The sequence below is a fragment of the Thermoanaerobacterium thermosaccharolyticum DSM 571 genome (genome assembly GCF_000145615.1).
Classification (GTDB): domain Bacteria; phylum Bacillota; class Thermoanaerobacteria; order Thermoanaerobacterales; family Thermoanaerobacteraceae; genus Thermoanaerobacterium; species Thermoanaerobacterium thermosaccharolyticum.
The window spans coordinates 57,672-288,357 of record NC_014410.1; the positions used below are offsets into that span (position 1 = coordinate 57,672).

237 protein-coding genes, 5 tRNA genes, 6 rRNA genes, 5 pseudogenes, 2 riboswitches and 1 other annotated feature (2 of these 256 only partly in view) are annotated in these 230,686 nt (G+C 34.7%); of the genes and pseudogenes, 198 read left to right on the top strand and 55 right to left on the bottom strand.

The genetic code is table 11. From position 1 onward, the window contains the following. From TTHE_RS14475 to TTHE_RS00360, 16 genes are all read left to right on the top strand, one after another. Positions 1 to 374: the 3' portion of a hypothetical protein gene (locus TTHE_RS14475; protein ID WP_231292685.1), read on the top strand. 13 nt of this gene lie to the left of the window's left edge; only the last 374 of its 387 coding nucleotides appear in the window; its start codon lies beyond the left edge, outside the window; its stop codon occupies positions 372 to 374. Between the two features lie 70 nt (positions 375 to 444). Further along, positions 445 to 505: riboswitch (Fluoride riboswitch) on the top strand. 57 nt (positions 506 to 562) lie between these two features. Then, entirely contained in the window at positions 563 to 964 is a 402-nt protein-coding gene (gene crcB, locus TTHE_RS00285) for a fluoride efflux transporter CrcB (protein ID WP_013296624.1), read from the top strand. Beyond that, on the top strand, positions 964 to 1,335 hold the full coding sequence (gene crcB / locus TTHE_RS00290) for a fluoride efflux transporter CrcB (RefSeq protein WP_013296625.1): 372 nt from the start codon (positions 964 to 966) through the stop codon (positions 1,333 to 1,335). The genes crcB (TTHE_RS00285) and crcB (TTHE_RS00290) overlap by 1 nt, the downstream gene beginning before the upstream one ends. A gap of 43 nt (positions 1,336 to 1,378) precedes the next feature. After that, positions 1,379 to 2,551, top strand: coding sequence for an HD-GYP domain-containing protein (locus tag TTHE_RS00295; RefSeq protein ID WP_013296626.1), 1,173 nt, complete (start codon positions 1,379 to 1,381; stop codon positions 2,549 to 2,551). 48 nt (positions 2,552 to 2,599) lie between these two features. Next, entirely contained in the window at positions 2,600 to 2,866 is a 267-nt protein-coding gene (locus tag TTHE_RS00300; RefSeq protein ID WP_013296627.1) for a DUF2508 family protein, read from the top strand. 52 nt (positions 2,867 to 2,918) lie between these two features. Beyond that, positions 2,919 to 3,191, top strand: a complete 273-nt coding sequence (locus TTHE_RS00305; protein ID WP_013296628.1) for a pro-sigmaK processing inhibitor BofA family protein — start codon at positions 2,919 to 2,921, stop codon at positions 3,189 to 3,191. Positions 3,192 to 3,276: 85 nt separating this feature from the next. Next, the gene (locus TTHE_RS00310; protein WP_013296629.1) at positions 3,277 to 3,525 is read left to right on the top strand and encodes a DUF1657 domain-containing protein; all 249 of its coding nucleotides are present in this window, start codon (positions 3,277 to 3,279) and stop codon (positions 3,523 to 3,525) included. A 349-nt stretch (positions 3,526 to 3,874) separates the two neighbouring features. After that, positions 3,875 to 5,390, top strand: a 16S ribosomal RNA gene (locus TTHE_RS00315). A gap of 329 nt (positions 5,391 to 5,719) precedes the next feature. Then, a 23S ribosomal RNA gene (locus TTHE_RS00320) occupies positions 5,720 to 8,693 on the top strand. A gap of 280 nt (positions 8,694 to 8,973) precedes the next feature. Continuing rightward, positions 8,974 to 9,082: ribosomal RNA gene (gene rrf / locus TTHE_RS00325) — 5S ribosomal RNA — on the top strand. Together the 16S, 23S and 5S rRNA genes with 2 tRNA genes alongside form the textbook arrangement of a ribosomal RNA operon. 9 nt (positions 9,083 to 9,091) lie before the next feature. After that, positions 9,092 to 9,166, top strand: a tRNA-Asn gene (locus TTHE_RS00330). A gap of 26 nt (positions 9,167 to 9,192) precedes the next feature. Beyond that, positions 9,193 to 9,267 (top strand) — tRNA-Gly (locus tag TTHE_RS00335). Between the two features lie 485 nt (positions 9,268 to 9,752). Further along, positions 9,753 to 10,490, top strand: a complete 738-nt coding sequence (ymfI, locus tag TTHE_RS00345) for an elongation factor P 5-aminopentanone reductase (protein WP_013296630.1) — start codon at positions 9,753 to 9,755, stop codon at positions 10,488 to 10,490. Positions 10,491 to 10,743: 253 nt separating this feature from the next. Next, positions 10,744 to 11,778 carry a nucleotidyltransferase family protein gene (locus TTHE_RS00350; RefSeq protein WP_013296631.1) on the top strand — a complete coding sequence of 345 codons (1,035 nt, stop codon included), beginning with the start codon at positions 10,744 to 10,746 and terminating at the stop codon, positions 11,776 to 11,778. Positions 11,779 to 11,792: 14 nt separating this feature from the next. Beyond that, positions 11,793 to 12,968: a glycosyltransferase family 4 protein gene (locus TTHE_RS00355; protein ID WP_013296632.1), complete on the top strand. Its 1,176-nt coding sequence runs from the start codon at positions 11,793 to 11,795 to the stop codon at positions 12,966 to 12,968. A 17-nt stretch (positions 12,969 to 12,985) separates the two neighbouring features. After that, the gene (locus TTHE_RS00360) at positions 12,986 to 14,017 is read left to right on the top strand and encodes a glycosyl transferase (RefSeq protein WP_013296633.1); all 1,032 of its coding nucleotides are present in this window, start codon (positions 12,986 to 12,988) and stop codon (positions 14,015 to 14,017) included. Between the two features lies 1 nt (position 14,018). On the opposite strand, the gene TTHE_RS00365 is transcribed toward TTHE_RS00360, so the two are convergent. Continuing rightward, positions 14,019 to 14,744: a pseudouridine synthase gene (locus tag TTHE_RS00365; protein ID WP_013296634.1), complete on the bottom strand. Its 726-nt coding sequence runs from the start codon at positions 14,742 to 14,744 to the stop codon at positions 14,019 to 14,021. A 285-nt stretch (positions 14,745 to 15,029) separates the two neighbouring features. Between TTHE_RS00365 and TTHE_RS00370 the strand changes: the two are divergent. The 19 genes and pseudogenes from TTHE_RS00370 to TTHE_RS00450 form a co-directional block, all read left to right on the top strand. Next, positions 15,030 to 16,717: pseudogene (locus TTHE_RS00370) on the top strand (pyruvate formate lyase family protein); the annotation flags it as partial. Positions 16,718 to 16,879: 162 nt separating this feature from the next. Then, entirely contained in the window at positions 16,880 to 17,203 is a 324-nt protein-coding gene (locus tag TTHE_RS15065) for a glycine radical domain-containing protein (RefSeq protein WP_269207942.1), read from the top strand. 29 nt (positions 17,204 to 17,232) lie between these two features. After that, positions 17,233 to 17,961, top strand: a complete 729-nt coding sequence (gene pflA, locus TTHE_RS00375) for a pyruvate formate-lyase-activating protein (RefSeq protein ID WP_013296635.1) — start codon at positions 17,233 to 17,235, stop codon at positions 17,959 to 17,961. A 97-nt stretch (positions 17,962 to 18,058) separates the two neighbouring features. Further along, positions 18,059 to 18,955 (top strand): MBL fold metallo-hydrolase, encoded by an 897-nt coding sequence (locus TTHE_RS00380; RefSeq protein WP_013296636.1) that lies wholly within the window; start codon positions 18,059 to 18,061, stop codon positions 18,953 to 18,955. A gap of 226 nt (positions 18,956 to 19,181) precedes the next feature. Then, positions 19,182 to 20,024, top strand: a complete 843-nt coding sequence (locus TTHE_RS00385; RefSeq protein WP_013296637.1) for a fumarate hydratase — start codon at positions 19,182 to 19,184, stop codon at positions 20,022 to 20,024. Between the two features lie 27 nt (positions 20,025 to 20,051). Then, entirely contained in the window at positions 20,052 to 20,609 is a 558-nt protein-coding gene (locus TTHE_RS00390; protein WP_013296638.1) for a Fe-S-containing hydro-lyase, read from the top strand. 18 nt (positions 20,610 to 20,627) lie between these two features. After that, complete coding sequence (locus TTHE_RS00395) at positions 20,628 to 21,185, top strand: uracil-DNA glycosylase (RefSeq protein WP_013296639.1); 558 nt, start codon at positions 20,628 to 20,630, stop codon at positions 21,183 to 21,185. Positions 21,186 to 21,466: 281 nt separating this feature from the next. Continuing rightward, positions 21,467 to 23,060: ribosomal RNA gene (locus tag TTHE_RS00400) — 16S ribosomal RNA — on the top strand. A gap of 534 nt (positions 23,061 to 23,594) precedes the next feature. Continuing rightward, positions 23,595 to 26,954: ribosomal RNA gene (locus tag TTHE_RS00405) — 23S ribosomal RNA — on the top strand. Positions 26,955 to 27,227: 273 nt separating this feature from the next. Beyond that, positions 27,228 to 27,382, top strand: a 5S ribosomal RNA gene (gene rrf / locus TTHE_RS13675). A 172-nt stretch (positions 27,383 to 27,554) separates the two neighbouring features. Continuing rightward, a complete protein-coding gene (locus TTHE_RS00410; protein ID WP_013296640.1) occupies positions 27,555 to 28,502 on the top strand; it encodes an ROK family protein in 948 nt (315 codons plus the stop codon). Positions 28,503 to 28,512: 10 nt separating this feature from the next. Next, positions 28,513 to 29,073 (top strand): DNA-3-methyladenine glycosylase I, encoded by a 561-nt coding sequence (locus TTHE_RS00415; protein WP_013296641.1) that lies wholly within the window; start codon positions 28,513 to 28,515, stop codon positions 29,071 to 29,073. A 168-nt stretch (positions 29,074 to 29,241) separates the two neighbouring features. After that, the gene (locus tag TTHE_RS00420) at positions 29,242 to 29,448 is read left to right on the top strand and encodes a sigma factor G inhibitor Gin (RefSeq protein ID WP_013296642.1); all 207 of its coding nucleotides are present in this window, start codon (positions 29,242 to 29,244) and stop codon (positions 29,446 to 29,448) included. Between the two features lie 81 nt (positions 29,449 to 29,529). Beyond that, positions 29,530 to 30,951, top strand: a complete 1,422-nt coding sequence (locus TTHE_RS00425; protein WP_013296644.1) for an aminotransferase class I/II-fold pyridoxal phosphate-dependent enzyme — start codon at positions 29,530 to 29,532, stop codon at positions 30,949 to 30,951. Beyond that, on the top strand, positions 30,951 to 31,568 hold the full coding sequence (gene tmk, locus TTHE_RS00430; RefSeq protein ID WP_013296645.1) for a dTMP kinase: 618 nt from the start codon (positions 30,951 to 30,953) through the stop codon (positions 31,566 to 31,568). The genes TTHE_RS00425 and tmk overlap by 1 nt, the downstream gene beginning before the upstream one ends. A 12-nt stretch (positions 31,569 to 31,580) precedes the next feature. Continuing rightward, positions 31,581 to 31,910, top strand: a complete 330-nt coding sequence (locus tag TTHE_RS00435) for a cyclic-di-AMP receptor (RefSeq protein ID WP_013296646.1) — start codon at positions 31,581 to 31,583, stop codon at positions 31,908 to 31,910. A 9-nt stretch (positions 31,911 to 31,919) separates the two neighbouring features. Next, positions 31,920 to 32,363: a YaaR family protein gene (locus TTHE_RS00440; RefSeq protein WP_013296647.1), complete on the top strand. Its 444-nt coding sequence runs from the start codon at positions 31,920 to 31,922 to the stop codon at positions 32,361 to 32,363. Between the two features lie 10 nt (positions 32,364 to 32,373). Continuing rightward, the gene (gene holB / locus TTHE_RS00445) at positions 32,374 to 33,336 is read left to right on the top strand and encodes a DNA polymerase III subunit delta' (protein ID WP_013296648.1); all 963 of its coding nucleotides are present in this window, start codon (positions 32,374 to 32,376) and stop codon (positions 33,334 to 33,336) included. A 12-nt stretch (positions 33,337 to 33,348) separates the two neighbouring features. Continuing rightward, on the top strand, positions 33,349 to 34,221 hold the full coding sequence (locus tag TTHE_RS00450) for a PSP1 domain-containing protein (protein ID WP_013296649.1): 873 nt from the start codon (positions 33,349 to 33,351) through the stop codon (positions 34,219 to 34,221). Positions 34,222 to 34,245: 24 nt separating this feature from the next. Here TTHE_RS00450 and TTHE_RS00455 read toward each other — a convergent pair whose 3' ends face one another. From TTHE_RS00455 to TTHE_RS00470, 4 genes are all read right to left on the bottom strand, one after another. Then, the gene (locus TTHE_RS00455; protein WP_013296650.1) at positions 34,246 to 34,626 is read right to left on the bottom strand and encodes a DUF1634 domain-containing protein; all 381 of its coding nucleotides are present in this window, start codon (positions 34,624 to 34,626) and stop codon (positions 34,246 to 34,248) included. A 2-nt stretch (positions 34,627 to 34,628) separates the two neighbouring features. Beyond that, positions 34,629 to 35,462, bottom strand: coding sequence for a sulfite exporter TauE/SafE family protein (locus tag TTHE_RS00460; RefSeq protein WP_013296651.1), 834 nt, complete (start codon positions 35,460 to 35,462; stop codon positions 34,629 to 34,631). Positions 35,463 to 35,474: 12 nt separating this feature from the next. Then, positions 35,475 to 37,658 carry an alkaline phosphatase family protein gene (locus tag TTHE_RS00465; RefSeq protein ID WP_013296652.1) on the bottom strand — a complete coding sequence of 728 codons (2,184 nt, stop codon included), beginning with the start codon at positions 37,656 to 37,658 and terminating at the stop codon, positions 35,475 to 35,477. A gap of 79 nt (positions 37,659 to 37,737) precedes the next feature. Continuing rightward, positions 37,738 to 38,961 (bottom strand): arginine deiminase, encoded by a 1,224-nt coding sequence (locus tag TTHE_RS00470; protein WP_013296653.1) that lies wholly within the window; start codon positions 38,959 to 38,961, stop codon positions 37,738 to 37,740. Between the two features lie 119 nt (positions 38,962 to 39,080). On the opposite strand from TTHE_RS00470, the gene TTHE_RS00475 reads away from it, so the two are divergent. From TTHE_RS00475 to TTHE_RS00485, 3 genes are all read left to right on the top strand, one after another. Beyond that, positions 39,081 to 39,827 (top strand): tRNA1(Val) (adenine(37)-N6)-methyltransferase, encoded by a 747-nt coding sequence (locus TTHE_RS00475; protein ID WP_013296654.1) that lies wholly within the window; start codon positions 39,081 to 39,083, stop codon positions 39,825 to 39,827. A gap of 1 nt (position 39,828) precedes the next feature. Next, entirely contained in the window at positions 39,829 to 40,644 is an 816-nt protein-coding gene (gene rsmI / locus TTHE_RS00480; RefSeq protein WP_013296655.1) for a 16S rRNA (cytidine(1402)-2'-O)-methyltransferase, read from the top strand. Positions 40,645 to 40,793: 149 nt separating this feature from the next. Next, positions 40,794 to 41,672, top strand: coding sequence for a cation diffusion facilitator family transporter (locus TTHE_RS00485; RefSeq protein ID WP_013296656.1), 879 nt, complete (start codon positions 40,794 to 40,796; stop codon positions 41,670 to 41,672). Between the two features lie 37 nt (positions 41,673 to 41,709). On the opposite strand, the gene TTHE_RS00490 is transcribed toward TTHE_RS00485, so the two are convergent. Further along, positions 41,710 to 41,958 (bottom strand): AbrB/MazE/SpoVT family DNA-binding domain-containing protein, encoded by a 249-nt coding sequence (locus tag TTHE_RS00490; RefSeq protein WP_013296657.1) that lies wholly within the window; start codon positions 41,956 to 41,958, stop codon positions 41,710 to 41,712. Between the two features lie 140 nt (positions 41,959 to 42,098). Between TTHE_RS00490 and TTHE_RS00495 the strand changes: the two genes are divergently transcribed. From TTHE_RS00495 to TTHE_RS00525, 7 genes are all read left to right on the top strand, one after another. Continuing rightward, positions 42,099 to 42,683 (top strand): nucleoside recognition domain-containing protein, encoded by a 585-nt coding sequence (locus tag TTHE_RS00495; RefSeq protein WP_013296658.1) that lies wholly within the window; start codon positions 42,099 to 42,101, stop codon positions 42,681 to 42,683. A gap of 6 nt (positions 42,684 to 42,689) precedes the next feature. Continuing rightward, entirely contained in the window at positions 42,690 to 43,211 is a 522-nt protein-coding gene (locus TTHE_RS00500) for a spore maturation protein (RefSeq protein WP_013296659.1), read from the top strand. A 71-nt stretch (positions 43,212 to 43,282) separates the two neighbouring features. Continuing rightward, entirely contained in the window at positions 43,283 to 44,686 is a 1,404-nt protein-coding gene (locus TTHE_RS00505) for a CCA tRNA nucleotidyltransferase (RefSeq protein ID WP_013296660.1), read from the top strand. Positions 44,687 to 44,742: 56 nt separating this feature from the next. Next, positions 44,743 to 44,976, top strand: a binding site (T-box leader). A gap of 57 nt (positions 44,977 to 45,033) precedes the next feature. After that, the gene (gene metG / locus TTHE_RS00510; RefSeq protein ID WP_013296661.1) at positions 45,034 to 46,944 is read left to right on the top strand and encodes a methionine--tRNA ligase; all 1,911 of its coding nucleotides are present in this window, start codon (positions 45,034 to 45,036) and stop codon (positions 46,942 to 46,944) included. Between the two features lie 135 nt (positions 46,945 to 47,079). Continuing rightward, the gene (locus tag TTHE_RS00515) at positions 47,080 to 47,451 is read left to right on the top strand and encodes a GntR family transcriptional regulator (RefSeq protein WP_013296662.1); all 372 of its coding nucleotides are present in this window, start codon (positions 47,080 to 47,082) and stop codon (positions 47,449 to 47,451) included. Next, positions 47,451 to 48,146: an ABC transporter ATP-binding protein gene (locus TTHE_RS00520; RefSeq protein WP_013296663.1), complete on the top strand. Its 696-nt coding sequence runs from the start codon at positions 47,451 to 47,453 to the stop codon at positions 48,144 to 48,146. Before TTHE_RS00515 ends, TTHE_RS00520 begins: the two co-directional genes overlap by 1 nt. Then, on the top strand, positions 48,146 to 48,904 hold the full coding sequence (locus tag TTHE_RS00525; RefSeq protein ID WP_013296664.1) for an ABC transporter permease: 759 nt from the start codon (positions 48,146 to 48,148) through the stop codon (positions 48,902 to 48,904). Before TTHE_RS00520 ends, TTHE_RS00525 begins: the two co-directional genes overlap by 1 nt. Positions 48,905 to 48,993: 89 nt before the next feature. On the opposite strand, the gene TTHE_RS00530 is transcribed toward TTHE_RS00525, so the two are convergent. The 8 genes from TTHE_RS00530 to TTHE_RS00560 all read right to left on the bottom strand — a co-directional run bounded on the left by TTHE_RS00530 (position 48,994) and on the right by TTHE_RS00560 (position 54,267). After that, on the bottom strand, positions 48,994 to 49,221 hold the full coding sequence (locus TTHE_RS00530; RefSeq protein ID WP_155812160.1) for a hypothetical protein: 228 nt from the start codon (positions 49,219 to 49,221) through the stop codon (positions 48,994 to 48,996). Positions 49,222 to 49,319: 98 nt separating this feature from the next. Further along, a complete protein-coding gene (locus TTHE_RS00535; protein WP_013296666.1) occupies positions 49,320 to 49,856 on the bottom strand; it encodes a hypothetical protein in 537 nt (178 codons plus the stop codon). Positions 49,857 to 50,118: 262 nt separating this feature from the next. After that, positions 50,119 to 50,385 (bottom strand): hypothetical protein, encoded by a 267-nt coding sequence (locus tag TTHE_RS00540; RefSeq protein ID WP_013296667.1) that lies wholly within the window; start codon positions 50,383 to 50,385, stop codon positions 50,119 to 50,121. A 167-nt stretch (positions 50,386 to 50,552) separates the two neighbouring features. Next, the gene (locus tag TTHE_RS00545) at positions 50,553 to 50,855 is read right to left on the bottom strand and encodes a hypothetical protein (protein ID WP_013296668.1); all 303 of its coding nucleotides are present in this window, start codon (positions 50,853 to 50,855) and stop codon (positions 50,553 to 50,555) included. Between the two features lie 316 nt (positions 50,856 to 51,171). Then, on the bottom strand, positions 51,172 to 51,897 hold the full coding sequence (locus TTHE_RS00550) for a SurA N-terminal domain-containing protein (RefSeq protein WP_013296669.1): 726 nt from the start codon (positions 51,895 to 51,897) through the stop codon (positions 51,172 to 51,174). A gap of 18 nt (positions 51,898 to 51,915) precedes the next feature. Next, on the bottom strand, positions 51,916 to 52,443 hold the full coding sequence (locus TTHE_RS00555; protein WP_013296670.1) for a hypothetical protein: 528 nt from the start codon (positions 52,441 to 52,443) through the stop codon (positions 51,916 to 51,918). 263 nt (positions 52,444 to 52,706) lie between these two features. Beyond that, positions 52,707 to 52,847: a hypothetical protein gene (locus tag TTHE_RS14090; protein ID WP_155812161.1), complete on the bottom strand. Its 141-nt coding sequence runs from the start codon at positions 52,845 to 52,847 to the stop codon at positions 52,707 to 52,709. Positions 52,848 to 52,947: 100 nt separating this feature from the next. After that, the gene (locus tag TTHE_RS00560; protein ID WP_013296672.1) at positions 52,948 to 54,267 is read right to left on the bottom strand and encodes a helix-turn-helix domain-containing protein; all 1,320 of its coding nucleotides are present in this window, start codon (positions 54,265 to 54,267) and stop codon (positions 52,948 to 52,950) included. Between the two features lie 231 nt (positions 54,268 to 54,498). On the opposite strand from TTHE_RS00560, the gene TTHE_RS00565 reads away from it, so the two are divergent. From TTHE_RS00565 to TTHE_RS00595, 7 genes are all read left to right on the top strand, one after another. Further along, the gene (locus tag TTHE_RS00565) at positions 54,499 to 54,930 is read left to right on the top strand and encodes an EamA family transporter (RefSeq protein ID WP_231292686.1); all 432 of its coding nucleotides are present in this window, start codon (positions 54,499 to 54,501) and stop codon (positions 54,928 to 54,930) included. Between the two features lie 36 nt (positions 54,931 to 54,966). Continuing rightward, a complete protein-coding gene (locus TTHE_RS00570) occupies positions 54,967 to 55,236 on the top strand; it encodes a hypothetical protein (protein WP_231292687.1) in 270 nt (89 codons plus the stop codon). A 248-nt stretch (positions 55,237 to 55,484) separates the two neighbouring features. Next, positions 55,485 to 56,252, top strand: coding sequence for a TatD family hydrolase (locus TTHE_RS00575; RefSeq protein WP_013296674.1), 768 nt, complete (start codon positions 55,485 to 55,487; stop codon positions 56,250 to 56,252). A gap of 78 nt (positions 56,253 to 56,330) precedes the next feature. Beyond that, positions 56,331 to 56,612 carry a hypothetical protein gene (locus tag TTHE_RS00580; protein WP_013296675.1) on the top strand — a complete coding sequence of 94 codons (282 nt, stop codon included), beginning with the start codon at positions 56,331 to 56,333 and terminating at the stop codon, positions 56,610 to 56,612. 189 nt (positions 56,613 to 56,801) lie between these two features. Beyond that, entirely contained in the window at positions 56,802 to 57,809 is a 1,008-nt protein-coding gene (locus TTHE_RS00585) for a ubiquitin-like domain-containing protein (RefSeq protein WP_013296676.1), read from the top strand. Between the two features lie 48 nt (positions 57,810 to 57,857). Further along, the gene (gene rsmA / locus TTHE_RS00590) at positions 57,858 to 58,676 is read left to right on the top strand and encodes a 16S rRNA (adenine(1518)-N(6)/adenine(1519)-N(6))-dimethyltransferase RsmA (RefSeq protein WP_013296677.1); all 819 of its coding nucleotides are present in this window, start codon (positions 57,858 to 57,860) and stop codon (positions 58,674 to 58,676) included. A gap of 66 nt (positions 58,677 to 58,742) precedes the next feature. Further along, complete coding sequence (locus TTHE_RS00595) at positions 58,743 to 59,858, top strand: hypothetical protein (RefSeq protein WP_013296678.1); 1,116 nt, start codon at positions 58,743 to 58,745, stop codon at positions 59,856 to 59,858. A 50-nt stretch (positions 59,859 to 59,908) separates the two neighbouring features. Here TTHE_RS00595 and TTHE_RS00600 read toward each other — a convergent pair whose 3' ends face one another. Continuing rightward, positions 59,909 to 60,145 (bottom strand): HPr family phosphocarrier protein, encoded by a 237-nt coding sequence (locus TTHE_RS00600; RefSeq protein WP_013296679.1) that lies wholly within the window; start codon positions 60,143 to 60,145, stop codon positions 59,909 to 59,911. A 204-nt stretch (positions 60,146 to 60,349) separates the two neighbouring features. Then, entirely contained in the window at positions 60,350 to 60,718 is a 369-nt protein-coding gene (locus TTHE_RS00605) for a protease complex subunit PrcB family protein (protein WP_049774868.1), read from the bottom strand. Positions 60,719 to 60,925: 207 nt separating this feature from the next. Here TTHE_RS00605 and TTHE_RS00610 point away from each other — a divergent pair, with 207 nt between their 5' ends. Next, complete coding sequence (locus TTHE_RS00610; protein ID WP_013296681.1) at positions 60,926 to 61,981, top strand: Mrp/NBP35 family ATP-binding protein; 1,056 nt, start codon at positions 60,926 to 60,928, stop codon at positions 61,979 to 61,981. A 73-nt stretch (positions 61,982 to 62,054) separates the two neighbouring features. Here TTHE_RS00610 and TTHE_RS00615 read toward each other — a convergent pair whose 3' ends face one another. Continuing rightward, positions 62,055 to 62,417 (bottom strand): NifB/NifX family molybdenum-iron cluster-binding protein, encoded by a 363-nt coding sequence (locus TTHE_RS00615; protein WP_013296682.1) that lies wholly within the window; start codon positions 62,415 to 62,417, stop codon positions 62,055 to 62,057. A gap of 280 nt (positions 62,418 to 62,697) precedes the next feature. Here TTHE_RS00615 and TTHE_RS00620 point away from each other — a divergent pair, with 280 nt between their 5' ends. From TTHE_RS00620 to hypE, 14 genes are all read left to right on the top strand, one after another. After that, positions 62,698 to 63,210, top strand: coding sequence for a hypothetical protein (locus TTHE_RS00620; RefSeq protein WP_013296683.1), 513 nt, complete (start codon positions 62,698 to 62,700; stop codon positions 63,208 to 63,210). Between the two features lie 4 nt (positions 63,211 to 63,214). Further along, entirely contained in the window at positions 63,215 to 64,699 is a 1,485-nt protein-coding gene (locus tag TTHE_RS00625) for an AAA family ATPase (protein WP_013296684.1), read from the top strand. A gap of 205 nt (positions 64,700 to 64,904) precedes the next feature. Beyond that, complete coding sequence (locus tag TTHE_RS00630; protein WP_013296685.1) at positions 64,905 to 66,788, top strand: NADH-quinone oxidoreductase subunit 5 family protein; 1,884 nt, start codon at positions 64,905 to 64,907, stop codon at positions 66,786 to 66,788. Further along, on the top strand, positions 66,785 to 67,648 hold the full coding sequence (locus TTHE_RS00635; RefSeq protein ID WP_013296686.1) for a respiratory chain complex I subunit 1 family protein: 864 nt from the start codon (positions 66,785 to 66,787) through the stop codon (positions 67,646 to 67,648). Before TTHE_RS00630 ends, TTHE_RS00635 begins: the two co-directional genes overlap by 4 nt. Before the next feature lie 6 nt (positions 67,649 to 67,654). Further along, positions 67,655 to 68,128 (top strand): NADH-quinone oxidoreductase subunit B family protein, encoded by a 474-nt coding sequence (locus tag TTHE_RS00640; RefSeq protein WP_013296687.1) that lies wholly within the window; start codon positions 67,655 to 67,657, stop codon positions 68,126 to 68,128. Between the two features lie 11 nt (positions 68,129 to 68,139). Continuing rightward, a complete protein-coding gene (locus tag TTHE_RS00645; RefSeq protein ID WP_013296688.1) occupies positions 68,140 to 68,517 on the top strand; it encodes an NADH-quinone oxidoreductase subunit C in 378 nt (125 codons plus the stop codon). After that, entirely contained in the window at positions 68,510 to 69,592 is a 1,083-nt protein-coding gene (locus tag TTHE_RS00650) for a hydrogenase large subunit (protein WP_013296689.1), read from the top strand. Before TTHE_RS00645 ends, TTHE_RS00650 begins: the two co-directional genes overlap by 8 nt. 27 nt (positions 69,593 to 69,619) lie before the next feature. Next, on the top strand, positions 69,620 to 69,976 hold the full coding sequence (locus TTHE_RS00655; protein ID WP_013296690.1) for a 4Fe-4S binding protein: 357 nt from the start codon (positions 69,620 to 69,622) through the stop codon (positions 69,974 to 69,976). Then, positions 69,977 to 70,318, top strand: coding sequence for a hydrogenase maturation nickel metallochaperone HypA (gene hypA / locus TTHE_RS00660; RefSeq protein WP_013296691.1), 342 nt, complete (start codon positions 69,977 to 69,979; stop codon positions 70,316 to 70,318). It abuts the gene before it with no gap. Positions 70,319 to 70,332: 14 nt separating this feature from the next. Continuing rightward, positions 70,333 to 70,986, top strand: a complete 654-nt coding sequence (hypB, locus tag TTHE_RS00665) for a hydrogenase nickel incorporation protein HypB (RefSeq protein ID WP_013296692.1) — start codon at positions 70,333 to 70,335, stop codon at positions 70,984 to 70,986. Further along, a complete protein-coding gene (hypF, locus tag TTHE_RS00670; RefSeq protein ID WP_013296693.1) occupies positions 70,944 to 73,190 on the top strand; it encodes a carbamoyltransferase HypF in 2,247 nt (748 codons plus the stop codon). Before hypB ends, hypF begins: the two co-directional genes overlap by 43 nt. A gap of 2 nt (positions 73,191 to 73,192) precedes the next feature. Further along, positions 73,193 to 73,426, top strand: a complete 234-nt coding sequence (locus TTHE_RS00675; RefSeq protein WP_013296694.1) for a HypC/HybG/HupF family hydrogenase formation chaperone — start codon at positions 73,193 to 73,195, stop codon at positions 73,424 to 73,426. A 34-nt stretch (positions 73,427 to 73,460) separates the two neighbouring features. Next, entirely contained in the window at positions 73,461 to 74,513 is a 1,053-nt protein-coding gene (hypD, locus tag TTHE_RS00680; protein ID WP_013296695.1) for a hydrogenase formation protein HypD, read from the top strand. A gap of 18 nt (positions 74,514 to 74,531) precedes the next feature. Then, entirely contained in the window at positions 74,532 to 75,521 is a 990-nt protein-coding gene (gene hypE, locus TTHE_RS00685) for a hydrogenase expression/formation protein HypE (protein ID WP_013296696.1), read from the top strand. Between the two features lie 28 nt (positions 75,522 to 75,549). On the opposite strand, the gene TTHE_RS00690 is transcribed toward hypE, so the two are convergent. Continuing rightward, complete coding sequence (locus tag TTHE_RS00690) at positions 75,550 to 75,960, bottom strand: cell wall hydrolase (protein WP_013296697.1); 411 nt, start codon at positions 75,958 to 75,960, stop codon at positions 75,550 to 75,552. A gap of 125 nt (positions 75,961 to 76,085) precedes the next feature. Here TTHE_RS00690 and TTHE_RS00695 point away from each other — a divergent pair, with 125 nt between their 5' ends. Continuing rightward, entirely contained in the window at positions 76,086 to 76,571 is a 486-nt protein-coding gene (locus tag TTHE_RS00695; RefSeq protein WP_013296698.1) for a GNAT family N-acetyltransferase, read from the top strand. A 46-nt stretch (positions 76,572 to 76,617) separates the two neighbouring features. Then, positions 76,618 to 78,162 (top strand): DEAD/DEAH box helicase, encoded by a 1,545-nt coding sequence (locus TTHE_RS00700; RefSeq protein WP_013296699.1) that lies wholly within the window; start codon positions 76,618 to 76,620, stop codon positions 78,160 to 78,162. A 39-nt stretch (positions 78,163 to 78,201) separates the two neighbouring features. Here the strand turns inward: TTHE_RS00700 and TTHE_RS00705 are convergent, their stop codons facing one another. Further along, positions 78,202 to 79,320 (bottom strand): NAD(P)H-dependent flavin oxidoreductase, encoded by a 1,119-nt coding sequence (locus tag TTHE_RS00705; protein ID WP_269207943.1) that lies wholly within the window; start codon positions 79,318 to 79,320, stop codon positions 78,202 to 78,204. A 553-nt stretch (positions 79,321 to 79,873) separates the two neighbouring features. On the opposite strand from TTHE_RS00705, the gene TTHE_RS00710 reads away from it, so the two are divergent. From TTHE_RS00710 to TTHE_RS00755, 10 genes are all read left to right on the top strand, one after another. Further along, positions 79,874 to 84,103 carry a glycosyl hydrolase gene (locus TTHE_RS00710; protein WP_196793639.1) on the top strand — a complete coding sequence of 1,410 codons (4,230 nt, stop codon included), beginning with the start codon at positions 79,874 to 79,876 and terminating at the stop codon, positions 84,101 to 84,103. A gap of 612 nt (positions 84,104 to 84,715) precedes the next feature. After that, positions 84,716 to 86,023: an ABC transporter substrate-binding protein gene (locus TTHE_RS00715; RefSeq protein ID WP_013296702.1), complete on the top strand. Its 1,308-nt coding sequence runs from the start codon at positions 84,716 to 84,718 to the stop codon at positions 86,021 to 86,023. Between the two features lie 160 nt (positions 86,024 to 86,183). Beyond that, positions 86,184 to 87,092: a carbohydrate ABC transporter permease gene (locus TTHE_RS00720; protein WP_013296703.1), complete on the top strand. Its 909-nt coding sequence runs from the start codon at positions 86,184 to 86,186 to the stop codon at positions 87,090 to 87,092. An 18-nt stretch (positions 87,093 to 87,110) separates the two neighbouring features. Continuing rightward, positions 87,111 to 87,944, top strand: a complete 834-nt coding sequence (locus TTHE_RS00725; RefSeq protein WP_196793640.1) for a carbohydrate ABC transporter permease — start codon at positions 87,111 to 87,113, stop codon at positions 87,942 to 87,944. Positions 87,945 to 87,964: 20 nt separating this feature from the next. After that, positions 87,965 to 88,981 (top strand): glycoside hydrolase family 130 protein, encoded by a 1,017-nt coding sequence (locus tag TTHE_RS00730; RefSeq protein WP_013296705.1) that lies wholly within the window; start codon positions 87,965 to 87,967, stop codon positions 88,979 to 88,981. Positions 88,982 to 88,992: 11 nt separating this feature from the next. Further along, complete coding sequence (locus TTHE_RS00735; RefSeq protein ID WP_013296706.1) at positions 88,993 to 89,967, top strand: acetylxylan esterase; 975 nt, start codon at positions 88,993 to 88,995, stop codon at positions 89,965 to 89,967. A 305-nt stretch (positions 89,968 to 90,272) separates the two neighbouring features. Further along, positions 90,273 to 92,462, top strand: a complete 2,190-nt coding sequence (locus tag TTHE_RS00740) for an alpha-galactosidase (RefSeq protein WP_013296707.1) — start codon at positions 90,273 to 90,275, stop codon at positions 92,460 to 92,462. Between the two features lie 188 nt (positions 92,463 to 92,650). Then, positions 92,651 to 93,019 (top strand): GntR family transcriptional regulator, encoded by a 369-nt coding sequence (locus TTHE_RS00745; RefSeq protein WP_013296708.1) that lies wholly within the window; start codon positions 92,651 to 92,653, stop codon positions 93,017 to 93,019. A gap of 62 nt (positions 93,020 to 93,081) precedes the next feature. After that, entirely contained in the window at positions 93,082 to 93,948 is an 867-nt protein-coding gene (pmtA, locus tag TTHE_RS00750) for a phenol-soluble modulin export ABC transporter ATP-binding protein PmtA (RefSeq protein ID WP_013296709.1), read from the top strand. Next, entirely contained in the window at positions 93,941 to 94,594 is a 654-nt protein-coding gene (locus TTHE_RS00755; RefSeq protein WP_013296710.1) for an ABC-2 transporter permease, read from the top strand. The genes pmtA and TTHE_RS00755 overlap by 8 nt, the downstream gene beginning before the upstream one ends. 132 nt (positions 94,595 to 94,726) lie before the next feature. Here TTHE_RS00755 and TTHE_RS14930 read toward each other — a convergent pair whose 3' ends face one another. After that, positions 94,727 to 94,792, bottom strand: coding sequence for a putative holin-like toxin (locus TTHE_RS14930; RefSeq protein ID WP_398506773.1), 66 nt, complete (start codon positions 94,790 to 94,792; stop codon positions 94,727 to 94,729). Between the two features lie 248 nt (positions 94,793 to 95,040). Here TTHE_RS14930 and TTHE_RS00760 point away from each other — a divergent pair, with 248 nt between their 5' ends. Next, positions 95,041 to 95,700, top strand: a complete 660-nt coding sequence (locus tag TTHE_RS00760; protein WP_013296711.1) for an HAD family hydrolase — start codon at positions 95,041 to 95,043, stop codon at positions 95,698 to 95,700. 70 nt (positions 95,701 to 95,770) lie between these two features. Further along, a complete protein-coding gene (locus TTHE_RS00765) occupies positions 95,771 to 97,141 on the top strand; it encodes a B12-binding domain-containing radical SAM protein (RefSeq protein WP_231292689.1) in 1,371 nt (456 codons plus the stop codon). Between the two features lie 17 nt (positions 97,142 to 97,158). Here the strand turns inward: TTHE_RS00765 and asrC are convergent, their stop codons facing one another. From asrC to TTHE_RS00785, 4 genes are all read right to left on the bottom strand, one after another. Beyond that, the gene (asrC, locus tag TTHE_RS00770; protein WP_013296713.1) at positions 97,159 to 98,148 is read right to left on the bottom strand and encodes a sulfite reductase subunit C; all 990 of its coding nucleotides are present in this window, start codon (positions 98,146 to 98,148) and stop codon (positions 97,159 to 97,161) included. 12 nt (positions 98,149 to 98,160) lie between these two features. Next, positions 98,161 to 98,952 (bottom strand): anaerobic sulfite reductase subunit AsrB, encoded by a 792-nt coding sequence (gene asrB, locus TTHE_RS00775; RefSeq protein WP_013296714.1) that lies wholly within the window; start codon positions 98,950 to 98,952, stop codon positions 98,161 to 98,163. A gap of 6 nt (positions 98,953 to 98,958) precedes the next feature. Beyond that, positions 98,959 to 99,969, bottom strand: coding sequence for an anaerobic sulfite reductase subunit AsrA (gene asrA / locus TTHE_RS00780; protein WP_013296715.1), 1,011 nt, complete (start codon positions 99,967 to 99,969; stop codon positions 98,959 to 98,961). Positions 99,970 to 100,103: 134 nt separating this feature from the next. Further along, positions 100,104 to 100,403 carry a YmaF family protein gene (locus TTHE_RS00785; RefSeq protein ID WP_013296716.1) on the bottom strand — a complete coding sequence of 100 codons (300 nt, stop codon included), beginning with the start codon at positions 100,401 to 100,403 and terminating at the stop codon, positions 100,104 to 100,106. A gap of 107 nt (positions 100,404 to 100,510) precedes the next feature. Between TTHE_RS00785 and TTHE_RS00790 the strand changes: the two genes are divergently transcribed. The 12 genes from TTHE_RS00790 (at position 100,511) to TTHE_RS00845 (ending at position 110,135) form a co-directional block, all read left to right on the top strand. Beyond that, a complete protein-coding gene (locus TTHE_RS00790; RefSeq protein ID WP_013296717.1) occupies positions 100,511 to 101,206 on the top strand; it encodes a hypothetical protein in 696 nt (231 codons plus the stop codon). A 520-nt stretch (positions 101,207 to 101,726) separates the two neighbouring features. Beyond that, positions 101,727 to 102,146: a hypothetical protein gene (locus TTHE_RS00795; protein ID WP_231292690.1), complete on the top strand. Its 420-nt coding sequence runs from the start codon at positions 101,727 to 101,729 to the stop codon at positions 102,144 to 102,146. Positions 102,147 to 102,173: 27 nt separating this feature from the next. Continuing rightward, positions 102,174 to 102,545, top strand: a complete 372-nt coding sequence (locus tag TTHE_RS00800) for a hypothetical protein (protein WP_013296719.1) — start codon at positions 102,174 to 102,176, stop codon at positions 102,543 to 102,545. A gap of 121 nt (positions 102,546 to 102,666) precedes the next feature. Beyond that, positions 102,667 to 103,290, top strand: a complete 624-nt coding sequence (locus tag TTHE_RS00805; RefSeq protein ID WP_013296720.1) for a VanZ family protein — start codon at positions 102,667 to 102,669, stop codon at positions 103,288 to 103,290. Positions 103,291 to 103,348: 58 nt separating this feature from the next. Next, positions 103,349 to 103,891: a stalk domain-containing protein gene (locus tag TTHE_RS00810; RefSeq protein ID WP_013296721.1), complete on the top strand. Its 543-nt coding sequence runs from the start codon at positions 103,349 to 103,351 to the stop codon at positions 103,889 to 103,891. 274 nt (positions 103,892 to 104,165) lie between these two features. Then, the gene (locus TTHE_RS00815) at positions 104,166 to 104,600 is read left to right on the top strand and encodes a hypothetical protein (RefSeq protein WP_013296722.1); all 435 of its coding nucleotides are present in this window, start codon (positions 104,166 to 104,168) and stop codon (positions 104,598 to 104,600) included. Between the two features lie 46 nt (positions 104,601 to 104,646). Then, positions 104,647 to 105,465 carry a hypothetical protein gene (locus tag TTHE_RS00820; RefSeq protein WP_013296723.1) on the top strand — a complete coding sequence of 273 codons (819 nt, stop codon included), beginning with the start codon at positions 104,647 to 104,649 and terminating at the stop codon, positions 105,463 to 105,465. Between the two features lie 188 nt (positions 105,466 to 105,653). Next, entirely contained in the window at positions 105,654 to 106,433 is a 780-nt protein-coding gene (locus TTHE_RS00825) for a hypothetical protein (RefSeq protein WP_013296724.1), read from the top strand. A 629-nt stretch (positions 106,434 to 107,062) separates the two neighbouring features. Next, positions 107,063 to 107,413 carry a hypothetical protein gene (locus TTHE_RS00830; protein WP_013296725.1) on the top strand — a complete coding sequence of 117 codons (351 nt, stop codon included), beginning with the start codon at positions 107,063 to 107,065 and terminating at the stop codon, positions 107,411 to 107,413. Between the two features lie 86 nt (positions 107,414 to 107,499). Further along, on the top strand, positions 107,500 to 108,246 hold the full coding sequence (locus TTHE_RS00835; protein WP_196793641.1) for a TolB family protein: 747 nt from the start codon (positions 107,500 to 107,502) through the stop codon (positions 108,244 to 108,246). Positions 108,247 to 108,311: 65 nt separating this feature from the next. Next, positions 108,312 to 108,869 carry a copper amine oxidase N-terminal domain-containing protein gene (locus TTHE_RS00840; RefSeq protein WP_196793642.1) on the top strand — a complete coding sequence of 186 codons (558 nt, stop codon included), beginning with the start codon at positions 108,312 to 108,314 and terminating at the stop codon, positions 108,867 to 108,869. 402 nt (positions 108,870 to 109,271) lie between these two features. Then, positions 109,272 to 110,135, top strand: a complete 864-nt coding sequence (locus TTHE_RS00845) for an AsnC family protein (RefSeq protein ID WP_231292691.1) — start codon at positions 109,272 to 109,274, stop codon at positions 110,133 to 110,135. A 289-nt stretch (positions 110,136 to 110,424) separates the two neighbouring features. On the opposite strand, the pseudogene TTHE_RS14935 reads toward TTHE_RS00845, so the two are convergent. Then, positions 110,425 to 110,704, bottom strand: a pseudogene (locus tag TTHE_RS14935) (transposase); the annotation flags it as partial. A gap of 336 nt (positions 110,705 to 111,040) precedes the next feature. Between TTHE_RS14935 and TTHE_RS00850 the strand changes: the two are divergent. Continuing rightward, on the top strand, positions 111,041 to 112,003 hold the full coding sequence (locus TTHE_RS00850) for a hypothetical protein (RefSeq protein WP_013296729.1): 963 nt from the start codon (positions 111,041 to 111,043) through the stop codon (positions 112,001 to 112,003). 835 nt (positions 112,004 to 112,838) lie between these two features. On the opposite strand, the gene TTHE_RS14095 is transcribed toward TTHE_RS00850, so the two are convergent. Both TTHE_RS14095 and TTHE_RS14940 read right to left on the bottom strand, forming a co-directional pair. Beyond that, a complete protein-coding gene (locus tag TTHE_RS14095; protein ID WP_155812162.1) occupies positions 112,839 to 113,018 on the bottom strand; it encodes a hypothetical protein in 180 nt (59 codons plus the stop codon). A 5-nt stretch (positions 113,019 to 113,023) separates the two neighbouring features. Then, positions 113,024 to 113,834 (bottom strand): annotated as a pseudogene (locus TTHE_RS14940) (transposase); the annotation flags it as partial. Between the two features lie 73 nt (positions 113,835 to 113,907). Here TTHE_RS14940 and dapA point away from each other — a divergent pair. Next, positions 113,908 to 114,819 (top strand): 4-hydroxy-tetrahydrodipicolinate synthase, encoded by a 912-nt coding sequence (gene dapA, locus TTHE_RS00865; RefSeq protein WP_013296731.1) that lies wholly within the window; start codon positions 113,908 to 113,910, stop codon positions 114,817 to 114,819. 240 nt (positions 114,820 to 115,059) lie between these two features. Continuing rightward, positions 115,060 to 115,623: a hypothetical protein gene (locus tag TTHE_RS00870; RefSeq protein ID WP_013296732.1), complete on the top strand. Its 564-nt coding sequence runs from the start codon at positions 115,060 to 115,062 to the stop codon at positions 115,621 to 115,623. Here the strand turns inward: TTHE_RS00870 and TTHE_RS00875 are convergent. Further along, positions 115,562 to 115,789 carry a nucleotidyltransferase domain-containing protein gene (locus tag TTHE_RS00875; protein WP_231292694.1) on the bottom strand — a complete coding sequence of 76 codons (228 nt, stop codon included), beginning with the start codon at positions 115,787 to 115,789 and terminating at the stop codon, positions 115,562 to 115,564. The genes TTHE_RS00870 and TTHE_RS00875 overlap by 62 nt on opposite strands. 144 nt (positions 115,790 to 115,933) lie before the next feature. On the opposite strand from TTHE_RS00875, the gene TTHE_RS00880 reads away from it, so the two are divergent. From TTHE_RS00880 to TTHE_RS00890, 3 genes are read left to right on the top strand one after another with little or no spacing between them, the layout of a single operon-like run. Then, on the top strand, positions 115,934 to 116,581 hold the full coding sequence (locus TTHE_RS00880; protein ID WP_013296733.1) for a YhbD family protein: 648 nt from the start codon (positions 115,934 to 115,936) through the stop codon (positions 116,579 to 116,581). After that, positions 116,574 to 117,257: a polymer-forming cytoskeletal protein gene (locus TTHE_RS00885; RefSeq protein ID WP_013296734.1), complete on the top strand. Its 684-nt coding sequence runs from the start codon at positions 116,574 to 116,576 to the stop codon at positions 117,255 to 117,257. The genes TTHE_RS00880 and TTHE_RS00885 overlap by 8 nt, the downstream gene beginning before the upstream one ends. A gap of 13 nt (positions 117,258 to 117,270) precedes the next feature. Then, positions 117,271 to 118,020: a hypothetical protein gene (locus TTHE_RS00890; protein WP_013296735.1), complete on the top strand. Its 750-nt coding sequence runs from the start codon at positions 117,271 to 117,273 to the stop codon at positions 118,018 to 118,020. Positions 118,021 to 118,054: 34 nt separating this feature from the next. Here the strand turns inward: TTHE_RS00890 and TTHE_RS00895 are convergent, their stop codons facing one another. Next, positions 118,055 to 118,465 (bottom strand): Hsp20/alpha crystallin family protein, encoded by a 411-nt coding sequence (locus TTHE_RS00895; RefSeq protein ID WP_013296736.1) that lies wholly within the window; start codon positions 118,463 to 118,465, stop codon positions 118,055 to 118,057. 82 nt (positions 118,466 to 118,547) lie between these two features. Between TTHE_RS00895 and TTHE_RS14100 the strand changes: the two genes are divergently transcribed. Beyond that, positions 118,548 to 118,943: a hypothetical protein gene (locus TTHE_RS14100; protein WP_196793643.1), complete on the top strand. Its 396-nt coding sequence runs from the start codon at positions 118,548 to 118,550 to the stop codon at positions 118,941 to 118,943. A 42-nt stretch (positions 118,944 to 118,985) separates the two neighbouring features. On the opposite strand, the gene TTHE_RS14275 is transcribed toward TTHE_RS14100, so the two are convergent. The 6 genes and pseudogenes from TTHE_RS14275 to TTHE_RS14950 form a co-directional block, all read right to left on the bottom strand. Beyond that, positions 118,986 to 119,279, bottom strand: a complete 294-nt coding sequence (locus tag TTHE_RS14275) for a hypothetical protein (protein ID WP_150201138.1) — start codon at positions 119,277 to 119,279, stop codon at positions 118,986 to 118,988. Next, positions 119,254 to 119,745: pseudogene (locus TTHE_RS14945) on the bottom strand (IS1634 family transposase); the annotation flags it as partial. The gene TTHE_RS14275 and the pseudogene TTHE_RS14945, both read right to left, overlap by 26 nt. 82 nt (positions 119,746 to 119,827) lie before the next feature. After that, on the bottom strand, positions 119,828 to 119,980 hold the full coding sequence (locus TTHE_RS14105; protein ID WP_155812163.1) for a hypothetical protein: 153 nt from the start codon (positions 119,978 to 119,980) through the stop codon (positions 119,828 to 119,830). 311 nt (positions 119,981 to 120,291) lie between these two features. Beyond that, positions 120,292 to 120,711, bottom strand: coding sequence for a putative toxin-antitoxin system toxin component, PIN family (locus TTHE_RS00905; RefSeq protein ID WP_340371403.1), 420 nt, complete (start codon positions 120,709 to 120,711; stop codon positions 120,292 to 120,294). Beyond that, entirely contained in the window at positions 120,674 to 120,949 is a 276-nt protein-coding gene (locus TTHE_RS00910) for an AbrB/MazE/SpoVT family DNA-binding domain-containing protein (protein ID WP_013296738.1), read from the bottom strand. The genes TTHE_RS00905 and TTHE_RS00910 overlap by 38 nt, the downstream gene beginning before the upstream one ends. A gap of 84 nt (positions 120,950 to 121,033) precedes the next feature. After that, positions 121,034 to 121,153, bottom strand: a pseudogene (locus TTHE_RS14950) (hypothetical protein); the annotation flags it as partial. A gap of 569 nt (positions 121,154 to 121,722) precedes the next feature. Between TTHE_RS14950 and TTHE_RS00915 the strand changes: the two are divergent. Further along, positions 121,723 to 123,063: a transposase gene (locus TTHE_RS00915; RefSeq protein WP_013296739.1), complete on the top strand. Its 1,341-nt coding sequence runs from the start codon at positions 121,723 to 121,725 to the stop codon at positions 123,061 to 123,063. Positions 123,064 to 123,619: 556 nt separating this feature from the next. Here the strand turns inward: TTHE_RS00915 and TTHE_RS14280 are convergent. From TTHE_RS14280 to TTHE_RS00930, 4 genes are all read right to left on the bottom strand, one after another. Beyond that, the gene (locus tag TTHE_RS14280) at positions 123,620 to 123,769 is read right to left on the bottom strand and encodes a hypothetical protein (RefSeq protein WP_196793644.1); all 150 of its coding nucleotides are present in this window, start codon (positions 123,767 to 123,769) and stop codon (positions 123,620 to 123,622) included. A gap of 84 nt (positions 123,770 to 123,853) precedes the next feature. After that, positions 123,854 to 124,354, bottom strand: a complete 501-nt coding sequence (locus TTHE_RS00920; RefSeq protein ID WP_013296740.1) for a DUF1648 domain-containing protein — start codon at positions 124,352 to 124,354, stop codon at positions 123,854 to 123,856. 102 nt (positions 124,355 to 124,456) lie between these two features. Beyond that, on the bottom strand, positions 124,457 to 124,753 hold the full coding sequence (locus TTHE_RS00925; protein ID WP_013296741.1) for a hypothetical protein: 297 nt from the start codon (positions 124,751 to 124,753) through the stop codon (positions 124,457 to 124,459). A gap of 686 nt (positions 124,754 to 125,439) precedes the next feature. Then, entirely contained in the window at positions 125,440 to 125,850 is a 411-nt protein-coding gene (locus TTHE_RS00930; protein WP_013296742.1) for an Hsp20/alpha crystallin family protein, read from the bottom strand. 121 nt (positions 125,851 to 125,971) lie between these two features. On the opposite strand from TTHE_RS00930, the gene TTHE_RS00935 reads away from it, so the two are divergent. Together TTHE_RS00935 and TTHE_RS00940 are read left to right on the top strand one after the other, a co-directional pair. Further along, positions 125,972 to 126,919: a CPBP family intramembrane glutamic endopeptidase gene (locus TTHE_RS00935; RefSeq protein WP_013296743.1), complete on the top strand. Its 948-nt coding sequence runs from the start codon at positions 125,972 to 125,974 to the stop codon at positions 126,917 to 126,919. A gap of 96 nt (positions 126,920 to 127,015) precedes the next feature. Beyond that, entirely contained in the window at positions 127,016 to 128,029 is a 1,014-nt protein-coding gene (locus TTHE_RS00940) for a LacI family DNA-binding transcriptional regulator (protein WP_013296744.1), read from the top strand. A gap of 20 nt (positions 128,030 to 128,049) precedes the next feature. Here TTHE_RS00940 and murC read toward each other — a convergent pair whose 3' ends face one another. Further along, positions 128,050 to 129,447, bottom strand: a complete 1,398-nt coding sequence (murC, locus tag TTHE_RS00945; protein WP_013296745.1) for a UDP-N-acetylmuramate--L-alanine ligase — start codon at positions 129,445 to 129,447, stop codon at positions 128,050 to 128,052. A 157-nt stretch (positions 129,448 to 129,604) separates the two neighbouring features. Here murC and purR point away from each other — a divergent pair, with 157 nt between their 5' ends. From purR to TTHE_RS01115, 34 genes are all read left to right on the top strand, one after another. Continuing rightward, positions 129,605 to 130,453 carry a pur operon repressor gene (gene purR / locus TTHE_RS00950; protein WP_013296746.1) on the top strand — a complete coding sequence of 283 codons (849 nt, stop codon included), beginning with the start codon at positions 129,605 to 129,607 and terminating at the stop codon, positions 130,451 to 130,453. A gap of 162 nt (positions 130,454 to 130,615) precedes the next feature. Beyond that, positions 130,616 to 130,897 carry a septation regulator SpoVG gene (spoVG, locus tag TTHE_RS00955; RefSeq protein ID WP_013296747.1) on the top strand — a complete coding sequence of 94 codons (282 nt, stop codon included), beginning with the start codon at positions 130,616 to 130,618 and terminating at the stop codon, positions 130,895 to 130,897. 108 nt (positions 130,898 to 131,005) lie between these two features. Continuing rightward, entirely contained in the window at positions 131,006 to 132,379 is a 1,374-nt protein-coding gene (glmU, locus tag TTHE_RS00960) for a bifunctional UDP-N-acetylglucosamine diphosphorylase/glucosamine-1-phosphate N-acetyltransferase GlmU (RefSeq protein WP_013296748.1), read from the top strand. 2 nt (positions 132,380 to 132,381) lie between these two features. After that, positions 132,382 to 133,332 carry a ribose-phosphate diphosphokinase gene (locus TTHE_RS00965; RefSeq protein ID WP_013296749.1) on the top strand — a complete coding sequence of 317 codons (951 nt, stop codon included), beginning with the start codon at positions 132,382 to 132,384 and terminating at the stop codon, positions 133,330 to 133,332. 102 nt (positions 133,333 to 133,434) lie between these two features. Next, the gene (locus tag TTHE_RS00970; protein WP_013296750.1) at positions 133,435 to 134,118 is read left to right on the top strand and encodes a response regulator transcription factor; all 684 of its coding nucleotides are present in this window, start codon (positions 133,435 to 133,437) and stop codon (positions 134,116 to 134,118) included. Between the two features lies 1 nt (position 134,119). After that, complete coding sequence (locus tag TTHE_RS00975; RefSeq protein WP_013296751.1) at positions 134,120 to 135,541, top strand: sensor histidine kinase; 1,422 nt, start codon at positions 134,120 to 134,122, stop codon at positions 135,539 to 135,541. A gap of 258 nt (positions 135,542 to 135,799) precedes the next feature. Then, on the top strand, positions 135,800 to 137,158 hold the full coding sequence (locus TTHE_RS00980; RefSeq protein WP_013296752.1) for a S1C family serine protease: 1,359 nt from the start codon (positions 135,800 to 135,802) through the stop codon (positions 137,156 to 137,158). Between the two features lie 136 nt (positions 137,159 to 137,294). Beyond that, positions 137,295 to 137,867 carry an aminoacyl-tRNA hydrolase gene (gene pth / locus TTHE_RS00985; RefSeq protein WP_013296753.1) on the top strand — a complete coding sequence of 191 codons (573 nt, stop codon included), beginning with the start codon at positions 137,295 to 137,297 and terminating at the stop codon, positions 137,865 to 137,867. Beyond that, positions 137,855 to 138,223 (top strand): hypothetical protein, encoded by a 369-nt coding sequence (locus TTHE_RS00990; protein ID WP_013296754.1) that lies wholly within the window; start codon positions 137,855 to 137,857, stop codon positions 138,221 to 138,223. The genes pth and TTHE_RS00990 overlap by 13 nt, the downstream gene beginning before the upstream one ends. Before the next feature lie 5 nt (positions 138,224 to 138,228). Next, entirely contained in the window at positions 138,229 to 141,729 is a 3,501-nt protein-coding gene (mfd, locus tag TTHE_RS00995) for a transcription-repair coupling factor (RefSeq protein WP_013296755.1), read from the top strand. A gap of 38 nt (positions 141,730 to 141,767) precedes the next feature. Next, the gene (locus tag TTHE_RS01000; RefSeq protein WP_041587506.1) at positions 141,768 to 142,682 is read left to right on the top strand and encodes a peptidylprolyl isomerase; all 915 of its coding nucleotides are present in this window, start codon (positions 141,768 to 141,770) and stop codon (positions 142,680 to 142,682) included. Positions 142,683 to 142,783: 101 nt separating this feature from the next. After that, a complete protein-coding gene (gene spoVT, locus TTHE_RS01005; protein ID WP_013296757.1) occupies positions 142,784 to 143,335 on the top strand; it encodes a stage V sporulation protein T in 552 nt (183 codons plus the stop codon). Positions 143,336 to 143,408: 73 nt separating this feature from the next. Continuing rightward, positions 143,409 to 144,257 carry a sporulation peptidase YabG gene (yabG, locus tag TTHE_RS01010; RefSeq protein ID WP_013296758.1) on the top strand — a complete coding sequence of 283 codons (849 nt, stop codon included), beginning with the start codon at positions 143,409 to 143,411 and terminating at the stop codon, positions 144,255 to 144,257. A gap of 195 nt (positions 144,258 to 144,452) precedes the next feature. Continuing rightward, on the top strand, positions 144,453 to 144,716 hold the full coding sequence (locus TTHE_RS01015; protein WP_013296759.1) for a Veg family protein: 264 nt from the start codon (positions 144,453 to 144,455) through the stop codon (positions 144,714 to 144,716). 137 nt (positions 144,717 to 144,853) lie between these two features. Further along, on the top strand, positions 144,854 to 146,386 hold the full coding sequence (locus TTHE_RS01020; RefSeq protein ID WP_013296760.1) for a DUF3794 and LysM peptidoglycan-binding domain-containing protein: 1,533 nt from the start codon (positions 144,854 to 144,856) through the stop codon (positions 146,384 to 146,386). Between the two features lie 154 nt (positions 146,387 to 146,540). Next, a complete protein-coding gene (gene ispE, locus TTHE_RS01025) occupies positions 146,541 to 147,407 on the top strand; it encodes a 4-(cytidine 5'-diphospho)-2-C-methyl-D-erythritol kinase (RefSeq protein ID WP_013296761.1) in 867 nt (288 codons plus the stop codon). Then, positions 147,400 to 148,077: a GntR family transcriptional regulator gene (locus tag TTHE_RS01030; RefSeq protein WP_013296762.1), complete on the top strand. Its 678-nt coding sequence runs from the start codon at positions 147,400 to 147,402 to the stop codon at positions 148,075 to 148,077. Before ispE ends, TTHE_RS01030 begins: the two co-directional genes overlap by 8 nt. Before the next feature lie 8 nt (positions 148,078 to 148,085). After that, positions 148,086 to 148,808 carry a nucleotidyltransferase family protein gene (locus tag TTHE_RS01035; RefSeq protein WP_013296763.1) on the top strand — a complete coding sequence of 241 codons (723 nt, stop codon included), beginning with the start codon at positions 148,086 to 148,088 and terminating at the stop codon, positions 148,806 to 148,808. A gap of 89 nt (positions 148,809 to 148,897) precedes the next feature. Next, positions 148,898 to 149,110 carry a CLC_0170 family protein gene (locus TTHE_RS01040; RefSeq protein ID WP_041587507.1) on the top strand — a complete coding sequence of 71 codons (213 nt, stop codon included), beginning with the start codon at positions 148,898 to 148,900 and terminating at the stop codon, positions 149,108 to 149,110. Next, positions 149,110 to 150,756, top strand: a complete 1,647-nt coding sequence (locus TTHE_RS01045; RefSeq protein ID WP_013296765.1) for a spore germination protein — start codon at positions 149,110 to 149,112, stop codon at positions 150,754 to 150,756. Before TTHE_RS01040 ends, TTHE_RS01045 begins: the two co-directional genes overlap by 1 nt. Next, positions 150,740 to 151,846 carry a GerAB/ArcD/ProY family transporter gene (locus TTHE_RS01050; RefSeq protein ID WP_013296766.1) on the top strand — a complete coding sequence of 369 codons (1,107 nt, stop codon included), beginning with the start codon at positions 150,740 to 150,742 and terminating at the stop codon, positions 151,844 to 151,846. The genes TTHE_RS01045 and TTHE_RS01050 overlap by 17 nt, the downstream gene beginning before the upstream one ends. Then, positions 151,833 to 152,984: a Ger(x)C family spore germination protein gene (locus TTHE_RS01055; protein WP_013296767.1), complete on the top strand. Its 1,152-nt coding sequence runs from the start codon at positions 151,833 to 151,835 to the stop codon at positions 152,982 to 152,984. The genes TTHE_RS01050 and TTHE_RS01055 overlap by 14 nt, the downstream gene beginning before the upstream one ends. A 99-nt stretch (positions 152,985 to 153,083) precedes the next feature. Continuing rightward, positions 153,084 to 153,716 carry a stage II sporulation protein R gene (spoIIR, locus tag TTHE_RS01060; protein WP_013296768.1) on the top strand — a complete coding sequence of 211 codons (633 nt, stop codon included), beginning with the start codon at positions 153,084 to 153,086 and terminating at the stop codon, positions 153,714 to 153,716. A gap of 18 nt (positions 153,717 to 153,734) precedes the next feature. Continuing rightward, positions 153,735 to 155,189 carry an aminotransferase class I/II-fold pyridoxal phosphate-dependent enzyme gene (locus tag TTHE_RS01065; protein ID WP_013296769.1) on the top strand — a complete coding sequence of 485 codons (1,455 nt, stop codon included), beginning with the start codon at positions 153,735 to 153,737 and terminating at the stop codon, positions 155,187 to 155,189. Between the two features lie 49 nt (positions 155,190 to 155,238). Beyond that, complete coding sequence (gene sleB / locus TTHE_RS01070) at positions 155,239 to 155,955, top strand: spore cortex-lytic enzyme (protein ID WP_013296770.1); 717 nt, start codon at positions 155,239 to 155,241, stop codon at positions 155,953 to 155,955. Between the two features lie 9 nt (positions 155,956 to 155,964). Further along, positions 155,965 to 157,299, top strand: a complete 1,335-nt coding sequence (gene ypeB / locus TTHE_RS01075) for a germination protein YpeB (RefSeq protein ID WP_013296771.1) — start codon at positions 155,965 to 155,967, stop codon at positions 157,297 to 157,299. Positions 157,300 to 157,403: 104 nt separating this feature from the next. Next, positions 157,404 to 157,565: a small, acid-soluble spore protein, alpha/beta type gene (locus TTHE_RS01080; RefSeq protein ID WP_269207944.1), complete on the top strand. Its 162-nt coding sequence runs from the start codon at positions 157,404 to 157,406 to the stop codon at positions 157,563 to 157,565. A 160-nt stretch (positions 157,566 to 157,725) separates the two neighbouring features. Then, on the top strand, positions 157,726 to 158,811 hold the full coding sequence (locus TTHE_RS01085; RefSeq protein WP_013296773.1) for a D-alanine--D-alanine ligase family protein: 1,086 nt from the start codon (positions 157,726 to 157,728) through the stop codon (positions 158,809 to 158,811). A 14-nt stretch (positions 158,812 to 158,825) separates the two neighbouring features. Further along, positions 158,826 to 159,248, top strand: a complete 423-nt coding sequence (locus TTHE_RS01090; RefSeq protein ID WP_013296774.1) for a YwiB family protein — start codon at positions 158,826 to 158,828, stop codon at positions 159,246 to 159,248. Position 159,249: 1 nt separating this feature from the next. Continuing rightward, positions 159,250 to 160,938 (top strand): arginine--tRNA ligase, encoded by a 1,689-nt coding sequence (gene argS / locus TTHE_RS01095; RefSeq protein WP_013296775.1) that lies wholly within the window; start codon positions 159,250 to 159,252, stop codon positions 160,936 to 160,938. 135 nt (positions 160,939 to 161,073) lie between these two features. Then, positions 161,074 to 161,709, top strand: coding sequence for an MBL fold metallo-hydrolase (locus tag TTHE_RS01100; RefSeq protein WP_013296776.1), 636 nt, complete (start codon positions 161,074 to 161,076; stop codon positions 161,707 to 161,709). Positions 161,710 to 162,345: 636 nt separating this feature from the next. Next, the gene (locus TTHE_RS01105; protein ID WP_013296777.1) at positions 162,346 to 162,546 is read left to right on the top strand and encodes an ATP-binding cassette domain-containing protein; all 201 of its coding nucleotides are present in this window, start codon (positions 162,346 to 162,348) and stop codon (positions 162,544 to 162,546) included. 198 nt (positions 162,547 to 162,744) lie between these two features. Further along, complete coding sequence (locus TTHE_RS01110) at positions 162,745 to 163,368, top strand: beta/alpha barrel domain-containing protein (protein WP_416318187.1); 624 nt, start codon at positions 162,745 to 162,747, stop codon at positions 163,366 to 163,368. Positions 163,369 to 163,457: 89 nt separating this feature from the next. Continuing rightward, a complete protein-coding gene (locus TTHE_RS01115) occupies positions 163,458 to 165,308 on the top strand; it encodes an APC family permease (RefSeq protein WP_013296779.1) in 1,851 nt (616 codons plus the stop codon). 21 nt (positions 165,309 to 165,329) lie between these two features. Here the strand turns inward: TTHE_RS01115 and ltaE are convergent, their stop codons facing one another. Next, a complete protein-coding gene (gene ltaE / locus TTHE_RS01120; protein ID WP_013296780.1) occupies positions 165,330 to 166,367 on the bottom strand; it encodes a low-specificity L-threonine aldolase in 1,038 nt (345 codons plus the stop codon). Positions 166,368 to 166,526: 159 nt separating this feature from the next. Here ltaE and TTHE_RS01125 point away from each other — a divergent pair, with 159 nt between their 5' ends. From TTHE_RS01125 to TTHE_RS01150, 6 genes are all read left to right on the top strand, one after another. Beyond that, positions 166,527 to 167,666 (top strand): aldo/keto reductase, encoded by a 1,140-nt coding sequence (locus TTHE_RS01125; protein WP_013296781.1) that lies wholly within the window; start codon positions 166,527 to 166,529, stop codon positions 167,664 to 167,666. A gap of 123 nt (positions 167,667 to 167,789) precedes the next feature. Continuing rightward, a complete protein-coding gene (locus tag TTHE_RS01130; RefSeq protein ID WP_013296782.1) occupies positions 167,790 to 168,050 on the top strand; it encodes a hypothetical protein in 261 nt (86 codons plus the stop codon). A gap of 31 nt (positions 168,051 to 168,081) precedes the next feature. Continuing rightward, positions 168,082 to 168,549 carry a methylated-DNA--[protein]-cysteine S-methyltransferase gene (locus TTHE_RS01135; protein WP_013296783.1) on the top strand — a complete coding sequence of 156 codons (468 nt, stop codon included), beginning with the start codon at positions 168,082 to 168,084 and terminating at the stop codon, positions 168,547 to 168,549. Positions 168,550 to 168,585: 36 nt separating this feature from the next. Then, positions 168,586 to 168,684, top strand: a riboswitch (TPP riboswitch). Positions 168,685 to 168,745: 61 nt separating this feature from the next. Next, complete coding sequence (gene thiT, locus TTHE_RS01140) at positions 168,746 to 169,384, top strand: energy-coupled thiamine transporter ThiT (RefSeq protein ID WP_013296784.1); 639 nt, start codon at positions 168,746 to 168,748, stop codon at positions 169,382 to 169,384. A 205-nt stretch (positions 169,385 to 169,589) separates the two neighbouring features. Then, entirely contained in the window at positions 169,590 to 170,705 is a 1,116-nt protein-coding gene (locus TTHE_RS01145) for an MGDG synthase family glycosyltransferase (protein WP_013296785.1), read from the top strand. 14 nt (positions 170,706 to 170,719) lie between these two features. Next, complete coding sequence (locus TTHE_RS01150) at positions 170,720 to 171,262, top strand: phosphatase PAP2 family protein (protein ID WP_013296786.1); 543 nt, start codon at positions 170,720 to 170,722, stop codon at positions 171,260 to 171,262. Here the strand turns inward: TTHE_RS01150 and TTHE_RS01155 are convergent. Continuing rightward, a complete protein-coding gene (locus TTHE_RS01155) occupies positions 171,259 to 171,624 on the bottom strand; it encodes a CBO0543 family protein (protein WP_231292697.1) in 366 nt (121 codons plus the stop codon). The two genes, TTHE_RS01150 and TTHE_RS01155, sit on opposite strands and share 4 nt — an antisense overlap. Before the next feature lie 195 nt (positions 171,625 to 171,819). On the opposite strand from TTHE_RS01155, the gene TTHE_RS01160 reads away from it, so the two are divergent. From TTHE_RS01160 to TTHE_RS01180, 5 genes are all read left to right on the top strand, one after another. Then, complete coding sequence (locus TTHE_RS01160; protein ID WP_013296788.1) at positions 171,820 to 172,326, top strand: ferritin-like domain-containing protein; 507 nt, start codon at positions 171,820 to 171,822, stop codon at positions 172,324 to 172,326. A 112-nt stretch (positions 172,327 to 172,438) separates the two neighbouring features. Further along, on the top strand, positions 172,439 to 175,636 hold the full coding sequence (locus TTHE_RS01165) for a DEAD/DEAH box helicase (RefSeq protein ID WP_013296789.1): 3,198 nt from the start codon (positions 172,439 to 172,441) through the stop codon (positions 175,634 to 175,636). A 267-nt stretch (positions 175,637 to 175,903) separates the two neighbouring features. After that, positions 175,904 to 177,010: a hypothetical protein gene (locus tag TTHE_RS01170; RefSeq protein ID WP_013296790.1), complete on the top strand. Its 1,107-nt coding sequence runs from the start codon at positions 175,904 to 175,906 to the stop codon at positions 177,008 to 177,010. A gap of 22 nt (positions 177,011 to 177,032) precedes the next feature. Continuing rightward, entirely contained in the window at positions 177,033 to 178,112 is a 1,080-nt protein-coding gene (locus TTHE_RS01175) for a hypothetical protein (RefSeq protein ID WP_013296791.1), read from the top strand. Between the two features lie 103 nt (positions 178,113 to 178,215). Beyond that, entirely contained in the window at positions 178,216 to 178,551 is a 336-nt protein-coding gene (locus TTHE_RS01180) for a hypothetical protein (RefSeq protein WP_013296792.1), read from the top strand. A 194-nt stretch (positions 178,552 to 178,745) separates the two neighbouring features. On the opposite strand, the gene TTHE_RS01185 is transcribed toward TTHE_RS01180, so the two are convergent. Continuing rightward, complete coding sequence (locus TTHE_RS01185; protein ID WP_013296793.1) at positions 178,746 to 179,246, bottom strand: LiaF transmembrane domain-containing protein; 501 nt, start codon at positions 179,244 to 179,246, stop codon at positions 178,746 to 178,748. Positions 179,247 to 179,499: 253 nt separating this feature from the next. Between TTHE_RS01185 and argC the strand changes: the two genes are divergently transcribed. Genes argC through argH form a run of 8 tightly spaced genes read left to right on the top strand, consistent with a single transcriptional unit; the run spans position 179,500 to position 190,714 of the window. Then, the gene (gene argC / locus TTHE_RS01190; protein WP_013296794.1) at positions 179,500 to 180,534 is read left to right on the top strand and encodes an N-acetyl-gamma-glutamyl-phosphate reductase; all 1,035 of its coding nucleotides are present in this window, start codon (positions 179,500 to 179,502) and stop codon (positions 180,532 to 180,534) included. A 25-nt stretch (positions 180,535 to 180,559) separates the two neighbouring features. Next, the gene (argJ, locus tag TTHE_RS01195) at positions 180,560 to 181,780 is read left to right on the top strand and encodes a bifunctional ornithine acetyltransferase/N-acetylglutamate synthase (protein WP_013296795.1); all 1,221 of its coding nucleotides are present in this window, start codon (positions 180,560 to 180,562) and stop codon (positions 181,778 to 181,780) included. After that, entirely contained in the window at positions 181,777 to 182,676 is a 900-nt protein-coding gene (gene argB, locus TTHE_RS01200) for an acetylglutamate kinase (RefSeq protein WP_013296796.1), read from the top strand. Before argJ ends, argB begins: the two co-directional genes overlap by 4 nt. Continuing rightward, complete coding sequence (locus tag TTHE_RS01205; RefSeq protein WP_041587509.1) at positions 182,663 to 183,847, top strand: acetylornithine transaminase; 1,185 nt, start codon at positions 182,663 to 182,665, stop codon at positions 183,845 to 183,847. Before argB ends, TTHE_RS01205 begins: the two co-directional genes overlap by 14 nt. Continuing rightward, positions 183,831 to 184,919: a glutamine-hydrolyzing carbamoyl-phosphate synthase small subunit gene (gene carA, locus TTHE_RS01210; protein ID WP_196793645.1), complete on the top strand. Its 1,089-nt coding sequence runs from the start codon at positions 183,831 to 183,833 to the stop codon at positions 184,917 to 184,919. Before TTHE_RS01205 ends, carA begins: the two co-directional genes overlap by 17 nt. Continuing rightward, complete coding sequence (carB, locus tag TTHE_RS01215; RefSeq protein WP_013296799.1) at positions 184,906 to 188,127, top strand: carbamoyl-phosphate synthase (glutamine-hydrolyzing) large subunit; 3,222 nt, start codon at positions 184,906 to 184,908, stop codon at positions 188,125 to 188,127. The genes carA and carB overlap by 14 nt, the downstream gene beginning before the upstream one ends. Before the next feature lie 33 nt (positions 188,128 to 188,160). Beyond that, positions 188,161 to 189,399, top strand: coding sequence for an argininosuccinate synthase (locus tag TTHE_RS01220; RefSeq protein ID WP_013296800.1), 1,239 nt, complete (start codon positions 188,161 to 188,163; stop codon positions 189,397 to 189,399). Continuing rightward, positions 189,380 to 190,714: an argininosuccinate lyase gene (gene argH / locus TTHE_RS01225; RefSeq protein WP_013296801.1), complete on the top strand. Its 1,335-nt coding sequence runs from the start codon at positions 189,380 to 189,382 to the stop codon at positions 190,712 to 190,714. The genes TTHE_RS01220 and argH overlap by 20 nt, the downstream gene beginning before the upstream one ends. A gap of 45 nt (positions 190,715 to 190,759) precedes the next feature. Here argH and TTHE_RS01230 read toward each other — a convergent pair whose 3' ends face one another. The 5 genes from TTHE_RS01230 to TTHE_RS01250 all read right to left on the bottom strand — a co-directional run bounded on the left by TTHE_RS01230 (position 190,760) and on the right by TTHE_RS01250 (position 195,162). Next, complete coding sequence (locus tag TTHE_RS01230) at positions 190,760 to 191,077, bottom strand: ArsR/SmtB family transcription factor (protein ID WP_231292698.1); 318 nt, start codon at positions 191,075 to 191,077, stop codon at positions 190,760 to 190,762. A 3-nt stretch (positions 191,078 to 191,080) separates the two neighbouring features. Then, positions 191,081 to 193,546 carry a CoA-disulfide reductase gene (locus tag TTHE_RS01235; RefSeq protein WP_013296803.1) on the bottom strand — a complete coding sequence of 822 codons (2,466 nt, stop codon included), beginning with the start codon at positions 193,544 to 193,546 and terminating at the stop codon, positions 191,081 to 191,083. A gap of 157 nt (positions 193,547 to 193,703) precedes the next feature. Next, on the bottom strand, positions 193,704 to 194,333 hold the full coding sequence (locus tag TTHE_RS01240; protein WP_013296804.1) for a VTT domain-containing protein: 630 nt from the start codon (positions 194,331 to 194,333) through the stop codon (positions 193,704 to 193,706). 101 nt (positions 194,334 to 194,434) lie between these two features. Then, a complete protein-coding gene (locus TTHE_RS01245) occupies positions 194,435 to 194,692 on the bottom strand; it encodes an iron dependent repressor, metal binding and dimerization domain protein (RefSeq protein ID WP_013296805.1) in 258 nt (85 codons plus the stop codon). A gap of 206 nt (positions 194,693 to 194,898) precedes the next feature. After that, on the bottom strand, positions 194,899 to 195,162 hold the full coding sequence (locus tag TTHE_RS01250) for a metal-dependent transcriptional regulator (RefSeq protein WP_013296806.1): 264 nt from the start codon (positions 195,160 to 195,162) through the stop codon (positions 194,899 to 194,901). 124 nt (positions 195,163 to 195,286) lie between these two features. Here TTHE_RS01250 and TTHE_RS01255 point away from each other — a divergent pair, with 124 nt between their 5' ends. Then, the gene (locus tag TTHE_RS01255) at positions 195,287 to 196,576 is read left to right on the top strand and encodes an Nramp family divalent metal transporter (RefSeq protein WP_013296807.1); all 1,290 of its coding nucleotides are present in this window, start codon (positions 195,287 to 195,289) and stop codon (positions 196,574 to 196,576) included. 89 nt (positions 196,577 to 196,665) lie between these two features. Here the strand turns inward: TTHE_RS01255 and TTHE_RS01260 are convergent, their stop codons facing one another. Further along, positions 196,666 to 197,046: a desulfoferrodoxin gene (locus tag TTHE_RS01260; RefSeq protein WP_013296808.1), complete on the bottom strand. Its 381-nt coding sequence runs from the start codon at positions 197,044 to 197,046 to the stop codon at positions 196,666 to 196,668. A 203-nt stretch (positions 197,047 to 197,249) separates the two neighbouring features. On the opposite strand from TTHE_RS01260, the gene TTHE_RS01265 reads away from it, so the two are divergent. Together TTHE_RS01265 and hydF are read left to right on the top strand one after the other, a co-directional pair. Then, positions 197,250 to 198,665, top strand: coding sequence for an aspartate ammonia-lyase (locus tag TTHE_RS01265; protein WP_013296809.1), 1,416 nt, complete (start codon positions 197,250 to 197,252; stop codon positions 198,663 to 198,665). Next, positions 198,662 to 199,897 carry a [FeFe] hydrogenase H-cluster maturation GTPase HydF gene (gene hydF, locus TTHE_RS01270; RefSeq protein WP_013296810.1) on the top strand — a complete coding sequence of 412 codons (1,236 nt, stop codon included), beginning with the start codon at positions 198,662 to 198,664 and terminating at the stop codon, positions 199,895 to 199,897. The genes TTHE_RS01265 and hydF overlap by 4 nt, the downstream gene beginning before the upstream one ends. Before the next feature lie 15 nt (positions 199,898 to 199,912). Here hydF and TTHE_RS01275 read toward each other — a convergent pair whose 3' ends face one another. Together TTHE_RS01275 and TTHE_RS01280 are read right to left on the bottom strand one after the other, a co-directional pair. Beyond that, positions 199,913 to 201,181 carry an MFS transporter gene (locus tag TTHE_RS01275; RefSeq protein ID WP_013296811.1) on the bottom strand — a complete coding sequence of 423 codons (1,269 nt, stop codon included), beginning with the start codon at positions 201,179 to 201,181 and terminating at the stop codon, positions 199,913 to 199,915. 12 nt (positions 201,182 to 201,193) lie between these two features. After that, positions 201,194 to 202,510, bottom strand: a complete 1,317-nt coding sequence (locus TTHE_RS01280; RefSeq protein WP_013296812.1) for a tetratricopeptide repeat protein — start codon at positions 202,508 to 202,510, stop codon at positions 201,194 to 201,196. Positions 202,511 to 202,706: 196 nt separating this feature from the next. Between TTHE_RS01280 and yabN the strand changes: the two genes are divergently transcribed. The 6 genes from yabN (at position 202,707) to TTHE_RS01310 (ending at position 206,965) form a co-directional block, all read left to right on the top strand. Then, positions 202,707 to 204,194, top strand: coding sequence for a bifunctional methyltransferase/pyrophosphohydrolase YabN (gene yabN / locus TTHE_RS01285; RefSeq protein WP_013296813.1), 1,488 nt, complete (start codon positions 202,707 to 202,709; stop codon positions 204,192 to 204,194). A gap of 75 nt (positions 204,195 to 204,269) precedes the next feature. Continuing rightward, entirely contained in the window at positions 204,270 to 204,545 is a 276-nt protein-coding gene (locus TTHE_RS01290; RefSeq protein ID WP_013296814.1) for an HU family DNA-binding protein, read from the top strand. 45 nt (positions 204,546 to 204,590) lie between these two features. Then, complete coding sequence (locus tag TTHE_RS01295; RefSeq protein ID WP_013296815.1) at positions 204,591 to 204,830, top strand: RNA-binding S4 domain-containing protein; 240 nt, start codon at positions 204,591 to 204,593, stop codon at positions 204,828 to 204,830. A 125-nt stretch (positions 204,831 to 204,955) separates the two neighbouring features. Continuing rightward, positions 204,956 to 205,891: a SpoIID/LytB domain-containing protein gene (locus TTHE_RS01300; protein WP_190317050.1), complete on the top strand. Its 936-nt coding sequence runs from the start codon at positions 204,956 to 204,958 to the stop codon at positions 205,889 to 205,891. 77 nt (positions 205,892 to 205,968) lie between these two features. Next, on the top strand, positions 205,969 to 206,265 hold the full coding sequence (yabP, locus tag TTHE_RS01305; protein WP_049774882.1) for a sporulation protein YabP: 297 nt from the start codon (positions 205,969 to 205,971) through the stop codon (positions 206,263 to 206,265). 67 nt (positions 206,266 to 206,332) lie between these two features. After that, positions 206,333 to 206,965 (top strand): MtnX-like HAD-IB family phosphatase, encoded by a 633-nt coding sequence (locus TTHE_RS01310; RefSeq protein WP_013296818.1) that lies wholly within the window; start codon positions 206,333 to 206,335, stop codon positions 206,963 to 206,965. 1 nt (position 206,966) lies between these two features. Here TTHE_RS01310 and TTHE_RS01315 read toward each other — a convergent pair whose 3' ends face one another. After that, positions 206,967 to 208,586, bottom strand: a complete 1,620-nt coding sequence (locus TTHE_RS01315) for a putative manganese-dependent inorganic diphosphatase (protein WP_013296819.1) — start codon at positions 208,584 to 208,586, stop codon at positions 206,967 to 206,969. A gap of 160 nt (positions 208,587 to 208,746) precedes the next feature. Here TTHE_RS01315 and yabQ point away from each other — a divergent pair, with 160 nt between their 5' ends. From yabQ to TTHE_RS01350, 7 genes are all read left to right on the top strand, one after another. After that, on the top strand, positions 208,747 to 209,265 hold the full coding sequence (yabQ, locus tag TTHE_RS01320) for a spore cortex biosynthesis protein YabQ (protein WP_013296820.1): 519 nt from the start codon (positions 208,747 to 208,749) through the stop codon (positions 209,263 to 209,265). Positions 209,266 to 209,299: 34 nt separating this feature from the next. Continuing rightward, entirely contained in the window at positions 209,300 to 209,599 is a 300-nt protein-coding gene (locus TTHE_RS01325; protein WP_013296821.1) for an FtsB family cell division protein, read from the top strand. Positions 209,600 to 209,695: 96 nt separating this feature from the next. Beyond that, on the top strand, positions 209,696 to 210,118 hold the full coding sequence (locus TTHE_RS01330) for a S1 domain-containing RNA-binding protein (RefSeq protein WP_013296822.1): 423 nt from the start codon (positions 209,696 to 209,698) through the stop codon (positions 210,116 to 210,118). Positions 210,119 to 210,162: 44 nt separating this feature from the next. Then, on the top strand, positions 210,163 to 211,083 hold the full coding sequence (locus TTHE_RS01335) for a Ppx/GppA phosphatase family protein (RefSeq protein WP_013296823.1): 921 nt from the start codon (positions 210,163 to 210,165) through the stop codon (positions 211,081 to 211,083). Between the two features lie 94 nt (positions 211,084 to 211,177). Then, positions 211,178 to 211,267, top strand: a tRNA-Leu gene (locus TTHE_RS01340). A 14-nt stretch (positions 211,268 to 211,281) separates the two neighbouring features. Further along, a tRNA-Met gene (locus TTHE_RS01345) sits at positions 211,282 to 211,357 on the top strand. A 5-nt stretch (positions 211,358 to 211,362) separates the two neighbouring features. After that, positions 211,363 to 211,436, top strand: a tRNA-Met gene (locus TTHE_RS01350). On the opposite strand, the gene TTHE_RS13855 is transcribed toward TTHE_RS01350, so the two are convergent. The 3 genes from TTHE_RS13855 to TTHE_RS01360 all read right to left on the bottom strand — a co-directional run bounded on the left by TTHE_RS13855 (position 211,396) and on the right by TTHE_RS01360 (position 214,226). Beyond that, a complete protein-coding gene (locus tag TTHE_RS13855; RefSeq protein WP_013296824.1) occupies positions 211,396 to 212,901 on the bottom strand; it encodes a recombinase family protein in 1,506 nt (501 codons plus the stop codon). The two genes, TTHE_RS01350 and TTHE_RS13855, sit on opposite strands and share 41 nt — an antisense overlap. Before the next feature lie 12 nt (positions 212,902 to 212,913). After that, positions 212,914 to 213,465, bottom strand: coding sequence for an ImmA/IrrE family metallo-endopeptidase (locus TTHE_RS01355; protein ID WP_196793646.1), 552 nt, complete (start codon positions 213,463 to 213,465; stop codon positions 212,914 to 212,916). A 380-nt stretch (positions 213,466 to 213,845) separates the two neighbouring features. Then, positions 213,846 to 214,226 (bottom strand): helix-turn-helix domain-containing protein, encoded by a 381-nt coding sequence (locus tag TTHE_RS01360; RefSeq protein WP_013296826.1) that lies wholly within the window; start codon positions 214,224 to 214,226, stop codon positions 213,846 to 213,848. Between the two features lie 138 nt (positions 214,227 to 214,364). On the opposite strand from TTHE_RS01360, the gene TTHE_RS01365 reads away from it, so the two are divergent. The 26 genes from TTHE_RS01365 to TTHE_RS01470 all read left to right on the top strand — a co-directional run. Next, positions 214,365 to 214,553: a helix-turn-helix transcriptional regulator gene (locus TTHE_RS01365; protein ID WP_013296827.1), complete on the top strand. Its 189-nt coding sequence runs from the start codon at positions 214,365 to 214,367 to the stop codon at positions 214,551 to 214,553. Beyond that, on the top strand, positions 214,537 to 214,848 hold the full coding sequence (locus TTHE_RS01370) for a hypothetical protein (protein WP_231292699.1): 312 nt from the start codon (positions 214,537 to 214,539) through the stop codon (positions 214,846 to 214,848). Before TTHE_RS01365 ends, TTHE_RS01370 begins: the two co-directional genes overlap by 17 nt. Further along, complete coding sequence (locus TTHE_RS14765) at positions 214,823 to 214,951, top strand: hypothetical protein (RefSeq protein WP_013296829.1); 129 nt, start codon at positions 214,823 to 214,825, stop codon at positions 214,949 to 214,951. Before TTHE_RS01370 ends, TTHE_RS14765 begins: the two co-directional genes overlap by 26 nt. A 62-nt stretch (positions 214,952 to 215,013) precedes the next feature. Next, on the top strand, positions 215,014 to 215,526 hold the full coding sequence (locus TTHE_RS01375) for a terminase (RefSeq protein WP_013296830.1): 513 nt from the start codon (positions 215,014 to 215,016) through the stop codon (positions 215,524 to 215,526). Positions 215,527 to 215,612: 86 nt separating this feature from the next. Next, positions 215,613 to 216,056: a coiled-coil domain-containing protein gene (locus TTHE_RS01380; RefSeq protein ID WP_013296831.1), complete on the top strand. Its 444-nt coding sequence runs from the start codon at positions 215,613 to 215,615 to the stop codon at positions 216,054 to 216,056. 141 nt (positions 216,057 to 216,197) lie between these two features. After that, positions 216,198 to 216,371, top strand: a complete 174-nt coding sequence (locus tag TTHE_RS13860) for a hypothetical protein (RefSeq protein ID WP_013296832.1) — start codon at positions 216,198 to 216,200, stop codon at positions 216,369 to 216,371. Positions 216,372 to 216,562: 191 nt separating this feature from the next. Beyond that, positions 216,563 to 217,693 carry a hypothetical protein gene (locus tag TTHE_RS01385; protein WP_013296833.1) on the top strand — a complete coding sequence of 377 codons (1,131 nt, stop codon included), beginning with the start codon at positions 216,563 to 216,565 and terminating at the stop codon, positions 217,691 to 217,693. After that, positions 217,578 to 218,306 (top strand): CpaE/TadZ family protein, encoded by a 729-nt coding sequence (locus TTHE_RS01390; RefSeq protein WP_132774352.1) that lies wholly within the window; start codon positions 217,578 to 217,580, stop codon positions 218,304 to 218,306. Before TTHE_RS01385 ends, TTHE_RS01390 begins: the two co-directional genes overlap by 116 nt. After that, a complete protein-coding gene (locus tag TTHE_RS01395) occupies positions 218,293 to 219,435 on the top strand; it encodes a TadA family conjugal transfer-associated ATPase (protein WP_013296835.1) in 1,143 nt (380 codons plus the stop codon). The genes TTHE_RS01390 and TTHE_RS01395 overlap by 14 nt, the downstream gene beginning before the upstream one ends. After that, a complete protein-coding gene (locus TTHE_RS01400; RefSeq protein WP_013296836.1) occupies positions 219,432 to 220,325 on the top strand; it encodes a type II secretion system F family protein in 894 nt (297 codons plus the stop codon). Before TTHE_RS01395 ends, TTHE_RS01400 begins: the two co-directional genes overlap by 4 nt. A 6-nt stretch (positions 220,326 to 220,331) precedes the next feature. Beyond that, positions 220,332 to 221,159: a type II secretion system F family protein gene (locus TTHE_RS01405; protein ID WP_013296837.1), complete on the top strand. Its 828-nt coding sequence runs from the start codon at positions 220,332 to 220,334 to the stop codon at positions 221,157 to 221,159. A 13-nt stretch (positions 221,160 to 221,172) separates the two neighbouring features. Then, the gene (locus TTHE_RS01410; protein ID WP_013296838.1) at positions 221,173 to 221,370 is read left to right on the top strand and encodes an archaellin/type IV pilin N-terminal domain-containing protein; all 198 of its coding nucleotides are present in this window, start codon (positions 221,173 to 221,175) and stop codon (positions 221,368 to 221,370) included. A 41-nt stretch (positions 221,371 to 221,411) separates the two neighbouring features. After that, positions 221,412 to 221,837, top strand: coding sequence for a hypothetical protein (locus TTHE_RS01415; RefSeq protein ID WP_041587402.1), 426 nt, complete (start codon positions 221,412 to 221,414; stop codon positions 221,835 to 221,837). Between the two features lie 28 nt (positions 221,838 to 221,865). After that, complete coding sequence (locus TTHE_RS01420) at positions 221,866 to 222,333, top strand: hypothetical protein (RefSeq protein ID WP_231292700.1); 468 nt, start codon at positions 221,866 to 221,868, stop codon at positions 222,331 to 222,333. Between the two features lie 3 nt (positions 222,334 to 222,336). After that, complete coding sequence (gene cpaB, locus TTHE_RS01425; protein WP_013296841.1) at positions 222,337 to 222,978, top strand: Flp pilus assembly protein CpaB; 642 nt, start codon at positions 222,337 to 222,339, stop codon at positions 222,976 to 222,978. Between the two features lie 151 nt (positions 222,979 to 223,129). After that, the gene (locus TTHE_RS13865; RefSeq protein WP_340371408.1) at positions 223,130 to 223,387 is read left to right on the top strand and encodes a nucleotidyltransferase domain-containing protein; all 258 of its coding nucleotides are present in this window, start codon (positions 223,130 to 223,132) and stop codon (positions 223,385 to 223,387) included. Then, entirely contained in the window at positions 223,362 to 223,496 is a 135-nt protein-coding gene (locus TTHE_RS13870; protein WP_223814584.1) for a HEPN domain-containing protein, read from the top strand. Before TTHE_RS13865 ends, TTHE_RS13870 begins: the two co-directional genes overlap by 26 nt. Before the next feature lie 81 nt (positions 223,497 to 223,577). Further along, positions 223,578 to 223,982: a prepilin peptidase gene (locus TTHE_RS01430; RefSeq protein ID WP_223814590.1), complete on the top strand. Its 405-nt coding sequence runs from the start codon at positions 223,578 to 223,580 to the stop codon at positions 223,980 to 223,982. A 33-nt stretch (positions 223,983 to 224,015) separates the two neighbouring features. After that, positions 224,016 to 224,246, top strand: a complete 231-nt coding sequence (locus TTHE_RS01435; protein WP_013296843.1) for a UPF0175 family protein — start codon at positions 224,016 to 224,018, stop codon at positions 224,244 to 224,246. Positions 224,247 to 224,381: 135 nt separating this feature from the next. Next, entirely contained in the window at positions 224,382 to 225,404 is a 1,023-nt protein-coding gene (locus TTHE_RS01440) for a ParM/StbA family protein (protein WP_013296844.1), read from the top strand. Positions 225,405 to 225,424: 20 nt separating this feature from the next. Then, a complete protein-coding gene (locus TTHE_RS01445) occupies positions 225,425 to 225,616 on the top strand; it encodes a hypothetical protein (protein ID WP_013296845.1) in 192 nt (63 codons plus the stop codon). 319 nt (positions 225,617 to 225,935) lie between these two features. Then, positions 225,936 to 226,253, top strand: a complete 318-nt coding sequence (locus TTHE_RS01450) for a hypothetical protein (protein ID WP_013296846.1) — start codon at positions 225,936 to 225,938, stop codon at positions 226,251 to 226,253. Positions 226,254 to 226,866: 613 nt separating this feature from the next. Continuing rightward, positions 226,867 to 227,502 carry a hypothetical protein gene (locus TTHE_RS01455; protein WP_013296847.1) on the top strand — a complete coding sequence of 212 codons (636 nt, stop codon included), beginning with the start codon at positions 226,867 to 226,869 and terminating at the stop codon, positions 227,500 to 227,502. 6 nt (positions 227,503 to 227,508) lie between these two features. After that, on the top strand, positions 227,509 to 227,883 hold the full coding sequence (locus TTHE_RS01460) for a hypothetical protein (protein WP_223814585.1): 375 nt from the start codon (positions 227,509 to 227,511) through the stop codon (positions 227,881 to 227,883). Beyond that, positions 227,880 to 229,079 (top strand): MobP3 family relaxase, encoded by a 1,200-nt coding sequence (gene mobP3 / locus TTHE_RS01465; protein ID WP_013296849.1) that lies wholly within the window; start codon positions 227,880 to 227,882, stop codon positions 229,077 to 229,079. Before TTHE_RS01460 ends, mobP3 begins: the two co-directional genes overlap by 4 nt. Next, positions 229,069 to 230,686, top strand: the 5' portion of a protein-coding gene (locus TTHE_RS01470) for a VirD4-like conjugal transfer protein, CD1115 family (RefSeq protein ID WP_013296850.1). 197 nt of this gene lie beyond the right edge of the window; only the first 1,618 of its 1,815 coding nucleotides appear in the window; its start codon is at positions 229,069 to 229,071; its stop codon lies off the right edge, out of view. The genes mobP3 and TTHE_RS01470 overlap by 11 nt, the downstream gene beginning before the upstream one ends.

The window sequence follows — 230,686 nt, forward strand, 5'->3', positions numbered from 1 at the left end:
ATTCAGTTGTTGCAGATTTAATTGATATACTATTGAATTACGGCATTAAAGCAAATCATACGGCAAAACATATTTCAGCTTTTAACGGTAGTTTTACAGATGTATTTTATATAAGATTTAAACCATCTTACAAGTGCAATATAAAAAATATTTTAAAAATTTTTACTGATAATGGTGCTTCATTTAATGAGTCTGTTTATGATGGCAGTACTTATGCAGCAGTTTTCAAGCTTTTTGATAATGATATAAACAGGTTTATAGAAAGTTTAGAAAACAAAAAAATGTGTATAATAGAAAGTCTCTTCAAGGTGTTGTATAACGGAAATGAAGAGGATATTAGACATGTTAATACAATAGAAAGTGAAGTTATATAAAAAATTAGGCAAAATATAATGTATATCATTATGAAATATTTACTTTGAAAACAAATCTGTGATATAATTGTTGTTGTAAGGTGATGGAGCTCACCTTTAAATGCGTCGAAGCTGATGGCTCCTATTGGGTATACTAACTCAATAGGAGCTTATTTATTACTATCTTATGAAAATGGAGGGCAATTTTCATGGAATACATCTATATAGGAATTGGCGGTTTTTTCGGTGCGATTTTGAGATATATAGTTTCGAGCTATTATCAAAGTATATTGCATACTGTATTTCCGATTGAGACTTTCTTTATAAATATTTTTGGATCATTTTTATTAAGCTATATATCGAATTTGACACTTGAAGAATTTAAGGTTAATTTTAATATTAGATTGGCAATTACGACTGGGTTCATCGGTGCCTTTACTACATTTTCAACATTCACTAAAGAAACCATGGATTTATTAAGAAATGGAAGAATTGCAGTAGCTTTGATATATGTATTGCTGTCGATATTGGTTGGATTTATCATGTCATTTATAGGGTTTGAATTGGGAGATAAAACAGCAAAAATATTACAAGGACGTGAAGAAAATTGATGTCAAATATTTTGTTAGTAGGTCTTGGAGGAGTTTTCGGTGCAATTTTAAGGTATGAGATATCTAGGCATATTAAGGAAAACAGAGAATTTATTGTGCCTATTGAAACATTTGTAATCAATGTATTAGGTGCATTTCTCTTGAATGTTTTGTCAAACCCTAAGATTGTACATTTTTTTGATAATGATGTTAGATTGTTTATTATGACAGGATTTATAGGAGCATTTACCACTTATTCTACCTTTTCACATGAAACAATATACCTTCTTCGCCAAAAGCACTATGTACACGCTTTTTTGTACTCTGCTTCCACCGTCATTGTTGGTCTTATCGGAGCTTATTTAGGATATTATATTGGAAATCTATTTTAAATATTGTATTATAATATTGATGATACGAGAAGGGAGGGTTCTTTTGTTATTAGATTATTTTAAATTACTGTCAGCGCTATCGCTATCACTTGACATCCTTGAGAGAAGAAATTTTGGGCATGCTCGCAAAGTTGCATATGTTGCCATAAGATTGACAAGAAATTTAAATGTAAAAAGAGATGAAGAGTATAAAATATTTTATTCTGCTTTTCTTCATGACATAGGCAAAAGCGACGTATATGAAGATTTTATTTCAAATAACACATGGATGCATTCATTGCGAGGAAGCGATATGGTAAAAGATATGCCGAGAGGACATGAATTTTGTGAGATCATAAAGTATCATCATGAAAACTGGGATGGAAGCGGATATTTTCATATTAATGGAGATTCTATACCATTTGAAGCTCAGATAATATATTTGGCAGATCAGTTTGATGTGAAATACAATACAGTGTCTGTGAAAATGAATGAATACGAGACAAGAAAACATATAGAAAAATGGTTAAATGATGAATCAGGGAAATCGTTCAACCCAATAATTGTAAACGCATTAAAAGATCTAATGAAACAGGAAAAGTTCTGGCTCGACTATGAACATTATGACACGTTTGATGTTTTAAGACCTTATATATCTAATGAAACAATGATAGTTGACATAGATGATCTAAGCAAAATTGCACGGGTATTTTCGAATATAATTGATAACAAAAGCCACTTTACTTACAAGCATTCAAAAGGCATATCAGAAGTTGCATATAAAGCAGCTTTGATATCGGGGTATGACGAGATGACGGCAAAAAAGGTAAGAATTGCTGGACTTTTGCATGACTTAGGGAAGTTGGCTATCCCAAATGAAATACTAGATAAACCAGATAAATTAACCGAAGAAGAATTTATGATAATAAAATCCCATACATATTATACTAAGAAAATATTAATGGAAATAGGTGGCATTGATGATATAGCAGAGTGGGCTGCAAATCATCATGAAAAATTAGATGGTTCTGGATATCCTGAAGGACTTACTGGAGAAGACCTTGATGAAATTTCAAGGCTTATGGCGGTATGCGATATGTACCAAGCTCTGACAGAAGATAGGCCGTATAGAGCCGGCATGTCCCATATTGAAGCTGTTAATATCATCTATAAACTTGTCAAATTAAATAAAATAGATGGAGGATCTCTTGAAATAATAAAAGAAGTTGAATTATAGGTATACTCATCCATATTGCTGTCAACAATATGGATGAGGAGGTATTTCATGGGCTCACTATATAACATTTTTAAGGAAATTTCTGCTACAAAAGAAGAAAAAAATAACGAAAATGATGTTTTGATAAATGAAGTACAAAATACGATGAGGCAACTTAAGGATGCAGAAATATATTTTCAAAACGTCACAGATCCAGACTTGATAGATCAGGCAATATACAATCTTGAATCTCTTAGAAAAAAATACACATATTTATTGAAAAAAGCTAAAGAAAACGGAGTTAATTTTGACAATTTCAGTTCACTTATATCATAATTTGTCCCCCTCTTAATATAATAATCATAGGATGTATTAAGGGGGAATTTTTATGAATTTAAGCATTGAATATAATATAATCATAGCATACGTTGTTGGGCTCTTTTTATTGTACATATTAGGTTGGCTATTAGTTGTGCCGAGAAAATTTTTATTAAGGCTTATATTAAATGGTATAATAGGAGCATTAGTTTTGTTTTTTATAAATATGGCCGGCAAATCATTTGGGATATACGTTGGTATAAATCCGATAACTGCGCTGATTGTCGGATTTTTGGGGATACCAGGAGTGATTTTGCTTATTGTATTGCAATATATTGTGTAGTAAAAATTTCAAATAATTATAAGTGTAAATAGCCTCCTAAATTGAAATAATATAAGAGGTAATACTTTTTAAGGAGGTTATAAAGATGACTGTAAAAAGTGATATTGAAAAAGCTGTTGCTGCAGCACAGTCGGCACTTGGTACTTACGCTCAGTTTGCCAGTGCAACAGATGATCCAGCAGCGAAACAGATGTTTCAGCAAATGCAACAAGATATGCAAAGGCATGTCAACATGCTTAATAACAGGTTAAACTATATAAATTCAAATAACAAGCTAAATCAACAGCAACAGGCAACACAGCAAGTTCAAAATATACTATCAAATAAAAAATAATTGTAAGAGGCATCTGATGATGCCTCGAAAATTTTACATAAAATTAACATAAAACGAGAAAAAAACAAGCAATTATAAGATAATCAAACATAAAATTGATTATTGACCTATAAAAGAGTGATAAACATGTTGCAATATATATTTAAAATGTGATATAGTTATATACGCAAATTAGTTGATATAAGCATTAAAGATTGGCAAACAATATTACCAAAACAAACCAGCGAAAAGAATGTTGACAGAGAGAAATAAATGTGGTAATATAGACAATGTCGCTTGACGCGAGGTTGGACCTTGAAAACCGAACAGTGAGATAAAGCCAGTAAGAGTAAGAAGAGTAAAAGGATATAAACATGAGAGTTTGATCCTGGCTCAGGACGAACGCTGGCGGCGTGCCTAACACATGCAAGTCGAGCGAAGGGAGTACTACGGTACGAACTTAGCGGCGGACGGGTGAGTAACGCGTGGACAATCTACCCTGTAGACTGGGATAACACCTCGAAAGGGGTGCTAATACCGGATAATGTCGAGAAGCGGCATCGCTTTTCGAAGAAAGGAGAGAATCCGCTATAGGAGGAGTCCGCGTCCCATTAGCTAGTTGGTGAGGGTAACGGCCCACCAAGGCGACGATGGGTAGCCGGCCTGAGAGGGTGAACGGCCACACTGGAACTGAGACACGGTCCAGACTCCTACGGGAGGCAGCAGTGGGGAATATTGTGCAATGGGGGAAACCCTGACACAGCGACGCCGCGTGAGTGAAGAAGGCCTTCGGGTCGTAAAGCTCAATAGTATGGGAAGAAAGAAATGACGGTACCATACGAAAGCCCCGGCTAACTACGTGCCAGCAGCCGCGGTAATACGTAGGGGGCGAGCGTTGTCCGGAATTACTGGGCGTAAAGAGCACGTAGGCGGCTATAAAAGTCAGATGTGAAAAACCTGGGCTCAACCGAGGGTATGCATCTGAAACTAAATAGCTTGAGTCAAGGAGAGGAGAGCGGAATTCCTGGTGTAGCGGTGAAATGCGTAGAGATCAGGAAGAATACCAGTGGCGAAAGCGGCTCTCTGGACTTGAACTGACGCTGAGGTGCGAAAGCGTGGGGAGCAAACAGGATTAGATACCCTGGTAGTCCACGCCGTAAACGATGGATACTAGGTGTGGGTTAGTATAATCCGTGCCGGAGTTAACGCAATAAGTATCCCGCCTGGGGAGTACGGCCGCAAGGTTGAAACTCAAAGGAATTGACGGGGGCCCGCACAAGCAGCGGAGCATGTGGTTTAATTCGAAGCAACGCGAAGAACCTTACCAGGGCTTGACATCCACAGAATCGAGTAGAAATACTTGAGTGCCTCGTAAGAGGAGCTGTGAGACAGGTGGTGCATGGTTGTCGTCAGCTCGTGTCGTGAGATGTTGGGTTAAGTCCCGCAACGAGCGCAACCCCTGTTGGTAGTTACCAGCGTAAAGACGGGGACTCTACCGAGACTGCCGTGGATAACACGGAGGAAGGCGGGGATGACGTCAAATCATCATGCCCTTTATGCCCTGGGCTACACACGTGCTACAATGGCCTGAACAGAGGGCAGCGAAGGAGCGATCCGGAGCGAATCCCAGAAAACAGGTCCCAGTTCAGATTGCAGGCTGCAACCCGCCTGCATGAAGACGGAGTTGCTAGTAATCGCGGATCAGCATGCCGCGGTGAATACGTTCCCGGGCCTTGTACACACCGCCCGTCACACCACGAGAGTTTACAACACCCGAAGTCAGTGACCTAACCGAAAGGGAGGAGCTGCCGAAGGTGGGGTAAATGATTGGGGTGAAGTCGTAACAAGGTAGCCGTATCGGAAGGTGCGGCTGGATCACCTCCTTTCTAAGGAGCAAATCCTACAATAAGTAAAAAAGCGAATTGTAATTATTAAGAGAGAGACGATTAATTGCGCTTTCGTAATATACTAGGCGAGTGAAGCGCAGTGAGGCGTATGAGCGAAAGCGAAAGCCGTCACAACGCATAGACGGCGTTAGCCGAACAAGCGCAAGGAGCCTAAAGTATATAGAAAGCACAATTTGTCGAACGATAATAATTACAATGAGCATATCTCACTGTTCAGTTTTGAGGGTTAAACCTCAAAGTGAACCTTGAAAACTGCACAATGCTGAAAAAAGGGTAACGAGAAAAACGAGTTACAAGAAACCAAAAGAGGTCAAGTTACAAAGGGCGTATGGTGGATGCCCAGGCACTTAGAGCCGAAGAAGGACGCAGCGAGCGGCGAAACGCTCCGGGGAGTCGCAAGCAGACGTAGATCCGGAGATTTCCGAATGGGGAAACCCGCTTAAGGTAATACTTAAGCATCCCATGGTGAACACATAGCCATGGGAGGGGAAACCGCGTGAACTGAAACATCTAAGTAGCGCGAGGAGAAGAAAGAAAACAGGGCCTCCCAGCGGAGAGACTCCGCTGGGAAGGTAGTGTCGATTTCCTAAGTAGCGGCGAGCGAAAAGGAAAGAGCCCAAACCATCACCGCAGGTGATGGGGTTTAGGACCACGAGAAGGTATAAAGAGCGAAGCCGAACAGACCTGGGAAGGCAGGCCAAAGAAGGTGAAAGCCCTGTAGGCGTAAGCGAAAATATACCGAGTGGGATCCAGAGTACCACAGGATAGGCAACCCGGTGGGAAGACGGGAGGACCATCTCCCAAGGCTAAATACTCCTAAGTGACCGATAGCGCAAAGTACCGTGAGGGAAAGGTGAAAAGAACCCCGGGAGGGGAGTGAAAGAGAACCTGAAACCATATGTCCACAAGCAGTGGAAGTCCGGCACTCAACTGAACATGTTAGAGAGAAGAAAAAAAGAACTAGCGTGTCCAGTTGAGAGCCGGACGACCACGTACTTTTTGTAGAACGGACCGGCGAGTTATAGATATGCAGCGAGGTTAAGCGAAAGCGGAGCCGAAGCGAAAGCGAGTCTTAAGAGGGCGAAAGTTGCATATCATAGACCCGAAACCGTGCGACCTACCCATGATCAGGGTGAAGCCGGAGTAAGATCTGGTGGAGGCCCGAACCACGTTGACGTTGAAAAGTCATGGGATGAATTGTGGGTAGCGGAGAAATTCCAATCGAGCTCGGAGATAGCTGGTTCTCCCCGAAATAGCTTTAGGGCTAGCCTCAGGGGTGAAAATATGGAGGTAGAGCACTGAATGGACTAGGGGCCAAAAAGGTTACCGAACCCTATCAAACTCCGAATGCCATATTGAGAACCCTGGGAGTCAGACTACGAGTGATAAGATCCGTGGTCAAAAGGGAAACAGCCCAGACCGACAGCTAAGGTCCCAAAGAGCATGTTAAGTGGAAAAGGAAGTAGGATTTCCAAGACAACCAGGATGTTGGCTTAGAAGCAGCCATACATTCAAAGAGTGCGTAATAGCTCACTGGTCGAGAAATCCCGCGCCGAAAATAAACGGGGCTAAAACATGCCACCGAAGCTACGGATTCTGTATGAATGGTAGGGGAGCGTACTGTACAGGGCGAAGGATAAGCGGAAGCGAATCTGGACAGTACAGTAGAGAGAATGCCGGTATAAGTAACGAGAGTAAGGCGAGAAACCTTACCGTCGAAAGCCTAAGGTTTCCTGGGGAAGGATAATCCGCCCAGGGTAAGTCGGGACCTAAGCCGAGGCGAAAGCGTAGGCGATGGACAACCGGTAATAAATCCGGTACCACCGAAATCCGTCATAAGAGAAGCAAGGACGCAGCGAGATAAGAAAAGCGTGCGGTTGGTAGAGCACGTCCAAGCAGCGACGAAGAGAGCTTTGAGTGAAGTACCAAAGCTCATAAGAGCTGTGAAGGGGAGCCGAAAGGCGAAGTTTCGAAGGGGCTGCCAAGAAAAGTTGCTATCGAGGATAGAGGTGCCCGTACCAGAAACCGACACAGGTAGGCGAGGAGAGAATCCAAAGACGAGCGGGAGAACCCTCATTAAGGAACTCGGCAAAAAGACTCCGTAACTTCGGGAGAAGGAGTGCCGAAAGGCCGCAGAGAAGAGGCCCAAGCGACTGTTTACCAAAAACACAGGTTTCTGCTAAGTCGAAAGACGAAGTATAGGAGCTGACGCCTGCCCGGTGCTGGAAGGTTAAGGGGAAGGGTCAGGAGGAAATCCAAAGCTCTGAACTTAAGCCCCAGTAAACGGCGGCCGTAACTATAACGGTCCTAAGGTAGCGAAATTCCTTGTCGGGTAAGTTCCGACCTGCACGAAAGGCGTAACGACTTGGGCGCTGTCTTGATGGGGGACCCGGTGAAATTGTAGTACTCGTGAAGATGCGAGTTACCCGCGACAGGACAGAAAGACCCCATGGAGCTTTACTGCAGCTTGTCACTGAATTTTAGTAATATCTGTACAGGATAGGTGGGAGGCGGAGAAAGATGGGCGCAAGCCTATCTGGAGCCGACGTTGGGATACCACCCTGATATTACCGAAATTCTAACATAGGAGCCGTAAGCCGGCATATGGACACTGACAGGCGGGCAGTTTGACTGGGGCGGTCGCCTCCCAAAGAGTAACGGAGGCGTCCAAAGGTTACCTCAGCGCGGAAGGAAATCGCGCGTAAGAGTGCAAAGGCAGAAGGTAGCCTAACTGCGAGAAAGACAATTCGAGCAGGGACGAAAGTCGGGCTTAGTGATCCGGCGGTAGAGAATGGGATTGCCGTCGCTCAACGGATAAAAGCTACCCTGGGGATAACAGGCTGATCTCCCCCAAGAGTCCACATCGACGGGGAGGTTTGGCACCTCGATGTCGGCTCATCGCATCCTGGGGCTGAAGTAGGTCCCAAGGGTTGGGCTGTTCGCCCATTAAAGCGGTACGCGAGCTGGGTTCAGAACGTCGTGAGACAGTTCGGTCCCTATCCGTCGCGGGCGTAGGAAATTTGAGAGGAACTGCCCTTAGTACGAGAGGACCGGGGTGGACAAACCGATGGTGTACCAGTTGCGAAGCCATTCGCACAGCTGGGTAGCCAAGTTTGGAAGGGATAAACGCTGAAAGCATCTAAGCGTGAAACCCACCTCAAGAAAAGATTTCCCATCCGAAAGGAGTAAGACACCTTGGAGAAGACGAGGTAGATAGGCCGGAGGTGTAAGAGTAGAAATACTTTGAGCTGACCGGTACTAATAAGTCGAGGACTTGACCAAAGAAGCATTGTGCAGTATTCAAAGTTCATTTAAAAGCATATAGCGAAAAATATTATCACCGTTCACAAATTGTGTTTTCTATATACTAACGGCTCACTACGTTAGCTCGGCTAAAGCCGTCTATGCGTTGTGACGGCTTTTAACGCCTCACCGCACTGCGTTCGCCGAGTATATAACGAAAACGCAATTAATAGTTCACTTGTGATAATATTTTTCGAAAAAAGTATTTATTAGATAAGATTTTTTCGAAAGATGTAAAAGGACAAATGAACAAAAGATTTCCGGTGGCAATAGCGGAGGTTAAAAACCCGTTCCCATTCCGAACACGGAAGTGAAGCCCTCCAGCGCCGATGGTACTGATTACTCGGGAGAGTAGGTCGCTGCCGGAATTAAAATATTCCTCAGTAGCTCAATGGTGGAGCAACCGGCTGTTAACCGGTAGGTTGTAGGTTCGAGCCCTACCTGAGGAGCCATTTTTGTATTTAAAAAAGAATATTTTGCGGATGTGGCTCAGTGGTAGAGCATCGGCTTCCCAAGCCGAGGATCGCGGGTTCGAATCCCGTCATCCGCTCCAAATAGACTTGTAAAGATTTCGCTTGCGCGAAGTCTTTTTTATTTTTATGCATTAATAAAGACAAGATATAATATAATGATATTAGAAACGTATAATTTTAGGGGGCTTACCTATGGATGTCTATGATGTATCACTGATACCTCTTATAATTGGTTTGGTTGAGGTGGTAAAACAAATTGGATTACCAAAAAAGTATTCTGCCTTAGTATAACTAGTTTTTGGAATAGCTCTCGGAATATTGTACATAGCTCCAGGAGATACATTGAAAGGTATATTGCTGGGTACTGCTATGGGCCTTGGTGCATCAGGACTTTACAGTACGACTAAAAATACAGTAGAAGCTATCAAAAAATGATTAAAAAATTAAAGGTGTATATTTGTTTCATACACCATATTTTTATATGATATTGATTTTTGCTTTGTATTTGTATAACCTATTTATTAGTAAATATTTTTTATTTTTGGCTATATGAAAGGATGTTTTTATGTTTAATGGAAAGGTCATAGTAGTGACTGGAGGTTCAGGTGGCATTGGTTCTTTTATATGTAAAAAACTTGCAGAATTAGGCGGATGTGTTGCAATTCATTATAACAGCGACTATGAGAGTGCCAATAATTTAAGAAGGCACATAAAAGAAGAATTAGGTTATGCAGATATATTTAAAGCGGATATAAGCAACAGATCAGAAGTGGAAATGATGATGAAAGATATCTTTGATAAATTTGGGCGGATAGATTATCTGGTTAATAATGCTGGTATTTCACAGATAAAACCTTTTATGGACATAACAGAGGACGAATGGAAACATATGATGGATATAAATTTAGGTGGAGCATTTAACTGTACACAAAGTGCTTTAAAATATATGCTAAAGAATAAAAAAGGTGCTATTGTAAATATTTCATCAATGTGGGGAATATATGGCGCATCATGTGAAGTACATTATTCGGCTGCAAAAGGTGGTATTATAGCTTTTACTAAGGCGTTGGCAAAAGAATTAGGACCATCAAATATCCGTGTCAATTGCGTAGCACCAGGAGTCATTGATACGAAAATGAACAGGAAATTATCGGTTGATATAATTGAGGATTTAGCATCAAGGACGTCTCTTGAAAGGCTAGGAACTCCAGATGAAGTTGCCAAAGCTGTATCTTTTTTATTGTCTGATGAATCTTCATTTATAACAGGACAAGTTTTAACAGTTGATGGAGGATTCATTTAAAACATAAAGCCTAGTCAGTTTCTTTCACTTTCGATTTTATAGTTATTAATTAAACATTTACATAAATAATTAACACTCTTGACATATGGAATTTATAGGATTATAATTTTAATTGTTAGCAGCCGTTCAGTTAGAGTGCTAATATCAAACATAATACAATATCATCACATTTAGCACACATTATGTTATACTCTATAACACATTTATAAATTCTAAATTTTAAAAACTAAATAGAGATAAAGGAGGAATTCGAATGAAAGCTTTATTGCTAGCGGGAGGATTAGGGACAAGACTAAGACCTCTAACAAATTTTCTTCCTAAACCTATGGTACCCATAATGGGAAAGCCTTTGTTAGAGTCAACCATTTTAAGATTAAAGCATCAAGGTGTAGATGAAGTAGTTATAAGTACATGTTATAAATCGAATCATATAGAAAAATATTTTGGAGATGGTGAAAAATTAGGCGTAAAAGTCTCTTATATTAAAGAAGATATACCTCTTGGTACAGGCGGTGCTATAAAAAATGCAGAAGATTTTTTTGATGATACTTTTATAGTTCTCAATTCAGATATCATTTGTGATTTGAACATTAAAAATCTTGTAGAATACCATAAGTCAAAAAATGCTTTAGCTACGATTGCTATGACTAAAGTTGAAGATCCGTCTCAATACGGTGTAATTGAATATGACGATAATGATTTCATTACGGCATTTAAGGAGAAGCCGAAACCATATGAGACAAATTCTAAATGGATAAACGCCGGAATATATGTGTTTGAGCCTGAGCTATTAAGCGAAATTCCAAAAGATGAAGTTGTGTCGATAGAGAGGGATACATATCCCAAACTTCTTTCAAAAGGATGCAGCATGGCTGCATATAGGTATGATGGATACTGGATAGATATAGGTACTATTGAAAAATATAAAAGAGTTCACTTTGATATTTTTGAAGATAATTGTAAATTCGTTGATGTGAGAGATTATAATTTTAAACGCAAAACTACTATGATAGACCCTTCAGCAAAGATAGTAGAACCAATTTTTATAGGGAACAATGTGAAAATAGATGCAAAAGCAAATATTGGACCATACGTTGTTATAGGTGACAATACTCACATAGGATCTAACAGCATAATAAGGCATAGCATCATATGGGACAATGTGAAAATTAACAAAAATGTAAATTTAATAAATGCAGTTGTTGCCTCAAATAGCATTATTGATGGAATGAGAAAGATTGTAGATGAAGTTTATGCTAATAATTTTAATGATTATGCAGTAAGTTGATAGAGGTGATGGAAATGGTGAAGAATAAAGAGATAAAAATAGCATTTTTAAGTACATTTCCTCCTAGAGAATGTGGTATAGCAACATTTACTCAAGATTTAGTAAATGAACTTAAAGATATTAAAATAATAAACGAGCCAAAGGTAATTGCTATAAATGATAGAGAATATGATTACGACGATGATGTTATTTATGAATTGCAGCAGCATGACAGGAATAGTTATATAAAATTAGCTGAAAAATTGAATGATTCTTCAATTGACTTATTAGTAATTGAGCATGAGTACGGGATATATGGTGGAGAATGGGGCGAGTACATCCTTGATCTGATAAATAATTTGAAGATACCTTATGTTGTAACGCTTCACACTATATTATCAGAGCCATTAGATAAGCAGAAGTATATTTTGCAAGAATTGTGTAAGAAAAGCAAAAGAGTCGTCACTATGGCCAAAAATACAATTCCACTACTTTTAAATGTGTACGGTGTTGATGAGAAAAAGATAGCCGTTTTGCCCCATGGTGTTCCGAATCTGCCTACATTGTCAAGTGAAAGTTTGAGAAAGAAGTATAATATAGACGATAAATTTGTTGTTAGCACTTTTGGACTCATAAGTCCCGGCAAAGGATTAGAATATGGCATAGAAGCAATTGCAAAGGTAAAAGAAGAACATCCTGATATACTGTACCTTATTCTTGGACAGACGCATCCTAACATAGTCAAGTCTGATGGTGAAGTTTATAGAGATTTTCTAATAAGGCGTGTCAATGAACTTAATTTAAACGATAATGTAAAGTTTGTTAATAAATATTTAACAAAGAGAGAGATTGTAGAATATTTAAAACTTTCAGATGTGTATATGACACCGTACATTGGAAGAGAACAGGCTGTAAGTGGGACACTGGCATATGCCGCAGGGCTAGGAAAACTAGTAGTTTCGACGCCGTACAAATATGCTGAAGAAATTTTAAGCGATGGCAGAGGATTATTGGCTAATTTTAAAGATCCAGATTCTATAGCGAAATGTATAAAGTTTGCCATAGAAAACCCTCACAAGAGACAACTTATGGAGGAGAAAATGAAGGTTTATGGAAAGTCAATGATGTGGGATAATGTTGCACTAGAATATGTTGAGATGTTTTTGAGAATATTTGAAGATTTAGAAGATGATGCCAAAGAAGCAGTATAAACAGGAGGAGACATTATATGAATGGTAAAAGTTTGTTTAATCATTTGTTTATACTGACAGACGATACAGGAATGATGCAACATTCAATTGGTTCTACTCCTAATCCTAAGTATGGCTATACAACAGATGATAATGCAAGGGCAATAATAGCTTCTGCCATGATGTACGAAATGTACAAAGAAGAAAAATTCCTAAATTTGATTAAGAGGTACTTATCTTTCCTAATGTATGCTCAGGATGAAGATGGGTATTTCAGAAATTTCATGACATATGATAGAAAATTCATTGACGATGATTTTTCTGAAGACTGTTTCGGCAGATGCATGTGGGCACTTGGATACTTATTGGATTCTCCTTTAGATGATAGGATTAAGTTATCTGCTTTAAAGATGATTGAGAAATCACTACCTATTATTGATGATTTAAAATATATTAGAGGAAAAGCATATACTCTTATAGGGCTTTATCACATTTATAATGCAGAAAACAAATTTAAAAAAGATTTTATTAAAGGCAAAATAGTGAACTTGACCAATGACATTATTAAATGGTACGAAAAAAATTCAAATGATGATTGGAAATGGTTTGAAGGTACTGTATCATATGATAATGGAATTATTCCATTATCACTTTTAAAATCTTTTATTGTCTTAAAAGACGAAAAAATTCTAGATATAGCATTAGAAAGTTTAGAATTTTTGGACTCTATATGCTTTAGAAATGGCTATTTTAAAGCTGTCGGTTGCAAAGGATGGTATGAAAGAGGTAAAAACATAGCAGAGTTTGATGAGCAGCCTGTAGAAGCATATACGATGGCTCTTATGTATATAGATGCGTACAATGTTACAGGAAATGAAAAATACAGAGAAAGAGCATTAGCTTGCGATGATTGGTTTTATGGCAAAAATTCAAAAGGAGTAAGCTTGTACGATGAATCAAGTGGCGGCTGCAGTGATGCTATAACAGATTATGGAGTGAATTCAAATGAAGGAGCTGAAAGCCTTATTTCAATTATAATTTCCCATTGTGCCACTAGTGAATTAAAATGATTTATTCGACAGACAATAAGAGCAGCTTTAACTCGTTATCTGTTAATTCTCTCCATTCCCCTTCTTTTAAATTTTCATCTAGATTAAGATATCCCATGGAAAGCCTTTTTAGATAAATAACCTTTGAGCCAAGTGATTCAAACATCCTTTTTATTTGATGATATTTTCCTTCTTTGATTGACACGTAAACTTTTGATATACTACCTGATGATATTATTTCTAAATAAGCAGGCATAGTCTTATAACCATCATCTAAAACGATGCCGTTTGAAAACAATGAAATATCATCTTCATCAATAAATCCAGAAATCTCTGCGTAATATTTTTTATACACATGCTTTTTTGGTGATAGCAATTTATGGGCTAGTATACCGTCATTTGTAAGAAGAAGTAGTCCTTCCGTGTCTTTGTCAAGTCTTCCTGCAGGGAAGACTTTTCTTGCTTTAATATCATCTGGCAAAAGATCTAGTACAGTTTTTTCTGACGGATCATAAGTAGCGCTAATGACACCTCTTGGTTTGTTCATCATTATGTATATATATTTTCTATAAAATATTTTTTCATCGTTAAATATAATGTCATCTTTATCAGTTTCGATGATTAGCCCGGGATCATTGACAGTTCTGCCGTTTACGGTTACAAGACCTTCTTTTATGAAGCCTTTTACTTCTTTCCTAGTTCCAAACCCCGTATTTGATAGAAGCTTATCAATTCGCATCTTTGCCATTTCAATTCCCCCATATACTTTGACAGGATTTCTTTATAAATTATATCCTAAATGTAGAAAAATAAAAGAGTAAAATGTGATATATGTCATATTTTTTAATTTTAGACAATGATAAAATACAAATGATGAAAATATAATAAATTTTCTGAAGTGTATACAGTATATTGACTACAAAAGACAAAGCAGTTATAATTAAACCATAATAAATAATAAATTTTAGGGGGTATAAAAGTGATTAATGAGTGGCGCGGTTTTCAGGATGGCAAGTGGCAAAAAAACATTGATGTGCAGGATTTTATTCAGAGAAACTACACGTTATATGAAGGCGATGACAGCTTTTTAGAAGGTCCTACAGAAAAGACTACTAAACTATGGAATAAAGTTCTTGAACTTATGAGGGAGGAACTAGAAAAGGGTGTACTTGATATTGATACAAAAACTGTTTCATCTATAACATCCCATGATGCTGGATATATAGATAAAGACCTTGAGGAGATAGTTGGACTTCAAACAGATAAACCTCTTAAAAGAGCAATAATGCCGTATGGCGGTATAAGGATGGTTAAAAAAGCTTGTGAAGCATACGGATATAAGGTTGATCCTGCTGTCGAGGAGATATTTACAAAGTACAGGAAAACCCACAATGACGGTGTATTTGATGCATATACTCCGGAAATAAGGGCTGCTAGGCATGCAGGGATAATCACAGGACTTCCAGATGCGTATGGCAGAGGAAGAATCATAGGCGATTACAGAAGAGTTGCACTTTATGGAATTGATAGACTCATCGAAGAAAAGGAAAAAGAAAAGCTTGAGCTTGATTACGATGAATTTGATGAAGCTACAATAAGGCTGAGAGAAGAACTGACAGAACAGATAAAAGCATTAAACGAAATGAAAGAGATGGCTTTAAAGTACGGGTATGACATATCAAAGCCTGCAAAAAATGCAAAAGAAGCTGTTCAATGGACGTATTTCGCTTTCCTTGCAGCTATAAAAGAGCAAAATGGTGCTGCTATGTCGCTTGGAAGAGTATCTACTTTTCTTGACATATATATTGAAAGAGATCTTAAAGAAGGAACGTTGACAGAAAGGCAAGCACAGGAATTGATGGATCATTTCGTGATGAAATTGAGAATGGTGAGGTTTTTAAGGACTCCAGATTATAACGAACTTTTTAGTGGTGATCCTGTTTGGGTGACTGAGTCTATAGGCGGTGTAGGAGTAGATGGAAGGCCTCTGGTTACTAAAAATTCGTTTAGGATATTAATACTCTCTACAATTTAGGTCCTGCTCCTGAGCCGAATTTGACGGTTCTTTGGTCAAAAAGACTTCCGGAAAACTTTAAAAAATTCTGTGCTAAAGTATCAATAGACACGAGTTCAATACAGTACGAGAATGACGACTTGATGAGGCCTATCTACAATGACGACTACAGCATTGCGTGCTGTGTTTCTGCAATGAAGACAGGTGAACAGATGCAATTCTTTGGCGCAAGGGCGAATCTTGCGAAGGCATTGCTGTATGCAATAAATGGCGGTATCGATGAAAGGTACAAGACTCAAGTAGCGCCAAAATTCAATCCGATAACATCAGAGTATCTAGATTTTGACGAAGTCATGGCAGCATACGACAACATGCTGGAGTGGCTGGCTAAAGTGTATGTAAAAGCTATGAATATAATACACTATATGCATGACAAGTATGCATACGAAAGATCGCTTATGGCCCTACATGATAGGGACATTGTAAGGACGATGGCATTTGGAATAGCTGGGCTGTCTGTTGCGGCAGATTCATTAAGTGCGATAAAATATGCAAAAGTGAAAGCTATAAGAGATGAGAATGGCATAGCTGTAGATTATGAAGTTGAAGGGGATTTTCCTAAGTTCGGAAATGATGACGACAGAGTAGACTCCATTGCTGCTGATATTGTAGAGAGATTTATGAATAAACTTAAGAAACACAAGACCTACAGAAATTCTATACCAACATTATCTGTTTTAACAATAACGTCAAATGTCGTCTATGGGAAAAAGACAGGTGCTACACCAGATGGCAGAAAAGCCGGTGAACCATTTGCACCTGGTGCAAATCCAATGCATGGAAGAGATACAAAGGGTGCTGTTGCTTCTATGAACTCAGTATCTAAAATTCCTTATGATAGTTCATTGGACGGAATATCATATACGTTTACGATTGTGCCAAATGCATTGGGCAAAGAAGATGAAGACAAGATAAATAATCTTGTAGGATTATTGGATGGATATGCATTTAAATCTGGACATCATATCAATATAAACGTATTAAATAGAGACATGCTTATTGATGCTATGGATCATCCAGAGAAATATCCACAGCTTACCATAAGAGTATCAGGATATGCGGTTAATTTCAATAAACTGACTAAGGAACAGCAGTTGGAAGTTATATCACGTACATTCCATGAATCTATGTAAAAGTAAATTTCTTGTAAGGAGGATGTGTCATGGTTATGGGAAAAATACATTCAATAGAAACATGCGGAACTGTCGATGGACCTGGTGTGAGGTATGTTGTATTCATGCAAGGATGTCTATTGAGATGTGCATATTGCCATAACCCTGACACTTGGCATTTAAATGATGGAAAAGAAGCATCTACAGATGAAATATTTAATGATGTGAAAAGATATATACCATATATGAAAGCATCTGGCGGCGGTGTGACATTGACTGGCGGTGAACCGACACTTCAAGTAGAGTTCTGCACAGATCTATTTAAGAAGCTTAAAGCAGAGAACATACACACTGCAATAGATACGTCGGGATTTGTCGATATTGAAAAAGTAGAAGAACTTGTAAAATACACAGATCTTTTTTTGCTTGACATAAAGCATATTGATGATGATGAACATAAGAAACTTACAGGTGTTTCAAATAGAAAGACGTTAAAATTTGCAAAATATCTATCAGATATAGATAAAAAAGTCTGGATAAGACATGTGATAGTGCCGGGTATAACGGATGATATGGAAGAAATAAAGAAGTTAGCTGATTTTGTGTCGTCATTAAAGAATATAGACAGAGTTGAAATCCTGCCGTACCATAAAATGGGCGTGTATAAATATGAAGCACTTGGGATACCATATAGTTTGAAAGAAATAAATCCTCCTGACACATCAAAAATAGAAGAGATAAAAGAAGAATTTAGAAAAAGAGATATTAAAGTAGTCTAAAAGCCTCATGATGTCTGTCATGGGGCTCTTACTTTGATTTAAGTTAATAAAGGGTGTAAAATTATCATGTGATGATGTAATTTTTGGAGGTAATCGTATGAATTTAAATAAGATAAATAGAAATACGTACTACATAGATAATCCTACAAATATAGGTGTTTACACCTATAAAAACAAAAATTGTCTATTAGTAGATACTGGTATAAACAATGGACAAGCGAGAAAGATTGACAATGTATTAGTAGAAAATGGATTACATCCCAAATATATTATAAATACCCACAATCACATGGACCACTGCGGCGGTAATATATACTTTAAGACTCAGTACCCTGGGTGCGAAATCTATACATCAAATAAGGAGCGATTATATATAGAAAATCCAGAGTTGAGAGATATTGTACTATTTTCTTCATGCCCAATAAGAGATCTTGATACGACTAATAAAACATTTTCTGTTGATTTCGTCCTTGATTATGGTATCTCAAAAATTGGCGATGAAAAGTTTGATATAATATCTTTGGTGGGGCATTCAATAGATCAAATCGGTGTCATTACACCTGATAGAGTATGTTTTTTGGGAGACAGCGTATTTAGTGAGGATACAATAAAAAAATATTCACTTCCATATTTGTTTAATATAGAAAAAAGCATTGAAACTTTAAAAAAGTTAAAAGAGGTGGATGCAGACTATTTTGTAATAAGTCACATAGATAGAGTGCTTAATAAGGATGAGCTTGATGCACTTATAGAAAAAAATATTTCAAATATAGAAGATAATGTTGAAATTATACTGGAATTATTGGAACAACCTCAGACAAGGGAAGGATTGCTGCAAAACTTAGTAATATTAAACGATCTGCCATTAAATTTTACTCAGTATTATATTTATTTTTCATCGGTTTCCGCATTTTTGAGCTATTTGAGAGATAAAAAACTTATCGATTATTCCATAGAAAACGGAGAAATATATTTTTATAGAAAGCCTGTTTGAATAGATTTTTGGACTTTGCCAAAAGCTTTTGCAAACAAATAATATCATGAAAGGAGTATTTGTATGAAAGACTTTAATGGAAAAGTTGTAATAGTGACTGGAGGCGGGCAGGGTGGTATGACAGTAAAAATGATATATGTGTAAAAACCTTCCGCAAAATCTAATGTTGTAGTATTATTATTTTAATGATATTTATAGTTTTTCTATTTAGTAATGAGGTGTGCTTATGAGAGAGGTAAAAGCGGATGATATAAAAAAAACTGTCGAGCTTTTATGTATAGAAGCTAATTATAATTTACCGCAAGACGTTTTAAATACATTGAAGGAAAAGGCTTACGAGGAAGTTAGCGAAACAGGAATAGAAATACTGAATAGTATAATTGAAAATGCTGAGATTGCCAAGGTAAAAGAAATGCCAATATGCCAAGACACAGGCATAGCGGTGATTTTCGTTGAGATAGGACAAGATGTCCATGTTGTAGGTGGTAGTCTTGATGATGCTATAAATAATGGTGTTAAAGATGGATATCTCAATGGATATTTAAGAAAATCAATTGTGAATGATCCATTCGTACGTATCAACACAAATGATAATACACCACCTATTGTACATTATGATATTGTAGGCGGCGACAAATTAAAAATTACAGTTGCGCCAAAAGGCGCAGGAAGTGAAAACATGAGTGCGCTAAAGATGATGAAGCCTTCCGACGGCATTGAAGGTGTAAAGAAGTTTATAATTGATACAGTTGAAGCGTCAGGTCCTAATGCATGTCCGCCTCTGGTGGTAGGCGTTGGAATAGGCGGCAATTTTGAGTATGCGCCGTTACTTGCAAAAAAGGCCCTTTTAAGGCCGATCGATCAAAGAAGCAGTGACGGCGATGTGAGGGCATTGGAAGAAGAACTTTTATTAAAAGTAAATAGCCTTGGAATAGGACCGCAAGGACTGGGAGGTAGGATAACCGCTCTAGCAGTAAATATAGAAAAATATCCTACCCATATCGCAATGCTTCCAGTAGCTGTAAATATATCGTGTCATGTTACAAGGCATGCGACAGCTATACTATAAAAACAAATTAAAAATGTGGAGGGGAAAATGTATAAAAAGATAAATACACCTTTAACAGAAGAAGTCATAAAAAATTTAAAAGCTGGCGATACTGTTTTGATTACAGGTAAAGTTCTTACTGCCAGAGATGCTGCACATAAAAGGATGATAGAATTATTAAACAATGGTCAAGATATGCCAGTTGACATAAAAAATCAAGTAATTTACTACGTAGGACCTTGTCCTGCAAAACCTGGTCAAGCGGTAGGAAGCTGTGGGCCTACTACAAGTGGCAGAATGGATGCATACACGCCGAAACTTTTGGAGATTGGGCTTAAAGGGATGATCGGAAAAGGATACAGAAATCAAGAAGTCATTGATGCTATGATGAAGTACCACGCTGTGTATTTTACAACAATTGGTGGTGCTGGCGCATTACTATCAGAAAGAGTGATAGAGTCTAAAGTAGTTGCGTATAATGATTTAGGACCAGAGGCGATACATGAATTTACTGTCGAAGATTTCCCTGTCATTGTTACGATTGACATGTACGGAAATAATCTTTACGAAAGTGAGAAAGAAAAGTATAGAAAGGCGAATTTTTAAAACAAAAGGGTGGTTTTAATGTCGTTATTGCCTTTGAAACAACTTATGGAAGAATGTATGAATTGTACAAAATGTCCGCTGCACAATGTCAGAAACAATGTAGTTTTTGGTGAAGGAAATTTAAGGTCTAAGATTATGTTTATAGGTGAAGGACCTGGACGAGATGAAGACATTCAAGGACGACCTTTTGTTGGAAAAGCAGGTCAATTATTAAATAAAATGATTGAAGCTATAGATTTGAAAAGAGAGGATGTATACATAGCGAATATTGTGAAATGCAGACCTCCAAATAATAGAGTTCCGCTACAAAATGAAGTAGATGCCTGCCTGCCGTATCTGCGCAATCAAGTTGCAATAATAGCTCCTAAAATCATTGTATGTTTAGGTGCCACAGCGGCGAAAGCTATAATTGATAAGAATTTTAAGATAACTGTTATGAGGGGCAAGTGGATAGAAAGAAAAGGCGTAAAGATAATAGCTACTTATCATCCAGCAGCACTCTTAAGAGACCCAGAGAAAAAGTATCCTGCATGGGAGGATTTTAAATCAATAAAAAATGAACTTGAAAAAGTGTAATTTATAGTATATTGACGCATACTTGAGCATAATGCTGTTATTATTGGATAACAGCGCTATAGGGCTATTAATAGACATTGAATAGGAATTTAAAACGTGGTATATTAACACATGTCGTTTGAGAAAGCGGCGAAGCAAAGTACCAAAACAAACCAGCGAAAAGAATGTTGACAGAGAGAAATAAATGTGGTAATATAGACAATGTCGCTTGACGCGAGGTTGAACCTTGAAAACCGAACAGTGAGATAAAGCCAGTAAGAGTAAGAAGAGTAAAAGGATATAAACATGAGAGTTTGATCCTGGCTCAGGACGAACGCTGGCGGCGTGCCTAACACATGCAAGTCGAGCGATCCGGCACTCAACTAAGCGCTTACAGGAAGAAAAGACGGGAAAGAGAAAAAAGGCAGGAAGAGAAAAAAATATGAGTAAACGCGGAGTTGAGTGTCGGATAGCGGCGGACGGGTGAGTAACGCGTGGACAATCTACCCTGTAGACTGGGATAACACCTCGAAAGGGGTGCTAATACCGGATAATGTCGAGAAGCGGCATCGCTTTTCGAAGAAAGGAGGGAATCCGCTATAGGAGGAGTCCGCGTCCCATTAGCTAGTTGGTGAGGGTAAGGGCCCACCAAGGCGACGATGGGTAGCCGGCCTGAGAGGGTGAACGGCCACACTGGAACTGAGACACGGTCCAGACTCCTACGGGAGGCAGCAGTGGGGAATATTGTGCAATGGGGGAAACCCTGACACAGCGACGCCGCGTGAGTGAAGAAGGCCTTCGGGTCGTAAAGCTCAATAGTATGGGAAGAAAGAAATGACGGTACCATACGAAAGCCCCGGCTAACTACGTGCCAGCAGCCGCGGTAATACGTAGGGGGCGAGCGTTGTCCGGAATTACTGGGCGTAAAGAGCACGTAGGCGGCTATAAAAGTCAGATGTGAAAAACCTGGGCTCAACCGAGGGTATGCATCTGAAACTAAATAGCTTGAGTCAAGGAGAGGAGAGCGGAATTCCTGGTGTAGCGGTGAAATGCGTAGAGATCAGGAAGAATACCAGTGGCGAAAGCGGCTCTCTGGACTTGAACTGACGCTGAGGTGCGAAAGCGTGGGGAGCAAACAGGATTAGATACCCTGGTAGTCCACGCCGTAAACGATGGATACTAGGTGTGGGTTAGTATAATCCGTGCCGGAGTTAACGCAATAAGTATCCCGCCTGGGGAGTACGGCCGCAAGGTTGAAACTCAAAGGAATTGACGGGGGCCCGCACAAGCAGCGGAGCATGTGGTTTAATTCGAAGCAACGCGAAGAACCTTACCAGGGCTTGACATCCACAGAATCGAGTAGAAATACTTGAGTGCCTTCTATGAAGGAGCTGTGAGACAGGTGGTGCATGGTTGTCGTCAGCTCGTGTCGTGAGATGTTGGGTTAAGTCCCGCAACGAGCGCAACCCCTGTTGGTAGTTACCAGCGTAAAGACGGGGACTCTACCGAGACTGCCGTGGATAACACGGAGGAAGGCGGGGATGACGTCAAATCATCATGCCCTTTATGCCCTGGGCTACACACGTGCTACAATGGCCTGAACAGAGGGCAGCGAAGGAGCGATCCGGAGCGAATCCCAGAAAACAGGTCCCAGTTCAGATTGCAGGCTGCAACCCGCCTGCATGAAGACGGAGTTGCTAGTAATCGCGGATCAGCATGCCGCGGTGAATACGTTCCCGGGCCTTGTACACACCGCCCGTCACACCACGAGAGTTTACAACACCCGAAGTCAGTGACCTAACCGAAAGGGAGGAGCTGCCGAAGGTGGGGTAAATGATTGGGGTGAAGTCGTAACAAGGTAGCCGTATCGGAAGGTGCGGCTGGATCACCTCCTTTCTAAGGAGCAAATCCTACAAAAAGTAAAAAAGCGAATTGTAATTATTAAGAGAGAGACGATTAATTGCGCTTTCGTAATATACTAGGCGAGTGAAGCGCAGTGAGGCGTATGAGCGAAAGCGAAAGCCGTCACAACGCATAGACGGCGTTAGCCAAACAAGCGTAAGGAGCCTAAAGTATATAGAAAGCACAATTTGTCGAACGATAATAATTACAATGAGCATATCTCACTGTTCAGTTTTGAGGGTTAAACCTCAAAGTGAACCTTGAAAACTGCACAATGCGAAAAAAGGGTAACAAGAAAAACGAGTTACAATTAACCAATAACCATTGTTTAAGAAAATATTATTAAAAGCGAACGATTAATGAAGCTTACGCAATATATCACGATGAACGGAGCGCAGTTTGGCGTATGAGCGAAAGCGAAAGTCGTCACAACGCATAGACGACGTTAGCCAAACAAGCGAAGAGAATCGATGATATATAGTAAGCGGAATTTGTGAGCGTTAATAATATTTTCCAAAAACCAAAAGAGGTCAAGTTACAAAGGGCGTATGGTGGATGCCCAGGCACTTAGAGCCGAAGAAGGACGCAGCGAGCGGCGAAACGCTCCGGGGAGTCGCAAGCAGACGTAGATCCGGAGATTTCCGAATGGGGAAACCCGCTTAAGGTAATACTTAAGCATCCCATGGTGAACACATAGCCATGGGAGGGGAAACCGCGTGAACTGAAACATCTAAGTAGCGCGAGGAGAAGAAAGAAAACAGGGCCTCCCAGCGGAGAGACTCCGCTGGGAAGGTAGTGTCGATTTCCTAAGTAGCGGCGAGCGAAAAGGAAAGAGCCCAAACCATCACCGCAGGTGATGGGGTTTAGGACCACGAGAAGGTATATGGAGTGAAGCCGAACAGACCTGGGAAGGCAGGCCAAAGAAGGTGAAAGCCCTGTAGGCGTAAGCTTTAAATACCGAGTGGGATCCAGAGTACCACAGGATAGGCAACCCGGTGGGAAGACGGGAGGACCATCTCCCAAGGCTAAATACTCCTAAGTGACCGATAGCGCAAAGTACCGTGAGGGAAAGGTGAAAAGAACCCCGGGAGGGGAGTGAAAGAGAACCTGAAACCATATGTCCACAAGCAGTGGAAGTCCGGCACTCAACTGAACATGTTAGAGAGAAGAAAAAAAGAACTAGCGTGTCCAGTTGAGAGCCGGACGACCACGTACTTTTTGTAGAACGGACCGGCGAGTTATAGATATGCAGCGAGGTTAAGCGAAAGCGGAGCCGAAGCGAAAGCGAGTCTTAAGAGGGCGAAAGTTGCATATCATAGACCCGAAACCGTGCGACCTACCCATGATCAGGGTGAAGCCGGAGTAAGATCTGGTGGAGGCCCGAACCACGTTGACGTTGAAAAGTCATGGGATGAATTGTGGGTAGCGGAGAAATTCCAATCGAGCTCGGAGATAGCTGGTTCTCCCCGAAATAGCTTTAGGGCTAGCCTCAGGGGTGAAAAATATGGAGGTAGAGCACTGAATGGACTAGGGGCCAAAAAGGTTACCGAACCCTATCAAACTCCGAATGCCATATTGAGAACCCTGGGAGTCAGACTACGAGTGATAAGATCCGTGGTCAAAAGGGAAACAGCCCAGACCGACAGCTAAGGTCCCAAAGAGCATGTTAAGTGGAAAAGGAAGTAGGATTTCCAAGACAACCAGGATGTTGGCTTAGAAGCAGCCATACATTCAAAGAGTGCGTAATAGCTCACTGGTCGAGAAATCCTGCGCCGAAAATAAACGGGGCTAAAACATGCCACCGAAGCTACGGATTCGAAAGAATGGTAGGGGAGCGTACTGTACAGGGAGAAGGATAAGCGGAAGCGAATCTGGACAGTACAGTAGAGAGAATGCCGGTATAAGTAACGAGAGTAAGGCGAGAAACCTTACCGTCGAAAGCCTAAGGTTTCCTGGGGAAGGATAATCCGCCCAGGGTAAGTCGGGACCTAAGCCGAGGCGAAAGCGTAGGCGATGGACAACCGGTAATAAATCCGGTACCACCGAAATCCGTCAAAAGAGAAGCAAGGACGCAGCGAGATAAGAAAAGCGTGCGGTTGGTAGAGCACGTCCAAGCAGCGACGAAAAGAGCTTTGAGTGAAGTACCAAAGCTCATAAGAGCTGTGAAGGGGAGCCGAAAGGCGAAGTTTCGAAGGGGCTGCCAAGAAAAGTTGCTATCGAGGATAGAGGTGCCCGTACCAGAAACCGACACAGGTAGGCGAGGAGAGAATCCAAAGACGAGCGGGAGAACCCTCATTAAGGAACTCGGCAAAAAGACTCCGTAACTTCGGGAGAAGGAGTGCCGAAAGGCCGCAGAGAAGAGGCCCAAGCGACTGTTTACCAAAAACACAGGTTTCTGCTAAGTCGAAAGACGAAGTATAGGAGCTGACGCCTGCCCGGTGCTGGAAGGTTAAGGGGAAGTGTTATCCGGCACTCAACTATACCTATTAGGAGTGAAAGAAATGTATTATGTCTATATAATAAAGAACGAAAATGGAGGCATATATACAGGCTATTCAGAAAATATAAGGAAAAGACTAGAAGCTCATAATAAAGAGCTAAACAAATATACAAAGGGGCATAAATGGGAACTAATATACTATGAAGCATATAAAGCAAAAGAAGATGCCCAAAAAAGAGAAAAACAATTAAAAAAATCCCATAATGCAAGAAGATGGTTAAAAGAAAGAATAGCCAAAAGCATAAACTCTTAGTAGATAGAGTTGAGTGCCGGAGAAGCACAGAACTTAAGCCCCAGTAAACGGCGGCCGTAACTATAACGGTCCTAAGGTAGCGAAATTCCTTGTCGGGTAAGTTCCGACCTGCACGAAAGGCGTAACGACTTGGGCGCTGTCTTGATGGGGGACCCGGTGAAATTGTAGTACTCGTGAAGATGCGAGTTACCCGCGACAGGACAGAAAGACCCCATGGAGCTTTACTGCAGCTTGTCACTGAATTTTAGTAATATCTGTACAGGATAGGTGGGAGGCGGAGAAAGGTGGGCGCAAGCCTATCTGGAGCCGACGTTGGGATACCACCCTGATATTACCGAAATTCTAACATAGGAGCCGTAAGCCGGCATATGGACACTGACAGGCGGGCAGTTTGACTGGGGCGGTCGCCTCCCAAAGAGTAACGGAGGCGTCCAAAGGTTACCTCAGCGCGGAAGGAAATCGCGCGTAAGAGTGCAAAGGCAGAAGGTAGCCTAACTGCGAGAAAGACAATTCGAGCAGGGACGAAAGTCGGGCTTAGTGATCCGGCGGTAGAGAATGGGATTGCCGTCGCTCAACGGATAAAAGCTACCCTGGGGATAACAGGCTGATCTCCCCCAAGAGTCCACATCGACGGGGAGGTTTGGCACCTCGATGTCGGCTCATCGCATCCTGGGGCTGAAGTAGGTCCCAAGGGTTGGGCTGTTCGCCCATTAAAGCGGTACGCGAGCTGGGTTCAGAACGTCGTGAGACAGTTCGGTCCCTATCCGTCGCGGGCGTAGGAAATTTGAGAGGAACTGCCCTTAGTACGAGAGGACCGGGGTGGACAAACCGATGGTGTACCAGTTGCGTAGCCGTACGCACAGCTGGGTAGCCAAGTTTGGAAGGGATAAACGCTGAAAGCATCTAAGCGTGAAACCCACCTCAAGAAAAGATTTCCCATCTGGCACTCAACTATACTTACTGAAGGAAAAAAGCACTATGTACAAATGTTAGGGAATGAAATAAAATAGATTACAGTAGGTAGAGTTGAGTGCCAGAGTAAGACACCTTGGAGAAGACGAGGTAGATAGGCCGGAGGTGTAAGAGTAGAAATACTTTGAGCTGACCGGTACTAATAAGTCGAGGACTTGACCAAAGAAGCATTGTGCAGTATTCAAAGTTTATTTAAAAGCATATAGCGAAAAATATTATCACCGTTCACAAATTGTGTTTTCTATATACTAACGGCTCACTACGTTAGTTCGGCTAAAGCCGTCTATGCGTTGTGACGGCTTTTAACGCCTCACTGCACTGCGTTCGCCGAGTATATAACGAAAACGCAATTAATAGTTCACTTGTGATAATATTTTTCGAGAAGTACTTAATAGAAAAGAATTAACAGATATGCATAACAAATGAACAAAAGATTTCCGGTGGCAATAGCGGAGGTTAAAAACCCGTTCCCATTCCGAACACGGTCCCAAATCGGGGTCCCCCGAAAAGTCGCAAGACTTTTTGGGGTGATAGTGAAGCCCTCCAGCGCCGATGGTACTGATTACTCGGGAGAGTAGGTCGCTGCCGGTAAAAATTTCATATATTAGCCCCCTAAGTAAAACTCCTTATACAGGAGTTTTTTAATTTATGCGGAATTATATTTATTTACTATTGACAAATCAAACCTGCTATAAGAACATATAAATAGAAGAACATAAGCAGCTAATAAAAATTTGAGTATTTTGCTTTGGAGGCGATATTGATGAAAAAGCTGGTCTGTGGTGTTGATCTTGGCGGTACAAAGATTAATACCGGTATAATGGATAGTGATGGTAACATATTGTACAATGTAAAGGTTCCAACTGAGGCTGATAAAGGTCCCCAACATGTAATAAACAACATAAAGAAGAGCATAATAGATTCATTAAAAAATACAAAGCTGGAGATAGACCAGATTGCAGGTATAGGCATAGGCGCGCCTGGACCGTTAAATGCAGATAGCGGTGTTGTGGAATGTCCGCCTAATTTACCTGGATGGATTGATATTCATTTAGTCGACATCTTAAAACAAGAATTTAATACAGAAATCAAGCTTAATAATGATGCAAATGCTGCTGCACTTGCTGAACATTTATTTGGAGCAGGGCAAGGTATAGATGATATGGTTTATGTAACTGTAAGCACAGGTATTGGCGGTGGTGCCATAATAGGGGGAAAATTGTATAATGGAGCAAACTCTAATGCAGCAGAGATTGGACACCACTCGATAAACTTTGATGGCCCTAGATGGTGCAACTGTGGCAATCCCGGCTGCTTGGAGTCTTATGCTTCTGGTACATCGCTAGTTAAATTTGCTAAAAAATATATAGAATCAGGAAGAGATACCATTCTTAAAAACATCCCGATGGATGAACTGAAGGCTGAGAATATTTTCGATGCAGCGAAGTCAGGTGATGAATTAGCTTTGAAGCTTATAGAAAATGAAGCATTTTATTTAGGAGTAGGTATTGTAAATATAATGGCTTTTTATAATCCAAAGAGGATAATAATAGGTGGTGGCCTTTCAAGTCAATGGGATGTTTTATACGATAAGATGATGAAGACAGTTAAAGATAGAGCATTGAAGCCAAACAGAGAAATTTGCGATGTTGTCAAAGCAAAGCTTGGTGGAGATGTTGGACTTATAGGTGCTGCTGCACTTGTTTTGTAAGGAGGATACAATGGAAAGATGTCCGTGGTGCCTAAATGATGAACTTTACATAAAGTACCATGATACGGAATGGGGCGTGCCTATCCATGACGATAAAATTCACTTTGAGTTTTTGGTGCTGGAATCTGCCCAGGCGGGATTAAATTGGCTTACGATACTTAAAAAAAGAGATAATTATAGAAAAGCGTACGATGATTTTGATCCACAAAAAGTTTCTTTGTTCGATGAGAAAAAGATATTAGAGCTTTTAAATGATAAAGGAATCATTAGAAACAGAAAAAAAATCGAATCATCAATTATAAATGCCAAAGCTTTTTTAAAGATTCAAAAGGAATACGGGAGTTTTGATAGTTATATTTGGAGTTTCACAGAAGGGAAACCTATCATTAATCATTGGAAAAGCATCGAAGAAATACCTTCTAAGACTCCATTATCTGATAAGATAAGCAATGATCTTAGAAAAAGAGGTTTTAAATTTGTAGGCTCAACGATAATATATTCTCATATGCAGGCTACAGGAATAGTAAATGATCACATTATATCCTGTTTTAGGCATAGAGATTTATCATGAGATATGTCAAAATGATTTATTAAAAAATACATGCAGGGCTTGGTGCAAATTGAATTGAGACCTGCCTTTTTTTATTCTTATAATAATATAATGTTAGTAGGAAAGCGTATAGATACTGGTTGTCATGGAAATAATTATAATAGAATATTATGAAAGATGGTGTAGCATATGGAAAGCATGTTAAAAACTAAAAAGTGCTTTATATGCAATCATGAAAAGACGGATGGTATTGAGGTATTAGGAGAATTTTTATGCAATGACTGCCAGAAGATTATTGTTGATATGTCGCCTGATGATGTGGAATATGAATATTACAGAAAAAAAATGATAGATATCTGGCGAAACTATACAAAGGATGTTGAATATGAGGACTGATAGTGGCATGTCCTCATATTTTTTTATAGTAATAGTTAGGTTTGTATGGTATTATATATTTATGATACTTGAAAAAAGGTGATGAAATTGTCAGCACCATTATATGAAGCGTTATTAAAGTATGTAGAAGATGGTACTATGCCATATCATATGCCAGGTCATAAAGAAGGTAGAATTATTTCCCGGAAATATATTGAGAATCTTGCCAAAATAGATTTGACGGAAGTTCCCGGCACAGATAATCTGCATGACCCTCAAGGACCGATTTTGGAGGCTGAAAAACTTGCAGCGAAAGCATTTGGCGCAAAGATGTCTTTTTTTCTTGTAAACGGTACTACATGTGGAATATATGCTGCAATGTCTGCCGTGTTAAACGATGGTGATGCGGTGCTTATTCAAAGAAATTCACACAAATCTGTATACAATGGTTTAATACTTACAGGTGCTACGCCAGTATATTTAAATCCATTGATGGATTATGAAGATGGGATAGCAATGGGAGTATCTGTTGATGAACTTGAAGGTCTTCTTAAAGATAATAAAGACATAAAAGCGGTTTTGATTACATATCCAAATTATTATGGATTTTGCATAGATATAAAAAGAATAGTTGATTTAGTGCATAAGTACAACAAGATTTTGATTGTAGATGAAGCACATGGTGCACACTTTGCGTTTTCAGACAGATTGCCATTACCGGCATCTAAAGCGGGTGCTGATATTGTTGTTGAAAGCATTCACAAGACTTTACCCGCCTTTACGCAAAGTTCAATATTGCATGTGAATACGGATAGAGTTGACGCTGATAGATTAAAATTTTATTTGAGCCTTTATCAATCTACATCTCCATCATATATTTTAATGACATCAATTGACTTGGCCAGAGATTTTATGGAAAGAAAAGGCAAAGATAGACTAGATAAATGTGTAAATTTATCAATAGATGCTCGAAATAAATTGAATGCAATTGAAGGTGTAAAGTGTATAGGAGATGACGTTGTAGGCAAGTATGGAATTAATGATTATGATACAACAAAGCTTGCCATAAGCATAAAGGGTCTCGGGATATCAGGAAGTGAAGCAGAAAGGATATTGCGGGAAAATTTCAATATCCAAATGGAGATGTCTGATTTATACAATATACTGGCAATAATGACTGTTGCAGATGATGAAAAGGAGTTTGACAAATTAGTAAAATCTATTGAAGGACTTTTAAAATACAAAAGGAATCAAGAAATAAGACTTATTGACTATTATCCTGATGTGCCGGAGATGAAAATGAAACCTTCAGAAGCAGTTAAAAAGCCTTATACACTTCTAAAAATAGATGATGCAGTAGATTCAGTTTCTTTGGACTATGTTATTCCATATCCGCCAGGTGTGCCTCTTATATGTCCTGGAGAAATCATAAAAAAAGATATGGTACAATATATAAAATTACTATATAATATAGGTATAAAGATTGTAGGCATTGATAATTTAAATATACGGGTGTTTAAATAATGTACAAAGGAAAACTTATCACATTTGAAGGTATCGACGGTAGCGGAAAAACGACACAAATCAATCTACTTAAAGAATATCTTTTAAACATTGGACGGGATATTGTAGTATTGAGAGAACCTGGTGGCACCAGTGTAGGTGAGAAAATCAGAAATATACTCCTTGATAAAAAAAATAAGATAGTTCCTACCGCAGAAGCTCTTTTATATGCAGCATCAAGGGCAGAATTAGTAAAAGAAGTGATAATACCATCTTTAAATAATGGAAAGATTGTTATATTAGATAGGTTTGTTGACAGTTCTATAGTATATCAAGGATATGCAAGGGGCATTGGTGTAAAAGCTGTTGAGGAGATAAATAATATCGCTATAGCTGGTCTTGTACCAGATTTGACTATATACTTGGATATAAAGCCCAAAGACACTATAAAGCGAATTGATAGAAGGAAAGACAAAGACCGCCTTGAGATGGAAGATTTGGAATTTCATGAGAAGGTTTATGAAGGGTATAAACAATTGATAAAATCAAGGCCGGATAGATATTTAGTTATAGATGCCACACATGACATTGATTATATACAGAAAAGCATCGTTAAAGAAATAAGTAAAATCATATAAGGAGGGGAAAAAATGAAACTGATTTTTGCTATAGTACAGGACGAGGACGTAAGGCGGCTAATGGATGGACTGACAGAGAAAGGTTTTAGCTTTACGAGGGTTGCTTCTACAGGTGGTTTTTTAAGGTCTGGCAATACAACATTGATGATAGGTGTTGAAGATGAGAAACTTGACGATGCCATTGAAGTAATAGAGAAAAAATGTAAGACGAGAGACAGAATTATTACTTCTCCGACTCCAATGGGTGGTGCAACAGATATTTTTATTCCGCAGCCTGTTGAGATCTCTATCGGCGGTGCTACAGTGTTCGTTATCGATGTTGAAAAATTCTTCAGGATATAGGTGTTTTGTATGAAAATACAAGAGATAAATTCCAACAAAATAACGGCAGGATATACCAAAGATGACAGAAGCGGCAGAACTTCTGTTTTAAAGTTTGAAGATGTTTTTGACAGTGAAATAAGTAAAGTAAAAGACAGTATTATAGATAAAATGTTAAATGAGATTGACGATGCTGCTGAAAAATTAAAAGAAAATTTAAATTTGGATAATTTGTTAATTTATAAGAAAAAAGTTAAAGAATTTTTACAAAGCTCCATAAATGGCATGTTTCGAAGAAATAAGAGAGAATCCATCAGTTTAAATGGACGAAAGAAGATTTATACTATTGTAGATAAAGTGAATGAGAAGCTTGAAATGATGACGAAAGAGTTTATAGAGGGAAACAAAAAGAACATTGATCTTTTAAGTGCTATTGAGGAAATTAGAGGATTATTGGTAGATATATATTCGTAGGTGAATTTTGATGTTTAAAATATATGGGCATAAAAATATTCTGGCGCTATTTAACAAAATTGTGAGTTCCCAAAAGATAGCAAACGCCTATCTCTTTATTGGAGAAAGTGGGTTTGGAAAAGAATTTATGGCAAAATATTTTGCTATGATGATAAACTGTAAAAATGGTTCTAAACCTTGTTTAAGTTGTCCTTCATGTATTCAAATGATATCAGGTAATCATCCTGATATTTTCTTTATAGAGCCTGATGGAATTTCAATAAAAGTTGAGACATTAAGAAATGTCGTAATAAACAATGCTTATGTGAAACCATACAACTCTTATAAGAAGATTTTTATAATAAAAGAAGCTGAAAAAATGACAGAGCAAGCCCAAAACAGTATACTTAAGACACTAGAGGAACCTCCTGAATATGGACTTTTCATTTTAACATCATCCAAGATGGAAGGTCTTTTACCAACAATTGTGTCAAGATGTGAAATAATAAGGTTTACTAGAGAGTCAGACGAAGTAATAGAAGACTATCTTATAAATGAAAAGAAAATTGACAGGAGTAAGGCTAAAAAAATAGCTTCAATTGCCAATGGCAATTACGGAAAGGCAAATCTGTTGATTGATGAAGGTTATTCTAGAATAAGGTCGGAATTGGGAGATATTTTATACAATGTGATTAACCAAGACAAGGCATTGAGGCTTGAAAGTTTTAAATTTTTTGATGAGAACAGAGAAATGATAGATGATATAATCGATATAATGTTTTCCTATTTGAGGGATTTGATGATATTAAAATTATTGGGCAGCGAAGAATACATCATAAACAAAGATATGGTTGATAAACTTAAGGATTTTTCAGACAATTTGACAGGATTTAAGCTAAATAATATAATTAATGAGATAGGAGAGCTTGCTTTTAATCTTAAGTCAAATGTAAATTATCAATTAGCTATTGAAAAATTTCTCTTAAATATTTAGGAGGTTTTAATTTTGTATACAGTTGTAGGAATTCGGTTTAAAAAAGCCGGTAAAATATATTATTTTGATCCAGGCGATTTGCCTGTAAATGTAGGAGACAATGTTATTGTTGAGACAGCCAGAGGAATAGAATTTGGAGAAGTTGTCGTTGGAAAACGAGAGGTTAATGATGACGAAATAATAGCTCCGCTGAAAATGGTACTGAGAATTGCAACTGACGAAGATTTAGAACACTATAAAGAGAATAAGGATTGCGAAGCAGAGGCTTTTGGTGTCTGTATGGACATGATAAAAGAGCATAATTTAGATATGAAATTGATCGATGTTGAATACACATTTGACAACAACAAAATAATATTTTATTTTACTGCTGATGGTAGAATAGATTTTCGTGATCTTGTAAAAGATCTAGCTGCGGTTTTTAAGACGAGAATTGAGCTTAGGCAAATAGGTGTAAGAGATGAATCCAAGATTGTGGGTGGCCTTGGACCTTGCGGTAGACCTCTTTGTTGTGTAACTTTTTTAGGCGATTTTGAGCCTGTTTCGATTAAAATGGCAAAAGACCAAAACCTGTCATTGAATCCTACGAAAATATCAGGTTTGTGTGGTAGATTAATGTGCTGTTTAAAATATGAGCAGGACACCTATGAGGAAGTGAGGTCTGAACTGCCTTCAGTAGGAAGCCTTATAAAAGTCGACGATAAAGAAATGAGGATAACTGAAGTCGATGTTGTAAGAAAAAAGCTTAAAGTAAAGATGAAAAATGCAGAAGGAATAGAGATAACGAAGGAATACGACCCAGAAGATGTGACTGTTATAGAAGATAAAAAAGATGAAATTTCGGAAATTTACAATGAAATATTAGGCGATGATTTTATTGAATAAAAAAGAGACTTTGACTCTCTTTTTTTATCCAATTTTACCCAACATAAAGCTAAGTATTAAAATAATGAAGACTGCTGATGTTATGTATACATACATATAGTCCTTTTCTTGAAAGAACGTAATGATGGATACCCCGACTCGAAATACGGGAGTTAGTATAAGCACTAACAGACCTGTCATAATTATTGAATAAGGTTTTAAAGACAGCAATCCCTTTAATACAGCTGCAATGGATGTTGGGTACGAGTTTGCTGGATATCCGCTGTTGTTAGTTGCAAAAAATATAATGAGACCTATCAATATTATTAGTGCACTTATTAATACGCCTGCCCTTAAAGTCTTGCTAATAATAAGCTCCATATTTTCAATTTTTTCATTTTGATTTTGATTTTTTTTGCTTTCCATATCTATACCCCCAAACCTTTTAAAAGCATTTCGATTGAGACGTATGCCAGAACAGGTATGAATATCTTTCTTATGGTTGTACTCTTCATATTTGTCATGATTTTTGTGCCCAATGTTGCTCCTAGTAATACGCCAAGTGCAACAGGACCTGCTATCTTTGGATCTATGTCACCTCTTACAAGGTATACTCCTGCACTGGCAGCAGCAGTAACTCCCATCATAAAGTTGCTGGTAGCAGTTGATACTTTCATAGGAAGTCTCATAAATAGATCCATTGCCATTACTTTAAAGATACCACTTCCTATGCCTAATAACCCAGATATTACACCTGCTATGTACATCATGCCAAACCCTTTATTTACACCTGTCACATTGTATCTTATCTCTTTTTTCAACACTTTATCATAATAAGATCCTTCTAGTTTCAACTTTTTTGCAATTGGTTGAGATACTACTCCTACAGGTAATTCCTCATTGCGCTTTTTTAACATCGTATATGCAGAATACAAAAGAAGAAGTCCAAAAATGATGTATAAATATTTTGAACTTATTAAGCCGGCAATATATGCACCTGTGAGAGCACCTGTTGTAGTGGCAATTTCTAAGAACATACCTATCCGTATGTTTGTTATTTTATCCCTGACATATGTAACGGCAGCACCGCTGGAAGTCGCTATTACAGATATGATGCTGGCGCCTATTGCGTATTTTATATTTACTCCCAGCAGCAGTGTAAGCATTGGTATGACTATTATACCGCCGCCTAGTCCTAAAAGCGCTCCAAAAATTCCGGCAGCAATTGATATAATAAGTATTTCTAAAGACATCAATATCACATTACCATCTCCTTAAATTTCGCTTTTCCTTATTTCCCCTTCTAACATTATGAGTATTGGAGGAAATGCATATATGCACATTGTAGATGCAGCCACTATGCCGGCATCGTTGAATGCTAAGGCAAAAAGCATTCCCACAATGCTGCCGAAGAAACCGTAGTAGATGTATTTATTTTTCTTAAATATGCTTTTAAGTATTCCTGTTGGCTTATAAGACAAGATAAACAAGCTCATTATTGTTATGATTAAAACCCAAGACCATATGGTATATCTTATTAAGGTTAGTTCCATATTTAATTTACGGGCGAATATTTTATACAATGCAGTTATTCCTTCATTTTTTACAATTAATGCTGTTTGTGCCATATGTGTAACCGTGTCCATAAACATCGATGCTATGAACATGAGGGTTAAAAGCAGCACCATAGATATAAACAAAATCAATAGATTTTTATAATTGATTTTAATTTCTGACATAAGCAAAAGTGTTACACCGAAAGCCATAAAACCTGTTATAAATCCGCCTATTTTGGCACCGTATTGAGGAAGTACCATCAGCAGGAACACTAAGGCGAAAAATAAGACGCCAGAAAATTTAGTGGCTTTGTTGTCGTACTTTTGAATAAGTGCCATAACACCCATTATAGTGGAACCTATCAAGACTCCCATGTATTCATTTCCTATGCCGTAAAATCTTGCACCTGCTATGACGTCATATCCTAAAATAGAGCCTTTCATCAGATGTGCTCCTGTAAAAATGTCAACCGTAATTGTCAAAGCAGTTAAAAGGCTTATCACTATTAGCATATTAAGTTCATTTTTAGCAAAAAGTTTTATTATAAGCAATAAAGCTATTGTTATAAGTATCAAAGCGATCATGCTTGAATACACAGTCAAAGGCCCAAAAAGGGACAAAATCAAAAGCGACAGAGGGACGATCATCACGCCTAAAACTATAGGTTTCAAGTATTTTAAGTAGTTGATCTTTAGAAATAGCGTAATCAGGTAAAGTATTAAAATTATGATTAGAAAAATTACGTAACTTTTTAAGACGATGGGTCGTGCAGTGTAGATAGACACTACTTTATCATTTAGATTTTCCAAGTAATTTACTTTGTCTTGGGTCTTTATGTTCGTTATGGGATGTCCTAACATTTCTACAGGTGCCTTTATGCCGAAATAATTAAGTATTGTAGGCGCCAAATCTAAATTTGTAATGATCCCATTTCTTTTTGTTGTGATAGATGTTGTAAGTCCGTTGTATCCGGGACCATAGATTATTATTGGCGATAGTAGATTGTTAGTAGACATATCGCTTTTTGAAGGGTAAGGCGTCGCCACTATAAGCAAATCCCTCGATGGATCCAAGTTTTTTAGAAGCTTTCCTATGAATGCATCAGCGTTTTTTATGGCGTATTCTTCATATTTTGATGCCAATTGGTCTGATACGTTGGAAGAATAGCTATCTACTCTCGATGTATCACCAGTGTCGATTACAAAGAATCCACCATTTTTATCGTATTTTTGAAAATAGTCAAAGATTTTATTGTAATCAGTGCTAATAAAATAGGGGCTATTTCTATCGTACTTCAATACATTTTCACTGACATCGCCAAATGCTGTACCTTTCTCATCCATGGCGATTAGCGCCCCATACCTTCTATATGAAACTGAGCTGTCTGTTATTATATCAGAATTTCCAAAGACGTATGTAGGAATGTTGTTATCCTTTAGCAGTTGTCCTAAAAGACCAGGCGTAATCTTGTAGTCGGCTCTTTTGCTGCTTTGTATAAGGTTTGATATGCCTATATTTACTATGTTTGCATTTCCATAGTCATCTCCTGTGTTAAGCTCGTAAATTTCCCCCGCGGTTCCGAAAGAATATTTTTCGTTCACATTAAGACTTATTTGACCGATGTCATGAGCACTTGCCCTTGTGCCGGTTCCAAATGTCAAATACCCAGATGCATCGACGTAACCATCAGCATTTCTGACATTCATAAGACCAACTGAACCGTTGTTGATTAGCTTTTGAATGTTTTTTGCGTCGTATTTTGTATAGTCACTTAGACTAACCCTGTCGATTATTACAAGCACTACTTTTTTATTGTTGCTTGTATCAGCATAACTTTTTTGTGGCAGCATAAAAGTCAAAGTCATCAATAAAAGCATAAAAGCAGTGATAAATTTCTTCAAGTGAAACACACCCTCTATAGTTTTTTATTTATTATACACCATAAATGTTAAGAAATTATTAAAAAGAGGGTAAAACCCTCTAATATCTCAAAAGCGGCATACTCATGCATCTTGGACCGCCTCTTCCTCTTGATAGCTCTGATCCTTCAATTCCGATGACTTCAATGCCTTCTTTTTCCATGATTTTGTTAGATGATTCATTTCGAGAATATGTTATGACTTTTCCAGGTGCTATAGCAAGCGTATTTGTGCTGTCACTCCACTGTTCCCTTGCCGATGTAATTGCATTTAGACCGCCTGTTGGTATTATCTCTATGTTGCTTAGATTAAGTGATGATTTTAATGCATCCATAAGGTCTTTTTCTTTTTTTATTGAAAAACCCTTATCTTCTTTTATGATGCTGAATACCCTTAAATCCCTTTTTATACCTGGGTAAAATACAAATCTTTCTTTGTCAACCATTGTAAATACTGTATCGAGATGCATATAAGACCTGTTAATAGGTATTTGTACGACAAGGATATGTTCAACAGTTGATCCACCTTCAAAAAGATTACGTGCTAGCTGCTCTATAGCTTGTGGTGTCGTCCTCTCACCACAACCTACGGCAATTACTTTATCACTTAATATCAGCACATCACCGCCTTCTAGAGAATGAAAATACGTGTTGTCATACCAGCATGGGATATTGTTTCTCTTAAATATATCGTGATTTTTGTATATGTATTTTAATATGAGTGTTTCTGGCTTCCTTGCTGCTGTTTTCATGGAGCTTATCATCAGGCCTCCATCTATCATTGCACCTGGATCCCTTGTAAAGTACATGTTTGGAACAGGCTTAATATAAAAATAGTGATCCTCATAGATAAACTCTGCAAGTCCCATAGGTATGTTGTTAGATTCAATATCTCCCTTTTCAAGGCCGCTTATAGCTATTTCTGCAATATCGTCATAGCTCATGTCTAAAAGGTAATCTTTTAAGTAATTTTTTGACTCAAGAGACGTGATGCCATTTATCTTGAGAAGATCAACAATAAATTGTTCTTTTATATTCTCATCTTTTAATACATCCTTTAAGAGATCTTTAATATAAAGCACAGTTATACCATTATCTCTTAATACTTTTGCAAACTCATCATGTTCTTCTTGTATTTTCTTAACCCATGGAATATCATCGAAAAGCAGTTCTGATAGATTTTGCGGAGTAAGCCTTTCCAATTCTTTTCCAGGCCTGTGCAAAATAACTGCTTTTAAATTTCCTATCTCTGATGATACATGAGGTACTAACAATGGGTGCGTCACCAGCACATTCCTCCCTATGTATAAACTCTTTATATAGTATACTTTGCTTATATCCATTTTTCAATACAATTTATATTAATTTATCAATATGGTAAAATTATTTGTAATGAGGTGGGAATATGCTAAAGAATGGCGAAAGAATTGATGATTTAAATTTAAATGGACTTAAAATTATTCAGCATGAAAATAAATTCAAGTTTGGAATGGATGCAATATTGCTTTCAAATTTTGTATACACAAAAAGAGGAGATAAAATTATCGATTTAGGTTGCGGTACTGGAATTATACCTATCTTAATTGCTGGAAAGTCCAGCAATACACATGTTACAGGAGTGGAGATACAAAGAGATGTTGCTGATATAGCAAAAAGAAATGTGGTGCTTAATAACCTTACAGATAGAATAGAAATAATAAATGATGATATACGAAATATTGTGGATAAGTTAGGCGTTGAAAAATATGATATAGTAACAACAAATCCACCTTATATGCCACATAAGACGGGATTTGATAAAAGCAATGAAAGTGAAAACATCTCAAGATACGAGATAAATGGCGGATTGCAGGATTTTGTCAAGGTAGCATCTAAGCTCTTGAAATTTGGTGGAAAGTTTTTTATGGTACATAGGGTGGATAGACTTGTGGATATTGTTTATAATTTAAGGATTTGCAATCTCGAGCCTAAAAAAATTAGATTTGTACATCCATATGTTGAAGAAAAACCAAATTTAGTATTGGTTGAAGCTAAAAAAGGTGCCAAAAGTGGTGTTGTCATAATGAAGCCTTTGTACATTTATAATAGGGAAGGAAAATACACTGACGAGCTTTTAAGCATATATGGCAAAACTACAATAGAGGAGGAATAAAATGTCTGGAAATCTATTTTTATGTCCTACTCCAATAGGGAATCTCGAAGATATAACATTGAGGGTTTTAAGGATACTTAAGGAAGTAGATATTATTGCTGCAGAGGATACAAGGCAAACTATGAAACTCTTAAATCACTATGATATAAAAAAAACAGTTGTAAGTTATCATGAGCATAATAAGGTTTCAAGTGGATTAAAACTTGTTGATGAGCTAAAGGCAGGAAAAAACGTAGCACTGGTTACCGATGCAGGTACACCTGGCATATCTGATCCTGGGGAAGATCTTGTGAGGCTCTGTATAAATGAAAAAATAAATGTAGTATCGCTTCCAGGTGCCACGGCAATAACGACAGCTCTTGTAGGTTCTGGACTTGACACTAAGAAGTTTGTGTTTATGGGCTTTTTGCCTACTAAAAAAAGTGATAGAGAAGAGGCTATGAAAGAAATATCCAGAGAAAAGAGAACAGTTATCATTTATGAAGCTCCTCACAGGATAATTTCCACATTAAATGAAATTAAATCGTACATAGGCGATAGAAAGATAGCAGTGGCAAGGGAACTTACAAAAGTACATGAGGAGTATATAAGGGGTACTGTAGAGGAGGTTTTATATAAACTTGGGGATGGGGTAAAAGGAGAATTAGTGGTGGTAATTGAAGGTGCGAAAGATGAGATTTTGGTGGAGCCCAAAGAACTTTTGCAAAAATACCTTGAATGTGGCATCGATAAAAAAGAAGCAATTAAAATGACAGCAAAGCAATTAAAAATACCAAAGAGTGAAATTTACAAACTTACATTAAAAGAAGACAGATGATTCGATTCTGTATCTCAGTATCAATTGATAATGATAATCAATAATTTCAAAAATAAAAAATGCTTAATATATTGCATATTTTTAAGTTTAAGCATATAATATGTATTATATTAAATATTTTCAATTGATACTGAAAAGGCGGTTTTATAATGAATTCATTTAAAAAAGTTAAACAGGTCTTAATGCTAATATTGATCTTAAATGTAATGGTGGCTTTAGCTAAACTTTTATACGGCATGTATATAAAAAGTGCTAGTATGGTGGCTGACGGATATCATTCTCTATCAGACAGCTCAGGCAATATAGTCGGGCTTGTGGGCATATATCTTGCATCAAAGCCGGAGGATGAAGAGCATCCGTATGGGCATAAAAAGTTTGAGACATTTTCGTCCATTTTTATATCTATTATGCTTTTTGTGGTCAGCTACAACGTACTAAAGGAAGCCTACAGCAGATTTTTAAATCCTGTCGTTCCCAAAATTACTTTAGACAGTTTTATAATAATGATTGTGACGCTGCTTATAAACATATTTGTGTTTACCTATGAGTACAGGCAGGGTGTTAAGCTAAAAAGTGATATACTCGTGTCAGATTCGCTTCACACTAAAAGCGATATTTACGTATCTGTGTCTGTACTCATAACGCTTATTGCATTAAAAGTTGGAATACCGACTTATATTGATCCTATCATGTCTGTAGTTATATCAATCTTTATTATAAAAGCCGGCATAGAAATAATAAAGCACAGTTCTGACATCTTGTGTGATAGAGTAGTGGTGGATTCAAAAAAAATTCACGATATTGCGGTCAGTGTAAAAGGGGTTTTGTCGTGCCATCAAATAAGAAGCAGAGGACGAGAAGATGATATAAATATAGATCTCCATATCATGGTAGATCCTAGCGAGAACATAATTGATGCTCACGACATAGCAAGTCAGCTAGAAGAGAGGCTTAAAAAGGAGATACCGGGTGTTACGGAGGTTATTGTTCATATAGAGCCCTACAACAAGAATGAAATAGAAGAATAAAAAAATAATAGAAGGTAAACTTCTATTATTTTTTTATTTATTCGCTTTTTTTAATGTCATCAAGACAGTTCTTGCAGATGTTCTTGCCTTTGTAATTTACGACGTTTTCTGCATTGCCACAAAAAATGCACGCAGGTTCGTATTTTTTAAGTACAATCTGCTCACCATCTACATAAATTTCGAGAGCGTCTCTTTCGGCTATATTCAGTGTCCTTCTAAGCTCGATAGGGATGACGACTCTTCCAAGTTCATCAACTTTTCGAACTATTCCTGTAGATTTCAACATTACTCTCCCCTCCTAAAACTACAAAATTCGACAAATTCTTCGCATATCTAATAATACCAAGTTTTGCAAAATAAGTCAATACTTTATTGGCATTTTTTTTTAAAATTAACATAAATTTTTATAGAATGGAGGAGATACAATTGATAAATTATATTTGGTTTTTTATGATAGGAATTGGTGTAGTAATAGGCATAATAAACGGCCGAATGGGAGAGGTATCTAAAGCTATTATTGATTCGTCTGAGTCGGCTGTTACGATATCTATCGGATTAATAGGCATAATGTCTTTATGGCTTGGCATCATGCAGATTGCTGAAAAATCAGGTCTTATGGATATACTTTCGAGGCTATTGAAGCCAGTAATTATAAAACTTTTTCCGGAAGTGCCTAAAGATCATCCAGCGATTGGTGCTATGATTATGAATATATCGGCCAACATGCTGGGGTTAGGCAATGCTGCGACACCTTTTGGCATAAAGGCAATGGAGTATCTTCAAGAGTTAAATAATCGAGATGTTGCATCAAATTCCATGTGCACCTTTCTTGTTATAAATACGGCATCAGTTCAGTTACTACCTGCTGTAATGATAGGAGTAAGGGCATCTTTAGGTGCCAAAAATCCTGCGGACTTTGTTGTTGTAGGTCTTTTTTCTAGTGTTACGGCTTTAATTGCTGGCATTATAGTTGTAAAGACATTGGAGAAATCATCACTTTTTAAGGAGTGATATTTTATGCTGAAAATAATATCGGAGCTGATTATACCGGTAGTCTTGTTGATAATTCCATTGTATGGGCTTATTAAGCATGTTAAAGTGTATGAAGTGTTTGTTGATGGTGCAAAAGATGGAATCAATACGATGACAAAAATATTTCCGGCTTTGCTGGCAATGCTGGTGGCTGTAGGTGTTTTAAGGTCGTCAGGTGCATTAGACGGATTTGCAAAACTTATTGAGCCTTTTACATCCAGAATAGGAATGCCATCAGAAGTTATACCACTGGCTCTTATAAGGCCTCTTTCAGGAAGTGGTGCATTAGGCATAGCTACTGAATTAATCAAGTCAAAAGGTCCTGATTCCTTTACAGCAAAGCTTGCTTCTGTTATGTACGGTTCAACGGAGACAACATTTTACGTTTTGGCAGTTTATTTTGGATCTGTAGGTGTAAAAAAAATGAGGCATTCCATAATAGCAGGAATTGCTGCAGATATAATTGCAATACTTTCATCGGTTTTTTACAGCAGATTGTTTTTTTAGCTTGTTTACTTCTTAAAATTTGGTATACTAGAGATGATAATATCTTATAAAAACTAAGGGGAATGCTTGACATGGCGATATTAATAAATAGAATAAAACGTATACTTGATGATTATTCTGAAAATGTGTATGTTGTAGGTGGTGCTATAAGGGATAGAATATTGAATAGAGAGATTAATGATTATGATTTTGTTGTCATAGGCGATGCTGCATCAATATCAAAGCTTGTATCTGAAAAACTTGGGGGAACTTTTGTCCCATATGCAGAAGAAAGAGGAACGTATAAAGTTGTGTATGAAAAAACCATGATGGATTTTACACAAATAACAGGCGAAGATATAGAAGAAGATTTAGGACATAGAGATTTCACCATAAATGCAATGGCACTGAGATTAAATGATTTTTTTGATAGTAATTTGATAATAGATCCATTTGGAGGGCTATATGACATTCAAAATAAAAAGATTAGATGTGTAAGCAAAAATTCATTTGATGACGATCCGCTAAGGATGCTTAGAGCCGTAAGATTTGCTTCCAAGTACAAATTTGCAATAGAAGAAGACACTAAGAATCTTATAAAAGAAAAGGCAAATCTGATTAGCAGAATTTCATCGGAAAGAATTATGAATGAGATATATGCAATATTAAAATCGTCAGAATCATTTAAATATATAAAAATGATGGACGAGCTGGGCTTAATCGATTCAATATTTCCTGAAATAAAAAACATGAAGGAATTAGGGCGATGCTATTATCAGGTTTTGGATTCATGGTATCATTCGATTAAAACAGTTGAAGAATATGAAAATATAGTAAAGGAGCTTAGATTTCCTTCTTACATGACAAAAGTTATTTTATCTTACCTCAGTAAAGACCTTTCTTCGGGAAATAAGTTAAAAGATGTATTAAAGCTTGCAGCTATGTTTCACGAAATTGGCAAGAAAGATGCAATTTATATTGATGCTGATAATCATATTCAGTTTTTCAATCACGATGTAAAGGGAGAAAAAATTGTATCAGGTATAACCAAAAGGTTAAAAATGGCTAAAAAAGAATCGTCTTTGATAAAAAAGATGGTCCTCTATCATGCAAATCCATTTTCGATTTATGTAAATGGTATGTCGAATAAGGCTATGTTTAAATTTTTTTCTGATCTAGAAGATGATTCCATTGGATGTTTACTGTTGTCGCAGGCTGATGTTGTGGCTGCAATGAAGGGACAAGGTCGCTTAAATGAAGCTTCTTGCTATAGAAGTTTTATATTGAATATGCTTAGAAGGTACATGGACTATGAGAAAACAAAAACTCCACTTCTTACACCTTTGGATATAATAGTCAATTTTGATCTTAAAGATTATAAGCTTTTAAATCAAATATTGTACGAACTAAGAAAAAACCAGTTTTACGGCAATATTGAAAATAAAGATGATGCTGTAAAATTTGTAGAAGAGAGAATGAAGATGGAAAAAATATAGTTGACAATACATTTGCAATAAAGTATATTATTATGTAATGATGTAAATAATATATTAAAAAGGCAATGAAGGGAAGAGTAGAAAGGAATTTCTCTTAAAGAGAGCTGGGTTAAGGTGAAAGCCAGTAGAGAATGAACTTTTGAACATGGACCTTGAGCTTCAAAGCTGAAGCTAAGTAGGCTTTGGCGGGATTTCCCGTTACAGAGTAAGAGTGTGATGGCACTTTACGAGGCATACTGCCGTGAGGCGTATGTGAAAAGGGTGGTAGCGCGAATAAACTCGCCCCTTAGTGGGAGGCGGGTTTTTTTACGTCTTAAAAATAAAATTATAAGATGAGGAGGATTTTTATGGCAAAGACGTTTTACATTACATCACCTATATATTATCCAAGTGATAAGCTACACATAGGCCATTCTTATACGACTGTTGCTGCAGATGCGATGGCTCGGTTTAAAAGGCTGACAGGTTATGACGTGATGTTTTTGACAGGTACAGATGAGCACGGTCAGAAGATACAGAGAAAGGCAAAAGAAAAAGGAGTTACGCCGAAGCAGTATGTTGATGAAATTGTGGCGTGGATAAAAGATTTGTGGAAGACAATGGACATAAGCAATGATAAGTTCATAAGGACAACTGACAAGCAGCATGAAGAAATTGTGCAAAAGATATTTACAAAGCTTTACGAAAAGGGCGACATATACAAAAGCGAATATGAGGGATGGTATTGCACACCTTGTGAGACGTTTTGGACAGAGAAACAGCTTGTGGATGGAAACTGCCCTGACTGCGGCAGACCTGTAGAGCTTGTTAAAGAGGAAAGCTATTTCTTTAAGCTTTCAAATTACGCTGATAAACTTCTTAAATACTATGAAGAGCATCCAGACTTCATACAGCCAGAATCAAGGTTGAATGAGATGGTAAGTTTTATAAAATCTGGTCTTGAGGATTTGTGCGTATCCAGAACGTCCTTTGACTGGGGCGTAAAGGTTCCATTTGATCCAAAACACGTTGTATATGTTTGGATTGATGCCCTTTCCAACTATATAACTGCATTGGGGTATTCTACAGATCACGACGAAGATTTCAAAAAGTACTGGCCGGCAGATGTGCACCTTGTTGGAAAGGAAATCGTAAGATTCCACACCATTATATGGCCTGCAATGCTTATGGCGCTGGATTTGCCTCTTCCAAAGAAGGTATTTGGCCATGGCTGGCTTATACTGGATGGTGGCAAGATGTCAAAGTCGAAAGGCAATGTTGTTGATCCTAAGGAGCTTGTGTCAAAGTACGGCGTAGATGCTATAAGGTATTTCTTATTAAGAGAGGTCCCGTTTGGGGCAGATGGCGTATTTTCAAATGAAGCGCTGATTTCCAGGATAAACTCAGATCTTGCCAATGACTTTGGCAATCTTCTAAGCAGAACTGTTACGATGGTAGAAAAATACTTCGACGGTGTAGTGCCTGAAGCTTCAGATAAAGATAATGTTGACGATGAGCTAATATCTATCGCAAATGATTTGCCAAAAATTGTGGAAGGATACATGGACAGACTGCAGTTTTCAAATGCTCTTGCTGAAATCTGGAAGCTTGTAGGACGAGCAAATAAGTACATCGACGAGACGATGCCATGGGTATTAGCAAAAGATGAAAGTAAAAAAGGAAGGCTTAAGGCGGTTCTTTACAACCTTGTTGAATCATTGAGGTTTGTTGCAGTTTTAATAACGCCATTCATGCCAAATACGCCTATCAAGATATACGAACAGCTTGGAATTGACGATGATTTAAGAACATGGGCTAGCCTTAAATTCGGTTTACTGAAAGCAGGTACGAAGGTTAAAAGAGGGGAGAATATTTTTCCAAGGATTGATGTGGAGAAAGAGCTTAAAGAAGCTGAAAAAGAATCTTCTAATAAAGCAGAGGTAAAAGAAGAGACAAACTACATCAAGATAGACGATTTTGCAAAGATCGATTTGCGGGTTGCAGAAGTATTGGAAGCAGAAAAAGTAGAAGGCGCTGATAAATTATTAAAGCTTAAACTTAAAGTTGGCGATGAGGTAAGGCAAGTTGTATCAGGACTTGCATTGCATTACAAGATAGAAGAGCTTGTAGGCAAAAAACTCGTCCTCGTTGCAAATCTGGAGCCTAAAAAATTAAGAGGCATAGAATCATACGGAATGATTTTGGCGGCATCAAACGAAGGTAAATTGACTGTTGTAACTTTAGATAAAGACATAGAAAGCGGAGCAAAGGTAAAATAGGAGGGCATAAGCCCCTCTTATTTTTTTATGTGTATTATAGCTTACAATAAGTTTTTTTAAAAAATACATTGACATTTATATTATCATAGTGTACTATTTAATTAGTGCACTATGATAGCACGATGGAGGTGAAACATGAAAGTCGAATTCAATGAAAAAATGCCTATTTATATCCAGATTATGGATATGATAAAGAGGGACATAGTCACAAAAAAATTAAATGGAGGAGATAAATTGCCTTCTGTAAGAGAGATGGCCGAAAGCCTTAAAGTGAATCCAAATACTGTTCAAAGAGCTTATCAAGAACTTGAAAGGGAAAACGTCACATATACACAAAGAGGCATGGGAACATTTATAACCGAAAATACCGAAAAGCTTGCATCATTAAAAAGAGAAATGGCGAAAGAGATAGTTGAGTCATTTGTAACAGGTATGAGAAGCTTAGGATTCAATTCAAATGAAATACTCGAAATTATTAAGGAATATCTTAAAAAGGAGGTCAACTGATGGGGTTAATTTTAAAAACGGCAAACCTTACTAAAAATTATTACAGCAAAAAGGCATTAAAAGGAATTAATATTGAGTTGGAAGAAGGTAAAATATTAGGCCTTTTAGGTCCTAACGGCAGTGGAAAAACGACATTTATAAAGATTGCAGCAGGCATATTAAGGCCCACATCTGGTGAAATATTAATTGACGGTCAGGAACCAGGTATCTATACAAAATTAATTGTATCATATCTACCTGATATAAACTATCTCTATAAATGGATGAAGATTAGAGATGCAATAAATTTCTTTAAAGATTTTTACGATGATTTTGACATTGAAAAATCAAAGAGATTGCTGGATTTTATGATGTTGGATGAAAATGATAAAGTAACGTCACTTTCAAAAGGAATGCTTGAAAAATTGAATCTTACACTTGTGCTTTCAAGAAATGCGAAACTGTATATTTTTGACGAACCACTTGGGGGAATAGATCCTAATACAAGGGAAAAGATAATTGACGCAATAATTGATAATATCCGCGAAGATAGTTCAATGATTATATCTACACACCTTGTAAGAGATATTGAAAGGCTTTTTGACGATGTGGCATTTATCTCAGATGGTGAAATTATTTTAAAAGGAAATGCCGAAGAATTAAGGATGGAAAGAAATAAATCTATTGATGAAATCTTCAGGGAGGTGTATGAATAATGATTAAACTAATAAAGTATGAGTTTTTAGGAAGGTATAAATATTATCTTGGATTTTTGGCTGCCTTGATTTTATTGAATATATACCTTATAACAAAAAATAATACATGGTCACATGGCTTGCCATTCGTTGTATCTTTTATGGCTGGATTTGCCTGCTTTGTAGCCGTGCTTATATCAGGAGTGATGTTGTATCAGAGAGATATGTACAGCAATACAGGATATCTTTTGTTTACACTGCCACAAAGAGGTTTTGACATAGCTTTTTCAAAGCTAATTATATCGATCATTGAATTCACATTGTTTATAACAGTATCTGGAGTGATGGCATTTATAAATCTATTATATGTGAATGAAGCTAAAGTGTTTATAGATGCAGTACTTCAACATAAAATTTTTATACTTTATATATTTATATCTGCTTTATTGAGTTTTGTTGCTTTATTGATTTTGTCGTATTTTTCTATCACAATCAGCAAGATAGCTATTTACAGCAAAAAATATAGCAAAGCTTTGTCAATAGTTATATTTTTGCTTATTTTCTATATAATCGGCAAAATTAATGGACTTCTCGTTAATTTGTTCCCATATAATTTAAATATAAGTCCATTTTCAGGAATTGCGCAAAGAAGCGGTGCCGTTGCTTTATCTTTTGCGGTTTTCCCGATAAATGTAGCAAGCTTTGTTTTCCAAACACTTGTATATATAGGTTTATTCACCCTGACATCGTATCTTATTGACAAAAAAATAGATCTATAAAAAGGATGTCTATTCGGGTAGCGGTGCGAAGGTAAAATAAAAAGAAGGCGGGGTGATTCCCGCCATTATTTTTATCTAATTGAACTACTTTAAGTGTTTTGCTTCTTATCATCTTTCGAATTTTTGTCTGAAGAACTATATGGTAATCCGGCTGCTAATCCAGTGAACAGGGCTAAGTAAAATGAAGATCTTTTTGGATAAAAGAAATCTAATATAGCAGCTATGACGACAATTGCTATAAAGCAGAAAAACTTAATTTTAGATTCTTTGTCTTTCGGTATGGAATACTTAAAAACCCGTCCAGAAAAGCGTGCCATTTCAAAACCAATTAGAAAAATGATTAAACTTACTACAATACTTATTAGCCAAACATATAAACTCTTCAAGGACAAACTCCTTCCTTATGTTATTTACATTATAGAAATGATGCAAAATATTTCGTAGTGCAAATATATTGGGTATGTGCTGCATCGGCATACCATTCATCAATAACTTCTTTATTTAGCGATGAACCATAATACCAGACATTTTCGTGACAATAAAGAGAAGGTGTATTGCCGTAAGGGCAATTTTGGATAGCACTAATAATAGCGCTAGCTACCAACCTAGTGACTGGATTCGGTAGATAATCAGCTAAAACTGAAGATAGAGTATTAATTCCAATATTTTTTAACCAAGTACTCAAGGTAAAATCTTTATTAGTAATACCAGCGTGAATGTTGTAGTTACTTTCTGTACCAACTATTGGTGTATTCATTTGGTATACCCATTCATCAATCATTGGTTTTGCAGTTTTAGAATCAATGTTGGTAACATTATAAGTAGAACTATTTTCTTCTATGGATTTTATTGCCTTTTCATTTGAAGGGATTTCTAAAGCAAAAACAGAACTAAAAGTTGAAACTGAAAGAAGTACTACAACAAGAACCAATGTAACAAGCTTTTTTAACATTTTCTTTTACTCTCCCTTTTATAGCTAGTAATACTATTTCGGTACTAAAACAGTATACTAACTATTTTTTTATTAAACATCGAATGGCCATTCATCTGTTTGACTACATTATAACTCTAACTCCAACATTTGGGAAGTTCCGAAATTCGGCACATTTTTTATGAAGTAGGTGCCGAATTTCGGAACTTCAATTTCTGTTTGACTAAGTTTGCCTAGCTTGTGTATATACAAGACAAGCTTCCAGTTGTGTAATAAAAGTTTATTATAATAAATGATTAAAATAAATAGATAAACGTTCAAAAATGCCTTTCTGCTTGAATTCTAACGGAGGAAGTCCATATAGAGCTTCATTGCTGCGTATTGTTTTATAATTTCCTTGTTTTGCTTTTTCTTGAATATTATGCACTTTGTTCACAAAAGATTTTTTAATAATATCGCTGTTTACAAGTGTTTTTTCCTTTAGACCAGCATTTTGATCAGAATAATACGGTGAAAAGGCCATCTCTTCTCCATTTTTATTAACAATCACAAATATATCACCGCCAAAATTCAGTAAAAAACAGTCGTCCGGATTAAAGTTGTTTTCATTTGCTAATTTATAAATATTTTTGGTTAATGCTCCGCCAAAATCTACAACATGCCATTCTTCATTCTTTAATATGATTGAAAAATCGGTTATTACATTGTTTCCAACTATTACCGGGTATGTGAAAATGGTTCACGAGTGACTTGATCACTTATTTTTATTGAAGGATCATATTTATTAATATCAATAGTGGCCCATTGAATTGGATTTCCCAACTTTGCCTTTGATACTTCATCTTTTGTTGTAAAATAAAAATTGCGGTATTCTGTATTAATACTTTTAAGCAATGTTTTAAAGTTGTCTTGTGCGGAAATATTGGCTTGCACTTGAGGAGAGACAGCATAACTAATAGTACCAATAGAAAATATGATGACCATGCACAATGTCGCAATCATAATTAATTTTCGTTTCATTTATTTTTCCTCCCTTGTTTATTTTTGGAGATATAGAAGCTTTGCACTATATTTTTCATTTTCAAATTACGCATTATTTACATTAATTTTAGCATAACATAAAAAAACCAGAAAATGCAACTAGTTTTATTTAAAAAATTAGTTGCATTTTCTGCATACCTAATATGGCGATAACTTGGCGGTCAAAAAACCGTTGTAAGGTTTTGTAGTGGGAACTAATTGTACACTAAATCTTATGAACAGCTGTGTATATAACGGTACATACTGTGATGTAAGAGGATGCTGTATAAAATAATTATTTAGTTCTTACTTGATTTTAATTAACTGTAAAATTTTTAAACATATCTTTATATTTGTCGTTAATTGATATTTTAGCTTGTTTTACATATTGTTCTATAATATTATCAACATAATTTTTATATTCACTTTGTGTGCTAAAAGTTGTGTTGCTGGTTTTTTCCAAATTTCCGCTTCTTATTCCGTTCTCTATAATTGTATTGTACAATTTATCAAACAACAACAATCTTTTAACATTATATTTTTCATAAGTATTCCAGTATTCTTCGGATGTCATGCCACTTGCAGAAATCATTTCTTGCAACATTTGGTTAGCTTCTGGGTAATCAGCAAATTCCTTTTTTTCTTTTTCTATATATAAATTTATTTCGTCTTGTGAAACTTTTAGATTATAACTTGATGCCAAGTGTTCTTCTACTTTTTCTCTAACAAGTTTATTCAAGATATAATTGTCTATATTGCTTATTTCTGCATCTGAAGCCAATGTCAATCCCTTCCGCAGCTCAAATTCACTTTTATATATTGGTATATTATTAACTTTAGCAATTATATCTCCTTTATCAACTTGCAGTTTATCTTTATTACCTTTTAAAAAGTTACCGACTTTCTTAAAGACATTATTTAATTGCAATTGATTTGCTTCGTTGTTAGGATTTTTTGCTGATAATGAAAAGGCAGCTGTAACAATGCTTAGTGACAAAATGATAATCAGACTGAGTAATAAAAAAATTTTTTTTCTTTGCATACAGTTTCACCTCAATTTTTAGAAAGTAAATGATAAATTTGTGTAATCTGTCCAATTGCTAGGTATCCAACTTGGATCCAGATGGAAAATTGTTTCTACAGACGCATTTATAGTTTTTACGGATGTAGAATAATAGCTTATTATACTTGAACTATATAAATCGAAATAAACTAGTGTATTAGGATTCCATATTGATCCATTTGGATTTTTTATGAATTTTGAACTATCTAGTGTACCTATTAAAGTGCCAGAGCTACTATCTGTAAAATCAATACCAACTAGATAGCAATTACCATTACCTATTTCAGGGTTTAAAGGTTGTTGGTTGAAAGCTGAAACATAATGATTTTGTATATATTTCATCGGATAATTAGTATAATTGCTTGCGCTATAATCTATATAAAATGCGAAAATTTTAGCGCCCCAATCTGATGACCATGCATAATGTCGAATATAATTTTGTGTATTAGCAGCAAAAACCATTGTAGAATTTTGAATTATTAGTAAGGTTACAATGATTACTAAAGTCAATGTTTTTTTAATCATAATTTGGATTACCATCCTTAAAAGTTTTTATTTTGTTTAAATAACTTTTATGTCATATCATGGAATTAATTTTTTTAAAATAACTTTATACGATCTTTTTAGTCATCCTCTTCATAATAAATTTAGATATTTACTTATGATAAGATTTTATTAGTCATTAGCACATTAGTAATGATTAACTTTTTTACTAATTTTGCTTATAGTATAATATAAAAAAACTAAAAATGCAACTAATTTCCAAATAAAATTAGTTGCATTTCTTTTTACATTACATTTTTTGTTATTACTACGTTAAGTCCGATTGAAGGAGGATCTTCGTATGTCTTAATTTTGATAACTAATGTTGATAATGATATAAAAATCAATACAAATCCTATGGCTTTTAAAATATTTTTCTTCATCAAATTTGCACCTCCCATTATTAATATTTAATTTTTATACTGCAATAATTACATTTTATGGTATGTACAGGTATATTGTACCATTATAAAGGGAAGCATGCAATTAAAATGTATTTGTTTTAATTGCATGTTCGTTTTGGTTTATTTTTTCAATTATTTTATTAAGATAGTCTTTGCATTCTTTAGCATTTCCTTGTTCAAGATTCATAAGGGACAAATTTGCAAAGATTTTTATGATTTCACGTTCATTATTTACATTTTCTAATACATCTATTATTTTCATGTAAGTATTATTAAGATTTTTATTATCGTCTAAATGTTTATAAATGTCAGTTAGCATATAGTTTCCTCTCAATATATATTCAATATCGTTATTTCTATATGATAGATTTATGCCCTCTTCAAGTAATTTTAAAGCTTCGTTGTAGTTTTCGTTTTTTATATAAACATTTGCTTTATCAATCAATGTATGATGCAAATTTGTCATATCGTTATCTCGTCTAATTTTTTCTGCGATGTTAAAGCATTCTAATGATTTATCGAAATTACTTTGTTCAAGATATATCTCTGCGAGGTTAGAATATATATATCCAACCAATGTAATGTCGGCATCGTTAACTTCTTTAATTAAGTCTTGATATAAATTAATAGCTTTTTCATATTCTTTTTTATCTTTATAACAATTTGCCTTTAGAATATTTATATATACATAATGCGTAAATTCTTTATTTTTATCAATTAACGATAGATATTCATCTATATATTCAAATGCTGTATCAAATTTGTTAAGCTTTTTATAACATAAAGCGATGTTATAAATTGCATTTTTTTTAGTTTTTAAGTCATTGATTTGAAGCGAATAATACAATGCTTTATTGAAATACGTTAATGCTTCAATATAATCTCCTTCATTTATTTTACATCTTCCAAGTTTGTTATAAAGAAATGCTTGTAGTGATGTATTCCCTATATTAACCAATATATCAAGTGCTTCATGATAATCTAAAAAAGCTTTTTTATATATATGATTTTCAAATTCCAAATCTGCTCTTTTTATATAAGCTTTAATTTTTATTTCAGTTAATTCGTGTTTTTCGGAAATTTTAATTATTTCGTCAATATCTTTTATGTGTTCAAGTTCTATATTATTATTTAATTTTTCAAGGCAATATTTTTCTGCTTCCTGCTTTGGAGTTAAAAGAAGATATTCTCCAGTTATGTTTAAATTTATACCAAGTTCTTTTGCTCTTTCATTAAATCTTTTTGCAATTTTTTTCGCAGTGTCAATGCTCATTCTGCTTCTGTTACTTTCAATCATGCTTATAAAACCTCTTGTTATGTTTTCATCCTGTAGTTCTCTCTGCTTAATCTTAAGCATCTTTCTTATTTTTTTAACTTTTTCACCGGGGGTTAAAAATTCCATACAATCTACCGTCCTTTTAATATGTCATTTTTATATTATAAGTTTATTTTATCATAAATGTAAGATAAAGAATGATTATAGCTTATTTGTGTAAATAGATTTTTTACTTGCATCTCAAAAAATATATCAGACGATATTTATACGGTTATTGTTAAAATTCAACATTAGTGTTATTATAAAATTAATTTAAATTTTGGGGCAAATTACAAAGAATGTAATATGTAATAAGAGGTGGGATTTTTGTACTATATACCAATTATACTAACTATTATTGCTAATGTGTTTTACCATATTTTCCAAAAAATGATACCAGAAAAGTCAGATCCAATTGCATCACTAATTTTGACATATTGTACTGCATTGATAGGTTCTTTGATAGTGTTTATTTACTATCATAAAAATATTGATTTAATTGATTCATTTAAAGGATTAAATTGGACAAGTTGCGCTCTAGGATTATCTATAATTTTATTAGAATTTGGATTTCTCCTTGCATATAGGGTAGGATGGGATATAAGTTTAGGTGCAATAGTTTCAAACGTATCTGTTACACTATTATTAATTCCCATAGGTATAATATTTTTTAAAGAAAATATTTCAATGGCGAATTTGATTGGTATATTGCTTTGCATTATTGGATTAGTATTAATTAACAGCAAATGAAAGACGCTTGCTATTTACATAACCAAATTAAAGATTATGGAAAGAAGTGATGACATGATAAATGATTTTGGAAAAAGAAATAAAATATTGCTATCAAATAGTAATTTTATGCTTTATATTATTGGCTATGTAATATCAGGCATTGGCACAAGACTTACAACGATAGCTATCTCAAGCAAAATATTGTATCTTACAAATAGTGGACTGTCTTTAAGTGCAACACTTATGTTTGAAGGAATACCAAGCTTTTTGTTAGGTTTGTTTGCTGGGAATGTAGTCGATAAGATGAGAAAAAAGAGCATTTGAATATCCCGCCAGAAGTTCAATTATCCCGCTTTTTATACTATGTGGGATTGCAGAGATTATTGCAGTACTGATATATAAAGCATGTAATAAGGTGAAATCAATTAATTAAAACTTTCAGCAATTTTATCATTTTAGTGATTATATAAATTAAGCAGCTTTGCTTTTTTCTATAAATATTATTTTTGTTTTATACTTCACAAAATATGCTAAAATAAAAATGACTATAAAAGCATTTAGGAGTTGATTTTATGATTATAGATTCTCATGCACATCTGGAAGATGAAAAGTATGACGAAGATAGGGAAGATGTTATAAAAAGGTGCAAAGATGAACTTACATTGTTGATAAATGTAGGATCTAGCATAGAGACGTCAAAAAAATCGATTGAGCTTGCTAGAAACAATGAATTTATATATGCTGTTATTGGTATTCACCCTGAGTATTCGCAAAAGGAAATAAATGACATCAAGACTATCGAGGAATTGTTATCCCAAGAAAAAGTTGTTGCTATAGGAGAGATAGGCCTTGACTATTATTACGGCGATCCACCAGTGGAATATCAGAAACAGTGCTTCATAGAACAGATAAGGCTTGCCAAAAAATATAATTTACCAATTGTAATTCACGACAGGGATGCACATGGGGATGTGCTTGATATTATCAAAAAAGAGTGGACAAGCAGTTTAAGAGGGGTTTTTCACAGCTATTCTGGCAGCAGCGAGATGGCATTCCAGTTGCTTGAAATGAACTTCTATATTTCATTGGGAGGACCAGTAACATTTAAAAATGCAAAAAAGGCTGTTGATGTGGCCATGAAGATACCAATAGAAAAGTTGCTTATTGAGACAGACAGTCCTTATTTGACACCTGTGCCTTATAGAGGCAAAAGAAATGAGCCTGCTAATGTAAAATATGTGGCAAGGAAAATAGCTGAGATAAAAAACATGAATTATGATGATGTATGCAATATTACTGCATCAAATGCCTTAAAATTATTTAATATTACTTTCAAATAATCTATAGCAATTGAAATAGGTGGAACATATACTGTATTGAAATGGGATATTTCAATAATAAAGGGGGATATAAAAAAGATGTATAGAGATGATTTGAATGAAAATTCCATAAACGTTCCGCCTATTAATCCGGAGCCGTACACAGGCCCAATGCAACCATCTATGGGACCTATACCTACAATGCCGTGCCCTCATGAACCACCTATGGGACCTATGCCGTGCCCGATGCCGGGGATGCCAGGCATGATGCCTCCAATGCAGTGCCCTCCTGAGCATATGAGAATGTTTATGGATGCTTACAACCATGTTTCAATGGCATACATGATAATGACACAAATGATGCATATGATGCGCCCGTAAAGGGCGTATTTTCTTAATATACAATTCATAATATGGGATGTATAGAATACAATAATATAGTAGATAATATAAGTGATAGTTAGTTTAATATGGAAATGGAGATAATAATTATGAAATGAATTTGACAAAAATAACATGTTATATTAAAATTATAAAAAGTCTTCCCAATAAATATTAGGAGGTTATGTAATGGATACAAGCAACCGAAGAATTTGGCCGGCTGTGTTTATTGATTTTGTTAAAAAACCGGCTGTAATTCTGATTTTGGCTGCGTTGGTAATTTCATTAGTAGGTATAACTGTATACGTTAACTTGAAAAAACAAGTTATAATTACAGATAACGGAAAATCAACTGTTGTTACGACATTTAAAAATACAGTAAAAGATTTATTAGCAGAGAAAAATATAAAGATTAGAAATGAAGATGTTGTTACACCTTCATTAAATTCTAAATTAAAAGAAGGCATGAAAGTAAACATCAAAAGAGCATACCCCGTAGTAATACATGTTGATGGAAAAGATATAACAATTTACACAGTAAAACCAACATTAAAAGATGTATTAGCACAAGGAAACATCACTTTAAGTCCTATCGATAAAATAAGCACTCCTATAAATAGCAGCACATATAGCGGCATGAATGTTACAATAACTAGAGTAAATGAAAAGATTATTACACAAGATGAAGATATAGCATATGAGACGCAGACGGTGCAAAATGATAATATGATTAGAGGTCAAACTTTAGTTGTGCAAGAAGGTCAAAACGGAAAGCGTGAGAAGACGATAAAAATTACATATGAAAATGGGAAAGAAGTATCGCGGCAAGTTATAAAAGATGTTGTAGTTCAGAACCCGATAACCAAAATAGTGCAGGTAGGTACGTTGGGACTTTTGACTACATCAAGGGGAGAAAGCTATAGATATAGAGAGATGAAAATAATGGATGCAACAGGATATGATGCACCGCCTGGCTCTCTTACGTATTCTGGTGCTACAGTTAGGCGGGGGATTATTGCGGTTGACCCGAAAGTAATACCATTAGGCACTAGGTTGTATGTTGAGGGATATGGTCCTGGGGTTGCAGCAGATATTGGGGAAGCTATAAAAGGCAATATAATCGATCTTTTCTTTACGTCGTATAAAGAAGCATGTAATTGGGGAAGACGAACTGTAAGAGTTTATATACTCAAATAGACAGGTTTTACCTGTCTTGTTTTTTGAAAAAATGCGAGGTAGATGGATATGAGAGTAAAAGGATTCAATACTAAAAAGAAACTTGGTCAAAACTTTATATTTGATGAAGGCATATTGTCAAAGATAGCTGATTTAGCTGATATAACAAAGGATGACAATGTGATTGAAATTGGCGCAGGTCTAGGGACACTGACTAGGGAAATTGTAGAGAGGGCAAAAAACGTGGTGGCATATGAGATAGATGACGAAGCTGTTGGTATTTTAAGAGATAAGTTAAGAGAATATAAAAATTTAATCATATTAAATGATGACATTATGAAAGCTGACTTAAAAGGCGTTGTTGATAAGTATTTTGATGGTGATAAATGCAAGGTTGTTGCTAATTTGCCGTATTACATAACATCACCAATTATAATGAAGCTTTTAGAGTCACATTTAATGAAAGATATAACGATTTTGATACAAAAAGAAGTGGCCGAGAGAATCTGTGCAGAACCAGGAAGCAAAGAATACGGTGTATTAACTGTAGCTGTAAATTATTACTCAAAACCGGAAATGTTGCTTGAGCTGCCACCGGAAGTTTTTTCTCCTAAGCCAAAGGTAAGTTCAACGCTTATTAAATTGCATGTCCTTGATGAGCCACCTGTATTTGTGAAAAATGAAAAGCTCTTTTTCAAGGTTGTAAAGGCGTCATTTGGGCAAAGGAGAAAAGTTATAACGAATTCATTAAAGTCGCTGAATATAGATCAATCTTTAATTTTAAATGCTCTATTGAAGTGCGGAATCGATTTAAAACAAAGGGGAGAGACGCTTTCAATAGAAAAATTTGCTGAGCTGGCGAATGCTATTGATGATATGAAAATGTAATATTAAATGCCCTTATTTCATAATATATATTGCGAAAAGTATATTTGAAATAAGGGGGATATTAAAATGCCTTTAAGAAAGGACATTTATAAGCGAATGTATATAATGCTGGAACCTGATGAGAGAGGTGCATCACTTTTAAAAGATAAAGAAATAACAGGTTACCTTAAGATAGAAACTATAAGCGGCAGAGGCAGAATTACTGCATCGCTTCAAAACCTTGATCCAAGCTATTCGTATACGGTGAAATTTTTAAAAATTGGCGAGAATCCAAAATTAATTGAATTTGGAGCTGTAAGAGTTGATGATAAAGGCAGAGGAGGTGCAGAATGGTCTTTTGATACAGATGATGTACTGGGCTCAGGTGTAAAGCTTGACGATTTAGCTGTAGCATTTGTTGAGGCAGATAACGGCAATAAATTGATTCCTTTGTCAAGTGTCATAGACAAGACGAGGTTTAACTGGAAAGCGACTTATAAAAAATTGATGAAAAACAGTGAAAATAATGAAAAAAATAAGGAGCAAATTTATTATGATGAAGAAAAAGGCAATGATAAAACCAAGAAAGATGAAAATAATATTGATGCCTTGTCGGAGTCTTACACTGAGAAAACCCAAGAAGATGAAGTTGAAATTCAAGTTGAGTCAGAAGAAAATGACGTTGGCAACCAACCTGTTAATAGCTTTGAAGCAGAAGATGCATCCAATACAAACAGTGAAAGCGAAGAGAAGGTTATTGATGAACATATACAAGATGTCAAAAAAAGCGATGGTTATGAGGTCAATGGAAACGAAGAAAATAGTGGATACGTAAAATATTTAAAGGAATATGTCAACAATATTGTCAACTATCTTGACGAAGTGCATCCATTTGAGAACAATCTAGATGGGTACAGATGGTGGAAGATTAATACAGGTTATAGGAATGGCTTTTATGACCACTATTTGATTGGTTTTGTAAATGATGAAAATGGAAAGCTTAAATATATCGTCTATGGTATGCCGGGACTATTTACTCTTTCAGATCAGCCTTTTGGAGGAATGACAGGGTTTGTATACTGGTGCCCATTAAAAGAAAATATGAGAAACGCTGGCGACATGGGTTATTGGCTTATGCACATAGATGCAGCAACTGGGCAGATAGCTATACCTAAAGGACCTACACCGCCACCAATAATATAAAAGCAAAAGCGTAGATAGTCTACGCTTTTATAATTATAACTGCTTTTGTGCTATGCTATGTATTCTTTTATGTCATCAGAGAATTTTGACAAGGCTTCTTCATCTTCAGTGTGTGGTATTACTGTAAGTTGATTTTCAAGGTTTAAGCTGAAAATTCCCATGATTGACTTTGCATCGATAACATAACGGCCTGATACAATATCAATATCAAAAGGATATTTTGACATCTTTTCCACGAAATTCTTGACTTTATCAATTGAATTTAAATAGACATTGAATTCTTTCATACATAGTTCCCCCTTAATTATTTATACTTTAATCATATATTAATACAGTTATTTATTCAATTATCTAATTTAACAAAAATTTCAATATTAATTTGGTAATTGTTTTCACATTGATTTTTTAATATCAGGCTAAGGAACACGCAAAATTTTTAAGGCTTTAATAAAAAGCCTTAAAATAGGATATTTTTAGAAGAGGATTTATTTTTACAGATTAATATAATCTACTTTTGTAATATTACGACTTACTTTTGTATTTATTATCACTTTCGTAATTTTGCCGTCATAAGTAAAACTTTTTACATCATATGGATACATCAAAACTTGAGAAACATAAGAACCTCTAGGTGGATTCACATATGATACATTTACTTCTAATGTTGTTTCATCAGAATCTTTGATTACTTTAGCATCATCAATATTTATTGAATAGCCTGATGTACGCATTTCACCTCTTGTAGCTATTATATAGTATAATCCGTTGCTGCTAACCAAAGAATAATCTTGGCGATCCATCATTTTATTTAAAACATCTTGTACATTTTGAGGTAAAGTGGTTGCTTTTGTCAACACCATGTGTATCACTTCCTCGTTATTCGTATCTTTTATTTCTATAAATATAATATTATTATTATTATCGTCAAGAATTACTCTAACTATATCATTTTTAGTTTGAATTATGAAATAATCATTGTAAAAAATGATTTTAAGGGTATTCTATTTACTGTGATTATATATTATAATATAAGTATTGAAAATAAAATACCATTAGGGGGTATATGCTTGATTACAAAAGAACAAATTTTAAATGCGCTAAAAGATGTTTACGATCCTGAAATAGGAAGAAGCATCGTAGACCTTAATATGGTCGATAATATTAATATAGATGGCAATAAAGTTACAATTGACATAAAGTTAACTATTAAAGGATGTCCACTTCAAAACAGCATAAAAGAGGATGTCATAAATAAGGTTAAAAATCTTGAAGGTGTTGATAATGTGGTAGTCAATATGGGAGCTATGACAGACGAAGAAAGGCAGAGGCTTGTAAATGGCATTAAGGAAGATGAAACGCCTTTATTTGAGAAAACTCGCGTAATAGCAGTAGGAAGTGGTAAAGGCGGCGTTGGAAAATCAACTGTTTCTACAAATCTAGCAGTTGCACTGGGAAGATTGGGTTATAAAGTAGGTCTTATTGATGCTGACGTTCTTGGCTTTAGCATACCGCGTCTTTTAGGCATAGTAGGTGAAAGGCCATATGCTTTAGATGAGAATACGATATTGCCTATAGAAAAGTATGGCATCAAAGTCATTTCAATGGGGAATTTTGCAGATGAAGATACACCGCTTATTTGGAGAGGCCCACTTTTAGGAGGAGTACTTGAGCAGTTTATGAATGACGTCTATTGGGGAAATCTTGACTACATGATAATTGACTTGCCACCTGGTACTGGGGACATACCTCTTACAATAATGCAAAAAATACCAGAGCAAAAGTTTTTGCTTGTGACGACGCCTCAAGCATCTGCATCTCATGTGGCAGGAAGAATTGCTTATATGGCTCAAAAGGTGAACATAGATTTGATAGGTATAGCGGAGAACATGTCGTATTTTGAATGCCCTGATTGCCATAAAAAATACAATATCTTTGGAGAAGGCGAAACAGAAAAACTAGCAAAAGAGTTAAATACAGAAGTGCTTGTGAAGATTCCTATAGAGATAAAAATAAGAGAGAAAAGCGATATTGGTCTACCTGTATCGTTTATAAATGCGCCTGAAGCAGAATACTATATGGAACTCGCAAAAAAGGTATCAGAAAAAGTAAAACCGATACGCTGATGCGAATATTTTTGTGCTTACTAAAAGACTCAACAATAGGAGGCATTGGTAAATTTACATGCCTCCATAATTTTTATCTTCTCTTAAACAGTTCTTCTTCCGGTATGTCCGATGTTGCGTTGTTTAGATACGTTGGCAAATTTTCTATCACTTCCTCATATGGTAAACTTTCATTAAGCCTTATGAATCTAATGCCATTACTTTTTGCTTTTCCGTAAGATATGTCACAAAAGGATTCAGGAATTGTTATGACTGTGTCTACTTTTTTATCTATAAATAGATCTACTACAGCGCTTCTTCTTCCTTCTTTTAGAGTAAAACCTGGATTGTCGTATTTTTCCGCATCTTTTTTTTCTGTATCAAAAATGACAATATATGGTCCATCAGGCAATTTAGAAATCAATCCTTCTTTTGTCAATGTCGCAGCTATCCTCACGATGTTCACTCTCCTCAATATGATTTGTAAATTTTATACATTAAGTTTTAGAAAAGAATTGTACTATAATTATATATTATTAATTTATTATAGTATTATTAATGATATTAATCAAATTAAATATGAATGTTGAGGTCTTTTTTCTACATACAACCGCCGTTTTCCTGCTTTTTGACCTAATAAAATTTCACTATCTGAATGCTGATTTATTGTGGAGTTGTCCGAGTATATATTTTATGATATAATATAATATATCATGCCGCTATAGAGGGGGGATATGATGTTTTCAAAATTAAAATGGCAGATAGTCATAGTAACAGTGACTTTAGCGCTGGGTATCCTATTAGGAGGATTTAATCTATATCAGAATCGCATTTTGCCAGAAAAGATAGCTAATGATATTAAATCTTCTGAATATGTTAAATCTGCTGATGTAAGTATTGGAAATAGCGGTTATATTGCGAATATTAAGCTTTCAAAAATAGATAACCTTATGACTGCTTACACAAGCATTGAAAAGATAATCAATAAATATCCGGTTAAAATTGAGATGAAGATAATTGACAATCCCAATGATAAATTGAATAATATCTACTATGAGGACCAGTTTGCAATATATCAGGCCATTCAAAATGGCGATTATATAGAAATGAGCAAGATTGTAGACAAAAATGGCAGTGATAAAGGTGCAAAAACGAATATTTATATCGATGAAAGTAATATATATTTAAGTATCTATGATGGTCAAAATTATTTGTACAAAATAATACCGCGCAATACAAAGGGGGAATAACCAAATGGTTAAAGAAATACTTATAGGTATTTCAATTGCTTTAGTCATTTTTGCCGCTATTTTGGGCGTTGATATTACGCCGATTGTTATAATAGGAATGATGATTTTTGCTTTAAGTTTTATACTGGAAAACAAAGGATTTTTAAGTACTTCCGGAAAAGTCGTAAATCCTGATACAAGTGTATCGTTTGATGATATAGGTGGACAGAGTACAGCCATATCAGAATTGAAAGAAGCACTGGATTTTGTGATTAATAGGGATAAAATCAAAAAGATGGGCATAAGGCCACTTAAAGGCATACTTTTAAGCGGACCTCCTGGAACAGGCAAGACTTTGCTTGCCAAAGCGGCTGCTAAGTACACTGACTCTAGCTATGTAGCTACATCTGGAAGTGAATTCATTGAGATGTATGCAGGTGTTGGTGCACAGAGGGTCAGAAAACTTTTTGAATCTGCAAAAGCATTGGCAAAAAAAGAACAAAAAGACAGTGCTATAATATTTATCGATGAAATAGATATTCTTGGGGCGAAAAGGGGTACAAATGAGAGCCATCATGAGTACGACCAGACGTTGAATCAGCTTCTTGTTGAAATGGATGGAATAAAAAGTGATAATGATATAAATATTCTTGTTGTTGCAGCCACAAACAGGCCTGATATGTTAGATCCGGCTTTACTTCGTCCAGGGAGATTTGACAGGCAGGTAACTGTAGACCTGCCAGATAAAAGCGGCAGACTTCAGATATTGAAGATTCATACTAGAAACAAACCATTAGATGAAAATGTCAATCTGGAGGCAATTGCAGAAGATACATTTGGCTTTTCGGGTGCCCATCTTGAAAGTCTTTGCAACGAAGCTGCAATTTTGGCTATGAGGGATGGTTCAGAAAAAATAATGCAGAAACATCTGCAGGAAGCAGTCGACAAAGTTATACTTGGTGAGAAAACTGATAAAAAACCTACTGAAGAAGAGATATTGAGAGTATCAATACATGAAGCAGGACATGCCATAGTTGGTGAGATTGTCAATCCTTATTCTGTTGCAACTGTTACAATAGTGCCTAGAGGGAAAGCCCTAGGCTTTGTAAGACAGACTGAAAAAGATGATACATTAATATATACAAAGGAACAACTAGAACATGAAATAATGGTAACACTTGGAGGAACTACTGCAGAGCTTCTAATCTTAAATAGCAGAAGCACTGGTTCGGCAAATGATTTTGAGCAAGCGGTAGATATCGCAAAGAAGATAGTATTTACGGGACTTTCAAATCTCGGCATTATCAGCAAAGACGATATATCAGGTGATAAAGTAAATGAAGAAGTAAATAGGATAATAAAAGAACAAGAAAAGAAAGTTGAAGATTTATTAAAAGATAAGATAGATGAGTTAAATGAAATATCAAGCATATTGGTTAAAGAAGAAACGATATCTGGCGAATATTTAAGAGGAATATTAAATGGCAAAAATATTGAAAAAGCGTGCTAAATGGTGGCAGGGAATTGTTATTCTCTGCCGTTTTATTTTGCTTCAAATTACAAAAAACATTGAAATATTGTTAAATAATAAACAAAATTAATTAATATTAAATACAATTGACTTATTGTTCATTTGGATTTATAATCAAGGTGGGTATCTGATTTTGTATACAATATATAATATGCATTAAATGGAATTGTAAAGGAGTGAAAGCATGTCAAGTGATCTAATTTTAATAAGCATAGTAATTCCTATTGTAATGAGCTTGATAACCATTACAACTGGCAAGTCACTGGCTAGAAAGACAATTGTTTCAGCTACATTGTTGATTATTTTATTAAGTGCATTGGCAATGTTAAAAGTTGTAAATGTGCCAACGGTAATAAACACTTCATTTTATGGAATCATTGATAAACTAATAAAAGTTGGCGATTATATACTGCTGCTTTATACATTGTATATATCCTTCAAAGTAAGAGAACCTAAAATCGCAATTTTTGCAATACTGCAGATATTGCCGCTTGCATTTTTTGAACTATTTATGCTAAAAGAACAAGAAGTAAATACATTTTACATTGACAATTTATCAATAATTATGAATTTGGTAGTTTCAGTAGTAGGACCTATAATTGCTGTATATGCATTTGGCTACATGTATCATCATGAAGAAGAAAAGAAACTGACTAAATCAAGACAATCTAGGTTTTTTGCCATTATTCTTTTATTTATCGGAGCTATGAATGGCATAATTTTTTCAAATAATTTGATGTGGATATATTTCTTCTGGGAAATAACATCATTATCATCATTTCTGCTTATTTCTCATGACAAGACAGATGAAGCGATTAGAAATGCGTCTAGAGCATTGTGGATAAATATGCTAGGCGGTTTTTCTCTGTTAGTAGGTATTATAATCCTTTATAAGTATACAGGAATAATAACACTGGATGCTTTATTAAAGACAAATAGCTCTTACATCCTCTTGGTTCCGGTATTCTTTATGGTTCTGGCCGCATTCACTAAATCAGCTCAAATGCCATTCCAAAGCTGGCTTTTGGGAGCCATGGTGGCGCCAACTCCAGTATCTGCTCTTCTACATTCCAGTACCATGGTAAAAGCGGCCATATACCTTATATTAAGGCTTGCACCTACATTTAGAGGAACTACTTTAAGCAGTTTCATAGCGTTATATGGGGCGTTTACATTTATTGCAACTTCAATTTTGGCATTAAGCCAAAGCAATGCAAAAAAGATACTTGCGTACTCCACAATCGCAAATTTGGGCTTGATGATATCAAGTATTGGAATCAACACGTCCAGTGCTATAACTGCGGCAATCTTGCTGTTAATATTCCATGCTGTATCTAAAGCGCTGCTATTCCTTTGTGTTGGAACAATTGAGCAGAAAATTGGCAGCCGTGATATAGAAGATATGAAAGGGCTTATTACAAAAATGCCTGTTACGACGATTATCACTTTTATAGGCATTCTTTCATTAATGATTGCTCCATTTGGAATGCTTTTAAGCAAGTGGATGGCAATAGAAGCTGCATCAAAAAATTTGGTTGTTGCTTTGCTTTTAATAATTGGCAGTGCAGTAACTGTTATGTACTACACAAGATGGATTGGAAATATTTTATCTGAAGGTCGCAACAGCAAATTCTTTATAGAAAAACAACCGTCAACTATAAGATTTGCTTTGTATAGTTTAGTTACAATAGCGATTGTATTAAGTTTGGCTGTCACACAGCTTTTTAACACTATTGTTAAACCTGAGATAAACATGCTCAAAATGTCTGTTTCGGTAAAAGCTGCTTCAGGATATCTTGAAAGCAACCTGGGAGGATTTACTATATATCCAGTATTTTTTGCAATAGGTTTAGCAATTATCCTTGCAATATTGACAATAAAGAATTCCCGCGATATAGTGCAGACTACGCCATATGAGTCTGGACTAAATTACGATGATTCTAAAAACGGGTATGATATAAAAAATTATTACTTGCCAAGCATAATAAATGAGACTGTAATGACAAAATATATGAATTACATCTCATTGATACTGATACTGGCTATTTTTGGAGGGATATTGCTATGACATGGATGGAATATTTGGTTTTTGCAATAGCGGTGATTGTGACTCCTATAATAGGAGGACTTATAACAGGCTTAGACAGAAAAGTAACTGCATTAATTCAGGGGAGATATGGTCCTCCTATATTGCAACCTTTTTATGATGTTACAAAATTATTGTCTAAGGAAAAAATGATAGTAAATGACTTTCAGATATTTGCTGCATATATATATTTGCTGTCAGCTATTTTAAGCATTGGTTTTTTTGCTATTAAAGCTGATTTGCTTATGATAATTTTTATAATGTCAATAGGTCTTGTATTTTACATCGTAGGTGCTTTGGCAACAAGATCACCTTACAGTCAAGTAGGTGCTCAGAGGGAATTGATGCAGATGTTGGCCTATGAGCCACTTTTAATATTTGTGCTTATTGGTATGTATTATGTTTCAGGAAGTTTTAGTCTTAAGAGCATTATGTCACACGGAAGGTTGTTGCTGGATTTGCCACTTATATTCTTGGTATTGTGCCTTGTTCTGGATATAAAGATTAAAAAATCTCCATTTGATTTTTCAACATCTGAGCATGCACATCAAGAGCTTGTAAGAGGTATTTTGACGGATTATTCTGGACCTTATTTAGCACTTATTGAAATAGCTGATTGGTATGAACTTGTGCTATTACTTTCAATGATAGCAATTTTTTGGTCTCAAAATCTTATAATTGGAGCTTTGATTTCTCTTTTAATATTGTTTTTAGATATAATTGTAGATAATATATCTGCAAGGATGACACTGAAATGGATGCTGAGTTTTAGCTGGATTGTAGGTATTGTCTTTACAGTGGTGAATATTGGATATTTGTATTTTAGCAATGTATCGAGGTGATAAAATATGGGATTAAAGGAATTTGTAAAAAAGTCATTTTCTAAATCACCATGGGTTGTACATTATGACTGTGGAAGCTGCAACGGTTGTGATATAGAAGTGCTTGCCTGCATGACCCCGATCTACGATATGGAGAGATTTGGGATGGTAAATGTGGGTAATCCAAAGCATGCAGATATCTTAATTGTAACTGGCACAGTAAATGAAAAAAATAAAGACGTGCTTAAAAATGTTTACGATATGATGCCTGAACCGAAGGTAGTTGTTGCGGCAGGAATATGTGCCTGCAGCGGAGGAATATTTAGAGATTGCTACAATGTTTTGGGAGGTATTGACAAAGTAATTCCAGTAGATGTTTATATTCCGGGATGTCCGGCAAAACCTGAGGCAATGATAGACGGGCTTTACAAAGCTGCGCAGATTTTGAAGGATAAATATTCTCGTAGAGAAGTAATAGTTTCGGCAAAAAGCTTAGGTTAGGAGTGAATTTTATGATTGTTAATAGCAGAGAAGTGACTGTTGATAACCTTAAAAAAGAAGTGAAAAAATACCATGATGATGGGTACAGATTTGTCACAGAAACTTGTTTGAATTTCGAGGGACAATTCAAAATAATATATACCTTTGCTAAAGGGTATGATTTGGATAATATCCATATTGTAACAGATGGTAAAAATGTGCCCAGTGTATCCGATGTTTATTCATGTGCACTGTTGGTAGAAAATGAGATAAAAGAACTTTTTGGCGTAGAATTCGATGGACTTGTTGTTGATTTTGGCGGCAAGTTGATGCTGGGAGAGAGCTCACCAATAAGTCCGCAGGCTGATATAGAGATAATAAGAAGAGAAAAGGGTGGTAAAAATGAGTGAAAAAGGAACTATACCGTTTGGACCGCAGCACCCCGTTTTGCCAGAACCAATCCATTTAAAACTGGTTGTAGAGGATGAAAAGGTTGTTGAAGCATACCCGGCTTTTGGTTTTGTCCACAGGGGATTAGAAACATTAGCGCAAAAAAAAGACTTCAATCAGATGGTATATGTTGTTGAGAGAGTTTGCGGAATATGTAGCTGTATGCATGGACAGGATTATTGCCAGGCAATAGAGGAATTGATGGGGATAGAAGTTCCTATAAGAGCAGAATATCTGAGGACAATTTGGGCAGAACTTCACAGGATACACAGCCATCTTTTGTGGCTTGGTCTTTTTGCGGATGCGTTTGGTTTTGAAAATCTCTTTATGCAGACGTGGAAGATTCGCGAGAAGATAATGGACATACTAGAAGCCACATCCGGAAATAGAGTAATTATTTCAGTAAATATAGTAGGAGGTGTAAGAAAAGATATAAGCAATGATCAGGCTAAATGGATACTAAGGGAATTAGACGATGTTGAAAAGCAGCTTAAAGACATCAATGATGTTGTCATGAATAACTACACGGTAAAAGAGAGGACAGTAGGCATAGGTGTTTTGACGAAAGAAGAAGCGTATGAGCTTGGCGCTACTGGGCCTATGGCTAAAGGAAGCGGTGTGGATCTTGATTTGAGAACAACAGGCTATGCAGCTTATAAATACCTTGATTTTGAGCCAATCGTAGAAAAGAGCGGTGACAGCTATGCGAGAAATCTTGTCAGAATGAAAGAAATATTCCAATCTATCGACCTTATAAGACAGGCCTTGAGTAAAATGCCTGAAGGAGATATTAATGTTCCTGTAAAAGGCAATCCGCCGGCAGGGGAAGTTATATCTAGGCTTGAGCAGTCCAGGGGTGAAGTTGTCTATTATATAAAATCAAACGGTACTAAATTTTTGGACAGACTTCGCATAAGAACTCCTACCTTTGCTAATATACCGGCTCTTTTGAAAATACTTCCTGGATCTCAATTGCAAGATGTGCCCGTATTGATATTGACAATTGATCCATGTATAAGCTGTACTGAGAGATAATTTTAATTATGAAAGGGGTGATTTTATATGCTGGACATGCTTAAAAGCGTTTTTTCTAATTTGTCAAGAAAGCCAGTAACTCGCATGTACCCATTTGTAGAGAGGAAGCCTTTCGATATAAACAGAGGGCATTTGGAAAACAATATTGATGAGTGTATTTTTTGCGGCATGTGCCAGAGAGTGTGCCCATCAAACTGCATAAAGGTTGACAGAAAAACTAGTGTTTGGGAGTATAATCCGTTTGAGTGTGTTCTGTGCGGCGTATGTGTAGAGAAGTGTCCTAAAAAGTGTTTAAAGCTTGATGTGCATTACAGAAGCTGTACAGATAAAAAGTACAACATTCATCTGGAAAAACACGATGATTCTGAGAAAGCCGGTGCGTAGATGCATGAACTTTCTATAACTGAAAGTATTGTAAATATGGTTTCAGATGAAGTTAAAAAACGAAATATCAATAAAGTTACAAAAATAAACATCGTGCTTGGTGAATTAACAGGATTTGAAGAAGACAGTATAAAATTTTACTTTGATGTTTTAAGTGAAGGCACGCCTTTATATGGTGCAATATTGAACTTTAAAAGGGTAAAAGCAGAATTTAAATGCCGCAACTGCGGCATGATTTATAATAGGGAAAATTTTACATTTAAGTGTCCCTATTGCGGTAGCAGCGGTGTGTTGATTGAGAAAGGCAAAGAGTTGTACATTGATAGTATAGATGTAGAATAAGGAGTGTAATATAAATGGAAATTAAGATTATAAAGAATGTTCTTGAAGCAAACAACAATATTGCTGAAGAGAACAAAAATATAAAAGATGAAAGAAAGATTTTGATGGTTAACATCATTGGTTCACCAGGTACAGGTAAGACGAGTTTCATATTAAAACTTATAGAAAATATGGACATACCATGTGGTGTTATAGAAGGCGATGTTGCGTCTGACATTGATGCCCGTAAAATGGCAGAAAGGAATATACCTGTTGTACAGATAAATACAGGTGGAGAATGTCATCTAAATGCCAATTCTGTAAATAAAGCACTTTCAAGTATTGATTTTCACGATGGCATATTATTCATAGAAAATATTGGAAATTTGATTTGCCCATCAGAATTTGAGCTGGGAGAAGACTTTAAGCTGGCAATGGCAAATGTTGCAGAAGGTGATGATAAACCGTATAAATATCCTCTTTTGTTTTCAAAGGCTAAGGCGGTTGTCCTTAATAAGATAGATCTTTTGCCTTATTTTGATTTTAATAAACAATATTTTTATGATGGTGTTAAGACGCTGAATGATAAGGCAGAGATTTTTGAAGTGTCATCAAGGACAGGAGAAGGCTTCGAGGTGCTAGCAAAATGGCTGAAAGAGATTTACAATCAATATATGCAAAGCAAATAAATATTAAGGGCATAGTTCAAGGCGTTGGATTTCGACCTTTTGTATACAATTTAGCACAGAAGTACAATCTTCACGGCATTGTATTTAATACATCATCTGGATTGTACATTAAAATAGAAGGCAATGATAAGAATATAAATTCATTTATTTATGAATTGAAGGCGAATCCTCCAAAGCTTTCTAAAATTGATGAAGTCTTAATAGAAAGTTGCGATGTAGAAGGATACAGAGATTTCAGCATAAAATTAAGTCAGAAGGATGATGGATTTGTACCGATTTCTCCTGATATGGGTGTGTGCGATGACTGTGTAAATGAAATGATGGATGAAAATAATAGGAGGTATAGATATCCATTTATAAACTGTACAAACTGCGGTCCACGATTTTCTATTATTGAAGACATACCATATGATAGGCCCAAAACATCTATGAAAAAATTTCCTATGTGCGATTTATGCAAAGGCGAATATACAAATCCCCTTGACAGGAGATTTCATGCGCAACCCGTAGCGTGTTTTGACTGTGGACCATCGCTTAATTATGTTGGACCAAATGCAAATGATGATCCAATTAAGGCAGTTGCAGAAGATCTTAGAGATGGTAAAATTGTTGCAATAAAGGGGATAGGTGGATATCACCTTGCTGTTAATGCGTTATCCCGCGATGCTGTATTTAGGCTGCGGGAAAGGAAAAATAGGTATGGAAAGCCATTGGCACTTATGATGAAAGATATAGATTGTGTGAAAAAGTTCTGCTATTTAAGCGATGATGAAATGGAGCTATTAAATAGTCAAAGAAGGCCTATTGTCCTTTTAAAAAAGAAACACAAATTTGAAGGTATCAGTGACGGACTTGACAGCGTCGGTGTAATGCTTCCATATACGCCTATACATTATCTTCTGTTTGAATTTATCGATTTTCCAATTGTAATGACAAGCGGAAATATCAGTGAAGAACCGCTTTGCAAGGACAATGAAGAGGCTTTAAAGAGACTTAAGGGTATTGCTGACAGCTTTCTTTTAAATAATAGGGATATAGTAAACAGAATAGATGATACGGTCACATCATACAAGGCTAAAAGGGAAAGAGTTATAAGGCGGGCAAGAGGTTATGCTCCACAGCCTATATTATTTAAGGACAATCTTAAGTCGATACTTGCTGTTGGCGGCTATTATAAAAATACGTTTTGCCTAACTAAAGGCAACTATGCATTTTTAAGCCACCACATAGGTGATCTGGACAACAGTAAAACATATATGTATTATATGAATGAAATTAAAAAGTATATCAAGCTCTTTAAGGCAGAACCAAAATATGTAGCATGTGATATGCATCCAGGGTATTTGTCAACACAGTTTGCAAAATCTCTAGATTTACCAGTAATATATACACAACATCACCATGCGCACATTGTCAGCTGCATGGCGGAATACGGAATTTCTGATAAGGTTATTGGTTTTGCATATGATGGCACTGGGTATGGACCAGATGGCAATGTATGGGGAGCTGAATTTTTGATTGCTGATTTAAAAGATTTTGTGAGAGCTGGACATTTAAAATATAACTTTTTACCAGGTGGAGAACTTGCAATAAAGAAAATTTACAGGACTTCCATAGGATTTATAAAGGATGACATGTCCTTCTATGGTGACTATTTAAAAAGGTTCGATCCTAAAGAAATTGAAATTATAAATATGCAGATGGATAGGAAAATGAATGCGCCATTGGTTTCCAGCATTGGAAGGTTTTTTGATGCCGTTACTTCACTTATTGGACTTGAAGATGTTGTAAAATATGAAGGACAGGCAGCTATGGAGCTTGAAAGTATTATAGAAAGTGATTTATCACATTATGATTATTCAATATCAAATGTAGATGGCTACATTGTTGACACATCAAATATTTTAAGACAAGTTTACTCTGATTATTTAAAAGGCATAAGCAAAGGAATAATATCGGCAAGATTTCATAATACAATAGTAGAGTTTACTGTAGATATAGCATTGAGGCTGAGAGAAAATTACAAAATAAACAAAGTAGTATTAAGCGGTGGCAGCTTTCAGAATAAATATCTACTGGAGAATATTACAGATAAATTATTGAAAGAAGGATTTTCCGTATATTCAAATAGTATGGTACCTTGCAACGATGGAGGTATAGCCCTAGGACAAGCAGTTATAGCAAATTATAAATTGGAGGTGTGATTATGTGTATTGCTGTAGCTCAAAAGGTTGTAAAAATTGATGGTGATGTGGCTGAAACGGAGTTAAATGGATTAAAGAGGAGAGTTTCCATATCTATGGTTCCAGGTGTGAAAATTGGTGATTATGTGATGGTTCATGCTGGTGTTGCTATAAGTATAGTTGATAAGGAAACGGCTGAAGAAGATTTAAAGCTCTGGAAGGAGATGGAGGAAGCTTTAAGAGAAAGTTTAGAATAGATAAACTAATTAAGAAGAAGGGAACGGTAATTCTATGCAGGATATTATAAAATCAGCTAGAAAACTTATAGACAAGTATAACAGTGGTGAACCAATAAAAATAATGGAAGTTTGTGGTTCTCACACAATGGCAATATCAAGGTATGGTTTAAGACAGATTTTGCCTGAGAATATTAAACTTATATCAGGGCCTGGTTGTCCTGTTTGTGTGACAGCACAAAATGAGATTGATGCGGTTATATCATTAGCCGGGCAGGGAATTACAATTGCCACATTTGGTGATCTTATAAGGGTACCTGGCAACAATTCATCCCTTCAGGAAGAACGGGCAAAAGGTAAAGATGTGAAAGTTTTCTATTCGCCACTTGATGCATTAGAATATGCTGAGGCAAATCCTAGTAAAGAGGTAGTTTTTATTGGAATAGGTTTTGAAACTACTATACCGTCTGTTGCATTGACCATAAAAGAAGCATATACAAAAAAAATCAAAAATTACAGTGTGTATTGTCTGCATAAGACGATGCCAAAGGCTTTGGAAGCACTTGTAATAAATGGATCAGACATTCAGGGTTTTCTACTTCCCGGCCATGTGAGTGCTATAACCGGAAGTACTATATATAATTTCTTGGTTGATAAGTATAAAATTGGTGGTGTTGTATCAGGATTTGAAGCACAAGATATTTTGATAAGCATAATAATGATTCTTAAGAATATGGAAAATCCTAAAATAGAAATTCAATACAAAAGAGTTGTACGAGAAGAAGGAAATACAGATGCAAAAAAATTGATTGAAGAAGTTTTTGAAGACAGCGATGCTACATGGAGAGGCCTAGGTATGATAGAAGGCTCAGGGCTAAAAATACGAGATTTGTACAGCGAATATGATGCAGAAAAGAAATTTCATATTCAGAAGCCTAGTGAGCAAATAGAGATAAATGGTTGCAGATGTGGGGATGTCTTAATGGGAATTATATCGCCGCACCAATGTCCACTGTTTGGCAAAGCTTGTACACCTGTAAATCCTATAGGACCATGTATGGTTTCATCAGAAGGTTCTTGTGCAGCATATTATAAATACGGTGAGTAAACAGAGGAGGAACAGTATATGGATAAAGTATTGATGTCACACGGCGGCGGCGGTTCGATGATGCAAAGCTTCATAAGCGAAATATTCATAGAAAAATTTAATAACGAATATTTAAGTCAAATGGAAGATGCTGCATTGCTGCCGGGTAAGACTGTTTTCACAACAGACAGCTTTGTAGTAAAGCCACTTTTTTTCCCGGGTGGTGATATAGGAAGATTATCAGTATGTGGAACAGTAAATGATATTTCTATGAGGGGTGCTAAGCCGCTTTTTTTAAGTGCATCATTTATCATAGAAGAAGGATTCCCAGTTGATGATATAAAGAGAATAGTGAATTCAATGGAAGATACTGCCAATGAAGCAGGGGTACAAATTGTGACAGGGGATACAAAGGTTGTGGAGAAAAACAGTGCAGATGGAATCTTCATAAATACTGCAGGAATAGGCATTTTGCCTGATGGAGCTTCCGTATCTATTAAAAATGGAAAGCCTGGAGATGTAGTGATAGTTTCAGGTACAATTGGAGATCATGGCATGGCGGTAATGGGTGCAAGGGAAGGAATTGATTTTGATCCTCCTCTTCTTTCCGATGTATCGCCTTTAAATAAAATGGTGGAGAAGCTTATGGCTCTTAGAGATGCTGTGAAAATCTTAAGAGATCCTACAAGAGGCGGTGTCGCAGAAGTTCTGTACGAGATAGCTGGCATGAGCAATGTGGGAATTAAAATATATGAAGATAAACTACCTGTAAAAGAAAATGTAAAATCTGCTTGTAGTATGTTAGGCATCGATTATCTGCACCTTGCCAATGAAGGGAAACTCGTATGTGTAGTTGATAAAGATTTTGCTTATAAGGCATTGGAAATAATGAAAGATGATAAATACGGTAAAGATGCTGCTATTATAGGCGAAATCGATGATTCTGGTCTTGTGACGATAGAAACAATCTATGGCACAAATAGAATCGTGGATAGGCCAATTGGCGAACTTCTACCGAGAATATGCTGAAATAAAAGCAGAGCAATGCCCTGCTTTCTTATGCTATAAAATTATGTTTTCCTATAGTAGCGTTTACTTTTTTTGATTTAATCCAATCGTTTGTTGCTGTATGCCTATTGTAAAAGTACAGCGATCCGTCTGTCGGGTCTTCTCCTTCCAATGCTTTTAAAGCTGAAATCATACATTCTTCGTCTATATTTTCTATATTGAATATGCGGTTATTTGTTACGCTTTCAAATTGTCCAGGCTCAAATATGACTTCAGATATGGTATTAGGGAAATTTGGATTTTGTACTCGATTTACGACGACGGCTCCTACGGCGACTTTGCCAATCATTGGTTCCCCTTCACCTTCTGCTTGGATTAATTTTGCTAAAAGCAAAACATCATCGTAATCAGCCTTTATTATAAACGAATGTTTCTTTATATCAATCAATTTTTTCTTCATCTAAATTCATCTCCAAGAAATTTTTAAAAATTATTTTGATTATATATATGCAATTTCAGCATTATATGTTAAAGTATTTATATCGGATTCTTTTAAAGCCAATTTGATTGAAAGGAACGGTCTTTATGATCATTCGAAAAGCTAATATAGATGATATTGAAAGGATAAATGGCATATACAATCAAGCAGTGTTAAATACGACAGCAACAATTGATACTGAACCAAGGCCATTAGAGTATCATAAAAAGTGGTTTGAGGCCCACAATGACAGATATGCTGTTTTTGTGGCAATAGAAGACGACATTGTTGTAGGCTGGGCGTCATTATCCATTTGGTCTGAAAAATGCGGCTATAGAGCTGTGGCGGAAGACTCGATTTACGTTGATGAGTCGTACAAGGGACGTGGCATTGGGGATAAATTAATCAAGAAGATTATAGAACACGCAAAGGAAAATGAATTTCACACTATAATAGCCAGAATATCTGAAGGCAACGATGTAAGCATTCACTTGCACGAAAAGTACGGCTTCAAAATTGTTGGTACATTAAAGGAATTAGGTTACAAGTTTAATAGATACTTGGATATTCACATATTGCAGTTAATTTTGTAAAAAATAATACCAGGTGAATAAAAAATATTAAGGAGACAAAAGATTAATGGATTTTAAGGAACTAAATTTAAATGAAAAAATTTTAAAAGCTATCGATGATATGGGATTTGAAGAGCCATCTAAAATACAGTCGGAAGTAATACCTGTGTTGTTGCAGGGCTCAGATGTAATAGGACAGGCAGAGACAGGAACCGGCAAGACGCTGGCGTACGGTGCACCTATCATAAACAATATTGGTTCAAATGAGGGGAAAGTGTTTTGCCTTGTTTTGACTCCTACAAGAGAGTTGGCAATACAAGTAAATGATGAATTGGCCCGCATTGGAAAGTATTCTAAAGTGAGATTGCTTCCTGTCTATGGTGGCGTGCAAATAGATAGGCAGATTAAAGCAATAAAAAGAGGCGTAGATATAATAATTGGCACTCCCGGCAGAGTTCTGGACCTTATTAAGAGGGATATATTGAGATTGAACGATGTGAAGTACCTTGTTTTAGATGAAGCAGATGAAATGCTGGATATGGGGTTTATAGACGATATTAAAGAAATCATAAACCATACAAATAAAGAAAGACAGACAATGATGTTTTCTGCCACGATGCCGGATGAAATAAAGAATCTTGCAAAGAAATACATGAAAAGCGATGCAAAATTTATTTCTATCGTAAAAAAGACTATGACCGTTTCAACAGTCCAGCATTTTTATTACGAGGTGAAAAACCAAGAAAGGTTTGAATCTCTTTGCAGAATATTAGATGTTGAAGAGCCGTCAAGCACGATAATTTTCTGCAAGACAAAAAAGGAAGTTGATGAGCTTACAGAAAATATGCAGTCGAGAGGATACAATGTTGAAGGTATGCACGGCGATATGAGCCAAAATCAAAGGATAAATACTTTAAGGAAATTTAAAGAAGGCAACCTTGATTTCTTGGTTGCTACAGATGTAGCAGCAAGAGGTATTGATATTGAAAATTTGACGCACGTCATAAATTATAATCTGCCACAGGATGTGGAATCATATGTCCATAGGATTGGAAGGACAGGTAGGGCAAATAGAAGCGGCGTCGCTTATACATTAGTGACATCAAGGGAGTATCCAGCATTAAAGAGGATAGAAAGAGAGACAAAATGCAAAATAAGAAGAAAAGAATTGCCTACAATTGATGATATTTTTCAAGTTAAATACAATAAAATGATTAAAGATATAAAAAGGGTTTTAGAAAATGATGGCTACAAGAGATTTGTGCCGCTTGCAATGGAACTTGATGAAGAGTACAACCTTGTAGATGTTGCAGCAGCTTTAATGGATATGTACTATGGGAAAGAATTATATTATAACGACGATGAACCTAAATACGTAAGGCTGTTCATTAATTTAGGGCGGAAAGATAAACTAAATCGGAGGACACTTCTGAAATTATTAATGGACATAGGTGATATTTCTAAAGAAGACATTGGCACTATAGATATATTTGATAAATTTACTTTCATAGATGCCAGTAGAAATGCTGCAAAAAATATAATAAATAATTCTTTTGATAAAATTATCGATGGGAAAAGAATAAAAATAGAAATTTCAAAGCCTAAAAATTAATTTAAAAAGACTGCCAATATGGCAGTCCTTTTTAAATAGTTACACGCTTAAATAAAGCGCTTTATTATACTCATCCATGAGAGTACTAATTAAATCTTTAACGGATATTATCTTATCCGCTCTATAGGCGTTGGCTCCAGCAAATGCAAATCCATTTACCAAGAGTCCCCTTTGAGCATTTATAAGTGCTTGCGATATACAGTAAGAGCTTTTTTTATAGTCACACGTTTTAATACAATGATACAAACACTTATATGGTTTTCTTTCACCTGATTTTACATCATTAAGAAACTTATTAATGATTGCCCTGCCTGGCATACCGACAGGACTCTCTATTATAGTTATATCTTCTTTTTTGCAGTTGAGATATGATTTTTTAAACTCATCTGATGCATCACATTCATCAGTTGTGACAAAACGTGTGGCCATTTGTACACCAGCGGCACCCATTTTTAGATATTTGTATATGTCTTCACCTGTATATATTCCACCAGCGGCAATAACAGGTATTTGCTTTACTGAGATCTCCTCGTATTGTCTTGCTTCTCCCAATACGTCTTTTAGTATTTTATCAAGAGAATAGTCAGGGTTTGATATCTGCTCACTTGAATATCCTAAGTGACCACCAGCCATTGGACCTTCAACGACAACAGCATCCGGCAAATAATCGTATTTTTGTAGCCATCTTTTCGCTATAAGATTAAATGCCTTTCCAGATGAAACAATAGGTACTAACTTAGTTTTAGATGAGTTATTTAAAAACTTAGGAAGATTTAGAGGAAGCCCTGCTCCGGAAAAGATTATATCTATACCTTCATCTATGGATGTCTTAACCATATCGGCAAAATTTGAAAGTGCCACCATTATATTAACGCCAATTATACCTTTAGTTTTCTCTCTGGCTTTCTTAATTTCCTTTCTAAGTGCTCTTATATTTGCCTCAATGTAATTTGTAGCAAAGTCTTTTTCTAGCATGCCAATACCTGCTGTAGATATTACACCAATGCCACCTTCATTTGCCACGGCAGAAGCGAGATTGCTTAGAGATACTCCTACACCCATGCCACCTTGGATTATTGGTAATTTTGCTACTAAATTGCCGATTTTTAAACTTTTTATATTGATATCTATCGTAAATTCCTCCTTAAATAGTTCTATAAAGCTACTCTAACATTATTTTGATTAGGAGTCAAGGAAAAAATTTCTTTATAAAGACTGCTAATATTTTGTAGCAGGAATCACACAAAATATGTTTGGATTATTAATCGTTTTTAATAATATTTTACAACAAAAATAACCTTATTTAATCCGCAAATAACGGAAATTAAAACAATACATACATACATTACCCGTGAATTGATGTAAATAAATGAAAATCATATAATATTATTGACAATTATACATAAATATTCTATACTAAAATATAAGTTAAGAAATAGATTTAATATAATTTATTAAGTTAAAAATAACCGTAAGTAACTTTTTTGTATCTTTATAAATGTGAATTTACTAAAAATATTGATATATCAAATTCAATTTTAAAATTCCAAAACTCCGTTTAGATTATCTACTTGTTAATACACATAAATACAGCATAGGAAGGAGTGATAAATGAGGATTTTATTTTAAGTTTAAAACAGAGAAAGGAGGAAAGAAAAGCTTTTATTTATTGTTTTAATAAAAAACTATTTGTCGTTTGGAGGGATTAATGATGAGTATTATTCGCAAGTTTATCGCTGCAATTTTATCTGTTTTATTAATAGTTTCCGCTATTCCCTATAGTTTCTTCTCAACCTCATATGCTGCTACTTCGGAGTCTGTAGTATCAAATTCAAATAGTTTTGCGTTCAGTGACATAGGAGATAATTGGGCAAAGAATGATATAGAAAATTTAAAAAACTATGGAATAATAAATGGATATCCCGATGGGACATTTAAGCCTCAAAAAGAAATTACTCGTGCAGAGGTCGTATCAATTTTAAATCGTATTTTTGGTTTTTCAACTAAGTCACAACATCAATTTTCTGATGTTAAACCAGGTGCATGGTATGCAGACCAATTGCTTATAGCAAGATATGCCGGATACTACTCTGGATTTCCTGATAATATTTCAAAAGCTGATGCCAATATAACACGTGAAGATGCAATTACGCTATTGGCAGATGTTTTTAATATGAACGGCCAAGGAGATTTATCGAGTATTAATAAATTTAAAGATGCTTCACAAATTAGCGATTATGCAAAAGGCGCTGTAAATGCTCTTAGTGGAATAATATCAGGATATGAGGATGGTACATTTAAACCTAAGAAGACTATTACGCGTGCAGAGTTTTGTGCGCTACTTGACAGTTTAATAACTGGTTATTACAATACAACTGGCAATTATGAAGGTAAAACTTTTAATGGGAATGTTATAATCAACCATGACGGTGTAACACTGAAAAATACTGTAATAGAAGGGAATTTATATCTTGCATCAGGTATAGGAAATGGAGAAGCAACTATTGATAATGTAACTGTTGATGGAACAGTTTATATATCTGGCGGTGGAGAGAATTCAATCTATATTAATAATTGCAACATTAGTGAAATTGTTGTTAATCGTTTAGATGGAAAAGTGCATGTGGTTTTGAGCGGAGATAACAAGGTTGGAAATGTTGCAGTTAATAGTGAATCATTAATTGATTTAAATGACAAATCTGATATTGGTACTATTGAAATAAACACCTATATTGCAATTAACATTGGTAGAGAAGCAACTGTTTCTGAAATAAATGTTAATAGTGGAGCAAATGGAACTATTATAAATGGCTATGGCACAATAAAAAAAGCAAATATTGAGGCAGAAAATGTTTTTTTGAATGGGAAAATTCTAGAGAAGGGATTGTTGAATCTCGGTTCTGAAAATAATAATAGCCAAAATAATAGTAATAATGGTTCTACAATAAAAGAGATTAATTTAGTAGATCCCAATGCAACTACAGAGACAAAGGAACTTTTTGTTTATTTAAATGATATACGTGGCAAAGAAGTGTTATTTGGACATCAACATGATACTGATGAAGGCATTACAATAACTTCTGGTTCAAATGAATTGCAGTCAGATGTAAAGAACGATGTTGGCGATTTTCCAGCTGTTTTTGGATGGGATACTTTGAGCTTAGAAGGAAAAGAAAAACCAGGTGTTCCGAATGATCCTGTAAAAAGTCGTGAAAATTTAATAGCAGCTGTTAAAAAAATTCATGAGATGGGTGGAATTTTCACTCTAAGTGCTCATATGCCTAATTTTGTTACAGGTGGCAGTTTCAATGATGTTTCTGATGATGTTGTAGATAAAATACTCCCTGGTGGCGAATACAACAGCAAATTTAATGAATTTTTAGATAACATAGCTCTTTTTGCAAACAATCTAAAAGATGATAATGGAAATTTGATACCGATTTTGTTTAGGCCATTCCATGAGCAAAATGGTGGTTGGTTTTGGTGGGGAGCAAAGACTACGACGCCAAGCCAATATATTGAACTATATAGGTATACAGTTGAATATTTGAGAGATAAAAAAGGAGTTCATAACATATTGTATGTTTATTCTCCTAATGGTCCTTTTAACGGCAATGAAGAGAATTATTTAGTGACTTATCCTGGTGATATTTATGTAGATGTTCTTGGAATGGATCAGTACGATAACATAGATAATCCAGGAACGAAACAATTTTTAAGTAGTTTAGTTAATGACTTATCTATGATCTCAAAGTTGGCTGATAGCAAAGGAAAGATTGCGACTTTGTCGGAATTTGGTTATAGCCCGCAAGGGATGAAAGTGACAGGAAATGGTGATCTTAGCTGGTTTACTGACGTTTTAAATGCCATTAAATCTAACAGCAATGCAAGGCGTATTGCATATATGTTGACATGGGCTAATTTTGGATTGAATGGTAATTTATTTGTTCCATATAAAAACGCACCAAATTTGGGAGATCATGAATTGTTGCCCGATTTTATAAAATTTTATCAAGATCCTTATACTGCATTTCTTAATGATATAAAAGGGGCAAATTTAACTACAGATGTCGTTGTTAATCCGGGTAAGTCATTTATGCATATTGTTACGCCAACTGACAATTCAGAAATAACGACTAATACAACAAAGATTAGAGTGCGAATATTGAATGACACACCAACAAAAGTTGTATATAAAGTTAATGACTCAAATGAAGAAATACCAATGACATTAGATCAGGATGGATATTATTCTCAAGATTGGTCTCCTTCTTATCAAGACAATGGTAAAACAGCAAAGATTACAGTTATCGCATATAATGGGGATAGTATCGAATTTGAACAGTCTGTCAATGTTTTTGTAAAAGTTCCTGAGATATTGGTTAAAGATTATACTTTTGATACTGGTATAGATGGCATACAAAATAATGGTACTTATCCTGAATCTATGAGTTTGAATATAGGACATGCAGTATTAGCTGGTGATGGAAAACTCGAAATGACTGTTACTGGGATGACTTATGCAGATTCATGGCAAGAATTGAAATTGCAATTGACTAATATAGATGATGTATTGCCATATGTGAATCGTGTTAAATTTGATGTCTTGATTCCGGCAACAGCAGCAAGTGCTAATCCTGATGCAACTGTGCGTGGGATTGCAATGTTGCCAGACGATTGGGATACGAAATATGGAATGACTACTACGGAGAAGAAAATTACAGATTTGAGTACAGAAAGTATTGATGGCATACAATATGCTTATTTCCCAGTTACAATTGATTTAGACAGTTCAAAGGTATCATCGGCTAAAGGGCTTGCCATATCAGTAGTAGGAAATGGATTAAACTTTGATGGTACAGGAGAAATATATGTTGACAATATTCAACTGATAAATGCATTTGTAGAAACGCCTACTGATCCATCTTTGGTCGATGATTTTGAATCATATCAGGGAAATGATGCTGCATTGCAGTCGAAATGGATTAAGGCATCGGGAGATGATATTTCAGTTTCGCTTACTAACGATAATGCAGCAGATGGTATGTATGCTATGAAAGTCGATTATAAGTTGGGTAGCTCTGGATATGCAGGAGTTACAAAGACTTTAGGTGGTGTTGATTGGTCGGGATATAATAAATTGAAGTTTTATCTAGTGCCAGATGGAAGCAATCAGAAATTAGTAATTCAAATAAAAGTAAATGGAATTTATTACGAGGCATATCCGTCTCTTTCAGATAGTACACCGCGTTGGGAAGAAATTGGGTTTAACAGTTTTACGGTTGCACCATGGGATACACAGGATCAAGGTAAAGTCATAACAAAAGAAGATCTTAAAAATGTTCAAGAGCTTTCTATATACATTAATGATGCTGGAGGCTCAAAAAGTGGAACGCTTTACTTTGATGGCATACGAGCTATAAATGATGGTACCGGCGGAGTACCTAATGGTGGTTCTGGATCTAACAGTACTCCTGCTCAGCCTGGTGTGTTGTATGATTTTGAAAATGGGACAGATGGCTGGACTGTTGATCAAAATAATGCAAATGCGACAGCAACAAGTATAACAACTGATTTTGCAAGTAGTGGCACACATTCACTTACATCTAATTTTGATTTAAGCAAGACAGATGGTTTTGAAATTGATAAGGTACAGGCAATTGATTTGTCTGCAGTTAAAAAGATAAGTATCGATGTTAAATTATCAAATGGTACTGCGACTGCAACGCTTTATATAAAAACAGGATCTAGCTGGACATGGTATGATAGTGGTTGGCAGCCAATTAATAGTGGTGGATTTACAACTCTATCAATTGATCTAGATCCATCAAAGATAAATAACCTTGAAAATGTGCAGTCAATAGGCGTGAAGATTGTACCTGATAGTGGACAAACTGGAAACAGCAATGTTTATTTAGATAATGTTGTATTATCAAATTAAAAGCTTTTGAATTAAAAGGAGGGTTACGCGACTAATCCTCCTTTATTTACAATTATTCAAACATTACTTCTATAAAAATTACAATACAAGAGATATAAAATTAGATTATAAAATAAAATTTGTAACTATAAATTAAATCGGAATAACAGTTAAATAATTTTAATAGCTAATTGTATACGTTAAAAATTAAGAATACATGTAAATAAATGAAAATAAAAATTTTGTATTGACATTTTGCTATAGTTATTTTATACTTTAATTAAGGTTAAAAATTAAGTCTAAATTGTATTTAGTATTGTGATTATTAAATATGAAGTAACTTTACGTATTTCGAAAAATAATGATAATAGTGTAAAGTTATTATTAAATAAATAATTTAATTAAATAATATTGTTATTTATTAAGTTTATATTAGAATGTAACTTTGAGATATTGGAAAAACAAGTATATTTGATATTTTTTAGTTATGTATTATTTAAAAATTTGTATAAAAGGTATATAAGCCTTTTTATAAAATTTTGTTAAAAAGGGGGGATTGAGAAAATATTTTATGTAAACATTTGATTATGTTCAAATCCAATCTAAAAATAAAATTTGGTGGGAGGAACGGCTATGAAAGCAAAAAAAGTGTTGTCACTGCTACTGGCTACCGCTGTAATATCTACTTCACTAGCAGGATGTGGCAATTCAAGCAATAACAGCAATAGCAATAGCAATAAGACAAGCAGTTCAAGTAATGAGCTAAAAGGGACTATTACTGTATTGACACACAGGACTGATATGACAGATACATTTAACAAATATGCTGATGAGTTCGAAAAATTGCATCCTGGGACTACAATAAAGTTTGAGAATCTAAATGATTATCAAAATGCAATTTCTACAAGAATGTCTACAGGTAATTATGGCGATGTTTTGATGATACCTGCTAATATAACTAAGGATAAATATAAAGACTTTTTTGCGCCTCTTGGGACAAGAGATGAGCTGTCAAAAACTTATAATTATCTTGACAATTTTGATGTAGATGGTACAATTTATGGCATTCCTACAGGTGCGAATGCGACAGGTTTTGTATACAATGCAAAGGTTTTAAAAGATGCCGGTGTAACAAGCCTTCCAACAACACCTGATGAATACATCAACATGCTAAAGGCAATAAAGGAAAAGACAGATGCTATCCCATATTATACAAATTATACATCTGAATGGGCTTTGACAAACTTCTCAAATGCGTTGCAGATCGGTATATCTGGTGATCCGGATTATATGAATAAAATGATTTATAATCCAAATGAATTTACAAAAGGTACTGCAACGTATACTTCATTAGATCTTCTCTATGAAGCAGTAAAGAATAAATTAGTAGAACAAGATCCTATGACATCTGATTGGGAATGGTCTAAGCAAGCTATGGCTGATGGTAAGATTGCTGTTATGTGCTTAGGCAGTTGGGCAATTGGACAGATTCAAGCAAAATCAAAGACACCTGATGATATAAAGTTTATGCCTGTTCCAGTTCGCCATGATGGTAAAGCAATAGTTCAAGTAGGACCTGATTATGGTATGGGCGTAAATGTTCACAGCAAAAATATAGCATTGGCGAAAGAATTTTTGAAATTTTTCATAACAAAATATCCACAAGATTCTAACATGTTTTCACCTATTGTAGGTGCAAAACTGCCTGACTATTTAAATGGTGCGACAGATATTGAATTAGTCGAAGCAAAACCTGGTACAACAAAACAAGCACAAGATTTAGATACAGTTCAGAAAACTTCTTTGATTAATTTAAATGATGGCAAGTGGATAAAGAAAATCATAGAGATTGGATTAGGTGTAAGTAATGAGACATTTGATCAATATATGTCAGAACTAAATTCAAAATGGGCACAAGGTGTTAATGCTGTTAAAAAGTAATTAAAATTAAAGCAATTTAAAAGTTGGTTTAGATATTATGTTTCATGTATATTTAAAGGTACATGAAGCATAATCTAAACCAAATTATTATAATAAAATATAAATTAATTATGTAATATCGCAATATTTATATAATCTTAAAGATTGAGAGGATGATTATATGGAAGCCAGCGTAAAAAGGAAGAAGTTTAGCATATCTTCTCTAACGTATAAACAACAGAAAATCCTTATTTCTATTACATTTTTATTTGTACCTGTATTGTTGCTTATATTATTTACTTATGTTCCATCAATATTTATGTTTGGTTACAGCTTTACCGATTGGGATGGTATTAGCCCTACGAAAAATTTTATTGGTTTAAGTAATTATAAATTAATATTTAGCAGTCCAGATTATTTTAGACCTTTTATTGTCAGCTTGTATTATATTATAGCTGCTTTTATACAGATTGCTTTAGCAGTATGTATTTCATACTTAATTAGCTTTAGATGCAGATTTGCAAATTTATTTAAAGGAGTTTATTTTTTCCCTTCTTTAATCAATAGTGTCGCAATAAGTTTTATATTTATATTTTTCTTTCAGCCAGGTTCTACACTTGATACGATTTTAAAATTGCTAGGATTAGGGCGATATATACACTTTTGGCTTCAGGATCCACATCTTATAAATGTATCACTGGCATTTGTTTCAGTGTGGCGATATATAGGATATGATATTGTAATGTTTTCGGCAGCTATGCAGTCGATTCCTACAGACATAATTGAAGCTGCAGAGGTTGACGGTGCGAATAGATTTCAACAATTTATTCATATTATAATACCTGGAATATCAACGATATTAAAATTGCTAGTGTTTCTTTCGATAACCGGTTCATTGGCTGCATTTGAAATTCCTTATATAATGACAGGTGGAGGAAATGGCAGTATGACATTTGTAATTCAAACAGTCAATTTTGCATTCCAAAACTACAGAGTTGGATTAGCATCTGCCTTAGCTGTTATCCTGCTTATAATAAGCATTTTGGTATTTGCCATTCAAAGAGTTGCTTTACAATCGAGGGGTGCGTAAAACATGATTATGAGAAAAATGAACATTAAAGATATTATTTTAATTACATTGAAATATGCTATACTAATATTGTTACTTTTTGTATTTATAGTGCCTGTATTAGTAGTTTTCTTTGCGGCATTTAAAACTAATGCTGAATATGCTTCTACAGGTGTATTGACATTACCTTCAAATTTTTTGAACTTCAAAAATTTTGTGGCGGCGTTTACTGAAGGACACATGCTGACAGGGTTTAAAAATACTATAATAATATTAATTTTTTCATTGGCTGGTTCTGTCCTTACAGGTTCAATGTCTGCTTTTGTGTTTAGCCGTTTTAAGTCTAAAATCAGCAAAGTTGCAAATGCTCTATTTTTGGTTGCAACAATGATTCCTATGATTTCTACGCAGGTTGCGACGTTTCAGATTATAAACGCTTTAGGATTATTTAATACAAGACTTGCTCCAATAATTCTATATTGCGGTACAGATATTGTATCCATATACATTTTTCTACAGTTTATGGAGAACATATCTGTATCATTGGATGAGTCTGCAATAATAGATGGTGCAAACTATTTTCAAGTATTTTTTAAAATTATTTTTCCATTAATAAGACCTGCAGTGGCAACCGTATTAATCACAAAGGGTGTGGCTATATACAACGACTTCTACATTCCATTTCTCTACACACCGGACCAAAGCCTACTTACAGTATCAACGGCACTATTTGCTTTTAAAGGTCCGTATGGCGCTCATTGGGAAATAATATCTGCAGGTGTAATTCTCATAATGATACCTACACTTATTATTTTTCTGGCGTTGCAAAAGCAGATCTACAATGGATTGGTTGTTGGATCTGTTAAAGAATAATTTAAAAGGAGAGATAGTTTATGAGTAAGATAATAGGAAGCAGCTTGAAGAACATTCCATGGCAGGATAAACCGAAGGGATTTAGTGGCCCAATATGGCGCCACAGTGAAAATCCAATAATAAATCGCAATCCAGTGAATGGAGTAGCGAGGATTTTTAACAGTGCAGTTGTTCCTTATGAGGGTGCTTTTATCGGGGTATTTCGCGGTGAAACTATAAATGGAAGGCCCCACATATATTTGGGAAGAAGTGAGGATGGACTTCACTGGGAGTTTGATGAAGAAAAAATTAAATTTTTTGATGAAGACGGAAAACCGTATCAACCGCTATATGCATACGATCCAAGGCTTGTAAAAGTAGAGGATGCTTATTACATCATATGGTGTGGTGACTTCGATGGAGCATCAATTGGGCTTGCCAGGACAACTGATTTTAAGACATTTACGAGACTTGAGAATCCATTTTTGCCATTTAATAGGAATGCAGTTTTATTTCCACGAAGAATAAATGGCAAATACGTAATGCTGTCACGTCCCAGTGACAATGGACATACTCAATTTGGAGATATTATGCTAAGCCAAAGCCCTGATTTAAAATACTGGGGAGAACACAGGCTTGTCATGCAGAAAGGTGGCAATGGATGGTGGCAATCTGTTAAAATTGGATGCGGCCCTGCACCTATTGAGTTAGACGATGGATGGCTTATTTTCTACCATGGTGTTACAGGCACATGCAACGGCTTGGTTTATTCTATGAGTGCGGCGATATTGGATAAAGATAATCCCGCAAAAGTATTATACAGGGCAGGAAGTTTCATGCTGACGCCTGAAGAATGGTATGAGGAAAGAGGATTTGTGCCAAATGTAGTATTTCCATGCGCTGCTTTATGTGATGCTGATACAGGTAGAATAGCCATATACTACGGTGCTGCCGATTCTTATGTAGCGGTTGCTTATACGACATTAGATGAAACTTTAAACTTTATAAAAGAGCACAATGAAGTTTTGCCTCTTGATGCAACAGATGGAAAAATATAGAGGTGTAGCCGATGGATAAACTTTACGAGTGTCAAATAGAGCATTTAAAAGACTACAAAGGAATAGGAGATCCTCCAAAAGATTATGATGAATACTGGGCAAGAGCAAGAAAAGATCTCGAGAATGCATCTTTAGAATATGAGCTTGTGAAAAGTGACTTTGTTTCAAGAAGTTGCGATGCATACGATTTATACTTTACCGGTGTTGGTGGAGCGAAAATACACTGTCAATTTTTAAAGCCTAAGAGGATAGAGGGTAAGATACCTGCTGTTGTTATGTTTCATGGATATTGGAGTAACAGCGGCGAATGGAGCGGAAAACTTCCATACATTGCAGAAGGTTTTTGCGTGCTGGCAATGGATGTTAGGGGTCAAGGAGGCTTAAGCGTTGACAATGGCATATACAAGGGAAATACGCAGAGCGGCCATATTATAAGGGGTCTAGAGAGCGACAGTCCTGATGACCTTTTTTATAGAAATGTCTACTTAGATACGGCACAGTGTGTGAAAATCTTAAAGACGATGGATTTTGTGGATGAAAAAAATATTTTTGCTACAGGAGCATCCCAGGGTGGTGCGCTTACCATCGCATGTGCTTCTTTAGTAGATGATTTGAAGGGGGCTGCTGCTATTTATCCATTTTTGTGTGATTTTCAAGGAATATATCAGAACAATTTTAAAAATCCCACTTATGAAGAGATTACGTGGTATTTTAGGCAGAGGGACCCAAATCATCTAAGAGAGGATTTCTTCTTTGAGCGGCTTGCATACATCGATATAAAGAATCGGGCAAAAGATGTTAAGTGTGATATCCTTTGGATGACAGCTTTAATGGACAACGTGTGTCCGCCATTTTCACAGATGGCAGCGTACAACAATATTACATCAAATAAAAGAATTGTGTTTTTTCCGGAATACCAGCATGAGTACCTCCTGTATTCGGGCGACATAATTCTTAAGTTCTTCTTAGAATTATTAGAATCATAGTGAAGGTCTACATTTAAAGCAAAAGTTATGGGAAAATTTATCAAAAGCAAATAAATATATGAAAAATATTATCAACGTTCACAAATTGTGTTTTCTATATACTAACGGCTCACTCCGTTAGTTCGGCTAACGCCGTCTATGCGTTGTGACGGCTTTCGCTAGCGCTCATACGCCTCACCGCACTGCGTTCGCCTAGTATATAACGAAAACGCAATTAATAGTTCACTTATGATAATATTTTTCAGGAATAATATTCAAGTAAATAAGCGTTGATAAATTTTTCAAATAAGTGGAGGATTTTTATTATGCCTATACATTATTATGAGAAGTCGAAATCATTTAAGCTTGATGCAAAAGATACAAGTTATATAATGGCTGTCGTTGATGAAGAAAAGTTTTTAGGTCATGTCTACTTCGGAGAGAGGATTCCTGATGAAGATGTGAATTACCTGATGAGATTGGATGAACCTCCTTATGTTCCTTCAAAGAATAACAGAGACAGGATGTCGTTTTTAGATAGCTTCCCTACAGAATACCCTACAAGTGGTTTGGGGGATTTTAGAGAGCCATGTTTAAAGGTTCTGACAAAGTTAGGAGCCACTGCATGTGGGATTTTTTACAAGTCACATAAAATATATAAAGGCAAGCCAAAATTAAATGGCTTGCCAGCGACGTTTGGCAATGAAGACGACTGTACTACACTTGAAATAACGTGTGTTGATAATCATTTAAATCTGGAAGTTATTTTGATTTATACGGTTTTTGAAGATTTAGATGTAATAACGAGAAGTGTAAAAGTAAAAAATTGCTCTGATGAAGATATCATATTGACAAGAGTGTTGTCTGCATGTGTTGATTTTGACCGAATTGACATGGATATGGTAACATTGCATGGCTCTTGGGCCAGAGAATTTCATGTAAAGAGAAGGAAAGTTGAGCTTGGGAAACAAGCTGTTTCATCATCTAGAGGTGAGACAAGTCATCAGGCAAATCCGTTTTTAGCTTTAATGGATAGAAATGCCACTGAAGATTTTGGTGAAGTCTATGGATTTAACCTTGTCTATTCTGGCAATTTTTTAGCACAGGTAGAAGGATGTCAGTTTGATACAACTCGCGTTGTTATGGGTATAAATCCGTTTGATTTTGGATGGAAACTTGAACCTCAGGAGGAATTTGTGGCACCAGAAGTAGTGATGGTCTATTCAAACGAAGGCATTGGAAAAATGTCACGAACTTTTCACGATCTATACCGCAATCATCTTATACGGGGGGAATATAAAAATAAAAGAAGACCTGTCCTTATAAATAGCTGGGAAGCTGCATATTTTGACTTTGATACAGATAAGCTTTTAAGATTGGCAAGAGAAGCATCGAAGCTGGGAATTGAGATGCTTGTAATGGACGATGGCTGGTTTGGAAAGCGAAACAGTGATAATTGTTCTCTAGGTGATTGGGTCGTCAATGAAGAAAAGTTAAAAGGAGGGCTTAAATATCTAGTAGATGAAGTAAATAAACTTGGCATGAAGTTTGGGATATGGTTTGAGCCTGAGATGGTTTCGCCAGATTCTGACCTTTATAGGGCACATCCGGATTGGTGCATACACATAGATGGAAGAGAAGGTACACTGTGCCGCAATCAGTATGTACTGGATTTGTCTAGAAAGGAAGTCAGAGATTACGTATATGAAAGCGTAAGCAATATTTTACGCAGTGCAAACATAAAATATGTAAAGTGGGATATGAATAGGCAGCTTAGCGATGTCGGAAATTGTGTATTGCCACCCGATCGTCAGAGAGAAATATGGCACAGATATGTTTTAGGTGTATATGAGCTTATGGACAGGCTTACGACAGAATTTCCGCATATCCTTTTGGAAAATTGCTCTGGAGGAGGAGGGCGCTTTGATCCCGGAATGCTGTATTTCAGCCCTCAGATATGGCTTTCAGATGATACAGATGCGATTGAGAGGCTTAAAATCCAGCATGGTGCCTCATACGTATATCCTGTATCAACAATGGGTGCTCACATAAGCGACTGTCCAAACCACATTATTGGAAGAATCACTCCTTTTGAGACGAGAGGACTTGTGGCATTGTCCGGGACTTTCGGATATGAATTGGATGTTACAAAGATATCTCAGGAAGACAAGGATATGATACCGAAGCAAATAGAGATGTACAATAAGTACAATAATTTGATATACAATGGGGATTTATACCGTATAGGAAATCCATTTGAAAATATAGAGTTTGAATGCGTAGAGTATGTTTCGAAGGACAAAAATGAGGCATTGGTTGTATATATTCAAATCTTGAATAGGTCCAATTACCATAGCAGAAGAATCCCGTTAAAGGGTTTACAGAAAGATGCTTTTTATCGCAATGAAGAGACAAATGAAGTTTTTTCAGGAAGCGCTCTTATGAACGGTGGAATCCTCATAAAAGGATTGCAAGGAGACTTTAGAGGGAAATTGTTTCACTTTGTGCATGTGTAAATAATGTGATTTTGTAATATTAAATAAAATTTTACAACCTTAAAGGAATGTTTTATATGCATTCCTTTTTTTATAATGTTTAACTTTATAAATACATTAGATGTGATTGACATTGATGTTAATACTGTATATAATATGTATATACAGTATTAACTATATATAGTTAAAAGAAGGAGATTTGCATGTAAATGAATATTGTAATTTCAAATTCATCTGATGAACCAATATATGAGCAAATAAAAAGGCAGATTAAAAATTCAATCTTAAGTGGCGAACTTAAAGAAGGAGAATTAATGCCATCTATTAGAAATCTTGCAAAAGAACTTATGATAAGTGTTATAACGACAAAGAGAGCTTATGAAGATCTGGAAAAAGAAGGCTACATTGTTACAAGACCTGGCAAGGGGTCGTATGTGGCTGCTCAAAATAAAGAATTTATGAGGGAGATGAGGTTAAAAATTGTAGAGGAGAAACTTTCTGAAGCAGTTGAAGCGGGTAAAGCTATTGATTTAAAGTTAGAAGAAATGGAAGAGATGCTAAGACTTTTATATGAGTAAAATTTATCTTACAGATTAAGATGAATAACGTATTTCTATTATGGAGTTTTAGGAGGTATATGATGGAACCGATATTGGAGGTTAAAAATCTAAGAAAAAATTATAAAGATTTTAGCTTGAAAGATGTAAGTTTTAAACTTGATAGAGGATATATAATGGGATTTATAGGACAAAATGGCGCTGGAAAAAGCACCACTATAAAGCTTATAATGAACTTATTAAAAAGAGATGGCGGTGAAATAAAGATATTTGGCAAGGATAATATAAAACATGAGATAGAAGTGAAAAATAAGATAGGTTTTGTGTACGATGAGTGTTATTTTTATGAAGAATTGACTGTTTTAGAGATGAAAGAAATAATTGCATCCTTTTATAAAGAATGGGATGATGATTTGTTCAGTAAGTATATTAAAGAATTTGATATACCGCCAAAAAAGAAAATAAAAGATCTCTCAAAGGGAATGAAGATGAAGTTTTCTCTGTCTATTGCTCTTTCTCATAATGCCGATTTATTGATAATGGATGAGCCTACATCGGGACTTGATCCTGTTGTCCGCAGTGAAATTTTAGACATTCTTTCGGATACTATTCAGGATGAAAATAAAAGCGTGTTTTTTTCTACACATATAACATCAGATCTAGATAAGATAGCGGATTATATAATTTTAATTGATAATGGTGAAATAGTGCTTTCAGCAGCTAAAGATGATATCTTGAATAATTACGGTTTAGTTAAAGGCAGTAAAGAATTATTAGACGATGAGATGAAAAAGAAATTTATAGGTATAAAGGTAAACAACTTTGGTTTTGAGGGGTTGGTAAATGATAAAAAGCAAATGAAAAGAATTTTCGGCGATAGGGCGTTAATCGAAAAACCAACATTAGAAGATATAATGCTTTATCATACCAGGAGGGATTTTAATGTATAGTTTATTGTTGAAAGATATATTAGTGCAGAAGAAGCAATTTTTATACGGTATATTGTTGGCAGCGATTTATTCATTTGCCTTCAGCAGCAATAATTTGGGTGGCGCATTGACTGTTTTTGTATTTCCATACATTTTCGTGCTTACTGCAGCTTCCTATGAAGAGAAAAACAGATCCGAAATTGTTTTAGCCAGTCTTCCAATCAAGCGCTCCCTTTTAGTAATGGAAAAATACGTATCTGTTTTTTTGTTTGCTGCATTAGGTGCAATAGAATATATAATAGTAGTGGGTATTGGAAATTTGTTTCAGCTACCTATAAAGTTTTCAACACTGACTATCGAACCAGTTTTGATTTTTGGATTAGCTATGTATTACGGCATATACCTGCCTTTGTATTTTAAGTTCGGATACCTTAAGACGAGATGGGTAAATTTCGTCATGTTTTTCGGATTGTTTTTTGGTGTCACAAGCGTAATAAGTGCCATAAACAAATATGGAATAAATTTTAAAATATTAAATCCTTTAATCACATTTTTTAAGAATCAATCAAATATAGCTGTGGCAAATGAACTGATTATAATGGCACTTCTCATTTACGCTCTTTCATATGCGATTTCAGTAAAAATATATAATTCACGTGAATTCTAAGGTTTAATTTAAAATTTTAGTTTATTTTTTTGAAAATTATGCTATAATAAAAATAAAGAGGCAGCCGTCCGCAAAATGCGGTTGCCCCAAAAGACGGTTTAAATTTTAACCGCTCTGGGTTCAGCAGGGCGGTTATTTCTTCCTCTTAAAATCGAGGATTGCTATAATTAACATTCCAAACATTATCATCAAAGACAAGCCTTAAATGTATTTATCATAGCAACCACCTCCTTATAAGGATAGTGGCAACCGCACCCTGCTTGTTCGACTACCTCAAGTATAATTATAACATATTTAGATATATCTAGTGTCTAAAATTTTTTTGCAATAGTAAAGCACATTATTTGTATCGAGGAAAACGACAGTAATTTTATGAGGACTTCACAAGAGATTAGATAATATATATACTATATGTGTAGCAAATAAAGGGAGAAGGAGTGCTTAAAGTGTTTGAAGCAGTTATTTTTGATATGGATGGCGTATTAATCGACAGTGAACCGCTGCACATACAATTGGAAGAAGAGATTTTCAAGGAAATTGGAGCAAATGTGTCTTTTGAGGAGCATATTTCATTTGTTGGGACAACTTCTCACTATATGTGGGAATACGTAAAGAATAAGTGCAATGTGCCGCTTACAGTTGAGGAACTTGTTGAAATGGACAGAAAAAGGTATATTGACTATATATCAAAACATGATGATGCAGTAAAACCTATAGAAGGCGTAGGTGAACTTGTAAAAGAATTGTATTCAAAAAAAGTAAAGCTTGCTGTAGCATCGTCATCTCCTATCGACGTAATTGAACTTGTTGTAAAAAGGCTTAAACTTAAAGATTATTTTAATGAACTTGTTTCTGGTGATTTTGTAAAGAGGAGCAAACCATATCCTGATATTTTTCTTTATGCGGCAGAAAAACTTAATGTTGTACCTGAAAAATGTATTGTTGTTGAGGACTCAAATAAAGGTGTTTTGGCTGCAAAAAGTGCTGGCATGAAAGTAGTAGGATTTATAAATCCTAATTCAGGCAATCAGGATATAAAGATGGCAGATATGATTATTCAATCATTTTATGATATTAACTATGAAAAATTAATGATGATATCTTGACAAAAACTAATTTTTGGAGGATTTTTGGGACTTATGTAGAAGTATATATTGTTGTATATTTTGTAGCGTTATGAATATTGAAAGGATTGATACAATGGAGCAATACGATGTTTTCCTGATAAATCCTCCATCATCACGCATGAAAGAGAAATACGAGCATTTAGGTCTGGCATATATAGCTGCATTTCTTAGAAAATATGATATTAATACAAAGATAATAGATATTCCACTATATGATTTATATCCTAATGACGTGATTTATGAGATTAAATCAGACAAGCCAAAATTAATTGGAGTAAGCATACCGTTTCAAGATAGCGCCAGTGAGGCTCTTGAATTCGTAAAAAGCATTAGAGAAGCAGGTTACAAAGGACATATTTCTATAGGCGGAATATACCCTACTTTTTCATACGATGAGATTTTGTCAGTATGTCCTCAAATTGATACTGTTGTTGTAGGTGAAGGGGAAATTACGTTTTTAGAGCTTGCTAGAAAAGTACTATCAGATGAAGACTGGAAAAATATATCAGGCATAGCATATAGAGATGATGGTACTTTAAGACTAAATGACAAAAGACCACTTATAGATGATTTGGATAGTATGCCATATCCTGAAAGAGATACACTTCCGATTGTAATCTTGAAGTCAGGCTTTGCGTCAATGCTTACATCGAGAGGATGCTATGGAAGATGCAGCTTTTGCAGTGTTGGACCATTTTTCTCTCAGTTTGGCCAAAAGTACAGGCAAAGAAGCGTAGAAAATGTCATTGACGAGATAAGAATACTATATGAAAAATACAATGTAAGAAATTTATTCTTCAATGATGCTGAGTTTATAGGTGGGAAAGGGAAAAATTACGAGAGAGTCTATAAATTGGCTGAAGAAATTATAAAAAGAGGCATGGATATTAATTTCAGCATACAATGCAGAGTAAACGATGTAGACAAGGAGCTTTTTTCTATTCTAAAAAAGGCTGGGCTAAAAAGGGTATTCTTAGGTGTAGAATCAGGATCTCAAACAGTTCTTGACCGTTTTAAAAAAGATGTAAAAGTTGAGGACAATATAAAGGCTTTAAAGATTTTAAATGATTTAGATCTTTATATATCGATGGGATTTATCATGTTCGATCCGCATATAAATTTTAAAGAGCTTAGCGAAAACATCTCTTTTATAAACAATGCTGTAAAATTGATAGGCAAGGAAAGGCTTGACTATTATCCTGTAAGTAGACTTTTGCCTTTAGCAGGTACAGAAGTTGAAAGGGATATGAAAGAAAAAGGCTTGTATAAAGGAAATTCTTTAAACTACAATTATGAATTCGACGACAAGACTATTGGATTTATTTACAATTTATCACATAGTGTGTACAATTTAGTTGGCAATTTAAAATCAAGATTTAAAGGAAGTAGCGATATCAATACTAAATGGATAAAAAGATAAGCCGAAAATGGCTTATCTTAATCATATATTGTATTTCTTTCATATCTATAACCTGTATAATCTATGTGGTTTGCGACTTTAGCCTTTTTAGGCAGTTTGACATCTTTTAATACTTCTTCTTTAAACTTTTTAAAGCCTTCTCTGTCAACAATATAGCCAACATGCTCTTTATCTAAGGTTTTGTCAATGTATTTATCAATAAAGTCGTACATGTTTTTTATTATTTTTAGTACGGATTCTTCGTCTGCCCACTCTATAAATGTCTGCGCCAGTCTTGGGTTTTTCTTGCCTGTTCTACCCATTATGACGATTCTATAATACTTTTCGCCTCTTGTCCATGCAGAAGTTGGACACTTTAATATGCATTCACCGCAACCAATGCATCTATTAGGATCCCTTACGACTTTGAAGTTTTCAAAAGTAAGGGCACCAGTTACTCTTCTTTTGCAATTTTTTACACATGCTTGACAGCCGATACATCTTGATGGATCGTAAATTGGTTCAACTTGGCCTATGATGCCTATGTCTTGCATGTGAGCTTTTATGCAGTCATTTGGGCAACCAGTGACTGCAATTTTTACGTGATAGTCATTAGGGTATATTAGCTTTTCTATCTTTAATGCAAGTGCTGTTGTGTCGTAGTTGGCAAATGGGCATACCCGATTACCGATGCAAGCTGACACGTTTCTTGTGCCTGCGGCAGGGTATCCTCCTTCTTCATCTTCTATTTGGACGCCTTCATCTTTAAGTCCTCTTATAATAGGAGATATAAGCTCATTTATCTCGTCAATTTTCTCCATTGATATTCCTGGTATTTCAAAACCTTGACGTGTAGTAATGTGAACAGTCCCGTTGCCGTACTTTTCAGCTACTTCTTTTATTATATCGAAGTACTTTATATTGAGATCTCCACCTGGGACCCTTATTCTCAGAGCTGTTATGCCACGTTGTTTTGTCACTCTATATGCATTTTTCTTTAAAAGTTTTGTATCAATATCGAGAATCATTATTTCACCCCTTTAATCGAGAAGTTGTTTGGACTTTGTGTAGTTGAATACAGGACCTTCAAGGCAAACGTAGGTTTCGTTAATTTTACAGTGACCGCATTTTCCTATGCCACATGACATTTTTCTTTCGAATGATACCCAGATATTTTCCTCTGGTATACCGCGCTTTAAAAATTCAAGGCATGTAAATTTCATCATCATAGGTGGACCTACAACAATTACGATCGTATCGTCGGGGTTTTCGATTTTTAAATCTGGTATAAATTTTGTGATTAAACCTGTATTTCCCTTCCACGTTTCATCGCCATTATCAACGGTCAATAAAACATCAAATTTTTCCTTCCATTTTTTTATTTCATCTTCAAAAAGTATATCTTTTGGAGATTTAAAACCCACCAAAATACTAAGTTTTTTTATCTCTTTAGGATTTCTGTTATACCTGTTTATTATGCTTTTGACTGGTGCAAGACCTGTACCGCCAGCGGCGATCACTACATTTTTATTTTTAAAGTCTTCAACAGGGAATCCGTGACCATATGGTCCTCTTATAAACAAGAAATCTCCCGGTTTTAATTCATGTATAGCATCTGTTACAGTGCCTACTTTTCTTATGGTTAGTTCAATGTATTCATCAGTGTAATCGCTTATTGATATTGGGGCTTCACCGATTTTAGGTATAGATACTTGTAAAAACTGTCCATGTTGTGGCAGAATATCGGATTTTAGCCTAAATGTATAATCTATATCTGTTTGAGGAATTATCGAAATAATTTCTACTTTTCTTGGCATGTACACATTTATCATTTTGATTCACCTCTCTACTACATCAGTGACTTTTGATACGATCTTTATAAATGAAATGTACTCTGGGCATACATCGTCACACCTTCCGCAGCCAACGCACATGGTTGTGCCGAAGCGTTTTTTGTAGTCGTATATCTTGTGCATCACCTTAAATCTCATTCTCTCACCGTATTTTTGCCTGTAGCTGTGACCTCCTGCCACATCAGTAAATCCATCTACCATGCAGCTTGCCCATACTCGCCTTCTCTCTCCGCATTTAGGATTATCTTTGTAAAATATATCTTGCATTGAAAAGCAACTGCATGTAGGGCATGATACAGTACATCTTCCGCAAGCTATGCATCTTTTCGTATATTCGTCCCACAATTCATGATTAAAAACATACTCTAGATTTTGAGATATTTTGTCTATATCAGGCAGATTCACCTCAATTTCATTTTTTTCTATAAATTCTGGAGTGAATTCCACTTCTTTACCTGAAAAAGCATAGCTAAACTCGTCGTTTTTTACATCGCATGTTATTCTGTCATTGTCAAATCGGAAAAAAACATCATAATCTAAAAACTTGTTTGAACCTGTTGACACACAGAAACAAGTAGAAAAGCCTTTTGTACACTCTATAACAAAGAACTTGACTTTATCTCGCAGTCTTTTGTAGTAATTATCTTCGTAAGGACCATTTTTTAAAAAAATATTGTCTAATTTTAGATATGAATTAGCGTCGCAAGGTCTTAAAAAGACGATGATTCCTTTATTGTCAATTTCAGGTTCTTTGTATTCATCTTCTGTAAAGTAAAATAGGGTCTGCGTTATAGGGTAAATTATCTCTTTCGGGGAATACCTTGATTTTTCGCTTAATTCTATATCTCGGTAGGAGGAAATTTCTCCGTATGTCACAAGATCAGTATCAGAAAATGCTCCTTTTCCTTTTAACCTTATAGGAGCAAATATTTTGTAATCTTTGCTTAATATTTTCAGGGCATCATCAAAACTTTTTACATCTAATTCAATACCCATTATATCACCTCGTATTGCTGTTTTTATGCACTGATGATGGTTATTTATTTAACAAAATTTTATCATAAAATCGCAAATTTTTATGTGATATATCTCACAAATAATATAAAAACTCCCTCAAAAGAGGGAGCATATTAATTGTATATCTGCTTTGAAGTGCAATTGCTGTAATTATGATAGTGGTCTTTATCATAAGATGTTCTGCCATCCATCTTATGAACATGACCATCTTTAGTCCTTATAGCAGGTCCTGTGTATCCATTCACATAATGTTTGTGACCTTTGTCTACTGACGTATAGCCCGAGTAATAGTGTATATGGCTTGTGCCATATGGTATAGCATAGCTGGTACATCCTTTGTAATTGTGGTTGTGCTCTAACACTGTATTTGTAGTGCCAAAATAATCATGGTAGTGTTTATCTCCATCTGACATAATATATACCTCCAAAATATATTATTTGTATTTTATATTATATGTTTGATGTTGATATAGTGATAATATATAAAGTAATAAGACCAAATTAAGGGAGGTGTAAATTGATGAATAAAAAGTTGGTAACTAAAGAAAGCATTCTTATAAGCTTGGCAGTGCTATTAATTGCTGGAATTGCAATCATGTCATTGATGGGCTTACAGGATAAAAATAAAAATGATGAGATAATTAAAATAAAACAATTAATTAGTGATGCGGAAAACATGGAAGCATCTGTATATATTTTGCCAGAAGCGTATACAACTTCACCAGATATAGATGTCCCAAGTGACGTTGCAGATGCCATGTATAAAAGGGTTGTTGCAGAAGCAGAAAAGTATTATAGTGCAAAGTCTGGAATTCTGGCTGACAGAATTCAGGTTTTACAAATGGCTGTTAAAGCTGAAATAGAAAGTAAAGATTATAGAGATAAAAATCATTTTGTTAAAAAAATAAATTTTATCAGTGTTGATGTAAGTGGTGATACAGCAACTGTAATAGCTGATGTAACAAAACAGTCAACAACATTAGGATTAGTTCCGGAAGGCATTGATATGAGCAAATACAAAACAAGTGATAAAAAAGAAGAAATGAAGCCGGAAATGAAAGCAAAATTACAAGAAGATATAAAGAATGCTCCCAAAAAATTAGTTACATTTACTCCGGGAGGAACGATGAGATTTTACTACAATTTAGCTAAAGAAGATGGAGTTTGGAAAATAACTTCAAGAAAAGGTGATTATCTACCTGGACAAGGACCATAAAGATAAAATTTTCTTAATAAGGACAGAAAATAATCTGTCCTTAATTTTTTATCTTGCAATTGAGGAAAATTAAGAGCTAAAAATGCTTTTTCGTTCTTTAAAATGACAATATTAAAATGAAATCTTGTATACTGAAATTGATAAAAAAATTTTTTTAAAAAACTGTAACGGAATCCAGTGTAAGTTGTTTTATATTTATGAAGAGAAAAATTAGTGAGGTGATAGTGTGTTTAAGAAATTTTTGTCTATTTTTGTGTTGACGATAATAATGGTGACATCACTTTCAACCACTGGTTTTGCGGATGATGGTATTTCAAGTTATGCCCATTGGTATTAAAAAAATAAAAATTATGCTTAATGATTTATGGAGAGACAAAATGATGGAGTGATATTGATGAACAATGACGCATTTATAAAAAGAGGAAACGGAAAACTGACTGGCCAGAGCTGGGGTTAAGGTTATATAGAGGTGATTAAAATAAATAAAGATAAATTAATCTCGTTAATAGTATTAATAATTTTGTCTTTATCAATTTTAATTGTCATAAATGCAAAATATATTATTAGTCATAGATATATATATAATGAAAATATTAATACAAGTGCCATAAAAGCATTAAAAGAAAAGTTGAATGAATGTAATTTTGTTACCGAATGTAAAATTTATTATTCCAGACCTTATTTATATTTTTCTATAATTATTGATTCAAGGTGTAAAAAAGAAGATGCATTAAATGTTTTACATATAATTAGGGATTTTGCGATTAAAGAAGGTAATATGGAGGAATTAGAAGACAAATTTTATATACTGTCTATAGATGCCAGATTTTATAAAGATAAAAATATGAATAGCAAACCTGTTTATTGGTTTTCTGGCAGTAGCAAAGATGGGTATAAAGTATGGTATGATGAAATTGAAAATGCGAAGTTATTTGATTAAAGTATAAAATTATCGGGTGGTGATAGAGTGAATTTTGTGGCAATATTAGTTATGTTACAAGGGACATTGTATATATTAGACTCAATTACAAGGATGCTTGAAGGAGCAAACTTTAAAATTGGCAGTAATATCATATTAAGCACGAATTTTTATTTTATTGGTATCATATTTGGAGCAATATTTATTATATCTTCAATTGGGTTATTAAAGAAAAGGAAATATGGATATTTTTTAGCATTATATCTTTATGCAATATTGATTATTTATTATTTAATGGCTATAGCATATTTAATTATTAACCAGCAGTATTTTTTGGCGTTTTACTGTATTGCTGTAATGGCTGTTTTTTATATGATTATTAATTATGTCAGGAAGAATAAATCGGAGTTTACTAAATAATTATATATTTTTTAATACTCTAAAATTGCATTAATTTTAGTGAAATATGCAACAATGAACAATGACATGTTTATACAGTTCAAATAGGCGCTAATGCAGGTATTGTGAGGAGTTGTTATAATTGGGATTAGGTATAATGATAGACATTAAAACTATCATGCCGGTGATAGTTTTAATATATGGATGGCTAATTTTTTATATGTGGAGAAAGAAACAACGCAGTATTGGATATATATTATGTTTTTCGATATTTTTCATATATTTGCTTTCTGTAGCTCACTATACTTTATTTCCGATTCGATTATTCCAACACAATGACTTGATTAAAGATGGAGTTGATTGGAAAAATGGTTTAAACTTTATTCCGTTTCGTGAATTGACATATTCTTATCTTAATTCAGTACAAGGATGGGGGAATGTGCTAATTACCATTCCTTTTGGTTTTGGACTGCCGTTTATAAGTAATGTCGATCTGAAATCAGTTATTTGGAAAGGGTTCTTATTTTCTATTTCGATAGAGCTTCTACAGTTTTTAGAAAACATATTTTATTTATCTGGTTATGTTGCCAGAAGGGTTGATATTAACGATGTAATACTGAATGCCTTAGGAGTATTATTAGGTTACTGTTTATTTTGTATACTTTCTTGGCTTTATATTAAAAGCATACTGCCAAATGAAAAGGCGAAAGGAGTATGGGATCATATTCATAAAGTTTTAATAAGAGAGAATTCTAGAAGTATATAATATTTGCCTTTACATGGGCTGGTTTGGATAATGTGATTAAAGAGGAGTTGGTGTGAGAATGAAATTTGTTTTTCTTAAACGTATTTTGTTTGTTGTTATTTTTGCTGTTGTATGTACAGGCTCCATCGCTTACGCTGTACAAGATGATGGAAAATCTGTATTCAAAGAAACTGTCCTTCCAACAGGATATTCTCAAGAAATGGACAATGGCATAATCATTTATAAAGATTCGGGTGGAGGTACTGTGATACATTTTCCGTATGTTTCGAAAATCAAGATAAACGGGCAAGAGATAAAATTTATTCATGAGCCATTTACTTTAATAGAAGGCATTACATTAGTGCCGGCCCGTGAATTTTTTGAAAAATTGGGTGCGACAGTGAATTGTCATAATGACAGTCAAACAATAACAGTAGAAAAAGGCAGTACGACTGTAGAGTTGACAATAGGGTCAAAGATAGCAAAAACAAATGATAAGATCAATGAACTTCCGGTGAAGGTGAGATTAGTCGATAATTGCACATATATCCCTCTAAGGGTTATAAGTGTGAAGCATTTGGATATAAAATCGATACAAAGATGGTATTATAACGGCAGATGATACTCAAGATAATTAAATATGGTGCATATCTATAAAATAAGCTGTTGACAAATGTGACTTACCGAAATAATGGCAGAAAATGTTCTGTCCTTATTTTTTTATCTTGCAGTTGAGGAAAATTAAGAGGTAAAAATGCTTTTTTATTCCTAAATTGGCAATATTAAAATGAAATCATATATACTGAAATTGATAAAAAATTTTTTATAAAAACTGTAACGAATTTCATTTTAATTTGTTTTATATTTATGAAGAGAAAAAATAGTGAGGTGATAGTGTGTTTAAAAAATTTTTGTCTATTTTTGTGTTGACAATAATAATGATGACATCACTTTCAACCACTGGTTTCGCAGATGACGGCATTTCGAAAAAATTAGTGACAAGTCCGGTAAAGCCTAATTGGATAGCAATATCCCAGTTTACTAACACATTCGACATATCGTCAATGGGAAAATCGACGATAGACAGTGTATTATATTCTTTCAGCGTCGACAAAATCAGAATTGATGCGTATCTACAACAGTACAAGAACGGAAACTGGGTGACAATCAAAAGCTGGTCAAACACATCGACAGATATTAGCTGCTCCATAAGTGAAATATGGTATGTAGAAGAAGGGTATTATTACAGACTTGTAACAAAAGGTACAGTCTATAGAAATGGAGTTCAAATAGAGCAAGCCAATTATACAAGCGAAGCACACTGGTATTAAAAGAGGACATTGCAATTTACGGAAAGAAAATGATGGAGTGATATTGATGAACAATGACGCATTTATAAAAAGAGGAAACGGTAAGCTGACTGTATCTTATGGGGAATCATTGCTTTTAAATATCAATCCTGACAAAAACTCTTTTGATAAAACAATTGATGATGACGCATTGCTAAAAAAGAAAAGAGAAAACAACTTTTTAATATTATTGTTAAATAACTTTGTAAATCAATGTTATAGGTATAAAGTGCTTATTAAAGAAGGTTACTTCTTTATTCTGTGTGATAAAGACGGTTATGTGATTAAAATTATAGCTAATGACCAATTAAATAAAGATTTCAAAAAACTCCAATTCAGAGAAGGCATAAGCCTAAGGCTTGAAGACAGTGGCACAAATGCAGTCAACATAGCCATGGAATACAAAAGTCTTGCACAGCTATACGGAAAAGACCATTATTGCGACTTGTTTAAGAATTGGTATTGTACTGCAATGCCTATTACAGATCATTATAGCAAAGAAATAGTTGCATACCTTGATATATCGCGAATTAACGTTCCCAGCATAAAAGAGCAAAGCATCACTCTAAAAAACATAACAATTTACCTTGAAAAATGTATATCGTATAGAAGTGAAAATATGTCTTTCATAGGAGGAGAGATCGATGATACTGATAAGCTTATCTTGTCATCATTGGTCCGAAACGGAGTAAGGAAAGCAGTAATGGACGAAGTAGGCATATCTGATAGAGCATTGAGAAACCATCTAAATAAATTAGGCATACTATTTGATGCAGACAATGATATAAAAATAATAATGGCAGCCATAAACATAGGCATCATAGACACACATGGCAATATATTGTAGAATGATGTGCCGAAATTCGGCACCTATTTCATAAAAAATGTGCCGAATTTCGGAACTTCCCAAATGTTGGACTTGGAGTTATAATGTAGTCAAACAGAATGGCCATTCGATGTTTAATAAAAATGTAGTTAGTATGCTGTTTTGGTACCGAAATAGTGTTACTAACTATAAAAAGGAGATGTATAGAAATGTTAAAAAGACGTATGTTAATTGTGTATATAATCAGCACAATGTTAGCTTTATCAATTGGAATTTCAGCGAAGGCATTTCAGAAAGAATCAATGGCATTAAATGATACACATTCTAAAATTAATATAGATACTGGTAGTTATAGAGAACTTGAAGATGGGATAAAAGTTTATACAGATACGTTGGGAGGAATAGTATTACATTTTGCGGGAACGAAAGAAATTACTAAAGAGGAAGTAGATAAAGGGAAAAAGATTCTAGAAAACCAGGACACTGAAAAAAGTGCAATGGAAAAAGATTTAGAGGTCAGAAAAAATAATCCTGACAACTATACAATGATTTCTGGAAACTATTATGATATTGAGTATTATCCAATTTATATTGGAACTTGGGGTAATGTAGATGTTTATGCTAGACATACAATAGGTACTAGATCAACATATAATGGTCAGGATTATTTGACATCCTATGGTGATGTTACATGGTATAATACGAGTGGATATAATGCATTACCATATAGAAATGGAAATGCAACTGTTCCAAATCAGAAAGTTGTTGATGTGGCTCAACCGGTACTTTTTAGTATTAGAGATTTAGGAACAAATAGAGCAAAAGAGATAACTCGAAATGATTTTGGACCTAACCAAGTTGGCATTGCAACAAGAAGAATTGCTGATCTTGATAAATATATTTTTAATGATTTGCATGGGAATACTAGTGATGGCGTTTTTTATAGTCGTACATTTGTACCGCTAACTAATTATAATCCAGAACCATGATGAATTATTATTAAAGATTAAGTAGCATAATTTAAAAATTAATGATTATATTTAGTTATAAACAGTATATAGTATGATGTACATTTAAAAAATTAATAGAAAGATTTGTTAAACTTATTTTCAAGAATGTTTATATTTGTTTAAATATGAATACGAAATTGTAAAATTGCTAGTATTTTTCTTATTTGACCAAACTTCGTGTCTAAATTTTATGTGAAAGGATAATGAAAATTCGAGATGGGTTTATGTTAACTTAGCTTAGACACGAAGTTTATGATCTTTAACGAAGGCTTGAAAGAAGTCTCCCATCCTCTATAGGTGGGAGATGAATTTCTATTGTTTTCCATAACATTATATGCTATAATATTATCAGGAGTAAAAAGTAAAGACAATTAGGCATAACAGCCTAAGAGTAATATTTTTGTAGGGAAGGTTCCTCCCGAAATTACGCCTATGGAGATTGTGTAAGACCTGCTGTGAATAACAGTAGGCAACGGTCTATGAAGTAGGAAGCTTCATCCTCTATAGGATGGAGTAGGTTCACTAAATATAAAGTATATTTTTAATAAATTTTGACAAAACGAAAATAAATTATAATTATATCTTAAGATTAATATAGGGGAGTTTTTATGAGTGCAGGCGAACAATTAAAAAATAACCATGGGAAAAAATTTACAAGTTTAGTCATAATTATAATTGTAGTTTTTATTAGTTTTATCATTTGTTTATTTAACTATTCATATAAAAATCAATATAATGGATGGTTAACAGGCCTTATACCTGACAAGAAGGGCTCGGACCTTATAGTAGTTAACCCAATAAGTCATGATGTAAAGAAAATATTGACATTACCGGATATAGCTCCAGATCAATTTGGAGCAGTTAGTCCAAATGGTAAGTATGCAGCATACACACAAGTAGATCAGAAAAAAGGGATAACTTATATCAATATTATGGACTTAAATAAAAAAATTATATAAAAAAGTACCTTGATGATGTATATGGAATGCAAGCTGTATTTTATTTATCTTGGTTTCCTGATAATCAAAATTTGTTACTAGTACGTATGACGCGTAATAAAGATTTGAATAGCAATCAAGAAATATGTATACTTAATATTAAAAACAATAAGCTAAAACATTTGGTAAGTGGAGGTGAATGGGATGGCGTTGGACTAACTGATGATAATAAAATTAAATATTATATGTCGCAGGAAGAATTAAATAAATTAATAATGAAATATGGTGGACCGAAGACTATTCCAATCGAGAAAGTTGGAACTAAGTTGTTTGTGAGATTTTCTAGCCCTTCGATATCTCCTGATGGTAGTAAAATAGTATATAGTGCGACATTGTATCGTAATCAAGCAGATGAGGGTGATCCTATTAGGCTTTGGCTTGCGTCAAGTATATGGATGATTGATCTTAAAGATGACAGTTTAAAAAGAATATACTCCGATCAAGAAGTATCAAATGGAAGTGCTATTGGTCACGTTACTTGGAGTTCTGATGGAAAGCGGCTGGTTTTTTATCGGTATAGAGGGTCAAACGGATCAAATGGCAGACTTGATTGCCTTGATTTGAAAAGTATAAAGGTTAAAACAATAGTACCTGTAACAGAAGAGAATTACACAAATATAAGTCCGCATTCTTTACCTAATAATAATATATCATTTATCTCGGTATCCAAGCAAGGCAGCCCAGAAAATGCTAAACAATATATTGTTAATTTGAAAACTGGAAGCATAAAAGATAATGAAATAAAATTTAATAAAAGAAGTATAATTATGTGGAATTTTACTGATTTGCATTGATAAGTAGTAAACATTTATTATAATTGATACATAAGTAAAAAGAAAGGAATGAATGATAAATGATGATGAAATTTGTTTTTCTTAAACGTATTTTGTTTGTTGCTATTTTTGCTGTTGTATGTACAGGCTCCATCGCTTATGCTGTACAAGATGATGGAAAATCTGTAACCAAAGAAACTGTCCTTCAATCAGGATATTCTCAAGAAATGGACAATGGCATAATCATTTATAAAGATTCAGGTGGAGGCACTGTAATACATTTTCCTTATGTCCCGAAAATCAAGTTAAACGGGCAAGAGATAAAATTTACTAAGGAGCCATTTACTTTAATAGACGGCATTACATTAGTACCGGCCCGTGAATTTTTTGAAAAATTAGGTGCAACAGTGAATTGGCATAATGACAGTCAAACAATAACAGTAGAAAAAGGCAGTACGACTGTAGAGTTGACAATAGGGTCAAAGGTAGCAAAAATAAATGATAAGATCAATGAACTTCCGGTGAAGGCGAGATTAGTCGATAATTGCACATATATTCCCCTAAGGGTTATAAGTGAAGCATTTGGATATAAAGTCGATTATAAAGATGGTATTATAACAGTAGATGTTGCTCAAGGTAATTAGATATAGTGCATATCTATAATAAGCTGTTGACAAATGTAACTTACAAAATAAGGACAGAAAATGCTCTGTCCTTATTTTTTTATCTTGCAATTGAAGAAAAATAAGAGGTAAAAATGCTTTTTTGTTCCTTAAAATGATATTTTCGTTCCTGAATTGACAATATTTAAATGAAATCTTTTATATTGAAATTGATAAAAAATTTTTTATAAAAAACTGTAACGAAATCCAGTGTAAGTTGTTTTATATTTATGAAGGGAAAAAATTAGTGAGGTGATAGTGTGTTTAAAAAATTCTTGTCTATTTTTGTGCTGACAATAATAATGATGACATCACTTTCAACCACTGGTTTCGCGGATGACGGTATTTCGAGTGACGCCCATTGGTATTAAAAGAATAAAAATTATGCTTAATGATTTACGGAAAGATAAAAGAATGGAGTTGATATTGATGAACAATGACGCATTTATAAAAAGAGGAAACGGAAAACTGACTGTATCTTATGGGGAATCATTGCTTATAAATATCAATCCTGACAAAAACTCCTTTGATAAAACAATCGATGATGACGCATTGCTAAAAAAGAAAAGAGAAAACAACTTTTTAATATTATTGTTAAATAACTTTGTAAATCAATGTTATAGGTATAAAGTGCTTATTAAAGAAGGTTACTTCTTTATTCTGTGTGATAAAGACGGTTATGTGATTAAAATTATAGCTAATGACCAATTAAATAAAGATTTCAAAAAACTCCAATTCAGAGAAGGCATAAGCCTAAGGCTTGAAGACAGTGGCACAAATGCAGTCAACATAGCCATGGAATACAAAAGTCTTGCACAGCTATACGGAAAAGACCATTATTGCGACTTGTTTAAGAATTGGTATTGTACTGCAATGCCTATTACAGATCATTATAGCAAAGAAATAGTTGCATACCTTGATATATCGCGAATTAACGTTCCCAGCATAAAAGAGCAGAGCATTAGCCTAAAAAACATAGCAATTTACCTTGAAAAATGCATATCGTATAGAAGTGAGAATATGTCATTCGTAGAAGAAGAGATCGATGACACTGATAAGCTTATCCTGTCATCATTGGTCCGAAATGGAGTAAGGAAAGCAGTAATGGACGAAGTAGGCATATCTGATAGAACATTGAGAAATCACCTAAATAAATTAGGCATATTGTTTGATGCAGACAATGATATAAAAATAATAATGACAGCCATAAACATAGGCATCATAGACACACACGGCAATATATTGTAGAATGATGTGCCGGAATTCGGCATCTAATTCATAAAAAATGTGCCGAATTTCGGAACTTCCCAAATGTTGGACTTGGAGTTATAATGTAGTCAAACAAATGAATGGCCATTCGATGTTTAATAAAAATGTAGTTAGTATGCTGTTTTGGTACCGAAATAGTGTTACTAACTAAAACTTTGCACTTATAAAAGTAGTTTTGTACCTTGATAATTCAATATTGTTGGGTTATAAAATTTTGAGAAAATTTACCAACAACTACTTTACACAAACTTTTTTACACCTAGTGTACTATTGATTTTATTGAACGTACTTGATACATATTTAGTCCGAGATTATTCTTTGTCTGCCTAAAGAATATTTCTATAGGCCATCTCTGGCTGTAATAATTTAGAATTGTCTTGGTATCTAATTCAGTATCAGTACAGATAAATGCATGTAGAGCATTTTCATTTTTAAAAGCTTTCTTCAGACCAGCACAATACTACTATAGCATTATCTATACCATTTAAGGCTCCTTCATAACGATATGCCCAGTATCTAGAACTGTTTACTGTAACAAGGCAAACTTCGTTCTTTTCAATTAGATATTGGAAGTATGGACACCATTTCGCATATTCTTTCGATGTTGCTTTTGCCACCTTTTTTATAGCGCTCAATACTGTAAGGTAATACTACTTTGCTGCAGGATAGCAACATGTTAAGAAACTTATGTCCCCAAACTTGTTTCCCATTTAAATGCGATTGATGGAATTTGGTAGTTTATGTCAGTGAATTTTCTCATCTATAGTTATATATTCGACATTTGGGGTGAACTTCCTTTTTTTGTCTCTCACAAAGTTAGGAATACCAAGCTTTTTAAAATATGAAATTTACGCAATCTCAAAAAAAATTAGGAGGTAATTTGGATGTTGAAGAAAAAATCTATTACGATTTTAATAGCCGTTGCGCTTATAGTATCCTCTATGGTCTCAACTGCATTTGCTGAAGTTGATAAATTCCCTGTGAAATATGGGGAACCCATTGAGGTAATGGAAGAAACAACTACAACCCAACAAGATATTGATAATACTATTAAAGCTATTGAAGACGATTTTAACAAAAGCAAACTTCCCAAAATAGATCAAGCCCAAATTCAACAAAATACTGAAAAAGCAATAAAGCTTCTTGATAAGTTAAATGGAACCAAATCGAAAAACGACAAAAGTGATCAACTAATAACTGCTACCGGTACTTACTATGATCAAAATAAAGCCAAATTAAGAGCAGCTAACTTTATGGAAGGAGTTCTCGATCTAGATGAAGGCTTAACCAGTACAGAGATATATAAAATTGGAGTTACCTTTGCTAACCAAGCAAGAGATGCGGCCCTAAAAGAATTCCCTAGTAATGTTATGTTGCAAGATGCTTTTAGACACTTTAGTTGGAATTACATTTCTACCGGGGGTGTAGGAACCCTGAAAACACGGACTGCTACAATAAATCATGAATGGGGGCTATTAATCCTTGAACCCGTAACCAACTATTATACAAATAGATATAATACGTACAGAAGCCAAGGTTATAACGACTATAATGCAGCCAATAAAGCTTTTTCTGATGCAGTTGCATATATTCCTGATTTAAAATATCAATTAGTCACAATTTGCAAGTCCAGTTATTCGTTTTTCAAGTCGTTCTTTACGGTAAGCAACATTATGGATTTGCATAATAATTGCTATGGTAGAGCATATTATGAAAAAATGCCAAATGCAGGTTATAAAACAGCTTTCTATACCGCTAAAAATAAAGGTGAGTTAATTTTATCTGAAAGCTCTGTAGGCGATTATCAGTACAAGTATGTATGGCAAAGCCAGTGGTATACCTATTAAAGTTTTTTAATGAATTAGGATAATGCTGCGGATTCTCAACATTATTTTATTAATAATTTTTCAATCTCCATCGTTACTAATGAGGCTTTCGCCTTATAGTTTTCTCATTGCTGGTTAAATGTATAATTTCTGCTGATTAATAGCTCATCAAATATACCGGAAAACAATCCAGGACGTGACTTTTGGGGTTGCATCTTGGATTGTTTTGCACTACAATAATTTCAGGAAAGGAGATCGTCTTATAAGATGAAATATAAAATATGGTTGGGAATTTCATTAATTCTATTAATTTCAACACTATACATCGTTATTACCTTTTGGCCAAACTATAAAGGTAATATGTTTCCTTTGTTCACTGATATAACTACCGTATTTCTTTTTATACCAGCTTATTTCACCCTACTAGTAGGAATATTGCCTTATATTGTTACTAAAATAATTCCTAATATTACATTACAATTAGTATTAATCACGCTTATATTTGTGGGTTCATTTTTATATTCCCTTAGCTTTTTGGAGTATTCTCTGGGTTTTAAGATTATTATTTCTATTATATGTTCCGGCTTTGGATTTTTATACTTTATTCTATCTAAGATTGTAAATGATAAAAAAATGTGATTATATCTTTAGCTCAATAATCTCTTGCCGCCCCTATTTCTCGATTGAGGAAATTGCACAATTAAACTTTAATTTTTGAAGCTAAAAAAAGGCAATAGCAAAGCTAAGCATATCAATGCTTGTGGATAACTTATGAACTTTGAAAATTTAATACAAAAATAGTTTATAAAATAATTTTTGTCTGTTTCTATATGCTTGTTTAAGCATAAGCAGTTTATTAAGCTACTTTTGGCAATGATTTATTAACATTAACAGCAATAGTACCTGCAACAAGTGTAATACAGTTTAATAAAGCAAAGATTTTAGCTTTCTTAATACCTGCTGAGCGTATATTGTCAGTATTTAAATCTATAGATGAGAAAAATTGATAACAAATATTACCATAGAGTAGATGCACTACACCTATGCTAACCGTAGCTGTTCTAAAATTTCATCAATAGACACATTGCTATCAGCTTGTTCATATATCCATTGAATACGCTGCTTTTGTACCTCTTTTCGAACCATTTTTATTCCTTGCCCAAATTTGCAATATTCATCGCCTGAAGTCGTACAATACAGGTATGTCAATGATATAAGCCATAATAATCTGTCTATTGATTTTATTGAACGTACTTGATACATATTTAGTCCGAGATTATTCTTTGTCTGCCTAAAGAATATTTCTATAGGCCATCTCTGGCTGTAATAATTTAGAATTGTCTTGGTATCTAATTCAGTATCAGTACAGATAAATGCATGTAGAGCATTTTCATTTTTAAAAGCTTTCTTCAGACCAGCACAATACTACTATAGCATTATCTATGCCATTTAAGGCTCCTTCATAACGATATACCCAGTATATAGAACCGTTTACTGTAACGAGGCAAACTTCGTTCTTTTCAATATATTGGGCAAAGTCTTTTATCTGTATCCTGATGCCTTGTGGATAGATAATTCTGTTAGTCTTTAGTGCTCCTATGAGATGGTATCCCCTTTCAAAATGTGCTTCTATTACTTTTTTGTTTATGTACCATGAATCATATAAACCATATACTGCTCCTTTAGATATTGGAAGTATGGACACCATTTCGCATATTCTTTCGATTTTGCTTTTGCCACCTTTTTCATAGCGCTCAATACTGTAAGGTAATACTACTTTGCTGCAGGATAGCAACATGTTAAGAAACTTATGTCCCCAAACTTGTTTCCCATTTAAATGCGATTGATGGAATTTGGTAGTTTATGTAAGTGAATTTTCTCACCTATAGTTATTAAAATAAAATTTAAAAAGGGGTGTGTAGTAATTGAATAATACTCATAAGTTGGAAGGTTTAGTTATTCCATGCATTACACCATTTACTGATGATTTGAGTAAAGTTGATTTTGAAAAGTTTGATAAATTGGTGGATTACTTGATAGAAGAACAATGCGCAGATGCAATAATTCCAATTGGAACAACTGGGGAATCGACATCATTATCACATCTTGAAAAGGAGTTAGTTATAGAAAGAGCAGTAAAACGAGCTAATAAAAGAGTGCCTATTTTTGTTGGTGCTGGAGGTGCAAACTTGGATGAAACAATAAGTTTGACTAAATATGCTGAAAATATTGGAGCCGATGGTCTGTTAATAGTTGTTCCATATTATATTAGACCAGATCAGGAAGGTATTTATCAATTTTTTAAGGCGGTAGCCCAACATACAAATTTACCAATCATGATTTATAATATACCATCTAGGACAGCAGTTAATATGAGTATTGATACAATTATTAAAGTAGCAAATATTGACAATGTAATCGGTATAAAAGATTGTTTTAACGACATTACAAATACTTCCGAGATGATAAGGATATGTCGGAATGAATTAAAAAAAGAATTTTCTATCTTGACAGGTGAAGATACTAATATATTTATAAATCTATGCCTCGGAGGAAATGGTGCAGTTGCTGCAACAGGTCATGTTGTTGGTAAAAAAATAAAAGAGATGATAAATAAATATAAAGCTGGAGATATAATAGGTGCAAGAAAAATTCAATTTGACATATGTACACTTCAAAAGAGTATGTTTAAAGCTCCTAATCCTGCACCAATCAAAGCAGCATTGGATATATTAGGTCTAAATTTAGGAGGCAAAGTAAGATTGCCCTTAGTAGATATAAATGATGACATTAAAGAACTTATAAAGTCAGAGTTGCGTAAATTTTATGATTTTTAATACATGAGGAAATTGTATAATTCAAAAATCGAATGCAATTGAACAACATATAGTGTTATAACTATAAATAAACGACAATATGTTGATATATTTTGATAAGAAAGTTAATTATGAAATTCGTTCACATAAATAGCTTATGGCGATAAATATAATGATGCCAGAAAACTAGACAAATCAAAAAACAAAAATTGTGTTATGTGTATTGAGAGAAGTAATGTTCATAGTGTTAGGTGGTATTATATGAAAACAAATGTATCTAAAAGAATAATTTTAATTATTTGCGTAGTGGCTATTTTATTTGTTGGCTGTTCTAAAAGCGGAATTAGTATGAACTATGTCAAAACTCCAGATAAAATTTATTTAACTGGAGATTTACATAGACAGGAAATTATTGAATTAAATAAAAAATATGAAGAAACAAAGGATTATAATGAAAAACAAAAAATATTACAAGAAATTGCCCAGCTTGAGGTTAGATCTACAGTAATGATTGATGATAAAGTATTTATTAATAAGTTTTTAAATTATATCCACAATTCAAAAGGAAAAGATGAAAATATAATTTTGGATAGGTGGAGTAAAGATTATTATTCAATGCAGTTTGTATATAATGGTTTAAAAACAATGGATGAAAATAAGCTGAAAGAAGGATATATGATAACAAATATTAATATTTACAATGGCTATGCGCTATTCCCTAAATATGATAAAACCTCAAATAGCAATATAACTTTCATAAGTGTTAAATTAAGCGATAGTATGATGAATTATTTAAAAGATTATTACAAATCAAAAGCGAAATGAAGGGTTTGCTTTTATCTTTGCAATATACGGCAATATCTATATCGCTGGTCTTTCTATTATCTCCTCTTGCTCTCGAACCATATATTACTATTTTATCAATATCATTATATTTTTCACCTATAAATTTAATTGAATCTATTATTCTATCATCTAAATCTAATTTCATGATATGCCTCCAAGTGTCGTTCTTTAGATTGATTATACAATATTATGAAATACACTACAATCGGTATTTTGTTTAAAAATTTTATAAAATCTATTTACAACGTAACAGTGTTATGTTATACTATCAGTGTGGAGGTGAACATTAGTGGATAACAATGATTTAATATCGAAAAAAGAATTGCTTGAGATTACTGGTATTTCATACGGCCAGCTTTACAGGTGGAAAAGAAAAAATCTTATTCCTGAGGAGTGGTTTATAAGAAAGTCTACATTTACAGGCCAAGAGACATTTTTCCCAAAAGCAAAGATTCTTGAAAGAGTAAATAAAATTCTAAGCATGAAAGAAGACTTATCATTGGACGATCTTGCAAATATGCTTTCGCCAAATCCTTCAGAGATTGTATTAAGCTTAGATGAGATAAAAAAACGCAACATTGTTTCGTTAATATCTTTGGAGCTGTATATAAAGACGTTTGGAGAAGAAAAAGAGTTTTCTTTTAATTCAATTCTATATATTTACATTGTTGATGAAATGATAATTGCAGGAGATATAAATCTTGAAGAAGGAAAAATTATTTTAGAAACGTTAAAAGAAAATTACAATAAATTCAATGGAAAGAATTGTGATCTATTATTTGTGAGAAAGTTTGGAGTATCTACATGTTTTTTGGTATCAAGTGGGTCTGAGGTTTATTTCGAACCAGGTGCGAAAATCATTAAAAGGCTAAGTGTTGCGGGAATTATTGAAGAATTAAAGATAAAATTAGTAAATGGGGGCGAGTTTAATGAGTAGTGAAAACTTAAATGATTTAATTGGCAGTGGCGTAGGAGACTCTGCTGGTGGCAAGTATCGAAATGTCATAATAAGTGGTGTTATGGGAGTAAAAGGCGATGTAGAATGCACAGATTTTAAATGCAGTGGTGTTTCAAAAGTAGATGGCAGTATAAAAGCAGAAAGCATCCTTGTAAGTGGGGTCAATAATGTAAATGGAGATATTAAGTGCAAAGAGTTATCTGTGGAAGGGTCGTTGAATGTTGCTCATGGCGTGAATGCTGAAAAAGTCCAGATATATGGTGTGCTTAAAGTAAATGATGACGTAAATTCAGAGATATTTGTCTCACGAGGAGGATTCACCATAAACGGACTTTTAAATGCGGAAAATATAGATATAAGACTATTTGTAAAATGTAAAGTGAGAGAAATCGGCGGCCAAAGTATTAATGTTTGCAAAGACAATACAAACAATATAAAATTCTTTGAAAAAATCCTTGAGACATTTTCTATGCCACAAAAATTGATTGTGGACACTGTCGAAGGTGATGATATTTATATAGAGTACACTAATGCAAAAATTGTAAGAGGCAAAAATGTTAAAATTGGTCCTGGTTCAAATGTTGACATTGTAGAATACAAGAATAAATTTGAAAAAGATGATAATGCAATTGTTAAGGAATTTAAAAAGGTTTAAAGGAGTGCTTTTTATGGATTTAGAGAAAAGGCAAAATATAAAGATTGTCGGAGATAATACATCTGCAGGCGGCTTATTTAATAATGTCTCGGTAGTGGGAAATGGGATTTTTAATAGCTCTGTTGATTGTGCATACATCAAAGCTACCGGAGACTGTACAATAAATGGAGACTTAAAAACCGTTTCTGGGGTAGTTGCAGGGAGCATAGCTATAAAAGGCAGCTTATCTGCCGATATATTTAAGGTTGCAGGCAACGTGACAGTAGATGGTGATACGTCTATTAAAAATTTAATAACGCACGGAAATGTAACAATTAAGGGGAATATTTCGTCTGAAAAAATAGATGCAAATGGCCATTTTACAATAGAAGGAAATTGTAATTCTGAAATTTTCACATCAAATAGCATTGTCATGAAATTAAATGGTCTTTTGAATGCTGATGACATAGAAATCTACATCTATGGTAGTAATTTTGTCAAAGAAATTGGCGGAGAGAAAATCATGATAAGACGAGGTTCTGAATCAATATTTAAGAGGCTTAAGCTTATCAAATCGATGATTTATGATGCGTGTAAAGGTGACCTTACAACAGATGTCATCGAAGGTGATGAAATATACCTGGAGTATACGACGGCGAAAGCTGTGAGAGGTAAGAATGTCACAATTGGGCAAGGATGCAATATAGAGCTTGTAGAATATGTGGATAACTTTAATCAACACAGTGATTCTGTTGTCAGAGAAAGCAAAAAGATGATATTATAGCCAAACACAGGTGCCCTGCGTCTGGCTTTATTTTTTACTGTATATCTATTTTTCTGCCTTTTGGCTTATCTGGATGCAATTTTGGCATTATGATGGTCAATATGCCGTTTTCAAATTTCGCAGTCGTCCTTTCTGAGTCTACTTCAGCAGGAAGCCCTATTCTTCTTTCAAAAGATCCATAATACCTTTCGTTTAAATAATAGCTTTGATTTTTTCTTTCAGTCTCCTTTGATGTCTGTCCTTTTATTTCAAGCACATCATCGTGTACGTTTATTTCTATGTCTTTTTTATCAACGCCAGGTAATTCGGCTGTCGCAGTAACTTCTGTCTCTGATTCTGTGATATCTATTCTTGGTCGTGCAAACATATTTGATAATGCAGGCAAATTAAAATCAAAATTAAAGTCCGGCCACATATCGTTGCCGCGCCACTTAATTAAGCTCATAAAAAACACCTCCAATAATTTTTACAAAAATATTTTGAGTAAATTTCATATTTTAAATAGCTTGATATTCCTAACTTTTAAGGTGGGTTGTCCCCATGGTTCTTCTTGGTGCAGCAATTCAAACTATGGGTATTGCCTTAAAGTCAATTACAAGAAAAATAACAGGTATTTTAGCTTTCCAATAAGAAGTTCTGATGAGTGGCAGGAAATATATAACCTTAGAACTTCTATTGAAAGATGCAACAGCAGGTTAAAAAACTATTTAAATACTGACAATCTTCGCTCAGCAGGTATTAAGAAAGCTAAAATCTTTGCTTTATTGAACTGTATTACACTTGTTGCAGGTACTATTGCTGTTAATGTTAGTGCATCATTACCAAAAAGCTTAATTAAAATTTCAAAGTTCATAAGTTATCCACAGGCATTGATATGCTTAGCTTTGCTATTGTCTTTTTTAGCTTCAAAAATTAAAGTTTAATTGTGCAATTTCCTCAATTGTGAAAAATATATTTTTTTATTCTTACATTTTCAATATATCCTGACTTTTGCAGCAAAAAGAGATAAAAAAAGCCCATAACCACTTTAAAATAAAGGGTTTTACGCTTTTTAATTTTGTCCCAAAGTTGTGGTGAAAATTAACTTTTTTCGTTTCTCCTAAAATTTTTTTAATCTCTCCAAGTGTCATAAACTTTTCTTTTCCGATATCTTCAAGTACATCATTATAAAAATCAAAAAGATAATAGTTCTCCTTAATATGACTACAAGATGCTCTACTTAAGCTTTCAAGCATCAAAAGAGAAATCAAATTTTTCAAAGAATATATCTTTGTTTTCATAAGTCTTTTTCTTGGAAGCAGGATAAAGCAAGCGAGTGAAAACAAGAAGTTTCATAATAGTATTTGCATCATATTCTTCTTTTGAGTGCTGTTGCTTGTTTCTAAGGAATGTATCTATTTAAATCTCGTGATAAATTCTACTCAAAGCTGCATAGCCAAAATTCTTGCGAGCATTATAATTAGAATCCATAGATTCATTCAAGACAATTTGGAGATTAACAGGAAGCTTCTCGTTATTATTCCTTTCATTCATTTTTCGAACTTCTTCAGTGAAAAACGCAATTAGATCGTCATATTCTTTTTCAAGTTCATCCAAATAGCCAATAGAACGGACTGTGGCTGTGCGAGATTGCTTTGTTTGCTTGTCATAATAACTGTTAACAATTGACAAATAAGTACTTCCTGTTTTATGGTTTGTACTTTTTTTAGATACAAGTTTAAACACCTCTACAGTCTTGAGATATCAAAAAATTACCATTTTATTATACCATAATTTGACAGAAAACGCTAGTAAAATTTGACGAAAATTAAAAATAAAAATACCCTTTCTTAATCGTAGGAACTAATTCAACAGCAACATCTTGTATTGATTTAAAATTTTTTCTATCTATGTATTTCAAATTTCTAAGAAAAGATGGTAACTCATTCCATTCTATATTCCAATCTTTAATTGTAATCATTAAAATATTTCTTTCAGAAGCATATCTCGAAGAAAATGTCTCTCTTTCAAGACAAAATTCCTGTCACCTTGTCTGCAAACAAATAAATATAATTCATGAAAAAGCTAATGCGCTGATATATTGGTAATGAGTGATGAAAATGTGTTTTATCTTAAAAGATATTATTTATCTATTTACAGTGTGGATTACATTATTTATAATTGGTATAGATTTGTTTGTAATATCTTCTTTATTACCATTCATTTCTACAGAATTTAATATAACTCTTGCCGTTGCTGGATGGATAGTTACTGTATTTTATTTTAACTTTGTTAGGAGTATTTCTCTAAGAACTGTGCAGGTGCGAGAATTTCCGGTTTTTCTATATCAATATCTAAAAAATCTTTATCACCTGTAATTAGTATATCTACATCTTCAATAATTGCTGTATATAAGATTGGATAATCTTTTTCATCTCGAATTTTAAATAAATCATTTTTCATTTCTTGCGGCGTATAAACCATCTCGTAAGGAAATTTGCTTAAAAATTTGTCTATAGCTCCCTCCTTACCTTTAAACTTTCTTTTAACCACATCTACAGTTTCATCAATAACAAATGATGATAAAATTAATTTATGCCTTTTAGCTATCATAATCATTAAATCATTTATACTACTTTTGGGAAATAGGAAAGCAGAAATGAGGATATTGGTATCAACTGTGATTCGCATGGCGTTCTTCCCACATTTCATTTCTAACTTCCTTTACCAATTTAACTACATCCTGCTCATCTTTTAAACCAAGCCTTTCAGCTTCACCTTTAAAAGCATCTTGTGCCTCACGTAAAGCAACAATTGCCGAATTCTCAATAATAATTTTCCCATTTTCCTCTAAAAAAATTACTTTATCACCATCTTTGATGTTTAGTTTTTTACGAATTTCTTTTGGTATTGTAATTTGACCTCGAACAGTTACCTTGGCTAATTCCATAATATTAACTACCTCCTTATTTTCATTGAAAATAAGATTTCTACACTTATATTATATGTTAATTCTGATTAAGCATCAAGTCAATTATCTAATCTCTCTACCATGGAATAGATACTTGTAATACCTTAAATCTTTATGGAAGATCTCTTCGCAGCCAAAAAACCATAAGAAAACCCCTTTTATATTGCATTTATATGTGAATTCACCTTCCTTATATTATTTTAGACCTCTGGAGGGATAATCTTTTGTTACCTTTGTAGACTTTGATTAAAAAATCATTAATTATAACCTTCTTCAAGTAATAGTTCAGAGTATCCGGGAATTGTGGTTTGTTCTTCGTCGAGAGCTCTGGCGATGTATAAACTAAGAGGAGTAAAAACATAGGACATAGCCTCACATCCATTGGATTGGTCCAGAGAAAATCCCCGCTCAAAGAATCGTTCCACTCATAGGTATCCGGATTGTCAGGCTTTAAGGTTGTAAAATAATGCGTATTGTTGTGGACTTTCCTATACCATTAGACCCAATGAATCAAAAGAGTTATTTGCGATGTTGAGGAACGTGCTAAAATAGTATGTTTTAAGACGCCAACAAAATAATTTTACCCCAAAAAAACGTAAAGAAATGCAACTTTGAAGTGCATGAAAAATGAAAAACGTAAAAATTACACCCAGGAACAAAAAATTTTCTCTAAAAGTGTGAAACCCACTTTTCTATAGTGTAAAATGGTAATTGAAAACAAAAATAAACACTAAAGCAAAGGGGTTTCACATATGGCTATTATACCACAACAAACACTATTTGTGTGGAATGAAATTGAAAATTTAGGCGATCTGGAAAGATTAAGATTGGTAATAGAGTACATGCCCGATGAAGAACTGATGGAAAAGCTTGAAAAAGAACGCAAGAACGGTCGAGATGATTATCCCGTGAGAGCAATGTGGAATGCCATATTGGCAGGAGTAGTATACCAACATATATCCGTGGAAAGCTTAAGACGAGAGCTATCGCGGAATGGGCAACTAAGGATTATGTGTGGATTTCACACTGCAAAAACAAAAAAATATAGAGGTGAGAAGAAGACGGAAATAGTACCACCAGCATGGGTATTCACAAGATTTTTAAAAAAGCTTTATGAACATGAGGAAGAAATAAACAAGATATTCGAAAAACTTGTAGAAGAGCTAAAAAGGCTTCTACCGGACTTTGGCAAGGATTTGGCTATAGACAGTAAGGCAATAAAATCACTGGCGAAAAGAGAGAATAAAAATAGGAAAACTGATGGACGAAGGGACAAAGATGCCGACTGGGGCAAAAAGGAGTATCGAGGAATCAGGGAAGACGGAACTGCTTGGGAAAAAATAGTCAAATGGTTTGGATATAAGCTGCACCTAATAGTGGATGCTAACTACGAACTGCCGGTGGCATTCAGTGTAACAAAAGCTTCTCAAGCTGATGTAAAAGAAGCACACAGGATGATTGAAAAAATAGCGGAAGAAAGACCTGAAATACTTGAAGCGTGTGAAACGATGGAAGCAGACCGTGGTTATGATGATACAAAGTTGATAAAAAAGCTATGGGATGAATACAAAATAAAGCCTGTAATAGATATCTGCAACAAATGGAAAGATCCTGACGGGACAAGGCCGTTAGAAGGACATGAGAACGTAGTATATAACTATAAAGGCAATGTATACTGTTATTGCCTTGATACAGGCGAAAAGAGAGAAATGGCAGTAGGAGGTTTTGAAGAAGATAGGAAGACATTAAAAAAACTATGCCCTGCAAAACAGTATGGATTAAAATGTAAATACATAGATAGGTGTTCTGCGAAAAAAGGAATCCGAATCAAGCTGGATGTAGACCGGAGTATATTCACACCAATAGACCGTGCCAGTTACAAATGGGAAAAGTACTATAACAAGCGTACATCAGTAGAAAGAGTAAATAGCAGAATAGATGAAACATTCGGATTCGAGAAGCATTACATAAGAGGTAAAAAGAAAATGACAGTAAGATGTGGAATTGCATTATGTATAATGCTTGCGATGGCAGTTGGCAGGATAAAAGAAAAGCAGCAGGAAAAAATGAGAAGCCTGGTAAAAACGGCATAAAAAATCTACAGAGATTTGAATAAATGATCCACAAAAAAAGGTACAAGAAACATCCTGCGGAATGCAATGAAACATTGCCGAGGATGTGGTGTGACACGCGAAAAAACTCTTCCCTGTCATTTAATGGCGGGTTTAGGGTTAGGGGGTTATTGTCTTTTTCAGAAAGGATGAGGACATATATTCTGAGTTTATGTATTTTTTGAAGGAGAAAATATCTCCGAGTGAAAAAATTAAAAGGGGTTTAGTTCTTTAGGCCTCAGTTTTTTAGTAAATTTTTTAAAAAAGTGCTACAAAGCAAAAAGCATCAAAAGACTTCACCTTGACTTACTTCAAGATTTATATCCTTTAATGCTTCTAATTTTCCGTATATTTTTTAAATTGTTAGCTTCTATAACTAACACTTAGTATACCTTCCTTTATGCTACATTAAGGGTTCCAAGAGGTAAAGGTAAAATTATTATTACCTGTAATAAATGCAAAACAGAATTTTGAAGAAAAACATAGATGCAGACAAGGGGACAGGGACTCTGTACTTCCACAGTTAATTTACCTCACATTACATTTTAATGTCTCCATTATTTTTCGCTATATATACTGATATATTATTTTTGAATCTAACAGTAGTACCTTTAAATTTTTGATATTTTTTGCCATTATTTAAAGTATCTAAAACATCTTCTTTTGATAATATTTTACCTTGTACCACTTAACGAAGATTATATTATACTTTTTCCACATCAGACAAGTCACTATTTATCTGTCTGTTTAAACAACGTAACCTTGATAAACACTAATTAACCTTAACTGACTTATAAATATATATTCCTAATGTTACAAAAATAGCAATTATACTAATAGGTAAAAACACTAATCCTAAACTGATTTTACTGCTTGAAGCTGCATTTACAGTTATATATTCAATATAAGAAAGTAAAAGGACTATCTCAAGTTTTAAAAAGCGCATAAAAGACTTTGCTAATTTATATTGAATTATAGCATTTTCTTCTGTTATTTCAACTAGATAGTTAAATATGTGTGGATATCTTGTTAAAACAGTAAACATAACATACATTAAGATTATTACCGATAAAAGTATTAATGTGTTTGATTTGCTTCCAGAACTATTAACCTCACCTCTGATATTAAAATGAGTCGGAATAGTTCCGGGCAGCTTATACCACAATATAATAGTTATTATAACTATTGATACAATGACTAAAATCGATAATAATTCAACAATTATATCCATCGGTGTCATCGGAATCTGGATTTTGGGTCGTTTATTTAACATATTTCATTCCCCCAAAAATTAATATATATTTTTACTATAATTTTGGTAATAAAACTCAAATTAAAGATTTAAACTTATGATTCTCACGCAATATTGATTATTTTATATCTGAAAATTTGTAAATTTAAACCTAAGATCTTCTTGAAGAGTTTCTCTCAATTTATTGCCACATTTTTCACTGCACACAGCAAATATACCATCTTGTCCATGTTTCTTAGCTTCAGAATCAGCAGCTGTAACTATCATTGGTACACTGATATTTTTTGATTTTATATATACCTGAATAATCTTGCCTCCTTCTTTGTTTAAATTGGCTTCTTCTGCAAACTTTACATTTAATCCAAATATAGGTCCATTTTCTTTAATTTTTTTCTTACACCATGCACATTTAAACATCATAGTCACCTTTCCTTATATTATTGGTATTTTATATGTATATAACACTAATTTAATATTTCCCTCAATAGCATTTGAATTATAAGTATATTCTATTAAAAATTCGCTCCTTAAGCGGTCAACTTTACTTCTATAGGAGGTCGACGATAATAAATCATAAATCTTTTTTGAACATCATTGCCACCTTACTTCTTTACCTTTCATTTAATCAGTCATGTTTTATATAATTACAATTATACTTTGCCATAATTTTATTAATAAGCAATTTGCTTATCATAATGATTTAACATATGAAATTAGCTCATTAATATTTTCTTTCTTTGTAAAATCTACCGGATGTTCATATGTACAAAGCATACCTTTTTCATCAGATGTTAAATTTTTAATTCTTTCATCATTTATTGTATGTTATTTATGATAAAGTATCAAGTCATTTATTGTAACTGTTTGTGCTAAATAGTTGTTGGCAGATTTTTTTCTTTAAATATTATCCACATAATGTTTGGTATATCATGAATTTTCATGCAATTGTCTTTGCATCATTGTTCTCTCCATATTGCTGTTTTTTATATGACTTTTAAACTTACTTAAACATTTATACCTATCTTCCTTTTTCTATTTTTTACCGCCAACTAAAATTATACACTAAGATAAGCCAAACACAGGATATTCCCACGTTTGGCTTATTTTTATTGAATATCGATTCTTCTTCCTTTTGGTTTGTCAGGATGCAGTTTTGGCATTACAATAGTTAATATGCCGTTTTCGAATTTTGCTGTCGTTCTTTCAGAGTCAACCTCTGTTGGAAGTCCTATTCTTCTTTCAAAAGACCCATAATACCTTTCGTTTAAATAATAGCTTTGATTTTTTCTTTCAGTCTCCTTTGATGTCTGTCCTTTTATTTCAAGCACATCACCGTGTACGTTTATTTCTATGTCTTTTTTATCAACGCCAGGTAATTCGGCTGTCGCAGTAACTTCTGTCTCTGATTCTGTGATATCTATTCTTGGTCGTGCAAACATATTTGATAATGCAGGCAAATTAAAATCAAAATTAAAGTCCGGCCACATATCGTTGCCGCGCCACTTAATTAAGCTCATAAAAAACACCTCCAATAATTTTTCCGATAATATTTTGTGAAAAATATATTTTTTTATTCTTACATTTTTAATATATGTATGGTAAAATCTTTTGTAGACAAAATGGAAAAGGAGTTTTGATATGAGACCGTCAGAGAAAGATGCTAACAAAGTTTATTTGTTTATCTTGGTTCTCTTTGTTATCATCGGTTCATATGTTCAAAGGAAGTCATTGTACATAGGACTTATTATAACAGAGTTTGTTATCGTTCTACTGCCTGTTATACTTTTTTTGCTTTTTAAAAAATATGATTTGAAATATGTATTAAGATTTAATAAGCTCGAATCGAAGCACATATTTTTGATAATTTCGATAATGATATGTGGAATGTTTATATCCAGCTTTTTTAGCATTTTGACGAATTATTTTTTAAGTAAGTTTGGTAAAATACCGATTCCACCAATAAGTGCTGCAAGTGATTTTGAAGGACTGATAAAGCAGATATTAATCGTGTCGGGTAGCGCTGCTTTGTGCGAAGAAATACTTACTAGAGGACTTATATTAAGAAGTTACGAAATGAGAGGATCTATAAAAGCTGTAGTAATATCAGGTATAATGTTTGCTGTATTGCACCTGAATGTGCAGAATTTTTTAAGTGTTGTTTTTTTAGGGTGTTTATTAGGATATCTGGTACACAGGACTGATTCTATATATGCCAGCATGTTGGGCCATTTTACAAACAATACACTGGTATTAGTAATACAATATGTGTCGTATAATGTATCAAAAACAATAAGTCCTAAACCGGGAATGCTGGTAAAAATGAATATACCATTTGTATCTGTTATTGTATATGCTATTGTAGCATTAATTGCAGGAATGATTCTCTATTTGCTTCTTAAAAAGCTTATTAAGACTACAAATCCATATATTATTCACAGTACTACAAGATTAAGCGATGATGTCAAGATACTGCTTCAATGGCCTGTTTTTATATCTGCATTGATTTTTTTAGCTATAATAATTTTAGAGTTATTGGGCATATCAGGTTCACCGTATTACGACAAGGTTCTTAAATTTATTTTCTAGTGCATTTACATTTTAAGGCTTTCAAAAGTTGACAACAATTTTAAAATGATATAAAATATAATTAATTGCAATCGGTTTCACTAAGGTGGTGTTTAAATGAATGTAACAATAAAAGACGTAGCGCAAAGAGCACATGTTGCACCTTCTACTGTATCAAGGGTTATTGCGGATAATCCCAGAATCAGCAAAGAGACAAAGGAAAGGGTCTTTAAAGCGATGGAAGAGCTGGGATATTATCCAAATGCTATTGCAAGGAGCCTGGCAAGTAAGATGACTTATACAATAGGGCTTATAATGCCCCGCTCAGCAGAAGATGCATTTTCTAATCCTTTTTTCCCGGAGGTTATGAGAGGCATAAGTGTTGTTGCACACAATGAAAAATATGATTTGCTTATATCGACTTCAGGCAATGAAGAGGAAGAAAAGCAGGCTGTTATAAATATGGTTAAAGGTAAAAGGGTAGATGGAATTGTTCTTCTTTGCTCAAGGACAACAGATGAGCTTATACCGTGGCTTAGAGAAGAGAAATTTCCATTTACAGTTATAGGGAAACCTTTAGATTCTAAGGGTGTTTGCTGGGTAGATAATGATAATATCGGTGCATCAAGGCTTGCTACGAATTATTTAATAAAGCACGGTCATAAAGAGATAGCATTTATAAGCGGTTCATTGGAATTTGTAGTGAGTCTTGACAGACTTGATGGTTATAAATTAGCGCTGGAAGAAAATAATATACCATTTGTAAAAGAATTAGTAGCTCAGGATGAGTTTTCAGAAGATGGTGGATACAATGCAATGATGAGGATTTTGAAGCAAAAGAAGCCGACGGCTGTAGTGGTGACAGATGACATAATGTCGTTTGGTGTTATAAGGGCGGCGATAGATTATGGATTAAAGGTACCCCAGGATGTATCCCTTATTGGGTTTAACAATATACCGCTTTCTGCTTATGCTAATCCGCCGTTGACTACAATAGATATTTCAACGTTTGAATTAGGGGTGAAATCAGCGGAGCTTTTGCTTAAGATCCTTAAAAACAAGGATTATATTGCAGATCACATAATTGTACCTGTTAAATTGATTGAAAGAAAATCCTGCATAAAAAGATAAATAGGCCATTTGGCCTATTTTTATGCTCCAATTGCGGCTTTTTTATTGAAATTTAAAAGCATATTGCCTACTTCGTATACATCACCTGCTCCTATCGTTATCACCAGATCGCCACTTTTAATTATACTTCTCAAGTAATCTACGATATCGGTAAATTCCTTAATGTAATATGTTTCATTTCCCCTATCCCTGATAAGCTTAGCTAAATCTTTAGCATGGACAATACCTGTATCTTTTTCTCTTGCTGCATATATATCTGTTATTATTGTTATATCAGCGTTGTCGAAGGAGGTGGCAAAGTCCTGCAGCAATGAATAAGTACGTGAATAAGTATGTGGCTGAAATATGCATATTATTCTATTGTGAGGGTAATTTAATGCAGACGAAAGAGTGGCTTTGATTTCTGTTGGGTGATGTGCGTAGTCGTCGATTATGATAGCACCATCTAAAGTGCCTTTAAACTCAAATCTTCTATGTGTACCCTTAAATTTTTTGATTATCGAAGGAGTGCTTTTTATATCTACTCCCAGAAGGTGACAAACAGCCAATGTTGCTAACGCATTGTATATGTTGTGCTTTCCTACGATGGATAACTCAAAATTTTGAATGAATACACCATTGTAATATACATCAAATGAAGGGAATCCCTTTTCATCAAATTTTATGTTTTTTGCATTCCATGTACAATTACTGTCAATTCCAAATGTTATAATATTTCGGTCAACATTTTTAAGTACGCTCATAGTATTTGAATCATCACCGCATGCTACCACAAATCCATCTTTTGGCACAAGGTTTGCAAACTGTGTAAATGACTGCTTTATATTGTCGATATTTTTAAAGTAATCAAGATGATCTGAATCCACATTTAAAATGACAGCAATATAAGGATAAAATTTTAAAAAACTATCTGTATATTCACATGCTTCAGTTACAAAATAATCTGATTTTCCTACTCTGACATTTCCGCCGATGACGTCCACTTCACCGCCGACTAGAACTGTAGGATCGTAATTCATCTCTTCAAGCAATACTGAAATCAATGATGTTGTGGTCGTCTTTCCGTGGCTTCCAGCTACACCAATGCCATATTTGTATTTTTTCATTATCTCACCTAAAAGAGTGGCCCTGTCTATTGTTGGGATGTTAAGCTCCCTTGCTCTAATCATTTCGGGATTATCTTCTTTTACTGCTGCTGTGTATACAACTAAATTAGCACCATCAACATTTGAAGCGTTATGGGGAATATTTATAATTGCGCCTTCATCTTTCAACTTTTGAATTATGTAGGAATCTTTTATATCAGAACCTGTAACAATGTGGCCAGCATTTAGCATTATATGAGCAAGACCACTCATGCTAATACCGCCAATGCCTATAAAATGTACTCTATCGAAATTTTCAATATTTACTTTCATTTTAATTACACCTCTTTCAAATTTTGTTATTATTATTACCAAAAAACAGTCACTTTATAAAGATAAAATACTATACAAAAAGATTATATCACATATTGCAAATTAATGAACTTTAAAATATAATGTTAAGTAAAAGTTTGTCTTTGGAGGTTTTTCGATGAATGCATACAAAAGGTACGAGAGAATCAGTGTGATACTTAAGATATTGACCGAAAACCCCAATAAATTATTTAATTTAAATTATTTTATGGACTTATTTAATGTAGCAAAATCAACTGCATCAGAAGATATAGATATACTTAAAAGTATATTAGAAAAGTTCGGCCTAGGTGATATAAAAACAGTTGCAGGAGCTGGTGGAGGGATTAAATATATTCCTATAAATAATATAGATAATTTTCATGAATTTATGATAGATATATGCAGAAAGCTTGAAGACCCCAAGAGGATAATTCCGGGAGGTTTTTTGTATACTGCTGATATTATCTATTCGCCACAATATGCAAATAAAATAGGTGAAATTCTTTCGTATCCATTTCAAGAAAAAGATGTTGATGCTGTTGTGACGGTGGAGACAAAAGGTATACCTATTGCTATGATGTGTGCAAGAGCTTTAAATGTGCCTTTAGTTATTATAAGACAGGACAATAGAGTTACTGAGGGCTCGTCAGTTTCAATAAACTACGTTTCAGGTTCACAAAAGCAGATAAAAGCCATGTCGCTTTCTAGGAGATCCTTAGAGAGAAATTCAAAAGTAGTTTTAATAGATGATTTCATGAAAGCTGGAGGTACTATAAAAGGCATGATTGAGCTCATGAATGAGTTTGATGCGGAAGTATTGGGTGCGGGTGTAATGATAGCAACAAAAGAGCCTGAAGTTAAAGTGGTAAAGAATTATTTTTCTATATTTACGTTGGTTGAGATGAATGAAGATAAAGAAACTATAAAGATGGAAATAAGTGATTGGCTAATGTATAATATGCATAAAAATGGAAATAATAGCTAAGACGACATAAAATGAAATTTTTTATCATAATTTTTCTAAATTTTAAATTTTGATGGAGGAAATTTTGATTTAATGGCGAATAATATTAAGGTAAGAAATTTTTCTTAAGTACTTTCTAATATCATATATCATTGGCTTATTTTGCAGGAAGGTGGTGAGCTTATGGAAATTACAGACGTTAGGGTGAGAAAGATAAATGAGGAAGGCAAGATGAGAGCTGTGGTTTCTGTAACCTTCGATAATGAATTTGTTGTTCATGATATAAAGGTTATTGAGGGACAGAATGGTTTGTTTATAGCTATGCCTAGCCGCAAGACACCCGAAGGAGAGTTTAAAGATATTGCACATCCAATAAATTCGGAGACTAGAGCAAAGATTCAGACTGCGATACTTAGCGAGTATGAGAAAGCGAAAGAGCAGGACAAGCCACAGGGTCAGGAATAAAAAGGAGATTTCTCCTTTTTATTTTTTTGTTGAACTTTGTTTAAAATATAGTTAAAATAGTATAGGAATGTGTAGAAAATATAAATGAAAATAGTAGAAGGTGTCGCAATGGATAATTTTTATACGCTTATACTTGCTGCGGGACTTGGAAAGAGGATGAAGTCAAAACATCCAAAAGTCCTTCATAAAGTTTGCGAAAGACCTATGGTGGAGTGGGTTGTAAGAAGTGCCAAAGAAGCTGGAGCAAAAGATGTAGTGGTTGTTTTGGGACATGGTGCTGAAGAAGTTAAAAGCGCCTTAGGCGACAGTGTGAAATATGCATATCAGGAAAAGCAGCTTGGTACAGGACATGCTGTCATGGCTTCGAAGGATTTGTTGCCAGATACAGGTAATATTATGATTTTAACTGGTGATACACCACTTATAATGCCAGAGACATTGAAAAAATTCTATAACTTTCATTTAAAAGAGCAAAATTCTATTACTGTATTGTCTTCATTTTTTGATGTTCCGGATGGTTATGGAAGAATTGTAAGGGATGTAAATGGGAATGTTCTAAAAATAATCGAAGACAAAGATGCAGATGAGGCAATAAAAGGCATCCATGAGATAAATTCCGGCATGTACATTTTTAATTCTGACTATTTAAAGAAATCGCTTCAATATATAAACAACAACAATGCACAAGGTGAGTATTATCTGACGGATGCCGTAGAGATTGTAATAAGACTTGGTGGAAAAGTAGGCGCATATTCAGCTCCAAATGAAGAAATAATGGGAGTTAATACGAGAGTGCAGCTTCAAGAGGCAGAAAAGGCTATGAGAAGAAGGATTAATAAAAGACTTATGTTAGACGGTGTAACTATAATTGATCCTGATAATACCTACATCGGTCCTGACGTAGTAATAGGTATGGATACAATAATTTACCCCGGTACACGCATAGAAGGTAAGACTTCAATCGGTGAGGATTGTGAAATCGGCCCTAATTCTTACATCATTGATTCAGAGATAGGAAATGGATGCAGAATAATATTTTCCATGATAACTGAGTCAAAACTTTATAACAATATAAAACTTGGACCGTTTGCTCAAATAAGGCCTGAAAGTGTAATACACAATAATGCAAAACTTGGTAACTTCATCGAGATTAAAAAATCTGTTATAGGTGAAGGGACGAAAGTGCCGCATTTGACTTATATAGGTGATGCAGAGGTTGGAAAGCGTGTAAACATGGGATGTGGTTCTATAGTTGTAAATTACGATGGCAAGAAAAAACATAAGACGATTATAGGTGATGACGTTTTTGTAGGATGCAATGTAAATCTTGTGTCGCCTGTCAAAATTAACAATAATGCTTTTATAGCTGCAGGATCGACTATAACCGATGAGGTACCGGACGGTGCACTTGCGATAGCAAGGTGTCGCCAGACAAATAAAGAAGGCTGGGTAGAAGAAAGAAGAAAAAAAGGAGGACTATAGGAGTGGTAAGACACGGAGGAGCTATAAAGATTTTTAGTGGCAATTCAAATCCTGCATTGGCAAAAGAGATTGCAGAAAATTTAGGCCTTACATTAGGCGATTCGGAAGTTGGGACTTTTAGTGATGGTGAAATAAGTGTTAGAATTAAGGAAAGCATAAGAGGTGCAAATGTTTTTGTAGTTCAGTCCACGTGTTCACCAGTCAATGATAATTTAATGGAGCTTCTTATAATGATAGATGCCTTTAAAAGAGCATCTGCAGGTGAAATCACTGCAGTTATCCCTTACTATGGGTATGCTAGGCAAGATAGAAAGTCAAAGCCTAGAGATCCGATAACAGCTAAGTTAGTGGCTGATCTCATAACAGTTGCCGGGGCTGATAGAGTTCTCACGATGGACCTTCATGCTGCGCAGATTCAAGGCTATTTTAATATACCTGTTGATCATCTTCTTGGTGGTCCAATACTTGCAAAGTATTTTATGGAAAAGGATCTTGGTGGCGACGTTGTTGTAGTATCTCCAGACCATGGAAGCGTTGTAAGAGCGAGAAATTTTGCAGAAAAGCTTAATGCTCCAATTGCTATAATAGACAAAAGAAGGCCAAAGGCAAATGTGGCAGAGATAATGAATTTGATAGGTGATGTTAGAGGGAAAATAGCAATACTGGTAGACGATCTAATTGATACTGCTGGGACATTGCAACAAGGTGCACAGGCTCTCATTGACAATGGAGCAAAAGAGGTTTATGCATGTGCAACGCATGGTGTTTTATCTGGTCCTGCGATAGAGAGGCTAATTGATTCTCCTATCAAGGAATTGGTAATAACAGATACAATTCCGTTACCAGAAGAAAAAAAGATAAGTAAAATCAAAATAAGGACTGTGGCTCCACTGTTGGCAGAAGCAATAATGCGCATATATGAAGGTATGTCTGTTAGTAAATTGTTTGTATAGGCACTAAGGTGCCTTTTTTTTGTAACCTAAATGTCTTCCATCATTTGCGGTTTTATAATCTATTTTGTATAATAGTTTTAAGGTTTAATAAGGGGTGTTTATATGGGCGAAAATAAAAAAATATATATAGTTGACGATGATAGAAATATATGTGAGATAATTTCATTATATCTTGAAAAAGAAGGCTTTGCTACAGTAAGAATTGGTGACGGGGTGACAGCACTGAATAAAATCAAAGAAGAACTTCCATTGCTTATTATACTTGATTTGATGCTTCCAGGCATTGATGGAATGACTTTGTGCAAAGAAGTGAGAAAATTTACGGATGTGCCTATTATAATGCTTACAGCAAAAGGTGATACATTTGATAAAGTTTTAGGGCTTGAGATAGGTGCTGACGATTACATCGTAAAACCATTTGACGGGAAAGAACTGGTGGCTCGTGTAAAGGCTGTATTAAGAAGGTATGAGCATGAGGAGAATGATGGAGACAGTGTAACATATCCAGACCTTTCCATAAGTCTAAGCGAGTACAAAGTAAAATATAAAGGAGAGAATGTTGATCTTACGCCAAAAGAGCTGGAGCTTTTTTACTTTTTGTGTACGCATCCTAATAAAGTTTTCACAAGAGATCAATTGCTGGAAAATGTTTGGGGATATGAGTATATGGGAGACAGCAGGACTGTAGATGTTCATATAAAGCGATTAAGAGAGAAAATAGGGGATGGTCCAAACTGGAAATTGACGACTGTATGGGGTGTTGGATATAAATTCGAGGTGAAGTGATTTGAGTAGAAACAGGCTTTTTAGAAGGCTGCTTTTTACCAATATAACGATAATAGTGCTGACGATGGTGATACTGTCCGCACTGTTTTATATTATGTTTGAAAATTATTATTTTCGCGATAAAGAGAAAATAATGGTTGAGGAAGGAAAGCAGATAAACACTATTTTAAATGATTACTTAATAGGAGACATTGATATTGACAGATTAAATCAGAATTTAAATGTTGTTGATAGGTTGATAAATGCATCAATTTGGGTTGTAAGCACAGATGGACATATATATATACAGTCTAGGGATTTTGAGAAGAACTGGACAGGTGTAACATTAAGCAAAGATGATATTAAAAATATATTGAGAGGTGAGACGATTGTAAGAAGAGGGTATTTCGGCGGAAGGTTTACACAGCCTGTTCTTACTGTTGGACTTCCTCTTATATTGGGCGGTAAAATACAAGGTGCAATATTTATGCATGCACCGATTGTAGAGATGCAAAAAACGCTTATGGATATTTTTTTCATAATGCTTTTAGCTATATCAATATCTATATTTATTGCATTCATACTAATTTCTTACACGTCTAAGAGAATATCTAATCCATTAAAGGAAATGAGCATTGCCACAGAAAAAATGGCTAAAGGTGATTTTTCCACGAAGATAAATGTTGTAGATGATGACGAGATAGGGGATTTATCAAAATCATTCAATGCCATGTCCAGTGAACTAGGGAGAATGGACAACGCAAGAAGAGAGTTTGTTGCAAATGTTTCTCACGAACTTCGGTCACCTTTATCTACAATTCAAGGCTATATAGACGGCGTTGTTGACGGCACGATACCAATGGAGAAATCAAAATTTTATTTAGAAATCGCTCAAAAAGAAACGCGGCGCATGTCTAGGCTTATATCTGAACTTTTGGATATAACAAAAATGGAGTCGGGAGCTTTTCCCCTGAATCTAGTCGAGTTTGATATCAATGAGCTTATCAGATTGACTATTATCAAGATGGAATCTCGAATAAACAAAAAGGATTTGATGGTTAAGGTTGATTTTGACAGTGATAAAGATATTGTAGAAGCCGACAAAGATAAAATAGAGCAAGTGCTGACGAATTTAATTGATAATGCGATCAAATTTTCGAATCCAGGTGGATATATACACATCGTCACAGAAAAATCGAAGGATAAATTATTCATAAAAGTTCACAATAAGGGAAAGACGATACCGCCGGACGAGATAGACCATATCTGGGATAGATTTTACAAGGTTGATAAATCTAGAAGTGGAAGTCCTGGAGTTGGACTGGGATTATATATTGTAAGAAGTATTATAAATCTCCATAATGAAGACATTTGGGTTACCAGCAGTGATGAAGAAGGTACTACTTTTACTTTTACACTGAAGTTGAAAAAAGTTAAGCAATAGAATAAATTTTTTACAATTTGTTCATAATTTATTCATAAATTAAAGATATAATAATACTTGAGAGAGAGAAAAGCCTCTCCTTGACCTCCCTTATTATAGCAGCTCGAGCCACCCCTCGAGCTGCATTTATTTTCACGTTTATCTTGCAAATTCAATTGGCGTTAAATTATTAAAAATAATTTACAATATGTTCACAGTTTATTAAAAATTCTAATCTATAATGTAATCATGAAGAAATGATTAAGGAGGATGATTGATATGGATTTTGGCAATGAACAAAACAAAAACATAGACGAAAATGAAATAGATAATTTCAAAATGGACAGTAACAGTATGAATACCGAAAATATAAGCAGCGATAATTTAAATAATACCCAAGAGATTCCAGCAACATATAATCAGCAAAACAGTGAAATCAATCATGAGATGCCAAGAGTTGAATTTAGAAGCAACAAAAAGAGTTTAGGCAAGATGGTTAAGAGATTCAGAAGGAGGATGCTAGTATCATTTGTAGCTGTTGCTCTTATTGCAGCACTTATTGGAGGCGGCGCAGTTGCAGGAATTATGAAATACACTAATATAGGTCAGCAAACGCAAGTCATAAACAGATATTTGCCGCTATCATCTGACAACAACAATTTTAACTTGATTACCAACATAGCAAAAATTGTGAGCCCTTCTGTAGTTGGAATTGATACAAGCGTGTCATATTCCAATGGCTATAGAAGTGCCCTTGTACCTGAAGGAAGCGGTTCGGGCATAATTATCAACTCACAAGGCTATATAGTAACTAACAACCACGTCGTAGATGGTGCTTCCAAAATAACAGTAAATTTATCTGACGGAAGAAAATTTCCTGCACAATTGATAGGTAAAGATGCAAAAACAGATCTGGCAGTACTAAAGATAAATGCTACAAATTTGATACCTGCAAAATTAGGTGATTCATCAAAGCTTGAAGTCGGAGAACTTGCTGTGGCTATTGGAAATCCTCTCGGTGAAAGTTTTGCTGGAACAGTAACAGCCGGTATAATAAGCGGTTTAAATAGAAATCTTCAAAGCGATTATGGACCAGTTAATCTCATACAAACAGATGCGGCCATAAATCCTGGTAACAGCGGTGGACCTCTCGTAAATAGTAATGGTGAAGTAATTGGTATAACCAGTGTAAAGCTGACATCAACAGGTGGCTCTGATACACAAGATCCATTTGGTATGTTCCAAAGTCAAAGTACACCTGTTGAAGGAATGGGATTTGCGATTCCAATAAATGAAGCAAAACCTATAATTGATGAACTTATAAAACATGGGTATGTTGAAAGACCCGTTATGGGTGTAAGTGTGCAGGAAGTTACATCTCAAGATGCAGCACAGTACAATATACCTGTAGGGTTATATATAGCTCAAGTACAACAGGGCAGTGGTGCTGATGCGGCCGGACTACAAGCAGGCGATGTAATAACAGCAGTTGACGGTACAAAAGTTGATACGTTTGATTCACTGCAAAGCATAATAACTAAGCATAAAATCGGTGATACAATCACTGTTACGTTCTGGAGAAATGGCAGGACGTTAACTGCAAAAGTTAAGCTAATGAGCAGTTCAAATGCACAATAATTATATAAATAACGCTAAAATGGTTCTTTACCAGTCTCCTCCCGCTGGTAAGGAACTTTTTTTGTATAAATCTGCAACTTTTTTTTAAAATGTTTTATGATATAATAAAAAATAGTATGGACTGGAGGTTTTTTGTATGTACATTATTGTAGGACTTGGAAACCCGGGAAGAGAGTATGAAGGGACTAGACATAACATGGGTTTTGATGTAATAGATGATCTATCTGAAAAATTGAATATCGCCGTTAAAAAACTAAGATTCAAGTCATTGATAGGTGAAGGTATTTATAAAGAGGAAAAGGTGATATTGCAGAAGCCTCAGACGTATATGAACTCAAGCGGTGAGGCTGTTTATGATATAGTAAATTTTTACAAGTTGCCTCTTTCTAATTTGATTGTCGTCTATGATGATAAAGATTTGGATGTGGGTAAAATAAGGATAAGGAAAAAGGGCAGCTCAGGTGGACATAATGGCATGAAATCGATTATATACTTATTAAATAGTGAGGACTTTCCGAGAGTCCGAGTAGGAATAGGGAAACCAAAAGGTGACATGATAGAGCATGTTCTAGGCAGATTCAATGAAAGCGATAAAACAATTGTGGATAATTCTATCGATAGAGCGGCAGATGCCATCATTGATATTATAGAGAATGGAGTTGAGCATGCCATGAACTTGTTCAATGGCGGCAGCGAATGTTTATTATAGGCGGATTGATAAGCGTTTTTTTATCATATTTTCTAAATAAATTTGTCGTAGATTTATATGGAGATAAAGCAGTTGTATACGGCGTGCCAATTATTGAAGAATCGTCAAAAACTATCATGGGGTACATTTTTGGCAGCATAATTGGTGCCCATTTCATATTTGGCGTTGTGGAGTCATTGAACGATTTTATTGTATCACCTAAAGAAGTAAATTTTAGGGCATCAGTTTTAAGCATTATTACTCATCTTATATTTGGAGCTATTGCATATTATATATTGATATATGTAAACATATATACATCAATTATTATTACATCTATCATTCATGGGTACTGGAATAGGTTTATGTTGAGGTGATTGTATTGTTTATAAAGCCCATAGAAAATTTAAAAGAGATTGCGGAAATTGATGAGGCTATTGAGAAAGAGAGGATGCCCTTATTAATATATGGACTAACAGATTCTCAAAAAGCTCATATTGCCCATTATATCATAAAGAAGCTGAATAAGAAGGTGCTGTTTATAACGTACGCTGATGTAGAAGCAAGGGCTATCTATGAAGACTTAATTTCTTTTTTAAATGGTGATGCTTACCTGATACCATCCAGAGATGCCCTTTTCTATAAAGTTGATGCGTCAAGCCTTGACCTTATAGGGAAAAGGCTTATTGCTGTGAAAAAAATTATTGACGATAAACCATCTGCATTTGTCGCTTCAATAGACGGGGTATTGAATAAAGTTGCCTCTAAAGATATTTTTTTAAGATATAGTCGTAAATATAAAATTGGGGATATTATCGATTTAGAGGAATTATCTTCATCTTTGATAACGATGGGATACGAAAGAGTACCTATGGTGGAAGGGAAAGGACAGTTCAGCATACGAGGTGGCATAATAGATTTTTTCTCTCCGATGGAAGATGAAGGTTTCAGGATAGAGCTTTTTGATGATGTAATTGACTCTATTAGGAGTTTTGATGTTTTTACTCAGAGATCTTTAAATAATCTAAGTGAAGTAGAGCTATTTCCTGCCAGAGAGTTTATACTGGAGGACGAAAACATCAAAAAGGGCATGGAAAATCTCAGCAGCAATGTGAATTCGTATGTTTCAAAGATAAAAGAAACTCACAGTGGAAGAGCGGAAAAGATTAAGAAGAAATTTGATGAAATCATGGAAAATATCAGCGAGACCAAAAGTGTGCCAAATATAGGAGAATTAATAAGCTTTTTCTATGAAAGACTTTATTCCATTGTGGATTATTTTGACGATGCATTTATTATCTTAGATGAAAATATAAGAGTAAAAGAGAGAGCATCAAATATTTTGACTGAGTTTAACGAGAATTTCAAATCGTTGCTTTTATCTGGCGAGGTTTTGCCGGAGCAGTCGAATCTTTTATTTAGTTATGATGATATATTAAAGAAGCTTTCAGGCAAATCGCTGATTTTGATGAATACTATAGTAAAATCTGATGCGAATATTGAAGTGAGAAGTATTGTTAATTTTGTGTCAAGATCGATGCATCCTTTTCATGGTAAGCTTGAACTGCTGGTAGACGATATAAAATTCTACAGAAAGTCCGGGTATAAAGTTGTAATGCTTTCAAGCAATTTAGAAAGAGGAAGGATATTGAGAGATTCCCTGATAAGTTATGGATTAGAGGTACCTATAGTTGATGATGAGGAATACGATATTCCCGAAGGAGGCATTTTGATATACCCAGGGACTGTCAGCAAAGGATTTGAATACGTAGATGCAAAATTTGCGTTAATAAGCGATGTTGAGATTTTCGGACAGTCCAGAAAGCCAAGAAAATCGTTTAAAGTGAAAAATGAAAACAGGATAAGGAATTTTACAGAACTTACAGTTGGATCATACGTAGTACATGTCAATTACGGTATAGGAAAGTATGAAGGAATAGAAAAAATAACTTTTGATGGTGTTACAAAGGATTATCTTAAGATAAAATATGCGGGAGATGACAAGCTATTTATACCTGTCGATCAACTGGATTTGATACAAAAGTATATAGGTCCCGAGGACAAACCGCCAAAGCTTAATAAGCTGGGTGGAAATGAATGGTCTAAGCTTAAGAAAAAGGCCAAAAAAGCTGTGGAGGATCTGGCAAAGGATCTGATAAAACTTTACGCAAAAAGGCAGACGATGAAGGGATATGCTTTTTCAAAGGATACACCATGGCAGAAGGATTTTGAAGAGAGATTTCCATACGAAGAGACGGAAGACCAACTACGGTGTATAGAAGAGATAAAAAGAGATATGGAAAGTGACAAACCAATGGACAGATTGCTTTGCGGTGATGTAGGATATGGGAAAACTGAAGTTGCATTAAGGGCTGCTTTTAAAGCTGTAGCTGATGGAAAGCAGGTGGCTTTTTTATGCCCGACAACTATATTGGCTGAACAGCACTACAATAATTTTGTACAAAGATTTAAGGATTTTCCGGTAAAGATAGAAATGTTGTCACGGTTTAGAAGCTATAAGGAGCAATCACAAATTATAAAGTCATTGGCGGAGGGAACTATTGATATACTTGTTGGGACTCATAAGATTTTGCAAAATGATGTAAAGTTTAAAGACTTAGGCCTTTTAATTATCGATGAAGAACAGAGATTTGGTGTCAAACATAAAGAGAAAATTAAGAAGTTAAAGGAGAATATTGATGTGTTGTCTCTGTCAGCGACACCAATTCCTAGGACATTGCATATGTCCCTAATCGGTATAAGAGATATGAGCGTAATAGAAAATCCTCCAGAAGACAGGTATCCTGTCCAGACGTACGTTGTTGAATTTAATGAAGAACTTATAAGGGATGCTATTTTGAGAGAACTGGGTCGCGGAGGACAAGTTTATTTCGTCTATAACAGAATAAATGGCATTGAAAGAATGGCTTCAATTATAAAAGAACTGGTTCCTAGTGCACGGGTAGCTGTAGCACATGGTCAGATGGATGAAGGAAAGCTGGAGAATATAATGATTGGATTTTTAAATGGTGATTATGACATATTGGTATGTACAACAATAATTGAGACAGGCCTTGACATACCAAATGTCAATACAATTATAGTCTACGATTCCGACAAGATGGGCCTATCGCAACTGTATCAGTTGAGAGGAAGAGTGGGCAGATCCAATAGATTGGCGTATGCTTATTTTACTTATAGAAAAGATAAGGTTATTACTGAAGTTGCAGAAAAAAGATTGGAAGCTATAAAAGAGTTTACAGAGTTTGGTTCGGGATTTAAAATTGCTATGAGAGATCTTGAAATAAGAGGTGCAGGAAATCTTCTGGGTGCTGAACAACATGGCCATATAGATGCAATAGGGTATGACATGTATCTAAGGCTTCTGGATGAAGCCATAAAAGGCTTAAAAGGTGAAGTTGAAGATGAAAAGCCAAATACCACAATTGACATTAAAGTAAGCGCGTATATAGACAAAGAATACATTGAAGATGAAAATCAAAGGCTTGAAATGTACAAAAAGATTTCTTCAATCGAAAATGAAAAGGACGTAGAAGATATAAAAGACGAACTTATCGACAGATTTAAAGAGTATCCAAAAGCAGTTGAATCTCTTATCGATGTGGCATATTTAAAAGCACTGGCAAGGGATGTAAATATATTGGAAATTACTGAAAGAGGTAATTCTATAATCTTGAAGTTTAAGGACAACAAGTCCATAAATTCAAGCATAGTTGATGCTTTAGTCAATGAATTTAAAGGTAAAATAATGTTTTCGGGCCAAATTCCACCATACATTACCTATAAGTATGGCAAAAGGGAAGATTTATTGAAGGAATTGATCAATTTGGTCAGCAAGATTAAATGTTTGCAGATAAATTAAAACTGATATATAATGAGTATATAAACAGTAATGAAAGGATGAATGCATTGAAGCTTAAAAGATTAGGAGCAATTTTAGCATTGACGCTTGCGCTTACTACACTGACTTCTTGTGGCGTAAACAAAAACATCGTTGCAAAAGTTGACGGACAAGACATAACGCTAAAAGAATATCAGGATTCGTTTAATCAGGTTAAAGCACAGATAGAAAGCGATCCACAGTACACTAAAGACATCTGGAATCAAAACTACAATGAGCAAAAGTTTATTGACGTAGTTGAGAATTCTGTCTTAGATAATCTGATCCTTGAGAAGCTTCTTCTAAAAGAAGCTGAAAAAGAGAAGTTTACAGCGACAGACAAAGAAATAACCGATGAATACAATGCGGAAAAAGCTACAAACAGCAAAGTCACTAAAGAAATGGCGAAGGACAACGTCCTTATAAATAAGCTTGTAGATAGCTGGACGAAGAATGTAAAAGTCACTGACAGTGAAGCAGAAAAATATTACAACGATAATAAAAGTCAGTTTGAAGTTGTAAAGGCCAGCCATATATTGGTTTCTGACGAGAAAACTGCCAATGAGATATATGACAAGCTTCAAAAAGGTGCTAATTTTGCTGAACTTGCAAAACAGTACTCAATAGATACTTCAACGAAGGATAATGGAGGAGAGCTTGGAGAGTTTACAAGGGGTACTATGGTGACGGAATTTGAAAATGCGGCGTTTGCCCTAAAGCCCGGAGAAATATCAAAGCCGGTTAAAACGCAATATGGATATCACATAATAAAATCAGAGGGTAAAACGACAAAATCTTTTAACGATGTAAAAAGTAGCATAATATCATATCTTGAGAATACCAAAAAGCAGAATATATTTAATCAAAAATCAGAAGCTCTTAAAAAGGCAGCAAAGATTGAGAAGTTTCCGCAAAACATAAAAGTTACTGTTTAATAAAAAAGACACTTAAGAAGTGTCTTTTTTATGTATAAAATTATGGTAATACATAAATACTAATCTTGAACTTAAAATTTCAGGAAATGGAGGTACATAATTTGAAAGCGACTGGAATTGTTAGAAGAATAGATGACCTTGGAAGAGTTGTAATTCCAAAGGAAATAAGAAGGACCTTAAGAATAAGAGAAGGTGATCCGTTAGAGATTTTTACTGACAGAGAAGGTGAAATAATATTAAAGAAGTACTCTCCTATAAGTGAACTTGGAGACTTTGCACAAGAATACGCAGACAGCATATATCAATCGACAAAGCAACCTGTTTGCATAACAGATGGCGACAACGTCATTGCTGTGGCAGGTATGCCTAAGAAGGAATTGATTGACAAACCGATAAGTCCAGAATTGGAAAAGTACATGGAGGAAAAAAGGACTGTCATACTTGGCGAAGGAAAAGACAAAGGCACTATTGCTATCGCCGAAGGACAAGAATTTATGCCAGTATCACAGGTTATTGTACCTATTATTTCACGGGGCGATACAATTGGTACTGTCATAATCTTCACCAGAGAAAGTGGTGTTGTATTAACGGAAGTTGAAGCTAAAATTGCGGAAACGGCAGCAACATTTTTAGGAAAACAAATGGAAGAATAATATATAACAAGTATATAGAACCCTGCATATTATAGTATATGAAATATGACTATAATGTTGTGGGGGGATCTTTATGCCTTTTAAGGTTAATGACATAGTTGTAAGGAAATCACACGGCTTTGATTTGCTGTTTAAAGTTATAGATGTTATAGAAAATAGAGGCACAAAACATTATCTACTACATGGACTTAATATGCGGATAGTTGCTGATGCACCCGAAGATGATCTTATGCTGGCTTCCTTGACGAGAATAAACGAATACGATGAGCCGTATCAGAGGAAAGCAAATTATCTTATAAAAAAAATAGCTCAATCAAAAGATTTAAAAAAGTCCAGCATGATGCGGTCAAACCGAAGTGAGCCTTATGGTAAACCAGGTACCGTTCTTCATATAGATGGAGACGAAGGATATTTAAATATATGTTTGGATGCCTATAAAAAAGCAAATATAGAAGCCCATGGAGAAATTGTTGATGAAAAAGAACAACCGGACAAAGTAGTAAGTCTTTTAAGTAAATACAGGCCAGATATATTAGTGCTAACAGGACATGACGGCGTAAAAAACAGCAGAAATTATTCTGATATAAACAATTATAGAAATTCAAAATACTTTGTAGAGGCTGTCAAAAATGCTAGAAATTATGAGCCATCATTAGATGATTTGGTCATTTTTGCAGGTGCCTGCCAGTCAAATTATGAAGCATTAATATCATCTGGTGCAAACTATGCAAGCTCACCAGAGAGAGTATTGATACATTGCCTCGATCCTGTTTTAGTTTGTGAGAAAGTGGCTTATTCTCATATAAATGAGATAGTAAAAATAGAGGAGCTAATTGAAAACACGATAACAGGTGCGCCGGGCATCGGTGGGCTGCAGACAATGGGAAAATTCAGGTATGGAGTCCCAAAGGCTAAATTTTAGCGAGTCAACTGACTCGCTATTAATTTTTGCCCGATTAGTTGGCAAATATCTTCAAAATACACTTCTATTTGCATTTTTAAATATCAATCATTTTGTTGACAAACTACTTTTTCGCTGGTATAATAATATATTTTATTTGACAGCAAATGAAAAATGTGTTATAATATTTTCAGAATTGTGTAAGGAGTGATAAAATTGGCCGATAGATTAGCCCTACATGAGATTAAAAAGAAGCTGGATGACCATGTTGGCGCAAGAGTCAGGCTAAAAACCAACGGTGGGAGAAAGAAAACAATAATCCGGGAAGGATTTTTAGAAAAGACATATCCAAGCATTTTTATTATTGTAATAGATGGACAGGGAGCAACCCGCAGGGTCTCATATAGTTATTCTGACATTTTAACAGACACAGTGGAGCTTACATTGATGAAAGGTGAAAAAGAAATACGTTGCATGTGACAAAGACCGATTTTCATCGGTTTTTGTTTTTTGGCATATTTTAAGACCTCCTTTTATATTATTATATTAGATATCTATAGCAATTACTGTAGAGGATTAAACGAGAAACTCTAATTTAATATAAAGGAGGTAAAAAAATGTTGCAGGGCACATTGACGAACACTATAAGCTATGACAGATTTGTAGGTGGCGAGGATAGTCAGGCGCTTATAGAAAGTGACGTAATAGTACCAGAAGATATGCCTGATGCGATAAATGTAATTGCAGTTCTAGGCGATACTGTAATAAACGAGGTTACAGAAAGCGATGAAAAGATTCAAGTTGATGGTGAACTTAGGCTTAACATCATTTATGTAGCAGATAAAGAGAAGAAGCTAATGAAGATTAATAAGTCTATTGATTTTACACATTTTCTTGAAATTAGCGGTTCAAAATCGAAATGCAAATCACTTGTCAACGCTAGAGTGGAACACGTTGATTATTCTCTGAGTAACAGTCGCAAAATGAATGTAAAAGCAATAGTAAGCATATCTGGAAGAGCATTTGATAAGGAAAAGAAGGAAGCGATAGTTGGAATTCAAGGTGAAGAGGATATAGAATATCTTAAAAAAACTGTTAAGCTATCAAATATTGTTGGTCAAAACAGCGCAGAGACTTTCTTAAAAGAACAGGTAAAGATTTCTGATGGTGAACCTAATATATCGAGGATTTTAAAAGCTGATATACTTATAAAGCCTGAAGAACCTAAAATAACAGATAATCGTGTAGTTATACAAGGGAGTGTTCATGTATACGTAGTATATGAAGGCGATTCAAAAGATGAGTACGGATATGAAGAATGTGACCTCAACTATGCTAATTTTATAGAAGTGCCTGGGGCATTAAGTTACATGAGAGCCAATACTTATGAAAGAATAATAGAAAAAAATATAGAAATATCGTCTGATGAGAACGGTGATAACAGAATCATCGATATAGAATTAGTTTTAAAGACAGAAGCGCTGGTAGTGGAGAAAGATGAGACTGAAATTCCTGTCGATATTTATGGGATAACGAGAAATGTTGAGCCCGTAATTGAGTCGATTGAGGCAATCAGTGAACAGGAACGCTTTAAATCACAAGCTATATTTAAAGAAAATGTCGAATTTAAAAATAATGTAAGAAGGATTATTGATGTTGTGGCATATCCCGTGCTCTCTGACTACACTTTGAAAGATGGGAAAGTACTTTTGGAAGGTATAATAGATTATAACATAATGTATATAGGTGATAACGGCAATCCAATGTCATTTAAAGGCGAGGCACAGTTTAAGACGTTTTTAGATGTGCCTATTGATGATGGTGAGCTTTTTATTGATTTAAAGATAACTCACATATCGTATGACATAATGGCTATGAAAGAAGCGGAACTGAAATTTGTCGTCGATGCTACTGTCGATGCATTTAAACTGAGCAAATATGATATTTTGGTAGACGTAAAAGAGAATGATGAAGCCAGAAGCGAGGAAAACAGGCATAGCATTACCATATACATGGTGCAAAAAGATGATGAGCTTTGGGATATAGCAAAGCGCTATAGAACAGCTAAGGAAGATATTATTAAGGTAAATGATCTAAAAGAAGAAAAAGTTTTAGCAGGCTCAAAGCTTATAATACCGAATAAAATATAAAAATGCGGGTAAAGTTGGAATTTAATATTTATTCCAACTTTTATTTTATTGATGCAGAAATATAATTTTTAAAACTAAACATATATAGAAGGATTTTCGTGTATAATGTATAATATATATTATAGTGTGAATTTTTTTTGGAAGTGAATATATTATGAACAAACTAAGGGCAAAATCATACGCTAAGATAAACTTGTCGCTTGATGTCAAAGGTAAAAGAGATGACGGATACCACATTGTAAACATGGTTTTGCAGTCAATAGATTTATGTGATAAATTAGAATTTGAAATAAACAGTGATATAGTTTTTGAATGTGATAATAAGTATATACCATCAGATGGAAGCAATCTTATAGTAAAGGCGGCAAATCTATTAAAAAGAGAATTTGGTGGATATGGCGCATTGATACGGCTCAATAAAAATATACCTGCTGCTGCAGGGCTTGCAGGTGGAAGCTCTAATGCAGCAGCAACGTTAGTAGCATTGAATAAGCTTTGGGATCTTAACATAGATTTGCCTATGTTGAAACAATTAGCTGTATCATTGGGAGCTGATGTTCCTTTTTGCATTGAAGGTGGAACTAAGGTGGCAAGCGGCATCGGAGATGTACTTTTAGACATAAAGACACCGCAACTAAAGTTGCTTATTGTGAAACCTCCGTTGTTTGTATCAACAAAAGATGTTTATACTGAGTACGACAAACTTGATTTTATAGAAAATAATTATACAATAAAAATGATTGATGCTATAAATTCAGGCAGTATAGTCGATATCTGCAGTAGCCTAGGAAATGATTTGGAACGTGTAACTATCAAGAATTATCCAATTATCGGTGAGATCAAAAAAATGATGATTGAAAGAGGAGCTTCAGGCACACTGATGAGTGGCAGCGGTCCAACGGTATTTGGAATCTTTGATAATTGGGATTCTTTAAATATGGCGTATAACGCATTTTTGAATGAGGGCTTCTTTGTATATATTGCTAATACTATTGATAAGGGGATAGAACTGTATGAATAATTATCTACCATTGGAAAATTATAAACCACTAAGGGATATTGTTTTTGACTATATGAAGAATGCTATTATAACAGGTGAATTTAAACCCGGTGAAAGGCTTATGGAAGTACAGCTAGCAGAAAAGCTTGGGGTTAGCAGGACACCTGTTAGAGAAGCCATAAGGAAACTTGAACTGGATGGCCTTGTTGTAATGGTGCCGAGAAAAGGTGCGTACGTGTCGGATTTAAGTACAAAGGATCTTCTCAATGCTTTTGAGGTCAGACAGTCTTTAGAAGGACTGGCGGCATCTCTGGCGGCAGAGAGAATTACAGATGATGAGCTTAAACAGCTAAAAGAAATACTTGATAAATTCTATGAAGGAATTGTGGAAAACGACACAGACAAATTGATTAAATATGATCAGGAATTTCATGATTGCATTTTTAATGCTTCGAGAAATGAAAAACTGGTGCAGATAATGAATAATCTGCAAGAGCATGTTCACAGATTTAGGGTAAAATATATCAGTGATTATAAAAAGTCTAAGAAATTATATCAGGAACACAAAAAAATACTTGAATCATTGGAAATGCGAAACTCTGACAATGCTCAAAAGTGGGCAGAAAAACACATTCAGAATTTCCAAAATGATTTGGTAAAAGATATGAAGCATTTTAGCAATGGAGAGTGAAACAGATTATGAATGCTTTAATACTAGCTGGAAGCACTGGTGATGAAAAGCTTCCCGAGAAAGCACTTATTAAAATAAAAGGCAGATACATGATATCATACGTTATTGATGCATTAAGAAGCTCAGGTAAGGTGGAGAAAATTGCAGTAATAGGCGATAGAGAAAAATTAAAGTGTATAGATGGAATTGATATATTAATAGATCAAGGTAACTCCATAATAGAAAATGTTGTTAAGGGAATTGAGCCTTTTAAAAATGATAGGCGTGTTTTGATATTGACATGTGATATTCCTATGCTGACGAAAGAGGCAGTTATTGATTTTATTGAACAGTCTGAATCATTGGATGCAGACTTATGCTATCCGATTGTGAAAAGAGAGGACAATGAGAGGAAGTTTCCGGATGCTAAGAGGACATACGCTAAAATAAAAGAAGGTACTTTTACAGGCGGAAATATATTTTACTTAAATCCGCAGATCATTGATGCATGTATTGAAGCAGCAAAACAATTTATAGCGTTTAGGAAAAAACCATGGAAACTGGGTCAGCTTTTGGGATTCAAGATTTTAATCTTGTTTGCTTTTGGACGGGTTACAATAAGTCAGTTGGAAAGAAAAGTTTCGGAGCTTTTTAATATTAATGCAAAAGCTGTAATATCAAAATACCCTGAAATAGGGAATGACGTAGATAAGGATGAAGACGTGGAAATGGCAAATAAATATATAGCGTAAATAGGAGATGATGAGAAAATAGGCAAATGCCTATTTTTTTTGCATATAATTTTTTTTATTGTGAAATAATTAAAAAAGGTGATATTGAAATGATGAATTTAATTCTTTTTATTAAACAGGTCTTTAATGTATATTTATTTGCGACGTTTTTCATCGCTGGATTTTATGAGTCGGTATTTGAGCCTAAAGACTTAAGAAAAAAAGGCCTTGAAGAGGATTCGAAGATATGCAGAAACATAGGCCTAGCTTATCTTTTGATAGATGGCATAATGTATATAATTATAAAATTATTGCCGATTTGATGTTAGCAAAAGGGGTGTTTTTGTTGGGACTTTTTAATAAGCTATTTAAAAATAATAAAAACAATAAAAATAGTAACGATGAATACAAAGATGTTGAAAGTCCGAAAGTCAAAGAGAATATTGAAGAAAACATAAAATACATAAAAGATATGTTAAAAGATTCTGATGATGTAATTTACAGGGATATCTGGGTTGGAGAAGAGTTTCAGCATAAATTAGAACTTGTTTTTGTGGATGGACTCGTAGATAAAAACATTATAAATGAACATGTGATGCATTCACTTATGCTTGATACGAGACAGGCAAAACCATCTATAGAGGAAATTAAGAAGAACATATATGAAGTAATTAAAAAAGCTGCCATAACTGGTGGCGATATAAAAGAGATAGATGATTTAGACAAATGCATAACATCGATACTGTCGGGCGATACAGCTCTTTTTTTAGATGGACACCCTAAAGTTGTGATTATATCCAGCAGAGGATGGCAGATGAGATCTGTAACACCACCTGAGACAGAAATGGTAGTAAGGGGCGCGAGAGAAGGCTTTACGGAAACTTTAAGGGTTAATACTGCACTTGTTAGAAGGTGGATAAGAGATCCTAAATTTAAAATAAAGCAGATGCAAATAGGAAAAAGATCAAAGACAGATGTTGCTTTATTGTACATAGACGATATTGTCAATAAAGATTTATTGTCCTTGATTAAAGAAAGGCTACAGCAGATAGACATAGACGGCATTTTAGAAAGCGGTTATGTGGAGCAGCTTATAGAAGAAGATTGGCATTCGCCGTTTCCGCAAATGCTTAATACAGAAAGACCGGACAAGGTTGCAGCATCTGTATTAGAAGGTAGAATAGCTATACTTATAGACAATTCTCCATTTGCACTTATCATACCGACTACGCTGGCGACGCTTTTTCAATCACCTGAAGATTATTTTGAGAGATGGATGATTTCATCACTTTTGAGGATACTGAGGTTTACAGCAGCTATTATTGCCCTTGCTGGACCATCTATATACATCGCATTTACATCATATCATCCAGGCATGATACCGACAAAGTTAGCCCTTTATATAGCTGCTACGAGGCAAGGTGTCCCATTTCCGGCATTTATGGAAGCATTAATAATGGAGGCAACTTTTGAACTTTTAAGAGAAGCTGGAATTAGACTTCCTGTTCCAATAGGCCAGACAATAGGTATTGTAGGCGGTTTGATCATTGGTCAAGCAGCTGTAATGGCAGGAATCGTAAGCCCATTAATGGTTATAGTAGTGGCTGTCACAGCAGTTTCATCATTTTCGATACCAAGCTACAGTGCTGCTATTGCTTTTAGACTTTTAAGGTTTGCCTTTATGCTCTTTGCTGCCGTATTGGGATTGTACGGTATAATGCTTGGTTTTATATTGATGCTTACCCATTTGGTCGTTTTAAAAAGTTTTGGCCTTCCGTATTTATCACCGTTTGTTGAGGTGAATCTTAGCGATTTAGCGGACACATTGATTAGAGCACCACTTATGATGTTTAAGAGAAGACCGGCGACTCTAGATACACAGAACAAGAAACGCATGAAGGATTTAAGGCCTGAGAAAATAGAAAGCATGGAAATAGACCGGAGGGATAATAATGATAAAAAACAATGACAAGATATCAGAAAATCAACTTTCAATACTGCTTTTTACAACTATGCTGGGAGCAGGTATATTAAGCTTACCTTCTGATGTTACAAAAGCTGCTGGTCCCAACGGCCTTATAGTAATACTGTTGGGAGGAATCCTAGCGTTAATATTTGCAAGATTTATTTGCCGTATAGCATCTATATTTCCGACAGAGACATTTGTAGAGTACTCTGCAAAGCTTATGACAAAGCCTGTATCTGTTATATTAAGCATCTTCCTTGTTGCATATTTTTTAATTTTTTGCAGTTTGAATCTAAGAATTTTTGGAGAGGTTGCAAAATCATATCTTTTAAATAGCACACCCATTGAAGTGATAATGATAACACTGCTTTTTACTTCGGGCTATATCGTACGTTATGGCATAGAGCCTATTGCAAGGTTGTCAGAGATTCTTTTCCCTATAATGGTTATCCCTACGATGATTATTCTTCTTCCGGCTATTACTGATATAGATTTAAGCAATTTTTTGCCAATATTGAGAATATCGCCTTTAAAGTTATTGAAAGGTATATTATTAACTGCTTATAGTTTTGTTGGATTTGAAATACTATATGTTATATTTCCATATATTCAATTGGAAAACAAATTAAAAAAAAGCATAAACATTTCTTTTTTTTCTATAATATTTTTTTATATTTACGTTACATTTTATACGATGGGCATATTTGGGTACAAAGAGACCAGCGTTCAGTTGTGGCCTTTGCTCACAGTTATTAAGTCTATTAATTTTCCAGGTTTTTTTATTGAAAATCTTGAGAGTTTGATAATGGGGATTTGGACGTTTGCGGTATTTACATCAATATCAGCTTTTCAATATGCTGCTACATTAAGCCTTTCTAAGCTTATAAAGGCCCGTGAACACACATATTTAGTTATACCGTTAATACCTATTATTTACTTTATGGCGCTTATCCCAGACTCAATAGTTGAGGTATACAAATATGCTTCATATGCATCAAATTTGACATTGTTTTTCGTAATTATTCTTCCGATTTTGATGTTTATAGCTATGAAATTGAGAGGCAAGGGGATGAAAAACAATGAAAAAAATTAAGATTGTTATCTTGCTTTTACTGATATTGTCATTGATAACAGGGTGCTGGGATAAGGTAGAAATAGAAGATAGAGCATTTGTAATGGCGATAGGGATTGATACATCTAATCAAGCTAAAAATTACATTGTAACTTTTCAATTTCCTAATGTAAAGCAGGTAACCAGCGCTGCCGGTGGTGGAGGTGGTGGCGGTGGACAGCCTAATTTCTCCATATCAGAGGTTGGTGATACGGTTTTTTCTGCATCCCGCCATGTAAGCACAAGGCTTGATAAAAGGCTTTTTCTCGGACATACAAAGGCAGTTATACTTGGCAAGGATGTAGTAAGCAATAGGGATAAATTTCTTGAAGTATTAGACACTCTTGATAGAAGCTACGAATTAAGCAGGAAATTGAGGCTTTTAGTTGCAGACGGAAAGGCGCAAGATATACTGCTTAAAAATTATAAATTTGATCCTGATATTGGCGTTTATATAGACGACATATTCAAACAGTACAACAGGACATCTATTTTCCCTAATATTGATTACAATAAGATAACAAAGTCTTTGCACGATACCAACGGCAATGCAATAATTCCTGTCATTTCGTCAGGAAAAGATGAGCTTAAAATAGCTGGTTCTGCCATAATCAAGGATTACAAACTGGCAGGATGGCTTTCAGATGGTGAAAACATGGGATATATGTGGCTAATGGGATTTGTAAAAGGTGGCGACATTACGTTTAACATGCCAACCACAGACGGAAAGGAAGTAAAAGTTCCTTTTAATATTACAAATACGGTCATGAAAAGACAGGTTGCTGAACAAGATGGGAAGATAATTTACAAGATAAAGTATGATGTAGAGGGTGAAGTGACAGAATACAGCTTTCAAAAGCACGGAGAGATGTTTGACACAAATGTATTAGGTACCATGGAGAATAAAGCCAACAAAGTGATAGAAAAAATGATTAACGATTCCTTAAAGAGGTTTCAGAAAGATTTAAAAGTTGATATGGTAGGTGTCGGCGATTATATACAAAAGTATAAACCAGGATTGTGGAGCAAAGTTGGCTCTGAATGGAAAACAAGATTTCCAGATGTAGTTGTAGAGCCTGTTGTATCTACCCATATAAGGAGGATTGGTTTATTTAAATAAACTTTGTATATTTTATCTTCCACCTGTCAATAATTGAGATTGAGGGCATGCCGGTTATAGCCGGTATGTCAAATTTAAAATATTGGGGGATACATGGTAATGAAAAAATTTATAGCAATTATTTTGTTAGTTTTTACAGTATTTCTTTTTATCAATAGTAAAAATGATAATACATATGCCATGAAAAAGGACATATCAAATAAGCTTATTAGGTTTCACGTCATAGCAAATAGCGATTCAGAAGATGACCAAAATTTAAAACTTAAAGTTAGAGACGCTGTAATAAAGAAGATGAATTCTAAATTTATAGGGATAACGAATTTGAAAGAATCAGAAAAAATTATCAAAGAAAGCATTCCGGAAATCCAGAAAATAGCGCAAGATACTGTATACGCCAATGGTAAAAATTACGGTGTGAAGGTGATGTACGGGCGTTTTGATTTTCCCACCAAATACTATGATACAATAACTCTTCCTGCAGGAAATTACAATGCATTGAGAATAGTAATAGGAAAAGGTGAAGGGAAAAACTGGTGGTGTGTAATGTTTCCACCTTTGTGTTTTGTAGATATTACACATGGACTTTCAAGTGATGAAACGAAGAGAGAGCTAAGCAAGTATTTGTCAGAAGACGAGCTTTCCATGATAGAGACAAATAAACCACAGGTAAAATTTAAAATTGTAGAAGTGCTTGAGAAGTATTTTGATGATATTCGCATGGCATTAAAATGATTAGGAGGAATTTTATAAATGACTAAATACAGTCAGAATGATGCGCCTTTATTTGAGGCGCTTAAAAAATATGTGGATGAAAATGTGTATGCTTTCCATGTGCCAGGGCACAAGCATGGGAAAGGCATTAAAGAATTTACAGAGTATGTAGGAAGTGCAGTAATGAGCATAGATGTTAACAGCATGGAGGATTTGGATAATCTTGCAAATCCTATTGGAGTCATAAAAGATGCTCACCAACTTGCGGCACAAGCATTTGGAGCAGATAACGCTTATTTTCTAGTGAATGGCACAACGTCAGGAATACAGGCTATGATTATGGCGGCGACTGAGCCAGGCGATAAAATAATAATGCCGAGAAATTCTCATAAGTCGGCGTTTTCCGCGTTAATATTAGCAGGTGTGATTCCAGTTTATCTTTATCCGGAAATAGATGAGAATTTGGATATTGCTTTAGGAATAAGCGCAGAACAAGTAAAAGAAGCGATTTTAGCAAATCCGGATGCCAAAGCTGTTCTTGTATTGAACCCAACATATTATGGCATTACTTCAGAACTAGAAGAGATAATTAAAATTGCCCACGAACATAATATGGCTGTCCTGTGTGATGAAGCCCATGGAAGCCATTTTTATTTTCATCCTGATATGCCTCCTGGTGGAATCACCCTTGGAGCTGACATCTCTGCACTGAGCATGCACAAGACAGGTGGTTCTATGACACAAAGTTCTCTTCTACTGTCTAAAGGAAATAGAGTTGAGCCATCTTCAATAAAGTCAATTTTAAATCTGATGCAGTCTACATCTGCTTCATACGTTCTAATGGCGTCAATTGATGTGGCAAGAAAGCAATTGGCAACACAAGGTAAAGATATGTTAAACCGCGTCATAAGCCTTTCACAATACGCAAGAGAAGAAATCAACAAGATAGGAGGCATAAAAGCTCTGACTCAAAGTGATATAAAAGGTCCATATCTGTTAGATCCGACTAAGCTTGTCATCAATGTGTCAAAGACCGGCATGACTGGATATGAAATCATGAGGGAATTAAAGCTTAAATATCACATTCAGTTAGAAATGGCAGACCTAAGCAACATAATGGCGATAATAAGCCTTGGAGATGATATAAATACGGTTGAACATCTGATACATAGCTTGAAAGAACTTGTCAGGATAAAAAACCATGATGAAATAACGACAGGAAACCTCATAAGACCTGAAGTGATTGTCGCTCCAAGGGATGCGTATTATGGTAAAAATAGATCTGTTTTATTAGATGATGCAGAAGGCGAGATATGTGCAGAGATGATTATGGCATATCCACCAGGGATACCAATGATATGTCCTGGCGAGAGGATTACGAAAGACATCATTGATAGAGTCAAATTATTAAAAGAACAGCATTGCCAACTGCAGGGTACGGAAGATCCAAATATAGATTACATAAAAGTTTTGGGACACGTGTATAAAGTTTGATTCCCTACAAAAAATATGTACAAATACTAAATTATAGAGGAGGCAAAAGATGAAAAATTATTCCATATCCAGGATAAAGGTAATACTGCTGATACTAATTTTATTTACTACCTTTTGTATTGAATATAGTGCATTAAACATGTCTATGACGGCGATGTCAAATTTATATTGGGGCAATTCTGGATCTGACGTCTCAAGGGTTCAATCAAGGCTTAAAGACTGGGGATACTATGATGGACCTGTGGACGGCTTTTTCGGTGTTAGGACATGGCTGGCCGTAAGAAAGTTTCAAGCCAATAATGGACTTAATGTGACGGGAATAGTTGATGATGAAACAAAGGTTGCTTTAGGCTTCAATACCAGCACATCTGCTGCAATATCAAGTACATACAATGCAGCTACATCTACGACTACGAACGATGATGTATATCTACTTGCTATGCTTATAGATGGAGAAGCAAGAGGTGAGCCATTTGTTGGGAAAGTAGCTGTAGGGGCAGTTGTTATGAACAGGGTAAGATCTCCCATGTTTCCGCACACAATAGCGGGTGTGATTTTTCAACCTGGTGCATTTTCTGCCGTTGATGATGGACAAATGTGGCTTCCTCCGTCTCAGGATAGCATTAGAGCTGCTGAAGATGCAATTGCAGGATGGGATCCTACAGGAGGCGCACTTTACTACTACAATGCATCAAAAGTGCAGAATTACTGGATATTTAACAGGCCGATCATAACACAGATTGGCAGTCATATATTTGCGAGGTAGGTGATGTAGATGAAGAGAATATCAACAGCTGTAATGTTGCTTTTACTTTTGGTTGTAGGGGCATGGGGTTATAACCAATACATGCAGAAAGTTTCTTATCATAGATACTTGCAGGCACAATATGATAGGTCATTTTACCAGCTTGTCAACAGTATAGAAAATATTGAAACATCCACTGGCAAATTAATGGTATCATCGCAGGAAAACACTACAATACCCATTTTAAGCGATGTATGGAGGCAAGCTTTTGAAGCACAAGAAAACTTAAGCCAGCTTCCAATAGGACAGCCAGAATTGGACAATACTTCGAAGTTTTTATCCCAAATAGGAGACTATTCTTACAGCCTTTCAAAAAATGTGGCTGACGGAGGGAAATTGACTGACAAAGATTACAAAACAATATCAGAATTGCACAACTACGCCGTTTATCTGGGTAAAAATTTGCAAGACTTGAGAAGCAAGATACAAGGCGGCTACGATTTGGGCAATTTGAGAAAGAAAGGCACACAAAAGATGAGTCAAATAGACAGCAAGATATTAAATGTAAATATGAGTGCAGTAAACCAACAGATGTCAAACTATCCAACTCTCATATACGATGGACCTTTCTCTGAAAGCCAGGCAAAGCTCACGCCAAAAGGGCTGACAGGCGGCAATGTATCATATGATAATGCTGTATCTATTGCAAGAAGATTTATAGGAAAGCCGATGGATGGAGCAACGAAATACAGTCCCAATAATGGAAAAATAAATGCATATGGAATCGAACTTAAGCCGCCTCAAAACGGTCCATCAATTTATGTGAATGTAAGCAAGAAGGGCGGTCATGTAATTTGGTTTATGGACCAGAGAATGGTGTCAAAAGTAAACATATCGGAAACACAGGCTTTAAATTATGCAGTGAAGTTTTTATCATCTCATGGCTTTAGCAATATGGAAAACACTTACTCCATAAAAGCAAACGGAACTGTTCAATTTAATTTTGCGCCTGTGCAGAATAACGTCAGAATATATCCTGACATTGTAAAAGTCAAAGTCGCACTTGATAATGGTGATATAGTAGGCTTTGATGCAACATCATACTACATGTCACATGTCAATAGGACAATAGGAAAACCCAAACTTACTGAAGTTGAAGCACAAAGAAAAGTCAGCAAAAATTTAAAAGTTGATAGCAGTAGATTGTGCATAATTCCGCTTGATGGTGGAAAAGAAGTTTTAGCATACGAATTTAAAGGCACATACGGCGGTGATACATTCTATGTGTATATAAATGCTGAAAATGGTACAGAAGAAAAAATCTTAAAAATTATAAAGACCAGCCAAGGCAATTTGACAATGTAAAATATTTACTTATGATTATTTAAGAATAAAAAAGGATTTAAAAGAAAAAATATAAATGGGCCCAAAAGGAGGAATTGAAATTGAGTAGACGTCGCAATGGCCTTATGTCCGATGACCTGAAAGAGGAATTGGCAAAAGAGCTAGGCGTTTACGATATAGTAAAGACTGAAGGTTGGGGAAGTGTATCATCTCGTGATTGCGGCAATCTTGTAAAACTTGCTATCAAGAAAGCCGAGGAGAGCATGGTACAGAACAAAAACTTTTAAGTCTCCTCATGTAAAGCCCAGAAAAGGCCGGGGAAGATAATTATCTTCTCTGGCCTTTTAATTTAAAATAAGCTTGAATCCCGCCTTTTAAAAGGTTAGAATATAATTAATGCATATTACATAATTATATGTATACCATTTGAAAGGAATGAATTCTTTTATGGAAAAGCTAAAAGTGGCTGTTTTGTTTGGGGGACAATCTGGAGAGCATGAAGTGTCAAGGGTTTCAGCGACTTCGATAATAAATAACATTGATAGAGATAAATATGATGTATATATGGTAGGCATAACTAAGAAGGGCGAATGGTATTTGTACAACGGAGATATTGAGAAAATAGCTACAGGCGAGTGGGAGAAAGATGCTGTACCTGCTTTGATAGGGCCATCGACTAAATACAAAGGAATTCTGGCTTTTAAAGACAGTAGGTACGAATTTTACCCAATTGATGTCGTTTTTCCTGTACTTCACGGTCCTAATGGAGAAGATGGAACAGTTCAGGGTCTTTTAGAGCTTTTAGAGATGCCGTACGTGGGTCCAAATGTACTGTCATCATCCTTATGCATGGACAAAGTTTTTTCAAAGAGGATTTTTTTAGAGGCTGGAATACCTACGCCTAAATTTACAGTTGTGTATAGAAAAGAGTTAAATAATGTAGATAATTACGAAGAAATACGAAGAAGAGTATCAGAGATTGGATATCCGTGCTTTGTAAAACCTGCAAATATGGGCTCAAGCGTAGGTATAACGAAGGTTCACAATGAAAATGAACTGATGGATGGCTTGAAATTGGCGTCAAAGTATGATAGAAAAATTATTATAGAAGAAGGAATAGATGCAAGGGAGATTGAGTGCTCAGTTCTAGGCAATGATAATCCTGAGGCATCTATTGCTGGTGAGATAGTCCCGGCACATGAATTTTACGATTACGATGCGAAATATTTCGATGAAGCATCGAAGCTTTTTATACCAGCACCTATACCAGATGTTAAGATGGAAGAGATAAGAGAGTTAGCGATTAAAGCATATATTGCATTGGACGTAAGAGGAATGGCAAGGGTTGACTTTTTGATGGACAAAAATACCGGTAAAGTTTACCTAAATGAATTGAATACTATACCTGGATTCACGAAAATTAGCATGTATCCGAAGCTTTGGGAAGCATCAGGGAAACCGTATAGCAAATTAATCGATGACCTGATCCAATTGGCTTTATCTGCCAATAAAGAGAAATGTACAAACTGGTAAAAGGGGAGTTTAGCTTGAAGAAAGCTTTAATTACAGTAAAAGGGACTCAAAGGAATGCACAAAATGAGACTGATACGATAGAGCTTATAACAGAAGGAGAATTTTTGAAAAAAGGCGAATACTACTATATAAAGTATGAGGAGTCTGAGCTTTCCGGTTTAGATAAAACTACGACTACATTGAAAGTAGGGGAAGATTCAGTTGTCTTGATGAGGTTTGGAGACAACCAATCAAAGATGATATTTGAAAAGGATATAAGGCATGAGTCCAGCTACATGACTCCATATGGAAATATAATGCTGGGAGTTAAGTCTGACGAAATAAATGTATGTTTTACAGAAAATGGTGGAGAACTAAAGCTTAAATATGCAGTCGATTTAGATGAAAAGGTAGTAAGCGATAATGAATTATATTTAACGGTGCGGGAGGTTAATTAATTTGGATAATATTGTACAAAAGGTAAAAAGTGAAATAACTGAAATAGTTACAAATTCTATAGAAAAAGCAATAAAAAGTGGTCTTTTAAATATAGAAGATATGCCGTCTATAGAAATAGAAGAGCCAAAGGAAAAACAATTCGGTGATTTATCTATAAATACGGCGATGGTAATGGCAAAATCGGCAAAGATGCCACCTAGAAAGATTGCTGAAATAATAAAAGATGGGCTTAAGCTTAAAGGGACTTTGATAGACAAAGTTGAAATTGCTGGCCCTGGATTTATGAACTTCTACCTAAGTGAAGATTATAAAGTTGAAGCATTGAAGCTTATAAAGAGGAAAGGTAGTGATTATGGCAGAGTCAACATAGGAAATGGTAAAAAGGTGCAAGTGGAATTTGTCTCTGCAAATCCCACAGGACCTATGCATATGGGAAACGCAAGAGGCGGTGCATTAGGGGATGCACTATCATCAATACTTGACTATGCAGGGTATGACGTGACAAGAGAGTTTTATATAAATGATGCAGGAAACCAAATAGAGAAATTTGGACTGTCATTGGAAGCTAGGTATTTAGAATTGCTTGGTGAACATGCTGAAGTACCAGAGGGCGGTTACCACGGAGATGACATAATTGAAAGAGCCAAAGAATTTTTGGAATTATACGGCGATAAGTACAAAGATGCTGCTCCAGAAGATAGGAGAAAAGCACTAGTTCAATATGGCCTCAAAAAGAACATAGAAAAGTTAAAGGAGGACTTAGAGGCTTATGGCATAGAATATGACGTGTGGTTCTCTGAAAATACACTTCATGAAAGCGGCGAGGTGGAATCAGTTATAGATGAACTAAAAGAAAAAGGATATACATATGAAAAGGACGGAGCCCTTTGGTTTAAAGAGACGCTTTTTGGAGCTGAAAAAGACGATGTATTAGTCAGAGCAAATGGATATCCCACATACTTAGCATCAGATATAGCATATCACAAAAATAAATTTGTAAAGCGTGGATTTGACTGGGTCATAGATATATGGGGCGCTGATCACCATGGACATGTAGCTCCGATGAAAGGTGCAATGAAGGCTTTAGGCATAGATCCTGACAAGCTTGATGTGCTTTTGATGCAGCTTGTAAGGCTTATGAAGGGCAAAGAAGTCGTAAAAATGTCCAAGAGGACAGGAAAAATGGTGACACTGAGAGATTTGATAGATGAGGTTGGCAAAGATGCCGCCAGATTCTTCTTTAATATGCGTTCAGCCGATAGCGCTGTCGACTTTGACATGGACTTGGCAGTAGAGCAATCAAATGAAAATCCTGTGTTTTACGTTCAATACGCCCATGCTAGAATATGCTCCATAATAAGGCAGTTAAAAGATGACGGAATAAACACAGATGATTTAAAAGATGTTGATTTAAACTTGTTAAATGAAGAAGCAGAAATTGATTTAATTAAAAAGTTAGCATACTTGCCTGAGGAAGTTACTATAGCAGCAAAGACAATGGCGCCACACAGAATAACTAGGTATATATTAGACGTTGCATCTTTATTCCACACATTTTACAATAGCTGTAGAGTCAGGGGTGTTGATGAAGAATTGATGAAAGCGAGAATCGTCTTAATAGATTCAACAAGAATTGTAATAAAGAATGTACTTGATATGTTAAAAATAACAGCACCGGAGAAAATGTAGAGGCGGATTATCCGCCTAAAATTTTTATGGAGGTTAGGCTACCCTGAGGAAATTTATGCGAATGCTATGGAAAGAGCCAATGATTTTAATACAAAATAGATTAATGTGTTATAATATGGAATAGGAGGTGTTAATATGAAAATAAGATATTTTGGACATTCGTGTTTTAAAATAACGTTAGATAGCGGTATAAGGATAGTCACAGATCCATTTGACCAAACCGTAGGATACCCGCTGCCTGACACAGAAGCGGACATTGTCACATCATCACATTCGCATTTTGATCACAATTATTTTAAGGCTGTAAGAGGAGATTTCAAAATTGTAAATACACCAGGACAACATGACATTGATGGTGTCCACATAAAAGGTATTAGTACATTTCATGATGATGAACATGGCGCGAAAAGAGGTAAGAACATCGTATTCGTGATAAATGCTGATAACATCAAAGTATGCCATGCAGGCGATCTTGGACATATACTAACGGATGACATGCTAAAAGAAATAGGTGATATTGATGTACTGATGATACCGGTTGGCGGGTACTACACAATTGATGATAGACAGGCGGTTAAAGTAATAGAACAGCTTAAGCCAAAATTGACTATTGCAATGCACTATAGGACCAGTAATGTTAATTTGCCTATTGAAACTGTTGATAACTTTTTAAGGATGGCTGGTGGACAAAAGATTCAGTCAAATGAGATTGAAATCAAAAAAGACGATTTGGAAGGCAAATCAGAGGTTATTGCATTAAATTATAAATAAAATCAAATTCAAAACTTCCTGTAATTTCCTAATGTTTTAAAAGTATAATAAAGCAAAATCGGGATAATATAATAACGTAAGGTTCGTAATGGTTGAGCCAAGATCATTTAAGGACGAAAGTTCTTAAATGGTCGGCCAAAGACTGATATTGGATCTAGTGGTCCAATATCAGTCGGCGGGCAGATTATAATATGTCTTGTAAGGCTTTATATTAGTCGCATGGATTAATATAAGGTTAAAAGAGATGTATTATAGTCGAGCTAAGACTATTATAAATTCCGCAGGTCAAATGTATAGCTTAATGTTGTACTTAGACTGGAGGTCTAATATAGTCGAGAGATTATATTAGGTTTCTAAGGTATTTATAATAGTCGAGCACAGGTCTATATAGGTTTTGAGATGCTTGTATTAAGTCATAAGTATTGATTTAATACAGGTGTGCAAAGATTTATATAGGCTAAAGCGAAGATCATTACGGGCCTTTTGAAATATAAATCTTAAGGAGACGGTTATAAGCCGTCTCTTTTTTTGATTAATTATGACTTAAGTCATATGAAGTAATGACTTTGTGTACTACAAAGAATTTACCATTTCTTATATTATGATATTGTAAGATAAGATGAAAGGAGATTGATTATGAAAGCCGTAAGAATTGAAGGATTGACTAAAAGATTTGGGGATGTAGTGGCACTTGACAACATAAACCTAGAGATCGAAGAAGGAGAGATATATGGATTTTTAGGGCCTAACGGCGCAGGTAAAAGCACAGCTATAAATATTGTCTGCGGGTTATATTTCAGAAGGGACGGTAAAAAACTATATATCGGCGATACTTGATAAAACTTCTCTTCAGCACAGAACTCAAATTGCCATTTATTATTTAAATGGAAAGAAATAAAAAATTTGTTCGCCATTTATTGATATCATGAATTGTGGTATACTACATAATGCACTTAAAAAGCTAATTTATATTTGGAGGGTGATATATTGGATAATTTATCAATACCTGAAATTGTATCTCCATTAAGGCAGAAAATGATCAGAGTTCCGGAGGTTATACAAAATGTTTCGGGCATAAAGATTCATGGTAAAGTGATAAAATCACTGCTATTTACCACGGATATTGCTATAATAAGAAATACTAATGCAAATGCTATATTGGCTGTTTATCCTTTTACACCGCAGCCTGTGATTACGCATGCTATAATAATGGCATCGGATATTCCCGTTTTTAGTGGTGTCGGTGGAGGATTGACTCAAGGGAAAAGGGTCGTTAACCTTGCACTTGATGCGGAATTTCAAGGCGCTATGGGCGTTGTGGTGAATGCTCCTACAGCAAATGAAATAATAAAAAAGATAAGAGCTACCATTGACATACCTATCATCGTTACGATTGTTTCAGAAGCTGAAGATATAAAGGGCCGTATCGACGCTGGCGCAACGATACTAAATGTTTCTGGCGCCAAGAAAACTCCACAAATTGTAAAAAAGGTAAGAGACATATGTCCTAATATACCAATAATTGCAACGGGAGGGCCGACAGATGATACTATTATGGAGACTATAGAGGCTGGTGCAAATGCCATATCATACACACCTCCTACAAATGCGGAGATATTTTCTCACGTTATGGATAAGTATAGAGAAGAAAGACAGTAGAAATCAGGAAACTATATAGATTATTTGATATTGATAAATAATTAATAATGATATATAATCTAATATTATTAATAAGCGGAGGCGTTACAATGTTTAATAGGCTAAAGAGAGCTTTAATAGGTAGACCACTGACAAACAAGGCTATTAAAAGTGAAAAATACGGCGTAATATGGGGACTTCCCATATTGTCCAGCGATGCGATTTCTTCTGTAGCTTATGCTGGTGAGGAGATTTTATTAGTTTTACTTCCAGCTGTAGGTATACTAGCATATAGAAACTTATTGTATATTTCAGCAGCTATCATTAGCTTACTATTGATATTGACGTTTTCATACATACAGACTATTGAGAATTATCCAAATGGAGGGGGAGCTTATGTTGTTGCATCTGACAATTTAGGCACGATTGCCGGGGTGGTGGCTGGTGCTGCACTATCTGTCGATTATATTTTGACAGTAGCAGTTAGTGTATCATCAGGTGTTGACCAAATAACATCTGCATTTTTATTTTTAAAACCTTATTCAATACTTATATGTATTTTTATCATATTAATTCTAATGATAGGAAATTTAAGAGGTATACGCGAATCATCCAGAATTTTTGGTATTCCGACGTATGCTTTTGTTTTTGGAATAATTGCTATGCTTATAGCTGGCATAGTAAAAATAAAAGGAGGATATACTCCACCTACTACACCTTTAAAAACAGTTGAACCAGTTACACTATTTTTGCTTTTAAGGGCATTTTCAAACGGCTGTTCTGCTTTAACAGGTGTTGAAGCTGTAAGCAATGCAGTGCCAAATTTCAAAGAACCGTCTGTGAAAAAGGCAATTGCGGTTTTAATTTTGCTGTCTTCAATAGTTTTGATTTCTTTCGGCGGTATATCAATTCTTATAAGCATGTATCACATCGTAGCAGGAGATAGAGCTGTTATCATAAAATTAGCCGATTATATATTTGGTAGAGGTTTCATGTTTTATTATATTACTGCTACAACTTTTATTATATTAGTGATGGCGTCAAATACTGCTTATTCAGGATTTCCTCTTTTACTTGCCATCATGGCAAAAGAAGGACACATGCCGCGGCAGCTTAATAAGAGAGGAGATAGGCTCAGCTATTCAAATGGCATAATTTTACTGTCAGTCCTTGCAACAATTCTAATAGTAGTTTTTAAGGCCAATGTGACATCACTCATAGGATTATATGCCATTGGAGTCTTTATATCATTTACTCTTTCTCAGACGGGAATGGCAAAAAGATGGATAACAACCAAAAGCAAAAACTGGCTTATAAAAACTATTATAAACGGTACAGGTGCTATTGTGACTGCAATAGTTGTAATAATAGTAGGCATCACGAAGTTTAGAGAAGGCGCTTGGATCGTAATTATAGTAATACCTGTTTTGGTATTTATGATGCTAAAGATAAACAAACATTATAGAGCTGTTGCAAAACAGCTTCGTGTTAGCCCAGAAGATTTGCAAAGTATTAAAATTTCTGAGAATCACTATCGTAACAGAGTGATAGTCCCTATTGAAAGCGTAAATAAAGCTAGCATAAGAGCACTTAGATACGCCAGGACGATTTCAGATCATGTAATAGCGTTTAATGTTTCGATTGATGAAGAAAGCGGCGAGAAAATTAAAAGGAGGTATGCATTATTAGATACAGATATACCGTTGATTGTTAAATATTCACCATTTAGGAGGATTGTAGAACCACTTTTAAAATTCATAGAATCTGAAGAATACAACTACAAGAAAGGTGATATGATTACGGTAATTTTACCACAGTTTGTAGTTAGGAAAAGGTGGCACAACATACTTCATAATAAAACGAGAGTATATATAGAAAAAGAACTGCTAAAACACAAGCACATAGTTGTAGCTACTATGCCATTACAGCTTCACGATGATGATGATATTGAGGATAAATAGTAAGTAAAAAGAGCAATAGTTTTATTGCTCTTTTACTATTGTATTAATCGCATGAAGAACTTTATTTATATCGTCTTTTTTGATGTAATAATGTGTGACGAATCTTACGTTGTAGTCGCCAGCACCATTGACTTTAATACCGTAGTCTAAAAGTTTTGATGATAATTGTGCTCCGGTAAGACCTGTTGCAGATATATCTGACATGACGATATTTGTTTGTACGGTTGACATATCTACTTTTATACCTTTAATGCTGTTTAGACCTTCTGCTAAGAGCCTAGCATTTTCATGGTCTTCAGATAATCTCTTTGTCATTTTTTCAAGTGCCACAATTCCTGCAGCAGCTAATATTCCCGCTTGTCTTAGCCCGCCGCCAAGCATTTTGCGATATTTTCTGGCTTTTTTTATGAATTCCTTGCTGCCTGTTACGATTGACCCTACAGGTGCGCAAAGACCTTTTGACAGACAAAACATTACACTGTCGGCGTACCTTGCAATTTCTTTTACATCCACATTAAGATATGTAGCAGCGTTAAATATTCTTGCACCGTCTAAATGAATCGGTATATCGTGTTCTTTCGCTATCTGATAGACTTCCTTCATATTGCTTAGAGGTGTAACTGTGCCACCTGCTCTGTTGTGAGTATTCTCAAGGCAAATGAGACTTGTTTTTGGATAGTGGATGTCTTCCATTCTTATTGCATTCAGAATATCTTTAGGGTCCATAATGCCGTTTATTCCACGTATAGTTTTAACTTGTACACCTGACAGGTATCCTATTCCGCCTACTTCATATGTGATAATATGACATCTTTCTTCTAGTATTATCTCATCTCCATGATGCGTATGTGTCATGACCGATACTTGATTTCCCTGTGTGCCGCTTGTTACAAACATAGCATCTTCTTTTCCCATTATATTTGCAGCCATCTCTTCTAGCCTTTTCACCGTTGGATCTTCGCCGTAAACATCATCGCCTACTTCAGCTTTGTACATTGCATCTCTCATTTCCTGAGTTGGCAATGTAACGGTATCGCTTCTTAAATCGATGTATCCCATTTGGTTACCTCCAATCTTAATTAGATAGATTTTAATTATAAGGTTATCACTAATGAAATATTAAAGCAATATACATATTGAGGTTTAAATTTTGTTATTTAATCTATTGATGCTATAATCAAATAAGAAATTTAAATTTTAATGATACGGAGGGGTTGTATGCAATACAGGGTTTTTGGTAAGACTGGAGTAGAAGTATCAGCACTTGGCTTTGGAGCTATGAGGCTTCCTATTATAAGTGGTGACTATAGCAAAATAGATGAAGCTGAAGCGATAAAAATGATAAGATATGCCATTGATAACGGTGTGAATTACGTTGATACTGCATATCCATATCATGAAGGGCAAAGTGAAATTGTGGTAGGTAAAGCTTTAAAAGATGGTTACAGAGAAAAGACGTATTTGGCGACAAAACTTCCGTCATGGCTGATTAATGAGAAGGAGGATATGGATAAATACCTAAATGAACAGTTAAAAAAGCTTGACGTTGATTATATTGACTTTTATCTTTTACATGCACTTGACAAAGAGAGATGGGAAAAATACAAAAGGCTTGATGTATTTAGCTGGATGGAAAAGGTTAAGAAAGAAGGAAAAGTCAAATTCATAGGTTTTTCATTCCATGATGAATACAACGTTTTTAAAGGCATAATCGATGATTATGATAAATGGGATTTTTGCCAGATACAGTATAATTACATGGATATAAACAACCAGGCAGGTTTAAAGGGACTTAAGTATGCTGCATCAAAAGGCTTAGGCGTAATTATAATGGAACCAATAAGAGGGGGTAAGCTTGCTGGAGACCCACCAGAGGCCATCAAAGAGCTTTGGAATAGCGCAAGTGTAAAAAGGACGCCGGCGGAATGGGCTTTGCAGTGGGTGTGGAATCATCCAGAGGTATCGCTTGTTTTAAGCGGAATGAGTACGATGGAACAGGTAAAGCAAAATATAGAGAGTGCCTCAAGGTCAAGAGCCAATGGTTTATCTGAAGACGAGGTAAACCTTGTTAATAAAGTGAGGGAGACATATAAGAAGCTTTCACCTGTTGGTTGTACTGCTTGCAACTACTGTATGCCGTGTCCAAATGGTGTCAATATACCTAAGAATTTTGCAATTTACAATGAATCACACATGTACAACAATTACAACGAGTCGCTTAGAAATTATAATAATTTAAATGAGGGAAAAGCTAGTTCTTGTGTGGAGTGCGGAGAGTGCGAGACAAAATGTCCTCAACATTTGACAATAATTGATTATCTAAAAGATGTAAGAAAATATTTTAAAGATGCTGTATAAAAAAGAGGAAGATGAAATCTTCTTCTTTTTTTAATATAAAAATATTTTTTAAAGCGCTTGTTTTGTGGTTTTACTTATGAAATAATTATAAATGAATATTTATTATAGAAGGGAGTGTCAAGGATGGTTTCACAGACCAGTGCTTTTATGCTTTTTCTTCAGTATTTTGCAGTATTAGCTACACCAATTGTATCAGTCATCTTTTTGGTATTTTATATAACTTATTCATTGAAAAAAATGAAAAAGATCGACTCAATAGAGAGAAGTCTGGCAAAAATAGCATCCTTCGGCAAATCAGAATCTGAATTAGTTGATGACTTTGATGATGAATTTGCTGATGACGATGTCGATGACGACGCTGATGCAGAAATAAAGATTAAATAGCACATTATTTAAAAGCCCAGGATGTGATAAAGTGTTGTATGATTATCTAGATACACCCATTGGAAAGCTGACGATATATTCAAGTGAAAATGGCATAATGAGGATAGATTTTCCAAATGATAAGCACATGAAATGTGATAGAGGAACGAATGAGTTTATAGATAGCTGTAAAAAGCAACTTAAATTGTATTTTGACGGACGATTGAGGGAATTCAAAATAAAGCTGGACATAAAAGGAACAGATTTTCAAAAATCAGTCTGGAAAGAGCTTATGAAGATTCCGTACGGTTTTTATGCTACATACGGCGAAATTGCAAAAAGAATAGGTAAGCCAAATGCTTCACGAGCTGTTGGAAATGCTCTCAATAAAAATCCGATACCTATCGTTATACCTTGTCATAGGGTTATTGGCTCTGATATGACATTGAAGGGTTTTGGTGGAGGACTTAATGTAAAAGCATTTTTGCTTGAGCACGAAGGTATTGCATTTAAAAAGTAATTTTATTATAATTAGATAATAAATTAATAAATAGACTATGTCCGCTGGGGGTGCTTTTAGCTGAGATGGCAGATGCCAAACCCCTAGAACCTGATTAGGTTAATACCTACGAAGGGAATGCGGCAAAAGACCGCATTTGTATTGCGGTTTTTTTGTTTTAAGCGGTACATAGCCTCAAAAAAAGGAGGTTATTTTTATGTCCTATATCATCAGCGTTTTTTCTGATTTTTCCAAAATAAAACCTGCTACACTATCAGTTATAATAGCAATTTTGTTTGCTGCGTTTTTGCTTTACATCTTAAGAAACAGCGTCAAGTTTAATGCCAAAATGCTGGTATACGGAGGTTTAGCAATAGCAATATCGTTTGTTTTGTCCTATATAAGGTTTTACCACTGGCCACAAGGTGGCTCTATAACACCTGCTAGCATGCTTCCTTTGTTCGTCTTTGCATACTATTATGGAGCAGGTCCTGGTATTTTAGTAGGAATGGCTTACGGCATGCTGCAGTTGATACAAGACCCATTTGTAGTACACTGGATACAGCTGCTTTTAGATTATCCTCTGGCATTTGGCGCATTAGGGCTTGCAGGGTTTTTTAAGAAAAACTTAAGCTTTGGCGTTTTAGTTGGTGGTTTTGGCAGGTTTTTCTCACATTTTCTATCAGGTGTCTTTTTCTTCGCCAGCTATGCACCTAAAGGCATGAATCCTGTCGTCTATTCACTTCTTGTAAATGGGATACTAGTAGGTGTGGAGGTTTTAATTTGCTTTATGGTTTCTATTATTCCACAAGTGAGAAATGCAATTGAGATAATAAAGAAAAAAGCTTTAGCTTAAAAAAGATTTATTAAAACCCTCTTCTTAACGGAAGAGGGTTTTAATAAATCTTATACAATAAATTGATTTTGATGGTATAATATTAGATAGCAAATGAAAATAAACTATATTGATAACACTATTTTAACGCATTTTTAATTAAACTTTAATCCAAATTTAATTTTTGGATGAGATAATCAATATAGTGATTGCGAGGGTCTTTAAAATGGATAAAATAAAGATTTTAATACTTTATGAAGATATAGGGACTGGGCATAAAAGGACTGCAATGGCATTAAAAAAAGCATTTGAAAAAAGAGATAATGTTGAAGTGTTTGTAGAAAATCCACTTGGAGAGAAGTTTCCCAGTCTTTCGTATTTGACGACTCGAATTTACCTAAAGACATTAAAATTGACACCTGAATTATGGGGATATCTTTACGAAATGGAGAGAGATAAAATAGAGAGACGTATAAATAAACTGATAGGCATATCGGTTTATACCTTTATCAAAGATTATGTATTAAATCTAAAACCTGATGCAGTAATATGTACACATCCTTTTTCTTGCTCTATTTTGTCTCACGTGAAGAGAGATCTTAATATACCTATATATGCTATTTTGACTGATTACGATGTCCATGCATATTGGATTCATCATCAAATTGACGGATATTTTGTAGGTTCGAGTGAAATGAAAAATCAGATGAATCTTATGGGTGTTTCTGATGATAAAATATATGTTACGGGAATACCTATTGATGAGGAGTTTTATGTTAAGAAAGATAAATTTGAGGTGAGGCAAAAATTAGGATTTGTTGTAGATAAGCCATTTATACTTGTAATGGGTGGTGGGCTTGGACTTGGAAATATTAAAAAGGCTGTTAATGTCATACAAAGCCATAAAGATTTACAGATTGCTGTAATATGTGGATTGAATAAAAATTTAAAAGCCAAAATTGAGGAAATTGCTGATGATAATGTAAGTGTATATGGACATGTGGATAATGTACATGAATTTATGGAAGCGGCTGATGTGCTTGTAACAAAAAGTGGTGGCCTAACTGTCACAGAAGCGATAACTAAAAAGTTGCCTATGATTATTTTTGATCCTATTCCAGGTCAAGAAGAGCGTAACCTTGAATTTTTGCTTAAAAAGAGGATTGCCTTAAGAATTAAAGACATAGAAAAGTTAGACAAAAAGATATTAGATCTCTTATCTGACAGGAAGAAAATAGATGAGATGAAGGAACGCATGGAAGAAATTGGCATATACAATTCAGCAGACAAGGTATGCAGCGTAGTTATAAATAATATAAAGAATGATGCTTTGAAGGTGTAAGGAGGTTTCATTTCGTGTCGGGAGTTAAGAAATTGATTATTGCGGAGGACAGAAACGTATTTTATCTTCTTAATGAAAGGATAAAGTGCAAAGCTCTTGATAAAATTATGCCAAAGATAACTCATATTGGTGGGCCGTATTTTACGATATTGTCTTGCCTATTGCTGATTTTATTCGGGAAAAATAGCGTTAAAATTTCTGCTGTTCAAGCACTTACCACGTTGACCAGCAGTCATCTGGTTGTGCAGATTTTAAAAAGGCTTTGCACTAGGCCTAGACCTTATATGGTATTACCTGAAGCTAATACATTTAAATATTTGCTTAGAGATTACTCTTTTCCATCAGGTCATGCAACAGCTATTTTTTCTTTAGCAGTTTCATTCTCTTTTTTCTTTCCTGATTTGACTATTGTTTTTGTAAGCTTAGCGGTTTTGGTAAGCCTCTCTAGGATATACATGGGCTTGCACTACCCTTCAGACGTCATAATAGGTTCTACAATGGGTATACTATTTTCATATATTACTCATATATATGGACTAATGCTGCCGATTCTTTAGGACAAGTATTTATTCTGCACTGTTAAAGCCGCCAATGTAAAAACATATGTGATAATTGAATAGAAATAATTCCATCTATTGTAGATCAAAAGCCCTTTTATATGAAATACTGCTTCAATAGCGGTTAGCAATAAAGTCCAAACAATCAGATATAAAATATAACTTTTTCTATTCTTCGGAAGGTACTGTATAAAAATCATTCCGTATGGTGGCCCTATTAATGTTTCCATTAGAAATGATAATATTCCATTTGGAATAGGTGGTTCGACGTAATAGTAGTATTTTAATGTCACGTCAAAAATCATATCTAATGTATAACCTACAGTTGATGAAAGAAAATATGCAGGTATTAATATATTCATTTTTCTTTTATCGATTAAAAAAATTGTTAATATAATTGTAAAAATGGAAAAAACAATATACCACATAACATCACCTTAATTTGTTTTGCCTTTAATCAGAAATTTTATTCATCTATATATAAATTTGATTGACTAGAAAATTTTGTAATGATAAAATTGTTTGTAGGAAATAATAATTTTCGAAGAGGTGTTGTTATGTCAAGCGAAATAGAGAAAAAATATTTAACAGATCTTGAAGTTGTAAGCCTTGCTATTGACATAGAAGATAGAGGCTATGAATTTTACACTATGGCTTCAGAAAAATTTTCCAATGATAAAAAAATAAAAGAGTTTTTTGATGAGATGGCAAGAGAAGAGCTGATACACAAATCGAAATTTGAAGAATTGTATAGAAAACTTTTGGATGAGAAGAAAGGAGACGACAGTGCATATTTTGATATCGAAGCGTCTATTTATTTGACGATGTTGTACAAGACATCTGTATTTCCTTCTGAAAATTTGGTTGAAGAAGTACTTAAAAATGTAGATACCATTTACGACGCTATTGAGTTGGCTATTAGAGCAGAAAAAGATTCTATTCTTTTCTATGATGAGATAGTGAAAGAAGCTAAATTTGATGCAACTAAGAGAATAGTGATAACACTTTTGAATGAGGAGATTAAGCACTTTATTGATTTAAGCAATAAACTCAAAGAAGTTTAAGTTATTGTTATCGGCATATAAAGAAGTGAATTCTTTATATGCTTTTTTTAAGATATTTGATATAATAAAGTAATAAAAACATGGTTAGTTTATAGAAATTGGGATGATGATTATGATTTATATAAACGATGCAGACATTAAAAAAAGATGTACTGATGATGCTGTTTATAGAAGAGGACTTGAATACTATTTATCCGGGAAAGTTTATGATTTAAACTACAATAAAGATGGTACTGCATTTCAAGCTTTTGTAATGGGTACATCTTTGTACAGGGTGATGATACAAAAGTATCACGGTGAGTTGTACACAAGCTGTACATGTCCAGCAAAATCTAGATACGACGGTGATTGCAAACACATTGCAGCAGTTTTAATGTATATAAAAAATAATCAAGCTGAGATAGAGGACAATCTAAAAAACAAAGTTGCTTATGATTTATTTGAAGAATTTGAAAAAAGGGAATACATACCTGACGAATTAAAGCAGCCTGTTAATATAGAGGTTACATTAGAATCTTATCAATTTAATACATCTTTAAGCCTTAGAATGGGCATTGATAAATTGTACGTAGTTAAAAGCATAAAGAAGTTTTTTGACGATATTGATGAAGGAATGATCGTTGAATTTGGCAAAGGATTTTCATTTGATCCAAGCGTAAATACTTTTAAAGAAGAAGATATGAAGCTTATAAGGTTTTTGAGGGAGATATACGAGATTGACAAAATCAATACTGAAAATTCTTATTACAGAGTCGACTCGGTTATTTCCGGAAAGTGTGTAAGGCTTACGCCATCGAATTTAGAAAAATTTATTGAAATTATGAAGGATAGTCACTTTAATTTAGTTTTGGATGGAAAAACTTATTATGATATAGACGTGGTTTTTGATGATCTTCCTATTAGCTTCAAACTTGAGAAAGCAAATAACGACAAAAACCTTAGACTTACCGTTGAGGGAATTGAAAAAGTAAAGGCGTTAGACAGCAGAGGTAATTTTTTTGTGTATGATGGGAAAATATACAAGGTTTCTGATAAGCAGCGTTTTGCTTTAGCGCCATTTTACAATGTATACATCACTAATAATACAAATAGCGTTGTATTCACTGAGAAGGATAAACAGAAGTTTGCAGAAGTAATACTTCCGAATATAGATAAAGCAGGAAGCGTCGTGATCGATGACGATGTGAAATCGGAATTTTATAGTGAACCACTTGTTACGAAAATTTACCTCGATAAAGAAGGAGAAAGAATAACCGCTGATATAAATTTTACTTATGGTGAGTATAACATAAATCTGTACGATGATGGAAAGACGAAGATTATGCATGACTGCATTTTAATTAGGGACGAAGCTGCAGAAAAACGCATATTGGATATCTTTGAAAAGTGTGAATTTAAGGTAAAAGATAAATCGGTTTACTTAGATGATGAAGACTCCATATTTAACTTCGTATCAAATTATTTGCCTGTGCTTCAAAAATATGCTGATGTGTACTATTCTGAATCATTTAAAAGGATGAAATTCTACAAAAGATCGTATAGCAGCAGCATTAGGATTCAAGACGATGATTTGTTGGAATTTAGCTTTTCTATTGATGATATAGATAGAGATCTCATTCCTAAGATATTTGACTCGATAAAAATGAAGAAAAAATTTTTTAAACTGCCTGATGGATCTTTTTTGCCTATTGATGATGAATTGGTGAAAATCGCAAATTTCATTGATTCATTGGACTTAAGTAGCAAAGATTTAAAGAAAGAAATTGTAAAGATTCCAAAATATAAAGCCCTTTATATCGATGAAAAACTTGAAAGTGATAGATTAAAGATTGCTAAAGATGAAAAATTAGATAGCTTAGTTAAGACCATAAAAAATCCAATGGAAACTGAATTTGAAGTGCCTAAGAAGTTAAATGGAGTCCTTCGAAAATATCAGGAAGTCGGGTTTAAATGGCTTAAAACATTGTCATCATATGGATTCGGTGGAATACTGGCAGATGACATGGGATTAGGAAAGACGATACAGACTATAGCATTTTTGCTGGATGAAAAAGAAAAGCATAAAGAACCTGCAATAGTCATCTGTCCGACAACTCTTATCTATAATTGGGAAAGTGAAATACAAAGGTTTGCACCGACTCTTAAGACTTTAGTGGTATCTGGCAGTAAAAGCGAAAGAGGAAGTCTTATTAAAAGCATAGAGGAATCTGACGTCGTCATAACTTCATATCCGTTGATCAGAAGGGATATAGAAAGCTATGAAAATATTGAATTTAGCTATTGTATTTTAGATGAAGCGCAGCATATAAAAAATCCAAAGTCTCAGAATGCAGAATCTGTCAAAAGGATAAAAGCCAAAGGATATTTTGCGCTTACTGGTACGCCTATAGAAAATTCTTTGACTGAATTGTGGTCTATATTTGATTTCTTAATGCCTGGATACCTTTTGTCTCACAGAAAATTTGTGGAGAAGTATGAGAAGCCAATTGTAAGATACAAAAATGAAGAGGCGCTTAATGACTTAAGCAAACATATAAGGCCATTTATACTGCGAAGGTTAAAAAAGGATGTTTTGAAGGAGTTACCAAATAAGATAGAAACCACATCATTTGCTGAACTTACGAAAGAGCAAAAGGAGCTTTATATGGCGTATCTGGAGAATGCAAAGACTGAAATAGAGGAAGAGATACGAAATAAAGGCTTCGAAAGAAGCCAGATAAAGATAATAACTGCTTTAACGAGGTTAAGGCAGATATGCTGCCATCCATCAATGTTTGTAGAAAATTACAAAGGTACCAGTGGCAAGATGGAGCTTTTGATGGAACTGATTCAAGAATTGAAAGAAAGTGGACACAGGGCCCTGATTTTTTCTCAATTTACGACAGCGCTTAAGCTTATAGAAGACAATTTAAAGAAAGAAAAAATTTCATACTTGTATTTAGACGGAGATACAAAAACGAAAGAGAGAGGGGAATTAGTCAAAGCCTTCAATGAAGGTGACTCGGATGTCTTTTTGATTTCGTTAAAAGCAGGTGGAACGGGACTAAACTTAGTAGGTGCGGATACTGTTATACACTTTGATCCGTGGTGGAATCCAGCGATAGAAGATCAAGCGACAGACAGAGCCCACAGGATTGGGCAGGTGAATACAGTACAAGTCATAAAGTTAATAACGCAAGGTACAATTGAAGAAAAAATTGTAAAGCTGCAAGAGAGAAAAAAAGAGATGATAAATTCTGTCATAAACCCAGGTGAAACATTTATAACTAAGTTGAGTGAAGAAGAAGTAAAAGAGCTTTTTGCGATGTGATTTAATGATTTGCAATTGTCGATTAAGGCAGTTGCTTTTTTTTGTAAAAAATTTTATTGATTATGTTACAAGATTGTAATAGGAAATTAAGGAATAATTAATAAAATTTATTATTTTTAATTTTATGATAGAGGTGAGGTATGGGAAGTTAAGAGCATAATATACAAAAATAACAAAATTAATTTTTATGATGTGGAATATTTCCAGAAGAATTTAGCTTTTATATAAGTAGAAGGGGAAAAAAAGAAAATTTGGGAGGTAGATAATGTGATTAAATCGTTTAGAACTTCATTAGCTGTTGTATTTTTATTACTTATGTCTGTTGTATTCTCTGGCTGTTCTGAGACAGTGAAAAATAATACTGAAGTGCCATTTGTTGTTTTAAATGATGATGCTGGAAGCTTTAAGGCGGATATATATTACTGGAATGTAATAAATAATAAAATAAAAGAAACAAATGAAAACCTATATAAAATTCCACAAAAGATAATAACAAATAAAGAATCATATACGATATTCCCTATAATGTGGGATGGACAGAAGCATGCGGTTTTGCCTTCTTATCTAGAAGCATCAGATAAATTCAAAAACATTGTTGAAAAAGCGGATTTTTATTTTGAACCAAAGACGATATGGGGGCAAGATGTAAAATTGGTAAAAAGCGATGAAGAAAATAGATATAAGTTAACATTAATAGATGACGGTAAGACTGACGAGAAAGAAATAACAATTCCTCTTCATACTTTTAAAGGAGAGGATGGCAAAAATCATGAAGCAACAAAATGCGGAACAGTAACATCGGTAGTTAAGACAAGTTATGGTGCAGCAATGCTTTATCCTTGTTTCACATTAGGTGGTGGGAAATTATTTATTTTAAAGTATGATAAAACAACAGAAAGTATCAAATGGCAAGAAGTTGGTCCTGTTAAAGGGAACGAGCTATCACCTAGCTTTCCGCCATTGGCTAATCACACAGCTACTATCGGAGATAATTTTATCGTAAGAACTCTTACTAATCCAATTAAGGTAGATGCTGAAAAAGTAGAATTCAAAAAGATGAACATTATATCTGACCTTCAAAAGAAATATGCACCTGAGACATTAAATGGCGAATTTCCCGAGTATATAGATATTTTAGGAAGCTATAATGATATTTTGCTTATAGGTATTCCAGTGCATAAGGCTGAAGGGACAGAATTGTATATATTTGCTGTGAAGGATGATAAACTAATAGGGATTATGCACAGAACGATAAATGATATTGAAATAATTGATACGGCAGGAAATGTTGTATCAAAATATAATGTACCAAAAGCGAAAACTTTAATTGGCGAAAATGATGTTTATTTTCCAAATGTGAATGGCATGGATTGATTGCCTTGTCTAGGAGGCTATTATGAAAAAAGTAAAAATATGTTTATTAATCATCATAATCTTAATAATTGGTGGCTGTAGTATTAAAAGTATAAAGACAGACTCAGATGATGAAAATACAGTTATTGCTAAAACAAATGTTAATATACTTGATGAGCTAGAGGCTAAAAAAACCTCATCAATCGAAAATGCACATCCAATAGCTGTGCTTGATGATGGCAGAAAAGTGTTTTTACAGGTCAACCCTGAAGTAGACAACAGCATTTTTGCCACTTCAACTGATGGCTCAATAATGCTTAAAATTAATGCTGGAGCTTCTAAAAATATTTATGATGCAAAAGTCATGGGGAATTGGATCGTGTATGTTGAATCCAGCAACGATATGACAAAAAGCGATTGGGTTTTGTATGCACAGAATATAGATGACAATCGTCGCATAGAAATTGATAAGGGAAAAGTTGCAGATGTAAAAACGGAAACGCCTACCTCGTTAGGAGCGCTGATATCTGCATCTAACGGAAAAATTGTCTGGACAGCTTTTGAAAAAGATAAAGAATCTGTTAATGCAATTGTCAAATTATACGATATTGAAAACAATACTTATAAAATCATTGATAAATTAAATGTTGAAGATGGAGAATTTGGACAGCCAGGGTTGGATGGGGATTGGATTGTATATGATATTGGAAAAATCGATATGAAAGCACTAGCGCGAAATGGGGAATTGGTCCTTGTAAATCTTAAAAATAACGAGAAAAGAATATTAGATGAAGGATTAAGAGTTAGCGGTGCATCAATTAAATATCCATATATAGTATGGAATTCAGGCGATTCTATTCTGAAATTATACAATATAAAGACAAAAGAAGAGAAGACAATTGTAAATTGGGGAATGACTGGCGTTTGGAATAGTTCACTTAATGATAAATTCATTTCATGGAATACAAACGGTGATGGTTTATATATTTACTCAATAGAGAAGAATGAAACATTGAAGTTAAAAGATTCAGGTATTACAAGCGGTGGAAATATTTCAGGTAATATACTGTGGTGGTATGTCAAAAGAGAAAAGTGCAAATCAGAGTGGATTACTTTAGATTGAATGGAAGTTTTGTTACTTTAGATATCTAAAGGAAGCATTGTTATAACTTCTATAGGTTATTTACAAAGTAGCAGCAAAGAAATTCCATAAAAAGGTGACATTTATGATATCAAAAAAATGGACAATGACAATGTTACTTATTTTGGCTCTCACAGGATGTTCAAATCTAAAAAAACAAGGAGATGTGGTTGGTGGAATATCTGATAATGAAGCTTTGAAAGTGGCTAAAGAAAAAACGGAAATTACTAAAGTAAAATCAGAAGAGCTTAAAAATTTAGAAGTTGATTTAGATAAATTTTTTGATGATCCAAAACTTATGGAAAAATCTCCTTGTCCAGTTTACTGGATAATAAAGGGTATTGACAAAGAAGGAAAGTCCTTAACTGTATATGTAAATTATAAAAAACCCAGCATTTATTATGTTAAAAATGAAAGATAGACAGAGCTAATGAATAAGCACGATTGCTTCATCTCCATAAATTTTTTATTAAGATCTCATAAAAGTGTTACACAATCAAAAGGGAAAAAATTGTGTTATTAAATGTCTCAGAACTTTGCTATATGTTACATATTTATATTTATGCGTGTTGTATTTCTGATTATTCTTACATTTCAGCCATTTTCTGTATAATGCTATTTTCTCCGGCTTCTTATGACTAAAGCAAGTCCCAATAAAATTATCATTATTGAGATTATCAAGTTTGGGTTTAGCCATACGATGGAGAATTGGTTGTACAAAATGGACACATAGCTTAATATTACAGCGGCGGTTATGACCATGACTAGACCTATTAGCACTAAATCTCTGCTTATAATGTAAAGCTGAAAGAGGCCTATTGCTACAGATAGAATGTATAGAGGCCATGTGTATTCAGAGTAAATCCAGTTTGTGAAGATGTCAAAGTAAAAAATGATGCCCATTGATGTAAGTATTCCGCCGGGGACTAAGATTTCGGGATTTTTTCTTTGTTTAAAGTAACTTACTTCCATCATTATTCCGGGGATCAATATGAAAAGAGGCCATATATTAGACATATCCAATGTTATTCCATATCTTGACAGTAAGCCCAGATTGTCGTTTAGGTATATAAGCCCAAGCAATATAAGTACAATTCCTATTATTTTCTTTCCCATGATTAAACCTCCTGAACAGTTTTCAGACAAAGGAATACTTCTTAATTATATTTTACTATAAATGGATGAAAATTTAACTATTTTTTTTACGAAAAATACTTGAAAAAATTTCAGAAGGTGATATAATAATAAAAACGGTGAATAAATATAAAAATCAAGTATTATTTATACATATTTCATATTATTTTTTTAATGTTTAATGCATAAATATAAATCAAAATTAATATATATAAAATATTAGAGGTGGATCTCGATGGTGAGGGTTGGCATATTAGGAGCTACAGGCTATACAGGTGTAGAACTCATTCGAATCTTATCAAATCACGAAGATGTACAGATAAAATATTTATCGTCTCAAAACTTCAATGGCAAAAAGATTGAAGATGTGTATCATTCATTGAAGGGATTTTGTGACGCTGAACTTCATGAACTAAAAATTGACGACATTGTTGAAAATTGTGATGTGGTATTTGCAGCACTTCCGTCTGGATATGCAATGAATATAGCTGAAAAATTATGCAGTAGTGGAGTAAAACTCATTGATCTTGGTGCGGATTTTAGATTTGATGATTTTAATATGTACAAGGAGTGGTATGGGTCAGATAAAAATGATTACGGCAGTGTAAGTAGAGTATATGGACTTCCGGAGATTCATAGACAGGAGATTAAAAAAGCGATGGTTGTAGGAAATCCGGGATGCTATCCTACATCTGTCATTCTGGGATTGGCACCTGCTTTAAAAAGCGGAATGATAGAAAGTCATATAATCGTTGATTCGAAATCTGGTATCTCTGGTGCAGGCCACAGCCCTAAACTAGGCAATATGTATGCAGAGTGCAATGAAAGTATAAAACCTTACAATGTAGCAAATCACAGACACATACCTGAAATAGAACAAGAGCTTTCAAAGTTGAATTTTGAAGATACAAAAGTCGTTTTTACTCCCCATTTGACGCCTATGACCAGAGGAATATTAAGTACAATGTACTGCAAATTGAAAAAAGATATTTCAATAGAGAATTTACATGATATATACAGTCAGTTCTATAAAGATGAATATTTTGTGAAAGTATTGAATATCGGCGAATACCCATCTACAAAAAGCGTATACAGTTCAAATTTCTGTCATATAGGACTTGAAATCGACAAGCGTTCTAACACATTGATAGTCATGTCTTCTATTGATAATTTGGTAAAAGGTGCATCTGGGCAGGCTGTTCAAAACATGAATATAATGTTTGGCATCGATGAGAATAAAGGGTTAAAAATGGTGCCAGTTTTCCCATAAAGATAAGCTTAAGGAGGATATGATAATGGAGGATTTTGAGGTAATTGAAGGGAATATCACCTCTCCTAAGGGCTTTTTAGCTTCAGGTGTTTTTGCCGGCATAAAAAAATCTAAAAAAGATTTTGCTTTGATATATTCAGAAAAAAAAGCAAATGCAGCAGCGTTATTTACGACAAACAAAGTGAAAGCTGCACCTGTGTTATTAGACATGGAGAAAATAAAAAATGGTGAAGCGCAAGCAATAGTTGCAAATAGTGGCAATGCCAATGCTTGCACAGGTCAAAAAGGATATGAAGATGCCTGTTCTATGGCTTTTATGGCAGCAGAGAAACTTAACATAGATAAAGACGATGTGCTTGTCTGCTCAACAGGTGTTATTGGTGTGACGCTTCCTATGGATAAAATTGCTAAAGGGATAGAGTTGGCAGTTCAAAACTTATCAAGAGATGGTGGAAAAGAAGCTGCAGAAGCTATCCTTACTACGGACACATTTACGAAAGAAATTGCTGTAAAGTTCAATATAAAAGGTGTTGAAGTTAAGATAGGCGGAATTGCAAAAGGCTCTGGCATGATTTCTCCAAATATGGCTACTATGCTGTCTTTTATCACGACAGATGCTGATATATCAAAAAGCGCTTTAAATAAAGCTTTAAAGGATACTGTAAAGAGATCTTACAACATGATATCTGTCGATGGAGACATGAGCACAAATGATACTGTAATAATGCTGGCAAATGGTGTGGCAGGTAATCCTACAATAGATGAGGGGACAAAGGAGTACCAGGTTTTTTATAACGCGCTTTTATATGTAAATAAGCATTTGGCGAAACAAATAGCAAAAGATGGTGAAGGTGCTACGAAATTCATGGAAGTCAATGTGGTTAATGCACCTACGGAAGATGATGCGATCTTGGCTTCCAAGTCTGTTGTTAATTCAAATTTGGTCAAGACGGCTATATTTGGTGAAGATGCCAATTGGGGAAGAATTATTGCGGCTGTAGGATATTCAGGAGCTAATTTTTCGCAAGATAGCGTTGATATATATTTGAAAAGCAACAAAGGACTCATAAAGGTTTGTGAAAATGGTGGCTATGTTCCCTTCAGTGAAGACAAAGCGAAAGAGATTTTAAGCGAAAAAGAAATCTCGATAGTAGTTGATTTCAATGCCGGAAAATATGAAGCTTTAGCGTGGGGCTGCGATTTTAGTTACGATTATGTAAAAATCAATGGGAGTTATCGAACATGATTAAAAGGCAAAAATACGGCGATGAAATCGCAAAAGCTGAAATATTGATAGAGGCCCTACCCTACATTAAAAAGTTTTCCGGTGCTACTGTTGTGATAAAGTATGGCGGCAATGCCATGATAGATTGCCAGATAAAGAAAATGGTTATGCAAGATATAGTATTGTTAAAGTATGTCGGCTTAAATCCTGTTATTGTCCATGGCGGCGGTCCTGACATAAACAAGATGCTTGAAAGCCTAAATATAGAATCTAAATTTGTAAATGGTCTACGTGTTACAGATGAGAAGACCATGGAAGTAGTTGAGATGGTTCTTACAGGCAAGACAAACAAAGAGATAGTTTCAATGCTAAATGAGATAGGCGGCAAAGCCATAGGGATAAGCGGGAAGGATGGTAAGCTTCTTGTGGCCGAGAAAGATACTGCAAATGGTGATATAGGTTATGTGGGAAAGATTGAAGAAGTCAATATAGATGTAATAAAGATGATGCTTGATAAGGGGTTTATACCGGTTATAGCTCCATGTGCCGTCGGAAAAGATGGAAAGACGTACAATGTAAATGCTGATACAGCAGCAGGTAAAATTGCTGAAGCATTAAAAGCAGAAAAGTTCATACTTTTAACAGATGTGGAAGGCATCTTGTCAGATGTAAATGATAAAAGCAGTGTAATATCTAGGATAGACTTGGATGCGGCTAAAGAACTTATGACGACAGGTAAGATTACAGGCGGAATGATACCTAAGCTAAAATGTTGTATACAAGCTGTAGAGAATGGTGTTAAGAGAGCACATATTATTGATGGAAGATTGACACATTCGCTTCTCTTAGAGATATTTACTGATGAAGGAATTGGCACAATGATTGGAAAGGAGTGTTTTGATGATGATAACCTCTGATGATAAGAAATATATCATGAATACTTATGGACGGTATCCCCTGACATTGGTAAAAGGTAACGGCACAAAAGTTTGGGACACAGATGGAAACATGTATCTTGATTTTGTAGCAGGCATTGCTGTAAATGCATTTGGTCACTGCTACCCACCAATTGTAGATGCTATCAAAAATCAAGCAGAAACATTGATACACTGTTCAAATCTCTATTGGAATGAAAATCAGATTGAACTTGCCAAGATGATCGCGGAAAACTCGTTTGGTGACAAAGTGTTTTTTGCCAACAGCGGGGCAGAAGCTAATGAAGGAGCAATTAAGCTAGCCAGAAAATATGCATCTATAAAATATGGCGATAAAAGGCATAAAATCATATCTGCAAAAAATTCATTTCATGGTAGGACTTTCGGTGCACTTACAGCAACAGGCCAGATGAAGTACCATGCAGGTTTTGGACCTTTGCTGGAAGGATTTAAATATGTAAAATATAACGAAATTGAAGATATTTATAGCGCTTTAGATGATGATGTATGTGCAATAATGATTGAAGTTATACAGGGAGAAGGCGGTATACACGAAGGTAGTTTAGAGTATTTAAAAGAGATTAGGAAAATTTGCGATGAAAATGACATACTTTTGATCATTGACGAGGTTCAAACTGGTATTGGACGTACAGGTAAGCTTTTTGCATATGAACATTTCGGAATAACGCCGGACATTATGACGTTGGCAAAGGCACTGGGAGGTGGTATCCCAATTGGTGCTATTGTTGCAAAAGAAAGCGTATCAGTGTTTAAACCAGGGGATCACGCATCAACATTTGGAGGAAATCCCCTTGCTTGTGCAGCTGGAATTGCAGTCATGAAAGAGGTTACAAAAGAAGGATTTCTTGATGATGTATCAAAAAAAGGAGAATATTTTAAGGAGAAGCTTAATGGATTAAAAGATAGATACAAAGTCATAAAAGATGTAAGAGGCAAGGGTTTGATGATAGGGTGCGAAGTGGATTTAGACGATGCAGGTGAGATAGTGTTAAATGCCTTGAAGAAGGGGCTTCTCATAAACTGTGTAAATCACAATGTTCTAAGATTTGTACCTCCACTTATCGTTACTACTGACGAACTTGATACTGCTACGATAATTCTTGACGATGTATTACATGAAATGGGGTTTTAAGATGAAAGGGTACTTGAAGCTTGAAGATGGCAGTGTTTTTGAAGGCAATATTATAAGTAAAAAATTTCAAGGTTTTGGAGAAGTGGTTTTTAATACAGGCATGACTGGATATCAGGAAATCATCACAGATCCGTCTTATGCTGGACAGATTGTCGTCATGACATATCCTTTAATTGGGAATTACGGAATCAATAAGTACGACTTTCAATCAGAGAAGCCGCATATTAGAGGATATGTCATTAGGGAGTACTGTGATATTCCCAGCAATTTTCTCTCAGACTCTTCATTGCTTTACTACCTTGACAGCAATGAAATACCTATTTTAGCAGGCGTTGATACAAGGGAATTAACTAAAAAATTAAGATCAAATGGGACCATGAGAGGCATCATTACAAATGATGTCAACGCTTCTGTGCCAAACATTAGCGGCGATTTGCTTAAAGATGTGTCAACAAAAAAGGCTTACCATATACAGGGTGAAGGTCCGAAAATGGCTTTTATCGATCTTGGCACTAAAAAGAACATCTTAAAAATGTTAAATCAGGTTGGATTTGACATATATGTATTTCCATATGATGTAAGTTGCGAAGATGTAATGGCGATAGAGCCAGAAGCGATATTCTTTTCAAATGGGCCAGGTGACCCTAAGGATGCGGTTAATGCCATAGAACTTGCAAAGTATTTTATCGGCAAAATACCTGTTTTAGGAATCTGCTTGGGACATCAGATAATCGCACTTGCAATGGGCTGCAATACAGTAAAAATGAAGTTTGGACATAGGGGGTCCAACCAGCCAGTGAAGGATTTGCTGACGGGCAAATCATATGTCACATCTCAAAATCACGGTTATGCTGTGGAAGAAAGCTCAATAAATCGCGAAAATATAATAGTGACACATATAAACTTAAATGATGGCACAGTGGAAGGAATAAGGCATAAATATTTGCCGGTATTCTCTGTCCAATATCACCCGGAGGCAAGCCCCGGTCCTCATGATTCTATGTATCTATTTGATAAATTTATGGATATTACATGTGTTTATAGAAGGAGGTCTTATCTTGCCGAAATATGAAGGAGTGAATAAAGTGCTTGTTATAGGCTCCGGGCCTATCGTAATAGGTCAAGCTGCAGAGTTTGACTATTCCGGCACACAAGCATGTAAATCACTAAAAGAAGAAGGATTAAAAGTTATCTTGGTGAATAACAATCCTGCTACAATAATGACAGACACAGAGATTGCAGATATTGTCTATATGGAAAATCCAGAAGTAGATGTATTAGAAGCCATAATAGATAAAGAAAGACCTGATGGTATTCTAGGAACAATTGGAGGCCAGACAGGTTTAAATGTTGTTGTAAAGCTAAAGGAGAGTGGAATAATTGATAAGTACGGTATCAAAGTTTTAGGTACTTCTATTGATTCTATAAAAACTGCAGAAGACAGGGAATTGTTTAAGAAAAAGATGGAAGAGATAGGTGAGCCGATAGCGGAAAGTACAACAGTCAACAATGTGGAAGATGCAGTTAAATTTGCAGAAAAATGTGGATATCCCCTCATAGTTAGACCTGCTTTTACATTGGGAGGTACTGGCGGCGGCATAGTCAATAATGAAGAAGAGCTAAGAGTTGTTACAGACATGGGCTTAAAGAAAAGTATGGCCCATGAGGTCTTGATTGAAAAGTCATTATATGGATACAAAGAAATTGAATATGAAGTCATGAGGGACTCCAACGATAACTGTATAACAATATGCAATATGGAAAATTTTGACCCTGTAGGTGTGCATACAGGAGATAGTATCGTTGTTGCACCATCACAGACACTTACAGATTATGAATACCAGATGCTAAGGACAGCCAGTTTAAAAATAATAAAGGCATTGAAAATTGAAGGTGGATGTAATATTCAATTTGCATTAGACCCCAACAGCCATCAGTACTACGTCATAGAAGTAAATCCAAGGGTCAGCCGTTCAAGTGCGTTGGCGTCAAAAGCTACAGGTTATCCTATAGCAAAAATAGCGGCGAAGATTGCAATAGGTTTTACACTTGATGAGATAAAGAATCCTGTCACAGGGAAGACCACAGCTTTTTTTGAGCCATCCCTCGATTACGTCGTCACAAAAATACCAAGATGGCCTTTTGATAAATTTTATGAGACTGACAGGAAGATCGGCACACAGATGAAGGCTACTGGCGAGACGATGGCTATTGACAGGTGCTTTGAAGCGTCACTTTTAAAAGCTGTAAGGTCTTTGGAAATAAAAGCGTACGGTCTTATAAACGATAGTATAAAAAAGTTAAGCGATGAAGAAATAATCGATAATATAAAAAGGCCAAATGATATGAGGCTATTTTATATAGCTGAAGCACTGCGACGCGGTGTCACTGTAAATTATATAAATGAAATATCAAAGATAGATAAGTGGTTTATAAATAAGCTCTTAAATATAATCAACATGGAAAAAGAGATATTTATTAACGACTTGACGCACGATCTATTGAAAAGAGCTAAGAGAATGGGCTTTTCAGATAGGGAAATTGCAAAGATAAAAGGATTAGATGAGAAAGATGTAAGGGAATTAAGGAAAAGCTACGGAATAGTCCCGGCATATAAGATGGTGGACACATGCGCAGCAGAATTTGAATCAGTTACACAGTATATATATTCAACTTACGGTGAATATGATGAAGTTCCAATACACCATGATATTAAGAAAGTCATAGTTTTAGGCTCAGGTCCTATAAGGATCGGACAGGGTGTTGAATTTGATTACTGTTCTGTTAAAGCTCTCTGGGCACTTAGAAGCAAAGGAGTCAAATCAATTATAATAAATAATAATCCCGAAACGGTCAGCACGGATTTTGATACTGGCGACAGACTGTACTTTGAACCATTAACGCTTGAGGATGTATTAAACATCGTTGAAAAAGAGAAGCCTCTTGGCGTGATGGTAATGTTTGGAGGCCAGACAGCCATAAACCTTGCACAAGGCTTGTATAGTAGCGGCGTTAACATTTTAGGCACATCTTTTGAAAGCATTGACACCAGTGAAGATAGAGAAAAGTTTTCAAAGCTCCTTAAAAAATTAAATATAAATCAGCCAAAAGGTGGCTATGCGCTATCAGTTGGTGATGCAAAAGATGTGGCATTGACGCTGGGATTTCCACTTCTTGTAAGGCCATCATACGTTATTGGCGGCCAATCAATGGAAAAAGTAAATACGCTTCAGGAAATCATAGATTATGTATCAAATGCGATAAAAGTGTCTCCAGGAAAGCCTATTCTTATTGATAAATACGTCGAAGGAAGAGAAGTTGAAGTAGATGCAGTGTCAGATGGAGTCGATGTTTTAATACCTGGAATAATGGAACACATTGAAAGAGCAGGAGTTCACTCTGGCGATAGTTTTTCAATGTATCCTGCAAGAAACTTATCTGAACATGAAATATTTACGATTATAGATTATACAAAGAAGATATCAAATGTCTTAAATGTAAAAGGGCTTATCAATATACAATTCGTTGTGAAAGATGGCGTTGTGTACGTCTTAGAAGTAAACCCAAGAGCATCCAGGACCGTACCAGTTATGAGCAAAGCGACAGGAGTGCCTATGATAGATATAGCTGTTAAAATCGCCTTAGGTGAGACACTTAAAAGTCTCGGATATGATGAAGTGCTATGTGCAAAGACCACACATACAATCGTCAAAGCACCGGTTTTTTCTACAGAAAAACTTACTAATGTTGAAGTGATGTTAGGACCGGAGATGAAGTCAACTGGTGAGATAATGGGCATAGATTTAAGCTATGAAGGTGCTCTTTATAAGGCTATGGTAGGAGCAAATTTAAATATACCGGCAAGTGGTCGAATACTAATATCTATATCGAACAAAAATGTGGCCGAATCAATGGCTACGGTAAAGAAATATTACGATGCTGGTTATGAGATATTTGGCACATCAGGTACTGCAAGGCATTTCAATTCTATGGGCATTAATGTGAAACATGTCAATATAAAGGATGCTATACGATTATTAAAAGAAGGATATTTTTCATTTGTTATTAATATACCTACTCACGGCAAAGATGTAGACAATGATGGATTTGTATTGAGGCGTACTGCTTGTGAATACAGAATTCCACTGTTTACATCCATTGATACGGCAAAGGCGGCGCTTCAGGCGGTACAGAAAGTGAAGCTAAACGGTCTTAATTATCTTTCGCTTAATGAATATCACCAGTTACAGTCTAAAAATTTAAAAAAATCAGTCCTATAAAATATTAATTATTTATGAAGGGGAGATTATATTATGTTAAAAGGAGAAAAAGTAGTATTAGCATATTCAGGAGGTCTTGATACATCTGTTATTATACCTTGGCTTAAGGAAAACTACGAATGTGATATAATAGCAGCTTGCATAGATGTAGGTCAGGGAAGTGAACTTAATAGCATAAAAGAGAAAGCTTTATTAAGCGGTGCCAGCAAAATATATGTTGAAGATGTTAAGGATGAGTTTGTGGAAAACTATATTTTCCCTACATTAAAAGCTGGTGCTGTATATGAAGGCAAGTACCTTTTAGGTACGTCATTTGCAAGGCCTCTTATTGCCAAAAAACTTGTAGAGATAGCACATAAAGAAGGAGCGAAGGCTATTGCTCATGGCGCTACAGGAAAAGGCAATGATCAAGTGAGATTTGAAGTGTCCATACGAGCGCTGGATCCATCCATTAAGATAATAGCGCCTTGGAGGATATGGGAATTCAAATCAAGAGAGCAAGAGATAGACTATGCAAAAAAGAAAGGCATACCTGTACCGGTAACAAAAGAAAAGATATACAGCGTCGACAATAATATATGGCACATAAGCCACGAAGGCGGTGATCTGGAGGATCCGTGGAATGAGCCTAAAAGCAGCTTATATGACATTATAGTACCACCAGAAAAAGCACCAGATGAGCCGGAGTACGTTGTCTTAGAATTTGAGAAGGGACTGCCTGTAAAAGTAAATGGAAAATCCTACAGCAATCCAGCAAAGATGATAGAAGAGCTTAATTTGATTGCCGGAAGAAATGGAATAGGGATAGCTGATATTGTAGAAAATAGACTTATAGGTATGAAATCCCGTGGTGTTTACGAAACACCTGCAGGTACAGTTCTTTATGCAGCCCACAAAGAATTGGAGTATTTGGTGCTGGATAAGGAAACCATAAGGTTTAAAGATATAGTAGCTCAGAAATATGCTGATCTTGTGTACAATGGATTGTGGTTTTCGCCACTTAGAGAATCCCTTGATGCATTTGTCGATGTGACACAGCAAAATGTCACTGGAACAGTTAGACTGAAACTTTATAAAGGCAGTATAATAAATGCGGGTTCAAAATCGCCTTATTCTCTTTACAATGAAGAATTTGTCACATTTGGGGAAGACGAAGTGTATAACCAGAAAGATGCAGAAGGATTTATAAACTTATTTGGGTTGCCACTTAAGATAAAAGCATTGATGGAGATGAACAGAAAGGAAGATTTCAATGAAGCTGTGGGGCGGTAGGTTTAAAGGTAGCGTTGACAAGCTTATGGAGGAGTTTAATTCCTCCATTTCTTTTGATATACGTCTTTTCAAATACGATGTTGAAGGGTCTATTGTACATGCAAAGGGTTTAAACAAGGCTGGTGTATTAAGCGATGATGAAACAAATCTCATTATAGACGGCTTAAACGAAATACTTAAGGAAACTGATATAAATCATATACCAGATGATGAAGATGTGCACACATACGTTGAGAGGCTTTTAACAGAGAAAATTGGAGATGCTGGGCGAAAACTCCATACCGGAAGGAGCCGCAATGATCAAGTGGCTACCGATGTAAGGTTATACTTAAAAGATGCTATAAAAGATATCGGAAGTGATATAAAACTTCTTATAGAGACGCTTCAAAGTATAGCCGATGAGCATAACAATACAATTATGCCCGGCTACACGCATTTGCAGAGGGCGCAGCCTGTCACTTTTGGACACCACATGCGGGCATACGTGGAGATGTTTAAAAGGGATTTATCAAGGCTTAATGACATGGTAAAAAGAGTAAATATAATGCCATTAGGCTCCGGTGCACTTGCAGGTACTTCGTACAATATAGACAGAAGGTATGTAGCAGAGCTTTTAGGATTTGATGATGTAACATTAAATAGTTTAGATGCTGTTGGCGATAGAGATTTTGTCATAGAATTTCTAAGCTTTTCGTCAATTTTAATGATGCACCTAAGTCGCTTCTGTGAGGAAATTGTACTATGGTCCAGCAGAGAATTTGACTTTATAGAGCTTGACGATAAATATTCGACAGGAAGCAGCATGATGCCTCAGAAGAAAAACCCTGATGCTGCAGAACTGATTCGCGGGAAGACAGGAAGGGTGTATGGAAATTTAATAACTTTGCTTACAGTTATGAAGGGACTTCCTCTTGCTTACAACAAGGATATGCAGGAAGATAAAGAAGCACTTTTTGACACTGTTGATACGTTAAAAATCTGCATTGAAGTATTTACAGGCATGATAAAGACAATCCACGTGAAGAAAAGTAACATGGAAACAGCGGCTAAATACGGCTATATGAATGCTACAGATTTTGCGGATTATCTCGTATCTAAGGGGATTCCATTTAGAAAAGCACATGAGATAACCGGTAAAGTTGTGCTGTATGCAATTGATAAAAATTGCGCAATTGAAGACTTATCAATTAAAGATTTAAAATCGTTTTGCGATTCTATAGATGTAGATGTTTATGAAGCCATTGATTTAAAAAACAGTATAAGAAATAAAAAAACTATAGGTTCTCCAACTCTGGATGAAAAAGAATTCAGATAAAAAAGACGTATAGCAAAAGAGATAGGATATTTCCTATCTCTTTTGCTAATCATTTAATAAAAGCTTGACTATTTTTACGATGTCATTGTCTACAACTCGATAGCATATTTCAAGTCCATTTCTGGTGCCTTCAATTATACCGGCAGATTTCAATTTTGAAATGTGCTGAGACACTGTTGACTGAGGTAGATTTAAACATTCTTGTATCGTTGTAACATTGCATTCCCCATCTATAAGGCCTTTTACGATGCATAGTCTGTATGGATGTGCGATTGCTTTTAATTTGTCTGCTATTTTTTCGTATTTCTTAAAATTTTTCTCAACATCTATCTTATGATTTTCCAGTGAAGATCCCTCCATCATTGATTATATGAAAAGCGTCGTGTCTGACTGCTCTGCTGCGCCTATAAATGATGCCACACCGCCCAATTCAACACCATCTATAAGTTCTTCTTTAGTTATACCCATTATATCAGATGACATGTTGCATGCAACAATTCTTACTCCATTTTTAAGTGCCTGCTTTATTAAATTCTCTAATGATGCTACATTCTTTTTATTCATTATATATCTTATCATTTTCGGCCCTATGCCCAGCATATTCATTTTAGATAGCTTTAGCTTTTTAGAACCTCGTGGCATCATCATACCAAACATTTTGCTTAAGAAGTCCTTTTTTATAGAGACTTTTTCGGGTTTTCTCAATATATTTAATCCCCAGAAGGTGAAAAACAATGTAACTTTTCTACCCATAGCGGCAGCTCCGTTTGCTATTATAAACGCAGCAATGGCTTTGTCAAGATCTCCGCTGAATACAATGATTGCTTTGTCGTTTTTTTCTGAATTTTGACTTACTTCAACCTTCTTATCATTGGTATTCTTTTTTATCTTAGCGACAATTGTCCTTCCCTCATGATATAAGTCCAGAAGCGTATTTCCTGTTCTCTGACACCAAGTTTTTATGTCATTTTCAAAACCCGGGTCTGAAGCCTTGATTTTTAATATATCTCCGTCTTTTAGATTTTTTATTGCGTTAAATGTCTGCATTATGGGACCGGGGCATTGTAGGCCACATGCATCAATTTCTAATGTGATGATGCTATCATCTAGTTTTTTTTTATCAGATGATATGCACATACCGCACTCTGTCTGTTCATCATCGTATCTTATGGTAATATCACTGGAATCTGACGTTGCAGTTTCATATATCTTGTATCCGCCACTTAAGTTTTTAACAGATTTAAAACCATTTTGCATAAGTATCCTGCATGCTATATATCCTCTTAAACCTACCTGACAATAAACATATATATTTTTATCTTTAGGTATTTTATCGAGGTTTTCCCTAAGCTCATCAACGGGTATATTTATAGAGCCTTTGATGTTTCCAAGCTCGTATTCCATATCTGTCCTTACGTCAAGTATAATGGATTTTGACATATCTATGTTTTCAATTTCGTCCCAGTGGAATACGCTTATATCACCTCTTAATATATTGGAAGCTGCAAAGCCTGCCATATTTACAGGGTCTTTTGCCGATGAATACGGAGGTGCGTAGGATAATTCAAGCTCTTCCAGATCGTATACCGTCATATTTGCCCGAATTGCTGTAGCTATTACGTCAATTCTCTTATCAACACCATCGAATCCGACTATTTGAGCACCTAAGATTTTTCCATCTTCTTTTTTAAATATAAGTTTAATAGTCATAGGCAAAGCATCGGGATAGTAGCTTGCGTGTGAATTAGGGTGTATTATGACTTTTTCGTAATCTATTCCAGCTCTTTTTAGGATTGTTTCATTGTTTCCCGTTGCTGCTACAGTCAAGTCGAAAATTTTTGCAACAGAAGTGCCTTGTGTGCCATCATATTTGGAATTTCTTCCGCAAATATTGTCTGCAGCAATGCGGCCTTGTTTGTTTGCGGGACCTGCCAACGGTATCAATGTATAGCTGCCATTTATATAATCTTTCACTTCAATAGCATCACCTACAGCGTAAATATCTGGGTCAGATGTTTGCAGGTATTCATTGACTTTAATGCCTCCACGATCACCGATTGCGAGACCTGCATCTTTTGCAAGCTTGATATCCGGCCTTACACCGATTCCTAAAACTACCATATCGGTATCGATGGTTTTTCCGCTATTTAATACTACAGTTGTTGAGTTGTTTTTGTGCTGGAATTCTTTGACACCGTCTTTCAATATTAGGTTTATGCCTTTGTCCCTCAGGTGCTGATGAACAATAGAAGCCATTTCGTAATCAAGAGGTGCCATCACATGGTCAGCAAGCTCAACTACGGTGACATCTAATCCGACTTCTTTAAGATTTTCTGCAACTTCCAGACCAATAAAACCGCCACCTACTACAACAGCTTTTTTAGGTTTGTTGTAATCGACAAAGTCTTTTATCCTATAGGTATCTGGAATGTTTCTAAGTGTAAAAATGTTTTTACCGTCTATACCTGGCATTGGAGGCTTTATCGGCTCTGCACCTGGTGATAAAATCAATTTGTCATAAGTTTCTTTGTACGTCTTGTTATTTTGTATATCATGAACAATCACTGTTTTTTCGCTGGGGATTATCTTTGTTACCTCTGACAATGTCCTTATATCGATGTTAAATCGCTTTGACATAGCTTCAGGTGTTTGAACGATTAATTTTTCACGTTCTTTTATCACTTCGCCTATATAGTACGGCAAACCGCAGTTAGCGTAAGATATATATTCTCCCTTTTCAAAGAGTATTATTTCAGCATTTTCATCAAGTCTTCTCAATCTTGCTGCAGCAGAAGCGCCGCCAGCAACGCCCCCAACAATTACAACTTTCATAACTCTTCCTCCTATTTTATTATTATATCTTAATATTACAATATATAAATTTAATTGTCAATAATTTAACTAAAAATATTTTTTAAATAAAGAATTATGATAAAGGTTTATCAATTAAATGCATAAAAAAGCGAGATTTACTGACGTAATCTCGCTTTTACTTCTTTCTTAAGAAAGTTATAACAGCAGGTATTAAAGATATTACAATTATAGCAATTGTTACAAAACCAAAATGAGTTTTTACAACCTCAAGGTTTCCAAAATAATATCCACCAAATGAGAACAATGCAGCCCAAGCGATACCGCCTAATGCATTGTACGTCAAGAAGTGAAGATAGTTCATTTCGCCTATTCCTGCAACAAACGGCACAAATGTCCTTATTATTGGTATAAATCTTCCAAGAACTATTGTCATGTTGCCGTACTTCTCGTAAAAGTTTCTAGCTTCTATCAGATGCTCTTTTTTTATTAATTTTAAATTATCTGCCTCATATATCTTTTCTCCAATAAATTTTCCGATATGATAATTTACAGTATCACCTAAAATTGCAGCCGCTGATACGATGATAAACAAAGTAAATACATTTAAAGAGCCTATTGCTGCAAATGCACCTGCAGCAAATATAAGTGAATCACCAGGTAAAAATGGCGTTACAACAAGCCCTGTTTCAAAGAAAATTATTAAAAATATAATCAAATATGTTGCCATGCCATACGTCTGTATGATGGTGCCTAAATATTTGTCAAGATGAAGTACAATATCGATTCCGACTTTTATCAATGACATTAAAATCCCCATTCCTTTTTGCTGATTTAGTGTACTTTATAATTATAACATATTAATAGTTTTAAATATTACAAAATTGTAAAATCTAATCTACTTTTAATCTATTTCTTTGAGCTTATGTATTCGGATAATCTTTTTTTTACGTCTTTATTTGCTTTTAAAAATTCGATAAAATTTGTGAAACATTGAAGCGTGTTTTCACTTATCGTATGCTCTATTTTTTCTGTCTCTTCTAAAAGATGATTTTCTTCTATTCCTAATGTTTTTAAAAGTTCTATTATGGTATTGTGCCTTTTTATAAGATTTTTTCCTATTGCTTTACCTGTATCTTTAACGAAGGCTTGAAAGAAGTCTCCCATCCTCTATAGGTGGGAGATGAATTTCTATTGTTTTCCATAACATTATATGCTATAATATTATCAGGAGTAAAAAGTAAAGACAATTAGGCATAACAGCCTAAGAATAATATTTTTGTAGGGAAGGTTCCTCCCGAAATTACGCCTATGGAGATTGTGTAAGACCTGCTGTGAATAACAGTAGGCAACGGTCTATGAAGTAGGAAGCTTCATCCTCTATAGGATGGAGTAGGTTCACGAGTTATGACTCCATACTTTTCATAGTTTATGAGATTTAGCTCAGCCAATTTTTGGACCATTTTTGTGGCCGAAGGAGGCTGCACGTTTAATGCATCTGCTAATTCATGCAGCCTTACAAATCCTGTTTTTATAGATAATCTATATATCATTTCAAGATAATCTTCCATTGATGCTGTCAAAGAATTGTTTTCTTTTTTCATGTATTCGCTAAAAGTATAGAAATCATTATTCAAAATTTCCACCTTCTTTTTAAGAGTAACAGAATAATTCTATTTAACATATTCTATGTTAGAAATTTTAATTTTAGGATTGGCTAATATTTTTGCAAATGTGAAAGATTAAAAGGGGTGTGGTTTAATGAAGAATGTAGATATAGTAAGTTTGACAGATTTTATTGCAAGCAATAAAAAAGCAAGTAATTATTTAATTATAAAAAGAATAAAAGATATTATAAGGTATTTGGGGCCTGCATTTATTGTAAGCGTGGCTTATATAGATCCCGGAAATTTTGCAACGAATATAAGCGGCGGTGCTGTATTCAATTACAGCCTTATATGGGTTATATTGTGGAGTAACATAATGGCAATTTTTTTACAGTATTTATCGGCTAAGCTGGGAATTGCAACAGGAAAAAATTTATCGGAGATGTGTGGATTGGTGTTTTCTAAAACGACAAACATTTTGTTATGGATTGTTTCAGAGATTGCTGCGATTGCTACTACAATGGCTGAGTTTTTGGGTGGTGCCCTTGGAATATACCTTCTTTTTAAGATACCTTTAACTATCGCAGGGATTATTACGGGTATTGTAACATTTTGCATAACATATTTGCAGAAATTCGGACAGAGAATTATTGAGGTTATCATTGAAGTATTAATAGGTGTAATATGTGTAGCATACGCATTTGAAATGTTTTTGGCAAAACCGGACTGGTTGGAGGTGGGCCTCCATACACTGGTTCCATCAATTGCAAATGGTGATGCACTGTTTATTGCTGTAGGAATGCTTGGGGCCACTGTAATGCCTCACGTAATATTTCTCCACTCTCAATTAGTGCAAAAGAGAAATTACAAACTGAATTTAAATCAGAAAAGACATCACCTTCGTATGGAAAAAATAGATATAGTAATTGCTATGAACATTGCTTTTATAGTCAATGCAGCAATGGTGATAGTTTCTGCCGCTGTGTTTTTTAAAGAAGGTGTTATCGTAAATTCTATTGAAGATGCTCATAGATCATTAGAGCCTCTTTTAGGGTCTTTTTCAAGCATGGCTTTTGCAGTAGCTCTTTTATCATCGGGGTTTTCGTCATCTGCTGTTGGTACTATGGCAGGGGAGACAGTCATGGATGGTTTTATTAATATAAAGTTTCCAATTTATTTAAAGAGGCTTGTTACTATAATACCTTCAGTGGCTTTGATTTTTATGGGGGTAAACCCAATGAAAGCTTTAATTATGAGCCAAGTCGCATTAAGCTTTGCACTTCCTTTTGCCATTATACCGATGCTTTTAATAACATCTAAAAAAGAGTATATGGGGGATTTTGCAAACAAATTGACAACTACAATCGTGGGGTGGGCTATATCACTGTTTATCATTTCATTAAATGCAATTCTTTTGTATACCACATTTAAAGCTGTAATGTAAATGAAGAAGAAAAATTAAAAAGATGTCCTAAATTTAATCTAGGACATCTTTTTAAACAGTTGTTAGTAAAAAGAGGAGGGGCTAAATTTTTAAACTTCTGAAGTCCATAAACCGTGTAAATTGCAAAATGCCCATGCTTGAATCTTTGAAGCATCTGTCTTGAATGTAGCTTCTGGCTTATCGCCTGGTTTTAACATCTTTCTCATATATATTCCGTCAGCTAAGATTGAAATCCATTCTATGTAGTGTTTCTCTTCCATTGGATGTTCTACACTGCCAACCTTTACGGTGACTGTGTCGCCATCTTTCAATATTACAGGTACGTGCTTTTCTTTGCTTGCATCAACTGTATTTACTATCTGCTCTTCCATCGGCTTTTCACAGCATGTCAATGTTCCATCTCCAGCGTTCAGCACTTCAACTGTATTTCCGCATTCTTTGCATTTATAAACACCAAACAAGTTTGTCATAAAAATGACCTCCTTCGATTAATTATAAAGATAATATATTTCTATTGATAAATATTATCTTTACGTAAATATTATATACCTGTTACTAATGAAAATCAAGTGGTATTATAATAATATAATTTTATATGTGAAGTATGCTAATATATTTGTATGATGGATTGCAGTGTTATCTTTTATACATAAATTTATGAGAAGGTGAAAAAATGAGTTACAGAATAGAGCATGATATTTTAGGATATATGGAAGTTCCAGATGATGCGTATTACGGCATTCACAGCCTAAGAGCTCACGAAAATTTTAATATATCTGGCAAATCTATTCACCGAGAGCTTATTATTTCGCTGGCTGAAGTAAAAAAAGCTGCAGCTATAGCCAATAGGAATATAAAACTGCTTGATAAAAAAATTGCAGATGCTATAATTATTGCATGTGATGAGATAATCGAAGGTAAACTTCACGACCAAATCATTGTTGATGCGCTTCAAGGCGGCGCAGGCACATCGGCAAATATGAATATAAACGAAGTCATTGCAAACAGGGCAATAGAAATACTTGGAGGCAAAAAAGGCGATTATAGTATAGTTAGCCCTGTTGACCATGTAAATTTAAGCCAGTCTACAAATGATGTCTTTCCTACAGCCGTTAGAATAGCAGCCATAAGACTTTTAAAGCCTTTAAGTGAAAGTTTTGCAAAGCTTCAAGAGGCTTTGCAGGAAAAAGAAGATGAGTTTAAAGATGTGATTAAAATGGGCAGGACTGAGCTTCAAGACGCAGTACCTGTGATGCTGGGGCAGGAATTTGGAGCATATGCTCAAGCAATATCTAGAGATAGATGGAGGATATATAAAGTAGAAGAAAGATTAAGGCAGGTAAATATAGGAGGAACTGCTGTAGGAACGGGGTTAAATGCTGACTTAAGGTATATCTATTCTGTAATAGAGATTTTGAGAGATATAACAGGTATAGGCCTTGCTAGAGCCGAGTACATGATGGACCCGACGCAAAACAATGATGTCTTCGTAGAAGTATCAGGTCTACTAAAAGCTGCAGCTACTAACCTCATCAAGATATCAAATGATATAAGGCTTATGTCGTCAGGCCCAAAATGTGGACTTATGGAAATAACAATTCCGGAAGTTCAAGCAGGTTCATCCATAATGCCAGGAAAGATAAACCCTGTAATACCGGAGGCTGTAAAGCAGGCGGCTTATCAAGTCTTGTCATGTGACTATGCAATAACGTTGGGGGCACAAGCTGGCGAGTTTGAGCTTAATTTTACATTGCCTCTTATTGCATATAACCTGTTTAATGAAATTGACCTTCTTAAAAATGCGATAGATGTATTTATAAATAAATGCATAAAAGGCATAAAAGCAAACCGCGAACACCTTAAAGAAATGGTTGAAAACAGCCTCTCTTATGCAATAGCATTAAGCCCATATATAGGATATGAAAAAGCTTCTTTAATAGCAAAGGAAGCAAAAAATAGCGGCAAGACAATTAGGGAGGTTGCGAAAAAATATCTTTCAGAAGACCAGCTTGATGTAATATTTAATGAGTATGAAATGACAAAACCGGGGATACCGGGTTTAAAAAGATTGAGAGGAGAAGGTAGATGAATACAACGCCAAATGCATCGAGGCTTCACATAGCCATATTTGGAAGAAGGAATGCAGGAAAGTCAAGCATTATAAATGCACTTACAAATCAAAATATAGCCATTGTGTCTGATGTTGCAGGGACTACAACAGATCCGGTTCAAAAAGCTATGGAAATTCTTCCTATAGGTCCTGTGGTAATTATAGATACAGCAGGACTTGATGATACTGGAGAGCTTGGAGAGCTTAGAGTTAAAAAGACGTATGAGGTATTGAATAGAACAGATCTAGCATTATTGATTATAGACGGTACCATAGGACCTTCTGAATTTGAGGAAGAAATTTTAAAAAAGATTAAAGAGAAAAATATACCTGTTGTTGGGGTTGTAAACAAGGTAGATTTAGTTGATTTCCATTTTAGCAAAAAAACTGAATGGGAAAAAAGACTTAAATTAGAGCTTGTAGAAACATCCGCCAATAGCGGTTACGGCATAGAAGAGCTTAAAAGGCAGATAATAAAAAAGGCGCCGTACGATGACAGAGAGTTGTCATTAGTATCTGATTTAATAAATCCTGGTGATTTTGTCGTGTTAGTCGTGCCAATAGACAAAGCAGCGCCTAAGGGAAGGCTTATATTGCCGCAGCAGCAAGTCATAAGAGACGTGATTGAAAATGATGCAATTGCGGTTGTAACTAAAGAGTACGAGTTAAAGGAAACTCTTGAAAACTTAGGAAAGAAACCGTCATTAGTTATAACAGATTCTCAAGCTTTTTTAAAAGTAAGTGCTGATACACCAAAGGATATACCTTTAACATCGTTTTCAATCCTTTTTGCAAGATATAAAGGTGATCTTGATGAATTGACAAGGGGGTTAAAGGCCTTAGAGAGACTTAAACCAGGTGATAGAATATTAATTGCGGAAGGCTGTACACATCATAGACAATCGGACGACATAGGAAAGGTTAAGATACCTAGGTGGATAAGGCAAATTGTTGGAGGAGATATTCAATTTGATTTTTCTAGTGGTATGACATTTCCTGATAATCTTGATGAGTACAAGCTTATAGTTCATTGCGGTGGTTGTATGCTTAATAGAAGAGAAATGATGTATAGAATATCGTATGCAAAGGATAAAGATATCCCAATTGTAAATTATGGGCTTTTGATTGCGTATGTACAAGGGATTTTGCCGAGAGCTATAGAGATGTTTCCGTCCGCCAAGCTTATATATGATGAGGACCGGCTCTATTAAAAGTCGGTCCTGAATTTATATGTCTTGATCGGTTATACCATTGGCATAACTGTACTTGTATTGGAATAATATGACGTACATTAGATACAGAATGCCAATTATACCGCTAATGATAAATGTTATATGTGCTCCCAATTTTTCTGCAAGGCTGCCTGCGTATAATGCTCCTATGGGCGTTACACCGCCGAATACCAAAGAGTAAACGCTCATAACCCTGCCTCTAAACTTATTGTCAGAGTTAAGCTGTACTGTAGTGTTTGCTGATGCAGAAAAAGTAATCATAGAAAATCCTGATAAAGCTAGAAGTACCGTTGTCAGCCAATAATAGCTTTGAAAACCAATTAAGATTTGAAATAAGCACAAACCAAATCCTCCGGCGATAAGGTAAAAAGGTTTTGCGCCCCTTTTGCTTAAAGTTGCAAGTGTGAGTGCACCTATTAATGCTCCAACACCCATTGATGACATAAGGAAGCCATATCCTGTCGAATTTTGATTAAGAGTATTCTTAGCAAAGACAGGTACCAATACATTAAAATTTATTGCAAATGTGCTTAAAACTGCAACCATGAGTATTGTAACCATTATTATCGGAGTATCTTTAATGTATAAAAGGCCTTCTTTTATATCAACTATTATGTCTTTTTTCTGAAGTATAGTCCTTGCTTTGCTGATTTTTACATCAATTAGAATTAGTCCTGTTATAACAGCGATGAAGCTTAATGCGTTTAAATAAAAACACAAGGCATAACCAAGGACGCCAATTAGTACACCTGCTATTCCGGGACCTATGATTCTGGCTGCATTAAATATGGAGGAGTTAAGTGAAATTGCATTCATCAGGTCTTCTTTTCCTACCAAATCAATGATAAATGATTGCCTTGTAGGATTGTCTACGGTGTTTACAAAACCCATAATAGTAGCTAAAATGAGTATTTCCCAATAATTAATAAGGTTAAATGCAGTAAGTGTTGCCAGTGCTAAGGCTGTTGCCATCAAACAGGACTGCGTAAATATCAGTATTTTTCTTTTTGGAAATCTGTCTATTATAACACCGGCAAAAAGAGATAAAAAAAGCATAGGCAAAAATTGAAGGGCGCTGACTACACCCAACAGGAATGCAGAATTAGTCAATTTAAGGACTAACCAATCTTGGCCAATGTTTTGCATCCATGTGCCTATTAGCGATATCATTTGTCCAAACCAGAACAATCTAAAATTTCTGTGTCTTAATGCGGGAAAAGTAGTATCAACAAGCTTGTCAAAAAATATAAATAATGATTTCAATTGAAATGCCTCCTATTTGTAATAGTCACACAGAAGTTCAATAGACTTATTAAAATTTTCACTAGCCAAATCAGGCTTTCCAATATCTATATATAAATTACCTAAAGCTTTGTAAGCATCTGACAGATCTCTTTTAAGCCCCAGCCTTTTAAGTATTTCTACAGATTTAGTCAGTTCTGACATAGATGAATCAAAATCCTTAAGTTTTAAATGAATGCTGCCCAACAAAATATACAATCTTCCCATTTCTTCTTCTTCGTTTAATTCTTTAACTATGTTCATTGACGCATTTATGTATTCCAGAGCTTTATCGTAATTTTCAGTATAAAACTCGATTCTTCCTAACTCTGTAAGGTTGTATGCCATGCCTACTTTATCTGATAGATCTTTATATATAGCATAGCTATAAAAAAAATATTTCTTTGCTATGTCGTATTTTTTAAGGTCAGTATAGACAAATCCTAAATAGTTATATTCATTGGCAATGTCGCTTTTTATATTTAATGCTTTGCTTATTACTAAAGACTTTCTAATGTACTTGAGAGCATCCTTGTATTCTTTTAGTTTGTAACTTACGAGGCCAAGTCCATTATTGCATTTAGCAATATAATTGACTGTGTTTGTTTTGGTTGCGTAATTTAAGCAGTTTAAATAATAATCTCGTGATTTTATCAGTTCTCCCATCTTGTTGTAAAGAGTTCCTATGCTATACAATATCCTGCATTTAAGCTCATAATTTATTATACTGCTTTTTTCGAATTCGTCGATAGCCTTTAAATAATATGTAAGTGATGTAGTGAAATTTTGTAGATTTCCATAACAAAGTCCCAAATTATAGTATATTTCTACCAATATTTCATAAGAGGAACTTTCAGCGAAATAAGGTAAACACTTTTTAAATAAATCCAATGCAGATTTGTAATTTTCGATTTTAACGTATGTCCTACCTAGATAAAAACTGATTATATTTAAAGTAAAATCATCGACTTTACACTCTAAAGCTTTTTCATAAAGCATTATTGCATCGTTGTAATTTCCGCTGTCAAGTGCTTTTCTGCTTTCTATGACTAGTTTAAGCACCTTTTTGTACATGCCAATTTCTTCCATAAGTTCTGCTTTTTCTTTGTAGTCGTCATCAAGAAAGTACACCAATGGTTTGTTTAATTTATTTGCGATGAAATCTAAAGCTTTTAATGAAGGGTTTATTTTCCCTTTTTCAATCAAACTAATATAACCTTTTGAAAATTCATCACCAGATATATCACCCTGTTTTAAAAAAAGTTTTTTTCTTTCTTCTCTAATTTTTTTCCCTAATTTAACTACATCCATCAAAAATTGGCCTCCCCCCTTTTATTATAAAATATATTATAATTTAACTAGTTGAAATTTTCAATCGCTTTTATTTAGCATATTAATAAATTTTAAGTTAAGTAAATTTTTTAATATTGGCTATAGTGTGTAGAATTCTGTTTTTTTATATCAATTCAATGGTATAATATAAATTAAAATAATCGGAGGTGAAATGATGGGTAATTTAGCAATAGTAGGACTTGGACCTGGTGCATTTGATCAAATGACAATTGGAACAATAGAGAAGATGAAAAATGCTGATAAATTATATTTAAGGACAGAGAAACATCCGGTTGTAAAATATTTAAAAGAAATGGGCCTAAAATTCGAAACTTTTGACAAAATATATGAAAAAGGCTCGACATTTGAGGAAGTTTATGATAATATTACTCGGGAAATAATAGAAATTGCCGAAAAATATGAAAATGTAGTTTATGCTGTCCCTGGTAATCCGTTTGTTGCAGAAAAGACTGTAGAGTATTTATTAAAGTTTTTAAATGGGAGTGACGATATAAAAGTAGAAGTTGTTCCTGCAATGAGCTTTGTTGATGTTGTTATCAACCAGTTAAAAGTAGATCCTATATATGGATTTAAAATTATCGATGGGCTATCATTAGATAGTATAAAACCTGATAAAAGGTGTAATAATTTAGTAACACAGGTATACAACAGAAGGGTAGCTTCAGATGTAAAGCTTAAGCTGATGGATATTTACGGCGATGATTTTTTAGTTACAGTTATAAAAAGAGCTGGTATAAAAGGCGAAGAAAGAATTGAGACGATGCCATTGTACTCTATTGACAGAATCGACTGGATTGATTACCTTACATCTATATTTTTACCGCCTGTAAAAAATACTTTTCAGGAAAGATATGATATTGATGATTTGCTGGACATAATGGCAAGGCTCAGAAGCGAGAATGGCTGTCCTTGGGATAGGGAGCAGGATCATAATACATTAAAAAGGTATTTAATTGAGGAATGTTATGAAGCAATTGATGCAATAGAAAATGATTCAGATGAAAATTTGCTTGAGGAACTTGGGGATGTTCTCTTACAGGTGGTTTTTCATTCTCAGATTGCAAATGAAAGGAAAGCATTTAATTTCCACGATGTATGCGATGCAGAGTGTAAAAAGATGGTGTATAGGCATCCTCATGTTTTTGGAAGTGAGGAAATAGCTACTTCAGATGATGTCTTAAAAAGGTGGGATGAAATAAAAAAAGATGAAAAAGGCTTAAAGTCCCACGCAAATGAATTAAAAAGTGTTCCAAGGTCTATGCCAGCATTAATAAGGGGTTACAAAGTTCAAGAAAAAGCAGCGAAAGTGGGATTTGACTGGGACAATGTAGACGATGCTATGGCAAAAGTTTATGAAGAATTAAATGAATTTAAGGAGGTGTATAAAGGGGAAGACGAAAGTGATAAAATTGAAGAATTAGGCGACTTAATTTTTGCTATCGTAAATGTTGCAAGGTTTTTAAAAATTGACCCCGAAGTTGCTGTCCATAAGACCATTGAAAAATTCATCGACAGATTTAAGTACATAGAAGATTCAGCAGAAAAGATGGGCCATAAAATGGAAGACATGACATTATCTGAGATGGATTTTCTATGGAATGAGGCTAAGATGCATAATTTTAATAAAAAAGTACAAAAATAAGCTTAAATTAGCAGGATTTTTAAGTTTTGTGAAGAATAAATAAGAGTAGTATATATTACTAAGGAGGGTATTATAGTGAATAAGGCGGATCTTGTTACAAAGATTGCAGAAAAAAGTGAATTAACAAAAAAAGATGCAGAGAAAGCATTAAATGCTTTTGTGGATGCAGTACAAGAGGCACTAAAGCAAGGTGACAAAGTACAGCTAGTAGGTTTTGGAACATTTGAAGTAAGGGAAAGAGCAGAAAGAAAGGGTAGAAATCCTCAGACAAAAGAAGAAATTACGATTCCTGCTTCAAAGGCACCAGTATTTAAAGCAGGCAAAGCTTTAAAAGATTTAGTAAATGCATAAAAATCAGGTCGTATGACCTGATTATCTTTTTTGGGGGACGATAAAATGCGGCTTGATAAGTTCTTGAAATTGTCAAGGCTTATAAAAAGAAGAACGGTGGCAAAAGAAGCCTGTGACAAAGGAATGGTATCGGTAAATGGCAAGGTGGCAAAAGCAGGAGATATTTTAAAAGTTGGCGATATCATAGAGATAGATTTTGGGACCAGAGTTATAAAGGCAGAAGTTTTAGATTTAAAAGAGCATGCGTTAAAAGAAGATGCTGAGAAAATGTATAGGCTCATATAGTCTTTAATGATTTATATAGAATTAAAATGTATAATCCTTCCCATACTAAGATAGGAGCGAATTTTGTATGGGAGGGATTTTTTTTGAGAGCTAAAATAAAAGTATTTTTGTTATTTTTGGCTTTTATGATTATTGCGACATCGTGTGCTGCTCCGTCAAAGAAACCGTCGCCAAATACAAAACAACAAGTATCGCTGCCTAAGATACCGACTAAAATCAGCCGTGGTGCCAATAAAGAACCGATTTTAAAGATTTATATAGCACAAACAGGAAAGATTGAGACAATGCCTTTAGAGCAATATGTCATGGGTACAGTGGCAGGTGAAATCAAAAACGATTGGCCTATAGAGGCTTTAAAAGCGCAGGCTATTTTAGCAAGAAGTTATGTGTTGAATTTTGTTGATACTAGAAAGTCTAAATACGATGATGCTGATATATCGACTGATTTTGAAGAAGCACAGGCATGGAATCCGGCAAATATCAATTCAAATATAAAAAGAGCTGTAAATGAGACAAGGGGATTGGTGGCAGTATATGATGGAAAATATATAGATGCGTGGTTTCACTCGTATGCGGCAGGAAGGACTGCATTAGCGAAAGAAGGGCTTAATTACAAAAAACCAGAGCCTCCCTATATTGAAAGTGTTAAGTCTAACGATAGCAAAGATGCGCCGGCAAACATCAGGCACTGGACTTACACATTTACAAAACAGGAAGTCTTGAATGCATTGAATAAAATGGGCGTAAACATTAATGATTTTAGCACAGTAAAAATAGGGACAAAAGGTATATCTGGAAGAACTATTTATCTTAACTTCGATAAAATACCTGTAAATGCGCCGGATTTTAGAATTGCCATTGGAAGCGAGAAGATGAAGTCTACAATGCTTGATAACGTCAGCTTCGATGGTAATAATTTAACGATAAAAGGCAGAGGTTTTGGGCATGGTGTTGGCATGTCCCAATGGGGAGCATATCAGATGGCAAAAGATGGTGCAAAGGCAAACGACATTATCATGCATTACTTTAAAAATTTAAATATTGTGAAGCTTTGGAAATGAAGAGAGCCTAAAAAGCTCTCTTTTAAGTTCTAAAAATCACATAGTGGACATAGAATTATTCTAAAAGAGGAGGTGTTATGATGGATGATAGAAGAGGGACAAACACCAATAAGGCACAAAATATTTCTGTGCAAAACAGAGAAAAGATGCAGATAACAGGAGTAGACAATGTTGTAAGCTTTGACGATGAGACTGTCATACTGGAAACGTCAATGGGCCTTTTGACAATTAAAGGACAAGAACTTCACATAAATAAGTTGAATTTAGATGACGGCAATGTATCGATAGATGGTGAACTCATAAGTATTACATACAGTGATAGAAGTGGAATAATTGGGAAATCTGGCGGATTTTTAAGCAGAATGTTTAGGTGAGATAATGATTGATGTAGTTCCCTAAATCATGTATTATTATAGTGTATGATCTAAAGGGGGATGCTACATGGATACTTATATACTTATCGATTTTGATGGTACGATAACAAAGGAAGATACGTGCTATGCCATGGTAAAGGCCTTTGCAAAGGATGGATGGCAGGACATAGAAAAAGACTGGGAAGAAGGCAAAATAACCACAGAAGAATGTGCATTAGAGACATTTAAACTTATGGACATGGATGAAAAAAAGTTAAAAACACTGCTTGACAATATAGAAATTGACAGTTATTTTAAAGATTTTATTGATTTTTGCAATGACCGTGGTTATAAAATTATTATAGTAAGTGATGGGTATGATTTTAATATAAAGACTATTTTAAAAAAATATGATATAAACATTGATTATTACAGCAATAAGCTGGATTTTTGCGATGGCAAGATTGTTGCGTCATTTAATACGTCTCCTGATTGTGACAAATGTGGATCTTGCAAGCTGGAAGTTTTAAAAAAGTACAAAAGGGAAAGTTCAGAAATTATTTTTATTGGTGATGGTTACTCAGATATTTGCGTATCACGATATGCTGATAAGTTGTTTGCCAAAGACGTACTTAAAAAATATTGTGAAGAAAATAATATTTCATACATACCTTTTGAAAATTTTAGAGATATAATAGATTATCTAAGACAAAAGCGATAAACTAATTCGAGTTTATCGCTTTTGCTATTGGTGGTACAACTTGCTTTTTTCTCGATATAACATACGGCAGGTAAAAATTGTTATCGTCTATACTTATATTGAATGCTCTTTCCAATAGATCTTTGTGATTGCCTGCAAATAAAAACAAAGATCCTTCGTTTATAATATCTGTAAGCATAAGCAATAGCATATCAAAGTTTTTGTTTTTCCTTTCTTCTTCCATAAATTTAAGAAGATCATTTTTAAGGTTTCCAATACTTGACAGAGTGTTTACCTGTCCTATGCCAATTTTAAAGTCTCCGATTAAAAATTCTTTAAAATCCATATAGAATATTTCATCTACAGTTTTACCTTTTAGCGATGTCCCGGCTTCAAACATTTTTTTGCCGAAAGATTCTATATCAATTCCTGCTATTTCGGATAATTTTTTTGCGGCCCTTATATCCTCAGGGGTACATGTTGGCGATTTAAATACAAGCGTATCCGATAGAATTGCAGCACACATAAGCCCTGCTATATGTTTATCAGGTGTTATTCCTCTCTCTTCATATATCTTGTTAATGATTGTAGAAGAACAGCCTACAGGCTGGTTTCTAAACAGTATTGGTTGATTTGTTTCAATGCCACCTATTCTGTGATGGTCAATAATTTCGAGAATCGTGGCATCTTCTATTCCATCTACGGCTTGTGATAATTCATTGTGATCAACAAGTATTATTTTTTTTCTATCGTAGTCTAATATGTGCCGTCTTGCTAAAAGTCCCAATATTTTTCCGTCATCATCCACAACAGGGAAATTTCTGTACCTGTATTTTAACATGGTTTGTCTGACGTCGTCTATGTAATCACTGTCTTTAAAAGTGACAATATCGTCTTTAATCATTATAAGGGACACAGGGAGGCACTGATTTATTAGCTTTATAGTGTCAAATGTATCGCAAGGTACGACTATTAATGTTGAACTAAATTTTTTAGCTTCGTTTATTACTGCGTTTGACGGCTCTTCACCTCCAGTGATTATGATTGTCTTGGCACCTTTTCTTATGGACTCCAACTGAATATTTTCCCTATTTCCTACAATCAGCGTCATGCCTGACTTTATTCTGCTTACGACGCTTTCTGTCTGCATGGCAGCTACGATTATATCACCTCTTATGAATTCCTTATTTTTTACGATTATTTTTCCATTTAGCGTCTTTGTAATATTCTCAACAGGAATATTGTAATTTGATAATTCTTGGGATGATGTTAAGTATGCTTTTGCAAGATCTCCCATAGTAGCGATGCCTTTTAATTTATTTTCATCATCTACTACTACTATAGTTTTAGAGTTATTATTTAATAATACATTCCATGCCTCATACATAGGTGCTTTTTCACTTATGGTAAGAGGCTTATCATAAGCAATGTCGCCAACCTGTGTAAATACATTGTCTATCAATAGTGGTTCTTTTACATTAAAATAGTTTAATACAAATTGTGTTTCTCTGTTAATAGGTCCCAGCCTTACAGGAATAGCGTCAATTTTATCGGCTTTCCTTTTTAAATCAGCGTATGCTATTGCTGAACAAATTGAATCAGTATCTGGATTTTTATGTCCTGAAACAAATACAACACTCATATTTAATTTCTCCTTTGTTTAGATTTTATTATGACTTTTAAGAAAAATAGTTGAAGCATTGAGATTTAGGGAAATTTAATATAAATATTGGTTGGCGTATTAAACGAATCATATCAAAATCTCACATAAATATAATATAATATGAGGGGGTATAATGTAAATGGTAATGAATGTACAAAGTCAGCTTTATTCATTTCTTGTCATGTTATATGGTGGCATAATAATTGCTATTTTATACGATATATATAAGATCATAAGGATTATATTAAAACCTAAGAGAATTGCGACAGATATAGGAGACATTATTTTTTGGATATTAGGAACGATTGTCTTCATATTTTTTTTATACATAAGCAACTATGCTGAAATAAGATTTTATTCATTTCTCGGATTCATAATTGGTATACTTTTATACAATATACTGTTAAGCCACTTTGTTATAAAGCTATTGCTGCTTGTTTATAGAATTGCAAAAAATATATTTATAAAGATATATAAAATTGTAACATATCCGTTTATAGTTGCATATAATATGCTGATTATGCCAATCAAATATTTCACAAAAATGCTCGGCATACCTTTCACACTAGTTTACAACATAATATCACATTTTAATATTTTTAAGAAAAAAAATAAAGGATTTTTAGTTGCGATGTCGAATATATTTTTAAAACAATAAAAAACAAAAATACTTCGAAAGGTCTGTTGAAGTTATGAAGGAAAGAAGTAAAATTAAATTTAAAACAATATTGTTACTTCTTTTTGTCGCATATGTCGCATTTACGTTCGTTAAACAACAAATCACTTTGAATATTTTAGACAATAGGTTAAACGCGGTTACTTCTAAAGTGAATGCTGCTGAAGAGGAGAATAAAAAATTAAATAATCAGATAAAATATATTAAGACAAATGAATTTATAGAGAATGAGGCAAGACAAAAATTAGGACTTGTAAAAAAAGGAGAGATTATGTTCGTAGATACGGCTAAAGATAGCAAAGATTCGTCAAATTAGAATAAGAATTTTTTAAGATGCTTGATAGAATGAACTTTTTAATATATAATAAACATATTAGTAATCAAATAAATCAAAGGGAGGATAAACATTTATATGCCATTTCAGGTAGGAGAGGTAGTTGAAGGAACTGTTCTAAATATCACAGATTTTGGAGCGTTTGTTCAATTACCAGAGGGCAAAACAGGGTTAGTTCATATATCAGAAGTTGCTAACACCTATGTTAAAGACATCAACGAGTTTTTAAAAGAAAATGACAAGGTGAAAGTAAAGATTCTTTCTATGGATAAGGGCGGAAGAATAAGCTTGTCAATAAAAAAGGCTTTGCCAAAGCCAAAACCTGCAAAAAATAGTAAAGGCTATGATAACGAAAGCTATAGCAATCGGAATAATAACATATCTTTTGAAGAAAGAATATCGAAATTTTTAAAAGACTCTGATGAAAGGCAGCAGCAGCTTAAGAAGAATTTTGATTCAAAGCGAAGAGGCGGCGGCTATAAAAGGAACGCTAATTATTAAAAACTTCGGGTATAGCCCGAAGGTTTTTATTTGGGAGGACTATTATGAGGTGCTCTGTTATCGATATAGGAACGAATTCAATACGTCATCTTATATGTGATGTGGAAAATAATGAAATTAGGCAAATAAAGAAGGATGTAAAAATAACAAGGCTTGGTGAATCTGTCTCTAAAAGCGGCAAATTAAGTAATGATGCAATTGCAAGAAGTGTAAACACGATAAAAGAATATTTGGATGATGCGAAAAATTACGAAGCACAGAGCATATATGCTTTTGCCACATCAGCCGTAAGGGATGCTAAGAACTCCAGTTATTTTATTGATGAACTGTTAAATATTGGTTTGGATGTGGATATAGTCGATGGTGAGACAGAAAGCCTTTATGGATATCTAGGGGCATCGTATGGAATAAAAAAGAATGATGTGCTGGTACTGGATGTGGGTGGTGGTAGTACTGAATTTTCTTATTTCAAAGACGATCTTATAAAAAGAAGTTTTGACATTGGTGCAGTCAGACTTACGGAAAAATTTATAAAAAGCGATCCTATTTCGGTTGACGAGTACAATAACATAAGGCTTTATGTAACTGATATGCTTACACCATTTATTGGCGACAACGAAGACATACCTCGTGATATTGTTGGTATAGGTGGTACGATAACGACGCTTGCAGCTATGTCACAGGATTTAAGGATATATTCGAGAGAATTGATCCATGGATATGTGCTCAAAAAGGGGGACATAAAAAGGCTGCTTGATTTAATGATGTCTTTAAGCCTTAATGAAAGAAAGCTGTTAAATGGTTTGCAACCCGAAAGAGCAGATATTATAGTTGCAGGTACAATAATAGTTTATACGGTATTGGAGCTTTTGAATTGCACTTCCATTACTGTAAGTGAGTGGGATAATTTAGAAGGTGCTGTAGTAGAAAAATTTATAAGAGATAATGATGGTAAAGATAAATAATTAATAGCGTTGTGTGTAAATAATATATCCATAAGGGTATTGACTAATACTGTTTTATGTAATATAATTAATGATGTCGCTGATAAATGTGATTGCCGGAGTGGCGGAACTGGCAGACGCACAGGACTTAAAATCCTGCGGGCCTTTAAAGCTCGTACCGGTTCGATTCCGGTCTCCGGCACCAATTGAATAATACATCGCGGGGTGGAGCAGTTGGCAGCTCGTCGGGCTCATAACCCGGAGGTCGCAGGTTCAAGTCCTGCCCCCGCAACCAAACATGGCGGCGTAGCTCAGTTGGCTAGAGCATGCGGTTCATACCCGCAGTGTCGGTGGTTCGACTCCACTCGCCGCTACTTCCAAAGAACGGAAATCATCTCCTATCCAGAAATAGAATTCACATTTTATTTCGTTTGGATGGACGATGACTTTTTTTATATATTTTTTCAGTACCTCTTTTATTTTTTGTGGATTATTTGATGAATTAATTACTTCTCTATCTGCATCGAATATTTCCATGATTATTTCAGGAGTAATAAAACTTGTTTCTTTCTTCTTTTCTATTTCTGAAAGGCTATAGAGAATTTCGTTTTTCTTGTCTTCAAGTTCCCTCATTTTTTCTTTCATAATTGGTTGGTACATGCCTTCAGCGATAGCATCGACAATGTTTCTTATTTGTGACTCTATTTTGTTATAATTTTTCTTCAATGCTGCTATTTTTTCAAATTTTTCTTTATTAAGTTTTTGATTTTCTTCGTTCAAGAGTTTTGCTAATATTGGTGCTACTTCTGGATCAAATATCTTCTTATTTAATTCTTCTACAATAAAAACTTCCAATCTGTCTTTGTTTATATCTTTATTTGTACATTGCTTTGTTCTATCTTTTCTATTGCATCTATATGTGACATATTTTCCACGGCTTAAGCATCCAACCATTTTAGAGCCACATATACCACAATAGACAAGTCCAGATAATAAATAAGTTCTTTTTGCAGTATTGGCTCCTCGTTCTATTTTCCGCTCGTTTATTTTCTTTTGGACTTTTTCAAATAAATCTTTATCAATGATTGCAGGAATAGCGTTGTCAATAATTATCACGTCTTCTTTTGTTATTCTATGATTAGTCTTTGTGCCTTTATTAAAAATATATTTGCCGGTATATTTTTCATTTCTTAGAATTCCATATAAACTATTTTTAGAAAAACTATTGCCATTTTTCGTTTTATATCCTTTTAAATTTAGTTCATCAATTATATGACGATAGCCATAACCTTTTGCATATAGGTCAAAAATAAGTTTTATAGCTTCAGCTTCTTCATTATTGATATGATATTCTCCATTTACAATTTTATATCCAAGAGGTGGTATACCTCCGTTAAATTTCGCATTAAAAGCATTTTCTTTTAAACCTTTCATGACTTCTCGTGCTAAATTTTTTGAGTAGTATTCAGCCATACCCTCTAAAACACTTTCTAAAATAATGCTTTCAGGGCTATCATCTAATTGTTCAAGTACAGAAATGATTATTACTCCATTCTTTTTTAACTGTCTTTTATAAAAAGCGCTATCATATCTATTTCTGGCAAAACGGTCCAATTTATGTACTATTACAGCTTTAAATATACCTATTTCACTATCTTTAATCATTTGAAGGAATTGTGGTCTATCATCGGTTGTTGCTGATTTAGCTTCATCAGCATAGATCTTTACAATTTCAATATTATTTTTTTCTGCATATTCTTTTATTGCTCTTAATTGGGCATCGATACTTTCTTCTCTTTGATTATCTGAACTAAATCTGCAATATGCTGCTGCTTTCATTAATAGCCCCCTTTATAAATAGCATTCTTCATATGGATTATCAGGATATAAATAAATATTTTCATAATCTATTATGTTATCAACATCATTTTTATTAAAGTACAAGCTATACACTAATAAGTTATATTCTCCGCTGTCAATGAGAGCTTTTGTTAAATCTTTTCTGAATTTTATCAGTTCTAATGTTACTCCGAAGTCGTGTGAGAGTTCGTAATCATTTTGGTTTAATTCAAGATGCTTTTCGAAAACACCAATTGGCATTAGGAAGTATGCGGCAAATGCTTGAGCTTTCATTTCATATTTATTTTTGTTTGACAGATATTCAATATTTCCACATTGATATGTATAATGGCCATACTCATGAATGACAAAAGAGCGATAATCGGACATATTATCAGGTTTATTCATATAAATTGTATTATCAATTATTACAGCTTTTTTGATAGAGCTTGTAAATTCAATTTCCAGGCCCTCATTTTCGATTATGTATTCAATTATGTCGATATTAATAGGGAAATTTACAATATTGTATTTTAATAGCAATTTGTTAGCTTTTTGTGCCATAGTAAGGTACATAGGTTGTCCCCTTTTTTAAAAACAAACTTATGTTTGTATAAGAACATTTTACCATGATTATTAAAAATATTCAATAATATTTTTTGCAAAGACAGATGAAATGAAAATAATATTATTCATATACTTCCGGAGCTGATACTATAATTGTAAACTGACAATTCTAAATAATGTAGAGAAAAGTAAAAAATAAATAAGTATGATATTATAGAAAAACATTCCCACAGTGTTCGCTGGTAGCATCAGAAATCATTACAAATGTAAAGGAGCAGGATCTCCCACATTCCTGCTCCTTTATTGAATATTAATGTATTACAATGTGCACCATAACAACCATTTGTCTATATAATATTTTGAATTATTTTTAACTTTCACTCTTTTTTCTTTTGCTTTTCTCGTTTTGCTTTTATGCCTTCAAGTAAAGTTATAACATTCTCTTTTTCCTCATCAGTCATATTAGGAAGATCATAAAATGCTAAAAGAATATCAGGACCTAATTCCTGCATGACTTTATGAAGTCTTTCATCGACATCATCTGATGTATCTACATTTCTCTTATTTGTTCTACCCAATAAATAATCAACCGATACGTTGAAGAAATCGGCTATTTTTTGGACTGTTTCTAAATCGGGTTCTCTTCTATTTTGTTCATATAATCCAATAGCACTAGGTGAAACCCCTAAATAATCTGCAATATCTTTTTGAGTAACATTCTTTATTTTCCTTAAACTTTTTAGTTTGTCTCCAATCATATAATCACATCCTGTACAAATTTATTTTATCACATAAAGTATATTCCAAAAATATTAAATACAAAACGTATAAATCATATTGACACTATACATTATGTATAGTAAAATGTTATTAAAGATTTAAAAGGAGCAATTTTCATGGATAAAAAATTTAAGTTGATACAAGAACGCAAGAAGCAAAAATTGACTCAAAAAGATATAGCAAACATTTTAGAAATATCTCTTTCATATTACAGTGCTATTGAAAGAGGTATCCGAAATCCAACATTAGAACTTGCTAAAAAAATTGCTGAATTATTTAATAAAACCATTGAAGAATTATTTTAAATTGTTACTTCCCACAAAGTTTATATATCCTTCTATAATTGAAGAAAAAGGAAAAGAAAATTTTATGATGGGAGAGATGCCTTTTATGAAAGTAGCGATCGTAAGAGCTACAATAGCGCGAGAAAAACTTATGGCAGATAATTTTACGCCCGACAGTGAAGAAATAATCGGTTATGAAGAAGTAGATGAAGAAGAATTTTATAGACCGTTAGCTGAGCTATTGTATAAAAGAATCAAAGAGATGTATGAAGAAGGGCAGGTAGAGAATAATGTGGGCAGAATTCAGGCCAATTAAGAATAAAGATCTGCTGATAAAAATAGCGGAAGGACTTATGAGAATAACGCCAATAAGGATAGAAAAAGTAGGGGAAGGTTGGAAACTGATGATAAAGACCTAATATATAGCCGAAGTATGTCCAAAAGTTGTTAGCAAAAAGTCAACTTAAAAGGGGGACATGATATGTGCGATAAAAAGAAAGTTTATGCATTGTACTTTTTAAAAAAGCTGACATGTACAGAAATAGCAAAAGAAGTTGGTGTAACAAAGCAAGCAGTATCGAAGATATTGAAGCAGTTTCCTGAATATGCTGAAGAAAAAGAGAGAAAAAAGCAGGAGAATAAGATTAGGCATAATAAGGAGACGGGTGAATATGTGAAGCGAAAGAGGAAAGAAGAAAGAGAATATGAGGAAGGACTTATTGCAGGGATGATGGAACTACAGAGGCAGAACGCAATGTCGATGTCTAAGAAAAGGGCATTAAGTGATGATGCACTGGTAAAAAGCTGTATAAATCATTACAGATATGAACCAAAGAATGAAAAAATAGTATTTGTAGAGGACTTTGGACGGAAGCCGGCTGATTTGCCAAAAGCGATAAAAGTACATAAAAAGGTCAATAGATCTTATGAGTATATGCAAGACATAGAAGATGAGAAATGGATGAGCATGACAGAAAAGAGAGCTTTAAGATGAGTCTTAAATACTATTGAATTTTTAAATTTTATAACGTAAAATAAATCTATGAGAAAAATTTTGGACTAAAAGAGAGGTTTTTGTTGATGGAGGAGGAGAAAATTCTTTTTTTATTAGAAAGAATCAGTGATAATATAGGAAACTTAAATGAAGCAATAACTGATTTAAAGTCGGAAGTATATACTGTAAAGGAAGAAATGACTAATTTAAAGTCGGAAGTATATACTGTAAAGGAAGAAATGACTAATTTAAAGTCGGAAGTATATACTGTAAAGGAAGAAATGACTAATTTAAAGTCGGAAATACATACTACAAAAGAAGAGATAAGAAAACTTGGCACTAAAATTGATAATGAGGTAACTGACAAAATAAGAGCTTTATTTGATGATAGACAGATTGTGCACGAAAAAATTGATGAAATAAACGAAAAGATTGATAGAGTGCAAATAGATGTGAATAACATGGTGATTAAGACATTATATCATGACAATAAAATATTAGAATTAGGACAAAAGCTGAGCAATAGATAATCTCGGCTTTTTTGTTGTTTTTAATATACTAAATCAAATTTGTGCTTTATATTTAAGCTTTTATTATTGACTTTTAATTTATACCTATTGTAATGTTATAGAGAAAGAAGTTTTTATTTTATACAAGAGGTGGAGATATAAATGAGAACTTATTCTCCTTTACGATATCCGGGAGGAAAAGGATTTTTATATAGATTTATTGCTAAAACAATTGATTGTAATTTTTTAAATAGTTACAATTATGTTGAACCATATGCTGGTGGTGCTGGTTTGGCACTAGCTTTATTATCTAATCTTTTATGTGATGCTTTATGAAACAATTTAAACACCTCCAATTTAATTTCGCCAATTTTCGGTATATCTTAAATTTTAGGAATAAAATGAGATAAAAATTTGAGTATTCTTTATACTGCCGGCTTAGCAGCCGGTTTTTTGTTTGGAATAATTATAGGATTTTTAATTAGTCTTTGCCTTATAAGAGGAAAAGATTAGAGAGGAGGTTAAACATGGAAAGGAGAAACAGGTCTGCTGCTTTAGCAAGCAGAATAATACCATATCATCCGGAATACAGAAAGATTACAGGTTCTGTTACGGCTGCAATTCTTTTTGAGCAACTGGAATACTGGTTTGATAAATATGGCTACAATTACTTTTATAAGTTTTTAGAACCGGCACCAAATCATTTCTCATATAAAGAAGGTGATAGTTGGATAGAGGAACTTGGATTTTCTATTGATGAATTTAGGTCTGCATTTGACAAAATAGGAGTAAGATATGGCTCCAGAAATGAATTTTTAAAAGCTAAAGAAGAAGGACGGCTATTTATTAAAAATGGTGAGGAGAAACTTTACTGCAGTTTTATAGATAAACAGAAGAACGTTACATATTATGTTCGAAACAATGAACTTGTAGATATGCTATTGGATGAGATTAACCATAAGGAAGTAGAAAATGACGGAGAATTTATTAAACCCAAAGTAGAAAATGAAAAGGCTTTATACCCTGACATGCCCATCTCCCGAGATGGGAAAAGTCCATCTCCTGGAGATGGGAAAAGTCCATCTCCAGAGGTGGGAAAAACCTATCTCCCTTATATCAATAGATTACATCAGGATATTACTCATAAGAATACATCAATCAATCATTCAGAGGAGATGGACGGACGGATTTTAAAAAATCAGTCAAAAAGTTTAGACGATGATGTGATAGGTGAGCTTAAAAACAAGTATATGCTTAGTGATGATGATATTAAGACATGCATAGAGAGAATGAAAGGACGAGATATCAGAAGTCCTATTAATTTTCTCGAAAAAACAATAGAAAACTACATTAAAGAAAAATCCATAAGGAGGGCTGTAGACAATGTAAAATCAAGCAATGGCGCAAGTTATGCCGTACCCAGAAATTATTTTAACGGGTATTCTCAGAGGAAATACAGCAGCGACGATATTGAGGAGCTTGAAAAAATGCTTTTAGAAAAATCAAGAGTAAAGAGTGAAGAAAAATTTGGAGGTGATGAGATTGCCAAAGAGAACGATAGCTTTTTGGAGTGCAAATGGAAGCACAGGGAAAACGACTTTGGCAATAGCTTTTGCAGCGGCATTGAAGAAATACAAGACAAATATAGTTCTAGCTGATTTTAAAGAGGTTATGCCGCATATTCATAAATATTTTGGAGTTGAGCTTAGCGATAAATCTGATATTTACGAGGCAGTTGAAGACAAACGGGATGTATCTGCCATAATAAAGCATCACTTGAATAAAAAGCAGAATACGTGGATTTTGTCTGGCATTTCTATGAACGACTTTTCTAAATTTCGCGAGAAGCACTTTTCAGTAATGATTAAGGCATTGAAAGATGAATTTGATTATGTTCTGCTTGATACAAACTCAGGAGTGTTTTTTTCGTCAACTTATACAGCTTTAAAAAACAGTGATGTAATTTTGTGCGTTACAGCGCCAACTATTTGGAGCGTTGAGGACACTACAGAAATGATTAAATTCGTTTGTGGAAGATGGTGCATAGATAAAGATAAGTTTAAAGTTATTTTAAATACATCGGTGAAAAGCGAAGTTGATATAAGCATGGTTGAAAGGATTATCGGTGTAGAAACTTTTAACGTAAGATATGGGGAGAAAAACGTATTTCGCGATGTTGATATGATTGTTAAAAGTTTGATTGACAAAGACGTTGAGGATACAGAGAATATTAAAGCGATGAGAGAGGTGAAAAGCATTGGCGTTGATTGATCCTTTTGTGCCTGATGATGTTATGAAGTATGATGTAAATGCAAATTTTTCTGTTGAAGATGCTTGTGAGGAAATTACTGCGGAGGTGGTTGAAAAATACCCTAAGCTAGTTGCAGAAATTGAAAATGGAGTGTCTTCTCGTACGATTTTGGAAAACAAGATTAGGGAAATAGTGGTGGACAAAAAGATATATCAGGGCAGCATTGAGGTGTTTATGCAAAAAATATTTGATGTGCTTTTTGGATATGGACCACTTCAGACATACATAGATGATCCAGAGGTATCTGATATTCTTGTGAATTCATTTAACACTGTTTATATTAAAAAATTTGGACAGAAGTCTTTGGTACCCGTTAATTTCGGCAGTGAAGAGAAACTTACAAAGTACTGCTATAAAATAGCGGCTATGTGCGGCGGAAAGCTTGATGAAAATTCAAATGCTGAAGCGGTTATTACTGACAGAAAAAGAAATTTGAGAATTGTTATATCACTTAAACCCATTAATGTTATTTCGCCGTCTATTGCAATAAGAAAGCCTACAACTGGTTTTAACATTGACGAGCTTGTAGAAAAAGGAATGTTTACGGCTGATGAGAAAGAACTTTTTAAAAGTGCAGTAAAAGATAGAAAAACTATTGTAATTGCCGGTAAAGGTGGCAGTGGAAAGACTACGCTATTAGGTGCTTTGATTAATGAAATTCCTTATGATGAGAGAGGTCTTTTGATTCAGGAGACTTTTGAAATTAAGCCAAAACATCCGGATGTTATCTGTAAGCTTGTAAGAATTTCAGATAATTCGGAAGTAAAAGATTATACGCTATTTGAACTTACAAAGTTAGGGCTACTTATGAGCATGGACAGGATTTTTATAGGTGAAATAAAAGACAGAGAGGCTATGGACTTTTTTAATGCTGTCTTTACAGGTCATCGTGGCAGCATGGCTACTGTTCATGCTAATTCTGCCAAAGAGGTAGTTGATAGACTGATACTTTTGATGAAGAGGTCAGGTACAGATGTCCCTATAGAGGATTTAAGGCAGATGCTTTTTTCCTGTCTTGATATGATTGTTTTTATGGAGGATTACAGAGTTAAAGAGATATTGGATTTGAAAGGGGGAAGCACTGCTTGATCTACTTAAGCTTTATTCAGTTTGTAATACTGTCTTTAATTATATACACTGCTGCGGTTGCTGTAGAACGTTTTAAGTTTAAAAAAAGATTGATTGAGTGGCATTTCAGCGAGAGAGGCTTTATAGCGGAAAAAGGAAATAAAATCTTAAAAAGTATAGATGCACTTCTTGCACAGTCAGGACTAAAAAGAAGATTACCTTTTCTTAATGCAAAAAATATGGCTGCAATCAGTTTAGTAATTCTAGCTTTGTCTATATATTTTTTTCACAGTCTTGGGTTTGCAGCATTGTTTTACGCTTTTGCAGTTTTGTATTTGCCATTTGCATTTATGATGTTTCTCTCGGCTGTAAATGCTAAAAAGGTCAAAGAAGCGTATCTTTCATTTTTGACGACATTTATGGGGTTTTACAACATTGAGGGAAATATTATTAATGCTTTAAAATCTACTGCACCTTATATCTCAAATCCTTTAAAGTCAATCATTGAAAGAAATGTTTTTCTATTTGAAAAGACGCAAATGAACGTGTTGGAGTGTTTGGACAATATGGCATCAGAGGCAGGGAACAATGAGTTTAGGAAGTTTATTAATTTTGCAAAGATGAGTGTTAAATATGGTGGCAATTTTAATAAAGCTATAGCAAAACTTAAGGACCAAGGGGAAAAACTTTATTCACTTGAAGCTATTAAGTCAGCCAATGCTTCTGTAGGTAGTTTTGTAATACTTCTCATGATAGTCATAAATCTATTGCTTATGGTGAATATTTCAAGTGATCCTGATATTGTGGACATCATTAAAAGTACAGTTACAGGACAGGTTATAGCGGTATCTAATGCTGTTTCAATTATTTTTGGATTGTACATGATTAAAAATATTAATTCATCTGTTTGAAAGGGGATGTTAAAGATTATTTACAGTCTTTTATTGATGCCTTTAGTGGCTTTTTTAATTTATACAGCTATTAAGGAGTATGAAATTTATAGGCTTAAAAAAAGAATCTACCGTATAAAGCCTATAGATGAAATTTCAAAGCTTTTAGGAAAAGCAGTGAATAAGAGTTTTCTTTACAGGATAAATGAAATGCTTAAAGCGGCTGGTAATCCTTTAAAGCTTACAGCAGAGACGTATATTATAGCTCATTTAGGGCTTTTTTCATTTGCGGTTATATACATCTATTTAACTAAAATGGTGGACTTACAGGCTATTTTATTAATTTTGCTTAGTATATTTGGATTGGATTTATACATTCAGTCGGTGAGAAAAGACCGCATAGAGAAATTTAGAAGGGAAATGCCTGAGATAGTTGATTTATTTGAGTTAGGAGCAACAGCCGATGTGCCGCTTGAAGATATATTTTTGATTACAGCTCAGTCGGCTAAGTCGAAGGAGGTGAGAAATGCAATAACTAAGCTTGCTGCAGAGTATATTATGACAAGGGAAAAGGAGGTGGCATTAAGAAAGTTTGCAAATGAAGTCAGTCTGCCAGAGGCTAATGTCTTAGCAATGGCTTTGCTGCAGGGGGATAGGACAGGGAGAACTGTGGATATTTTATCGACTCTTTCATCATCGCTTTTTAATACTGCAGCATCTAAGGTAGCACGCCAGGACAAATCTATGGAGTATAAGGTCCTATCTGCTATTTTCTTTTTAATGGCATCTATAGTTACACTTTATATTTACTCATATTTTACAAATATTCAAAGTGGATTAAAAATGATTTTTTGAGGAGGTAGATTTGGTGTTGAGAAATTTCAAAAGTTTGATTAAAAAATCTTTACTAAACTCGAAAGGTTTTAGTGAAATTGTTTCTATAGTGATGATCATTTTATTTGTGATTCTTGTTGCGGCAAGTCCTATAAGGAATCTTGGTCAGACGACAAGTTCAGGTATTTCAAATCTTAACGGACAAATGCAGCAAGTTCTAAATGGCCAGTAAGGAGGTGATAGCGGGAAGAATTTTAATCTTCCCGCACAATTATGAAAAATAGAAAGTTTTTAAGGAGAGGAAGTGTGGAGCTATTTGCTTTTGTACTTGTGCTTCCTTTTCTTATTGTTCCAATTGCTAATACAGTAAATATGCTTGTAGATCTGACAAGATACGATATGTTACGCCAGGCTGCAAGAGAAGCGGTTTTAAGGATGGAGATTGAAGGCGGAATGACGGATGATGAGCTTTATAACATTGATGCTTTTCTTAAGTCAAAGGGAATTGATACTAATAAAGTTCATATAGATTACACTCCATATCCTGTCCCTTATGGTGAAGATGTAAAAGTAAAGATATCAATGGATACTGTAATGAGGAGGTATACTATTACACTTGGAGGTATAAAAAGGATTGATGAGAGTACTCAATTTGTTTATGGGCCTATTTCATCAGTTAGTAAAAAATACGAGAGATAGAAAAGGAATAAGTTCTATATTTCTCGTGATGCTTTTTCTTATTCCTTTTATAACATTAAGTGTGTTTCTGATAGAAAGTAGGTATCTATATACCATTAAAAACAGCGCAGATGATGCCGTTGTATCTTCAGCTTTAGCTGCACTTAAAAGTGCAGATCCCGTTGATGCAGCTTATGGGGAATATGTTTTGGATAAAGATGCTGCAAAGAATACTTTTTATGAATACCTAAAGAAAAATATGAAGCTTGATGACAATTTGAATCCCATGTCTGGAAGTGTGGCAGCAAGTTCAGTGCATGTTGATGAATTTATAGTTTACGATCCAGGTGATTATCCTACGTATTGTCCTAAAGGGACATTGATAAGAAACACATCTATTCATGTTGTTATAAGTTTTAAAGCCCGAAGACCTGGTTTGACGGGTCTCTTTGGGAAGTATGTTGATATTGTGGTACATAGAGATGTTGACAATTTCTACAGTTTGGAGGAGGAGTGATAGATGGTTTTGTTTAAAAAGAGAATATTTTTAATATCAATAAGCTTGATTTTAGCGGCCGTATTGGCTTTTCTTCAATATCAGTACTTTCACAAGATGACGGAAAGTGATAAGAAGATTCAAGTGATAGCAGCATTTTCTGATATTAAAGCAGGAGAAAAGATAGATTCGAAGCTTGGGGTAAAGCTTATACCACAGTCTGCGTATGTTAAAGATATGTATTTGCTAAGTGAAAAACCTACAGGATATGCTAAAGTGGACATAGCAGCAGGTTCATACGTTATGAAAAGCATGGTTTCTAAAGACAATGTTCCTGTTTTAAAAGAAGGTATGAGAAGGGTTACGATAAGCGTAAATTTAGAGTCTTCTTTAGCAGGAAAAATTAAGCCGGGTGACTTGGTTGATGTGGGATGGGCTCCAAAGAGTGATGAGAAAGGCGAAAATGGAGCTGTAATAGCTAATAAAGTTGAAATATATGATATTGTCAATAAGTCAGGAGGGGATATTAAAAAAGCTGATAAGAACAATCAGTATGATACGGATTCTTTACTGCCTGCAGCAGTAACACTAATTGTCACACCAGAACAGGCTATTGCTATAAAGGAGTATGAAGCTAAAGGAAGTTTGTTTTTGATGGGGTATTAAGTGTTAATAAAACTTAATATTATTGTGGTATAATAAAAAGAAAAAGTATAATGTTATAAATTGAGGTGTTTTTATGAATAGAGGAGAGCAACTGAGTTATGAACTTAACAAGATTGTAAAAATCTTAATTGATTAATATAAAGTTGAGAAAATAATATTATTTGGCTCACTTGCAAAAAATGAGATTAACGAGTGGAGTGACATTGATTTAATAGTAATAAAAGATACTGATAAACCTTTTTATGAAAGATTAGAAGAAGTTATTGAAATTGTAAAGCCGGATATTGGAGTCGATATTATTGTGTATACTCCAGAGGAAGTAGAGGAAATGAGAGAAAGTTTATTTTATACTGAGGAAGTTTTAAAAAAAGGGAAGATTATTTATGAAAGAAGTAAATCAGTGGCTTGAGTTTTCTATGGATGATCTTGATTCAGCAGAAATTATGTTTAAAAATTGTAAATACAATATGGTTTGCTTTTTTGCACATCAGAAATTTTCTCTTATTGTAAAAGTGTAATTTCAGGTCTTGCATAAAATATGCGAGGCCTTATTTTATTTTGGGGGGGTGAAATAGATAATATATATACCGGTTATATTTATTCTTGCATATTTAAGCTATGTTGATTTAAAAAAGAGAGAAGTGCCTGATTTTGCGATCATTGTCTTTTTTATTTACTCTCTTTTTTTCATTAGCAATTTAAAGGAAAGCCTTTTAATGGCTGGATTAGTTTTTCTACTTCTCATCGTACCGACGTTTATGGTGGAAGGATGTATTGGTGGAGGAGATATTAAGCTTCTAACTGTTATGTCCTTTTTTATGGGCAATGATTTCTCCATGCTGGCATTGCCTATGTTTGTACTTCTTATATTTTCTTTAATTTATGGTATATTGAAAGGAAAAGGCTTAAGATATTCTGTGCCTCTTGTACCGTATGTGTTTTTGTCTTACATTTTTTATTTGATTTTGGAGGCGCTTATTAGGTTACCTTCATATATGCTATGATATTAGTATAAAAGATAAAAAGAAGGTGGTTTTGTGAAGATCACAAAGAAAATAGAAATTCCCGAAGAAATACTTTTGAGTCTTAGAAAAAGCGGAGATGAATTTATAGCTGAAATGAAAAAAACTGCAGCAGTTAGATATTATCAGGAAAAAAAGCTTTCAATAGGACAATGTGCAAAACTTGCTGAAATGAGTGAAGAAGAGTTCGTAAAATACCTCTCAAGCTTTAATGTAGGCATTTTTTCTTTTGACGACAAGAGATGATGATTATTGTTATTCACTGGCGGAGAAAAGAAAAAGAAAATATGGAAGCAAATTGTTTGGGAAGGTTTTTGAAAATGATATGCGCGCCGATTAAGGCGTTTTTTATTTTGCAAAAAATTAGAAGGAGGATTTGAAATGTTTAAGATAGGACTTGATTTGGGATATGGATATACGAAAGGAATTAACGAGTCTGATAAAACAGTTGTTTTTCCATCTATTGTTGGGAATGCTTATGAGAGAAATCTTAAAGGTCTTTTTGAAAGCAGTTTTGAGAAAAGAATTGATAATATGCACATTGTAATCATGAACGGGGAAAGGCACGAATTTTTTGTTGGAGAGTTGGCCAGAAGAGAAGGAAGAAATGTCTCTTATGCATTTGATGAAAATAAGATAAATCATCCTAATACAAAAGCTTTAATTGCTGCATCGTGCCTTTTGCTTTTCCCTGAAGATGGAAGTCCAGTACATTTAGTGACTGGTCTACCTCTTGAACAATATATTCACAAAAAAGATGAATTCTTAGAAATGCTTAAGGGATATAGAAATTTAGGTTGCTTTAAGGGGGATGAAAAGGTAAAGACGATTAAGTTTGATAAAGTAACGATTTTTCCTCAGGCGGCGGGTGCGGTTTACTCGGCTATTATGGAGGACTTACATAGATATTTGATAAAAGGCAGTTATTTAGGACTTGTTGATATAGGTTTTAAGACAACAGATTTTATAGTTTTTTTAGTGGAGGACCGCTTGATTTTAAGGGAGGATTTGTCAGGAACTATAGATGTAGGCATATCTTCTATTTACAATTCAATCGATAAGTTATTCATACAAAAGACAGGCAGTAAGTTAGATGTACCAGAACTTATGAGGCTTGCAAAGGATGAACGGATATTTTTTAGAGGAAGGCAGATTGATTTTGGAGATGAAATTAAAAGCATTAAGGCTGAAATTGCAAGGGTGATAAAGGACAGGCTTAAAGCTGTTTGGGGTAATAAGCTGGACTTTTTTAATACTATTTTTCTTGCTGGAGGAGGTGCTAAAGATCTGCAGGAATTTTTGGTAGATATATATGATAATGCAGTTATTGTGAAAGATCCTCAGATGGCCAATGCAAAAGGTTTTTTAAAAGTAGCAGAATTAGAAGAGAAGAAAAACAATTAGACGAGGTGGGAGGTGGGGCGATGGCCAAAAGATTAAAAAACATAGAAAAACTTAATTATGAAAATGTATGGGAGCTTATGAAACAGATGGTGGATTACTATACAGAAAAGAAAAATTATATAACCAAGAGAGATATAAAATACATCATCAGGTTTTGTGAAAATACAAATCTTAAAGCAATACCTATTAAAGATGATGAGGAAATGATGTAAACAACTTTGGGAGCTTTTAAATCAATAAATATAGCGCGTTAAATATTGGAATGTAAACAAAAACTATTTTGTAAGATACTTTGGTTGTTTACATTTTTTAAATTTTATGAGCTACAATTCTTTATTTTACTTGGCTTTAAGTTGTTTACAATGTATGTATACAGGTAAAAGTCTTGATACCAAAGGAACAAGGGATAAAAAACGGCAAAGTGTAAACAAACTTAATAAGAGAATTTGTTATCTGTTTACACTTTATGAATTTTATAGTTTCAAAACACTAGTATTACTCAAGTTAACCTGTAAACAGGTGGTGATTTTTTTGCCTTCAAAAGTGTACAGTTTTAGAGTGGATGAAAGCGACTTAAATGAGGTTTTATCGAAATTTAACGGAAAGGATAGATCAGTATTTATAAAAAGTGCGTTGAAATTCTATGTTGATTTTTGTTTAGGCGAAAATAAAAATGATCCATTTAAAGAGATAAATGAGAAGCTTAATAGGATCGAAGCTGCTATTTTAGGACTTAATTTAGAAGTGCCTTTAAAAAAGACAGAGACTCAAGCTCAAACGGTGGATGAATCTAAGGACACAACAGATCAATTCTTGCTGGAAAGTTTGCAAGATATACTTTCGCTTTAGTCAGATTTCACAAAGTTTTTAGCTAAAATTCTTAAGGCAGGATAAGGGGAGGTGCACTTCGTGCATCACACACGCCGGGCAGTGCCCGGCGGTACTGGTTTTGTAAGAGGTGTATTTTAAGGTGCTTTTCTTAGGTTGAAGGCGCATTTGTGCGCTTTAAATGGCTATTAGCTGTTGATAATTCTGAATTCTTTAGTGATGCTTATGTGGCGCACGTGAAATTTTATGTTTTTAAAGTTGCTTTTTTATGACAATTTGATAAAAAGTTCTGTTTAATACTGCGGTAAGATTAGCGGTATTTTTATTTCTTAGAAAAACTTTTTTACAAAAATTATAAAATAAATTGTGAGAGTTAGGGTTAATTTTTCCCAACAGGTAGGGCTATATTCATGATAATCAACTGTACAAGAAACTGTAGTGAGTTTTTCATAAACTTCTGTTTGTTAGTAAATAGGTGAGTTTTTATAATGAAAGAATCTTTATCTTTCATTTTTTTAATGATGTTTGGCAACGCAGAACTGCTAAAATCCTTGTAGAGTTTTAAAAGAGAATCATCTGGTTTATGAAAAATAAATAGCAGTAGAGAATTTGGATGTTTTTGGAGGTGCCATTCGTGTGTGAAATAAGCAACTACAAAAAACTTGCTGATCCTGATAAAAGCAAGTCTAAAGGTAATCCAAATGGCAAATGTAAAAATGACATAAGGATTGATGGGGAGCAAGAGCAAAAAGAAGTCGATAATAAAAGCGATAGAAATCCTAAAATAAAAATTTTGCATAGTATTCCTCCATTCTTGTATAATGAAGAAGAATTTGAAAGAGTGGCGTCTGAACTATATGGCTTAAAAGACCTAATAATAGGTATAACACACATTTTAGGTACTTTCTTTGCAGTATATATACTCTATTCTATTTCTTTTCAAGATTTCCTTTTTTCTTTTTTAAATCCAGCTAAAATATCTAGAATAACAGGAGAGAAAATTTACGTGTATTTATTTCTTATATGGACTGGATGGTCATTTGCGATATACGGTGTTTCGAATTTAGTTAAAGTTTTGCTTAATCTAAATGTGGAAGAGGTAACACTTATTGATTATATAAGTTTGCTAATATACTTTTTGCCTGTCATTGCCAGTTTATGGTTTATGCCTCATAAAGATTTTAAGATTTGGTACGATATAATTTTTTATTTGATTATGTGGTATGAAATCTTTGTACGTAGAATTTTTAAGATTTTTATTATCTTTTAAGGAGTGATGCCTTTGAAAAGAATAAATGTCCAATTGCCAGAGGATGTTTATCAAGTTTTGGTGAATCTAGCGTCTAGAAGAGATGAATCTATTTCGGCTGTTGCAAGAAAAATGCTTGCAGACGCAGTCGTTGTTGAAGCTGCAAATGATGGCATTGATAAAGTGACAGAAGCTGTAAGAAAAGCGATGCGGGATGTTTTGAAACCTTCTGAGGACCGTTTAGCAAAACTTATGGCTAAAGCAGCGGTTGCGTCTGCTACAGCAATGTACATGAACACACAGTGTATTGCAGATTTAGGCAAAAATGATGCTTTAGAGCTTTATCAGGTTGCCAGAACTAAAGCTGTTGCATATCTCAAAGAAAAGGGTGAAGAAGAATGAGCCATTCTCCATTTGTAATGAAAATAGCATTTTATCCTTTGTCGGCCAAGAATCAAGCAAGGAATAGTGCACATGTTAAGTACATTGCAACAAGACCTGGAGCTGATAGAGGCGAAATAGAAATAGAAGATGAACTTGTCCTTGATAGTCCAGAATATCACGCAAAATATATGGATGAAAGACCTGGCAGCCATGGTCTTTTCACTGATAGTGAAAAGATACCAGATTTGAAAGAGATACAGCAGGAACTTAAAAGCCACAAAGGCACTGTCTGGAGGATGGTGCTTTCCTTAAAAGAAGAAGATGCAGTAAGGTTAGGGTATACTTCAAGGGATGCTTGGGAAAAAACCTTGAGAGCGTCAATGCCTGAAGCTGCATCAAAGATGGGAATTGCGGAATCAAATTTAAGATGGGCAGCAGCATTTCATCAAGCTCATGGTCATCCGCATGTACATGTTATTATGTGGGAGAAGGAGCCGAGACGATTAAGAGGTGTACTGTCGAAGGGAGAAAGAGAAGACATAAGAAAGGTATTTATTCGAGAAATATATGCAAAAGAAAGACTGGAACTCACAGCAGAGAAATCAGCGATTAGAGACTTAATCAGAGATACTGCTAGAAGTGACATTTTAACTCTTTTAAAAGAAGTAAACGGTGCGAAGGTAGAAATTAAAGCATTAGACGGGGAAAGAACGGTGCTTCCTCCAACACTTGAACATCATGCAAGAGAAGAACTTTTGAGAAAGCTTAAAGAGCTTTCCTTTATTATGCCTTCAAAAGGGCGTATTTCATTTGCATATATGCCTAAAGATGTTAAAGAAAGAGCAAATGAAATTTCAGATTGGCTTTTAAAGCAGCCAGGTTTTTCTGAGTCTGTTGAAAAATATAAGGAACTTGCTAAAGAGCTGGCCAGCTATTACACATCAAATCCTGAAGCTTTAGGAAAGGTAGCACAAAAGGCATACGAAGACATACAAAAAAGAGTATCTCAGATTGTGCTAAAGGGAGCTACGACACTGCAGAAAGAAAAAACAATAGATACAACAAGACTTACTAACTCAGTATGGCGTTCAGCGTGGAGAGCTTTGGAAAGAGAAAGACTGAGAGCCGAAGCACAGGGTACCATTGCAGCAAAGAAGGAAATGGAGAAGAAAAGAAAGGCTGTTGAAAGAAGGAGTGAAAGTCGTGAAGTTTAGAGTCGTTTTAGTTATTTTAGTTCTTATTGCCGACTTTTTACTTGGACCTTTTTTGTGTGTTTTTCCGCTTTATGCGAGAGATTATGGTTTTAAGAATGGTTCTAATATATGGATGTCATATATAAAAGAAAAGCCTTTGTTAGGAGTATTTTTATTAGAAAAAGAGGAAGTGCGAATTCCGTGGATGTGGCTACAACCTGCTTTTTTTGCAGCATTAATTTCTATTTTTTCTCCTATATACGGTAGAAAAAAGAGAAAAAGTGATGTGATGAATCTACCTGAAGCGTTTGGACAGGGACAGCATGGTACTGCAAGGTGGAGAACAGAAAAGGAAATTTCAAAGACATTTACAGTATGGAATACAAACAGCAATCTATCAAAAGGCGGATTTGTAGTAGGTGCTGAAAGAGAAAGAGTGTGGCTGGATACTGGAGATGGACATTGCCTTGTAATAGGATCAACTAGAAGCGGAAAGTCTAGAAGAGTTATACTTCCTACGATTTGGAATTTAGGGAAAGCTGGAGAGAGTATTATTGTATCCGATCCGAAAGGCGAGATCTATAGTTATTCATCAGAGTATTTAAAAAAGCAAGGGTATAAAGTAATACTTATTGATCTTAGAGATCCATATAGAGGGAATCAATGGAATCCACTTTTGCACGTTTCATCTGCACTGGACTCTAATGATTATTCTGCTGCAAGTCAAGCAGCATGGGATGTTGCGAATATTATAAGCAATCAGCAGCAGTACACAGGTGATCCTATATGGCCACAGTCACAGGAAAGCTTAACTGCTGCTTTGATTTTGGCTGTGTCATCTTTTGCACCTTATGAGGCAAGACATTTAGGTAGTGTATATGAAATGCTACATCAAATGGGAGCAAATGGTGGAGATCTGCTAGATGAATATTTTTGCTCTCTTCCTAAAGAACATCCTGCATCTTCAGCTTATGGTGTTGCAGCACTTTCAGAAGATAGATTAAGAAGCTCAATTTTTACAGGAACTGCAGCACAGCTTAGGCTTTGGTCAGATCCTGCGGTTATTTGGCTTACATCAAATCAGGATCATAATTTAGATGACTTAGGGAAGGAAAAAGCGGCTGTCTTTATCGTTATACCTGATGAAAGGAGCACGAGGAATGTATTAGCTTCTCTATATATAACACAAACATATCAGGCTTTAGTTGATCTTGCAAACAGAAATGGAGGGATACTGCCAAAAAGGGTCAACTTCATATTGGATGAGTTTGGCAATCTTCCATCAATACCTGAATTTGATAGAAAAGTTACCGTTGCAGCAGGCAGAGGTATGCGGTTTTTATTAGCTGTTCAGGATATATCGCAAATTAAAGCTAAATATAGGGAACTTTCTCAGACGATTACAGGAAACTGCGCAACATGGGTATATATACTTACTACAGATTTAGAAACAGCAAAAATAATAAGTGGAAAGACAGGTCAATACACTGTTAAGACAGAAAGCTATTCTTCACAGGTTAAAAACACAGATTTTAGTCATGGCACTACAGAAGGCCTTACAGGAAGGCCTCTTTTACTTCCGGATGAGGTATTAAGGTGGCCAAAGGATAAATCACTTATTCTTCAAG

Bases quoted from the DNA above. Each gene is read 5' to 3' on its own strand.
- crcB (WP_013296624.1), top strand. From the start codon at position 563: ATGGAATACATCTATATAGGAATTGGCGGTTTTTTCGGTGCGATTTTG.
- crcB (WP_013296625.1), top strand. From the start codon at position 964: ATGTCAAATATTTTGTTAGTAGGTCTTGGAGGAGTTTTCGGTGCAATT.
- TTHE_RS00300 (WP_013296627.1), top strand. From the start codon at position 2,600: ATGGGCTCACTATATAACATTTTTAAGGAAATTTCTGCTACAAAAGAA.
- TTHE_RS00305 (WP_013296628.1), top strand. From the start codon at position 2,919: ATGAATTTAAGCATTGAATATAATATAATCATAGCATACGTTGTTGGG.
- TTHE_RS00310 (WP_013296629.1), top strand. From the start codon at position 3,277: ATGACTGTAAAAAGTGATATTGAAAAAGCTGTTGCTGCAGCACAGTCG.
- ymfI (WP_013296630.1), top strand. From the start codon at position 9,753: ATGTTTAATGGAAAGGTCATAGTAGTGACTGGAGGTTCAGGTGGCATT.
- TTHE_RS00350 (WP_013296631.1), top strand. From the start codon at position 10,744: ATGAAAGCTTTATTGCTAGCGGGAGGATTAGGGACAAGACTAAGACCT.
- TTHE_RS00355 (WP_013296632.1), top strand. From the start codon at position 11,793: ATGGTGAAGAATAAAGAGATAAAAATAGCATTTTTAAGTACATTTCCT.
- TTHE_RS00360 (WP_013296633.1), top strand. From the start codon at position 12,986: ATGAATGGTAAAAGTTTGTTTAATCATTTGTTTATACTGACAGACGAT.
- TTHE_RS00365 (WP_013296634.1), bottom strand. From the start codon at position 14,744: ATGGCAAAGATGCGAATTGATAAGCTTCTATCAAATACGGGGTTTGGA.
- TTHE_RS15065 (WP_269207942.1), top strand. From the start codon at position 16,880: ATGAACTCAGTATCTAAAATTCCTTATGATAGTTCATTGGACGGAATA.
- pflA (WP_013296635.1), top strand. From the start codon at position 17,233: ATGGTTATGGGAAAAATACATTCAATAGAAACATGCGGAACTGTCGAT.
- TTHE_RS00380 (WP_013296636.1), top strand. From the start codon at position 18,059: ATGAATTTAAATAAGATAAATAGAAATACGTACTACATAGATAATCCT.
- TTHE_RS00385 (WP_013296637.1), top strand. From the start codon at position 19,182: ATGAGAGAGGTAAAAGCGGATGATATAAAAAAAACTGTCGAGCTTTTA.
- TTHE_RS00390 (WP_013296638.1), top strand. From the start codon at position 20,052: ATGTATAAAAAGATAAATACACCTTTAACAGAAGAAGTCATAAAAAAT.
- TTHE_RS00395 (WP_013296639.1), top strand. From the start codon at position 20,628: ATGTCGTTATTGCCTTTGAAACAACTTATGGAAGAATGTATGAATTGT.
- TTHE_RS00410 (WP_013296640.1), top strand. From the start codon at position 27,555: ATGAAAAAGCTGGTCTGTGGTGTTGATCTTGGCGGTACAAAGATTAAT.
- TTHE_RS00415 (WP_013296641.1), top strand. From the start codon at position 28,513: ATGGAAAGATGTCCGTGGTGCCTAAATGATGAACTTTACATAAAGTAC.
- TTHE_RS00420 (WP_013296642.1), top strand. From the start codon at position 29,242: ATGGAAAGCATGTTAAAAACTAAAAAGTGCTTTATATGCAATCATGAA.
- TTHE_RS00425 (WP_013296644.1), top strand. From the start codon at position 29,530: ATGAAATTGTCAGCACCATTATATGAAGCGTTATTAAAGTATGTAGAA.
- tmk (WP_013296645.1), top strand. From the start codon at position 30,951: ATGTACAAAGGAAAACTTATCACATTTGAAGGTATCGACGGTAGCGGA.
- TTHE_RS00435 (WP_013296646.1), top strand. From the start codon at position 31,581: ATGAAACTGATTTTTGCTATAGTACAGGACGAGGACGTAAGGCGGCTA.
- TTHE_RS00440 (WP_013296647.1), top strand. From the start codon at position 31,920: ATGAAAATACAAGAGATAAATTCCAACAAAATAACGGCAGGATATACC.
- holB (WP_013296648.1), top strand. From the start codon at position 32,374: ATGTTTAAAATATATGGGCATAAAAATATTCTGGCGCTATTTAACAAA.
- TTHE_RS00455 (WP_013296650.1), bottom strand. From the start codon at position 34,626: ATGGAAAGCAAAAAAAATCAAAATCAAAATGAAAAAATTGAAAATATG.
- TTHE_RS00475 (WP_013296654.1), top strand. From the start codon at position 39,081: ATGCTAAAGAATGGCGAAAGAATTGATGATTTAAATTTAAATGGACTT.
- rsmI (WP_013296655.1), top strand. From the start codon at position 39,829: ATGTCTGGAAATCTATTTTTATGTCCTACTCCAATAGGGAATCTCGAA.
- TTHE_RS00485 (WP_013296656.1), top strand. From the start codon at position 40,794: ATGAATTCATTTAAAAAAGTTAAACAGGTCTTAATGCTAATATTGATC.
- TTHE_RS00490 (WP_013296657.1), bottom strand. From the start codon at position 41,958: ATGTTGAAATCTACAGGAATAGTTCGAAAAGTTGATGAACTTGGAAGA.
- TTHE_RS00500 (WP_013296659.1), top strand. From the start codon at position 42,690: ATGCTGAAAATAATATCGGAGCTGATTATACCGGTAGTCTTGTTGATA.
- TTHE_RS00505 (WP_013296660.1), top strand. From the start codon at position 43,283: ATGGCGATATTAATAAATAGAATAAAACGTATACTTGATGATTATTCT.
- metG (WP_013296661.1), top strand. From the start codon at position 45,034: ATGGCAAAGACGTTTTACATTACATCACCTATATATTATCCAAGTGAT.
- TTHE_RS00515 (WP_013296662.1), top strand. From the start codon at position 47,080: ATGAAAGTCGAATTCAATGAAAAAATGCCTATTTATATCCAGATTATG.
- TTHE_RS00520 (WP_013296663.1), top strand. From the start codon at position 47,451: ATGGGGTTAATTTTAAAAACGGCAAACCTTACTAAAAATTATTACAGC.
- TTHE_RS00525 (WP_013296664.1), top strand. From the start codon at position 48,146: ATGATTAAACTAATAAAGTATGAGTTTTTAGGAAGGTATAAATATTAT.
- TTHE_RS00530 (WP_155812160.1), bottom strand. From the start codon at position 49,221: ATGGCACGCTTTTCTGGACGGGTTTTTAAGTATTCCATACCGAAAGAC.
- TTHE_RS00535 (WP_013296666.1), bottom strand. From the start codon at position 49,856: ATGTTAAAAAAGCTTGTTACATTGGTTCTTGTTGTAGTACTTCTTTCA.
- TTHE_RS00545 (WP_013296668.1), bottom strand. From the start codon at position 50,855: ATGAAACGAAAATTAATTATGATTGCGACATTGTGCATGGTCATCATA.
- TTHE_RS00550 (WP_013296669.1), bottom strand. From the start codon at position 51,897: ATGCAAAGAAAAAAAATTTTTTTATTACTCAGTCTGATTATCATTTTG.
- TTHE_RS00555 (WP_013296670.1), bottom strand. From the start codon at position 52,443: ATGATTAAAAAAACATTGACTTTAGTAATCATTGTAACCTTACTAATA.
- TTHE_RS00560 (WP_013296672.1), bottom strand. From the start codon at position 54,267: ATGGAATTTTTAACCCCCGGTGAAAAAGTTAAAAAAATAAGAAAGATG.
- TTHE_RS00570 (WP_231292687.1), top strand. From the start codon at position 54,967: ATGGAAAGAAGTGATGACATGATAAATGATTTTGGAAAAAGAAATAAA.
- TTHE_RS00575 (WP_013296674.1), top strand. From the start codon at position 55,485: ATGATTATAGATTCTCATGCACATCTGGAAGATGAAAAGTATGACGAA.
- TTHE_RS00580 (WP_013296675.1), top strand. From the start codon at position 56,331: ATGTATAGAGATGATTTGAATGAAAATTCCATAAACGTTCCGCCTATT.
- TTHE_RS00585 (WP_013296676.1), top strand. From the start codon at position 56,802: ATGGATACAAGCAACCGAAGAATTTGGCCGGCTGTGTTTATTGATTTT.
- rsmA (WP_013296677.1), top strand. From the start codon at position 57,858: ATGAGAGTAAAAGGATTCAATACTAAAAAGAAACTTGGTCAAAACTTT.
- TTHE_RS00595 (WP_013296678.1), top strand. From the start codon at position 58,743: ATGCCTTTAAGAAAGGACATTTATAAGCGAATGTATATAATGCTGGAA.
- TTHE_RS00600 (WP_013296679.1), bottom strand. From the start codon at position 60,145: ATGAAAGAATTCAATGTCTATTTAAATTCAATTGATAAAGTCAAGAAT.
- TTHE_RS00605 (WP_049774868.1), bottom strand. From the start codon at position 60,718: ATGGTGTTGACAAAAGCAACCACTTTACCTCAAAATGTACAAGATGTT.
- TTHE_RS00620 (WP_013296683.1), top strand. From the start codon at position 62,698: ATGTTTTCAAAATTAAAATGGCAGATAGTCATAGTAACAGTGACTTTA.
- TTHE_RS00625 (WP_013296684.1), top strand. From the start codon at position 63,215: ATGGTTAAAGAAATACTTATAGGTATTTCAATTGCTTTAGTCATTTTT.
- TTHE_RS00630 (WP_013296685.1), top strand. From the start codon at position 64,905: ATGTCAAGTGATCTAATTTTAATAAGCATAGTAATTCCTATTGTAATG.
- TTHE_RS00635 (WP_013296686.1), top strand. From the start codon at position 66,785: ATGACATGGATGGAATATTTGGTTTTTGCAATAGCGGTGATTGTGACT.
- TTHE_RS00640 (WP_013296687.1), top strand. From the start codon at position 67,655: ATGGGATTAAAGGAATTTGTAAAAAAGTCATTTTCTAAATCACCATGG.
- TTHE_RS00645 (WP_013296688.1), top strand. From the start codon at position 68,140: ATGATTGTTAATAGCAGAGAAGTGACTGTTGATAACCTTAAAAAAGAA.
- TTHE_RS00650 (WP_013296689.1), top strand. From the start codon at position 68,510: ATGAGTGAAAAAGGAACTATACCGTTTGGACCGCAGCACCCCGTTTTG.
- TTHE_RS00655 (WP_013296690.1), top strand. From the start codon at position 69,620: ATGCTGGACATGCTTAAAAGCGTTTTTTCTAATTTGTCAAGAAAGCCA.
- hypA (WP_013296691.1), top strand. From the start codon at position 69,977: ATGCATGAACTTTCTATAACTGAAAGTATTGTAAATATGGTTTCAGAT.
- hypB (WP_013296692.1), top strand. From the start codon at position 70,333: ATGGAAATTAAGATTATAAAGAATGTTCTTGAAGCAAACAACAATATT.
- hypF (WP_013296693.1), top strand. From the start codon at position 70,944: ATGGCTGAAAGAGATTTACAATCAATATATGCAAAGCAAATAAATATT.
- TTHE_RS00675 (WP_013296694.1), top strand. From the start codon at position 73,193: ATGTGTATTGCTGTAGCTCAAAAGGTTGTAAAAATTGATGGTGATGTG.
- hypD (WP_013296695.1), top strand. From the start codon at position 73,461: ATGCAGGATATTATAAAATCAGCTAGAAAACTTATAGACAAGTATAAC.
- hypE (WP_013296696.1), top strand. From the start codon at position 74,532: ATGGATAAAGTATTGATGTCACACGGCGGCGGCGGTTCGATGATGCAA.
- TTHE_RS00690 (WP_013296697.1), bottom strand. From the start codon at position 75,960: ATGAAGAAAAAATTGATTGATATAAAGAAACATTCGTTTATAATAAAG.
- TTHE_RS00695 (WP_013296698.1), top strand. From the start codon at position 76,086: ATGATCATTCGAAAAGCTAATATAGATGATATTGAAAGGATAAATGGC.
- TTHE_RS00700 (WP_013296699.1), top strand. From the start codon at position 76,618: ATGGATTTTAAGGAACTAAATTTAAATGAAAAAATTTTAAAAGCTATC.
- TTHE_RS00710 (WP_196793639.1), top strand. From the start codon at position 79,874: ATGAGTATTATTCGCAAGTTTATCGCTGCAATTTTATCTGTTTTATTA.
- TTHE_RS00715 (WP_013296702.1), top strand. From the start codon at position 84,716: ATGAAAGCAAAAAAAGTGTTGTCACTGCTACTGGCTACCGCTGTAATA.
- TTHE_RS00720 (WP_013296703.1), top strand. From the start codon at position 86,184: ATGGAAGCCAGCGTAAAAAGGAAGAAGTTTAGCATATCTTCTCTAACG.
- TTHE_RS00725 (WP_196793640.1), top strand. From the start codon at position 87,111: ATGAACATTAAAGATATTATTTTAATTACATTGAAATATGCTATACTA.
- TTHE_RS00730 (WP_013296705.1), top strand. From the start codon at position 87,965: ATGAGTAAGATAATAGGAAGCAGCTTGAAGAACATTCCATGGCAGGAT.
- TTHE_RS00735 (WP_013296706.1), top strand. From the start codon at position 88,993: ATGGATAAACTTTACGAGTGTCAAATAGAGCATTTAAAAGACTACAAA.
- TTHE_RS00740 (WP_013296707.1), top strand. From the start codon at position 90,273: ATGCCTATACATTATTATGAGAAGTCGAAATCATTTAAGCTTGATGCA.
- TTHE_RS00745 (WP_013296708.1), top strand. From the start codon at position 92,651: ATGAATATTGTAATTTCAAATTCATCTGATGAACCAATATATGAGCAA.
- pmtA (WP_013296709.1), top strand. From the start codon at position 93,082: ATGGAACCGATATTGGAGGTTAAAAATCTAAGAAAAAATTATAAAGAT.
- TTHE_RS00755 (WP_013296710.1), top strand. From the start codon at position 93,941: ATGTATAGTTTATTGTTGAAAGATATATTAGTGCAGAAGAAGCAATTT.
- TTHE_RS00765 (WP_231292689.1), top strand. From the start codon at position 95,771: ATGAATATTGAAAGGATTGATACAATGGAGCAATACGATGTTTTCCTG.
- asrC (WP_013296713.1), bottom strand. From the start codon at position 98,148: ATGATTCTCGATATTGATACAAAACTTTTAAAGAAAAATGCATATAGA.
- asrB (WP_013296714.1), bottom strand. From the start codon at position 98,952: ATGATAAATGTGTACATGCCAAGAAAAGTAGAAATTATTTCGATAATT.
- asrA (WP_013296715.1), bottom strand. From the start codon at position 99,969: ATGGGTATTGAATTAGATGTAAAAAGTTTTGATGATGCCCTGAAAATA.
- TTHE_RS00785 (WP_013296716.1), bottom strand. From the start codon at position 100,403: ATGTCAGATGGAGATAAACACTACCATGATTATTTTGGCACTACAAAT.
- TTHE_RS00790 (WP_013296717.1), top strand. From the start codon at position 100,511: ATGAATAAAAAGTTGGTAACTAAAGAAAGCATTCTTATAAGCTTGGCA.
- TTHE_RS00810 (WP_013296721.1), top strand. From the start codon at position 103,349: ATGAAATTTGTTTTTCTTAAACGTATTTTGTTTGTTGTTATTTTTGCT.
- TTHE_RS00820 (WP_013296723.1), top strand. From the start codon at position 104,647: ATGAACAATGACGCATTTATAAAAAGAGGAAACGGTAAGCTGACTGTA.
- TTHE_RS00825 (WP_013296724.1), top strand. From the start codon at position 105,654: ATGTTAAAAAGACGTATGTTAATTGTGTATATAATCAGCACAATGTTA.
- TTHE_RS00830 (WP_013296725.1), top strand. From the start codon at position 107,063: ATGAGTGCAGGCGAACAATTAAAAAATAACCATGGGAAAAAATTTACA.
- TTHE_RS00835 (WP_196793641.1), top strand. From the start codon at position 107,500: ATGACGCGTAATAAAGATTTGAATAGCAATCAAGAAATATGTATACTT.
- TTHE_RS00840 (WP_196793642.1), top strand. From the start codon at position 108,312: ATGAAATTTGTTTTTCTTAAACGTATTTTGTTTGTTGCTATTTTTGCT.
- TTHE_RS00845 (WP_231292691.1), top strand. From the start codon at position 109,272: ATGCTTAATGATTTACGGAAAGATAAAAGAATGGAGTTGATATTGATG.
- TTHE_RS00850 (WP_013296729.1), top strand. From the start codon at position 111,041: ATGTTGAAGAAAAAATCTATTACGATTTTAATAGCCGTTGCGCTTATA.
- TTHE_RS00870 (WP_013296732.1), top strand. From the start codon at position 115,060: ATGAAAACAAATGTATCTAAAAGAATAATTTTAATTATTTGCGTAGTG.
- TTHE_RS00875 (WP_231292694.1), bottom strand. From the start codon at position 115,789: ATGAAATTAGATTTAGATGATAGAATAATAGATTCAATTAAATTTATA.
- TTHE_RS00885 (WP_013296734.1), top strand. From the start codon at position 116,574: ATGAGTAGTGAAAACTTAAATGATTTAATTGGCAGTGGCGTAGGAGAC.
- TTHE_RS00890 (WP_013296735.1), top strand. From the start codon at position 117,271: ATGGATTTAGAGAAAAGGCAAAATATAAAGATTGTCGGAGATAATACA.
- TTHE_RS00895 (WP_013296736.1), bottom strand. From the start codon at position 118,465: ATGAGCTTAATTAAGTGGCGCGGCAACGATATGTGGCCGGACTTTAAT.
- TTHE_RS14105 (WP_155812163.1), bottom strand. From the start codon at position 119,980: ATGATTACAATTAAAGATTGGAATATAGAATGGAATGAGTTACCATCT.
- TTHE_RS00905 (WP_340371403.1), bottom strand. From the start codon at position 120,711: ATGAAATGTGGGAAGAACGCCATGCGAATCACAGTTGATACCAATATC.
- TTHE_RS00910 (WP_013296738.1), bottom strand. From the start codon at position 120,949: ATGGAATTAGCCAAGGTAACTGTTCGAGGTCAAATTACAATACCAAAA.
- TTHE_RS00915 (WP_013296739.1), top strand. From the start codon at position 121,723: ATGGCTATTATACCACAACAAACACTATTTGTGTGGAATGAAATTGAA.
- TTHE_RS00920 (WP_013296740.1), bottom strand. From the start codon at position 124,354: ATGTTAAATAAACGACCCAAAATCCAGATTCCGATGACACCGATGGAT.
- TTHE_RS00925 (WP_013296741.1), bottom strand. From the start codon at position 124,753: ATGATGTTTAAATGTGCATGGTGTAAGAAAAAAATTAAAGAAAATGGA.
- TTHE_RS00930 (WP_013296742.1), bottom strand. From the start codon at position 125,850: ATGAGCTTAATTAAGTGGCGCGGCAACGATATGTGGCCGGACTTTAAT.
- TTHE_RS00935 (WP_013296743.1), top strand. From the start codon at position 125,972: ATGAGACCGTCAGAGAAAGATGCTAACAAAGTTTATTTGTTTATCTTG.
- TTHE_RS00940 (WP_013296744.1), top strand. From the start codon at position 127,016: ATGAATGTAACAATAAAAGACGTAGCGCAAAGAGCACATGTTGCACCT.
- murC (WP_013296745.1), bottom strand. From the start codon at position 129,447: ATGAAAGTAAATATTGAAAATTTCGATAGAGTACATTTTATAGGCATT.
- purR (WP_013296746.1), top strand. From the start codon at position 129,605: ATGAATGCATACAAAAGGTACGAGAGAATCAGTGTGATACTTAAGATA.
- spoVG (WP_013296747.1), top strand. From the start codon at position 130,616: ATGGAAATTACAGACGTTAGGGTGAGAAAGATAAATGAGGAAGGCAAG.
- glmU (WP_013296748.1), top strand. From the start codon at position 131,006: ATGGATAATTTTTATACGCTTATACTTGCTGCGGGACTTGGAAAGAGG.
- TTHE_RS00970 (WP_013296750.1), top strand. From the start codon at position 133,435: ATGGGCGAAAATAAAAAAATATATATAGTTGACGATGATAGAAATATA.
- TTHE_RS00980 (WP_013296752.1), top strand. From the start codon at position 135,800: ATGGATTTTGGCAATGAACAAAACAAAAACATAGACGAAAATGAAATA.
- pth (WP_013296753.1), top strand. From the start codon at position 137,295: ATGTACATTATTGTAGGACTTGGAAACCCGGGAAGAGAGTATGAAGGG.
- TTHE_RS00990 (WP_013296754.1), top strand. From the start codon at position 137,855: ATGTTTATTATAGGCGGATTGATAAGCGTTTTTTTATCATATTTTCTA.
- TTHE_RS01000 (WP_041587506.1), top strand. From the start codon at position 141,768: ATGAATGCATTGAAGCTTAAAAGATTAGGAGCAATTTTAGCATTGACG.
- yabG (WP_013296758.1), top strand. From the start codon at position 143,409: ATGCCTTTTAAGGTTAATGACATAGTTGTAAGGAAATCACACGGCTTT.
- TTHE_RS01020 (WP_013296760.1), top strand. From the start codon at position 144,854: ATGTTGCAGGGCACATTGACGAACACTATAAGCTATGACAGATTTGTA.
- ispE (WP_013296761.1), top strand. From the start codon at position 146,541: ATGAACAAACTAAGGGCAAAATCATACGCTAAGATAAACTTGTCGCTT.
- TTHE_RS01030 (WP_013296762.1), top strand. From the start codon at position 147,400: ATGAATAATTATCTACCATTGGAAAATTATAAACCACTAAGGGATATT.
- TTHE_RS01035 (WP_013296763.1), top strand. From the start codon at position 148,086: ATGAATGCTTTAATACTAGCTGGAAGCACTGGTGATGAAAAGCTTCCC.
- TTHE_RS01040 (WP_041587507.1), top strand. From the start codon at position 148,898: ATGATGAATTTAATTCTTTTTATTAAACAGGTCTTTAATGTATATTTA.
- TTHE_RS01045 (WP_013296765.1), top strand. From the start codon at position 149,110: ATGTTAGCAAAAGGGGTGTTTTTGTTGGGACTTTTTAATAAGCTATTT.
- TTHE_RS01050 (WP_013296766.1), top strand. From the start codon at position 150,740: ATGATAAAAAACAATGACAAGATATCAGAAAATCAACTTTCAATACTG.
- TTHE_RS01055 (WP_013296767.1), top strand. From the start codon at position 151,833: ATGAAAAAAATTAAGATTGTTATCTTGCTTTTACTGATATTGTCATTG.
- spoIIR (WP_013296768.1), top strand. From the start codon at position 153,084: ATGAAAAAATTTATAGCAATTATTTTGTTAGTTTTTACAGTATTTCTT.
- TTHE_RS01065 (WP_013296769.1), top strand. From the start codon at position 153,735: ATGACTAAATACAGTCAGAATGATGCGCCTTTATTTGAGGCGCTTAAA.
- sleB (WP_013296770.1), top strand. From the start codon at position 155,239: ATGAAAAATTATTCCATATCCAGGATAAAGGTAATACTGCTGATACTA.
- ypeB (WP_013296771.1), top strand. From the start codon at position 155,965: ATGAAGAGAATATCAACAGCTGTAATGTTGCTTTTACTTTTGGTTGTA.
- TTHE_RS01080 (WP_269207944.1), top strand. From the start codon at position 157,404: ATGTCCGATGACCTGAAAGAGGAATTGGCAAAAGAGCTAGGCGTTTAC.
- TTHE_RS01085 (WP_013296773.1), top strand. From the start codon at position 157,726: ATGGAAAAGCTAAAAGTGGCTGTTTTGTTTGGGGGACAATCTGGAGAG.
- TTHE_RS01100 (WP_013296776.1), top strand. From the start codon at position 161,074: ATGAAAATAAGATATTTTGGACATTCGTGTTTTAAAATAACGTTAGAT.
- TTHE_RS01105 (WP_013296777.1), top strand. From the start codon at position 162,346: ATGAAAGCCGTAAGAATTGAAGGATTGACTAAAAGATTTGGGGATGTA.
- TTHE_RS01110 (WP_416318187.1), top strand. From the start codon at position 162,745: ATGATCAGAGTTCCGGAGGTTATACAAAATGTTTCGGGCATAAAGATT.
- TTHE_RS01115 (WP_013296779.1), top strand. From the start codon at position 163,458: ATGTTTAATAGGCTAAAGAGAGCTTTAATAGGTAGACCACTGACAAAC.
- ltaE (WP_013296780.1), bottom strand. From the start codon at position 166,367: ATGGGATACATCGATTTAAGAAGCGATACCGTTACATTGCCAACTCAG.
- TTHE_RS01125 (WP_013296781.1), top strand. From the start codon at position 166,527: ATGCAATACAGGGTTTTTGGTAAGACTGGAGTAGAAGTATCAGCACTT.
- TTHE_RS01130 (WP_013296782.1), top strand. From the start codon at position 167,790: ATGGTTTCACAGACCAGTGCTTTTATGCTTTTTCTTCAGTATTTTGCA.
- thiT (WP_013296784.1), top strand. From the start codon at position 168,746: ATGTCCTATATCATCAGCGTTTTTTCTGATTTTTCCAAAATAAAACCT.
- TTHE_RS01145 (WP_013296785.1), top strand. From the start codon at position 169,590: ATGGATAAAATAAAGATTTTAATACTTTATGAAGATATAGGGACTGGG.
- TTHE_RS01155 (WP_231292697.1), bottom strand. From the start codon at position 171,624: ATGAATATATTAATACCTGCATATTTTCTTTCATCAACTGTAGGTTAT.
- TTHE_RS01160 (WP_013296788.1), top strand. From the start codon at position 171,820: ATGTCAAGCGAAATAGAGAAAAAATATTTAACAGATCTTGAAGTTGTA.
- TTHE_RS01165 (WP_013296789.1), top strand. From the start codon at position 172,439: ATGATTTATATAAACGATGCAGACATTAAAAAAAGATGTACTGATGAT.
- TTHE_RS01175 (WP_013296791.1), top strand. From the start codon at position 177,033: ATGAAAAAAGTAAAAATATGTTTATTAATCATCATAATCTTAATAATT.
- TTHE_RS01180 (WP_013296792.1), top strand. From the start codon at position 178,216: ATGATATCAAAAAAATGGACAATGACAATGTTACTTATTTTGGCTCTC.
- TTHE_RS01185 (WP_013296793.1), bottom strand. From the start codon at position 179,246: ATGGGAAAGAAAATAATAGGAATTGTACTTATATTGCTTGGGCTTATA.
- argC (WP_013296794.1), top strand. From the start codon at position 179,500: ATGGTGAGGGTTGGCATATTAGGAGCTACAGGCTATACAGGTGTAGAA.
- argJ (WP_013296795.1), top strand. From the start codon at position 180,560: ATGGAGGATTTTGAGGTAATTGAAGGGAATATCACCTCTCCTAAGGGC.
- argB (WP_013296796.1), top strand. From the start codon at position 181,777: ATGATTAAAAGGCAAAAATACGGCGATGAAATCGCAAAAGCTGAAATA.
- TTHE_RS01205 (WP_041587509.1), top strand. From the start codon at position 182,663: ATGATAACCTCTGATGATAAGAAATATATCATGAATACTTATGGACGG.
- carA (WP_196793645.1), top strand. From the start codon at position 183,831: ATGAAATGGGGTTTTAAGATGAAAGGGTACTTGAAGCTTGAAGATGGC.
- TTHE_RS01220 (WP_013296800.1), top strand. From the start codon at position 188,161: ATGTTAAAAGGAGAAAAAGTAGTATTAGCATATTCAGGAGGTCTTGAT.
- argH (WP_013296801.1), top strand. From the start codon at position 189,380: ATGAAGCTGTGGGGCGGTAGGTTTAAAGGTAGCGTTGACAAGCTTATG.
- TTHE_RS01230 (WP_231292698.1), bottom strand. From the start codon at position 191,077: ATGATGGAGGGATCTTCACTGGAAAATCATAAGATAGATGTTGAGAAA.
- TTHE_RS01235 (WP_013296803.1), bottom strand. From the start codon at position 193,546: ATGAAAGTTGTAATTGTTGGGGGCGTTGCTGGCGGCGCTTCTGCTGCA.
- TTHE_RS01240 (WP_013296804.1), bottom strand. From the start codon at position 194,333: ATGTCATTGATAAAAGTCGGAATCGATATTGTACTTCATCTTGACAAA.
- TTHE_RS01245 (WP_013296805.1), bottom strand. From the start codon at position 194,692: ATGGGAGACTTCTTTCAAGCCTTCGTTAAAGATACAGGTAAAGCAATA.
- TTHE_RS01255 (WP_013296807.1), top strand. From the start codon at position 195,287: ATGAAGAATGTAGATATAGTAAGTTTGACAGATTTTATTGCAAGCAAT.
- TTHE_RS01260 (WP_013296808.1), bottom strand. From the start codon at position 197,046: ATGACAAACTTGTTTGGTGTTTATAAATGCAAAGAATGCGGAAATACA.
- TTHE_RS01265 (WP_013296809.1), top strand. From the start codon at position 197,250: ATGAGTTACAGAATAGAGCATGATATTTTAGGATATATGGAAGTTCCA.
- hydF (WP_013296810.1), top strand. From the start codon at position 198,662: ATGAATACAACGCCAAATGCATCGAGGCTTCACATAGCCATATTTGGA.
- TTHE_RS01280 (WP_013296812.1), bottom strand. From the start codon at position 202,510: ATGGATGTAGTTAAATTAGGGAAAAAAATTAGAGAAGAAAGAAAAAAA.
- yabN (WP_013296813.1), top strand. From the start codon at position 202,707: ATGGGTAATTTAGCAATAGTAGGACTTGGACCTGGTGCATTTGATCAA.
- TTHE_RS01295 (WP_013296815.1), top strand. From the start codon at position 204,591: ATGCGGCTTGATAAGTTCTTGAAATTGTCAAGGCTTATAAAAAGAAGA.
- TTHE_RS01300 (WP_190317050.1), top strand. From the start codon at position 204,956: ATGATTATTGCGACATCGTGTGCTGCTCCGTCAAAGAAACCGTCGCCA.
- yabP (WP_049774882.1), top strand. From the start codon at position 205,969: ATGATGGATGATAGAAGAGGGACAAACACCAATAAGGCACAAAATATT.
- TTHE_RS01310 (WP_013296818.1), top strand. From the start codon at position 206,333: ATGGATACTTATATACTTATCGATTTTGATGGTACGATAACAAAGGAA.
- TTHE_RS01315 (WP_013296819.1), bottom strand. From the start codon at position 208,586: ATGAGTGTTGTATTTGTTTCAGGACATAAAAATCCAGATACTGATTCA.
- yabQ (WP_013296820.1), top strand. From the start codon at position 208,747: ATGGTAATGAATGTACAAAGTCAGCTTTATTCATTTCTTGTCATGTTA.
- TTHE_RS01325 (WP_013296821.1), top strand. From the start codon at position 209,300: ATGAAGGAAAGAAGTAAAATTAAATTTAAAACAATATTGTTACTTCTT.
- TTHE_RS01330 (WP_013296822.1), top strand. From the start codon at position 209,696: ATGCCATTTCAGGTAGGAGAGGTAGTTGAAGGAACTGTTCTAAATATC.
- TTHE_RS01335 (WP_013296823.1), top strand. From the start codon at position 210,163: ATGAGGTGCTCTGTTATCGATATAGGAACGAATTCAATACGTCATCTT.
- TTHE_RS13855 (WP_013296824.1), bottom strand. From the start codon at position 212,901: ATGAAAGCAGCAGCATATTGCAGATTTAGTTCAGATAATCAAAGAGAA.
- TTHE_RS01355 (WP_196793646.1), bottom strand. From the start codon at position 213,465: ATGGCACAAAAAGCTAACAAATTGCTATTAAAATACAATATTGTAAAT.
- TTHE_RS01360 (WP_013296826.1), bottom strand. From the start codon at position 214,226: ATGATTGGAGACAAACTAAAAAGTTTAAGGAAAATAAAGAATGTTACT.
- TTHE_RS01365 (WP_013296827.1), top strand. From the start codon at position 214,365: ATGGATAAAAAATTTAAGTTGATACAAGAACGCAAGAAGCAAAAATTG.
- TTHE_RS14765 (WP_013296829.1), top strand. From the start codon at position 214,823: ATGTGGGCAGAATTCAGGCCAATTAAGAATAAAGATCTGCTGATAAAA.
- TTHE_RS01375 (WP_013296830.1), top strand. From the start codon at position 215,014: ATGTGCGATAAAAAGAAAGTTTATGCATTGTACTTTTTAAAAAAGCTG.
- TTHE_RS01380 (WP_013296831.1), top strand. From the start codon at position 215,613: ATGGAGGAGGAGAAAATTCTTTTTTTATTAGAAAGAATCAGTGATAAT.
- TTHE_RS13860 (WP_013296832.1), top strand. From the start codon at position 216,198: ATGAGAACTTATTCTCCTTTACGATATCCGGGAGGAAAAGGATTTTTA.
- TTHE_RS01385 (WP_013296833.1), top strand. From the start codon at position 216,563: ATGGAAAGGAGAAACAGGTCTGCTGCTTTAGCAAGCAGAATAATACCA.
- TTHE_RS01405 (WP_013296837.1), top strand. From the start codon at position 220,332: ATGTTAAAGATTATTTACAGTCTTTTATTGATGCCTTTAGTGGCTTTT.
- TTHE_RS01415 (WP_041587402.1), top strand. From the start codon at position 221,412: ATGAAAAATAGAAAGTTTTTAAGGAGAGGAAGTGTGGAGCTATTTGCT.
- TTHE_RS01420 (WP_231292700.1), top strand. From the start codon at position 221,866: ATGCTTTTTCTTATTCCTTTTATAACATTAAGTGTGTTTCTGATAGAA.
- cpaB (WP_013296841.1), top strand. From the start codon at position 222,337: ATGGTTTTGTTTAAAAAGAGAATATTTTTAATATCAATAAGCTTGATT.
- TTHE_RS13870 (WP_223814584.1), top strand. From the start codon at position 223,362: ATGAAAGAAGTAAATCAGTGGCTTGAGTTTTCTATGGATGATCTTGAT.
- TTHE_RS01440 (WP_013296844.1), top strand. From the start codon at position 224,382: ATGTTTAAGATAGGACTTGATTTGGGATATGGATATACGAAAGGAATT.
- TTHE_RS01445 (WP_013296845.1), top strand. From the start codon at position 225,425: ATGGCCAAAAGATTAAAAAACATAGAAAAACTTAATTATGAAAATGTA.
- TTHE_RS01460 (WP_223814585.1), top strand. From the start codon at position 227,509: ATGCCTTTGAAAAGAATAAATGTCCAATTGCCAGAGGATGTTTATCAA.
- mobP3 (WP_013296849.1), top strand. From the start codon at position 227,880: ATGAGCCATTCTCCATTTGTAATGAAAATAGCATTTTATCCTTTGTCG.